This window comes from Micromonospora sp. RTGN7 (genome assembly GCF_033804645.1).
Taxonomy (GTDB): Bacteria; Actinomycetota; Actinomycetes; order Mycobacteriales; family Micromonosporaceae; genus Micromonospora.
Map to the genome: position 1 here is coordinate 230,284 of NZ_JAPZLF010000004.1, position 200,562 is coordinate 430,845.

187 protein-coding genes, 1 tRNA gene and 2 pseudogenes (1 of these 190 only partly in view) are annotated in these 200,562 nt (G+C 72.6%); 111 read left to right on the top strand and 79 right to left on the bottom strand.

What is annotated here, in order from left to right; all coding sequences use genetic code 11:
* The 5 genes from SNR22_RS07940 to SNR22_RS07960 form a co-directional block, all read right to left on the bottom strand.
* Positions 1-99, bottom strand: the 5' end (the start) of a protein-coding gene (locus tag SNR22_RS07940) for an O-methyltransferase (RefSeq protein ID WP_320065828.1). It extends 555 nt beyond the left edge of the window; 99 of the gene's 654 nt are visible here — the first part of the coding sequence; the start codon lies at positions 97-99; the stop codon falls past the left edge of the window.
* Positions 96-764, bottom strand: a complete 669-nt coding sequence (locus SNR22_RS07945) for a Maf family protein (protein WP_320065829.1) — start codon at positions 762-764, stop codon at positions 96-98. The genes SNR22_RS07940 and SNR22_RS07945 overlap by 4 nt, the downstream gene beginning before the upstream one ends.
* A gap of 180 nt (positions 765-944) precedes the next feature.
* Positions 945-2,042, bottom strand: a complete 1,098-nt coding sequence (gene mycP, locus SNR22_RS07950; protein ID WP_320065830.1) for a type VII secretion-associated serine protease mycosin — start codon at positions 2,040-2,042, stop codon at positions 945-947.
* Between the two features lie 1,446 nt (positions 2,043-3,488).
* Entirely contained in the window at positions 3,489-3,950 is a 462-nt protein-coding gene (locus SNR22_RS07955) for a hypothetical protein (protein WP_320065831.1), read from the bottom strand.
* 88 nt (positions 3,951-4,038) lie between these two features.
* Positions 4,039-4,251 carry an acyl-CoA carboxylase subunit epsilon gene (locus SNR22_RS07960; RefSeq protein ID WP_320065832.1) on the bottom strand — a complete coding sequence of 71 codons (213 nt, stop codon included), beginning with the start codon at positions 4,249-4,251 and terminating at the stop codon, positions 4,039-4,041.
* A 92-nt stretch (positions 4,252-4,343) separates the two neighbouring features.
* Between SNR22_RS07960 and SNR22_RS07965 the strand changes: the two genes are divergently transcribed.
* Both SNR22_RS07965 and SNR22_RS07970 read left to right on the top strand, forming a co-directional pair.
* Entirely contained in the window at positions 4,344-6,386 is a 2,043-nt protein-coding gene (locus SNR22_RS07965; RefSeq protein ID WP_320065833.1) for a serine/threonine-protein kinase, read from the top strand.
* Positions 6,387-6,474: 88 nt separating this feature from the next.
* The gene (locus SNR22_RS07970) at positions 6,475-6,717 is read left to right on the top strand and encodes a hypothetical protein (protein ID WP_320065834.1); all 243 of its coding nucleotides are present in this window, start codon (positions 6,475-6,477) and stop codon (positions 6,715-6,717) included.
* A gap of 101 nt (positions 6,718-6,818) precedes the next feature.
* Here SNR22_RS07970 and SNR22_RS07975 read toward each other — a convergent pair whose 3' ends face one another.
* Positions 6,819-7,571 carry a GH25 family lysozyme gene (locus tag SNR22_RS07975; RefSeq protein WP_320065835.1) on the bottom strand — a complete coding sequence of 251 codons (753 nt, stop codon included), beginning with the start codon at positions 7,569-7,571 and terminating at the stop codon, positions 6,819-6,821.
* 248 nt (positions 7,572-7,819) lie between these two features.
* On the opposite strand from SNR22_RS07975, the gene SNR22_RS07980 reads away from it, so the two are divergent.
* The 3 genes from SNR22_RS07980 to SNR22_RS07990 all read left to right on the top strand — a co-directional run bounded on the left by SNR22_RS07980 (position 7,820) and on the right by SNR22_RS07990 (position 10,099).
* On the top strand, positions 7,820-8,563 hold the full coding sequence (locus tag SNR22_RS07980) for a M50 family metallopeptidase (protein ID WP_320065836.1): 744 nt from the start codon (positions 7,820-7,822) through the stop codon (positions 8,561-8,563).
* 122 nt (positions 8,564-8,685) lie between these two features.
* The gene (locus tag SNR22_RS07985; RefSeq protein WP_320065837.1) at positions 8,686-9,186 is read left to right on the top strand and encodes a sigma-70 family RNA polymerase sigma factor; all 501 of its coding nucleotides are present in this window, start codon (positions 8,686-8,688) and stop codon (positions 9,184-9,186) included.
* A complete protein-coding gene (locus SNR22_RS07990; RefSeq protein WP_320065838.1) occupies positions 9,179-10,099 on the top strand; it encodes a hypothetical protein in 921 nt (306 codons plus the stop codon). Before SNR22_RS07985 ends, SNR22_RS07990 begins: the two co-directional genes overlap by 8 nt.
* Positions 10,100-10,209: 110 nt before the next feature.
* Here SNR22_RS07990 and SNR22_RS07995 read toward each other — a convergent pair whose 3' ends face one another.
* Positions 10,210-11,793: an acyl-CoA carboxylase subunit beta gene (locus tag SNR22_RS07995; protein ID WP_320065839.1), complete on the bottom strand. Its 1,584-nt coding sequence runs from the start codon at positions 11,791-11,793 to the stop codon at positions 10,210-10,212.
* Positions 11,794-11,902: 109 nt separating this feature from the next.
* Here SNR22_RS07995 and SNR22_RS08000 point away from each other — a divergent pair, with 109 nt between their 5' ends.
* Together SNR22_RS08000 and SNR22_RS08005 are read left to right on the top strand one after the other, a co-directional pair.
* On the top strand, positions 11,903-12,778 hold the full coding sequence (locus tag SNR22_RS08000; protein ID WP_320065840.1) for a biotin--[acetyl-CoA-carboxylase] ligase: 876 nt from the start codon (positions 11,903-11,905) through the stop codon (positions 12,776-12,778).
* Positions 12,779-12,896: 118 nt separating this feature from the next.
* Complete coding sequence (locus tag SNR22_RS08005) at positions 12,897-13,469, top strand: PH domain-containing protein (protein WP_320065841.1); 573 nt, start codon at positions 12,897-12,899, stop codon at positions 13,467-13,469.
* On the opposite strand, the gene SNR22_RS08010 is transcribed toward SNR22_RS08005, so the two are convergent.
* The 3 genes from SNR22_RS08010 to SNR22_RS08020 all read right to left on the bottom strand — a co-directional run bounded on the left by SNR22_RS08010 (position 13,461) and on the right by SNR22_RS08020 (position 15,652).
* Positions 13,461-14,165: a MaoC/PaaZ C-terminal domain-containing protein gene (locus SNR22_RS08010; protein ID WP_320065842.1), complete on the bottom strand. Its 705-nt coding sequence runs from the start codon at positions 14,163-14,165 to the stop codon at positions 13,461-13,463. The genes SNR22_RS08005 and SNR22_RS08010 overlap by 9 nt on opposite strands.
* A gap of 17 nt (positions 14,166-14,182) precedes the next feature.
* Positions 14,183-15,001, bottom strand: coding sequence for a GtrA family protein (locus SNR22_RS08015; RefSeq protein ID WP_320065843.1), 819 nt, complete (start codon positions 14,999-15,001; stop codon positions 14,183-14,185).
* Positions 15,002-15,064: 63 nt separating this feature from the next.
* Entirely contained in the window at positions 15,065-15,652 is a 588-nt protein-coding gene (locus SNR22_RS08020; protein WP_320065844.1) for a GtrA family protein, read from the bottom strand.
* Positions 15,653-16,137: 485 nt separating this feature from the next.
* On the opposite strand from SNR22_RS08020, the gene SNR22_RS08025 reads away from it, so the two are divergent.
* The 4 genes from SNR22_RS08025 to SNR22_RS08040 are packed head-to-tail and all read left to right on the top strand — an operon-like array spanning position 16,138 to position 20,849.
* Positions 16,138-17,988, top strand: coding sequence for a phosphoenolpyruvate carboxykinase (GTP) (locus SNR22_RS08025; protein WP_320065845.1), 1,851 nt, complete (start codon positions 16,138-16,140; stop codon positions 17,986-17,988).
* Between the two features lie 31 nt (positions 17,989-18,019).
* Complete coding sequence (locus tag SNR22_RS08030; RefSeq protein ID WP_320065846.1) at positions 18,020-18,880, top strand: hypothetical protein; 861 nt, start codon at positions 18,020-18,022, stop codon at positions 18,878-18,880.
* A 24-nt stretch (positions 18,881-18,904) separates the two neighbouring features.
* Positions 18,905-20,047, top strand: a complete 1,143-nt coding sequence (locus tag SNR22_RS08035) for a geranylgeranyl reductase family protein (RefSeq protein WP_320065847.1) — start codon at positions 18,905-18,907, stop codon at positions 20,045-20,047.
* Positions 20,048-20,078: 31 nt separating this feature from the next.
* Positions 20,079-20,849 (top strand): isoprenyl transferase, encoded by a 771-nt coding sequence (locus SNR22_RS08040; RefSeq protein ID WP_320065848.1) that lies wholly within the window; start codon positions 20,079-20,081, stop codon positions 20,847-20,849.
* Between the two features lie 16 nt (positions 20,850-20,865).
* On the opposite strand, the gene otsB is transcribed toward SNR22_RS08040, so the two are convergent.
* The 3 genes from otsB to SNR22_RS08055 form a co-directional block, all read right to left on the bottom strand.
* Positions 20,866-21,690, bottom strand: coding sequence for a trehalose-phosphatase (otsB, locus tag SNR22_RS08045; protein ID WP_320065849.1), 825 nt, complete (start codon positions 21,688-21,690; stop codon positions 20,866-20,868).
* Between the two features lie 68 nt (positions 21,691-21,758).
* Positions 21,759-22,109, bottom strand: coding sequence for a hypothetical protein (locus SNR22_RS08050; RefSeq protein WP_320065850.1), 351 nt, complete (start codon positions 22,107-22,109; stop codon positions 21,759-21,761).
* A gap of 161 nt (positions 22,110-22,270) precedes the next feature.
* Positions 22,271-22,711: a helix-turn-helix transcriptional regulator gene (locus SNR22_RS08055; RefSeq protein WP_320065851.1), complete on the bottom strand. Its 441-nt coding sequence runs from the start codon at positions 22,709-22,711 to the stop codon at positions 22,271-22,273.
* 266 nt (positions 22,712-22,977) lie between these two features.
* Here SNR22_RS08055 and SNR22_RS08060 point away from each other — a divergent pair, with 266 nt between their 5' ends.
* From SNR22_RS08060 to SNR22_RS08085, 6 genes are all read left to right on the top strand, one after another.
* Positions 22,978-23,322, top strand: coding sequence for a hypothetical protein (locus tag SNR22_RS08060; RefSeq protein WP_320065852.1), 345 nt, complete (start codon positions 22,978-22,980; stop codon positions 23,320-23,322).
* A 3-nt stretch (positions 23,323-23,325) separates the two neighbouring features.
* Positions 23,326-23,682, top strand: a complete 357-nt coding sequence (locus SNR22_RS08065) for a hypothetical protein (RefSeq protein ID WP_320065853.1) — start codon at positions 23,326-23,328, stop codon at positions 23,680-23,682.
* Between the two features lie 436 nt (positions 23,683-24,118).
* Complete coding sequence (locus SNR22_RS08070) at positions 24,119-25,528, top strand: PhoH family protein (RefSeq protein ID WP_320065854.1); 1,410 nt, start codon at positions 24,119-24,121, stop codon at positions 25,526-25,528.
* A 285-nt stretch (positions 25,529-25,813) separates the two neighbouring features.
* A complete protein-coding gene (locus SNR22_RS08075; RefSeq protein ID WP_320065855.1) occupies positions 25,814-26,521 on the top strand; it encodes a lytic transglycosylase domain-containing protein in 708 nt (235 codons plus the stop codon).
* Between the two features lie 116 nt (positions 26,522-26,637).
* The gene (locus SNR22_RS08080; RefSeq protein ID WP_320065856.1) at positions 26,638-27,294 is read left to right on the top strand and encodes a rhomboid family intramembrane serine protease; all 657 of its coding nucleotides are present in this window, start codon (positions 26,638-26,640) and stop codon (positions 27,292-27,294) included.
* 130 nt (positions 27,295-27,424) lie between these two features.
* Complete coding sequence (locus SNR22_RS08085; protein WP_320065857.1) at positions 27,425-28,393, top strand: NAD(P)/FAD-dependent oxidoreductase; 969 nt, start codon at positions 27,425-27,427, stop codon at positions 28,391-28,393.
* A 16-nt stretch (positions 28,394-28,409) separates the two neighbouring features.
* Here the strand turns inward: SNR22_RS08085 and SNR22_RS08090 are convergent, their stop codons facing one another.
* Positions 28,410-29,372 (bottom strand): DMT family transporter, encoded by a 963-nt coding sequence (locus SNR22_RS08090; RefSeq protein ID WP_320066013.1) that lies wholly within the window; start codon positions 29,370-29,372, stop codon positions 28,410-28,412.
* A 37-nt stretch (positions 29,373-29,409) separates the two neighbouring features.
* The gene (gene glpX, locus SNR22_RS08095; RefSeq protein WP_320065858.1) at positions 29,410-30,441 is read right to left on the bottom strand and encodes a class II fructose-bisphosphatase; all 1,032 of its coding nucleotides are present in this window, start codon (positions 30,439-30,441) and stop codon (positions 29,410-29,412) included.
* A gap of 221 nt (positions 30,442-30,662) precedes the next feature.
* Between glpX and SNR22_RS08100 the strand changes: the two genes are divergently transcribed.
* The 3 genes from SNR22_RS08100 (at position 30,663) to SNR22_RS08110 (ending at position 33,481) form a co-directional block, all read left to right on the top strand.
* Positions 30,663-31,409, top strand: coding sequence for a DUF4245 domain-containing protein (locus SNR22_RS08100; RefSeq protein ID WP_320065859.1), 747 nt, complete (start codon positions 30,663-30,665; stop codon positions 31,407-31,409).
* Positions 31,410-31,581: 172 nt separating this feature from the next.
* On the top strand, positions 31,582-32,400 hold the full coding sequence (locus SNR22_RS08105; RefSeq protein WP_320065860.1) for a hypothetical protein: 819 nt from the start codon (positions 31,582-31,584) through the stop codon (positions 32,398-32,400).
* 223 nt (positions 32,401-32,623) lie between these two features.
* Positions 32,624-33,481, top strand: coding sequence for a hypothetical protein (locus SNR22_RS08110; protein ID WP_320065861.1), 858 nt, complete (start codon positions 32,624-32,626; stop codon positions 33,479-33,481).
* A 16-nt stretch (positions 33,482-33,497) separates the two neighbouring features.
* Here SNR22_RS08110 and SNR22_RS08115 read toward each other — a convergent pair whose 3' ends face one another.
* Positions 33,498-33,722, bottom strand: a complete 225-nt coding sequence (locus SNR22_RS08115) for an exodeoxyribonuclease VII small subunit (protein ID WP_320065862.1) — start codon at positions 33,720-33,722, stop codon at positions 33,498-33,500.
* A 226-nt stretch (positions 33,723-33,948) separates the two neighbouring features.
* Positions 33,949-35,169, bottom strand: a complete 1,221-nt coding sequence (gene xseA / locus SNR22_RS08120) for an exodeoxyribonuclease VII large subunit (protein ID WP_320065863.1) — start codon at positions 35,167-35,169, stop codon at positions 33,949-33,951.
* A 203-nt stretch (positions 35,170-35,372) separates the two neighbouring features.
* Between xseA and SNR22_RS08125 the strand changes: the two genes are divergently transcribed.
* Both SNR22_RS08125 and SNR22_RS08130 read left to right on the top strand, forming a co-directional pair.
* The gene (locus SNR22_RS08125) at positions 35,373-36,359 is read left to right on the top strand and encodes a 4-hydroxy-3-methylbut-2-enyl diphosphate reductase (protein ID WP_320065864.1); all 987 of its coding nucleotides are present in this window, start codon (positions 35,373-35,375) and stop codon (positions 36,357-36,359) included.
* 55 nt (positions 36,360-36,414) lie between these two features.
* Positions 36,415-36,846 carry a hypothetical protein gene (locus tag SNR22_RS08130; protein ID WP_320066014.1) on the top strand — a complete coding sequence of 144 codons (432 nt, stop codon included), beginning with the start codon at positions 36,415-36,417 and terminating at the stop codon, positions 36,844-36,846.
* Positions 36,847-37,041: 195 nt separating this feature from the next.
* Here the strand turns inward: SNR22_RS08130 and SNR22_RS08135 are convergent, their stop codons facing one another.
* Positions 37,042-37,707, bottom strand: coding sequence for an NADPH-dependent F420 reductase (locus SNR22_RS08135; RefSeq protein WP_320065865.1), 666 nt, complete (start codon positions 37,705-37,707; stop codon positions 37,042-37,044).
* Positions 37,708-37,796: 89 nt separating this feature from the next.
* On the opposite strand from SNR22_RS08135, the gene SNR22_RS08140 reads away from it, so the two are divergent.
* Positions 37,797-38,162: a winged helix-turn-helix transcriptional regulator gene (locus tag SNR22_RS08140; RefSeq protein ID WP_320065866.1), complete on the top strand. Its 366-nt coding sequence runs from the start codon at positions 37,797-37,799 to the stop codon at positions 38,160-38,162.
* 10 nt (positions 38,163-38,172) lie between these two features.
* Here the strand turns inward: SNR22_RS08140 and SNR22_RS08145 are convergent, their stop codons facing one another.
* On the bottom strand, positions 38,173-39,351 hold the full coding sequence (locus SNR22_RS08145) for a DNA recombination protein RmuC (protein ID WP_320065867.1): 1,179 nt from the start codon (positions 39,349-39,351) through the stop codon (positions 38,173-38,175).
* 54 nt (positions 39,352-39,405) lie between these two features.
* Between SNR22_RS08145 and SNR22_RS08150 the strand changes: the two genes are divergently transcribed.
* Positions 39,406-40,158 (top strand): hypothetical protein, encoded by a 753-nt coding sequence (locus SNR22_RS08150; RefSeq protein ID WP_320065868.1) that lies wholly within the window; start codon positions 39,406-39,408, stop codon positions 40,156-40,158.
* A gap of 114 nt (positions 40,159-40,272) precedes the next feature.
* Here SNR22_RS08150 and ppc read toward each other — a convergent pair whose 3' ends face one another.
* The 4 genes from ppc to SNR22_RS08170 all read right to left on the bottom strand — a co-directional run bounded on the left by ppc (position 40,273) and on the right by SNR22_RS08170 (position 46,192).
* Positions 40,273-43,059, bottom strand: a complete 2,787-nt coding sequence (ppc, locus tag SNR22_RS08155) for a phosphoenolpyruvate carboxylase (protein ID WP_320065869.1) — start codon at positions 43,057-43,059, stop codon at positions 40,273-40,275.
* 131 nt (positions 43,060-43,190) lie between these two features.
* Complete coding sequence (locus SNR22_RS08160; protein ID WP_320065870.1) at positions 43,191-44,243, bottom strand: hypothetical protein; 1,053 nt, start codon at positions 44,241-44,243, stop codon at positions 43,191-43,193.
* 232 nt (positions 44,244-44,475) lie between these two features.
* Positions 44,476-45,396: a DUF559 domain-containing protein gene (locus SNR22_RS08165; RefSeq protein ID WP_320065871.1), complete on the bottom strand. Its 921-nt coding sequence runs from the start codon at positions 45,394-45,396 to the stop codon at positions 44,476-44,478.
* A 115-nt stretch (positions 45,397-45,511) separates the two neighbouring features.
* Positions 45,512-46,192, bottom strand: a complete 681-nt coding sequence (locus SNR22_RS08170; RefSeq protein ID WP_320065872.1) for a cyclase family protein — start codon at positions 46,190-46,192, stop codon at positions 45,512-45,514.
* Positions 46,193-46,684: 492 nt separating this feature from the next.
* On the opposite strand from SNR22_RS08170, the pseudogene mfd reads away from it, so the two are divergent.
* The 6 genes and pseudogenes from mfd to SNR22_RS08200 form a co-directional block, all read left to right on the top strand.
* Positions 46,685-50,182: pseudogene (mfd, locus tag SNR22_RS08175) on the top strand (transcription-repair coupling factor); the annotation flags it as partial.
* Between the two features lie 187 nt (positions 50,183-50,369).
* Positions 50,370-51,182 carry a hypothetical protein gene (locus SNR22_RS08180; RefSeq protein WP_320065873.1) on the top strand — a complete coding sequence of 271 codons (813 nt, stop codon included), beginning with the start codon at positions 50,370-50,372 and terminating at the stop codon, positions 51,180-51,182.
* Positions 51,179-52,162 carry a nucleoside triphosphate pyrophosphohydrolase gene (locus SNR22_RS08185; RefSeq protein ID WP_320065874.1) on the top strand — a complete coding sequence of 328 codons (984 nt, stop codon included), beginning with the start codon at positions 51,179-51,181 and terminating at the stop codon, positions 52,160-52,162. Before SNR22_RS08180 ends, SNR22_RS08185 begins: the two co-directional genes overlap by 4 nt.
* A gap of 83 nt (positions 52,163-52,245) precedes the next feature.
* Positions 52,246-52,893 carry an RNA polymerase sigma factor gene (locus tag SNR22_RS08190; protein ID WP_320065875.1) on the top strand — a complete coding sequence of 216 codons (648 nt, stop codon included), beginning with the start codon at positions 52,246-52,248 and terminating at the stop codon, positions 52,891-52,893.
* Positions 52,890-53,897, top strand: coding sequence for a CU044_5270 family protein (locus SNR22_RS08195; protein WP_320065876.1), 1,008 nt, complete (start codon positions 52,890-52,892; stop codon positions 53,895-53,897). The genes SNR22_RS08190 and SNR22_RS08195 overlap by 4 nt, the downstream gene beginning before the upstream one ends.
* A gap of 39 nt (positions 53,898-53,936) precedes the next feature.
* Positions 53,937-55,556, top strand: a complete 1,620-nt coding sequence (locus tag SNR22_RS08200; RefSeq protein ID WP_320065877.1) for a DUF885 domain-containing protein — start codon at positions 53,937-53,939, stop codon at positions 55,554-55,556.
* Positions 55,557-55,596: 40 nt separating this feature from the next.
* On the opposite strand, the gene SNR22_RS08205 is transcribed toward SNR22_RS08200, so the two are convergent.
* Complete coding sequence (locus tag SNR22_RS08205; RefSeq protein ID WP_320065878.1) at positions 55,597-56,412, bottom strand: NAD(+) diphosphatase; 816 nt, start codon at positions 56,410-56,412, stop codon at positions 55,597-55,599.
* A 32-nt stretch (positions 56,413-56,444) separates the two neighbouring features.
* Positions 56,445-57,137 (bottom strand): hypothetical protein, encoded by a 693-nt coding sequence (locus tag SNR22_RS08210; protein WP_320065879.1) that lies wholly within the window; start codon positions 57,135-57,137, stop codon positions 56,445-56,447.
* 213 nt (positions 57,138-57,350) lie between these two features.
* Between SNR22_RS08210 and eno the strand changes: the two genes are divergently transcribed.
* The 6 genes from eno to SNR22_RS08240 are packed head-to-tail and all read left to right on the top strand — an operon-like array spanning position 57,351 to position 62,673.
* Positions 57,351-58,634, top strand: coding sequence for a phosphopyruvate hydratase (gene eno / locus SNR22_RS08215; protein ID WP_320065880.1), 1,284 nt, complete (start codon positions 57,351-57,353; stop codon positions 58,632-58,634).
* 34 nt (positions 58,635-58,668) lie between these two features.
* Positions 58,669-59,301, top strand: coding sequence for a septum formation initiator family protein (locus SNR22_RS08220; RefSeq protein WP_320066016.1), 633 nt, complete (start codon positions 58,669-58,671; stop codon positions 59,299-59,301).
* A gap of 35 nt (positions 59,302-59,336) precedes the next feature.
* Positions 59,337-59,894, top strand: coding sequence for a DUF501 domain-containing protein (locus tag SNR22_RS08225; RefSeq protein WP_320065881.1), 558 nt, complete (start codon positions 59,337-59,339; stop codon positions 59,892-59,894).
* 2 nt (positions 59,895-59,896) lie between these two features.
* Positions 59,897-60,409, top strand: coding sequence for an amino-acid N-acetyltransferase (locus SNR22_RS08230; RefSeq protein WP_320066017.1), 513 nt, complete (start codon positions 59,897-59,899; stop codon positions 60,407-60,409).
* Between the two features lie 51 nt (positions 60,410-60,460).
* The gene (locus SNR22_RS08235; protein ID WP_320065882.1) at positions 60,461-61,726 is read left to right on the top strand and encodes a hypothetical protein; all 1,266 of its coding nucleotides are present in this window, start codon (positions 60,461-60,463) and stop codon (positions 61,724-61,726) included.
* Positions 61,727-61,734: 8 nt separating this feature from the next.
* Positions 61,735-62,673: a Ppx/GppA phosphatase family protein gene (locus tag SNR22_RS08240; RefSeq protein ID WP_320066018.1), complete on the top strand. Its 939-nt coding sequence runs from the start codon at positions 61,735-61,737 to the stop codon at positions 62,671-62,673.
* Between the two features lie 58 nt (positions 62,674-62,731).
* Here the strand turns inward: SNR22_RS08240 and SNR22_RS08245 are convergent, their stop codons facing one another.
* Entirely contained in the window at positions 62,732-62,929 is a 198-nt protein-coding gene (locus SNR22_RS08245) for a hypothetical protein (protein WP_320065883.1), read from the bottom strand.
* A gap of 192 nt (positions 62,930-63,121) precedes the next feature.
* Between SNR22_RS08245 and SNR22_RS08250 the strand changes: the two genes are divergently transcribed.
* From SNR22_RS08250 to SNR22_RS08295, 10 genes are all read left to right on the top strand, one after another.
* Complete coding sequence (locus SNR22_RS08250) at positions 63,122-63,391, top strand: hypothetical protein (RefSeq protein ID WP_320065884.1); 270 nt, start codon at positions 63,122-63,124, stop codon at positions 63,389-63,391.
* Positions 63,384-63,659 carry a hypothetical protein gene (locus SNR22_RS08255; protein WP_320065885.1) on the top strand — a complete coding sequence of 92 codons (276 nt, stop codon included), beginning with the start codon at positions 63,384-63,386 and terminating at the stop codon, positions 63,657-63,659. Before SNR22_RS08250 ends, SNR22_RS08255 begins: the two co-directional genes overlap by 8 nt.
* Positions 63,660-63,762: 103 nt before the next feature.
* Positions 63,763-63,966, top strand: coding sequence for a ribbon-helix-helix domain-containing protein (locus SNR22_RS08260; protein ID WP_320065886.1), 204 nt, complete (start codon positions 63,763-63,765; stop codon positions 63,964-63,966).
* The gene (locus tag SNR22_RS08265) at positions 63,963-64,340 is read left to right on the top strand and encodes a type II toxin-antitoxin system death-on-curing family toxin (RefSeq protein WP_320065887.1); all 378 of its coding nucleotides are present in this window, start codon (positions 63,963-63,965) and stop codon (positions 64,338-64,340) included. The genes SNR22_RS08260 and SNR22_RS08265 overlap by 4 nt, the downstream gene beginning before the upstream one ends.
* A gap of 102 nt (positions 64,341-64,442) precedes the next feature.
* Positions 64,443-64,775, top strand: a complete 333-nt coding sequence (locus tag SNR22_RS08270) for a PadR family transcriptional regulator (protein ID WP_320065888.1) — start codon at positions 64,443-64,445, stop codon at positions 64,773-64,775.
* Positions 64,772-65,824: an HAAS signaling domain-containing protein gene (locus SNR22_RS08275; protein WP_320065889.1), complete on the top strand. Its 1,053-nt coding sequence runs from the start codon at positions 64,772-64,774 to the stop codon at positions 65,822-65,824. The genes SNR22_RS08270 and SNR22_RS08275 overlap by 4 nt, the downstream gene beginning before the upstream one ends.
* 219 nt (positions 65,825-66,043) lie before the next feature.
* A complete protein-coding gene (locus tag SNR22_RS08280; protein ID WP_320065890.1) occupies positions 66,044-67,564 on the top strand; it encodes a glycosyltransferase family 39 protein in 1,521 nt (506 codons plus the stop codon).
* Between the two features lie 41 nt (positions 67,565-67,605).
* The gene (locus tag SNR22_RS08285) at positions 67,606-68,931 is read left to right on the top strand and encodes a glycosyltransferase family 2 protein (protein ID WP_320065891.1); all 1,326 of its coding nucleotides are present in this window, start codon (positions 67,606-67,608) and stop codon (positions 68,929-68,931) included.
* Positions 68,924-70,006, top strand: coding sequence for a glycoside hydrolase family 26 protein (locus SNR22_RS08290; RefSeq protein WP_320065892.1), 1,083 nt, complete (start codon positions 68,924-68,926; stop codon positions 70,004-70,006). Before SNR22_RS08285 ends, SNR22_RS08290 begins: the two co-directional genes overlap by 8 nt.
* Positions 70,007-70,082: 76 nt before the next feature.
* On the top strand, positions 70,083-71,573 hold the full coding sequence (locus SNR22_RS08295; protein WP_320065893.1) for a hypothetical protein: 1,491 nt from the start codon (positions 70,083-70,085) through the stop codon (positions 71,571-71,573).
* A 19-nt stretch (positions 71,574-71,592) separates the two neighbouring features.
* On the opposite strand, the gene mycP (SNR22_RS08300) is transcribed toward SNR22_RS08295, so the two are convergent.
* Positions 71,593-72,753, bottom strand: a complete 1,161-nt coding sequence (gene mycP / locus SNR22_RS08300) for a type VII secretion-associated serine protease mycosin (RefSeq protein WP_320065894.1) — start codon at positions 72,751-72,753, stop codon at positions 71,593-71,595.
* Between the two features lie 158 nt (positions 72,754-72,911).
* On the opposite strand from mycP (SNR22_RS08300), the gene mycP (SNR22_RS08305) reads away from it, so the two are divergent.
* Positions 72,912-74,171: a type VII secretion-associated serine protease mycosin gene (gene mycP, locus SNR22_RS08305; protein ID WP_320065895.1), complete on the top strand. Its 1,260-nt coding sequence runs from the start codon at positions 72,912-72,914 to the stop codon at positions 74,169-74,171.
* A 100-nt stretch (positions 74,172-74,271) separates the two neighbouring features.
* On the opposite strand, the gene SNR22_RS08310 is transcribed toward mycP (SNR22_RS08305), so the two are convergent.
* The 5 genes from SNR22_RS08310 to SNR22_RS08330 form a co-directional block, all read right to left on the bottom strand.
* Positions 74,272-75,594, bottom strand: coding sequence for a hypothetical protein (locus SNR22_RS08310; RefSeq protein WP_320065896.1), 1,323 nt, complete (start codon positions 75,592-75,594; stop codon positions 74,272-74,274).
* Between the two features lie 15 nt (positions 75,595-75,609).
* Positions 75,610-76,170, bottom strand: a complete 561-nt coding sequence (locus SNR22_RS08315; protein WP_320065897.1) for a hypothetical protein — start codon at positions 76,168-76,170, stop codon at positions 75,610-75,612.
* Positions 76,171-76,218: 48 nt separating this feature from the next.
* The gene (locus SNR22_RS08320) at positions 76,219-77,676 is read right to left on the bottom strand and encodes a S8 family serine peptidase (RefSeq protein WP_320065898.1); all 1,458 of its coding nucleotides are present in this window, start codon (positions 77,674-77,676) and stop codon (positions 76,219-76,221) included.
* 83 nt (positions 77,677-77,759) lie between these two features.
* Positions 77,760-78,038: a WXG100 family type VII secretion target gene (locus tag SNR22_RS08325; protein WP_320065899.1), complete on the bottom strand. Its 279-nt coding sequence runs from the start codon at positions 78,036-78,038 to the stop codon at positions 77,760-77,762.
* A 27-nt stretch (positions 78,039-78,065) separates the two neighbouring features.
* Positions 78,066-78,374 carry a WXG100 family type VII secretion target gene (locus SNR22_RS08330; RefSeq protein ID WP_320065900.1) on the bottom strand — a complete coding sequence of 103 codons (309 nt, stop codon included), beginning with the start codon at positions 78,372-78,374 and terminating at the stop codon, positions 78,066-78,068.
* A gap of 318 nt (positions 78,375-78,692) precedes the next feature.
* Between SNR22_RS08330 and SNR22_RS08335 the strand changes: the two genes are divergently transcribed.
* Genes SNR22_RS08335 through SNR22_RS08345 form a run of 3 tightly spaced genes read left to right on the top strand, consistent with a single transcriptional unit; the run spans position 78,693 to position 80,155 of the window.
* A complete protein-coding gene (locus SNR22_RS08335) occupies positions 78,693-78,998 on the top strand; it encodes a hypothetical protein (protein ID WP_320065901.1) in 306 nt (101 codons plus the stop codon).
* 23 nt (positions 78,999-79,021) lie between these two features.
* Positions 79,022-79,693, top strand: a complete 672-nt coding sequence (locus SNR22_RS08340; RefSeq protein ID WP_320065902.1) for a hypothetical protein — start codon at positions 79,022-79,024, stop codon at positions 79,691-79,693.
* Between the two features lie 33 nt (positions 79,694-79,726).
* A complete protein-coding gene (locus SNR22_RS08345) occupies positions 79,727-80,155 on the top strand; it encodes a YbaB/EbfC family nucleoid-associated protein (RefSeq protein WP_320065903.1) in 429 nt (142 codons plus the stop codon).
* A gap of 475 nt (positions 80,156-80,630) precedes the next feature.
* Here the strand turns inward: SNR22_RS08345 and eccCa are convergent, their stop codons facing one another.
* The gene (eccCa, locus tag SNR22_RS08350; protein ID WP_320065904.1) at positions 80,631-84,590 is read right to left on the bottom strand and encodes a type VII secretion protein EccCa; all 3,960 of its coding nucleotides are present in this window, start codon (positions 84,588-84,590) and stop codon (positions 80,631-80,633) included.
* A 172-nt stretch (positions 84,591-84,762) separates the two neighbouring features.
* Between eccCa and eccD the strand changes: the two genes are divergently transcribed.
* On the top strand, positions 84,763-86,151 hold the full coding sequence (gene eccD, locus SNR22_RS08355; protein ID WP_320066019.1) for a type VII secretion integral membrane protein EccD: 1,389 nt from the start codon (positions 84,763-84,765) through the stop codon (positions 86,149-86,151).
* On the opposite strand, the gene SNR22_RS08360 is transcribed toward eccD, so the two are convergent.
* The gene (locus SNR22_RS08360) at positions 86,141-87,313 is read right to left on the bottom strand and encodes a type VII secretion protein EccE (protein WP_320065905.1); all 1,173 of its coding nucleotides are present in this window, start codon (positions 87,311-87,313) and stop codon (positions 86,141-86,143) included. The two genes, eccD and SNR22_RS08360, sit on opposite strands and share 11 nt — an antisense overlap.
* Positions 87,314-87,473: 160 nt before the next feature.
* Between SNR22_RS08360 and eccB the strand changes: the two genes are divergently transcribed.
* The 12 genes from eccB (at position 87,474) to SNR22_RS08420 (ending at position 98,860) form a co-directional block, all read left to right on the top strand.
* Positions 87,474-89,072, top strand: coding sequence for a type VII secretion protein EccB (gene eccB / locus SNR22_RS08365; RefSeq protein WP_320065906.1), 1,599 nt, complete (start codon positions 87,474-87,476; stop codon positions 89,070-89,072).
* A 79-nt stretch (positions 89,073-89,151) separates the two neighbouring features.
* Positions 89,152-89,520: a hypothetical protein gene (locus SNR22_RS08370; protein WP_320065907.1), complete on the top strand. Its 369-nt coding sequence runs from the start codon at positions 89,152-89,154 to the stop codon at positions 89,518-89,520.
* Complete coding sequence (locus tag SNR22_RS08375) at positions 89,513-90,775, top strand: hypothetical protein (protein ID WP_320065908.1); 1,263 nt, start codon at positions 89,513-89,515, stop codon at positions 90,773-90,775. Before SNR22_RS08370 ends, SNR22_RS08375 begins: the two co-directional genes overlap by 8 nt.
* A gap of 200 nt (positions 90,776-90,975) precedes the next feature.
* On the top strand, positions 90,976-91,533 hold the full coding sequence (locus tag SNR22_RS08380; protein WP_320065909.1) for a hypothetical protein: 558 nt from the start codon (positions 90,976-90,978) through the stop codon (positions 91,531-91,533).
* A 144-nt stretch (positions 91,534-91,677) separates the two neighbouring features.
* Complete coding sequence (locus tag SNR22_RS08385; protein WP_320065910.1) at positions 91,678-92,364, top strand: dienelactone hydrolase family protein; 687 nt, start codon at positions 91,678-91,680, stop codon at positions 92,362-92,364.
* Between the two features lie 19 nt (positions 92,365-92,383).
* Entirely contained in the window at positions 92,384-93,097 is a 714-nt protein-coding gene (locus SNR22_RS08390) for a uracil-DNA glycosylase (RefSeq protein ID WP_320065911.1), read from the top strand.
* Between the two features lie 18 nt (positions 93,098-93,115).
* The gene (locus SNR22_RS08395; protein WP_320065912.1) at positions 93,116-93,865 is read left to right on the top strand and encodes a DUF4129 domain-containing protein; all 750 of its coding nucleotides are present in this window, start codon (positions 93,116-93,118) and stop codon (positions 93,863-93,865) included.
* Entirely contained in the window at positions 93,862-94,449 is a 588-nt protein-coding gene (locus SNR22_RS08400; protein WP_320065913.1) for a hypothetical protein, read from the top strand. The genes SNR22_RS08395 and SNR22_RS08400 overlap by 4 nt, the downstream gene beginning before the upstream one ends.
* Positions 94,449-95,456: a MoxR family ATPase gene (locus SNR22_RS08405; RefSeq protein ID WP_320065914.1), complete on the top strand. Its 1,008-nt coding sequence runs from the start codon at positions 94,449-94,451 to the stop codon at positions 95,454-95,456. The genes SNR22_RS08400 and SNR22_RS08405 overlap by 1 nt, the downstream gene beginning before the upstream one ends.
* Positions 95,453-96,832, top strand: a complete 1,380-nt coding sequence (locus tag SNR22_RS08410; RefSeq protein WP_320066020.1) for a DUF58 domain-containing protein — start codon at positions 95,453-95,455, stop codon at positions 96,830-96,832. Before SNR22_RS08405 ends, SNR22_RS08410 begins: the two co-directional genes overlap by 4 nt.
* A gap of 28 nt (positions 96,833-96,860) precedes the next feature.
* Entirely contained in the window at positions 96,861-97,430 is a 570-nt protein-coding gene (locus tag SNR22_RS08415; protein ID WP_320065915.1) for a hypothetical protein, read from the top strand.
* 101 nt (positions 97,431-97,531) lie between these two features.
* On the top strand, positions 97,532-98,860 hold the full coding sequence (locus tag SNR22_RS08420; protein WP_320065916.1) for an NAD(P)/FAD-dependent oxidoreductase: 1,329 nt from the start codon (positions 97,532-97,534) through the stop codon (positions 98,858-98,860).
* A 55-nt stretch (positions 98,861-98,915) separates the two neighbouring features.
* On the opposite strand, the gene SNR22_RS08425 is transcribed toward SNR22_RS08420, so the two are convergent.
* On the bottom strand, positions 98,916-100,820 hold the full coding sequence (locus SNR22_RS08425; protein ID WP_320065917.1) for a hypothetical protein: 1,905 nt from the start codon (positions 100,818-100,820) through the stop codon (positions 98,916-98,918).
* A gap of 104 nt (positions 100,821-100,924) precedes the next feature.
* On the opposite strand from SNR22_RS08425, the gene SNR22_RS08430 reads away from it, so the two are divergent.
* From SNR22_RS08430 to SNR22_RS08450, 5 genes are all read left to right on the top strand, one after another.
* A tRNA-Leu gene (locus SNR22_RS08430) sits at positions 100,925-101,005 on the top strand.
* Between the two features lies 1 nt (position 101,006).
* Positions 101,007-102,005 (top strand): class A beta-lactamase, encoded by a 999-nt coding sequence (bla, locus tag SNR22_RS08435; RefSeq protein ID WP_320065918.1) that lies wholly within the window; start codon positions 101,007-101,009, stop codon positions 102,003-102,005.
* A 115-nt stretch (positions 102,006-102,120) separates the two neighbouring features.
* On the top strand, positions 102,121-102,936 hold the full coding sequence (locus tag SNR22_RS08440) for a Bax inhibitor-1/YccA family protein (protein WP_320065919.1): 816 nt from the start codon (positions 102,121-102,123) through the stop codon (positions 102,934-102,936).
* 184 nt (positions 102,937-103,120) lie between these two features.
* Positions 103,121-103,879, top strand: a complete 759-nt coding sequence (locus tag SNR22_RS08445; RefSeq protein ID WP_320065920.1) for a Bax inhibitor-1/YccA family protein — start codon at positions 103,121-103,123, stop codon at positions 103,877-103,879.
* 56 nt (positions 103,880-103,935) lie between these two features.
* Entirely contained in the window at positions 103,936-104,256 is a 321-nt protein-coding gene (locus SNR22_RS08450; protein WP_320065921.1) for a hypothetical protein, read from the top strand.
* Between the two features lie 27 nt (positions 104,257-104,283).
* On the opposite strand, the gene SNR22_RS08455 is transcribed toward SNR22_RS08450, so the two are convergent.
* From SNR22_RS08455 to SNR22_RS08465, 3 genes are all read right to left on the bottom strand, one after another.
* Positions 104,284-105,546, bottom strand: coding sequence for an acetyl-CoA C-acetyltransferase (locus tag SNR22_RS08455; RefSeq protein WP_320065922.1), 1,263 nt, complete (start codon positions 105,544-105,546; stop codon positions 104,284-104,286).
* A gap of 95 nt (positions 105,547-105,641) precedes the next feature.
* A complete protein-coding gene (locus SNR22_RS08460) occupies positions 105,642-106,451 on the bottom strand; it encodes an SGNH/GDSL hydrolase family protein (protein WP_320065923.1) in 810 nt (269 codons plus the stop codon).
* Complete coding sequence (locus SNR22_RS08465) at positions 106,448-107,488, bottom strand: SGNH/GDSL hydrolase family protein (protein ID WP_320065924.1); 1,041 nt, start codon at positions 107,486-107,488, stop codon at positions 106,448-106,450. Before SNR22_RS08465 ends, SNR22_RS08460 begins: the two co-directional genes overlap by 4 nt.
* A gap of 131 nt (positions 107,489-107,619) precedes the next feature.
* On the opposite strand from SNR22_RS08465, the gene SNR22_RS08470 reads away from it, so the two are divergent.
* From SNR22_RS08470 to SNR22_RS08480, 3 genes are all read left to right on the top strand, one after another.
* Positions 107,620-107,976: a YkvA family protein gene (locus tag SNR22_RS08470; RefSeq protein WP_320065925.1), complete on the top strand. Its 357-nt coding sequence runs from the start codon at positions 107,620-107,622 to the stop codon at positions 107,974-107,976.
* Positions 107,977-108,051: 75 nt separating this feature from the next.
* On the top strand, positions 108,052-109,422 hold the full coding sequence (locus SNR22_RS08475; protein WP_320065926.1) for a cystathionine beta-synthase: 1,371 nt from the start codon (positions 108,052-108,054) through the stop codon (positions 109,420-109,422).
* Between the two features lie 183 nt (positions 109,423-109,605).
* Positions 109,606-110,520: a hypothetical protein gene (locus SNR22_RS08480; RefSeq protein ID WP_320065927.1), complete on the top strand. Its 915-nt coding sequence runs from the start codon at positions 109,606-109,608 to the stop codon at positions 110,518-110,520.
* An 86-nt stretch (positions 110,521-110,606) separates the two neighbouring features.
* Here the strand turns inward: SNR22_RS08480 and SNR22_RS08485 are convergent.
* The 4 genes and pseudogenes from SNR22_RS08485 to SNR22_RS08500 all read right to left on the bottom strand — a co-directional run.
* A pseudogene (locus SNR22_RS08485) lies at positions 110,607-110,879 on the bottom strand (hypothetical protein); the annotation flags it as partial.
* Positions 110,872-111,141, bottom strand: coding sequence for a hypothetical protein (locus SNR22_RS08490; protein WP_320065928.1), 270 nt, complete (start codon positions 111,139-111,141; stop codon positions 110,872-110,874). The pseudogene SNR22_RS08485 and the gene SNR22_RS08490, both read right to left, overlap by 8 nt.
* A complete protein-coding gene (locus tag SNR22_RS08495; RefSeq protein ID WP_320065286.1) occupies positions 111,141-111,398 on the bottom strand; it encodes a hypothetical protein in 258 nt (85 codons plus the stop codon). Before SNR22_RS08495 ends, SNR22_RS08490 begins: the two co-directional genes overlap by 1 nt.
* Complete coding sequence (locus SNR22_RS08500; protein ID WP_320065929.1) at positions 111,395-111,655, bottom strand: hypothetical protein; 261 nt, start codon at positions 111,653-111,655, stop codon at positions 111,395-111,397. Before SNR22_RS08500 ends, SNR22_RS08495 begins: the two co-directional genes overlap by 4 nt.
* A 234-nt stretch (positions 111,656-111,889) precedes the next feature.
* Here SNR22_RS08500 and SNR22_RS08505 point away from each other — a divergent pair, with 234 nt between their 5' ends.
* Together SNR22_RS08505 and SNR22_RS08510 are read left to right on the top strand one after the other, a co-directional pair.
* Positions 111,890-112,690: a helix-turn-helix transcriptional regulator gene (locus SNR22_RS08505; RefSeq protein ID WP_320065930.1), complete on the top strand. Its 801-nt coding sequence runs from the start codon at positions 111,890-111,892 to the stop codon at positions 112,688-112,690.
* Entirely contained in the window at positions 112,678-112,878 is a 201-nt protein-coding gene (locus tag SNR22_RS08510) for a DUF397 domain-containing protein (RefSeq protein WP_413775609.1), read from the top strand. Before SNR22_RS08505 ends, SNR22_RS08510 begins: the two co-directional genes overlap by 13 nt.
* A 201-nt stretch (positions 112,879-113,079) precedes the next feature.
* Here SNR22_RS08510 and SNR22_RS08515 read toward each other — a convergent pair whose 3' ends face one another.
* Entirely contained in the window at positions 113,080-113,694 is a 615-nt protein-coding gene (locus SNR22_RS08515) for a TetR/AcrR family transcriptional regulator (RefSeq protein ID WP_320065931.1), read from the bottom strand.
* Positions 113,695-113,816: 122 nt separating this feature from the next.
* On the opposite strand from SNR22_RS08515, the gene SNR22_RS08520 reads away from it, so the two are divergent.
* Entirely contained in the window at positions 113,817-114,695 is an 879-nt protein-coding gene (locus tag SNR22_RS08520) for an NAD(P)H-binding protein (protein WP_320065932.1), read from the top strand.
* Between the two features lie 73 nt (positions 114,696-114,768).
* Here SNR22_RS08520 and SNR22_RS08525 read toward each other — a convergent pair whose 3' ends face one another.
* The 5 genes from SNR22_RS08525 to SNR22_RS08545 all read right to left on the bottom strand — a co-directional run bounded on the left by SNR22_RS08525 (position 114,769) and on the right by SNR22_RS08545 (position 121,398).
* Positions 114,769-115,281 carry a GNAT family N-acetyltransferase gene (locus SNR22_RS08525; protein WP_320065933.1) on the bottom strand — a complete coding sequence of 171 codons (513 nt, stop codon included), beginning with the start codon at positions 115,279-115,281 and terminating at the stop codon, positions 114,769-114,771.
* The gene (locus SNR22_RS08530; RefSeq protein WP_320065934.1) at positions 115,278-116,207 is read right to left on the bottom strand and encodes a ribonuclease Z; all 930 of its coding nucleotides are present in this window, start codon (positions 116,205-116,207) and stop codon (positions 115,278-115,280) included. Before SNR22_RS08530 ends, SNR22_RS08525 begins: the two co-directional genes overlap by 4 nt.
* A 363-nt stretch (positions 116,208-116,570) precedes the next feature.
* Positions 116,571-117,758, bottom strand: a complete 1,188-nt coding sequence (locus SNR22_RS08535) for an osmoprotectant NAGGN system M42 family peptidase (protein ID WP_320065935.1) — start codon at positions 117,756-117,758, stop codon at positions 116,571-116,573.
* Entirely contained in the window at positions 117,755-119,611 is a 1,857-nt protein-coding gene (gene ngg / locus SNR22_RS08540) for an N-acetylglutaminylglutamine synthetase (protein WP_320065936.1), read from the bottom strand. Before ngg ends, SNR22_RS08535 begins: the two co-directional genes overlap by 4 nt.
* Positions 119,612-119,613: 2 nt before the next feature.
* Positions 119,614-121,398: an N-acetylglutaminylglutamine amidotransferase gene (locus SNR22_RS08545; RefSeq protein ID WP_320065937.1), complete on the bottom strand. Its 1,785-nt coding sequence runs from the start codon at positions 121,396-121,398 to the stop codon at positions 119,614-119,616.
* Positions 121,399-121,758: 360 nt separating this feature from the next.
* Between SNR22_RS08545 and SNR22_RS08550 the strand changes: the two genes are divergently transcribed.
* A complete protein-coding gene (locus SNR22_RS08550; RefSeq protein ID WP_320065938.1) occupies positions 121,759-123,384 on the top strand; it encodes a PKD domain-containing protein in 1,626 nt (541 codons plus the stop codon).
* A gap of 150 nt (positions 123,385-123,534) precedes the next feature.
* Here the strand turns inward: SNR22_RS08550 and msrA are convergent, their stop codons facing one another.
* The 4 genes from msrA to SNR22_RS08570 form a co-directional block, all read right to left on the bottom strand.
* Positions 123,535-124,197, bottom strand: coding sequence for a peptide-methionine (S)-S-oxide reductase MsrA (gene msrA, locus SNR22_RS08555; RefSeq protein ID WP_320065939.1), 663 nt, complete (start codon positions 124,195-124,197; stop codon positions 123,535-123,537).
* A 104-nt stretch (positions 124,198-124,301) separates the two neighbouring features.
* A complete protein-coding gene (locus SNR22_RS08560; RefSeq protein WP_320065940.1) occupies positions 124,302-124,721 on the bottom strand; it encodes an HIT family protein in 420 nt (139 codons plus the stop codon).
* Positions 124,722-124,780: 59 nt separating this feature from the next.
* Entirely contained in the window at positions 124,781-125,473 is a 693-nt protein-coding gene (locus tag SNR22_RS08565; RefSeq protein ID WP_320065941.1) for a nucleotidyl transferase AbiEii/AbiGii toxin family protein, read from the bottom strand.
* Positions 125,473-125,802 (bottom strand): hypothetical protein, encoded by a 330-nt coding sequence (locus SNR22_RS08570; RefSeq protein WP_320065942.1) that lies wholly within the window; start codon positions 125,800-125,802, stop codon positions 125,473-125,475. Before SNR22_RS08570 ends, SNR22_RS08565 begins: the two co-directional genes overlap by 1 nt.
* Positions 125,803-125,950: 148 nt before the next feature.
* On the opposite strand from SNR22_RS08570, the gene SNR22_RS08575 reads away from it, so the two are divergent.
* Genes SNR22_RS08575 through ilvA form a run of 4 tightly spaced genes read left to right on the top strand, consistent with a single transcriptional unit; the run spans position 125,951 to position 130,722 of the window.
* Positions 125,951-127,093: a cystathionine gamma-synthase gene (locus SNR22_RS08575; RefSeq protein ID WP_320065943.1), complete on the top strand. Its 1,143-nt coding sequence runs from the start codon at positions 125,951-125,953 to the stop codon at positions 127,091-127,093.
* A 16-nt stretch (positions 127,094-127,109) separates the two neighbouring features.
* Positions 127,110-128,519, top strand: a complete 1,410-nt coding sequence (locus tag SNR22_RS08580) for an amidase (protein WP_320065944.1) — start codon at positions 127,110-127,112, stop codon at positions 128,517-128,519.
* An 11-nt stretch (positions 128,520-128,530) separates the two neighbouring features.
* Complete coding sequence (locus tag SNR22_RS08585; RefSeq protein WP_320065945.1) at positions 128,531-129,505, top strand: DUF4328 domain-containing protein; 975 nt, start codon at positions 128,531-128,533, stop codon at positions 129,503-129,505.
* Entirely contained in the window at positions 129,502-130,722 is a 1,221-nt protein-coding gene (gene ilvA, locus SNR22_RS08590; protein WP_320065946.1) for a threonine ammonia-lyase, read from the top strand. The genes SNR22_RS08585 and ilvA overlap by 4 nt, the downstream gene beginning before the upstream one ends.
* Before the next feature lie 53 nt (positions 130,723-130,775).
* On the opposite strand, the gene greA is transcribed toward ilvA, so the two are convergent.
* Together greA and SNR22_RS08600 are read right to left on the bottom strand one after the other, a co-directional pair.
* Positions 130,776-131,276 carry a transcription elongation factor GreA gene (gene greA / locus SNR22_RS08595; RefSeq protein WP_320065947.1) on the bottom strand — a complete coding sequence of 167 codons (501 nt, stop codon included), beginning with the start codon at positions 131,274-131,276 and terminating at the stop codon, positions 130,776-130,778.
* A gap of 143 nt (positions 131,277-131,419) precedes the next feature.
* Positions 131,420-131,857, bottom strand: coding sequence for a DUF4307 domain-containing protein (locus tag SNR22_RS08600; protein WP_320065948.1), 438 nt, complete (start codon positions 131,855-131,857; stop codon positions 131,420-131,422).
* 180 nt (positions 131,858-132,037) lie between these two features.
* Between SNR22_RS08600 and mca the strand changes: the two genes are divergently transcribed.
* The 3 genes from mca to SNR22_RS08615 all read left to right on the top strand — a co-directional run bounded on the left by mca (position 132,038) and on the right by SNR22_RS08615 (position 135,972).
* Positions 132,038-132,919 (top strand): mycothiol conjugate amidase Mca, encoded by an 882-nt coding sequence (gene mca / locus SNR22_RS08605; RefSeq protein ID WP_320065949.1) that lies wholly within the window; start codon positions 132,038-132,040, stop codon positions 132,917-132,919.
* 48 nt (positions 132,920-132,967) lie between these two features.
* Positions 132,968-133,252: a hypothetical protein gene (locus tag SNR22_RS08610; protein ID WP_320065950.1), complete on the top strand. Its 285-nt coding sequence runs from the start codon at positions 132,968-132,970 to the stop codon at positions 133,250-133,252.
* Positions 133,253-133,467: 215 nt separating this feature from the next.
* Positions 133,468-135,972 carry a putative bifunctional diguanylate cyclase/phosphodiesterase gene (locus SNR22_RS08615; protein WP_413775611.1) on the top strand — a complete coding sequence of 835 codons (2,505 nt, stop codon included), beginning with the start codon at positions 133,468-133,470 and terminating at the stop codon, positions 135,970-135,972.
* A gap of 41 nt (positions 135,973-136,013) precedes the next feature.
* Here SNR22_RS08615 and SNR22_RS08620 read toward each other — a convergent pair whose 3' ends face one another.
* Positions 136,014-136,253, bottom strand: a complete 240-nt coding sequence (locus SNR22_RS08620; protein ID WP_320065952.1) for a hypothetical protein — start codon at positions 136,251-136,253, stop codon at positions 136,014-136,016.
* Positions 136,254-136,255: 2 nt separating this feature from the next.
* Positions 136,256-136,483 carry a hypothetical protein gene (locus tag SNR22_RS08625; RefSeq protein ID WP_320065953.1) on the bottom strand — a complete coding sequence of 76 codons (228 nt, stop codon included), beginning with the start codon at positions 136,481-136,483 and terminating at the stop codon, positions 136,256-136,258.
* 302 nt (positions 136,484-136,785) lie between these two features.
* On the opposite strand from SNR22_RS08625, the gene SNR22_RS08630 reads away from it, so the two are divergent.
* Positions 136,786-137,169 carry a hypothetical protein gene (locus tag SNR22_RS08630; protein WP_320065954.1) on the top strand — a complete coding sequence of 128 codons (384 nt, stop codon included), beginning with the start codon at positions 136,786-136,788 and terminating at the stop codon, positions 137,167-137,169.
* A 112-nt stretch (positions 137,170-137,281) separates the two neighbouring features.
* Here the strand turns inward: SNR22_RS08630 and SNR22_RS08635 are convergent, their stop codons facing one another.
* From SNR22_RS08635 to SNR22_RS08665, 7 genes are all read right to left on the bottom strand, one after another.
* Positions 137,282-137,557: a hypothetical protein gene (locus tag SNR22_RS08635; protein ID WP_320065955.1), complete on the bottom strand. Its 276-nt coding sequence runs from the start codon at positions 137,555-137,557 to the stop codon at positions 137,282-137,284.
* A gap of 171 nt (positions 137,558-137,728) precedes the next feature.
* Entirely contained in the window at positions 137,729-138,163 is a 435-nt protein-coding gene (locus SNR22_RS08640) for an ankyrin repeat domain-containing protein (protein ID WP_320066022.1), read from the bottom strand.
* A 53-nt stretch (positions 138,164-138,216) separates the two neighbouring features.
* Positions 138,217-139,254, bottom strand: a complete 1,038-nt coding sequence (locus SNR22_RS08645; protein ID WP_320065956.1) for a phosphatidylinositol-specific phospholipase C domain-containing protein — start codon at positions 139,252-139,254, stop codon at positions 138,217-138,219.
* A gap of 285 nt (positions 139,255-139,539) precedes the next feature.
* On the bottom strand, positions 139,540-140,244 hold the full coding sequence (locus SNR22_RS08650; protein ID WP_320065957.1) for an NUDIX hydrolase: 705 nt from the start codon (positions 140,242-140,244) through the stop codon (positions 139,540-139,542).
* 46 nt (positions 140,245-140,290) lie between these two features.
* Positions 140,291-141,127, bottom strand: coding sequence for a hypothetical protein (locus tag SNR22_RS08655; RefSeq protein ID WP_320065958.1), 837 nt, complete (start codon positions 141,125-141,127; stop codon positions 140,291-140,293).
* Positions 141,124-142,038: a hypothetical protein gene (locus SNR22_RS08660; protein WP_320065959.1), complete on the bottom strand. Its 915-nt coding sequence runs from the start codon at positions 142,036-142,038 to the stop codon at positions 141,124-141,126. The genes SNR22_RS08655 and SNR22_RS08660 overlap by 4 nt, the downstream gene beginning before the upstream one ends.
* Positions 142,035-143,729, bottom strand: coding sequence for a hypothetical protein (locus SNR22_RS08665; RefSeq protein ID WP_320065960.1), 1,695 nt, complete (start codon positions 143,727-143,729; stop codon positions 142,035-142,037). Before SNR22_RS08665 ends, SNR22_RS08660 begins: the two co-directional genes overlap by 4 nt.
* A gap of 221 nt (positions 143,730-143,950) precedes the next feature.
* Here SNR22_RS08665 and SNR22_RS08670 point away from each other — a divergent pair, with 221 nt between their 5' ends.
* From SNR22_RS08670 to purE, 3 genes are all read left to right on the top strand, one after another.
* A complete protein-coding gene (locus tag SNR22_RS08670) occupies positions 143,951-145,987 on the top strand; it encodes a thioredoxin domain-containing protein (RefSeq protein WP_320065961.1) in 2,037 nt (678 codons plus the stop codon).
* A gap of 129 nt (positions 145,988-146,116) precedes the next feature.
* Entirely contained in the window at positions 146,117-147,277 is a 1,161-nt protein-coding gene (locus tag SNR22_RS08675) for a 5-(carboxyamino)imidazole ribonucleotide synthase (RefSeq protein ID WP_320065962.1), read from the top strand.
* Positions 147,278-147,294: 17 nt separating this feature from the next.
* Complete coding sequence (purE, locus tag SNR22_RS08680) at positions 147,295-147,786, top strand: 5-(carboxyamino)imidazole ribonucleotide mutase (RefSeq protein ID WP_320066023.1); 492 nt, start codon at positions 147,295-147,297, stop codon at positions 147,784-147,786.
* Between the two features lie 64 nt (positions 147,787-147,850).
* Here the strand turns inward: purE and SNR22_RS08685 are convergent, their stop codons facing one another.
* The 4 genes from SNR22_RS08685 to SNR22_RS08700 all read right to left on the bottom strand — a co-directional run bounded on the left by SNR22_RS08685 (position 147,851) and on the right by SNR22_RS08700 (position 155,941).
* Entirely contained in the window at positions 147,851-148,375 is a 525-nt protein-coding gene (locus SNR22_RS08685) for an RICIN domain-containing protein (RefSeq protein ID WP_320065963.1), read from the bottom strand.
* 152 nt (positions 148,376-148,527) lie between these two features.
* Positions 148,528-149,025: an RICIN domain-containing protein gene (locus SNR22_RS08690; protein ID WP_320065964.1), complete on the bottom strand. Its 498-nt coding sequence runs from the start codon at positions 149,023-149,025 to the stop codon at positions 148,528-148,530.
* Positions 149,026-149,381: 356 nt separating this feature from the next.
* The gene (locus SNR22_RS08695; RefSeq protein WP_320065965.1) at positions 149,382-154,283 is read right to left on the bottom strand and encodes an SCO7613 C-terminal domain-containing membrane protein; all 4,902 of its coding nucleotides are present in this window, start codon (positions 154,281-154,283) and stop codon (positions 149,382-149,384) included.
* Positions 154,284-154,513: 230 nt separating this feature from the next.
* Positions 154,514-155,941, bottom strand: coding sequence for a UDP-glucose/GDP-mannose dehydrogenase family protein (locus SNR22_RS08700; protein ID WP_320065966.1), 1,428 nt, complete (start codon positions 155,939-155,941; stop codon positions 154,514-154,516).
* A gap of 248 nt (positions 155,942-156,189) precedes the next feature.
* On the opposite strand from SNR22_RS08700, the gene SNR22_RS08705 reads away from it, so the two are divergent.
* Complete coding sequence (locus SNR22_RS08705; protein ID WP_320065967.1) at positions 156,190-157,353, top strand: acyl-CoA dehydrogenase family protein; 1,164 nt, start codon at positions 156,190-156,192, stop codon at positions 157,351-157,353.
* A gap of 133 nt (positions 157,354-157,486) precedes the next feature.
* Here SNR22_RS08705 and SNR22_RS08710 read toward each other — a convergent pair whose 3' ends face one another.
* The gene (locus tag SNR22_RS08710; protein ID WP_320065968.1) at positions 157,487-158,923 is read right to left on the bottom strand and encodes an aKG-HExxH-type peptide beta-hydroxylase; all 1,437 of its coding nucleotides are present in this window, start codon (positions 158,921-158,923) and stop codon (positions 157,487-157,489) included.
* Positions 158,924-159,003: 80 nt separating this feature from the next.
* Here SNR22_RS08710 and SNR22_RS08715 point away from each other — a divergent pair, with 80 nt between their 5' ends.
* The 4 genes from SNR22_RS08715 to SNR22_RS08730 are packed head-to-tail and all read left to right on the top strand — an operon-like array spanning position 159,004 to position 165,437.
* The gene (locus SNR22_RS08715) at positions 159,004-159,267 is read left to right on the top strand and encodes a hypothetical protein (protein WP_320065969.1); all 264 of its coding nucleotides are present in this window, start codon (positions 159,004-159,006) and stop codon (positions 159,265-159,267) included.
* A 37-nt stretch (positions 159,268-159,304) separates the two neighbouring features.
* A complete protein-coding gene (gene fxsT / locus SNR22_RS08720) occupies positions 159,305-163,120 on the top strand; it encodes an FxSxx-COOH system tetratricopeptide repeat protein (protein ID WP_320065970.1) in 3,816 nt (1,271 codons plus the stop codon).
* A complete protein-coding gene (locus tag SNR22_RS08725; RefSeq protein WP_320065971.1) occupies positions 163,117-164,145 on the top strand; it encodes a hypothetical protein in 1,029 nt (342 codons plus the stop codon). Before fxsT ends, SNR22_RS08725 begins: the two co-directional genes overlap by 4 nt.
* Complete coding sequence (locus SNR22_RS08730) at positions 164,142-165,437, top strand: hypothetical protein (protein WP_320065972.1); 1,296 nt, start codon at positions 164,142-164,144, stop codon at positions 165,435-165,437. The genes SNR22_RS08725 and SNR22_RS08730 overlap by 4 nt, the downstream gene beginning before the upstream one ends.
* A gap of 15 nt (positions 165,438-165,452) precedes the next feature.
* Here the strand turns inward: SNR22_RS08730 and SNR22_RS08735 are convergent, their stop codons facing one another.
* The 4 genes from SNR22_RS08735 to SNR22_RS08750 all read right to left on the bottom strand — a co-directional run bounded on the left by SNR22_RS08735 (position 165,453) and on the right by SNR22_RS08750 (position 170,288).
* On the bottom strand, positions 165,453-167,723 hold the full coding sequence (locus tag SNR22_RS08735) for an AAA family ATPase (RefSeq protein ID WP_320065973.1): 2,271 nt from the start codon (positions 167,721-167,723) through the stop codon (positions 165,453-165,455).
* Positions 167,723-168,703 (bottom strand): hypothetical protein, encoded by a 981-nt coding sequence (locus tag SNR22_RS08740; RefSeq protein ID WP_320065974.1) that lies wholly within the window; start codon positions 168,701-168,703, stop codon positions 167,723-167,725. Before SNR22_RS08740 ends, SNR22_RS08735 begins: the two co-directional genes overlap by 1 nt.
* Positions 168,700-169,533 carry a hypothetical protein gene (locus tag SNR22_RS08745; protein WP_320065975.1) on the bottom strand — a complete coding sequence of 278 codons (834 nt, stop codon included), beginning with the start codon at positions 169,531-169,533 and terminating at the stop codon, positions 168,700-168,702. Before SNR22_RS08745 ends, SNR22_RS08740 begins: the two co-directional genes overlap by 4 nt.
* Before the next feature lie 89 nt (positions 169,534-169,622).
* Complete coding sequence (locus SNR22_RS08750) at positions 169,623-170,288, bottom strand: hypothetical protein (protein ID WP_320065976.1); 666 nt, start codon at positions 170,286-170,288, stop codon at positions 169,623-169,625.
* Positions 170,289-170,311: 23 nt separating this feature from the next.
* Between SNR22_RS08750 and SNR22_RS08755 the strand changes: the two genes are divergently transcribed.
* Complete coding sequence (locus SNR22_RS08755) at positions 170,312-170,830, top strand: acyl-CoA thioesterase (RefSeq protein WP_320065977.1); 519 nt, start codon at positions 170,312-170,314, stop codon at positions 170,828-170,830.
* Positions 170,831-170,921: 91 nt separating this feature from the next.
* Positions 170,922-172,910, top strand: coding sequence for an acetoacetate--CoA ligase (locus SNR22_RS08760; RefSeq protein ID WP_320065978.1), 1,989 nt, complete (start codon positions 170,922-170,924; stop codon positions 172,908-172,910).
* 9 nt (positions 172,911-172,919) lie between these two features.
* On the opposite strand, the gene SNR22_RS08765 is transcribed toward SNR22_RS08760, so the two are convergent.
* Complete coding sequence (locus SNR22_RS08765; RefSeq protein WP_320065979.1) at positions 172,920-173,609, bottom strand: TIGR03089 family protein; 690 nt, start codon at positions 173,607-173,609, stop codon at positions 172,920-172,922.
* Positions 173,610-173,760: 151 nt separating this feature from the next.
* On the opposite strand from SNR22_RS08765, the gene SNR22_RS08770 reads away from it, so the two are divergent.
* Positions 173,761-174,906 (top strand): glycosyltransferase family 1 protein, encoded by a 1,146-nt coding sequence (locus tag SNR22_RS08770; protein ID WP_320065980.1) that lies wholly within the window; start codon positions 173,761-173,763, stop codon positions 174,904-174,906.
* Between the two features lie 52 nt (positions 174,907-174,958).
* Positions 174,959-176,050: a mannose-1-phosphate guanylyltransferase gene (locus tag SNR22_RS08775; protein WP_320065981.1), complete on the top strand. Its 1,092-nt coding sequence runs from the start codon at positions 174,959-174,961 to the stop codon at positions 176,048-176,050.
* Between the two features lie 52 nt (positions 176,051-176,102).
* Here SNR22_RS08775 and SNR22_RS08780 read toward each other — a convergent pair whose 3' ends face one another.
* On the bottom strand, positions 176,103-176,699 hold the full coding sequence (locus tag SNR22_RS08780; RefSeq protein ID WP_413775612.1) for an NUDIX hydrolase: 597 nt from the start codon (positions 176,697-176,699) through the stop codon (positions 176,103-176,105).
* A 63-nt stretch (positions 176,700-176,762) separates the two neighbouring features.
* Here SNR22_RS08780 and SNR22_RS08785 point away from each other — a divergent pair, with 63 nt between their 5' ends.
* Positions 176,763-177,797 carry a hypothetical protein gene (locus tag SNR22_RS08785; protein WP_320065982.1) on the top strand — a complete coding sequence of 345 codons (1,035 nt, stop codon included), beginning with the start codon at positions 176,763-176,765 and terminating at the stop codon, positions 177,795-177,797.
* Positions 177,798-178,071: 274 nt separating this feature from the next.
* The gene (locus SNR22_RS08790) at positions 178,072-179,067 is read left to right on the top strand and encodes a helix-turn-helix domain-containing protein (RefSeq protein ID WP_320065983.1); all 996 of its coding nucleotides are present in this window, start codon (positions 178,072-178,074) and stop codon (positions 179,065-179,067) included.
* Between the two features lie 24 nt (positions 179,068-179,091).
* Here SNR22_RS08790 and SNR22_RS08795 read toward each other — a convergent pair whose 3' ends face one another.
* Together SNR22_RS08795 and cofD are read right to left on the bottom strand one after the other, a co-directional pair.
* On the bottom strand, positions 179,092-180,177 hold the full coding sequence (locus tag SNR22_RS08795) for a coenzyme F420-0:L-glutamate ligase (RefSeq protein WP_320065984.1): 1,086 nt from the start codon (positions 180,175-180,177) through the stop codon (positions 179,092-179,094).
* The gene (gene cofD / locus SNR22_RS08800) at positions 180,174-181,127 is read right to left on the bottom strand and encodes a 2-phospho-L-lactate transferase (protein ID WP_320065985.1); all 954 of its coding nucleotides are present in this window, start codon (positions 181,125-181,127) and stop codon (positions 180,174-180,176) included. Before cofD ends, SNR22_RS08795 begins: the two co-directional genes overlap by 4 nt.
* A gap of 100 nt (positions 181,128-181,227) precedes the next feature.
* Between cofD and SNR22_RS08805 the strand changes: the two genes are divergently transcribed.
* From SNR22_RS08805 to SNR22_RS08815, 3 genes are all read left to right on the top strand, one after another.
* Positions 181,228-182,370, top strand: a complete 1,143-nt coding sequence (locus SNR22_RS08805; RefSeq protein WP_320065986.1) for a hypothetical protein — start codon at positions 181,228-181,230, stop codon at positions 182,368-182,370.
* A gap of 153 nt (positions 182,371-182,523) precedes the next feature.
* The gene (locus SNR22_RS08810) at positions 182,524-185,139 is read left to right on the top strand and encodes a bifunctional FO biosynthesis protein CofGH (protein ID WP_320065987.1); all 2,616 of its coding nucleotides are present in this window, start codon (positions 182,524-182,526) and stop codon (positions 185,137-185,139) included.
* A gap of 668 nt (positions 185,140-185,807) precedes the next feature.
* Positions 185,808-186,065, top strand: coding sequence for a WhiB family transcriptional regulator (locus SNR22_RS08815; protein WP_007074725.1), 258 nt, complete (start codon positions 185,808-185,810; stop codon positions 186,063-186,065).
* 64 nt (positions 186,066-186,129) lie between these two features.
* On the opposite strand, the gene SNR22_RS08820 is transcribed toward SNR22_RS08815, so the two are convergent.
* Complete coding sequence (locus SNR22_RS08820) at positions 186,130-186,579, bottom strand: metallopeptidase family protein (RefSeq protein ID WP_320065988.1); 450 nt, start codon at positions 186,577-186,579, stop codon at positions 186,130-186,132.
* Between the two features lie 175 nt (positions 186,580-186,754).
* Here SNR22_RS08820 and SNR22_RS08825 point away from each other — a divergent pair, with 175 nt between their 5' ends.
* The gene (locus SNR22_RS08825) at positions 186,755-187,129 is read left to right on the top strand and encodes a DUF3499 domain-containing protein (protein WP_320065989.1); all 375 of its coding nucleotides are present in this window, start codon (positions 186,755-186,757) and stop codon (positions 187,127-187,129) included.
* Between the two features lie 86 nt (positions 187,130-187,215).
* Here SNR22_RS08825 and SNR22_RS08830 read toward each other — a convergent pair whose 3' ends face one another.
* Positions 187,216-188,562, bottom strand: coding sequence for an aspartate aminotransferase family protein (locus tag SNR22_RS08830; protein WP_320065990.1), 1,347 nt, complete (start codon positions 188,560-188,562; stop codon positions 187,216-187,218).
* 922 nt (positions 188,563-189,484) lie between these two features.
* Between SNR22_RS08830 and SNR22_RS08835 the strand changes: the two genes are divergently transcribed.
* Together SNR22_RS08835 and SNR22_RS08840 are read left to right on the top strand one after the other, a co-directional pair.
* The gene (locus SNR22_RS08835; protein ID WP_320065991.1) at positions 189,485-190,255 is read left to right on the top strand and encodes a helix-turn-helix transcriptional regulator; all 771 of its coding nucleotides are present in this window, start codon (positions 189,485-189,487) and stop codon (positions 190,253-190,255) included.
* Positions 190,246-190,455 (top strand): DUF397 domain-containing protein, encoded by a 210-nt coding sequence (locus tag SNR22_RS08840; RefSeq protein ID WP_320065992.1) that lies wholly within the window; start codon positions 190,246-190,248, stop codon positions 190,453-190,455. Before SNR22_RS08835 ends, SNR22_RS08840 begins: the two co-directional genes overlap by 10 nt.
* Before the next feature lie 71 nt (positions 190,456-190,526).
* Here SNR22_RS08840 and SNR22_RS08845 read toward each other — a convergent pair whose 3' ends face one another.
* On the bottom strand, positions 190,527-191,039 hold the full coding sequence (locus SNR22_RS08845; protein ID WP_320065993.1) for an Lrp/AsnC family transcriptional regulator: 513 nt from the start codon (positions 191,037-191,039) through the stop codon (positions 190,527-190,529).
* Positions 191,040-191,249: 210 nt separating this feature from the next.
* On the opposite strand from SNR22_RS08845, the gene SNR22_RS08850 reads away from it, so the two are divergent.
* From SNR22_RS08850 to SNR22_RS08885, 8 genes are all read left to right on the top strand, one after another.
* Complete coding sequence (locus SNR22_RS08850; protein ID WP_320065994.1) at positions 191,250-192,452, top strand: spermidine/putrescine ABC transporter substrate-binding protein; 1,203 nt, start codon at positions 191,250-191,252, stop codon at positions 192,450-192,452.
* Complete coding sequence (locus SNR22_RS08855) at positions 192,449-193,609, top strand: ABC transporter ATP-binding protein (protein ID WP_320065995.1); 1,161 nt, start codon at positions 192,449-192,451, stop codon at positions 193,607-193,609. Before SNR22_RS08850 ends, SNR22_RS08855 begins: the two co-directional genes overlap by 4 nt.
* Positions 193,606-194,520, top strand: coding sequence for an ABC transporter permease (locus SNR22_RS08860; RefSeq protein WP_320065996.1), 915 nt, complete (start codon positions 193,606-193,608; stop codon positions 194,518-194,520). Before SNR22_RS08855 ends, SNR22_RS08860 begins: the two co-directional genes overlap by 4 nt.
* Positions 194,520-195,485 carry an ABC transporter permease subunit gene (locus SNR22_RS08865; protein WP_320065997.1) on the top strand — a complete coding sequence of 322 codons (966 nt, stop codon included), beginning with the start codon at positions 194,520-194,522 and terminating at the stop codon, positions 195,483-195,485. The genes SNR22_RS08860 and SNR22_RS08865 overlap by 1 nt, the downstream gene beginning before the upstream one ends.
* Entirely contained in the window at positions 195,482-196,903 is a 1,422-nt protein-coding gene (locus SNR22_RS08870; RefSeq protein ID WP_320065998.1) for an FAD-dependent oxidoreductase, read from the top strand. Before SNR22_RS08865 ends, SNR22_RS08870 begins: the two co-directional genes overlap by 4 nt.
* A complete protein-coding gene (locus SNR22_RS08875) occupies positions 196,903-198,105 on the top strand; it encodes a saccharopine dehydrogenase family protein (protein ID WP_320065999.1) in 1,203 nt (400 codons plus the stop codon). The genes SNR22_RS08870 and SNR22_RS08875 overlap by 1 nt, the downstream gene beginning before the upstream one ends.
* A gap of 241 nt (positions 198,106-198,346) precedes the next feature.
* The gene (locus tag SNR22_RS08880; RefSeq protein WP_320066000.1) at positions 198,347-199,123 is read left to right on the top strand and encodes a G5 domain-containing protein; all 777 of its coding nucleotides are present in this window, start codon (positions 198,347-198,349) and stop codon (positions 199,121-199,123) included.
* Between the two features lie 382 nt (positions 199,124-199,505).
* On the top strand, positions 199,506-200,195 hold the full coding sequence (locus tag SNR22_RS08885; protein ID WP_320066001.1) for a DUF559 domain-containing protein: 690 nt from the start codon (positions 199,506-199,508) through the stop codon (positions 200,193-200,195).
* Positions 200,196-200,562: the final 367 nt, after the last annotated feature.

Sequence of the window (200,562 nt, forward strand, 5' to 3'; positions counted from 1 at the left end):
CTCCTCCGTCAGGTCGCGCATCACCTCGTCCGGGACCGAGCCGTGGGCCACGACGTACGCGTGCAGTTCCGGGGTCAGCGGCAGCGTCTTGGTCGTCATGGCTGCACCGTACCGAGCGCCTCGACCGTTTGGCCCCCCGCCGCGACCTTCGTCCACAGGTCGATGATCCGTAGGTCGAGTTCGCCGAGGAGGCGGCGGAGCAGCGGCAGGGAGAGTCCGATCACCGTCCCCGGATCGCCGTCGACACCGTCGAGGAAGGCCCCGCCCAGCCCGTCGATGGTGAACGCCCCGGCCACGGCGAGCGGCTCACCCGTCGCCACGTATGCGGCGATCTCGTCGTCGCTGACATCGGCGAAACGAACAATGGTCGAGGCCACCGCCTCGGCCCGCGACTCGTGGACGACGTCGATCAGGCAGTGCCCGGTGTGCAGCACCCCGCTGCGCCCCCGCATCCGCTCCCAGCGCGCGACGGCATCCGCCTCGTCGGCCGGCTTGCCGAAGATCTCGCCGTCGAAGGCGAGCACCGAGTCGCAGCCGAGCACCAGCGTCCGCTCGTCCGGGGAAGGGCGCAACCGGCCCACCACCGCCTGCGCCTTGAGTCGGGCCAGTTCCAGGCACAGGTCCTCGGCCCGCTCGGTGACCACCTGGGACTCGTCAACACCGCTGACCAGCACATCGGGTTCGATGCCGGCGGCGTGGAGGAGCTTGCGTCGGGCAGGGCTCGCCGACGCGAGCACGAGTCGGAGTGGAATCGAGTTCGGCACGCGGTCGACGCTACCGGCTACCCCGCCCCTGCACCCGCGCGCCGGAGTCTGATCCACCCCGTGTCGCCAACGTGGCCGCATCCCTCCCGCCCTGCCCCCCGATGTCGCCAGCGTGGCCGTATCCCTCCGATGTCGCCGGCATGCGGAGCGCCCGTCCCGGGGTCACCGCCCGTCCCGGGGTCACCGGCTGATCCGCGGCGGCGGGTCGTCACCGAGGCGACGCCGTCGCGCGATCAGGGCCCATGCGCCCACGACGGCCACGATCACGCCCAGGGCCCCCAGGCCCCGAGCCGTCGCCCCGCCGTCGCCCTCCTCGGCCGGCTCCGCGACCACCGTCGTGGTCGGCCCCGGCTCGGCCGGCGCATCCGCCGCCGGTGGCTCGAAACCCAACGGGGGTACGTCTGCCGTCAGCGCAGCCACCAAGTCGATGACGCCGTACCCGTACTCGTCGTCGCGGCCCGGGGGGCCCTTGTCGACGGCGGTGGCGGTCAGGCGGTGCACCACCTCGGAGGCGGGGAGGTGGGGGTACTTGGAGCGGATCAGAGCAGCGGCACCCGCGACGATCGCCGTCGCACCAGAGGTGCCGGTTCCTTTCGAGTACTTCCCGTCGTAGCTGGTGCTGTAGATGTCAACCGCTGGTGCGGCTACGTCTATCTCAGGACCTGTGGTGGAGATAGTGGCATGCCTTCCCATCTGGTCAATGCCGCTGACTGCAATTACCCCATCTTCCGACGCCGGATAGGTCACCTCCACATCCTCTGGTCGATTGCCCGCCGCCGCCACGACGACAATATTTGAGGTGACTGCCCTTTTGACCGCCTGGATAAGTCGGTTACTCGAGCTTCCGCCACTGGAGATGCTGATTACTCCGACGCCTTGAGCGACTGCATAATCGATGGCTTGTGCTAGTGCGTCCGGGTCACCTTCGCCGTTAGATGGTGAAGCGAAGATGGGAAGAATGCTCGCCCGGGGGGCGATCCCTAGCGCTCCGATGGCCCCTCCTTGGCCGTGGGCGGCAATTAAGCCCGCCATGGACGTGCCGTGGCTGTCGCGATCGCGTCGGCCGTCGCCACTGCCACCGGAAATGATATCTTTACCGGAGCGCAGGTTTCGGCGAAGATCGGAATGAGCGTCTACCCCCGTGTCCGGGACGGCTACAAGAACTCCAGATCCTTGGCTTACGCGGTGTGCCTTATCAACATTCAGATAGCGTAAGTGCCATTGATCGCCCCGGATGATGCTTTTCCCGCCGTCCTGTGGTGCGGCATTGGCAGGCATGCTCGCTAACGAGATAATCGTTGCAGTGGTCAAGGTGATTGCTGCGGTCCTAGATCCGTATCGCCTACTGGATCTATCTATCGAAGCCAATGGTGGGTCCAGGGTTTATCGGGCCAAAGTCCTCAGGTGGGCGTACTACCGGAGGGACGCCAGTCGCTGTATGCCACGGGTGATCAGGGTCCCAGCCGTGTTGTCTATCTTCATCCTGTTCGCTTCGGCGACATCTTCCAGCTGACTGGCCTGGTGCAGCGGTTCTGCTTACACCAGGCGAACCGCCAATGGATGGTGGTACCACATTAGCGCCTCCAAAGTAAGGTCCTCGACCGGCACTCGGGCGCGAACCGGCTGCACCACTCGGGGCAGTTCCTGCACCGCCTCCGATCACACCACCGATAGGGTTCACACGGCGAGATGAGCTAGGGCTGCCTGGTTGCCCAGCCCCCACCCCGGGAACAGCTCCGATCAGGCCGCCAGGAGGCATGGCCCTAGGCGTGGCGGGGGTGGTGCTATGAGGTATCGCATTGGTGCCGCTTGCTGCCTTCGGCTCCGTAATGCCGGGACTATTGCTATTGAAACCGGAAGGAGGAATGCGAGTAAGGCCTAAACCTGATGGAGGTGATTGCTGGGAAGGTGTAACGGTTGGAATCGTGCCTGCCGTTCCGGGATTGGATTGCGGAAGAGTGCTACCGGTATTGGCTCCGCCGAGCACCGGCCCCACCGTGGGTGACGTCACGGTTGGTGCTGGCCGCGAGTTTGCTGACCGGCTACCAGTCGTTGTGCTGCCCGATGCAGCCAGCGGCACTGGGATTACGGGCGGGATGATAGGCGCAGCTGACACGCCTTCATATATGTCCGGATTTTCGGTTTGCTTGGGAGGGCGCACCGCTGGCGGCTTCTGGAGCATCACTTGGGCCTGTTGGAGTTCGCCGCTCAGGCCGTACATCAAATTTCGGGCCTGGGAGTTGAGTCGTTCCAGATCAGCGTCGGCCACCGGCTTGTCCGGCACCCGGCTGCCCAGCGCGGCCTTTGGATCGGCCAGCGTTGCCTCGTACGTCCGCTTCTGTTGGAACTTCTTCACGTACTCGTCGTGGAGGGGCTTGAGTTCGGTGCGCGCGCTGCTGATCGCGCGGGTCGCGGCGGCCAGTGCGTCGTAGTTCGCGGCGGCGGCGTCGTGGGTGCGTTGCACCTTGTCGATCAGGTCGTCGAGTTCGCCCACATACGCCCGGGCGGCGGCGTTGGTCGCCGGGGGCCAGGCCTCGGCCAGGCCGCGCCGGTATTCCTTCAACCGGCCCAGGTGGGCCTGGGCGAGGTCGCAGACCTTGCGCCAGCCGGCGACCTGCTTCCAGTGCCCGGCCGTGTCGTGGTCCTGGATGCAGGCCCACATGCTGAGCAGGTCCATCAGCCGCCAGTCGGTGAGGCCGGAGGTTCGGCCGCTGCCCCGCTCGATCACGGCAGCGCCACCGGCCCCCGGCCACTGTCGGGGCCGGTCGGGTCGGGCAGGGTCGGCGCGGCGCGGGTCGAGGCTGCGGCTGCGGGCCTGGCCAGGGCACGTTCCACGTCGGAGACCCGGGCGGCGGAGAAGGCGTCGGAGTCGGCGTACTTCGTGGCGATCCTGCCGGCCACGGCGGCCAGGTGGCCGGTGGCACCGCCCACGGACCAGACCATCGTGGCGGTGGCCTGCTGGGTCTCGTTGTGGGCTTGAAGGAACTGCACCAGCTCGACGAAGGCGTCGGCCGGATTGGGGATCTTCGCCTTCATGTCGTCCGCGATGTAGGGCAGGTGGGGGGCATAGTTCCGCTCGACCTCGGCCTGGAGCTTGTCGGCGAACTCGCGCAGCTGGCGGATGTCTGCCTCGATGCCGCCGTAGCCGCTCAGCCAGGGCGCTGGGCGGTCCTCCTTGGGGATCATCGGCCCCTCCCTACGCGTCACGGCACCGTTTCCCTGAGTGAGATTAACGGTTGCCCCTGACGTTCGGCAGCCCCCTACGGGCCTCGTGTCAGCGGGGCAGGCCCGAGACGCGCCATGCGCCGGGACCGGCGGTGGGCGTCACGCCGGCGGGCCGGGCGCTGCGTGCCCAGGCTGAGGCGGCGGCCGGTGCGGGAGCGGCGGCGGGATGGGTCCGGGCGACGATCGCGCCGACCAGGGCGGCCAGTTCCTCGGCGGTCGGTATGCCCCGGGTCACCCGGAACAGCGGCTCATCGGCAGACATGGCGTCAGCGTACGCGTCGTGAACTTGACCTTCGTCGGATAGTGGCGTGCCGACGGTGTACGACGAGCCGCTGCCGGGTACCGTCTCCCCCGATGTCGAACCCGCTTCCCCAACTCGTCGCCGACCGGTACCGGCTCCTCTCGCCGCTCGGCCAGGGCGGCATGGGTCGGGTATGGAAGGCCCGCGACGAGGTGCTGCACCGGGACGTGGCGATCAAGGAATTGGTCCCGCCGCCCAGCCTGACCCCGGACGAGCGCCGCGAGATGCGGGAACGCTCCCTGCGGGAGGCCCGCGCGATCGCGCGGCTCAACCACGTCAACGTGGTCCGCATCTTCGATGTGCTGCGCACCGACGGCGATCCGTGGATCGTCATGGAGTACGTCCCATCGAAGTCCCTTCAGGACATTCTCGCCGACGAGGGGCCGGTCTCGCAGGCCAAGACGATCGAGATCGGTCTCGGTGTGCTCGGCGCGTTGAATGCGGCGCACAAGGCCGGCGTCATGCACCGCGACGTCAAGCCGGGCAACGTGCTGGTCGGCACCGACGGTCGGGTGGTGCTGACCGATTTCGGGCTGGCCACCATTCCGGGCGACCCGAACGTGACGCGGACCGGCATGGTGCTCGGCTCCCCGGCGTACATCGCGCCGGAGCGGGCGAGGGACGGCACCGCCGGGCCGGAGGCCGACCTCTGGTCGCTGGGCGCCACGCTCTACGCGGCCGTCGAGGGCAAGTCGCCGTACGCCCGACCGTCGGCGATCGGCACCCTGGCCGCGCTGGCCACCGAGCCGATGCCGCCGCCGAAGAACGCCGGGCCGCTCAAGGCGGTCCTCAGCGGCCTGCTCCAGAAGGATCCGGCGGAGCGGATGAACGCCGCGACGGCGGAGCGGCTGCTGCGCCGGGCCGGTGGGCGTCGGGCGAAGGGCATCTCACTGCTCGATGGCGTACGCCGGCCGGGGCCGAATGGTCCACGCGAGCCGCGCCCGCCCGTGGTGCCGGCCCCGCGTCCGGCCGAGCGGACCACGGACCGGACCGTCAGCCCGCCCGCGCCCCGCAGCCCGCTGTCCGGAGGCGTCGCGGTGGCCGGCGCGGCGGCAGCGGGGGCTGTGAGTGGCGAGGACGCGACCGCCAAGGTCGCGGAGAGCGGCGACGTCGCGCCGACGGCGAAGATCGACCAGCCGAAGGCCCCCGTCGACGCCGATCCGACCGCGAGGCTCGCCGGCCCGGTGTCGAAGGCCGCCGATCCCACCGAGAAGGTCGCCGGGCCGCCCGCGAGGCTGAACGGGCCGGTGCCGGTCGACGAGACCCGGGTGGACGCCGAACCTGTGCCCGACTCCGGCACTGACGATTCGGAGTCCTCGGCCGCCGCGCCGCGCGGGCCGGTCGGCCCGACGTCGGTGATGCCGCCTCCGGGGAGTCCGGCCCCCTCGTCGTCCGGCCGGGCCACCGTGGTTCCCGGCACGAAGCCCGACCATCGCCGGCGCAACCTGCTGATCGGCGCGCTCGTCGCGGTCCTGCTGATCGGCCTGCTGGTGGCGGTGCCGCTGCTCAACGGCGATGGGGACGACCGGGAACCGGTCGCCCCGCAGGCGGGCACGTCACCGGCGACACCCTCGGCCGCCGCGCCAGCGACCAGTAGCGCCGCGCCGCCCAGCCCGACGCCGTCGGCCACCCCGTCCGTCGACCCGAACGCCCTGCCGCCGGGCTGGGTCCTGCACAGGGACCCGGCCGGTTTCTCGCTGCCGCTGCCGCCGGGCTGGGTGCGCCGCAGCGGCGGAAGCGACACGGTGATCTTCGACGAACGCGGCGGGGTGGGCGAGCTGCTGATCCAGTGGACCAGCAGCCCCAAGAAGGACGCCGTCGCCGACTGGAAGGCAAAGGAGCCGTACCGGAAGAGCAAGGTCAACGGCTACCGGTTCCTCGGCATCAGGTCCTGCCAGTACTACAAGACGTGCGCCGACTGGGAGTGGACGGAGACCCGGGACGGCACCCGGATCCACGTCCGCAACCGGGGCTTCGTCACCGCCAAGAACCGGGGGTACGCCTTCCGGTGGGAGGTGGCGGAGAAGGACTGGCAGGCGCGGCTGCCCTACTTCGACCGGATCGCCAAGGGCTTCAAGCCCGACCGGGTCGACTGAGCAGGGAATTCCCGCCGTTCAGGAATTGATTCGCATGACCTTCCGTCGTACGGGGTACATGACCTCTACGACGGAAGGAGGTACGACAATGGGACACCGAATCAGGGACACTCGGCCCCGACTGGCACTGTGGATGCTCGTCGCCCTCGGCGACGTGGCGCTGCTGCTGGTGAGCGTGGGTCTGCCGGTGCTGCTCGCACTGTTCAGCGTCGTCACCGTCACCGTCGCCGGGGTAACCGCCTGGCGGATGACCCGGCGGGGAGCGCTGGCCCGTGAGGACCGGATCTCCGGCCCGGTCGCGGTGCCGGTGGTGTCACGGCGGAGGGCCTGACCCGGTCGTTGAGGTGATGTGCTGGCGGCAGCCGGACCAGATGTCGACCGTACGGTCGCAGCCGATCCCGCTGCCGCCAACTGCTTGCCCGGGTGCCGGGATCAGGTGTTGTTCGCCAGCGCGATCAGCCGGGCGCGGTCGCCGTTCCAGTAGTTGCGGTCGACGTTGCCGCTGATGCCGGAGACGGCGCCGGTGCTGGTGTACTGCCAGAAGCTGTAGAACGACGCGCCGGCCGGTAGGGAGCCCGGGGTGCTCGCCCAGCGGGCGAGCCAGAGCGGGTGGTTGGCCCACGGCCCGGTCCAGCTGCCGGTGCACTGGTTCCACCAGCTCGTGGTGGTGTAGATGACGGCATACCGGCCGGTGCGGGACCGGTAGGTGTTCAGGAAGTCCTGAACCCAGTTGCGCATCCCGGTGGTGCTGAGCCCGTAGCAGTAGCCGCCCGCGTACGGGTTGCCCTCGATGTCCAGGGCCGCCGGCAGGGTGCGGCTGTCCGCCGACCAGGCGCCACCGTTGCTGACCAGGTAGTTGGCCTGGACGGCGCCGGAGGAGATGTTCGGCCGGGCGAAGTGGTACGCCCCGCGAATCACCCCGGCGTTGTAGGCGTTGACGTAGTTGGCGTTGAAGCTCGGGTCCTTGTAGCCCGTGCCCTCGGTGGCCTTGATGAAGGCGAACTGGATGCCGGCGTTGCGGACGCTGGTCCAGTTGATCGACCCCTGGTGGTTCGAGACGTCGACGCCGGGGGTGGTGGCGGCCGCCGCAGGGCCCGCCGTGGCGACGAGGGCGGTGGCCGCCGCCGCCACGACGGTGATCCCCGCCGCGAGCAGTCGACGGATCGTGACTCCAGTTCTGATCATGGGTTCCTCCAAAGGGGCGCCAATCAATCCACGTCTATCTTTGTAGGTGATTGCCCTGGACTGCAAGGTAACTTAAGGAAAGTTTCATCTAGGAGGCTCTGCCCGGTAGGAATCCCGCAGGTAAGGCCGGCCGTGGTGGCCCGCCGGCGTCAGCTCGGCGGCGACCGCCGCCAGCCGGCTCAAGGTCACCCAGTGCCGGGCCGGGCGAGCCGCCGGCCGCTTGCCCCGGCCCGGTAGGCTCGCGCCCCATGGTGGCGATCGACGGGCTGAGCACGCTCTGGGACAAGCTGTTCACCGCGCAACCCGACCCGCCGCCGCTGCTCGTCCTCGTCACCGCCGCAGTGGCGCTGGCGGTGGTGGCCACCCGGCTGCCCTGGCGGATCGCCCGTAACGCCGTCACCATCGCCCACGAGGGCGGGCACGCCCTGGCCGCCCTGCTCACCGGCCGTCGGCTGCACGGCATCCGGCTGCACTCGGACACCTCCGGCCTGACCCTGTCGGCGGGCCGACCCACCGGCCCCGGCATGATCCTCACCCTGCTCGCCGGGTACGTCGCGCCGTCGCTGGTCGGCCTGGCCGGAGCCTGGCTGCTCGGCGGCAACCGGATCACCCTGCTGCTCTGGGTGGCCGTGGCGCTGCTGCTGGCCATGCTGGTCATGGTTCGCAACGTGTTCGGCGCGCTGTCGCTGCTGGCCACCGGCGGGGTGGTGCTCGCCGTCTCCTGGTACGCCTCTCCACAGGTCCAGGCCGCCTTCGCCTGGACCTGCGTCTGGTTCCTGCTCCTCGGCGGCGTACGGCCGGTGGTCGAACTCCAGCGGCTGCGCTCCCGGGGCCGGATGCCGGAGTCCGACGCCGACCAACTGGCCCGGCTCACCCCGTTCCCCCCGCTGTTCTGGGTGGCGCTCTTCGCCCTGATCAACCTGCTGGCCCTGGTCGTCGGCGCGGCGCTGCTGGCCGGCGGAATCCTCACCGCCGCCGGCCTGACCGTCTGACGCCGTCCCCGCGCCGGCCCGGTCGACGGCGGGGCAGCCCGCCGTGGAACCGGTGGGCCGAGCGGGCAACCGATGCCCCCGTCCCGCGCGTGTCCCCTCCGACAGCGGAGGGGAGGTGACGGATGCCGGACGTCGACGGGTTCGACGAGTTCTACCGGGGCAGTCGACAGCGGCTGCTCGGCTTCGTCTACGCGCTGACCGGCAACCTCGCCGAGGCGCAGGACGCGGTGCAGGAGGCGTACATCCGGGCGTGGCAGCGCTGGTCCACGGTGCACGGCTACGACAACCCGGAGGCGTGGGTCCGGGTCGTCGCCTCCCGGATCGCGGTCAGCCGCTGGCGCAGCCTGCGCAGCAGGTCCCGGGCCTACCTGCGGCACGGCGCCGAGGACAGTACGCCCGCCCCGAGCACCGACACGGTCGCGGTGGTGGCCGCGCTGCGCCGCCTCCCCGAGGAACAGCGCACCGCCCTCGCCCTGTACTACCTGCTCGGCATGCCGGTCGCCGAGGTGGCGCGGGAGACCGCCGCCCCGGTGGGCACGGTGAAGGCCCGACTCTCCCGGGGGCGCGCCGCGCTCGCCGGCCTGCTCGCCGTCTCTGAACTGGAGGAGGCCGCCGATGCGTGACGACCAGACGTTCGCCGAGCGGATGCACCGGGACCTGCGGGATGTCCGCTGGCCCGAGCCGACGGAGATCCGGGCCATGGCCCGCCGCCGCAGCCGGCGTACGGCGGTGGCGGCGGCGGCCGCCGTGCTGGCCGTCACCTCGGTTGCCGCCGTCGCGCTCGGCGGGCCCGCCACACCTCCGGTGGGGTCCTGGGCCGACCGGTGGCTCTCCCCGGTCGAGCCGGAGCCGCCCGGGCGGGCCGAGATCCCGCCGGAGGCCCTGCTGGCGTCGGCCGATCTCGGCGCGCCCAGCAACGTGCGCCTCAGCGACACGGGGCTGGCGGAACCGGTGCGGGTGGACCCGCTGCTGGAGTCCTGTGCGGCAGACAGGGGTCTGTCCGCGGGGCAGCCCCTGTCCCGCTATTCCCGCTCGCAGACCCTGCTTGACGATGACGTGTCCGGTCAGGAGGGGCAGCCCGGCGTCGTGGTGCTCACCCAGGACGTCTACCGCCTCCCTACCGGGGCGGCCCCCCGGCTCTTCACCGAGCTGGACCGGGTGACGACCGGCTGCGTCGGATGGCGCAACGTCGTACCGATGTTCCTGAGCGACGACGCGAGCACGACGCCGGTGTCGGTGGCACACACCTGGCAGGCAGCCGCGCGCGATTTCGCCGGCGACCAGGCCGTCCTGCTGCGACAGACCCGGTCGGATCTGGTGAACGTGGCGACGGGCGAGCCCGTCAACCGGAGGCTTTCGCGGGAGACCCGACTGCTCGTCCGGGTCGGCGACCTGGTCACCGTGATCGTGCCGGCGACCGGGGCGGGCGTCGACGGGCCCGAAGGGGTCGCGAGCCCGACGACCGACGCGGAGCTGCGCGAGCTGGGACGGGTGGCCGCCCGACGGATGTGCCTCGCAGCCAACCCGTCCTGCTGACCCGACCGCCTGCCCGACCACCCGCCTGCGTCGGAGGGCGTCGCCGTCGGGGGTGTTGAAAGGGGCACCCTGCTCTACAGGATGCGTTAACAGGGTGCCCTTCCTTACGCCTACAGCGGGATGTTGCCGTGCTTCTTCGGCGGGAGGGTCTCCCGCTTGGTGCGCAGCACCCGCAGCGCGCGGACGATCTGGGCGCGCGTCTCGTGCGGCTGGATCACCGAGTCGACGTACCCGCGCTCGGCGGCGACGTACGGGTTGGCGAGGGTGTCCTCGTACTCGGCGATCTTCTCGGCCCGCACGGCGGCCGGGTCGTCGGCGTTCGCCAGCTCCGAGCGGTAGAGGATGTTCACCGCGCCCTGCGCGCCCATCACCGCGATCTGGGCGGTCGGCCAGGCGAAGTTCAGGTCCGCGCCGAGGTGCTTGGAGCCCATCACGTCGTACGCCCCGCCGTAGGCCTTGCGGGTGATCACGGTGACCTTGGGGACGGTCGCCTCGGCGTACGCGTAGATCAACTTTGCGCCCCGGCGGATGATGCCGTCCCACTCCTGGCCGGTGCCGGGCAGGAACCCGGGGACGTCCACGAAGGTCAGCACCGGGACGTTGAACGCGTCGCAGGTGCGCACGAATCGGGCGGCCTTCTCCGAAGCGGCGATGTCCAGGGTGCCGGCGAAGTGCATCGGCTGGTTGGCGACCACGCCGACCGGGCGGCCCTCGACCCGACCGAAGCCGACCACCAGGTTCTGCGCGTAGAGCGGCTGGACCTCCAGGAACTCGCCGTCGTCGAGGACGTGCTCGATGACCCGGTGGATGTCGTACGGCTGGTTGGCCGAGTCCGGGATCAGGGTATCCAGCTCCCGGTCGGAATCGGTCACCGAGAGGTCGGCCGGGGCGTCGAAGACCGTTGGCTCGTCCAGGTTGTTCGACGGCAGGTACGACAGCAGTGCCTTGACGTACTCGATCGCATCTTCCTCGTCGGTGCCGAGGTAGTGCGCGTTGCCGCTGCGCGAGTTGTGGGTCAGGGCGCCGCCCAGTTCCTCCATCGCCACGTCCTCGCCGGTGACCGTCTTGATCACGTCGGGGCCGGTGATGAACATGTGGGAGGTCTGGTCGACCATCACGGTGAAGTCGGTGACCGCCGGGGAGTACACCGCGCCGCCCGCGCAGGGGCCCATGATCAGGGAGATCTGCGGGATGACGCCGCTGGCCCGCACATTGCGGAAGAAGATCTCCCCGTAGAGGCCGAGGGAGGTCACGCCCTCCTGGATGCGGGCACCGCCCGAGTCGTTGATGCCGACGACCGGGCAGCCGATCTTCATGGCCAGGTCCATCACCTTGACGATCTTCTCGCCGAAGACCTCGCCGAGGGAGCCGCCGAAGACCGTGAAGTCCTGGGAGAAGACGCAGACCTGCCGGCCGTCGACGGTGCCGTAGCCGGTGATCACCCCATCGCCGTACGGGCGGTTCCGCTCCAGCCCGAAGTTGGTGGACCGGTGCCGGGCGAACTCGTCCAACTCGACGAAGGAACCCTCGTCGAGCAGCAGCTCGATCCGCTCCCGGGCGGTTTTCTTGCCCCGCGCGTGCTGCTTCTCCACCGCCCGCGCCGATCCGGCGTGCACCGCCTCGTCGACCCGTCGCTCCAGGTCCGCCAGCCTGCCGGCGGTGCTGTGCATGTTGATCCCGGTCTCGGTAGTCACCCAGGGAATATAACGATGGTTCAGGCCGGCACCGGTGTGCAGTACGCCTCAGTGCCGCCTCACCCCGGACAGTTCCGTCGGGCCGCGGGGCGAGCCGTAGGCTGGCGGAATGTCCGGCTCCCCGTACACCGACCTGGACCGCCCGCCGCTGTCGGCGGCCCGGCTGCGCCGCGCGCTGCTCGCCCCCGACGGGCCGTGGCGGCGCCTGGACCTGCGCACCGAGACCGGCTCCACCAACGCCGATGTCGTCGAGGCGGCCCGGGCCGGCGAGCCGGAGGGCCTGGTCGTGGTCGCCGAGCGGCAGAACACCGGTCGGGGCCGACGCGGCCGGGCCTGGCAGTCGCCCGCCCGTGCGGGCATTGCGACCAGCGTGCTGCTGCGGCCCGGTGAGGCCGTCGCCGAGCGCGGCTGGCTGCCGGCCCCCGCCACGGGGTACGGCTGGCTGCCCCTGCTCGCCGGGGTCGCGTTGGTCGAGGCGGTGACCCGGCTGACCGAGCTGGACGCCGCCCTGAAGTGGCCGAACGATCTGCTGATCGGCGACGCGAAGTGCGCCGGCATCCTGGCCGAGGCGGTGCCCGGCCCGGCCCCGGACCAGCCGCCGGCGATCGTGCTCGGCATCGGCCTCAACGTCACCCTGCGCGCCGACGAGCTGCCGGAGAACCCCACCGGCCTGCCGGCCACCTCGCTGCAACTGGCCGGTGCCGCCGCCACCGACCGGGATCCGCTGCTGCGCGCCCTGCTGCGTTCCCTCGCCGACTGGTACGACCGGTGGCGCAGCGCCGGCGGGGATGCTGTGGCCAGTGGCCTGCGGGACGCCTACCTGGCCGCCTGCGCCACGGTCGGCCGCTCGGTGCGGGTGCTGCTGCCCGGCGGCGACGAGCTGACCGGCACTGCCACCGGGGTGGACCCGGACGGCAGGCTCGTCGTCGGCACTCCGGCCGGCCCGCGCGCGCTCGCCGCCGGCGACGTCCTGCACCTGCGGTGAACCCCCTTCCGGTCCTCTCACCGGTGCAGCGAAGAAGTGGGAACCGCCGCACCGGCTGATCCGCCGGAGGGTGGTGACCGGATACGGTCAGCGCGTCCGGTTCTGCGAGGAGGTTCCCGTGCCATTTCCCGAAGACGTGCTCACCGAGGACGAGCACGTCGTGCTGCACCTGCATCCGCACTGGAAGGCCATGCTGCGGCCGGTGCTGGTGCTGGTGCTCGTCGTCGCCGCGGTGGTGGCAGGCTGGATCCTGCTACCGGACGGCGAGGCGGCGACCATCGCCCTGTACGTGCTCGGCGGGTTCGGCCTGCTGCTGGTGCTCTGGTTCGGGCTCTGGCCGTTCCTGGTCTGGCGCAGCACGCACTACCTGTTCACCAACGAGCGGGTGTTGCTCCAGCAGGGGGTGCTCTCCCGGGACCGGCGGGACATCCCGCTCACCCGGATCAACGACCACGCGATGAGCCAGCGTTTCTTCGAGCGGCTGGTCGGCTGCGGCACGCTCACCATCGAGTCGGCCGGCGAGCGCGGCCAGTCGGTGCTGACCGACGTCCCCGGGGTGGACCGGGTGCAGACCAGGCTGTACGAGCTGGTCGAGGCACACCACGACCGGCACTCCCTCGGCGACGGCGAGATGCGCGACATCCTCGCCGACATGCGCGAGGGCAAGCCCCTGCGCGACCCGTCAGCCTGACGTCGGCCGGAGGGCGAACCAGCCGCGGAAACGGGTGCGGAGTACCTCCCGTTCCGGCTGGTCGTCCGGGTCGAGGCGGAACATGGTGCCGGTGAGGCTGACGGTGCCGAGCCCCGGGCGGGCGGTGGAGGGGCGGCTGCCCGCCACGTCCAGCCGTACCGCCAGGCGGTCGCCGGCCCGGACGGGGGCCAGCCAGCGCAGCTCCTCCAGGCCGGGCGAGGCGTCCGCCGCAGCCCGGGACAGCACGTGGTCGACGTACGCCCGCATGAAGAGGCTGACGGTGTAGAAGCCGCTGGCGATCAGCCCGCCGTGGTGGCTCGCGGCGGCCCGTTCGGCGTCGACGTGGTACCACTGCGGGTCGAACCGGCGGGCGAAGGCGACCATCTCGTCGCCGTCGACCGGCACCACGCCCAGGTCGAAGGTGCGTCCGGGGTGCAGGTCCTCGAAGAAGAGCTCGGCCGGCCCACCCGTGCCCGACCACACCGGCAGGGTCGCGGAGTCCTGCGGGGTGACCCCGGCGCCAGCCGTGGCGGTCGGGCTCCCCTCGAGGGGAGCCGGCGCGGCGGTGTGGGTCTGTTCCGGAGTAGCGGCGTGGGTCTGCTCCGGGATGGTCGGCGCGGCGACGCCGGAGCTGCCGGGGCCGCTCTGCGGTGCGGCAGGCCCGGGACGCTCGGGGTCGGTCTCCGGCGTGGCCACCTTCGCCTCCTCGGCGCTCACCGTCGGCGCCGACGGGTGCCGGCGTGCAGTTCGTCGGCGAGTTCCGCCGCCAGTTCACCATCGAGCGCCTTGCCGACCGCCGCGTCGGCGGCGCGTGCGGGTCGGCTCTGCGCGGGTGTCGGCCCGTACGCTGCGAGCCCCTCGCCGCGGGCGGCCGGCTGCGGTGCTCCCGGACGTCGTTCGGGCTGCTGCCGCGCGCCCGGTCGTCGGGTACCAGACTTGGGCCGCTGCCGCGCGCCGGCCCGTCGGGTGCTCGGCTCGGGCTGGGCCTCCTCCAGCTCGCTGACCGACTCGGCCAACTCGGCGACCGGGTCCATCTCGGCCATCGTGTCCCACTCGTCCCGCGGAATGCTGTGCCAGGTGTCGGCCTTCGGTTCCGCCGGCGCGGGCTGGAAGACGAACGTCCGGTACGACCAGAAGCGGAAGAGGGTGGCCAGTAGTACGCCGCCGGTTTTCGCCACGTTCAGCGCGAGCAGGCTGGTCATGCCGAGGCCGTACTTGGCCGCTGCCAGGACGCCGAGTTCGATGAGTAGGCCGGTTGCGTTGAATAGGAAGAAAAGGGCATACTCGCGGCGTAGTGCCGCTTTTGGGCGATCCCGGTACGTCCAATGACGATTCATCAGGTAAGACGTGATTGTCGCCACCACGGTGGCGATAACCGTCGCCTTGAGCTGCCCGTCCCGGAAAACGGTGAGTGCCAGTGCGTTGAACACCGCGTAATTGATGACAGTGTTGATGCCGCCGACGATGCCGAATTTGAGCGCCTCGTGGATGAACTTCTGCCATCGCTCAGGCAGCAGACGGACAAGACGCATGAGGGACACCTTAGGCGAGTGGGCGGGACCGGCTCGGTCCGGCCGGACGAGATGGGCGACGGTTCACGCCCGGGATTCCGGGCCAGGCGCCGCTTCCGTAACGGCCTGGGTTCCCGCTTCCACGAAGACGAACCGCCGGTACGACCAGAACCGGAACAGCGTGCCGAGGCCGGTGCCGACGACGAAGCTGGCGAGGTTGTCGGCGAGGGGGGTCTGGAACACCTCGGGCCAGACGGCGCCGAGGCCGTACCGGCTGATGGCCAGGCAGGCCACCGCGATGCCCAGGCCGACCCCGTTGAAGAGGAAGAACAGCGCGTACTCGCGGGCCGGGTTGGAGCGCTGGCGGTGCCGCCACGTCCAGAACCGGTTGCCGACGAAGGCCACGGTCGCGGCGATCACGGTCGAGAGCGTCTTCGCGGTGACCTGCTCGACGCCGCGGGCGTTGGTCAGGTAGTTGAAGAGGGCGAAGTCGACGAGGAAGGCGACGCTGCCGACGGTGGCGAACTTGCTGAGCTCCCGGACCAGATGACCGAAGCGGTCGATCAAAGCGCGGAGCAGACCCGGGCGGGTCGGCGGGGGAGCGGACTGGTCCCCGGTCATCGTCGCGGCCACCCGCCGAGCGTACCGGTTCCACGCTCCCGAAAAGGGCATCAAGGGGCGACCGGCCGTCCGGCGCGCTGCGCGGGCGCCGCACCGCCCGGCGTCGCCCGGGCGACGCCCCGGCGTCGACGGGCCTCGGTGAGCACACCGTAACCCGCAGTGCGTCAATTGTGGATCGCAATGCCGAATCGGCAACGAGGGCACCCGTCGCGCGGTTCCGGCATCGGTTCTCCGGCGTCGGCGCACCGTCCGACCGCATCACCCGTCGCGCCCGGCCCCGTGCTTCCCGCGCGGCCGGACCTCGGCCGAGGATTCTTGAAGGATTTGCGTGAAACTGCGCGTGAAAGCGGGTATCAGAACGCGATGCCGCAGCGTAGCCACCCTTTGTGCAGTTCTTCACAACCAGTCCCACTGACTCGCGACCGCGCCCGGTTTACCCTGAGGTCAATCCCAGGCTTCCACGAAGGCGACGCCTCGCGCCGTCAAGACTCGTGCCCTCCATAGATCGGTCAGTGTCGACCACAAGGAGATGTGTCATGGTTGCTCCGGCTACCGTTCGAGGTATCGATCAGGCCCCGACGTCCCACCCCCGACTGCTCGCCTGGGTCCGAGAAGTAGCGGAACTGACCACCCCCGACCGGGTCGTGTGGGTGGACGGGTCCGACGAGGAGTGGCGCCGCCTCACCGACGAGCTCGTCGACAACGGCACCCTGATCCGGCTGAACCCGGAGAAGAAGCCCAACTCGTTCTACGCCCGCACGGACCCGACGGACGTGGCCCGCGTCGAGGAGCGCACCTTCATCTGCTCCGTCGACGAGGCGGACGCCGGCCCCACCAACAACTGGATGGCGCCGGCCGAGATGAAGCGGACGATGACCGAGCTGTACCGCGGCAGCATGCGCGGTCGCACCATGTACGTCATCCCGTTCTGCATGGGCCCGGTCGAGGCGGAGAAGCCCATGTTCGGCGTCGAGATCACCGACAGCCCGTACGTGGTGGCCTCGATGCGCATCATGACCCGGATGGGCGCCGCGATCCTGGAGGCGATGGGCGACGACGCGGACTTCGTCCACGCGCTGCACTCCATCGGTGCCCCGCTCGCCCCCGGCCAGTCCGACATCGCCTGGCCGTGCAACGAGACGAAGTACATCTCCCAGTTCCCGGAGAGCAGGGAGATCTGGTCCTTCGGCTCCGGCTACGGCGGCAACTCGCTGCTCGGCAAGAAGTGCTACTCGCTGCGGATCGCCAGCGTGATGGGGCGCGACGAGGGCTGGCTCGCCGAGCACATGCTGATCCTGAAGATCACCTCGCCGGAGGGGCGGGTCTACCACGTCGCGGGGGCGTTCCCGTCCGCTTGCGGCAAGACCAACCTGGCCATGCTGGAGCCGACCATCCCCGGCTGGAAGGTCGAAACCGTTGGCGACGACATCGCCTGGATGCGCTTCGGCCCCGACGGCCGCCTCTACGCGGTCAACCCCGAGTACGGCCTCTTCGGCGTCGCCCCGGGCACCGACTGGAAGACCAACGCCAACGCGATGCGGACGTTGGACCGCGGCAACTCGATCTTCACCAACGTCGCCCTCACCGACGACGGCGACATCTGGTGGGAGGGGATGGGCGAGCCGCCGGCGCACCTGGTCGACTGGAAGGGCAACGACTGGACGCCGCAGAGCGAAGGTCTCTCCTCGCACGCGAACAGCCGGTTCTGCACCCCGATCACCCAGTGTCCGATTCTGGCCGAGGACTACTACGACCCGAACGGCGTGCCGATCGACGCGATCCTGTTCGGCGGTCGCCGCCGGGACACCATCCCGTTGGTCACCGAGGCCCGGGACTGGGTGCACGGCGTCTACCTGGGCGCGACGCTCTCCTCGGAGACCACCGCCGCCGCGTCCGGCGCGGTCGGCGTGGTGCGTCGCGACCCGATGGCCATGCTGCCGTTCATCGGCTACAACGCCGGCGACTACTTCCGGCACTGGATCGAGATGGGCAAGGGCACCGACGGCGACGAGGCCAAGCTGCCCAAGATCTACTACGTCAACTGGTTCCGCAAGGACGCCGAGGGCAACTTCCTCTGGCCGGGCTTCGGCGAGAACTCGCGCGTGCTCAAGTGGGTCGTCGAGCGGCTGGAGGGCCGCGCCGACGCGGTGGAGACCCCGATCGGCATGGTCCCGGCGCAGGACGCGCTGGACATCGACGGCCTCGACATGACCCCGGAGGACGTGCGGATCGCGCTGAAGGTCGACCCGGAGGAGTGGCGCGCGGAGCTGCCGATGGTGACCGAGTGGTTCGAGAAGTTCGGCGACAAGCTGCCCGGCGTCCTCTGGGCCGAGCTGGACGCGCTGCGCGCCCGGCTCGACGCGGAACAGCCGCAGAAGCAGGTGTGACGGTTGCCCGCATCGGGCAACATCTGAACCCATGAGGACGGTCGCCGAGACCCAGGTCCGGCGGCCGTCCGCCGTCCGGACGCTGACCACCCTGCTCGCCGTCACGGCGGCGGCCACCGTCGTGGTCGAGCTGCTCAACTGGTGGTACGCGCCGGAGCAGGAGTTCGGGCTGGCGGTGCGCACCGGCTGGGCGATGCTCCGTTCGCTCGGCTTCCTGGTGCTGATTGGGCACGTCAACCGGGGCCGCACCGTCGCCAAACCGTTCGGGTTGATCCTCGCCGTCACCACGGTCTTCGCGGTGGGCCGGCTGGTGGTGCCCCGGCAGGGCGTCCCGCCGCTGCCCGGACTGCTCGGCTTCGCCCTGCTCGCCGCGCTCTGCGCGACCGTGGTCTGGCTGCTCTACCGGTCCGACGCGGTCGCCGGCCACCTCGTCCGGCACCGCAAGGGTCTGGTCGTGGAGGGCGGGACGATCTCCTGGCGGGAGGTCGCACCGAAGCGGCCCCCGGTCACCGGCTGGCTGCTCACCAGCCGGGTCGCCGCGTTCACGTACAGCCCACTGATGTTGGTCCCGGCCCTGGTCGCCGGCGGGGCGATCCTGGACGGCCGGCTGATCGCCGCGCCCGCCGTCCTGCTCTGGTTCGCCGCCGGCATCGGGGTCAGCTACCTGGTGCTGCTCTGCACCGCGTTCCTCATGCGCGGCAAGCGCTGGGCCCGGTCGCTGCTGGTGGCGATCACCCTGGGCACGCTCGCCGTCGACCTGCCACTGTGCTGGTGGCTGCTCGGCGTCGACGGCCTGGTCCGCGACGGCGGGCCGTTGGCCGCCGCCGCCGCTCTGTCGTTGTACGGCCTGTGGCGTGCCGGCCGGGCCGAGGGGTCGGGCGTTCCGGGCTGAGCCGGGCAGAGCGCGGGAGGCGGCATGGGCGACGAGTACGACGTGGCGGTGGTCGGGGCGGGTCCGGCCGGGGCCGCCGCCGCGCTGGCGGCCTGCCGAGCCGGGGCCCGGGTGCTGCTGCTGGACCGGGCCGACTTCCCCCGGGACAAGGTGTGCGGGGACGGCATCGCCGCGCACGCGCTGGACGTCCTCGCCGGCCTCGGCGTCAATGGCGCCGTCGACGGGTACGCCCCGCTGCCCCGGCTGCACCTGGTCGGACCGGGCGGCGGCGCGGTGGCCCGGGCGCTGCCCCGGCCGGCGTACACCGTGCCCCGGGAGGTGTTCGACGCCCGGCTGGCGGCGGCGGCGGTCGCGGCCGGTGCGGAGCTGCGCCGGCACGCCGTGCGCCGGGTCGAGGCGCGCGACGGGTGGGTGGTGCTCGACGACGCCGTCGCCGCCCGGGCGGTGGTCGGTGCGGACGGCGCCGGGTCCGTGGTCCGTCGGGCGCTGGGCCACCCGCCGAATCCGGACCGTCACCTGGCGCTGGCCATCCGGGGGTACGCCCCGGCCCGGCCGGGTCCGCCCGAGCAGTTCATCGTCACCTCGGCCCCGCGCTGGCCGGCGTACGCCTGGTCGTTCCCGATCGGCGACGGTCGGGCGAACGTCGGCTACGGGGAGGTGCTGCGGGGCGAGCCGCTGACCCGCGCCCACCTGCTGGACCGGCTGGCCACGCTGCTGCCCGGCACGGACCCGGCCGCGGTGACCGGCCTGCGGGCCCACCACCTGCCGCTGTCCACCCACCGCCCGCCGCCCGGCCGGGGTCGGCTGGTGCTCGCCGGGGACGCGCTGTCGCTGATCAACCCGTTCACCGGGGAGGGGATCTTCTACGCGCTGCTCTCCGGGGCGCTGGCCGGTGCGGCGGCGGCGGGCGACCCCGGCAACGCCGCCCGGCGGTACGCCGACGCGCTGGGCCGCCGGCTCGGCACCCACCTGCGGCACAGCTCGGTGGCGGCCTGGCTGGCCCGCCGCCGGTGGGTGGTCGACGGGGCGGTCCGGGCGGCGCGGCGCGACGAGCGGGTCTTCGGCACCGTCGTGGAGCTGGGCCTCGGCGACGGACGGCTGGACGCCCGCACTCTCGCGATGATCAGCATCGGCCTCTCGGCGCGGGATCGGCCACCGCGGGACTGATCCGGGTGAGGGGTCGCTACCCTGCAAGGTGATGACTCTGCGGAACCTCCTCTACTCCGTGTACGAGCGGCGGCTGACGGCCAAGCTCGCGGGTAAGCCGGTGCCCCGGCACGTGGGCGTGATGTGCGACGGCAACCGCCGCTGGGCGCGGGAGATGGGCTTCGTCGACCCCAACGACGGGCACCGGATGGGCGCGGAGCGGATCAAGGAGCTGCTGCGTTGGTGTGACGCCGCCGGTGTGGGGCACGTGACGCTGTGGTTGCTCTCCACCGACAACCTCTCCCGGCCGGTGGAGGAGTTGGACCCGCTGCTCCAGATCATCGAGGGCCTGAGCACCGAGCTGGCCGAGGAGGGCAATCCCTGGCGGCTGCGGATGGTCGGCGCGCTCGACGTCCTGCCGGCGCAGCACGCGGCGGCGCTCAAGGCGGCCGAGGAGCGGACCCGGGAGCGGGCCGGCGGTGCCCAGGTCAACATCGCCGTCGGGTACGGCGGTCGGCGCGAGATCGCCGACGCGGTCCGCTCGCTGCTGCTGGAGCACGCGGCGGCCGGCGGGACGATCGAGGAACTGGCCGAGGCGCTGGACGTCGACCACATCTCCGAGCACCTCTACACCCGCGGCCTACCGGACCCGGACCTGATCATCCGGACCAGCGGTGAGCAGCGACTGTCGGGCTTCATGCTCTGGCAGTCGGCCCACTCGGAGTTCTACTTCTGCGAGCTGAACTGGCCCGACTTCCGCCGGGTCGACTTCCTGCGCGCCCTGCGTTCGTACGCCACCCGCCAGCGCCGCTTCGGCGCCTGACCCTGCCGTTGCCGCGTCAGCGCAGGTGGGAAAGGGCCTGGGTGAGGAAGTCGCCGAGCGCGGTGGGGGAGTCGATCGTCAGGTCGGCGGCCTCGGCGACCTCGTGGCCGGTCTCCGGGTTCGCCACGGCCACGCACACCCCGAGAAACTCCGGGTCCGTCGCGGCGCGGGCGCGCACCGCCGCGAACGCCTTGATGTCGGAGACGTCGTCGCCGAAGTACCAGGCACCACCGGCGTCCCGGACCACCTCGCCGATGACCATGCCCTTGTCCCGGTCGACCGGTGGCTTGATCTCCAGCACCATCCGGCCGGCCTGCACGCGCAACCCGAGCCGTTCGGCCTGGGCCTGGCCCCACTCCTGCACGGCCGTGCCGAGCTGTGGGGAGGTGCGCCAGTGCAGCGCCACGGAGAGCCGCTTGAACTCGACCAGCGTCCCGGGCGGCAGCTCGGTGCGGGCCAGGTCGGCCAGCTCCCGCATCGTCGGCACCCAGGGCAGCGCGGCCGGCTCGGTGACCGTCTCGCCGCCGGAGTGGCTGTGCTCCAGGCCGTAGAGGCCGTATAGGTCGACGCTGTCGAGCCCGCCGAGGTGGGCGCGGAGGAACTCCACCGGTCGGGCGGAGACGATCGCGATCCGGCGGACCAGTGGGGCCAGGGCCTCGATCGCAGCCAGCACCTTCGGTGCCAGCTGCACCGCTGTCGGGTCGTCGGCGACGGGCGCGAGCGTGCCGTCGAAGTCGAAGAAGAGCACGGTGTCGGCTGCCCGGCCGGCGGTCGCCCGCCAGGCCCGATCGGCGTCCAACGGGGTCTTCGGCTGCTGGTTGCCCAGATTCAACGGTGACACGCGCGTCAGCGTACCCCGGAGTCGGCGGGGTATTCGTGGTGAAGACGAGACTCCCGGACCGGCCCGGGTCAGCGTTCGGCGGCTCCCCGACCCCGGCGTCCGAAGGGCACGATCTCGGCGTCCTGGCCGTGGCTGAGCAGGTAGCCCTCCACGAATCCGGTGTTCCGGTCGCCGGTGCGGGCCTCGATCTCGTCGAGCCGGGTCACCAGGAGCTTGCTGAGCGCGTTGAGTCGGTCGTTGAGCCGGTCGTGCAGCTCGGCGACGACGGCCAGGACGACCGCCGTGCCGGCGGTGGTGAACGCGAGGAGATTGGCGACCACGGGAAGCTGCCCGCCGCCGACCACGATCACCACATTGCCGGTCACGGCCGACGTCAGCGACACCACCGCGACCACGATTGCCAACCACTTCAGGGTCATGGACAGACCCCTCCTTCTGTCCCGCAGGGCTGGGTTCGGCCTTGTCCCGTCCCCCGCCGATGACGAGCCCAAGCAGTACGAATAGGGACGCTAGCGCGCCCGTTCCGGCCCCGGAGAGAAACGAATGAGTTCGGTCTGCCGTTCTTTCGCTATCTGAGGAACTAGCCCGCCCGATTACCCCTTTTTCGGACATTGATCGGCAGGGGTGGGCGATAAGCGAGGTAACGAATGGTTTCTCGGATGTGGAACTTCTCCACGTCCGAGACGTTCGGGTCGATCAGCCGGCGCAGCAGCGCCTCCACGTCCGGGTCCATCGGTGGCGGGGCGGGGGCGGAGCGTGCGGTGGTCGCCCGGTTCCAGCCCAGCGCCGCGAAGGCGGGCGTGGGGTGCAGACCGAGCCCCTCGCAGAAGGCGACCACCCGCTCGGCCTCCGGGTCGCTGGCCCAGTCCCCTCGGACCCAGCGGTTGATGGTCTGGCGGGAAACACCGGTGCGCCGGGAGACCTCCGTGCCGCTCCACGCACGCATGGCCCGGGCGTCGTCGAGGGCCCGGCGGACGAAGGCGGCGAAGGCAAACTTCCGGGCGTGAGCGCTCTCGGTCACTCCGTGACGGTACGGCCAGTGCGGCGTCCCTGGAGTGCCGGAAGCGCTCGTGTCACGTGAGTGAGACACACGTACGGCCTCCTCGGTTCGCCATTCAGATGCCGCTCAAGAAGGGGTTTCATCTGTGTGTAACGGGAACGTGTGCGTGCCGCTGCGATCGGACGAAAAGCTGATACTGTCACGCCCATGGGACAATCTGCCGTATGTCACGTGCCTGAGATGATTGGTGCTCGCATGCGTCCCTTGCTCAGCACAAGGGGGGTGCGGTGACCGATCTCGCCACCCGCGCCCAGGCGTTCGGCCTGATCGCGGAGGGGGTGGCCGCCGGGCTGAGCGCACCGTGGCGCCTCTACCTCGCGCGGGGCTGCCGCTTCCTGTCGCTCAACGTCGGGGACCGGGAGGAGTGGAACGCCTGGCGGACCCACCTCGGATGCCCCGAGCTCAGCGTCCGGGTCTACGACGCCGGCGGTGAGATCCGCCGTTCCTCCGTGGCCGAGGTGGTCCTGGACGGTTGCCGGATCAGCGTCGAGCTGACCGAGGAGGTCGGCATCGACGACCTGGACCGGCTGCTGGCCGCCGAGCCCGCCTCCGTCGAGCGGGAGGATCGCTGACGGATGAGTCCTTTCCTTGCGGTCTTCCTCGTCCTCGTCCTCGGCTCGACCAGTTACGCGGCCGGACGGCTGCACGGTCAGCTCAGTTACCGGATCGGCTACCGCTTCGGCTACCGGCAGGGGTACTTCGACGGCGACCGGGGCGCCTGGAACCGGCGTCGGCGGGAGGCGCAGGCAGCCATCGCCTCCGCCCTGTCCGGACCGCCGCCGGCCGTCGAGCGGCACCGCCCGCCCGCCCGGCAGGGCACCACCTACACCGGCTCCTCCTTCGCCGCTCCGTCCGGGGGCGTCGCGGTCGCCGCGCCGGCCACCGCCAGCGCCCGGCCCTCCACCGGCGCCCTGGTCCGGTGGCAGCGCTGACCGGCCCCGACCGGCTGTCGGCTCCTGCGGGTGGCCCCGACCGGCTGTCGGCTCCGGTGGGCCGGCGGAGAGGCCGGATCGTCGCCGCGTGCGGGAGCGGCACGAGCACGGTGCGCCGTCCGCGGCGGATGCGCACCGTCGGGACCACGTCAGACCGGTGATCGTGGTCCCACCGGCCGGGATGCGCGCAGGGGGCATGCATCCCGGCCGGTTCCGCCGTTGCTGGTCACTCGAGCGACGCCGGAGATCCGGTGGTCAACCCCTAGCCGGGACGGCCCGGCGCGGCTAGCGTCTAGTCATGGCACGGGGTTCTCCCGGGCCAGCCGGCCAGCCCGGATCTGCGACCTCGCGCGGGGCCCGCATCCGACCCCGTGTCCCCGGGCACCGGACGAGGCGGAACGCGGATGGCCGGGTGCCCATTCGTCGGAGCAGGCCTGTGACGACTCGCCGTACCCCCGCCGGTGCCGACCAGACCCCGGCCGCGACTGCCACGACCCGCCGCGCCACCCGGAGCCGCCGCGAGGCCGCTCCGGTCGAGCCTGAGGAGCCTCGACCAGCCGGCCAGACATTCGTCCTGGACACCTCGGTCCTGCTCTCGGACCCGGCGGCGTTTCACCGGTTCGCCGAGCACGAGGTGGTGCTGCCACTCGTGGTTATCTCCGAGTTGGAGGGCAAGCGGCACCATCCGGAGCTGGGCTGGTTCGCCCGGCAGTCCCTGCGCATCCTCGACGAGCTGCGCGTACGTCACGATCGGCTGGACCGGCCGGTGCCGGCCAACGAGGCCGGCGGCACCCTGCGGGTGGAGCTGAACCACACCGACGACGGCGTGCTTCCCCCCGGCTTCCGTAACGAGTCCAACGACGCCCGGATCCTCTCCGTCGCGCTCAACCTGGCAGCCGAGGGCCGGGACGTGACCCTGGTCAGCAAGGACATGCCGCTGCGGGTGAAGGCGGCCTCGGTAGGGCTGCGCGCCGACGAGTACCGACATGGCCAGGCCAGCGACCCGACCTGGACGGGGATGTCCGAGCTGGAGTTGGGCGAGGAGGAGATCGGCGCGCTCTACGCCGGCGAGACCCTCGACGTGGACGCGGCGGCCGGGCTGCCCTGTCACACCGGGCTGGTGCTGCATTCCGGGCGCGGCTCCGCGCTCGGCCGGGTGCTGCCCGACAAGACGGTCCGGCTGGTTCGGGGCGATCGGGAGGCGTTCGGCGTGCACGGGCGCTCGGCCGAGCAGCGAATCGCGCTCGACCTGCTGCTCGACGACTCGATCGGCATCGTCTCGCTCGGTGGCCGGGCCGGCACCGGCAAGTCCGCGCTGGCGCTCTGCGCCGGCCTGGAAGCGGCGATGGAGCGCCGTCGGCACAAGAAGGTGGTGGTCTTCCGCCCCCTCTACGCCGTCGGCGGGCAGGAGCTGGGATATCTTCCCGGCTCCGAGACCGAGAAGATGTCGCCGTGGGCGCAGGCCGTCTTCGACACCCTCGGCGCGGTGGTGCACGAGAACGTGCTGGAGGAGGTCATGGCGCGGGGCATCCTGGAGGTGCTTCCGCTCACCCACATCCGGGGCCGCAGCCTGCACGACGCCTTCGTCATCGTCGACGAGGCCCAGTCGTTGGAGCGGGGCGTGCTGCTCACCGTGCTGTCCCGGATCGGTCAGGGGTCGCGGGTGGTGCTCACCCATGACGTCGCCCAGCGGGACAACCTGCGGGTGGGGCGGCACGACGGGGTGGCCGCCGTGATCGAGACGCTCAAGGGCCACCCCCTGTTCGCGCACGTCACGCTGACCCGCTCCGAGCGGTCGCCGATCGCGGCGATGGTGACCGATCTTCTGGAGGAGGTTCCGATCTGATCACGAATTGTGTCCGTTAACTGCTAGTTCATCCTGATTTTGCCTGTGGCCCAAGTCACAATTTTGATCGGTGGTTTCCCATCCGCCTCACCGTGCGCGATGGTGTCCATCGAGCGTCCACGTGCCTGAATATCGTCCGTCCTTGTTCGTCGTCCGACGGCGGGGCGGGTGGAGGCGGGTGCGTCGGCTGCGACCGGCAGGGTCGGGGCGCTCATCGGGGCGGCCCCATCCCCTCGCGGATCGGGATCGCGCCGTTGTCCTTGCCTCCGACGAAGGGACCACTTCGTGAGTCGGCTGTGGAGCCGCTTCGGCGCCCGTACCGCCGCCGTCGCCCTGCTCTCCGTGGGCGTTGCCGGCGGTTTCTATCTGGGCGAAGACCGGAAAACCCAGCAACAGGGCCTGACCGCGCAGGTCGGCCTCCAGGCCGACCAGGCCGAGTACGACCACCAGCACGAACGCCAGGCCGAGCAGCGGATCACCTCCGCCAGGCAGCGGGCCACCGAGTACCGGGGCAAGCTGCGCGCCGCCGAGGCGGCGAAGGAGGCCGCCGAGCGGGCCCGCGAGGCCGAGGCCGCCGCGGCGTCCCGCAAGAAGGAGCGCGAGGCGGCGGAGAAGAAGGCCGCTGAGAAGGCGGCGGCGACCAAGACGAGCAAGCCGTACGACGGCCCGGTCCCCGCCTCGTGCAGCGAGTACAGCGGCAACCGTGAGACCGGCTGCGCGTTGATGATCAACGCGGGCTTCGGGATCGACCAGTTCCCGTGCCTGGACAAGCTCTGGAACAAGGAGAGCGGCTGGAACCACAAGGCCCAGAACCCTTCCACCGGGGCGTACGGCATTCCGCAGTCGTACCCGGGCAGCAAGATGGGCTCGGTGGCCGACGACTGGCGGACCAACCCGGCGACGCAGATCAAGTGGGGCCTCGGCTACATCAAGGGCCGGTACAACACCCCGTGCGGCGCGTGGAACTACTTCCAGAACAACCACACCTACTGATCCTCGACGCCGCGACGGCGGGGTGGGCGTGCGCCCACCCCGCCGTCGTCGTGTTCTGCCCCCGCCGTGCCGCCGCGCGGGTGGCGGTCGCCCCGATTTGCTGGTAGCTGTTGGGCATGACCCTGCAGGGCGGCTTCCGCAGCGGCGATCCGCGGCACTTCGGCACCGAGGCCTTCTACGCCTCGATCGGCCGAGCCTTCGTCGCCATGTGCGCCGTCGTGCCGGTCCTCTTCCTGGTCGAGGCCCTCGACGTCGGCCTCGGCATCGACCTCGACCTGGCCGGCGGCATCATTCCGCGCCGCATCGACGGCCTCGACGGAGTGCTCTTCTCGCCGTTCCTACACGCCGACTTCAACCACCTCTACAGCAACAGCGTGCCGCTGATCCTGCTCGGCACGTTCGTGCTCGCCGCCGGCTTCCGTCGGTTCCTCTGGTCCACCCTGGTCGTCGTTCTGGTCAGCGGGCTGGGGGTGTGGTTCACCGGCTCCCCGAACTCGGTGGTGGTCGGGGCCAGCGGGGTCATCTTCGGCTACCTGGGCATCCTGATCACCCGGGGCATCGTCGAGCGGAGCTGGTGGAACTTCGGCGTCGTGCTGCTGGTCGGCCTGCTCTACGGCTGGCAGCTGCTGGGCGTCCTCCCCACCGACGAGCGGATCTCCTGGCAGGGCCACCTCTTCGGGCTGGTCGGCGGCGTGGTCGCCGCGATCCTCTTCCGGCGTCGCCGGGCCGGGGTCGACCCGTACCCGGTGGACCCCCCGCTCGCCCTTCCCTGACGCCGGCCCCGCCCCGCGGCCCGCCCTCCCGTCGACACCCCGCCGTGAGACGTGCTTGCCCCGACCTCGTGCCGGGCCTACCGTCGGCATCAGCACGCGTTGATCAGCGAGCGGAAAGTGACGGTCTGTCATGCCCGAGGTTGATGTCGCAGTGATCGGTGCCGGTCCGACGGGGCTCTTCGCCGCGTACTACGCCGGTTTCCGAGGGCTCTCCGTGGCGGTGATCGACGCGTTGCCCGAGGCCGGCGGCCAGATCACCGCGATGTACCCGGAGAAGCTGATCCTCGACGTGGCCGGCTTCCCGGCAGTCAAGGGTCGGGACCTGGTCGCCAACCTGGTAGCCCAGGCCGCCCCGTTCCACCCGCGGTACCTGCTCGGCACCCGGGCCGAGAAGCTGTCCCGCGCCGACGGCAAGCCGGTGCTCGGGCTCGCCGGCGGAGAGCAGTTGACCTGCGGTGCGGTGCTTATCACCGGCGGGCTGGGCAGCTTCAGCCCGCGCCCGTTGCCGGTCGCCGACAGCTTCACCGGAGCCGGGATCGTCTACTTCGTGCCGGAGCCGGCCGCGCTGACCGACCGGGACGTGTTGATCGTCGGCGGCGGTGACTCGGCGTTCGACTGGGCGCTTGCGTTGCAGCCGCTGGCCCGCTCGGTCACCCTGGTACACCGGCGGGACCGGTTCCGCGCGCACGCCGGCACAGTCGCCCGGGTGCAGGAACTGCCCGTCCGGATCCTCGTCAACGCCGAGGTCACCCGCCTGGACGGCGAGAGCACGGTGACCGGCGCCGAGATCACCGTTCGGGGCGGCGCCACCGAGACCCTGCCGGTCGACACGGTGGTGGCCGCGCTCGGATTCACCGCCGATCTGGGCCCGATCGCCGAGTGGGGGCTGCGGCTGGACCGCCGGCACATCGTGGTGGACAGCGCCATGGCGACGAACCTGCCCCTCGTCTTCGCCGCCGGGGACATCACCGAGTACCCGGGCAAGGTCCGGCTGATCGCGACGGGCTTCGGCGAGGCGGCCACCGCGGTCAACAACGCCGCCGTGGCGATCGACCCGTCGGCCCACCTCTTCCCCGGCCACTCCTCCGACGCCGCCTGACCCCGCCGCCGGCCCGTCAGCGGGGCGTAGAAATCCCTCCTGGCCGTCTCACGGGCGGGCCGATGACGGCGACCAGCACGGCGACCAGGGTGAGCGCGGCCCCCAACAGCGTGGTCAAGCCCGGGTGCGAGGCCGCTGTCGGCAGCACCACGTCGAGCGCGACGGCGCCGACCACCTGCCCGGCGATGGTGGCCAGGCCGAGCAGTAGGACCCCGGTGAACCGGACGATGGCCGCGGCGATCGCGATGAAGACGATGCCGACCGGCCCGCCGAGGTAGAGCCACGGCTCGCTCGGGAAGCCGCCGGCCGGGCGGCCCCGGACGGCGAGCTCCACCGCGAACGTGACCAGCAGGGCCACCGTGCCGACGGCGAAGTTGACGAGCGTGGCGGTCAGGGCGCTGCCCGACGCCATCCGGACCCGACCGTTGACCGCCTGCTGCCAGGCGATGCCCACCCCGGCCAGCAACGGCAGCAGGGCCAGCCCCAGTGTCTTCGGGTCGCCGAGCCGGTCGCCCACGGCCAGCAGCACGGCCAGCACGGTCAGCGCCGCGCCGACCAGGCGGTTCGGGGTGATCGGTTGGCGGCCGGTCGGGCCGATCCCGGCCCGGTCGACCAGCAGGCTGCTTCCGGACTGCCCGGCGACCGCCGCCACGGTGAAAACGGCCACGCCGAGCGTGCCGATGGTCAGCCCCTGGGTGGCCACGAGGAACGCCCCGCAGACACCGCCGAGGCACTGCCACGGCCGCAGCGACCCGTCCGTCAGCGCCGTCCGCAGCACGGACAGGCCCCGCCGCCCGCCCGGGGTGGCGGGGACCAGCACCAGCAGCACCAGCAGGCCGAGACCGAACGAGACCACCGCAGCGGCGATCCCGTCGGCCAGGCGTACGCCCAACTCGCCGTTGATCCGGGACTGCACGGCGACCCCGACCCCGGAGGCGACCGCCAGCCCGACGGCCGCGATCCGACGGCGGGCCGTCAGGGTCGGCGGTGCCGGCGCAGTGGTGACGGCCACTTGGTCACTCCTGTTCGGCCAGCGGGCGGCCGTCGAAGTCGATCGTCGAGTAGAGCGCCAGCTTCTCCAGCCGGTGGTACGAGTCGATCACCCGGATCGTGCCGCTCTTCGAACGCATGACGATCGACTGGGTGTATGCCCCGCCGGCCCGGTAGCGCACGCCGCGCACCAGGTCGCCGGAGGTGACCCCGGTCGCCACGAAGAAGCAGTTGTCGCCGGTGACCAGGTCGTCGGTGGTGAGCACCCGGTCCAGGTCGTGCCCGGCGGCGAGCGCCCTCTCCCGCTCCGCGGCGTCATGCGGCCACAGCTTGGCCTGCATCATCCCGCCCATGCACTTCAGGGCGCAGGCGGCCGTGATTCCCTCCGGGGTCCCGCCGATGCCCATCAGCACGTCGACGTCCGACTCGCCCCGGGCGGCGGCGATGGCACCGGCGATGTCGCCGTCGGAGATGAACCGGATACCGGCGCCGGCCCGGCGGATCTGGGTGACCAGGTCGTCGTGGCGCGGTCGGTCCAGCACGCAGACGGTGACCTCGGAGACGTCGGTGCCCTTGACCTTGGCGATCCGGCGCAGGTTGTCGGCCACCCCGGCGTTGATGTCGACCACGTCGGCGTAGGCGGGGCCGACGGCCAGCTTCTCCATGTAGAAGACGGCGCTCGGGTCGAACATCGCCCCCCGCTCGGCCACCGCGAGCACGGCGAGCGCGTTCGGCATGCCCTTGCTCATCAGCGTGGTGCCGTCGATCGGGTCCACTGCGACGTCCACCTCGGGACCGGTGCCGTCGCCGACCTCCTCGCCGTTGAAGAGCATCGGGGCGTTGTCCTTCTCGCCCTCGCCGATCACCACGACGCCCCGCATCGGGATCGAGTTGATCAGCTTGCGCATGGCGTCGACGGCTGCCCCGTCGCCGCCCTCCTTGTCGCCCCGCCCGACCCACCGGCCTGCGGCCATCGCCGCGGCCTCGGTGACCCGGACCAGGTCGAGGGCGAGATTGCGGTCGAGGTCCTGGGGGGTCCGTGGCCTGGTGCTCGTCATACGGCTTCCTCCTCGCGACGTTGCGGGGTGGACCGGCAGCATGCGGCCGTCGCCGCCGCCGGCTTTGCCGCTGATCCTCACATAATTGTCAACGTATCGCCGGGTCGGGGCGTTGGTGGCCACCTTCCCGGCAACCGGACGGTGGAACGGTTCACGGTGTTCACCGGTCGGCCCGAGCGGCGTGCGTGGAGTCCCAGCCGGAAGGCTGGAAGAATGGGGAGGTGGATCCCGCACAGCCCGCGAAGCGAGCCCCCGCCGAGCCGACCCCGTCGACACCCGAACCGACCCCACCGACCCCACCTGCCACGGTCGGGGAGCCGGCACTGGTCGAGCCGGCGTCCGCAGGCAACCCCGCCCCGGACGACAATCCCGCCCCCCCGCCGTCCACGGACCCGCCGTCGGCCGCGCCGGGCGGGCCGGTGGCTGATCCGCCGGCGCCGCCGCCGGGTCGGGAGAAGGCCAGGTCCGAACGCTCGTCGAAGGACATGGCGATCTCGCTGCTGGTGCTGCTCGTCCCCATCGCCCTGCTGCTGGCCTTTTACCGGGGCTTCCTGGGCGGCGACCAGCCGACCACGGTCGACCCGGCCCCCGCGCTGGAGCAGGCCCGCGCGGCCAACGCGTTCCCGGTGAGCCAGCCGGCCGGGCTCGACTCAGAGTGGAAGACGGTCAGCGCCAGCTACCGGAGCGTCGAAGGCGGCTCGAACCTGCGGATCGGCTACCTGACCCCGGAGGGACGGAGCGCCCAAGTGGTGCAGAGTGACGTGCCGCCGGAGCGGCTGCTGCCCGCCGAGCTGACCGCCGCGGCGCAGCCCCAGGGCCCCACCGAGGTGGGCGGGCGCAACTGGCAGCGGTACACCGCCCGGGGCAACGAGCAGGCCCTGGTGCTGCTCGAACCGGGCCGTACGGTGATCGTGGTCGGCGACGCTCGGGAGAACGAGTTGCGCCGGCTCGCCGACGCCCTCCGCTAGGACGCCTTCCGCTAGGACGCCTTCCGCTAGGACGCCTTCCGTTAGGGGGAACGAGCCGTCCGACCCGGCCGATCGACGGACCGCGGAGGTCAGCGCGGTCCGTTACGCTGCCCGACTCAAGCCCCGGGCACGCGCAACTGCTCCCCCGGCAGTCCTTCGGAAAGAGAATCACGTGAACCTTCGACGGTGGAGCGCCGGTGTCCTCGCCGCCGCCCTTTTCGTCCCAGGCCTGACCGCCTGCAATAACGCCGCCGAGCCCTCGGCCGGCGACGCGTCCGCCGCCGCCCCGGCGGTGCCCGCCGATCCCAAGGAGGCGTTGCTCGCGTCCACCAAGGAGATCAGCAAGGGCAACTTCACCTTCACCATGACCGGTGGCGAGCTCAGCGGTGGCGGCACCGTGCACCTGCCGTCCAAGAGCGCCGAGATGAAGATGACCGGTGGCGACGCCGCCACCGAGAGCTTCTCGATGGACATGCACCTGATCTACCTCGACACCGAGAGCTGGGTGAAGATGGACTTCACCGGCCCGATGGCCGACGCGATCCCCGGTGCCAAGAAGTTCAAGGGCAAGTACCAGCACCTCGATCGCTCCAAGATCAAGGACGCCGAGGAGTTGCAGTTCGACTTCACCGACGTCGACCCGGCAGGCGGGGAGGCGCTGATCAAGGCGGTCACCGACGTCAAGAAGACCGGTGAGGGCGCGTACGCCGGCACCCTGGACGTGACCAAGGCGACCGGCGCGGAGATGTTCGACGACGAGCTGGTCAAGAACCTGGCCGGCAAGGCGAGTGCCCTGCCCTTCACGGCGAAGGTCGACGCGCAGGGGCGGCTCAGCGAGTTCGCCGTCGACGTGCCCGCAGCCGGGGACGCCAAGGCGCAGAAGCTGACCGTCACGTACTCCGACTACGGCACCGCCGCGGCCGTGCAGAAGCCCCCGGCGAGCCAGGTCGTCGAGGCCTCCGACGAGACCTACGAGATGTTCAAGAAGTGATCCGTCCCTGGTGGGCGGCGGTGGACGCTGCCGCCCACCGGGGAGCTTGTGCTTCGGGTGGGTCGGACAGTGATTGCCGAAGGCGGCGACAGGGAACAGAAGGTACGCGACCCCGCCGGCGCGCCAGCCGGACGGGACCCGTACGTCGGAGCCAGTGCTCGGGCTACGGCGCGACGCCTCCGGCACCCTTCGCGGACCGGACGACCCACTTGGAGAGGTTGACGTGACCATTCGACGCTTCAGCGCGGCGGTCTTCGCCGCGACGCTTCTCACTCCTGGTCTGGCCGCCTGCAACAGCACCGGGACCGGCGAGGCGGGGGCCTCCGCGTCCCCGACGGTTTCCGGCAGCGCGGTCCCCGGCAGCGCGACCCCGGGCAGCGCCTCGCCCGGCACCGGCGATGCCAAGCAGGCACTGCTGAACTCGACCAACGAGATCCGTAACGGCAACTTCCGGTTCACCATGGCCGGCGTCGGCACCACCGCCGAAGGGCGGGTGCACGAGCCGAGCCAGAGCGCCGAGATGAAGCTCACCATCGGCGACGCCTCCTCGGACGTGTCGATGAAGCTGGACCTGGTGCACTTCAAGCCGGACAGCTGGGTCAAGCTCGACCTCGGCGGCCAGGCAGCCAAGCTGCCCGGCGTGCAGAACCTCAATCTCGGCAAGTACCAGCACCTCGACCAGGCCCGGATCAAGGGCAACCGCAACCTGGGCTTCGACTTCGACAAGGTCGACCCAGCCGGCAGCGAGGTGCTCACCCAGGGCGTCACCGAGGTACGGCAGACCGGCGAGGGTGCGTACGCGGGCACGATCGACGTGTCGAAGGCCGCCGAGGCGGGCTCCCTGAACGCCGAGCTGATCAAGGCGCTCGGCCAGCAGGCCCAGTCGCTGCCGTTCACGGCGAAGCTGGACCCGCAGGGCCGGCTCAGCGAGCTGGTCATCCAGATCCCGGCGTCCGGCCAGAACAAGGCGCAGGACGTCCGGATCACGTACTCGGACTACGGCACGGCGACCGCCGCCCAGCGCCCGCCGGCCGACCAGGTCGTCGAGGCCCCCAAGGAGCTGTACAACCTGTTCAGCTGACACCCCGCACCCGTCGTCAGGCGTCCGGCTGCTGCTGGCGGGCGGCGTCGATCCGGGCCCGCGCTCCGTCGAGCCAGTGTTGGCAGATCCCGGCCAGCTTCTCGCCGCGTTCCCAGAGGGACAGCGACTCCTCCAGCGAGGTGCCGCCCGTCTCCAGTCGTTCCACCACCGATGCCAGCTCGGCGCGGGCCTGCTCGTAGCTGAGCCGCGCGTCCGGCCCGGCGTTCTTCTCGTCAGTCATCGGTCCCATCCCAGCACATCCTCACCCGTCGGCCGCGCTGCGGCCCGGCCACCCGCGCGCCGCCACCCGCCCGCCCGCCGGGGTCGTTCCCCGAGGGCGTCCACGGGCGCCGCGGCGTTCGTCGCCCGAGCGCCGCGGCTGTTCATCCTGGTCGCCTGCCCGGCGTTGTGCGTTCTGAGCGCCTGCCCGGCGTCGTGCTTCTGGTCGCCTGCCCGGCGTCGTGCGTTCAGCCGTCGACCGTCGCGACCAGCTCGCCCTCCGCGAGACGGATCCGCAACGGATCGCCCCCGTCCACCTCGCCGGCCGCCCGGACCACGTGGCCGTCGGCCCGTTGGACGATCGCGTAGCCCCGGTCCAGGGTGGCGGCGGGGGAGAGGGCGCGCAGTCGGGCCAGGGTGTGCCGCAGCTCGTCGCCGGCCGCGCCGATGCGGTGGTCCAGGCAGCGCCCGGCCCGTTGGCGCAGGGAGGTCACCTCGGTGACCCGCTGCTCCACCATCACCTGCGGCCGGGCCAACACCGGCCGGGACCGGAGCCCGTCGAGGCGGTGCGACTCCCGGTCGACCAGGTTCCGCACGGCCCGTTCCAGCCGGTGTCGGGCCTGCCCGATCAGTCGCAGCTCCTCGGTCAGGTCGGGCACCACCCGCTTGGCCGCGTCCGTCGGGGTCGAGGCCCGCACGTCGGCGACGTAGTCGACCAGCGGAGCGTCCGCCTCGTGGCCGATCGCGCTGACCACCGGCGTACGACACGCGAACACCGCGCGGCACAGCGCCTCGTCGGAGAACGGCAGCAGGTCCTCGATGCCGCCACCGCCCCGGGCGATGACGATCACCTCGACGGTCGGGTCGGCGTCGAGCACCTTCAGGGCGTCAACGATCTGGGTGACGGCGCTCGGGCCCTGCACCGCCACGTTGACCGTGCGGAAGTCGACGGCCGGCCAGCGCCGCCGGGCGTTGGTCAGCACGTCCCGTTCGGCGGCGGAGGCGCGGCCGGTGATCAGCCCGATCCGGCCCGGCAGGAACGGCAGCCGGCGCTTGCGTGCCCGGTCGAACAGTCCCTCGGCGGCCAGCAGCTTCTTCAGCTTCTCCAGCCGGGCCAGCAGCTCGCCGAGCCCGACCTGGCGGATCTCGTCGGCGCGCAGGCTCAGCGTCCCCCGGCCCGCGTAGAACTCCGGCTTGGCGTGCAGGACCACCCGAGCGCCCTCGCTCAGCTCGGGGGCGCCCGCGTCGAGTACGTCCCGGTTGGTGGTCACGGTCAGGCTCAGGTCGGCCGACGGGTCCCGGAGGGTGAGGAAGACGGTGCTGGCCCCGGGCCGCCGGCTGATCTGCGCCACCTGCCCGTCCACCCACACCCAGCCGAGCCGGGCGATCCACGCCCCCACCTTCTGGCTGACCACCCGCACCGGCCACGGCTCGTCGGAGCTGCTCCGCCCGCTCTCACCCGTACTCACCCCCTCACCCTACGGACGCCCCCCATCCGCCCCACCCCACGCCCTCCCCGCTGATCATGCTTTACCGGCTATATCGGGGCATAGGGTCACCGTCAACTCCATGATCACCGGGGTGGGCGTGAGGTGGGCGGGCGTGGGGGTGGGGTGGACGGGGGTGGGTTGTGGGTCGGGGGTGGGGTGGGGTGGGCACGTAGGATGGGGGGGTGACCGAGGCTCAGGCGACTCCCCAGACCGGCAAGCGCGTGCTCCTGGCCAAGCCCCGCGGCTACTGCGCGGGTGTCGACCGGGCGGTGCAGACCGTCGAGGAGGCGCTCAAGCTCTACGGCGCCCCGATCTACGTACGCAAGCAGATCGTGCACAACAAGCATGTGGTGCGCACCCTGGAGGCCAAGGGCGCGATCTTCGTGGAGGAGAACGAGGAGGTGCCGGAGGGTGCCACCGTGATCTTCTCCGCGCACGGTGTCGCTCCGGAGGTCTACGAGCAGGCGAAGGCCCGCTCCCTCAAGGCGATCGACGCGACCTGCCCCCTGGTGACCAAGGTTCACCAGGAGGCGAAGCGGTTCGCCGCCGAGGACTACGACATCCTGCTGATCGGCCACGAGGGGCACGAGGAGGTCGTCGGCACCGCCGGCGAGGCCCCCGCGCACATCCAGCTCGTTGACGGCCCGGACGACGCCGACAAGGTCACCGTCCGCGACCCGAGCAAGGTGGTCTGGCTCTCCCAGACCACGCTGTCGGTCGACGAGACGCTGGAGACCGTGGCCCGGCTCAAGTTGCGGCTGCCGTTGCTCCAGTCGCCGCCCAGCGACGACATCTGCTACGCCACCTCCAACCGGCAGCACGTGATGAAGGAGATCGCCCCCGAGTGCGACGTGGTGCTGGTCGTCGGTTCGCGTAACTCGTCGAACTCCGTCCGGCTGGTCGAGGTCGCCCTGGATGCCGGCGCCCGCGCCGGCCACCTGGTCGACTTCGCGCACGAGATCGACGACGCCTGGCTGGCCGGCGCCGGCACGGTCGGCGTCACCTCGGGCGCGAGCGTCCCGGACGAGCTGGTTCAGGAGGTGCTGACGCACCTCGCCGAGCGGGGCTTCACCGACGTGGACGAGGTGGTCACCGCCAACGAGCGGCTGACCTTCTCACTGCCGCAGGAGCTCAAGCGGGACATGAAGGCCGCGGCCGGCCGCGCCTGATCGACGTCCGCCGCCTCGCCGGAACGGATCGCCTCCCGTGCGCGTCCCAACAGATATGAAGACCTCTCGGATGGCCCTCGCCGCCCTGGTCGTCTGCGCCGCACTGAGCGGCTGCGGCGGCCAGGGGGTCGGCGACGGCATGCCCGCCCCCAGCCCCTCGGGATCGCCGGTGACCGACTTGCCCAGCCCGACCCCGACGGACCCGGCCACCCCGACCGCGATGCCGTCCTCGGCGGTGCCCACCAAGCTTCCGAGCAGTGGCCCGAGCCGTCCACCGGGCCCCGACGCGGCCACGCTGACCGGCACCGTCGAGGCCGGGGTGGAGCCCGGCTGCCGGCTGTTGGACGGCTACCAGCTCGTCGGCGGCCCCGCCGACGTCCTCACGGCCGGCACCAGGGTCACGGTCACCGGCCAGCCCAAACCGGACATGATGACCACCTGCCAGCAGGGCATCCCGTTCGTCGTCGAGTCCGCCCGCCGCGCCTGACCCGTACCCGACCGAACCGGGACGACCCGGCAGCCCTCCCCAGCCGGCGGGGACGGGCTGCCGGTGACACCGCAGGCCGACGTGGACCAGGTGGCCGGGCTCGCCGGCGATGAATTCGCCCCGGTCCGCGGTCGATCTCCCCCGTTGGCGATGTCGGCGATCGGGCGGGTCACGGCCCGTCGGGCATCCGGATGGTCAGTTGGCCGTGGCCGATCCCGCGTTGAGGGACGCCGGATCCACATCGGGGACGGCGAACCTGGGGTTCGACCCCGCTGCCACGACACGCATGACGAATCCGGCGGCCTCCTCCAACTGACGCGCACTGGTCAGCCCACCGATCACCGCAGTCCGCCCGCCGAGATCCGTGGTCAGCGCTGCGGTGCGCTCAAGGGCGTCGGGCTGGTCGCCGCAGATCGCCACGACCGGTGCCGAGTCCTGCGGTCCCGGGTAGGGCCAGGACGCTCCGGCGAAGAGGTGGAATGCCTTCACCACATGGGCGCCCCGCGCAGTGCGAGCGACAAGCTCCGCGGCCGAGCCCGACGTCGGCTTGAGCCTCCCGGTGGCGAAGTCGACGGCGTTGGTGCAGTCGATCACCGTCATGCCGTTGAGGGAGCCATCGGCCCCACCGACGAGGACGAGTGCTTCCTCCAGGCCCTCCCAGGCAACCGCGACAACAACCACGTCGACCCGTGCTGCGAAGTCGGCGGGTCCGACAGCTTGCGCCGCGTCGCCGATCTGGCCGGCGGCCCGGCTGGCGTTTGCCGAACTGCGCCCCGTCACCACGATCGTGTGGCCGGCCACCACCCATGCTCGGCCGAGCGTCGTGGCGAGGTTGCCGGTTCCCAGAATTCCTACGTTCACGGTGATCTCCTTGATCAGTGGGATGACCTGGAGAACGCTAGGACGGCGACTCCTACCATCCGGTAGGAGCTCGCGGGGACACTGGGAGGATGATTGACGGAGCCTGCCAGACCTTCGTGTCGGACTGCCATGTCCGTACGGCAGTCGAACTCATCAACCACGCGTGGGATCCCGTTGTCCTGTCGGCACTGCGCGCCGGCCCTACGAGACGCAACGACCTGTTGGAACGCATCGCGGGCATCAGCGACAAAGTCCTGACACAGGCGCTGCAACGCCTGCGAAGGCGGGGGCTGGTCGTCCGACAGGGCAACGACGAACGCGTACCGGGGCGTCGCGGCGTCGTCTACCAGCTGTCGCCTCTGGGCGAGTCGTTCGCCAACGGCCCACTCGCACAACTGGCCCAGTGGGCCGCGGCGCACCAGGCAGAACTCCTCGAGCCGTCAACGACGGCCTGACCCGCAACAGCTAGCGGTCCGTCGATCCGGGCCGGTCGGCCAGCGCCGAGGTCGGTTCCGCCAGCTCCGGCGCCTGCGGCTGGCGGGGGGCCACCTCGACCTGGGCGGGAACCGCCAGCTCCTGGTCGGAGACGCCCAGCTCGGCGAGCTTACGGGCGCTGACCAGCACCCGCGCCTCCAGCGAGCCGACCGCCCGGTTGTATGCCGTCACCGCCCCGCCGAGCGAGGCACCGAGCTTGCCGACGTGGTCGCCAAGCGTGGACAGCCGGCCGTACAACTCGCGGGCCAGCGAGTGCACCGCCACCGCGTTGCGGGCCAGCACCTCCTGCCGCCAGGAGTACGCCACCGTGCGCAGCAGCGCCACCAGGGTCGCCGGCGTCGCGAGCACCACGTCGCGGGCGAACGCGTGCTCCAGCAGCGTCGGGTCGCGCTGCAACGCCACGTCGAGGAACGGGTCGGCGGGCACGAACAGCACCACGAACTCCGGGCTGGAGTCGAAGGCCGCCCAGTAGGTCTTCGCCGCGAGCGCGTTCACGTGCGCCCGCAGGTGCTTCGCGTGCGCGTCGAGGTGGGTGTTCCGGCCCCGCTCGTCGCGGGCCTCCATCGCGGTCAGGTAGGCGTCGAAGGGTGCCTTCGCGTCCACCACCACGGTGCGCCCCCCGTGCAGCCGGACCACCAGGTCGGGGCGTACCCCCTGATGGTCGGTGGTGGCGGTGACCTGCTCGTTGAAGTCGCAGTGCTCCAGCATCCCGGCGGCCTCGACGATGCGGCGCAGCTGGTGCTCGCCCCAGCGCCCCCGCACCTGGGGCGCGCGCAGCGCCGCCACGAGCTGTTTGGTCTCCGTGCGCAGCTCGCCGGAGACGGCGCCCATCGCGCGGACCTGCTCGCGCAGCTCCGCGTACGCGTCGACCCGGGCGTGTTCCAGCTCGGCGACCCGGGACTCGTAGCGCCGGAGGGTGTCGTGCAGCGGCGCGACCGCCCGAGCCACCGCCTCCTGGGACTGCGCGGTCGCCTCGTAGCTGAGTGCCCGCATCGACTGTTCCAGCCGCCCCTCGCCCTCCCGGGTGGCGGCCAGGGTGGCCTCCAGCCGGGCGACGTCGGCCGCTCCCCGGGACCGGGCGACGAACCAGCCCAGCGCACCGCCGACGGCGAGGCAGAGCACCACCACGGCCAGCGTTGAGAAGCTCATCACCAGAGCTTGCCAAACGCGTACGACGCGACGCCGCCGGGTACGTTCGATGACATGGAATTTCTGCTCGCGGTCATCCTGGTGGCGCTGCTGGTCGGCGGTCTCGTCTGGTGGCGTCGGGAGAGCACGGCCCGGGAGGCCCGCAACCTGGCCGACACGCGCGCCGATGCCCAGCGCTGGTACGAACGCCTCGGCGGCCAGGTGATGAACCTGCACGGCGACTCCCCGGCGGTGCGGCAGGCCCTGGTCGACGCCGGCGAGCGGTACAACGCGGCGGGCGGCCAACTGGAGCAGGCCCGCACGGTCCAGCAGTACCGGCTGGCCCGGGAGACCGCCCTGGAGGGGCTGGCGTACGCCCGGGCGGCCCGGATCGCGCTGGGCATCGACCCGGGCCCCGAGCTGCCGCCGCTGGCCTCCGCGCAGGGCGCCGGCCAGCTCACCCGGGAGCGCGAGGTCAACGTGCAGGGGCAGTCCTTCCGGGCCGGCCCGCAGCCCGGCCAGGCCACGCCCTACTACTACCCGGGTGGCCGGATGCAGGGACGGCCGGTGCCGGCCGGCTGGTACTCCACGCCGTGGTGGAAGACGGCGCTCGGCGCGGGCGCCGGGGTGCTCGGCGGCATGCTGATCGCCGATGCGCTCTTCTCCCCGGCGTTTGCCGACCCGGGGTACGGCGCCGAGGCCGGCGGCCAGGAGGGCTTCGGCGACGGCGGCGGTGACCAGTCCGGCGACTTCGGCGGCGGTGACCAGGCCGGTGATTTCGGTGGCGGTGATTTCGGTGGGGGCGATTTCGGCGGCGGGGACTTCTGACGCCCGGCACCCCTCCCCGGTGGGTCGGCGCTTACGCCGTACCTACTGACACCGACGTACTGAGAAGGGTCCCCCGCCGGGCGAGACACACCGGTGGGGGACCTTTCTCACGTCTCAGCCGGTGTTGCGCATGCCGGCGGCGATGCCATTGACCGTGGTGAGCAGGGCCCGCTCGAGTGCGGTCCCGTCGCTCGGTGCGCGCCGGCCGCCCGGTGCGGTGGCCACCGCCCGGCCCGCCGCCCCCGAGTCCCGGTACTGCCGCAGCAGCGCCACCTGGAGGTGGTGTAGCGGCTCCAGGTAGGTGTCCCGCACCGCGAGGGTGCGCTGGAGCACCGGCGAGTTCTCCAACAGGGCCGGCGACGAGGTGACGGCCAGCACCTCCTGCTTGGTGAGCTCGTACTCCTCCTCGATCTTGGTGAAGATCGGGTGCAGCTTCTCCGGCACCAGGGTCTCGACGTACCGGCGGGCGATGCTCAGGTCGGTCTTGGTCAGCATCATCTCGACGTTCGACAGGAACGTGCGGAAGAAGTGCCAGTTGCGGTTCATCTCGGTGAGCACGTCCTGGAGGCCGGCCTCGCGCGCCGCTGCCAGCCCGGAGCCCACCCCGAACCAGCCGGGCACGATCTGCCGGGTCTGGGTCCAGCCGAACACCCACGGGATGGCGCGCAGCCCGGCCAGCCCGGCCCCGGTGTTCGGCCGCTTGGCCGGGCGGGAGCCGATGTTCAGCGCGCCGAGCAGCTCGGTCGGGGTGGACGCCCAGAAGTACTCCGGCAGGTCCGGGTCCTCCACCAGCGACCGGTACGACCGGAACGCCGCGTCGGAGACCACGTCCATCGACGCGTCCCAGCGTTCCAGCAGCTCGGCGGGCTGCCGGGGGGCGGTGTGCAGCAGGGTGGCCTGGAGCACTGCGGCGACCGTCAGCTCCAGGTTCTCCCGGGCCAGCGCCGGCAGGGTGTACTTGTCGGAGATGACCTCGCCCTGCTCGGTGACCTTGATCGCGCCGTCCAGGGTGCCGTACGGCTGGGCCAGGATCGCCTCGTGGGTGGGGCCGCCGCCGCGCCCGACGGTGCCGCCCCGGCCGTGGAACAGCCGCAGGTGCACCCCGTGCCGGGCTGCGGTGTCGCGCAGCGCCCGCTGGGCCCGGTGGATCGACCACTGGCTGGTGGTGATGCCGGCCTCCTTGTTCGAGTCGGAGTAGCCCAGCATCACCTCCTGTACGTCGCCGCGGGCCGTCACCAGCGCCCGGTACGCGGGCAGCGACAGCAGCTCGTCCAGCAGTTCGCCGCCGGAGTCCAGCTCCGCCGGGGTCTCCAGCAGCGGCACGATGCCGATCCGGGCCCGGCCGCTGTGCACGTCGACCAGCCCGGCCTCGCGGGCCAGCACGACCGCCGCGAGGACGTCGTCCACGCCGAGGGTCATCGAGATGATGTACGACTCGACGACCTCGGCGCCGAACCGGTCCTGCACCTCGCGGATCGTGGCGAACACGTCGAACGTCTTGCGGGCGCTCTCGGTCAGCGGGGTGTCCAGCGTCGACAGCGGCCGGCGGCCGGTCAGCTCGTCGGCGAGGAGCTTGGTCCGCTCCCGGCGGGTCAGCGACGGGTAGTCGGAGACCTCGCCGATGGCACCGTAGAGCTGGGTGAGCACCTCGTGGTGCTTCTCGGCGTGCTCCCGCACGTCCATGGTCGCCAGGTGCAGGCCGAACGCGGACACCGTGCGGATGGTGGAGGCGAGCCGGCCCACGGCGGTGAGCTGGCCGGAGTTGCGGGCCAGCGAGGCACGTAGCAGTTCCAGGTCGACGATCAGCTCGGCGGAGCCCCGGTAGTCCCGGCCCGGCACGTGCGGGGTGTCCCGGCGCAGCCGCTCCCGGGTGTTGGCCAGCTTCGCCTTGACGCACCGGGCCTTCAGCCGGTACGGCTCCTCGGCGTTGACCCGGCGGAACCGGGTGGCCACCTCGGGCAGCGCGTCGAGGTCGGTGGCGAGACTGGCGGCGAGGTCCAGTGACACCCCGCGCAGCCGGCGGGAGACGGAGACCTCCTTGATCAGGTTCTCCATCGCCGTCTCGGTGGCCGCGATGCCGTGCTCGTGCTGGATGCGCAGCACCTCCCGGGTGACCGCCGGGGTGACGAACGGGTTGCCGTCCCGGTCGCCGCCGATCCAGGTGCCGAAGGTCAGCGGGCGGGACGTCGGCGACGTCTCCACCCCCAGGTTGCGCAGCGTGTCGGCGAGGTCGTCGAGCACCTGCGGGGCGGCCTCGGCGTACAGGTCGCGCAGGTAGTAGATGGCGTTGCGGGCCTCGTCGGTCGGGTCCGGCCGGTCCAGCCGCAACTCGTCGGTCTGCCACATCAGGTCGAGCAGCTCGGCCAGGCGCCGGTTGGCCGGCCCCTCGTCGCTGGCCCCGTAGAGGATCGCGTTGGAGGTCTCGGTGTCCAGCTCGTCGGCGATCGCCCGCAGCTTCGACAGGATCGACCGGCGGGCCGCCTCGGTGGGGTGGGCGGTGAAGACCGGGCGTACCGCGAGCCGGCGGGCCGCCGCCGCGATCTCCTCGGCCGGCACACCGCGCTCGGCAATCATCTTGGCCGCCTGGTCGAGCCAGCCGCCGTGTGCCGCCCGGCGTCGGCGCAGGTCCCGGGCCCGGTGCACCTGCTCGGTGATGTTGGCCAGGTGGAAGTAGGTGGAGAAGGCGCGGGCCAGCCTGGTGCCGGTGGTCACGTCCAGCCCGCCGAGGCGCTGCGCGGCGGAGGGTGCGTCGGAGCGGACCAGGGCGCGAATCTCCTCGACCAGGTCGAGCAGCGGGCGGCCCTCCTGCCGGGCGAGGGTCTGCCCGAGCAGCGTGCCGAGGCGGCGGATATCGGCCCGCAGCGCGGCGTCGGGGCCGTCGTGGTCATGCTGGTCGGTCACGGTGCGCTCCTTACGTGAGTACGAAGGACAGCGCTGTCCGACTCCCTGGATCGTATCCGCGCCGACCCCTCGGACAGGAGGGGCCCCGGGTTCTCGCTTTCCGCCGTGGCGGGGGCGCCGGCGGACCCCGGTCAGCCCGGCCGGGCCGGGTCGTCGCTGGTGGCGGGGGTGCTCCGGGGCCGCCGGGCGGAGCTGCGCCGGCCCCGGACCAGGGTGGCCGTGAGCAATCCCACGACGCCGAGCAGCGCCCAGAGCGCCAGCCCGACCGCCGGCCGGCCCGCCGAGCGGCGGTCGAAGTACACCACCGACGTGATCAGGTCGGTGGTCAGTCCGGGCACGTTCCACAGGTGCATCCCGCGCAGCCAGCCGGGCAGGAACTCCGGGGGGTAGACGCCGCCGGAGCCGGGATTGCCGAGCACCACCAGCAGCAGGATGACCAGGCCGGTGCCGAGCAGGCCGAGCCAGCCCTGCACGGCCGCGGCGATCATCGCGGCGGCGAGGACGGCCAGCGCGCCGGCCGCGGCGACCGCCGGCACGTCGTGGTCCCACACGTCCAGCACCGGCCCGACCAACAGCGCGCCCACCACGCCGAGCAGCACGGCGTACGCGGCGAGGGCGGCGAGGCGCAGCCCGGCGCGGCTCAGGGTGCGGGGGGCGGTGCCGGTCACCAGGCCCAGCGCGGTGGAGGCGAGGTAGCCGCCGAGGACGTAGCCGACCGCCAGGTAGAAGGGGACCAGGCCGCGTGGGTCGCCCCCCGCCACCGGCACCTCGTCGTTGACGGCCAGCGGCAGCTCGGCCCGCCGGGCGGCCTGGCCGAGCACCTGTTCGACCAGGTTGGTGGCGACCGGAGCGGAGGCGCTGGCGACGGTGAGGCGCAACCCCTCCTGTGGGGTGGAGGTGAGCACGCCGTACACCTCGCGGGCGGTCAGGGCGTCGGCGGCGGCCGCCGCGTCGTCGTACCCGACGGGTTCGATCCTGTCGGTCTCGGCGCGCACGGCGGTCAGCACGGCCTCGGCGTGCTGGTCGCCGAGGACCAACCCGACCGGCACGTCGCGGGGGGTGGGCTGGTGCAGCGCGCCGACGTACGCGGCGATGAACGCGGTGGCCAGCGCGAGGGTGCCGAGCAGCAGGGCGGCGGTGCGGGGCAGCCACTCGCGCACCGGCGGATCCGGCTCGTCGTCCACGCCGCCAGCCTAGGGGGCATCCGCCCATTTTGCGGCATTTGCGAGCCGATGCCCGCCCCGGGTAACCGGGGGTCGCCGTCGTGCCACCCCCCCCGCCGGGCTGCCACCCCACCCCACCCCACCCCACCGGGCTGCCACCCCACCCCACCCCACCCCCCGCCCCCCGCCCCCCGCCCGGTGATCAGGACGCCATGGACGTCAAACGGGCGTTGTAGCGTCCATGGCGTCCTGATCACCTCTGAAGGCCACGGCGTTCTCGGATGGCTGCGGCCACCAGGTGGGTGGTGCGGGTGGGGTGTCGGAGCACGTCGTCCGCCGTGCAGCGGAGCACCAGCCAGCCTGCGGCGCGGAGTGCGTTCAGCCGGGCGATGTCGCGTCGGAAGTGGGCGCGCTGCCGGTGGTGGTCGCCCTCGTATTCGACGGCGATCCGCCACTGTGGGTAGGCCAGGTCGACGCGGGCGAGGTAGACGCGTCCGCCCCGCGCGTTCTCACCGTGCACCTCGTGCTGGGCGACCAGGGGTGGCAGGCCGGCGTCGTGCAGGAGCAGGCGGAGCCGGGTCTCCATTGGCGACTCGCTCAGCGGCTCGGCCAGCCCGAGCAGCTCGCGCAGTTGGGCGGTGCCGGGCCAGCCGAGGTGGGCGTCCAGGTAACCGGCCAACGCGGGGAGCCCGACCACCCGCCGATGCAGCAGCGCGTCCATCGCGACCAGCGCGTCTGTCCGGGGCAACCGCCTCCCCAGGTCGAATGCGGTACAGCTGCCGGTGGTGACCGGCAGCCCGGCGAACCGAGTGACGTCCTGGGTCGACAGCGACCGCTGGTTGACCGACACGCGCGGGGTGGAGCGTCGACGGGCCGTACCCGGAAGCGTGACGAAGACCGGGCTGGCGGGCGGAAGGAGGTCGACGCCCCAGAGGAACGCCGCACTGAGGCCGCTGATGGCGGCTCCCCCCGGCAGGGTCAGGGCGACGGCGTCGCACCACATCCGGTGGTCGTCCTCGCGGTACCCGTCGACGTGGACATAGATGTCGGGCAGTAGCCGGCACCAGGACGGCCCACGGAGCATCCGCCAGGTGACCAGGCCGGCGGCGACGGCCCGGCTGCCGGAGAAAGGGAGGAACGCCAACTCTCGGGGAATGTGAGGCACCCGTGGCATTCCGACAGCTTGCCGTCACAGACCGTTGCTCGCTGTCCCGCAGTCGCCGGCGGCCGAGGTGGGTCTTGAGGGGCCGTTGGCACCCCGCCCCGGCTGCCCTGGCGATCCGTGCTGGTCAGCCGTCGAGGACGGCGAACGCGCGCACCGGGAAGGTGCCCATCCCCGCCACCCTGGGCGGGGCGGCGGTGAACCGGAAGCCGGTCGGGGGGAGCGCATCCAGCCCGGTGAGGTGCTCCACGATCGGGATGCCGGCCGCCAGCAGGGCGCTGTGCGCCGGGCGCTCGCCCCGGGCCGCCGGGCTCATGTCGTCGATGTTGATCGAGTCGATGCCCACCAGGGTCGCCCCCGCCTCGACCAGCCACGCCGCGCCGTCACCGGTCAAGTACGGCGCGTCCGGCGACGCGTACCGGTCGGTGCCGAAGTGCGCGGACCAGCCGGTGTCCAGCAGCACCGCCCGCCCCGCCACCTCGTACGAGTCGAGCAGCTGGCGGTCCACCGCGCGGGTGCCGGCGGGCACCCGCACCACGAGGCCCGGCAGGTCGGCGAGGCGGTCCAGCGGGACGCCGGTGAGGTCGGCCCCGTCGGACCACCGGTGCGCGGGAGTGTCCAGGTACGTGCCGGTGTTGGCGATCATGTCGATCCGGCCGACCTGGAACTCTGTGCCCGGGGCGTAGCGCGCCCGGGACGCCTCCCGGGTCAGCCACTCGGTGATCTGCGGCGCCGGCCAGCCCGGCAGCGTGGTCATCCCGTCGCTGATCACCTGGCTCAGCTCGACCAGCCGCCGTCGTCTTGTCACGCCCTGACTCGACCATCCCCCGCCTCCCCGGTCAAGCCACGATTCCTGGACAGCTCCTGTGCGCCGCCGACGAGAACCGTCCATGATCCGTGGCGCGACGTGGCGTGCGGCTGTGGTTGTGGGGCGGCCGGGACCGGCGACCGGGCTCTGCCGGTGCCCGTCGGTGGGCGGGGATAGGCTGAGGTGCTGTCAACCCCCCGTCCGCGCCGGACGCGGGGGAACTGTCGTGTGCCACGACCGCGTCACTGGGAAGTGATCACTTTGCTCACCGGACTCTTCGCCGCCGCACTGGCCGACCCCGGGCTGGCCCGGGCGCGCGACCTGGCGCGCTCCGGAGCCGCCCAGGTCGACGGCCTGGACGTGACCGCCCCGGCGGCGCTGCGCCCGTTCGCCGTCGCGGCGGTCGCGGCGGACCCGATCAACGACGCCGGCCAGGCGGTCGCAAAGGCCCCGAACGACGCCGACGCGACGGACCCGGACGCCGCCGCCGGCGGTGGGGCCGGGCGGCCGGTGCTGGCCGTGACCGCCACCAGCCGGGAGGCCGACGACCTGGCCGCCGCGCTGGGTAGCCTCCTGCCGGCCGAGCAGGTCTCCGTCTTCCCGTCCTGGGAGACGCTGCCGCACGAGCGGCTCTCGCCCCGCTCCGACACAGTCGGCCGCCGGCTGGCCGTGCTGCGCCGGCTCGCCCACCCTGACGCCGCCGACGCGCACGGCCGCGCCGGGCCGCTGCGGGTGGTCGTCGCGCCGGTCCGGTCGCTGCTCCAGCCGCAGCTCAGGGGCCTTGGTGACCTGGATCCGGTGCGGCTCGCCGCGGGCGACGAGGCGGACCTGGAGGAGGTGGCCCGCCTGCTCACCGACATGGCGTACGCCCGGGTCGACCTGGTCACCAAGCGCGGCGAGTTCGCGGTGCGCGGCGGCATCCTCGACGTCTTCCCGCCCACCGACGAGCACCCGTCCCGGGTCGAGTTCTGGGGCGACGAGGTGGAGGAGATCCGCACCTTCGCCGTCGCCGACCAGCGGACCATCGAGGCCGTACCGCTGCTCTGGGCGCCGCCGTGCCGGGAGTTGCTGCTCACCCCGGCCGTGCGGAAGCGGGCCGCCGCGCTCGCCGCCGAGCATCCGGAGCTGGCCGAGATCCTGGACAAGCTGGCCGAGGGCATCCCGGTCGAGGGGATGGAGTCCCTGGCTCCCGCGCTGGTCGGCGGGGACTCGCTGGAGCTGCTGCTGGACTGCATGCCGGCCGGCACCCACGTGCTGCTCTGCGACCCGGAGCGCATCCGTACCCGGGCGCACGACCTGGTCCGTACCTCCGAGGAGTTCCTCCAGGCGAGCTGGGCCGCCGCCGCCGTCGGCGGCCAGGCCCCGGTGGACCTCGGGGCCGCGGCCTTCAAGACCCTGGCCGAGGTACGCGCCGCGGCCCGCGCGCTGCGTCAGCCCTGGTGGACCCTCGCCCCGTTCGGCCTGGTCGAGGCGGACGCGACGGCCCCCGCCCGGCAGCCCTGGGAGGACGGGCCGGCCGAGGTCGACGTCGCCCCCGACGACGCCATCGCGGTGACCCTGGCCGCGCAGCCGGCCCCGCTGTACCACGGCGAGACCCCCCGGCTGGTCGAGGACCTCACACGCTGGGCCGGGGCGGGTTGGTCGGTCGCGTTGGTCTTCGAGGGGCACGGCCCCGCCCAGCGGGCGGTGGAGGTGCTGCGCGACGCCGGCCTCGGCGCGAGGTTCACCGAGAGGATCCCGGATGCGCCCGATCCCGGGGGCGTGCTGATCACCTGTGGCGCGCTGACCAGCGGCTTCGTCGACGAGGCGGCGCGGTTCGTGCTGCTCACCGGCAACGACGTCACCGGCGGCCGGGGCGTCTCGACCCGAGACATGCGCAAGATGCCCAGCCGGCGACGCAACACGATCGACCCGCTGGAGCTGAAGGCCGGCGACCACGTCGTGCACGAGCAGCACGGCATCGGCCGGTACGTCGAGCTGGTGCAGCGCACCGTCAACGGGGCATCCCGGGAGTACCTGGTCATCGAGTACGCCGCGAGCAAGCGCGGCCAGCCCGCCGACCGCCTCTTCGTCCCCACCGACCAGCTCGACCAACTCTCCCGGTACGTCGGCGGTGAGCAGCCCACCCTGCACAAGATGGGCGGCTCGGACTGGCAGAAGTCCAAGGCCCGGGCCCGCAAGGCGGTCAAGGAGATCGCCGCCCAGCTCATCCAGCTCTACGCCGCCCGGAAGGCGTCCAAGGGGCACGCGTTCGGCCCCGACACCCCGTGGCAGCGGGAGCTGGAGGACGCCTTCCCGTGGCAGGAGACGCCGGACCAGTTGGCCGCCATCGAGGAGGTCAAGCGGGACATGGAGCAGACCGTCCCGATGGACCGGCTGATCTGCGGCGACGTCGGGTACGGCAAGACCGAGATCGCGGTGCGGGCGGCGTTCAAGGCGGTGCAGGACGGCAAGCAGGTCGCCGTGCTGGTGCCGACCACGCTGCTGGTGCAGCAGCACTACAACACGTTCGCCGAGCGAATGGGCCAGTTCCCGCTGGAGATCCGGCAGCTCTCCCGCTTCCAGACCCTGAAGGAGTCGGAGCGGACCCTGGAGATGGTCGCCGACGGCACCGTGGACATCGTGATCGGCACCCACCGGCTGCTCCAGGCGGCCACCCGGTTCAAGTCCCTCGGCCTGGTGGTCGTCGACGAGGAGCAGCGCTTCGGCGTCGAGCACAAGGAGCATCTGAAGACGCTGCGTGCCTCGGTCGACGTGCTGAGCATGTCGGCCACCCCGATCCCGCGCACGTTGGAGATGGCGATCACCGGCATCCGGGAGATGTCGACGATCGCCACTCCGCCGGAGGAGCGGCACCCGGTGCTGACCTTCGTCGGGGCGTACGACGAGCGGCAGGTGGCCGCGTCGATCCACCGCGAGCTGCTCCGCGACGGGCAGATCTTCTACCTGCACAACCGGGTCGAGTCGATCGACAAGGCGGCGCGTCGGCTTCGTGAGCTGGTGCCGGAGGCCCGGGTCGCGGTGGCGCACGGCCAGATGGGCGAGGACGCCCTGGAGAAGGTGATGGTCGGCTTCTGGGAGAAGGAGTTCGACGTCCTGGTCTGCACCACGATCGTGGAGTCCGGCATCGACATCCCGAACGCCAACACGCTGATCGTGGAGCGGGCCGACCTGCTCGGCCTCTCCCAACTCCACCAGATTCGCGGCCGGGTCGGCCGGGGCCGGGAGCGCGCGTACGCGTACTTCCTCTACCCGCCGGAGAAGCCGCTCACCGAGCACGCCCACGAGCGGCTGACCACCATCGCCCAGCACACCGAGTTGGGTGCCGGCATGTATGTGGCGATGAAGGACCTGGAGATCCGGGGCGCCGGCAACCTGCTCGGCGGCGAGCAGTCCGGCCACATCGAGGGTGTCGGTTTCGACCTGTACGTCCGGATGGTCGGCGAGGCGGTGCAGGCGTTCAAGGGTGAGCGCCCCGAGGAGGAGGCCGACGTCAAGATCGACCTTCCGGTCGATGCGCACCTGCCGCACGACTACATCGGGGTGGAGCGGCTGCGCCTGGAGATGTACCGCAAGCTCGCCGAGGCCCGCGACGCCGGGCGCCTGGACGAGGTGGTCGCCGAGATGACCGACCGGTACGGCGAGCCACCCGCCCCGGTGCAGAACCTGGTCGCGGTGGCCCGGTTCCGGCTGCTGGCCCGCCGGTACGGCCTCACCGACGTCTCCATGCAGGGCAAGCACCTGCGGTTCGGCCCGTTGCCGCTGCCCGATTCCAAGCAGTTGCGGCTCAAGCGCTATCACCCCGACTCGGTCTACAAGTCCGCCCTCGACCAGGTCAGCGTCCCCCGCCCGAGCACCCGCCGGATCGGCGGCGAGCCGCTGCGCGACCAGGCCCTGCTCCAGTGGTGCGGGCAACTGCTCAAGGACCTCCTCGGCGAGCCCGAGGAGCTGGCCGGTTCTGCCAGCCCCGCAGTGGCGAGCGGAAGGTGATACGGGCGAGCCCGAGGAGCTGGCCGGTTCTGCCAGCCCCGCAGTGGCGAGCGGAAGGTGATACGGGCGAGCCCGAGGAGCTGGCCGGTTCTGCCAGCCCCGCAGTGGTGGGTGCCCGATGAGCGGACGGCGCGTGGCCCGGTGGGCGGCGTCCCAGCCGGTGGGCACGCATGAGAGAGTGACCGTCATGCGTGCTCGCCGTCTCATCGCCGCCGCCAGCGTCGCGGCCCTCGGTGCCCTCTCCCTCGCCGCGTGCGGGAAGTCCGCGCCGGACGTCGCCGCGTATGTCGGCGACGCGAAGTACTCCATCGACCGGGTGGACGAGATCTACGACGATGCCCAGTCCAAGTACGCCGCCGCGATCCGCTCGCAGGCCGGCCAGAACGGCGCCGTCCCGGGGGCAGAGGAACCGCGCTCCTCGGTGACCCGGCAGGACGTGCTGAACCTGCTGGTCAGCATCGAGCTGGGCCGGCGGGTGGTGACCGGGAACGGCATCGCGGTGCCTGACGAGGTCAAGCCCGAGCAGTTGGAGCAGCAGCTCCGGATGCCGGCCGCCGCCGAGTACACGCAGCTCTGGGGCGAGTGGGTGGACATTTCCTCCGCGCTGGTCGCGAAGCTGACCCCGGCCGCGCCGAGCGACGAGTCGATCATGGCCATCTACCGCGCCATCGAGAAGACCGGGGCGATCCAGTCCGGGTTGACCGTGGCGCAGGTCCGGCAGGCGTTCGGCGAGGGCCGCGAGGGCAGCCAGGGCACCGAGGGTGGCTTCGTGCGCAGCGCCACCGCGCTCAGCTCGGCTCTCCAGGAGGAGGCGGAGAAGGCCGGGGCCTCGATCAACCCCCGGTACCGTCCGATCGGCGTGCCGTCGGTGGTCAGCACCGGTCAGTCGCTGATCTTCTACTCGTTGCCGTACATCGACCAGGACGGCCCGGTCACCGACATCTCCACCCCCGAGGCCCCGGCCACGGAGTCGGCCGCCCCGGCGACCCCCGGGGTATGACGGCCCGGATCGTCCTGCTGGTCACCTCGCCCCGGCTACCGGCCGGGCTGCTCAGCTCCGCCGCCTGGGACGTCGTACGCGGCAACCCGGTGTTGGCCGGGGCGGAGAGCGAGCTGACCACGGCGGTGCGGGCGGCGGGCGCCGAGGTGACCGTGCCGGACGGCCCGGCGACCCGGGCGCTGCTGGACGCGGCGGCGGCGCACGGCGCGGTGGTCTGGCTGGCCGGTCCGGCCGGCGACGAGTCCCTGGCCCGGGAGCTGGGGCTGCGGCTGGCCCGCGAGCCGGGTCTGGCCGAGCTGGAGCTGATGTACGGCTCGTGGGACCCGCCCGGGGCGCGGCTGCTCGACGCCGTCGAGGTGATGGACCGGCTCTCCTCGCCCGGCGGCGACCCGTGGAAGCGGGCGCAGACCCACCGCAGCCTCGCCGGCTTCCTGATCGAGGAGTGCTACGAGGCGTACGACGCGATCGGCGCAGACGACACCGACGCGCTCCGCGAGGAGTTGGGCGACGTGCTGCTCCAGGTGCTGCTGCACGCCCGGCTGGCCGAGGAGCTGCCCTCGGGCGAGCGGTGGAACGTCGACGACGTGGCCGGCGACCTGGTGGACAAGATGATCCGGCGCAACCCGCACGTCTTCGCCGACGACCAGGCCACCACGCTGGACGAGATCACCGCCAACTGGGAGCGGATCAAGCGGGTCGAGAAGACCCGGGACTCCGTGCTGGACGGCATCGCGCCGAGCCTGCCCGCGCTCGCCCTCGCCGGCAAGATCCTGGAACGCTCTGCCCGCGCTGGCCTGGCCGTACCGCCGCCGCCGGCCGACTCGCAGGTCGACCCGGAGGCGCGCCTCGGCGCCGGGCTGCTGGCCACCGTGGCGGCGGCTCGGGAGACGGGTATCGACCCGGAGGCCGCCCTCCGTCGCACCGCCCTCGCCTACGCGGAGGCGGTCCGCGCCGCCGAACGGGCCGGCAACACCGGCTGACCCGCCGGCCGCGCGCCGAGCCCGGCCCGCAGCCCGTGTCGGCTGCGGCGGGAACCCGCGCGGGCGAGCGGACAGAAGAGGGTGTGGACAGTTCATATCGCGCCCGGCTCCGCGCCGGCGACGAAGCAGCGTTCGGGGAGCTGTTCGACGACCATGCCCGCGTCGTGCACCGGCACGCGTACCGGTGGACGGGCTGCTGGAGCACCGCCGAGGACGTGGTGTCGCTGACCTTCCTGGAGGCCTGGCGACTGCGCGGCAAGCTGCGGCCCGACGGCGACAGCGTCCTTCCGTGGCTGCTGGGAATCGCCACGAACGTGCTGCGCAACACGAACCGGGCGGCCCGTCGGCACCGGGCCGCGCTGGCCCGGGTCCCGCGCGCCGACACCGCCCCGGACTTCGCCGACGAGGTCACCGATCGGATGGACGACGCCGACCGGGTGGCGTCGGTCACGGCGGCGCTGCGCACGCTGCGCCCGGCCGAACGGGAGGTCTTCGCCCTCTGTGTCTGGTCGGGGCTGGACTACGCCACCGCGGCCGAGGCGCTTGGGGTGCCGATCGGCACGGTCCGGTCCCGGCTGTCCCGGGCCCGGACGAAACTGCGTGCCCTGGCCGAGCAGGCGCTCGCCCCGGGGCTCCCACCGCCGTCGGCCCGGGAACCCGCGCCGGTTCGCGGACAGGTACAGGGTGGCCGCGCAATCGCGGCCCGGTCGATCCAGGAGATGAACCGATGAACCCACGGCTTGATCCTGCCGAGCGCACCGCCCTCGCCCGGTTGGTGCCACCACCGCCAGAGGGAGAGCTGTCCGCCGACCGCCATCGCGTCCTGAAGGAAGCCTTCATGCACGAGATCGCCCCCGCCCCGGCGACGGCACCCGACCGGCCGACGGTCCGACCCCGACGTCGGCTGGTATGGCTCGCCGTGCCGGTGGCCGCCACCGCCCTGGCCGCCGTGCTGGTCGCCACCGTCGGGCTGCCCGGGTCGGACCCCGGATCGGGCACCCCCATGAACCAGTACGTCACCGTGCTCCAGGGCGAGGCCGCCGGGGTGGCCCCGCTGATGGAGCAGATCGCCCTGGTGGCCGCAGCCAAGCCGGCGGCGCCGGTGGCCGGCGGCAGCTTCGTCTACGTCCGCAGCAAGGTCGCCTGGCTGGTCTTCCCTGACGACGTTGACGACCGCCCGAAGGAGGCCGGGGTGGACGCGCAGGTGCTCGATGAGGTGCACGACCGCGAGATTTGGCTGTCCCAGGCCGGCGGCGTCTCGCTCATCCGCGAGCGCGGCGAGACTTTCAAGGCTGTGGGCGCCCCCGCCAACAGCACGTATGCCAACCTGCCGACGGACCCGGAGGCGCTGCTGCGGCACGCCTACGCCGTGGCGGACCAGGGGGACCTGCCCCGCGACTACGCGGCCTTCGACTACATCGGTGAGGCGTTGCGGGAGAGCCTGCTGCCGCCCGCGGTCAACGCCGCCCTCTACCGCGCGGCGGCCCGGATTCCGGGGGCGGTCCTGGTGCCGGAGTCCGTCGACGCCGCCGGGCGGGCCGGGGTGGCCGTGGGCCGTACCGACGAGTTCGGCACGCGCACCGAGTGGATCTTCGACCGGACCAGCTTCGAGTACCTCGGCGAGCGCTCCTACCTCGTTCGGGACAACGAGACCGGCAAGGCCGGGATGCTCACCGCCACCACCGCGGTGCTGACCAGGGTCGTGGTCGATAAGGCGGGCAAGCGGCCCAACTGACGTCGAACGCCGGTGCCGGCTCCCCGCTAGGGTCGTCGCATGTCATCCTTCGCACCCCGTGCCGAACGGATCGTCGACGCCCTGCTGGAGAGCCGGCCCGGCCTCGCCTCGTCCGCGGGCGACCACCGGTGCGACGAGCGGCTGCCGGACCTCTCCGCCGACGCCGTCGCCGCCGACCGGGCGATGCTCCGGGACGCGGCCGACGCGCTCTACGAGTTGGACCCGGACGCCCTTGACGTCGAGGAGCAGGTCGATCACGCCCTGCTCACCGCACTGGTCGACCGGGAGCTGTTCGAGGCCGACGAGATCCGAGCGCACGAGTGGGACCCGCTGCGGCACAACCCGGGCCCGCTGCTGCACGCCCTGGTGGCCCGCCCGTTCGCCCCCGTCGAGGTGCGGTTGACCAGCCTCGCCGGCCGGCTCGCCGCCGTACCGGATGCGTTGGCGACCGCGCGTGCGACGCTGCGGGACATGCCCCGGATCCACGCCGAGACGGCGGTCGGGCAGTTCACCGGCGCGGCGGCGCTGGTCCGCGACGAGGTGCCCCGGCTGCTGGCCGAGGTGCCCGCGCTGTACGACGGGGTGGAGCCGGCGGCGACCGCGGCGATTGCCGCGCTGGAGGAGTTCGTGGCCTGGCTACGCGCGGGCCTGGCGGCCGACGCCGGCCCGGGGCGCGACCCCCGGCTGGGCCGGCGGCGCTGGGAGGCCCGGCTCTGGCACACCCTCGACACGGAGCTGGGCGCCGCCGAGGTGCAGCGCCGCGCCTGGGCCAACCTGGAGCGGGTCACCGCCGAGATCCGCGAGGCGGCGGTCGAGCTGGTCGGAGGCGCGGGCGACGACGAGACGGTACGCCTGGCGTTGGACCTGCTGGCCGCCGAGCACCCCGACGACCACACCATCGTCGACCTCGCCGCGATCACCCTCGACGAGGCGACCGGTTTCGTCCGCGCGCGCGATCTGGTCACCCTGGTCGACGATCCGTGCGTGATCCAGGAGATGCCCGGGTTCGCCCGGGGCGTGGCGGTGGCTTACTGCGACGCGCCGGGCCCGCTGGAGACGGCGAACGTGCCGACGTTCTACTGCATCGCGCCCACGCCGTCGGGCTGGCCGGCGGCCCGCGTCGAGTCGTTCTACCGGGAATACAACGACCACATGATCCGCAACCTGACCGTGCACGAGGCGATGCCGGGGCACTTCCTCCAGCTCGCCCACGCCCGCCGGTACGCCGGCCCCACCCGGGTCAGGGCGCTCGCCGAGTCCGGGCCGTTCATCGAGGGCTGGGCCGTCTACACCGAGGAGCTGATGGCCGGTCTCGGCTTCGGCGGCCTGCCGGTGCGGTTGCAGCAGCTCAAGATGCAGTTGCGGATGACCATCAACGCGCTGCTCGACCAGCTCGTGCACTGCGACGACCTGCCCGAGTCCGAGGCGATGGCGCTGATGACCGGCCGGGGCTTCCAGGAGGAGGGCGAGGCGGCCGGCAAGTGGCGGCGGGCCCTGCTCACCTCCACCCAGCTCTCCACCTACTTCGTGGGCTACAGCGAGATGGCCGAGATCGCCGCCCTGCGCCCCGCCGGGGTGTCGGTGCGCGAGTGGCACGACGCGATGCTCGCCCACAACTGCCCGCCTCCGCGCCACCTGCGCACCCTGTTGGGGGTGTAGCAACTCGGGGCCGCCCCTCGGCGACTCCGCCCGGCGCGGTTCAGCCCGTGGGTCGCGCGGCGACGTGGTCGACCAGCCACCGGGAGATCGAGTACGCCGAGGGCAGCTCGGCCGGCAGCCCGTCGAGCGGGAACCAGCGGGCCTCAACCAGCTCCTTCCCGTCGACGACCGGCTCGGCAGCCGGGTCGGCGGCGGTGGCGGTGAAGCCGGCCAGCAGCACCCCCGGCCCGGACACCGCCCAGGGTTGGCTGCCGAAGTAGGAGACCGTGCCGAGGGAGAGCCCGACCTCCTCGTCGACCTCCCGGCGGGCCGCCGCCTCCAGCGACTCGCCGGCTTCCACATACCCGGCGACCAGCGCCCAGAGCCCCGGCGGCCCGTCCGCGTGCCGCACCAGCAGCAGTTCCTCGGGGCCGCCGGCCGCCCCGGGCCGGGTGATCGCCACCAGCACGGCGGCGGAGAGTTGCATCGGCACGTACAGGCCGCAGTCGGGGCACCGCCGGGACTGCTCGCCCGGCACGTCGGCCAGTTCGGCCCGGCACGCCCCGCACCACCGGTGGGTACGCCGCCAGGTGAGCACGGCCAGCGCCCGGCCGGCCAGGTCGGCCAGGAGGGTGGGCAGCTCGGCGGCGAGCGTCCGCCAGCTGCACCAGCGGCCCGGGAGGGCCTGCTCGTCGGCCAGGTCGACACCCCAGGTGGGCACCCCGTCGAGGGTGCCCAGCGGAACCCAGTCGCTGTCGGCGGGCAGCTCGGCCACCCGGGGGAACCGGCCGTCGGGGCCGGTCAGCAGCTTCCGTCCGGCGACCGCCAGGGCGAGGTCACCGGGCTGCGGCGTTCCGGCCCGGTCAGCCCCCGGCACGAACCCACGGTGCAGGGGCGTCGGCGGGATGGTCACGAGCCGGCGGAGCGGCGGTCGACGACGCCGGCCCCGGCCGGAAGCTCGAAGCTCGTCCCGTCGACCGTGTTGCTGTAGCGAGTCAGCGCCAGCTCCATCGGGGTGCCGTCCAGGCTGCCGGTGAAGCTTCCGAGCACGCCCTCGGTGGTCACGCAGGCGGTGAAGTCGCCGGCCGAGCGCTGCACGTCCACGCAGGTGGCGAGGTGCCCGGCGAGGGTGGTGTCGCTCTGGCCGACGACGGCCTGCGGGTCGAGCGCGGCCTCGGTGAGCAGCCCGACCACCACCGGCGGGGTGATCAGCCCGCGCTGCTTGGCCTCGGTGAACAGGGCCACCGAGGGCTTCGCGGTGGTGACGGGCGGGGCGAGGAGCGTGCAGACGATCTTCGCCGGGCCGGTCTCGCACCGGGTGGTGGCCTCGGCGGTGACGGTCAGCTTCCCGCCCGGCCAGATGTACGCCGAGCGGGCCGGGGCCTGGGCCTGGGCGATGGCGGCGGCCCGGCCGCCGGGGAGCTGGTAATCGGCCGAGTAGGTCAGCTCCAACGCCCGGTCCAGCCGGGCGGCGAGGTCGTTGACGAGGTCCGACCGGCCGATCGCCCGTCCGGCGTCGTCGATGGCCTGGCAGCCGGTGACCGAGAGCGATGCGATGACCGAGAGAGCGAGCACGCGGAACGTGGTCGAGGCAGCGGGCATGGCGGTCAGCCTTGCCGATCGGGTCCACGTCGCGCAAACTCGTTTCCGGTTGAGGGCTGAGAATCCGGGAATGTCCGACGTGCGCTGCCGGGACGGCGTGCCGGGCGACGCGGTGGGCCGAACCGCCGCCCGATACGCTGCGTTTCAACACCTGCCTCAGCCGCACCGTCGCGGCCCATACGGACCGGAACCACACATACGAGGAGCGACTCAGTGGCAACCATCGAGGGAATCGTCGCCCGGGAGATTCTCGACTCGCGGGGCAACCCGACGGTCGAGGTCGAGGTCGGGCTCGACGACGGCACGATCGCCCGCGCCGCGGTGCCGTCCGGCGCCTCCACCGGTGCCTTCGAGGCGGTCGAGCTGCGCGACGGTGACGCCGACCGTTACCAGGGCAAGGGCGTCGAGAAGGCGGTCTCGAACATCGAGGACAGGATCGTCGACCAGCTCATCGGGTACGAGGCCAGCGAGCAGCGGCTGATCGACCAGAAGATGCTGGACATCGACGGCTCGGAAAACAAGGGCGAGCTGGGCGCGAACGCGATCCTCGGTGTCTCCCTGGCGGTGGCCAAGGCCGCGGCCGGCAGTGCCGAGCTGAGCCTCTTCCGCTACCTGGGCGGCCCGAACGCGCACCTGCTTCCGGTGCCGATGATGAACATCCTCAACGGTGGGGCGCACGCCGACTCCAACGTTGACGTCCAGGAGTTCATGATCGCGCCGATCGGCGCGCCCAGCTTCCGCGAGGCGCTGCGCTCCGGCGCGGAGGTCTACCACGCGCTGAAGTCCGTGCTGAAGAAGAAGGGCCTCTCCACCGGGCTCGGCGACGAGGGCGGCTTCGCCCCGAACCTGCCCACCAACGCCGCCGCGCTGGACCTGATCGCCGAGGCCGTCGAGAAGGCCGGGTACCGGCTGGGCACCGACATCGTCTTCGCCCTGGACGTCGCCGCCACCGAGTTCTTCGACAACGGCACCTACACGTTCGAGGGCGCGGCGAAGTCCGCCGAGGAGATGAGCAACTACTACACCAAGCTCGTCGGCGACTACCCGATCGTGTCCATCGAGGACCCGCTCTCCGAGGACGACTGGAGCGGCTGGGCCACCCTGACCGCCGCCGTCGGCGACCGGATCCAGATCGTCGGCGACGACCTGTTCGTCACCAACCCGCAGCGCATCGCCCGGGGCATCGCCGAGAGGTCCGCCAACGCGGTGCTGGTGAAGGTCAACCAGATCGGGTCGCTCACCGAGACCCTCGACGCCGTCGAGCTGGCCCACCGGGCCGGCTTCCGCTGCATGATGAGCCACCGGTCCGGCGAGACCGAGGACACCACCATCGCCGACCTGGCGGTGGCCACCGGCTGCGGCCAGATCAAGACCGGTGCCCCGGCCCGCTCGGACCGGGTCGCCAAGTACAACCAGCTCCTGCGCATCGAGGAGGAGTTGGCCGACGCGGCGCGGTACGCCGGTGCGGGCGCGTTCCCGCGTTACCGTTCCGCCTGAGACACCCAGCGAGCCTCGGGGGAGGGGTGTGACGATGCAGCAGCGCCGCACACCGGGTGGTCAGCGCCCTGCCCGCCGGCCGGGTCACTCCGGCCGGCCGGGCGGGGCCCGTGCCCGGGTGTCGACCCGCGACGGCGCCCGCGCGGAGGCGCGCGCCACCGGCCGTTCGTCCGGGTCGGCCCGGGCCACCGATCCGGTACGGTCCGCGAACCGTCCCGCCGCCGCCCGTCGCACGGCGGCCGGGGGCACGGTCAAGCGGCTCTCCGCACCCCACCCCCGACGCTTCACCGGGCGGGCCACCGTGCTCTTCGCGGTGCTGATCGCGCTCGCCCTCGGGTACACCTACCCGGTCCGGGTCTACCTGGACCAGCAGGCGGACATCGAGCGCATGGAGGCGGCGCAGGCCGCCCAGCGGCAGCTCATCGCCGACCTCTCCGCCGAGGCGGTGAAGTGGCAGGACGACGAGTACATCGCCATCCAGGCGCGGGAGCGGTTCTACATGGTCTATCCGGGCGAGGTCCCGGTGATCGTGCTGAACGACCCGGCCGGCGCGGCCCGGGACGCGGGCGGCGGAAAGGCACCGGCCCGGCCGCAGACCCCCGATCCCTGGTACGACACCCTCTGGTCGAGCGTGCGGGCCGCGAACGCCGACCGCCCCGGCCAGTGAGCAGCACCTGAGAGCACCGACGAAAGATGGGCACCGTGACTTTCGTACCCCCGCCGGAGCCGGCGGCGGACTCCGTACCCCCGCCGGAGCGGCAACCGGCCACCGAGCGTGACCTGGCCGCGGTGGCCGCCCAGCTCGGACGCACCCCGCGCGGCACCCGGGCGGTGGCCCACCGGTGCCCCTGCGGGCTGCCCGACGTGGTGGAGACGACCCCGCGACTGGCCGACGGGACTCCCTTCCCGACGCTGTTCTACCTGACCTGCCCCCGGGCGACCGCCGCGTGCAGCCGGCTGGAGTCCGCGGGGCTGATGAAGGAGATGGCCGAGCGGCTGGCCGCTGACCCGGAGTTGGCCGCCCGCTACCGGGCCGCCCACGAGGACTACCTGGCCCGCCGGGACGCCGTCGGCGAGGTGCCGGAGATCGCGGGCATCTCCGCCGGCGGCATGCCCGGCCGGGTGAAGTGCCTACACGTGCACCTCGGCCACGCGCTCGGTGCCGGCCCCGGGGTCAACCCGTTCGGCGACGAGACGTTGGCGCTGGTGGAGAAGTGGTGGGCCGCCGGCCCCTGCGTGGACGTACCGGCGGGCGACTGACCGTGTCGGTGCCCGACGGGATCGTGGTACGCCGTGCCCGCACCTCCGACGTGCGCGGCATCCGGCGGTTGGTGGACACCTACACCGGTGACCGCCGGCTGCTCAGCAAGGCCACCGTCGCCCTCTACGAGGACGTGCAGGAGTTCCGGGTGGCGGCCGGTGGCGACGGCACGGTGGTCGGCTGTGGGGCGCTGCACGTGATGTGGGAGGACCTGGCCGAGATCCGCACGGTCGCCGTGGACCCCAGGTGCCGGGGCCGGCGGCTCGGGCACCGGATCGTCGAGGAGCTGATCGACGCCGCCCGGGAGATCGGGGTGGCCCGGATCTTCGTGCTCACCTTCGAGACCGGGTTCTTCGGCTCGTTCGGCTTCGCCGAGATCGACGGCGCCCCGGTGCCGCAGCCGGTCTACGAGCAGCTCCTGCGCTCCTACGACGAGGGCGTCGCGGAGTTCCTCGACCTGGAGCGGGTCAAGCCCAAGACCCTCGGCAACACCCGGATGCTGCTGCGCCTGTGACGGGGAGCGCCGGTGGCGCGTGTCCTTGATCGCCCCGGCCATGCTGTCCTGGTGAACATCGTCCGTCGGGTCTGCGCGGTGCTGCTGAGCGCCGCCGCCCTCCTCGGGGTGGTACGCCTCGTCGCACCGGCCACCGCAGGGCCGGCCGGTGAGCCGCCGGGGGTGGCCCGGCAGCTCGCCTTCCTGCGCGCCGCCCTCGACGACGGTGCCGGCTCCGACGCCCAGGCCCTCTTCCCCGAGGGCTGGTTCTTCGCCCACGCCCTGTACGGGCTGGCCCGGGTCGAGTTGGGCCTGCGCGAGCCGGCCGGGCGGCGGGAGCCGGCGCTGCGGGAGGCCCGCTGGGCGCTGGCCCGACTGGAGTCGCCGGCCGGCACTGGCCCGTTCGACCCCGGCCTGACCCCCGCGTATGGGATCTTCTGGCAGGGCTGGACGAACTGGCTGCGTGGTGGCGTGCTCGCCCTGCAACCGGCGGAGCGGCGCGACCCGGCCGAGGCGGCCCGGTTCGCCGAGGCCTCGGCCGGCATCGGGGCGGCATTCGACGCGTCCGCCTCGCCGTACCTGCCCGCGTACCCGGGGCAGGCCTGGCCGGTGGACTCCACGGTGGCGGTGGCCTCACTGCGGCTGCACGACACGCTGCTGCCGCCCCGCTTCGCCGGCACCGTGACGCGCTGGCTCGACGGCGTACGGCAGCGCCTCGACCCGGGCACCGGCCTGATGCCGCACCGGGTGGAGGCGGCCACCGGGGCCCCGGTGGAGGTGGCCCGGGCCACCTCGCAGAGTGTGATCCAGCGTTTCCTGGTCGACGTCGACCCGACGTTCGCCCGCGAGCAGTACCTGCGCTTCCGGGACCGGTTCGTGGTCACGCCGCTCGGGCTGGGCCCGGCCGTGCGGGAGTACCCGGACGGGATGGACGGGCCGGGCGACGTGGACTCCGGGCCGCTGCTGCTCGGGGTGAGCCTGTCGGCCACTGTGGTCACCCTCGGCGCGGCCCAGTCCCAGAGCGACGCCGCGCTCGCCGGGGCGTTGGCCAACTACGGCGACCTGGTCGGCCTGCCCGTCGACACCCCGCGAACTCGCCGGTACGCCCTCGGCGTCCTCCCGATCGGCGACGCCTTCCTGGCGTGGTCGAAGACCGCCCGCCCCTGGGTGGCCGACCCGCCGCCCGCGCCCCCGGCCACCGTCGCCTGGTGGTGGCGACTGCCGCTGCTCTCTGTGCTGCTGCTCGTCGGCGTCGTCCTGTGGCTGCCGGACCTGCGCCGCCGCCGTCGACAGCGGATCGAGCGGGGCGAGGCGGCTGCCGTAGGGTTGTTGGCGTGACGACGCGTGTGGCCGCCATCGACTGCGGGACCAACTCGATCCGACTGCTGGTCGCCGACCTGCCCGACCCGTCCGCCGGGCCGGAGGCGCCGCTGGTCGACCTCAGCCGCCGGATGGAGATCGTCCGGCTCGGCCAGGGGGTCGACAAGACGGGCCGGCTCGTGCCCGAGGCGATCGAGCGGACCCGGGTCGCGTTGGCGTCCTACGCCGCCGAGATCGAGAAGCTGGGCGTGGAGCGGGTGCGGATGTGCGCCACCTCGGCGTCCCGGGACGCCTCCAACGCCGGGGACTTCCGGGCCATGGTCGAGCAGACCCTCGGCGTGGCCCCCGAGGTGGTGACCGGCGACGAGGAGGCCCGGCTCTCGTTCACCGGAGCGGTGCGCGGCCTGCCCGCCGACGCGCAGGAGCCGTACCTGGTCGTCGACATCGGGGGCGGGTCGACCGAGTTCGTGGTCGGCACCCGCTCCGGCGGCGTCGAGGCGGCCATCTCGGTGGACATCGGCTGCGTCCGGATGACCGAGCGGCACCTGCACGGCGACCCGCCCGCCCCGGAGCAGATCGCCGCCGCGCAGGCCGACATCACGGCGGCGGTGGACCGGGCCCTAGAGGCGGTGCCGGGGCGGCAGGCCGCCACCCTGGTCGGGCTCGCCGGTTCGGTCACCACCGTGGTGGCCCTGGCCGAGGGCCTGACCGAGTACGACCCGGAGCGCATCCACCACGCCCGGGTGTCGTACGACGCGGTGGCCCGGGTAACCGCCGAACTGCTCGGCAAGACCCGCGAGCAGCGGCTCGCCGACCCGGTGATGCACCCGGGGCGGGCCGACGTGATCGGCGCGGGCGCCATGGTGCTGCGAGTGATCATGGAGCGCGCCGGGATGTCCTCGGTGGTCGCCTCGGAGCACGACATCCTCGACGGCATCGCCTGGAGCCTCCAGCGGTCGAGCTGATCGCCGGGCCTCATTACGGCCGACCGGAGCAGCGAGAGGCGCTGACCGGGGCCTCTGCTCAGTCTGTCGCCAGGTCCGGTCGGTGCTCTTTGATCCACTTCTCGACGTCGGTCCTCCGCCAGACCTTCCCCATGGTCAACTCCTGGTACGGGTCGGGAAAGCTCTTGGAGTTGGTCACGACGCTGACGCGCTGCCGGGACACATTGCCCAGCATCACGCGGATCTCCGCAGCGCCCACCAAGTCAACCCGCTCCATGTCGTGACCGTAGGTCGGCGATCATCGTTGTAATGACACAACGGCAGTATCCGTTGACACGTGCCAACGGCGGGGGCATTATCGGGGGATGACTACGTCAACCACTGCCGCTGGCCATGCCCCCCTACCTCGGGTCATCCGCCCGCATGCCGCCAAGGCTGGTGGCGGGATCAGCAGCCAGGGGCGACGGTGATGGAGGAGCACCCCCCGGCGTACCCGGGTGGGCCCTGCCTCGGCTGTGGGGAACCGTGGCCCTGCATCCCGCGCCGGGCAGCCATGCTGAAGGAGTTCGCCAAGGCCCCCAACGAGGCGGTGACCTACATGGGGGCCTGGGTCCAGGCGGGCGTCCTGGAGCTCAACAGCCGTGGCTGCCCCGTCGAGCCGGGCAGGCACCTGGGGTGGATCGGTCTCCTGCTGGAGGCCCAGGAGATCATGGCGAACCAGGACACGCCCGATGACTGAGCCCAGGTTGCCGAGGTCGGGGGACGTTCTCCACCTCACCCGGGCTGCGAGCGTTCAATTCGTCAAACCGGTCGTGCTCCGCGTGATTCGGGTGCACGACTGGCCCACCTACGACGGGTGGACGTGGGTCGACGGGTACGTGCTCGATCGGCGTGGGGACGCGATCGCCCGGCGGTCCCTGTTCGTCATGTCCGCCGGGTTGCGCTGGTTGAACGAGCCGCTCGGCAACCAGTCAGCCGTGCCCCGTTCACGTGCGCGGACGGGATGAAGCCTGCTGCCCGTCCGCCACCTGCGCGCCCGCCCCGTCGACCGGTATGTCGGGTGCCCCGGCGTGGCTGATTGTCCCTGCGTGCGGCCGGTATGATTTCCATATGGTCACCACGGTCAATCTTCCTGATGGGCTGCACGAGCGCCTCAAGCAGCTCGCCGACCAGGAGCGCCGGTCGATGAACGCCACCATCGTCGTGGCGGTCGAAGAGTACGTCTCGGCACACAGCCGTCGATCCCGGGTGCGGGACCTTGCGCGGGAGGTCGCCGAGCGGGATGCCGAGCTGCTGCGACGGCTGGCGGAGTGACCGATTATCTGGAGGTCGACGACCTCGTGGAAATCGCCTCGATCGTGTTGGGCGAGACGCCACAGGTCCGCGACATCGGTCTACTCTCATCCGCCGGGGTTCGCCCGGCCACCGTCGTCTTCGGCCAGGAGGCGTATGCCGATCTCTGGAGCAAGGCCGCCGCGCTGCTGCACTCGGTCTGCATGAACCACGCCTTGGTCGATGGAAACAAGCGTCTCGCTTGGGCGTCCGCACGAGTCTTTCTCGCCCTCAACGAGGCGCCGATTCAGGATGTCGACGTGGATCAGGCCGAGAACCTCGTGATGGCGGTGGCCAGCGGTGTGCTGACCGAGGTCCCGGACATCGCCCGCGAGCTCCGCAAGCTCTACCTCTGACCCGCCCGGATGGGGCCGGGGCGCAGCCGGACGAACAGCGGTCCGACATGCGCCCGGAGGGACTCGTTGCAGTAATGCGCATTGCACAGTAGTGTGCAGTGCGTGGATACCACGCAGCTCTTGAAAGGCGTGCTGGATCTCGCGGTCCTGGCCGTGCTCCGGGAGGAGGACGGCTACGGTTACGACATCCTGCGCCGACTCCGCGAGGCGGGCCTCGACGAGGTCGGCGACGCCTCCGTCTACGGCACGCTGCGGCGGCTCTTCGCCGCCGGCCTGCTCACCACCTACGTGGTGCCGAGCGAGTCCGGCCCGCACCGGAAGTACTACTCGCTCAACGCCGCCGGCCGGGACCAGTTGGCCCGCTCCGGCAAGCTCTGGCGCTCGTTCGCCACCACCATGGACAGTCTGCTCAACGATCGGGGGGTGACGGCATGACCGTCATGGAGCAGGAGATCGCGGAGTACGTGACGCGGGTCCGGGCGGCGCTGGCCGACCTGCCGCCGACGGTCCGCGACGAGTTGACCGAGGACCTGCCCGAGCACCTGACCGAGGTCGCCGCCGAGGGGGGCGGGCCGCTGGCCGACCGGCTGGGCACGCCCGAGGCGTACGCGGCAGACCTGCGGGCGGCGGCCGGCGCGGGGGGCCCGGCCGCCGCCCGTAACCTGGATGAGCGGGCCGCCGCCGTCGCGGCCCGGCTCCGCGGCCGGCTGCGCGGGGCCGACGCCCGCATCGGCCCGATCCTCGGGTACGCCTCGGCGAGCGAGTACCTGCGGCTGCTCCGCCCCGCCTGGTGGTTCCTGCGGGGTTACCTGACCGCGATGCTGATCACCGTGGTCACCACGGGTGCGCCGTTCGGGCTGCTGCCGAGGCTGGGCGGCAGCACGCTGGCCGCGCTGCTGCTCCTCGCCGTCTGCGTCGCCGCCTCGGTGTGGCTGGGCCGGCGCGGTCCGGTGCTGACGCGTTGGCCCCGCATCGCAGTGCGCGCCGGCACGGCGGTCCTGGTCATCTTCGCGTTCGCCGGGTTCGTCGACGCCGACGATCGGTTGGGCTGGAACGAGTCCGGCTACCAGCCCACCTCCGAGCAGACGTCCGACGTCCGCGACGTCTTCGTCTACGACAGCGAGGGGCGGCTGGTGGAGCACGCCCGACTGTTCGACCAGGACGGCAACCCGATCCGGCTCGGCTACCCGGACTGCGACACCGACGGGCTGATCGCCGCGAAGCCGGTCGCGCCCGCGTACCCGTACTGCCCGGAGCTGGCGCCGTTCCGGTCCGGGCCGACCGGCGCGCGCCCGTCGCCCGTGGCACCGACCGGGGCCCCGGCTCCGACGTCGGCCGGCGATCCGACGGGCGGCCCCGCGCCGAGCCCATCCGAGCGGGCGTCGGTCGACCCGGCCCCGAGGCCGACGCCGCCGCCCCTGCCGCCGCTGCCGACGACGCTGGCCCCGACGCCCGCCCCGGTCCGGACGCCCGCCTCCTCCTGAGGGGACGAAACGCCGACCGACCCCGGGAGGCGTCGAGGGCCCCGGCCGGCACGTCGGGGTCCCCGGCGGGGCCGGGGCGGGGGCGGGCGCGGGCGGCCAGCGGAGCGCGGGCAGAAACCCCCGCGTCATCCGGTGCGGGTACCCTGGCGCTGGCCCTACGCCCCCTCCCCCCGAAAGCCCATGGTGGACGACAGAGACCGCACCCTGATCATTCCCCGCGTGCGGGCGACGGAAGCTCCTGTCGAGGTTCCTGTCCGCGACGGCTGGGAAGAGGGTCTGACCGCCGACCCGGACGGCCCCGGTGACCGGGCCGGACGCTCGCTGGGACGGCTGGCCTGGATCGCGCCGACCCTGCTGATGGGCCTGCTCGGGCTGGCCCGGATCACCTGGCCGGCGCTGTGGGGCGACGAGCTGGCGACCTGGGGGATGGCCGGCGTCTCGTGGGGCGACCTGTGGGCGGTGGTCCAGAACTTCGACGCGGCGATCGGCCCCTACTACGCACTCATGCACCTGGTGACCGGCCCGTTCGGGGACTCGGAACTGGTCCTGCGGCTGCCGTCGATGCTCGCCATGGCCGGGGCGGCCGGTCTCGTCGGCGCGCTGGGCACCCGGCTGGCCAGCCCACGCGTCGGGCTGACCGCCGGCCTGATCTTCGCGGTGCTGCCGAGCACCTCCCGCTACGCCCACGAGGCCCGGCCGTACGCGATCGCGCTCTTCGCCGCGGTGCTCGCCACCTGGCTGCTGGTCCGGGCCATCGACCGCCCCGGCGCGGCCCGCTGGGTGCCGTACGCCGGCGCGGTCGCCCTGCTCGGCCTCGGCCAGTTCGTCGGGCTGCTGCTGCTGGCCGGGCACGCGCTGGTGGTCCTGCTGATGCGGCCCCGGGCGGGGTGGGCGTGGCTGGTGGCCGCGGTGGTCGGGTCGTTGCCCGTGCTGCCGGTGGTATACCTGGCCCGGTCCCAGCAGACCCAGGTGTCCTGGATCCCGGCGGCGACCCTCGACCGGGTGGCCGACCTGCCCGCTGGGCTGACCGGTGACGCCCTGCTGGGTGGGGTCGTGCTGGCCCTGGCCCTGGTCGGGATGTCGCTGCGCCGGCCGGCGGTGGTCTACACCGCGTGGGCCTTCGTCCCCGTGCTCGGGCTGTACCTGGTCAGTCAGGTCACCCCGCTCTGGCTGCCGCGATACCTGCTCTTCGTGCTGCCCGCCTTCGCGTTGCTGGCCGCCACGGCGCTGAGCCGGGCGCCGGTGCTGCGCGGGCTGGCCGTGGTGGTCGTGGTGGCTCTGGTGGCCGTGCCCAGCCAACTCGAACTGCGCGAGACCGACGGGCACACCCAGGCCAGTCGGGACCTGGGTGCGCTGCTGGTCGAGGAGGGCGCGGCCGGCGACGTCGCGGTCTACGGCGGTAACGTCGGTGGAGATCAGCGGGTCGCCCGGGACGCGGTCGCCCGGTACACCCCGATGACGAGCCGACCCAGGGACGTGCTGCTGGCCCAGGCGGCCCGCACCGGGGGGTCGTTCACGGCCCGGGAGTGCGCCCAGGTCGCCACCTGCCTCGGTCAGCCGCAACGGGTCTGGGTGATCCGTACCGGCCGGCTCGACGATGCGCTGCGCGGCCTCGGAGACCCGAAGGAACCGCTGCTGCGCAGCCAGTACGACGTCGACCGGCTGTTCCGGCCCACCGGCTTCACGGTCGCGCTGCTGCTACGCCGGTCGGTGGGGTCCGAGCAACCGCCGGTGCGCTGACCGGCCGATTTCGTCGACGATCTGTACGGGAGAGAGCAGACATGCTGGCGTTCCTGCTCCAGGTGAACTCCTGGCTGAGCAAGGGGCAGCTGTACCTGTTCGCCCTGTTCATGATGATGATCTGGGCACTGTGGCTGATGCGGGTCGTGCTGTCGTCGTCGTACCGGCCCTGGACGGCCCCGTACGCGACCAGCACCTCGGTCATCATCCCGGTGGTGGACGAGGAGGAGGAGCTGTTCCGGTCCGTGTTGGACCGGATCCTGGAGCAGCGGCCGACCGAGGTGATCGTGGTCATCAACGGGCCGCGCAACACGACCCTGGAGAAGATCTGCGCCGAGGTCGGGGTGCGTTGGGCGTGGACGGAGATCGCCGGCAAGCGCAACGCCCTCCAGGTGGGGGTGGGCATGGCGACGGGGGACATCGCCGTACTCGTCGACTCGGACACCATCTGGACCCGGAACACCCTGGTGGAGCTGATCAAACCGTTCCGGGACCCCCGGGTCGGCGGGGTCACCACCCGGCAGCGGATCCTCAACCCGGAGCGCACGGTGCTGACCCGGTGGGCGGACTGGCTGGAGAACGTCCGCAACGAGTACTCGATGCCGGCCATGAGCGTGCTCGGCACGGTGGGCTGCCTGCCCGGACGGACCATCGCCTTCCGCCGGTTCATCCTGGTCCGGAACATGGAACGGTTCCTCTCCGAGCGCTTCCTCGGCGTGTTCCTGGAGGTCAGCGACGACCGGACGCTGACCAACTACACGTTGCAGGCCGGCTTCCGCACGGTCTACCAGTCCACCTCGCTGGTCTACACCGACGCGCCGCTTGAGCTGCGGAAACTGGTCAAGCAGCAGTATCGCTGGGCCCGTGGCTCGCAGTACAACACCATGCGGATGCTCGGCTGGATGACTCGGCGGACGCCAGTGCTCGCCGCCTTCTACGTCGCCGACATCGTGGTGCCGTTCGTGCTGGTCGGCTCGTACCTGTCCTGGGCCGTCTCCTTGCTGGTCGGGGAGACCGTCACCATCTATGACGAGCTGCGTCTGCCCGGCAACCTGAGCGGCTGGCAGTTCATCGGGGCGATCCTGGTGCTCAGCGCGGCGATGACCGCGCTGTCGCTGATGATCCGGTTCGCCCGGCACTTCGCCTTCCGGCCCCGGGACCTGATCTACCTGCCGGCGTTCATGATGATCAACACGTTGGTGCTCATGCCGGTCCGGGTGGTCGGGTTCTTCCGGATGGCCCACAACGCCGGGTGGGGCACCCGCGCCGGCGGCTTCCAGGGCGAGCGCCGGCGTAACCCGTTCGTCCTGGTGCCCTACCTGCTGGGGGGAGCGATGCTCGTGGCGTCGGTGATGCTCGGTGTCTGAGCACACCCGGACCAGATCCCGACAGTTCCACCTCTGGATGGTCGCCAACACGGTGGTGCTCGTCATCCTGAGCGGCTGGGTCGTGCACCGCGCCCTCGGTGCCCCGCCCACGTCCGTGCCGCCGGCCGGTGCGCCGCCGTCGGGTGCGGCGGGGTTGGCCGGCGACGGGACGTCGGTCACCAGGATCCCCGCCAAGCCGGACGTCATGTCGGCGACCGGCTACCGGTTCGGGCTGAGCGCACCCCGGGTGCCGTGGTCCCGGTCGGAGATCGACGGCATCGCGGCGAAGGCCGGGGCCCGGCCCACCCTGTTGCAGTACTTCGTGAAGTGGACCGACGAGTTCCGGCCCGAGGGGGTCGACGCTGCCTACCGCAACGGCGGCATCCCGGTGATCTCCTGGGAGCCGTGGGGCGGCGTCAAACAGGGCATGGACCAGCCGCAGTACGCGCTGAAGCGGATCATCGCCGGGGAGCACGACGAGTACCTGGTGCGCTTCGCGACGGCGGTCCGGGCCCAGCGGTGGCCGGTCGGGATGCGCTTCGCGCACGAGATGAACGGGTCCTGGTACCCGTGGTCGGAGCACCGCTCGGGCAACCGGTCCGGTGAGTACGTGAAGGCCTGGCGACACGTGCACGACGTCTTCACCCGGGTCGGCGCGACCAACGTCATCTGGATCTGGAGCCCGAACATCATCCGGCCGGTGCCGAAGGTGAGCCTGAAGGCGCTCTACCCCGGTGACCGGTACGTCGACTGGATCGGGATGGTGGGCTACTCGACCGGCGAGCGGACCGCCACCCAACTGTTCGGTCCGACCCTGCGCAAGCTCCGCGCGTTCACCGACCGCCCGGTGCTGATCACCGAGACGGGCAGCCGGCCGGGGAGCTACCGCCTGCCCTGGATCCGCGACCTGTTCGTCTGGATGGCCGGCCGGACCGACGTGGTCGGGTTCATCTGGTTCGAGTACGACCGGGCCGACGGCGGCACCGGCGACTGGCGCTTCACCACCCAACCCGCCTCGACCGAAGCCTTCCGGACCGGCCTGGCCCGCCTGCGGCTGGCCCCGCCGCCGCGCTGAGCGCCGCCGGTGGCCGTAAGCGGGCCCGACATGCCCCGCCGACGGCGCGCGGCCGAGACTGGAAGGAGGAGCCGCGATGAGGGTTTCGATCCGACTCGGCCTGCTGGCCGGCTTCATGATCATGGTGAGTTTGCTGGCCTCGGTGGTGGCGCTGCGCCAGCGCTCCGACCCGGCCGAGGACCAGGCCAGCGGTGCCAGGACGTACGAGACGGCACTGGTCACGGTGGACGCCGGGGTGACCCGGGGCCTGCTCAACAACCCGGCCGCCTACCACAACCAGGCCGGGCCGTCCGCCCCGCTCGGCCCGGCGGACGCCCGGCTGGTCCGGGACCTGAAACCCGTGCTCACCCGGGTCTGGTCGGCACCGGGCGCCTACCACGACCCGGCGACCGACCGGTACGACTACGACCCCGTCGCGCCGGACGGCGGCACCATGTACGGCTACCTGGACCAGGCGACCGCCTACTCGGGCCGGATCCTGATGAACGTCGACCAGTGCGAGCAGGAGTTGATGACGACGGCCGCCCCGCAGCGCTGCCGGGAGGTGCTCAAGAACGGTATCCGGCATTACAAGCAGCGCTACCCGGCCCTGCGCTACGTCGAGATCTTCAACGAACCCGACCGTCCCTGGGAGACCCGGCCCGACGAGGCGCGGGCCATGTCGGCGGCCGAGTACTACGAGTGGTACCGGATCGGTTACCAGCTGGTCAACGAGATCAACGCGGAACTCCGTCCGGTGCACCCGCTGCGCGTCGGCGGCCCGGTCACGCACGCCTTCAACGAGCCGTACCTCCAGGAGTTCCTCGACCACTACCGGGACGACCCCGACCCGACGAAACGGCTCGACTTCCTTTCGTACCACCAGTACCAGCGGCGGGACGACGTGGCCGCCGTCGCCACCGAGAAGGGCACGGTCCAGCGCTGGCTGCGCGAGCGCGGCCTGCCCGACAAGATTCCGACCTTCGTCACCGAGTACGGCGTTTTCCCCGGCGGCAACACCGGCACCTCCTTCGCGGCGGACCTGCTCACCCAGGCGGCGGCCATGGCCACCCTCGGCTACTTCTACGTCGAGGGCGGCACGGACGTGCCGATGCACTGGGTGTTCAACCACAGCAGCAACGACCGCAAGTCGATGTTCGTCGACGGCACGGACGGCGCCGGGTACCCGTACTACAACCTGGTCCGGATGCAGCGGATGTTGAAGAAGATCCGGGTTTCCGCCGGCTCGGACGCGCTCACCCCGAAGGGCCTGGGCGTGAACGCGCTGGCGACCCGGGACGCGTCCGGGGTGGCCGTGCTCATCACCAACTACCAGTGGACCAGCCGCAACGTCACGCACGGGGTCACCGTGAACGTCGGGAACCTGCCGGCGGAGTTCGCCAACCGGCGCATCCGGGTCGAGCGGTACCTGGTCGACGCGGTGACCAGCAACTACGCGCACGACCCGGCGAAGGGGTCCCTCCAGCGGGTGCAGCGGTACACGATGGACACCGCCGACGCGATCAGCGCCAACTTCGAGTTGGGGCCGAACGCCATGTCGCTGCTCGTGCTCACCCCGGTGGAGTGAGCCGCCCGAGGGGGTGACCCTACCGCCGCGCCGCGCGGTTGGCCCGCCGGCCGACCAACAGCACCACGACCAGCACCACCAGGACCGCCGCCACCAGCAGCCCGATCAGGAGCGGGACGAGCCAGCCCAGGTCGACACCGCCGCCCCGCCCGCCCGTGGTCTCCTCGGCCGACTCCGCAACCGGTACGGCGCCCAGGGGATTCGCGTCGACCGGGGGCACCTCGGCCGTCAACGCCCGGACCAGGTCGAGCCGACCGAAGCCGTACCGGTCGTCCCGGCCGGGCGGCCCGGCGTCCCGGGCGGTCGACACCAGCCGGTTGACCACCTCCGCCGCGCTCGCCTGCGGGTAGCGGGCCCGGATCAGTGCCGCCGCCCCGGCGACCAGCGGCGCCGCGGCGCTGGTGCCGCCGTCCACCGTGACGTAGCCGCCCTCGGTCAGGTCGGACCATCGGCCGGCGGTGGTGGAGATGTCCACCCCGGGGGCGGTGATGGCGATCTGCTCACCCCGGGTCCCGCCGGACCACGGCTCGCCGTCCCGGTCGGTCGCGCCCACCGCGATCACCCCGGGCAGCCGCGCCGGGTAGAGCACCTCGGCGTCCCCCTGCTCGGCGTTGCCCGCGGCGGCGACCACCACGACGTCCCTGGACTGCGCGTACCGCACGGCCTCGTCGAGAGCGGTGCTGGTGGTGGGGCCACCGTTGGAAATGTTGATCACCTTCGCGCCGCGGTCGACCGCGTACCGGATGCCCTCCGGCAGGTTGCTGCCGGCGAAGGTGTTCGTCGCGATGGTCACCGGCAGGATCCGCGCCCTGGGGGCGATGCCCAGGGCGTGACCCCGGCCTCCGCCCCGGGCGGCGATCAGCCCGGCCACCCCGGTCCCGTGGTTGCGCTCGTCAACCTTGCCCTTGTCGTCCCGGCCGATCAGCCGCCTGCCGTCGAGGACCCGGCCGGCCAGGTCCGGGTGGGCCGCGTAGACGCCCGTGTCGATCACCGCGACGGTGACCCCCTCGCCGGTGGAGATCTCGTGTGCCTCGGTGACCCGCAGCGCGTCCAGGTGCCACTGCCGCTCCAGCGCCGGCACGGCGGCCAGGGCGGGCGCGGGCATCCCGACGGCGACCAGCGGGAACCCGACCGCGACCGCCAGAGCGCCTCGACACAGGGCCGTCAGCCGCGCATTCATCCGTCTCTCCTCATCATCGCCTCGGCACACCGGGTCGAGCCGACCCTATCGGACGGTGACCGGCAAAACCGCCCTTGTCGGGTGCGGTGCCCGCCCTCGCCGGGCGTGGTGCCCGCCCGGCGCTCCATGCCGGGCGTCGGCTCGGTAGCCTGGGCGGCGTGCACGAACGCCCCGGGAACCACCGCCCGATCCGGGCGGGTGATGCCAGAGGGTCGGCCCGGCGGCAGGCGGTCCTCTGTGGAGCCGTGGTCGCGCTGCTGACCACCGTCGTCGTACCACCGACGCCGGTCCGCGCCGCGCCCCGGTGCGGCCCCGCCGGTGAGCCGGGGCTCACCGCGACCCCCTGGCCGCTGCGTCGGCTGGAGCCCTCGGCCGCCTGGCGGCTGACCCGAGGCGGCGGGGTCATCGTGGCCGTCATCGACTCCGGTGTCTCCTCCGTCCATCCGGTGCTGCGCGGGCAGGTCCGCGCCGGCCGCGACTTCAACGGCCTGGAGCAGCGGCAGGGCCAGTGCGACCAGGCCGGGCACGGGACCATGGTCGCGGGCATCATCGCTGGCCGGGCGGAGACCGGGGTGCCGTTCAGCGGCATCGCGCCGGCCGCCCGGATCCTGCCGATCCGCGTGCTGCCGGACACCCGGCGCACCAACGACGAGAGCCTGCCCGGCCAGATCGCCCAGGCCATCCGGTACGCGGTCGACAACGACGCCAAGGTCATCAACCTTTCGTTGGAGACCCTGCCCCGGCCCGAGCTGGCCGCCGCCATCGAGTACGCGCTGGCCAAGCGGGTCGTGGTGGTCGCCGCCGCCGGAAACCAGCAGCAGCAGCGGGACCAGCCCGCCTACCCGGCCGGGTATCCCGGCGTCATCGCCGTCGCCGGCGTCGACGAGCAGGGCGGGCACGTCGGCACCTCGATCAGCGGGGACTACGTCGACATCGCCGCGCCCGGACACAACATCGTCGCCCCGGCACCCAACGGCGACGGCTGGTTGACCGAGCCGGAGGGCGGCACCAGCTTCGCGGCGGCGTACGTCTCCGGCGTGGCGGCGTTGATCTGCGCGGCGTACCCCGATCTCACCCCGGCGCAGGTCGCCGAGCGGCTGACCGACACCGCCGACAGCCCGCCCGATGGTCGGGACGCGCAGGTCGGCTACGGGGTGGTCAACCCGTATCGGGCGGTCACCAATCTGCTTGGCACCCGCGCCAACCCACCGCTGGGCGCGATGGCCGAGCCGGCGCCGGTGCCCGACCCGTGGGCCCGCGAACGGGTCGTGGCGATCTGGGCGGCGATTGTCGGCGGGTTCCTCGCGATCGTCCTGCTGGTGGCCCGGCCGGTTATCCGGCGCGGCCGACAGCGGGGCTGGCGCCCCGGCCGCCGTCGGCTCGACACCCCGACCAGCGCCGGGGCCCGATCAGCTTGACCCGTCGGGGTCCGACCAGCTTGACCCGTCGGGGCCCGACCAGCTTGACCCGTCGGGGCCCGACCAGCCGGCAAGCGGTGGTCGGGCCCCGGTAGGCGGATCAGCGCAGGACGCCCGGCGAGCTGTCGCCGTCCGCGCCCCAGACGTCCTCGTCCTCGTCGAGCCAGGTGCTCCGGGTCGACTCGTCGTCGCCGTAGCCGGCTCCGGTGGCACCGGCACCGGCCAGGCCGCCCCGGCCGCCGACCCCGCCGCGGGCCGCTGCCCCCGGGCCGCCGGCCCCGCGTCCCGCGCCGGCACCCCGGCCACCGCCGGCCGCGCCGCCCGCTCCGCCGAGCATGCCCGGCGCCCCGCCGGCCAAGCGGCCCGCCGCGCCGATGCCCCGGCCGCCGGCACCCCGGCCACCAGCGCCCCGGCCGGCGCCGGCGCCACCGGCGCCGCCCATCATCGGCGGCGTCATCGGCGCCACCGGACGGCCGAGCGCGCCGCCGCCGGGGATCGAGCCCGATCCGGCACCACCGCCCACGCCGCCGCCGGCACCCAGGCCGGACGTGCCGGGCAGACCGCCGGACCCGGGGGTGGGAGCGGCGCTGGCCAGGCCGGACCCGTAATGCCCGCCGCCGGGGACACCGCCGCCCGGAATGCTCTCACCCGGGCCGATCGGCGGGTCGTAGCCGCCGGGCGGGGTGGTGGTGGGCGGTTTAGGCTCGAAAGTGGACGTGGGCGGCAGGTGGGGGTTCTTCGTCGAGGGCAGGTCCGGTGCGCCGGTGCCGCCGGGGGTGGCGGACGCGGGCAGCGAGGGGACGCCGCCCGGGGCGCCGCCGCCCGGCCCGCCGGTGTTCAGCTTCGGCGTGTCGAGGCGGGGGTCATTGGAGAGGGGCACCGTGCCGGGCTGACCGGGCATGGTGGAGGCCTGACCCTGGTACTGGTTGCCGACCCGGTCGTAGACCTTGGCGGCCTCGTCGGTCTTGTCGTTGAGCCAGTCGGCCAGGCCGGTGATCGGGTCCAGCAGGCCGAGGAAGTCCGGGCCGACCTTCGCCTCGAAGAAGCCGATGCCGAGGGTGAGGTGCCCGTTGCGGGCCTCCAACACGTCGTTGACGCACTTGGCCGGGATCGGGAACTCCTGCTGGGCCTCGGTCAGCCGGTCGGCGGCGGCGTTCAGGGACTGGACGATGCCGTCGCCCTCCTCGGCGTCGGTGATCAGCCGCCCGGTGGTCTTGGCGATCCCGTCGACGTGCGTCTTGAACGAGTCAAACGCCGGCCCCTTCCAGACCGCCCCCAGGTCCGCGGTGTTCTTCTCCAGGCTCTCCTTGACGCTGCGCAGGTTCTTCAGCAGCTCGCTCCACCCGAGGGCGGCGCTGGCCACGTCACCGGGCCGGCCGTCGATGACGACCTGCTGACACATCTCTTCCCAACTGGTACCCATCAGGCCGCTCCCGCCCTAGCTCTCGCCGCCGCCACCGGCGGCCTCCGCGAAGATGCGATTGATCTGCTCGGCGGTCATCTCGTTCGCCTTCTCCGCCGTGTCGTAGTTCTCCTTGACCTTGCGCAGCACCTCGACCGCGTCGTCGAGCTGGTTGGCCAGCTCCAGCACCCCCGCCTCGGTGCCGCTGTAGAGAGCGGCGTGCTTCTCGGTCAGCCGGGCCGCCCAGGGGAATCCCCCCAGCGGGCTCTTCGGACCCATGCCCGACGGCATGCTGGAGGCGGCAGCGGCTCCCTTGCCGCCCATCAGGTCCTGGATGTCGGCCATGCTGTGGTAGAGCCGGCGCAGGTAGGAGCCGTGGGATTCCAGCCACTGGATCGCCCCCTGGAGGGTGGAGGCGTCCCACTCGGTCTTGACGCCGGCCTCGTTCGGGCCGGCGACCAGGTCCGACGGCGTCTGGGCATGGTTGACGTTGTCCATGCCGAAGCCGTTGAAGCTGATCCCGGTGACCGGCGGGCCGAGCGGGATGTGTGGGGTCTGCACCTCAACTTGTTCCGGCTGTGAGGTTCTGTCAGTCATCCGTGTCCTCCCCGTGGGCGGGCATGTCGTGGCGTTCGGCGGTGGCCGTTAGGAGCGGTCCGGGTCGGCGCGCGGTGGCGCGGGCGGGGCCGGTGGCGCGGCACCTGGCCGGCCGGACCCCGGTGCCGGCGGGGCGCCCGTCGAGGGATAACCCGGAAGCTGCCCCGGCTGCGGCGGGTAGCCGGGATGCTGCCCCGGCTGCGGCGGGCGCCCCGGATACTGCCCCGTCGACGGGTGCCGCGCCGGACCGGCCGGGGGGTGACCTGGGGGCGGTGGCCAGCCGCCGGGTGGTGGCCCGGCACCGGGCGGGCCGGTAAGGGCCCGGCGTCGCCTCGACCGACGGATCGCCAGCACGCCGAAGACGATCGCGCCGACGACCACCGCCAGGCAGAGCCCGACCTGGAGCGCCGCGCCGACCTTGTTGGTCACGCTGATTCCGTAGACACCGAACTTGCCCGACTCGTCAGCCTCGTCGGCCGGCGAGGCCGACGGGTCCGCCGCCGCCACCAGGGGGTTGCCCCGGACCGCCGGCACCTTGCCGCTCAGCGCGGCCACCGGGTCCACGGCACCGAAGCCGTAGACGTCGTCCCGGCCCGACCGGCCCGCGTCGTCGGCGGTCCTGATCAACCGGTTGACCACGTTGGCCGCGTCGAGGTTCGGGTAGCGGGAGCGCACCAGCGCGGCCACCCCGGAGACGATCGCGGCGGAGTCGCTGGTGCCGTCGGTCAGGCCGTAGCCGTTCTTCGAGACCGAGTACGGGCGAGGGCTGATGATGCGTTCCTGCGGGGCGGCCAGCACCACCTCCGGCCCGTGCACCGAACCGGCGAAGGAAAGGCCGTTGCGGGCGAGGCCGGAGACCGCGACGACCCCCGGGATGTTGGCCGGCGCACCCACGGCCAGGTCGCCCTGCTCCCGGTTGCCGGCCGAGGCGACCACCACGACGTCGTTCTTTAGCGCGTGTCGGATCGCGTCGAGTTGCGCCTGGTCGGCCTGGCCGCGCGCGCCGAGCGACAGGTTGATCACGTCTGCGCCGTTGGCCACCGCCCAGCGGATCGCGGTGGGCAACTCACCCGGATCGAAGCGCGCGCCGACCGAGATCGGCAGGATCTTCGCCGCCGGGGCGATGCCCAACAGGCGATCCTCGCCCCCGCCCCGGCCGGCGATCAGACCCGCCATGCCCGTGCCGTGCCCGAGATCGTGGCTGTCCCGGCGGCCGTCGGCGGCAGCGTCGCCGCCGATGCCGTGCCCGGGCAGCACCTGGCCGCGCAGGTCTGGGTGGGTGGCGTCCACCCCGCCGTCGATCACGGCGACGGTGACGCCGCTTCCCTTGGCGAGCTTGTGCGCCTGGGAGATCCGCAGGGTGTCCAGATACCACTGGTATCCCCGCACGGTCTCGGCGCGTGCCGGAACGGCGGTGGTCAGCAGGCCGGTGCCGGTGGCAACCAGGACGGCCAGCAGCGCCGCTGCGGGCCGACGGCCCGCGAGGAGCCCGTCTGTCGTACGCATCGTTCTCCCATGACCCGCCGGCGACTCTCGACACAGAGCGGCTCCGGCCGGTCGGACCGGCCGGAGCCGCTCCGGCGATTATCTCAGTGCCACATCTTCGAGTTGCTCATCTCGGTGGACACGTAGTTCTCGCGGGCGATGCCCACCGCGCCGCCGATCTCGTTCAGGATCTTGTTGATGTCCCGGACGGCGGTGTCCCACTGGGTCTGGTGCTGCTCGTAGGAGGCCCGGTCCTCACCGTCCCACTGGAGCTTGGACAGCATCTGCCGGAGCGTGTCGAGCTTTCCGTCGATGGTCCGCGAGATGCTCTGCATCTGCGCGTTGCTGTTCTCGAGGACCGCGTAGTCAACCTTGATCGTCACGATGTCTTCCTCTGCTGTCGCCTACGGTCACGGGTTGAGCGCAGAGTGGAACTTGTCCAGCATCTGCTGCTGCTCTTCGTCATTCACCTGGTGGGTGGTGCCCGACTTGTCGAGCAGATCAGCGATGTTGTCCATCGCGGTCAGCAGCTTGCTGGTGTCCTCGTTCCACCGCTGCATGAGCTGCTGGAAACCCGTGGACGCCGAGCCCTTCCAGGCGATGGCGAGGTCGTCGACCACGCCCCACAGCTTCTTCAGCTCGCCGTCGACCTCGCTGCGCGTGGACCGTACGTCGCCTGCGGCGGTATGCAGGGTTCCAGCTTCGACCTCGAACGCCATGCTTCACACCCTTCCGTCTTCTGTGGCGGCTGACGCGCCGCGATTCCCCCGCGGTGAAGCGGTCACACCCCACCGACGGACACTTTCGCCCTGACGGTAACCCACAAAGTCCACCGCACGCAGTCCGTAGCCGCAGCCGTCGGGGCAGCACAGAACCACTGTGGGCGGTCAGTGACCAGTGTCAGACTGTGTGTGCGAAGGGTCGCCTACCGGCCCGGCGGGGCATCGATCGTGGGGGCAGGGCACCGACGAGCACCTTTGCTACAGTTCGGCCGGATGTCCCCCGTCAGGCCGTCGACGAAGGAGCGCTGATCCCGGATGACCAGCAAGCACATCTCGTCCGAAGCGATCGAGGCGATCCGGGAACATCTCCAGAAGAATGCACTTTCCGGGCCGAACGGGCTCGACGCGATCAAGGCCAAGCTTCCGGACACCGAGATTCCCTTCCCGCACTTCGGCGTGGTCGGCACGCCGCTCGCCCTGGCGTACGGCAACACCCGGGAGAGGGCGGCGACCGCGCTCGACGAGATCCGCGAGACCGTCCAGGACTACCTCGACGAGCTGGCCACCGCGCGGGACACCTGGATCAAGGCCGAGAACGCCAACACCGTGGTGACGAGTTAGTCGAGAAGGAACGGGGACTGAGCATGGTCAGCGTGGGCAACGCCGTGATGTTCGCGGCCGTCAAGGCGATGGTCGAGGCGAACGCGAAGATCGCGAAGACTGCCCTCATCGCCGTGGTCGCGGTGGGCACCATGGCGGCCAACCCGTTCGACATGTCCGATGCGGCGACGGGCTGGAAGGAGATGGCGAACGATCTCGGCACGCTCGCCGGCCACCTGGACAGCGCCCTCGGCAAGGGCGACGACTGGACGGCCGACGACAAGGACGCCTTCGCCGCCTCGATCACCAACTTCAAGGGCGAGATCGAGCAGTTCAAGAGCTCGGTCGGCGACATCGCGGGCACGCTGGAGATGGTCTCCAACGCCTACGTGGTGTCGTTCGTGGCGCTGATCGCATTCGCCGGGGCCTGCCTGGTCATCCTGATCGGCCTGGTCGTGCTCCTGTTCATCCCGTACACCTCGGCCGCCGCGCGGGTGGCGATCGAGATAATCGGAGCGACCCTGGCCGCGCTCTCCGCCAAGATCGCTGTCCTCCTCACCGGCCTGGCGGCGGCCGTGGCGGCGATGTTCGCCGCCGTCATCTACGGGTGGGTCAACGTGAACTCGCGGAGGGCGAGCATCCCCAGCGCGCCCGACTTGGAGCAGATCCGGATCGACTACGAGGCGCCGCGGCGCTTCGAGGTCAAGGGCGACTGACGTACCCATCACCAGGACGGCGGAGAGGCTGACATGAGCGACCCGAACGTGGCGGACCTGGAGCGCATCCTGCGCGACAGCGAGCAGCGGATGCAGCAGCTGTCGGAGGTGGAGACGCTGCTGGCCGAGGTCACCAGCCGGCACGCCACCGAGGACGGGATGGTCACCGTCGAGCTCGGCGCGGACGGCACGCTCCGGGAGTTGGAGATCAACCCCCGGGCCATGCGGCTGGACTCCTACACCCTCGCCGAGCTGATCACCGAGGCGTTCAACGGCGCGCAGCAGGGCCTGCAGGAGGCCGTCACCCGGGCCATGTCCGATACGCTCGGCTCTGCCGACCTCGGCGACGTGCTCGGCGAGGCTCGCGACATGCGCAAGAACATGGACGGCGTGCTGGAGACGGTGTCGCGCTCGGTCAACGATGCCATCGTGCAGGCCAGCCGCTTCAACGGCCGGCGCTGACCGGCGGGGGAGAGGATTCCGATGAGCACCGGTGAGGGTTTCCTCGCGATACTGTACGGCGTTTTCGGGCTGACGGTGATCGCGCTCGTCGGGTGGTGGTGGAGCCACGACTCGAAGCCGAAGGACAAGCGCCCGGGTCGTAAGGGCCCGGGGCGGAAGTAGCCGTCGTCGCAGCATCGGTCAGCCGACGTCGACCGTCCCGCCAAGCGGATGTCGAGAGTTGTTGCCGAACGGATCATGATGTCGGGGCGGGGGGCCCCGGGGGGGGGGGGGCCCCCCCCCGCCCCCCCCCGCCGGGCGCGGGGGACCCGGCCGCCACCCCCGCGGGGGGGGTGTTTTGGTGGGCGGCGGCCCCGCCCCCCCCGCCCCCCCCCCCTTGGTTTTTTCTTGGTTTGCTCCGCCGTGTTCGGTGGGGGGGGGGCGCCCCCGGGGGGGGGGCCCCCCGCCCCGAGTCGTCACGGCTTCGAGCAGTCGGTCACGGCTCCGACCAGGCGGTCTGGATGAGTTGCTGGCCGTCGCGCCGGCGGACCAGCGTGCCCCGGCCCGGCGGCTGCGGGCTCGGGCGCAACGTCCCGAAGACCGCGCCCTCCTCGCGGTTGCCGGACATCAGCAGACCCGGCGAGTCCAACTCCCGCAGGCGTTGCAGGACCGGCTCGTAGAGGGCCCGCGCCACCCCGCCGGCCCGGCGGGTCACGATCAGGTGCAGGCCGATGTCCCGGGCCTGCGGCAGCAGCTCGTGCAGCGCGCTGAGCGGGTTGTTGCCGCCGGAGGCGACCAGGTCGTAGTCGTCGACCAGGATGTAGAGCTCCGGCCCGTGCCACCAGCTCCGGTCGCGGAGCTGGGCGGTGGTGACGTTGCCGTCGGGCAGCCGGTTCTGCAACGCGCTGCGGATCGACCCGAGCCCCTGGGCGAACACCTGGTTGGACGGGGCGAACTCGAGCAGGTGGTCGCCCTCCACGGCGCCGAGCAGGCCCCGGCGGTAGTCGGCGATCACCAGCCGGGCCTGCGCCGGGGTGTGCCGCTCGACGATGCTCCGGGCGATCAGGCGTAGCAGGTTGGTCTTGCCGCACTCGGCGTCACCGAAGATGGTCAGGTGCGGCTCGCCGGCCAGGTCGAGATAGACCGGGGCCAGCGCCGACTCGTTGACGCCGATCGGCACGCCCGGCGCGGCGCGGTCCACCAATCGGGCCAGCTCCGTGACTGGCAGCTTGCGGGGGAGCAGTCGTACCTTCGGCGCGGGCGCTCCCGGCCAGGCTGCGGCCACCTGCTCGGCCAGCGCGGTCGACGCCTCGGTCAGGTCGTCGATCGCGTTGCTGCCGTCGACCCGGGACACCGCGGCCAGAAATTGCAGCTTGTTGGGGGTCAGGCCCCGGCCGGGCGACTGCGTCGGCACGTTGACCGCAGCCCGTCGGTCGATCTCGGACTCGGTCGGGTCACCCAGGCGCAGCTCCAGCTTCGTGCCGAGCAGGTCGCGCATGTTGATGCGGATCTCCGCCCAGCGGGCCGCGGTGAGCACCACGTGCACGCCGAAGCCGAGCCCCTGGGCGGCCAGGTTGGTGATCGTCTGCTCCAGCTCCTCGTACTCCTGGCGCAGGATGTGCCAGCCGTCGACGACCAGGAAGACGTCGCCGAACGGGTCGTCGGGGAACTCGCCGGCGGCCCGGCGGCGACGGTAGCTGGCCACCGAGTCGATGCCGTGCTGGGCGAAGCGCGCCTCGCGCTCGTCGATGATGGTGACCACCTCGGCGACCGTGCGGCGGACCGCCTCGGTGTCGCGGCGGCGCGCGACGCCGGCCACGTGCGGCAGCCGGATCAGGCTGCGCAGCGCCCCGCCACCGAAGTCGAGGCAGAAGAACTGCACCTCGCGGGGGGTGTGACTGAGGGCCAGCGACGCCAGCATCGAGCGCAGCATGGTGCTCTTGCCGCTCAGCGGCGAACCCACGATCACCACGTTGCCGCCGGATCCGGCCAGCTCGACCATCATCGCGTCGCGGCGCTGCTCGTACGGCCGGTCCACCACGCCGACCGGCACGGTGAGCTGCCCGCGACCCGGCCAACCGGGCACCGTCAGCCCCAACGTCGGGTCGGTAGTGAGCGGGCCGAAAAGCTCGCCCAGGCTCGGCGGCGCACCCAGCGGCGGCAGCCACACCTGGTGCGCCGGGGTGCCCTGCCCCCGGAGCCGCTCGGTGATCACGTCGAGCATGGTGGTGACCTTGCCCGACTCGGCCGGCTCCTGCGGGGTGTTCGGCTGCGCCGGCGTCTCGACCTGCTGGATCGGCACGAACTCCACCCCGTACGGCACGATGCTGTGTTGCAGCGCGGCCTGGCTGGTGGCGTCGCGGCGACCCGGCACCCGGTACGGGCCGGAGACGTAGGCGGCCCGGAAGCGCAGCATGGTGGCGGTGTCCGACTTGAGGTAGCCGTGGCCGGGCGCGCTGGGCAGCTCGTAGGCGTCGGGCACGCCGAGCACGATCCGGCTCTCCACCGCCGAGAAGGTGCGCAGACCGATCCGGTACGACAGGTGGGTGTCCAGCCCGCGCAGCTTGCCCTCCTCCAACCGCTGGCTGGCCAGCAGCAGGTGCACGCCGAGGGAGCGACCGAGCCGCCCGATCATCACGAAGAGGTCGATGAAGTCCGGCTTGGCGGCCAGCAGCTCGCTGAACTCATCGCAAATGATCATCAGGCTGGGCATCGGCTGCAGCGGCTCACCGGCGGCTCGGGCCTTCTCGTACTCGTACCGCGAGATGTAGTTGCCCGCCGCGCGCAGCACCTCCTGGCGTCGGTTCATCTCACCGGCGAGGGCGTCGCGCATCCGGTCGACCAACGGCAGCTCGTCGGCCAGGTTGGTGATCACGGCACTGGTGTGCGGTAGGGCGTCGAGGGAGGCGAAGGTGGCCCCGCCCTTGAAGTCCACCAGGACGAAGTTGAGCTCCTCCGACGAGTGGGTGATCGCCAGGGCGGCCACCACGGTCCGCAGCAGCTCGCTCTTGCCGGAACCCGTCGCCCCGATGATCAGCCCATGCGGCCCCATGCCCTCGTGCGCCGACTCCTTGAAGTCGATCTCCACCACGGTGCCGTCCGGCCCGACCCCGAGTGGGATGCGCAGCCGCTCACGCTGGGAGCGGGGCCGCCACGTCCGCCGGACGTCCACCGCGGCGGCGTCCCCGAACCCCAGCAGGTCCGGCAGCTCCGTGCTGCGCGACAGCGGCTCCTCGCTGACCGTCTGCCGGGACAGCCGGTACGGCGAGACCAGGCGGGCCAGCCCCTCCGCCGCGGTGGCGCTGAGCTGGTCCGGGCGGCCCAGCGGGGAGGTGGACTTGCCCTGGACCAGGTTCAGCGCGGTGCCGTCGGTGACGTCCAGGCAGATCAGCCAGCGCCCGACGTCCCGGGGCACCGCGCCGGAGAGGTCGATGACGGTGGTGCCGAGCAGCCCCATCCCGATCAGTTGGCAGCTCGCCGGGACCTCGCCGCCGTCCAGGACGACCACCACGTGCGGCCCGTTGGTGAACGGTTTGGCCTCCCGGCTGTAGCGGGGGCGGCCGGACAACTCGCTGGAGAGCGCCTGCTCGGCGTCGGCGAGGTTGGTGAAGACCAACCGGCGCGACCCCGCCGCGTCGACCCGGCTGTGGTGCTGCGCGTGCGGCAGCCACTTGACCCAGCCCCAGCTCGGGTGCCGGTCGGCCGCCGCGACCACCACCAGGATCAGGTCGTCGGGGGCGTGGAACGTCGCCAACTGGGCCAGCATCGCCCGGCTCAGCCCGAGCACCGCCGCGCGCCCGCCGCGCAGTGTCACCCGGCTGAACGACCGCACCGACAACGCCGTGGGCAGGTCCGGCACGGTGGAGTGGGTACGGACGAACCGGCGCAGCGCGACCGCGCTCATCGGCTCCAGGTCTTCCACCGGCTTGGTCTCCGGCGGCACGATCTGCACCGCCAGCCGCTGCGCTCCGGTCGCGATTCGTGCCTCGCCGAAGTCGTCCTCGGTGGTCCGGCGTTCCCACAGCCGGCGCGAGGCCGCGATCGACCACAACGCGTCCGGCTCGGGGTGCCGCCACCGCATCGCGGCCCGTTGCTGTTCCGCCGCTCGGCGGGTCTTCCGGCGCACCTGGGTCAGGTACCGCATGTAGTCGCGCCGCTCGGCGTTCAGCTCCGCCTTGTCGTTGCCGCCGCTGCCCATCGTCGACCCGATGAACATGCCGAGCATCGAGACGCCGAACAGGCCACCCGCGATGTAGGTCATCGCCCCGCCGGAGCGTCCGGCGTAGAGGAACGCCATCGCGCCGACGCCGCAGAGCATCGGCAGGATCATCAGCAGCTGGCCCAACCCTCGGGGCATCTGCTCCGGCAGCTCCGGCGGTGGCTCCAGGAGGACCTCACCTCGGGGCAGGATGGGACCGGGCTGCCGCGGGGGGCGTCGGAAGACCACCGTACTCACGTCGTTACTCCCCCGATTGCGCATGACGTCCGGCTATTCGGGACGGGATCCGTCAGGGGGCATCGTACGTGCCCTCCGACGTAGGTAATCTCCCGTGGGCATGGTGCAACCCGGCGGTGCTTGCCGCTGGTCACCGCCGGTTACGAGCGAGTGCGAGGAGGCCCTGGTGACGATGACGGGGACCGGCGAACTGAGCCGGGTCACCATCGTGGCACCGAGAACCCGGATGGATCTCGCCCTGCCGTCCGACGTACCCCTTGCCGACCTGCTGCCCACCCTGCTCCGATACGCCGGAGAGGATCTCGCCGACCAGGGAACGGTCCACGGTGGATGGAGCCTGGCCCGGCTGGGCGGCCCACCGCTCGACGGCGGGCAGACGGCCGGGCAGCTCGGGGTGCACGACGGTGAGGTCCTGTATTTCAACCCGCGCGACGCGGTGGCGCCGGACGTCGTCTTCGACGACGTGGTCGACGCGGTGGCGACCGCCACCAACCGGCGGCCGGGCGGCTGGCAGGTCGCCACCACCCGCAGGTTCTCCGTCCTGTTCGCCTCGGCGGCGCTGCTCGGCGGTGCGGTTCTGGCGCTCCTCGCCGGGCCGCCGCAGCTCCCGGGTGCGCTGGTCGCCCTGGTGGTCGCGGTCGCCACCCTGGTCACCGCGGCCGTGCTCTCCCGGGCGGTGGGGGACAGCTGGACCGGCTCGATCCTGGCACTGGTGAGCCTGGTGTACGCCGGAACGGGGGGTTTACTGCTGCTCGCCGGTGACCGGGAGCTGACCGCACTCGGCACCCCGCACGTGTTGCTGGCCGCCACCACACTGCTCGTGTTCGGCGCGGTGGCGGCGCTGGCGGTGGGCGACCGCACACCGTTGTTCCTCGGTGCCACGGTGATCGCTGCCGCCCTCGGCCTGGCCGCGATGGTCTGCCTCGCCTTCGGGGTGGACGCCGCCGCGTCCGCCGCCCTGCTGACGACGATCGCCTTCGCGGTGCTGCCCGCGTTGCCGATGACGGCCTACCGGCTGGCCCGCCTCCCCGTCCCCTCCATCCCTACCGGCCCGGAGGACCTCAAGTCCGACGACGAGACGTTCGACAGCCGGCAGTTGCTGTCCCTCAGCGACCGGGCCGACCAGTTCCTCACCGGTCTGCTGTGGACGGTCTCGCTGGTCGTCCTCGGTGGGGAGGTGGTCCTCGCCCTCGACGGCCGGCTGCCGGCTGTGCTGCTGTGCACGGTGCTGGCCCTGCTGTCCCTGCTGCGCGCCCGGCCGCTGGCCAGCCGGGCGCAACGGATCCCGGTGCTGTTCGCCGGCTCCGTCGGCCTGGCGCTGGCCACGGCGGTGGTCTTCACCGGGCTGCCGGTGTTCCTGCGACTGGGGGCGCTGGTCGGCGGGCTGGCGCTGATGGCGGTGGTCAGCCTGGTCTACGGGCTGGCCGTGGCCGGCAAGCACATCTCCCCGGTGTGGGGCCGCGTCCTGGACATCCTGGAGATCCTGCTGATCGTCGCGGTGGTGCCCCTGGCCGCCTGGGTGTGCGGACTCTACGGCTGGATCTCCAACATCAACCCGTGACGACCGCCGTTTCGCCGGTCGCGGTGTCCGCCATCGCGACCGGCGCGCAGGCGTAGGCCGCCGGCCCGTGCCGCCCGTCGAGCCGGCGGGCCACGTACGAGTACCGCTGGGCCACCTCCTGCACTGCCGCCAGTTGGTCGGTGAGCCGGCTCTCCGGGGCGGCGATACGCAGCAGCGGGGCTGCCACCCGGCCTCCCGGACCGACCAGCACGGACAGGGTGTGTGACATCACCGGGATCGCCGTCACCGTGTCGACGAGCCCGCCGACCGGTGCATCCGGCCGGTTGCGCAGTTCCAGACAGCGCTGCGACCAGCCGCTGCCCGCCAGGCCCGTCCAGCTTTCCACCTGTGACTGGGCCGCCACGTCGAGTCCGGCCGCGGTGAGCACGGCCGCCGACAACTCGTCCGGGTCGAGCATCCGGTGGGTCAGCCCGGCGGTGGTCAGCGCCTTGCCGAGCCGGCCGGCGACCGCCGCCATGGTCCGGCGTACGCCGTCGAGGCCCCCACCCCGGTTGATCGCCTCGGTCCGGGCATCGGCGACGGAGAGTCGGGCGGCCACCCAGACATCCCGGCGGAAGGCGGCCGGCGCGCCCGGGTTCGGGTACCAGACCAGGCTGCGCACGACCACCTGGGTGGACGAGGCCGGGCCGGTGAACCCGGTCAGCACCCGCACCACGTCGTCGATCGACGACCCGCGCAGCGGTCCCGACGATCCGTCCGGTGGGGTCACCACACAGGCGACGAACCAGCCCCGGTCGTCCTGTCCCAGGCCCAGCCGGTTGCCCCGATCCTCGAACCCGCCGACGGTCAGATCCGGCGCCAACGCGGCCAGCCGTGGGTCGGCCGCCCCCGGGGACAGCGCGGCCCGACGGGCGGCCTGGCCGCGCTGCTTGAGGCGGCGGCGCAGGGTCAGGTCCTCGTACCACCAGCGGCCACCCCGCCGGGCGAAGGTTGCCAGCACCACGAGGAGCACCAGCGCGCCGACGGCGCCGGTCAACCAGATCGGCCCGCCCGACACCGTGCCCACGATCAGCACGCCGAGCTCCAGGACGACGAGCTGGCCAACGGCCACCGGACCGAGCCGGCCCCGGCGCCGCCGGTCGACCCGCGCACCGACCGGCGCGACCACCTCGCGACCGCGTGCCGCCTCAATCTGGGTCATCGCTGCGCTTCCTCCTCTGAACGGGGTCGCCGACGTCCGACGCCGGCCGACGGGCGGCAGGCGGCAGGCGGCGGGTCGCCGGGGGCCCTTATCGTAGAGAAACCCGAGCCGCCCGGCCGAGCCGTTCGTCCCGGGACCCCCACCCCGCCGGAGGTAGTGCATGCGGACCCGCCGTGACCAGGTTCAGGCGTACCGGTTCGTCACCCGCCGCATCGTCTCGGCTCTGCTGTCGGGCGATCCGGAGACCACCGACCTGCCGATGCGGCGACTGGGCCTGGCGATCTTCGGTAGCACCATGGTGGCGGCCATCGTCCTCGCGGGGGCGGGCGTGTACGGCCTGATGACCAAGGGCGGCGCCCCGCTCGAGGCGAACACCCTCGTGATCGAGAAGGAGACCGGGGCGACCTACGTCTTCGTCGATGGTCGGTTGTATCCGACGCTCAACTACACCTCGGCCCGGCTGATCCTCGGCGACGCTGCCCCGCCGACCCGGTCGATGTCACAGGCGTCCATCCGGGAGCGGCCCCGTGGCCGTACGGTCGGCATCGTCGGTGCCCCCGACGACCTGCCTGACCGTTCGTCGCTGGTCGGTCTACCGTGGTCGGTCTGCAACACCCCGGACCCGGTGGACCCGCGCCGGTCGACCACCCGGCTGGTCGTCAACCAGCACTTCTCCGGCGGATCGCCGCTCGGCAGCCAGGCGCTCCTGGTCGCGGTCGGCGGCCAGCGCTACCTGCTGTCCGGGAACGCCCGGATGCAGGTCCTCGGCAGCGGCGCGGCGATCGCCGCGCTGAAGATGGCCTCAGTTCGGCCGATCGAGGTCGGCGAGCAGTTGATCAACGCGGTGCCCGCCGGGCCGCGACTGAAGGAGCCGTTCATCCCCGGCGACAAGGAGCGGAGCCGGCTGTCGATCGGCACCGGGCCGGCCTGGGTCGGGCAGATCTTCCGCGCCGCCGACCAGCACTACGTGCTGACCCGGGACGGCCTGGTGTCGATCGGTGAGATCACCGCGCTGCTGCTGCGACGCGACGGCGGCGGGGTCAAGGACATCACCCCTGAGCAGGCAGGGCGGGTGCTCAGCGAGCAGCGGATCGAGGACGAGGGCATGCCGCAGAAGCTGCCCGAGCTGCGGCAGACGGGGCCGGGGCGGGCGTCGGTCTGCGCGACGTACCGGGCGGGTTCGGCGGGCGGGCCGCCGACGACGACGATCGAGGTGTTCGACCGTACGCCGCCGGAGCTGTCGCCGACCGCGCCCGGCTCGATCGAGGTGCGCCAGAGCGGGCGGGACGCCGTCCGGACCGCCGAGCGGGTGGTCCTGCCGGGCGGCAAGGGTGCCCTGGTGAAGGCGATGTCCGGCGTCGGCGAGGGTGGGCAGGGGACGGGCGCTTCCACCGTCTACCTGATCACCTCCCAGGGCATCCGCTATCCGCTCGGCACCCGTTCCGGCGACGCGGTGACCGCCCTGGGCTACGGCGGAGTGGCCCCGCTCTCCGTCCCGGCTTCGTTGCTGGCGCTGATCCCGACCGGGCCGACCCTGGAAGCGGACGCGGCGCGGAACTACTTCGACCCCGACTCGCCCTCCGCCGCCCGGTCCGGGCAACCCAGGCCGTCGGGCTCCGACCGGCCGGAGCCGAGCGGCGGGCCGACGCGGACCGAGGGGACAGCCGGACCGAGGCCCACCGCCTCCAGCCAGCCGGTGCCGGACGGGTCGAATCCGTCCACGGTGGCTGATTCGACCGTCGGGCCGACGGTCGATTGATCACCGGGTCGCCGGACCCACTCGATTCCATTACGCTGAGGCTCGCGACTAGTGCCACGACGACAACGGGGATGCTGTCATGGGTGTGAAGACCAGGGTCGACGTTCTGTCCTTGGAGGATTTCCACCAACGACTGGCCGCCCGGATCACCGAGGCTGACCAGTTGCTCAAGAAGCTGAACACCGAGCTGCAGTGCCGGCCGCCCGCGCTCGGCTCGTTCGCCGACGCGGTGAGCAGCACGCGTCAGTACACCAACCTGCACGGCCGCTACGTCGACCGGGTCGAACGGCTCCGGAAGTCCCTGGTGGCGGTCCAGGAAGCGACGCAGAAGATCCTCGACAACTACCGCACGACCGAGGCGCGGAACGCGGCCAACGCCGCCGACATCGCCCAGGTGCTCGGTAACATCGACGATTCGCTCGGTCTGGAGGGGAGCCCCCGTGTCTGACGAGTACGTACAGCGCTACCAGCCGGTCAGTCATGAGCAGCTCTACCAGGGCGTGCAGTCCGGGAACGCGGATCAGGTCGACACCCTCGCCGCCGAGTGGAGTTCGATGAAGGACACCGTCGACGGGCTGGGCCGTGCCCTGCGCGAGGATCTGGACGCCCTCGATCGGACCTGGGCCGGTGACGCCGGTGACGAGTTCCAGCGGCGGGTGGGCCTGGTGGTGCGGTACTCCACCAGCCTGGCCTCCGGGATGAGCTCGGTCCACGAGGGGCTGTCGCTGATCTCGGAGCCGCTGCGCTCCGCGAAAAAGGAATCCGAGAGCCCGGACGAGACCGACGACCACGACAAGGCGGTCAGCGGCGCCGCGAAGGGCTCGCTCTTCGGCCCGGCCGGGGCCGTCATCGGCGCGATCGCCGGCCACCAGCAGGACGAGGAGGAGAGGGAAAAGGCGCACCAGCGGATGGTGAAGGTGGTGGCCGAGTTGGCCGCCAGCTACGACGTCTCCACCTTCGACCGGTGGAACCCGCCGGATCCGCCGCCGGTGGGCACCCCGGGTGGGGTGGATGACAACTCGTCCGCCCCGCGCAGCGGGCCGGGCGCGAGCGCCCCCGCCAACCTGCCCCGCAGCGGTTCCCCGGCGCACACCGGCACCAGTCGGGCCCACGACCCGGGTGCGGGCAGCCACCACGCCGCGTTCGACGAGGACGACCCGCTGCAGGACTCGGGCTCCGAGTTCGTCGCCGGGCCGACCGGCCCTGGGTCGGGTACGTCGCTGGCCGGAGCTGACCTGTCGCTCGGCGCCGGTGCGCTGCTCACCGGGTGGACGGCCGGTGCCGGCGGCATGGTCGCCAGCACGGCCCGGGGTACCCGGGCTGCCGGTGCAGGTACCGGTGCGCTGTCGGGTTTCTCGACGGCGATACCGACCGGTGGGGTGCTCGGTGCCGGCGGAGCCGGTTCCACCCAGATGGGCCGTCCCGCTGTCAGTGGCGCCGGGCTGGATGGCCGGACCGCGACCGGCACCAGCCGGGCCGACGCGAGCCGGCCGGGCGCGGCTGGTGCGGGGGAGCGGTCGGCGGCGGGCGGTCGTTCGGGTGCGGCCGGGGCGACGCGTCCCGGGGTGCTCGGTGGTGCCGCCTCTTCCACCGGGGACGACGACGAGTCGACCACCCGGAGCACCTGGCTGACCGAGGACGACATGGACTGGCGGGGCGGCGCGGGCAGCACCCCGCCCGTTCTCGGCCTGGACGGTCACTGACACACCCGGCGGGCTCCCGCCGTGCTCCGGTCCGTGGCTCGATCCGTGCGGCGGGGCCGACGCCAGCCCGCTCCGGTGGGGCCGGCCCTGACCATGCGGGCGTCGTCCACTAGGGATGGACGTCACGTCCCGGGGGGCAGCGGGAACGGTGGCTCCGTCGCTACCGTTTTCCACTGTTGGAGCCCCCGGAAGGACAGCACGTGGACGAACAGGTCAACACCCTCGCGCCGGCCGAGACCGAGACCACCGCCCGGGAGCCGGCCGACACCGGCTCGGCGGTGCCGGCGGACGCCCCGAGGGGCGAACACGCCGACGGCGACCCCGACCCCGAGGAAGGTCCTGACGGCGACCCGGAGGACGGTGGCCGCTGGCGCCCCCTGCTGCGGATGCTGACCGTGCTCGGCGTGGTGGCCGTACTGGTGGGGGCGCTGGTCGGGCTCGGGCTGCGATACGACGTGGCGGGCCGGTTGTTGGCACCCGACCGGACCGCCTCCGCCCGGGTCGGGGGCTGCCTGGCACGCCTGCCCGACGTCACCGAGAGCGGGCACCACCGGGCTGCGACGGCGCGGGTCGTCGACTGCTCCTCCCCCGAGGCCGCCTACGACGTGGTCGGGCGGCTCGACGGGCAGAGCGAGGAGCAGGCACGCGACGGCCGTCAGTGCGAGCCCTTCGTCGCCCGGGGCGGCGCCTACTACACGTACAGCAGCGTCCCGGCGGACGGGACCGGCTATCTGCTCTGCCTCGTCCCCCAGAGCTGATCCGGCCTGACCTGGCGAACCCGCGTGAACGGGAGGTGAATACCACTCGCCGTGCGTCTTCCCCGAGCCGCCCGGCGCGTGGCAGGCTACCGGCACGTAACAGTGCGAACAGCCAATGATGACTGACCGCTAGGAGGACAGCCGATGGGCGAGATGGTGAGCTACCGCCGCGACGGGGCGAGGAGCGCGGGATATCTCGCGATACCCTCCGACGGTGCGACCAGCCCGGCGGTCATCGTCATCCAGGAACGCTGGGGTCTCGTCCCGCACATCACCGGGGTCGCGGACCGGTTCGCCGAGGCCGGGTTCGTCGCCCTCGCGCCGGACCTCTACCACGGCGCGTCGACCGAGGACGCCGACGAGGCGAAGCGGCTGATGATGGCGCTGCGGATGGACGACGCGGCGGGCGAGATCGCCGCCGCCGCCGACTACCTCGCCGGCCGTTCCGAGGTCGCCGGCAAGGTCGGGTGCGTCGGATTCTGCGCCGGTGGCAGCCTGGCACTCTGGTCGGCCACCATCTCCGACCGGATCGTCGCCACCGTCGGCTTCTACCCCATGCTCCCGTGGGAGCGGATGCGCCCGGAGTGGAGCGACTACGCCGGCAAGAGCGCGGTCATCCATTGCGCGGAGGCGGACGGCACCTCCGCCGCCGAGGGTGTGCAGACCGCCCGGCAGGCCATCGAGGCGGCCGGCGGCACCTGCGTCCTCCACGACTACCCGGGCACCGCGCACTCGTTCTTCGACGACGACCGGCCGGAGGCGTTCGACCAGCGGGCCGCCGTCAGCGCTTGGGCCCGCACCCTCGAACTGTTCCGGGCGAAGCTTGGCTGAGCCCCGTACCCCAGGTGAGGTGGTCGCCCGCGCAGCGCGGGCGACCGACCTGGCCGACCTCGACGGCGCGGTCGGCGACTGCTTCGCCTGCCCGCGCCTGGTCGACTGGCGCGAGGACGTCGCCCGAACGAAGCGGGCGGCCTTCCGCGACCAGGAGTACTGGGGGCGGCCCGTGCCCGGCTTCGGCGCCGCCGACGCGCGGATCGGGATCCTCGGCCTGGCCCCCGCCGCGCACGGCGGCAACCGCACCGGGCGGATCTTCACCGGGGACCGCTCCGGCGACGTGCTCTTCGCCGCCTTGCACCGGGCGGGGTTGGCCAACCAGCCGACCAGCGTCGCCGCCGACGACGGGCTCGACCTGCGGGACACCCGGATCTTCGCTGCCGTGCGCTGTGCACCGCCTGACAACAAGCCCACCCCGGCCGAGCGGGACACCTGCGCGCCGTGGCTGCACCGCGAGGTAACGCTCATCAGGCCCACCCTGCGCGTCGTGGTGGCGCTCGGCGCGTTCGCCTGGGCTGCGTGGTGGCCGACGCTGCGCGAGGTGTACGGCGTTCCCCCGCCCAGCCCGCGACCGGCGTTCGGCCATGGGGCACACTGGTTCGGCACGACCGCACCGGCACTGCTGGGGTGTTACCACGTCAGTCAGCAGAACACCTTTACCGGGCGGTTGACGCCGGGGATGCTGGACGACGTGCTCTCCCGGGCGAAGCAGTTGGCCGGAGTGGACTGACGGCGTGGGGCGGTGGCGATGGACCTCAGCGTGCTGCGCAGGTGGTGGCCGATCGGGGCGGTGACCGCCCTGCTCGCCGCCGCAGCCCTGGCCGCCGGCCACTCGACGCTCGGTGCCAGCCGCATCCCGCCCGCCGCCGAGAACATCCCGTACGTGCCGGATTACCCGTCGGTTGAGCCACCGCCCTCGATCCCAGCCGAGCCCCGCGACGCCGGTGAGGCCACCCGCGCGCACATCCCCGAGTGGATCGGCACCGCCGCGATGGCCCTGCTCGGCCTGGCGATCGCCGTCGCGCTCGGCTACCTGACCTGGATGCTGGTCCGGGGGGCGGCCCGACGCACCACCCGGGCGTTGCCGTCGGGCCGGGCACGGCGCACCGCCGAGGGGACCGCCCGGGAGGTGGTCGCCGCGCTCGACGCCGGCCTGGTCGAGCTGGACGACGCCGACATCGACCCGCGCACCGCCGTGATCGCCTGCTGGGTGCGCCTGGAGGAGGCCGCCGACGCGGTCGGGGTGGCGCGGCGGACCGGGGACACCTCCACAGACCTGGTCACCCGTCTGCTGCGCGGCGACCCCGACGCCGGGATCCCGGCGATCGTCAGCGCTGACGTGCTGGCCGAGTTCGCCCACGTCTACCGGGAGGCCCGGTACGCCACCCGCCCGATCGACGAGCGCACCCGCGACCAGGCCCGGGCCGCGCTACGCCGGCTGCACGGCGAGCTGACCGCGGTGGCCGCCGGGGCGCCGGTGGAGGGGGCGTCGGCGTGAGTGCCAGCATCGAGGACCTGCTCACCTTCGAGGAGGAGCCGGCCATCCAGGAGGAGGCCGCCCGGGGCGGTCGGGTCAAGCAAGCCCTGAAGACCCTCGCGGTGGCCGCGGCGCTGACGGCGGTGGTGGTAGCCGGGTTACGTACGGTCGGCCTTCAGCTCTCGCTGTGGGTGGTCGTCACCGGGGTGCTCGCGCTGCTCGCCGTCCGCCGGGTCACCGCCGCGCTCGCCCCGCCGCCCCGGCCCCGGGCGGGGGCGGCGGCCGGGATGTCCTCCGGCGAGGAGGACGGCCAGTACCACTGGGCCGCCCGGGACGCGCTGCGCGCCGCGATCAACGGCTGGGAACGGCCGCTGGACTGGTCGGCGAACAACCCGGACCGGTTCGCCGACCGGGTTCTGCCCCGCCTCGGCGAGCTGGCCGACGAGCGGCTGCGTCAGCGGCACGGCGTGACCCGCGAGTCCGACCCGGCCCGCGCCCGCGCCCTGCTCTCCGACCGGCTCTCGACGTTCCTCGACACCCCACCCCGTCGTACCCCGTCGCCGCGCGCCCTCGCGGCGATCGTCGCCGAACTGGAGAAGATTTGATGAACGACGTGGACCGCACCGTGCCCGTCGCCGAGGTCGGCCGCCTGGCCCGGGCGGTGCTGGACGCGGTCGGCTCGGTCGTGGTCGGCAAGCGGGACGCCCTGGAGCTGGTCCTCGCCGGCATTCTCGCCGGTGGCCACGTGCTGCTGGAGGACCTGCCCGGCCTGGGCAAGACGCTGACCGCCCGCTGTTTCGCCCAGGCCCTGGGGCTGGACTTCCGCCGCCTCCAGTTCACCCCCGACCTGCTCCCCGCCGACGTCACCGGCTCGTTCCTGTACGACCAGCGCACCGGCGACTTCTCGTTCCGCGCCGGCCCGCTCTTCACCAATCTGCTGCTCGCCGACGAGATCAACCGGACACCCCCGAAGACCCAGTCGGCGCTGCTGGAGGCGATGCAGGAGAAGCAGGTCTCGGTGGAGGGCGTCACGTACCGGCTGGACGAGCCGTTCCACGTGCTGGCCACCGCCAACCCGATCGAGTACGAGGGGACGTACCCGCTGCCGGAGGCGCAGCTCGACCGGTTCCTGCTGCGGGTGTCGTTCGGCTACCCCGACCACGACGAGGAGTGGGAGGTGCTGCGCCGGCGGATCGCCCGTCGCCGCGAGGAGGCCGAGATCAAGCCGGTCGTCGACGCCGCCACCCTGCGGTCCATGCAGGCCGCGCTGGAGGACGTGGTGGTGGAGGACTCCATCGGCCGGTACATCGTGCAGGTGACCGCGGCCACCCGGGAGCACCCGTCGGTGCTGGTCGGGGCCTCGCCGCGCGGCTCGCTGGCGCTGCTGCTGCTGGCCCGGGCCCGGGCGGTCTTTGCCGGCCGGGACTACGTGGTGCCGGAGGACGTCAAGGAGGTGGCCGCGCCGGCCCTGGCGCACCGGATCACGCTGCGCCCGGAGATGTGGCTGCGCCGCGTCGACCCGTCCTTCGTGGTCGGTGAGGTGCTCGACCAGACCCCCGCCCCGGCCAGCGGCGCGCTTCCGAGCCACGCCGCCGGACGGCCGGGGCGCTGACGGCCGTGCCCACCTCGCAGGGGCAGCAGCCGGCGACGGGCTGGGCGCCCACCCGGGCGCTCGGCCGGGCGGTGTTGCTCACCGGCCTGCTGCTGATCGCCGGGGTGCTGCTCGGCCGGGTCGACCTGGTCGTGCTGGCCGTCCCGTTCGCGCTGGGCACCGCGTACGCGCTGCGCCGCCGGCCCACCGCCGGGCCGCAGCTCTGGATCACCACCGACGCCGAGCACCTGGTGGAGGGGGGAGCGTTCACCGGGACGGTCACCGTCGGCAACCCCGACACCGTGGGGTACGACGTGGCAGTGGTGCGGACCCGGGTCTCGCCCTGGCTGCTGGTCGAGCGCGCCCAGGTCGGCGGGGCCCGGGTCGACCTGTCCCGCAGCGGGGTGGACCGGCCCTTCGTGACCGTCGTCGACACCGGCACCGCCGTGGACCTGGAGCTGATTGGCAAGGCCCGGCGCTGGGGCCGGCACCCCGTCGGCCCGGCCGGCGTCCGGGTGGCCGCCGCCGGGGGCCTGCTGGTGTCCCGGGCCGCGATCATGGAGCCGGTCCGCGTCGGGGTGTACCCGAGGACGGAGCCGTTCGAGGCGGCGGAGGTGATGCCCCGGGCGGCCGGCCTGGTCGGCGCGCACCACTCCCGTCGCCCCGGCGAGGGCGGCGAGCTGGCCGGCGTGCGGGTCTTCGGCCCCGGCGACCGGCTGCGCCGCATCGACTGGCGGGTGTCGCTGCGGGCCCGGCAACTGCACGTGGCGGCCACCCTGTCGGACCGGGACGCCGAGGTGGTGATCCTGCTCGACGTGCTCGCCGAGGCGGGCCGCTCCGGGGGCGTCGGCGGGGCAGCCTCGGTGCTCGACACCACGGTCCGCGCCGCCGCCGCGATCGGCGAGCACTACCTGCACCGGGGCGACCGGGTGGCGATGCTGGAGTACGGGCCGGCGGCCCGCCGGCTGCGCCCGGCAACCGGCCGTCGGCAATACCTCACGCTGTTGGAGTGGCTGCTCGACGTGCGCGCCGAGGCGTCCCCGCATGGGTCGTACGACCAGGTTTTCGGGCCGCACCTGCTCTCCTCGGACGCGTTGGTGGTGGTGCTCACCCCGCTGCTGGACGAGCGCTCCGCCCAGATGTTGGCCCGGATGGCCCGTTCCGGGCGGTTCGTGCTGGCGGTGGACACGCTCCCGGCCGACCTTCAGCCCCCGGGCCGGGGGCGGGGTTGGGCGGAGGTGGCGTTCCGGCTGTGGCGGCTGGACCGGGACACGATGATCGGGCAGCTCCGGGAGCACGGCGTGCCGGTGGTCCCCTGGGCCGGCGCGGGCAGCCTCGACCAGGTCCTGCGGGACGTGTCCCGACTCGCCACCGCACCCCGGGTGGGTGCCCGGTGAGGGCAGCGACGACGGGAGGGCGGAACGGGTGAATCCGGTCGAGGTGGTGACGAACCGCACCCGGGCGGTGCGGACTGCGGTGCTCCGGGTGAGCGCAGCCCCGCTGGTGGTCCGTGCCGGGATCTTCGGCACGGTGCTGGCCGGCCTGCTGCTGGCGTACCCGGCGCAGGCCCTCACCGCTCGGCCGCTGGCCGCCTTCGTGCTGGTGTCGCTGCTGCCGGCGGTCGGGCCGCGCCGGGTCTGGCCGACCTTCGCCGCCCTGGTCACCGTGGGCGGGTGGCTGCTGGCCACCGAGGGGTACGGGCGGCCCATCGCGCTGTGGCGGCTGCTCGCCGTGGCGGTGGCGCTCTACCTGGCCCACTCGCTCTGCGCGCTGGCCGCCCTGCTGCCGTACGACGCGGTGGTGGACCCGGAGCTGGTGGTGCGCTGGCTCACCCGGGCCGGCGGGGTGCTGCTCGCCTCGGCGGTGCTCGGGGTGCTCCTGGTCGAGGTCTCCGACGTCGGCGCCGACCGCGGCTTCCTCGCCCTTACCGTCGTGGGACTGTTGGTCGCGGTGGTGCTCAGCGCGCTGCTGGGCTGGTTGTTACGTCGCAGCTAGCGGGATGCCGAAGCACGTAGCGCAGTTCACAGGTGTTGTGCTCGGTCACAGAAGGGGGTCTCGGACGGGATTACCGGAGCCACCCGGGGAAAGATGGATACGTGAATCCGAAGCGGATCCTTGTCGTCGGTGCCGGGCACGTCGGTCTCTACGCCGCCCTGCGCCTGTCGAAGAAGCTCTCCTCCAGTGAGGCCGAGGTCGTCGTCGTCGACCCGCAGCCCCACATGACGTACCAGCCGTTCCTTCCGGAGGCGGCGGCGGGCAACATCTCCCCCCGGCACTCCGTGGTGCCGCTGCGGCGGGAGTTGCGCAGGTGCAAGTTGGTGGCGGGCACGGTCACGCGGATCGAGCACGACCGCAAGGTGGCCACCGTGCAGCCGATCAGCGGCCCGACCACGGAGATCGCCTACGACCACGTGATCGTGGCCCCCGGCGCGGTCTCCCGGACGCTGCCGATTCCCGGCCTGCACGAGCGCGGCATCGGGTTCAAGACCATCGGCGAGGCCATCTACCTGCGCAACCACGTGCTGGACCGGCTCGACGTGGCAGCCGTCACGCCGGATCCGGACGTCCGGCGTAGCGCGTTGACCTTCACCTTCGTCGGCGGCGGGTACGCGGGCATCGAGGCGCTGGCCGAGATGGAGGACATGGCCCGGGACGCCCTGCGCTACTACCCGGAACTCAAGCCGGAGGACATGCGCTGGGTGCTGGTCGAGGCGACCCAGCGGGTGCTGCCCGAGGTCGACCGGGACATGGGTGCCTACACGGTGCAGCAGCTGCTCAAGCGGAACATGGACATCCGGCTGGACACCCGCCTGGAGTCCTGCGTCGACGGGCTGGTCAAGCTCTCCGACGGCGACAGTTTCCGCTCCGACACCATTGTCTGGACGGCCGGCGTGAAGCCGTCGCCGATGCTCGACGCCACCGACCTTCCCCGCGACGACCGCCGCCGGGTCACCTGCCTGCCCACCCTCCAGGTCGTCGACGGCGACCAGGTGGTCGAGGGCGCGTGGAGCGCCGGTGACTGCGCGGCGGTGCCGGACCTGACCAAGGAGCCGGGCAACTTCTGCTCGCCGAGCGCCCAGCACGCGGTGCGCCAGGCCGCCCGGATGGCCGACAACATCGCGAACGTGATCCGTGGGCGGGAGCCGGTCGAGTACAAGCACAAGCACGCGGGCAGCGTGGCCAGCCTCGGCCTGTACAAGGGTGTCGCCCAGGTGTACGGCATCAAGATGACCGGCCTGCCCGCGTGGTTCATGCACCGGACGTACCACATGAGCCGGATCCCGTCGTTCAACCGCAAGATCCGGGTGGTGGCCGACTGGACGCTGGCGTTCTTCCTCAAGCGCGAGGTGGTGGCGCTCGGCCAGCTGCACGACCCGCGCGAGGAGTTCGTCGAGGCGTCCCAGCCGGCGGCCCCCCGCAGCTGATCGCCCAAAGAAGGGCCCCTCGCCGCCGAGGGGCCCTTCTTTGCGGGGCGGGTCCTCAGACCCGCCAGATCCAGGCGTCGGCGATCCGGGTGGACGGGCCGTAGAGCTGATCCAGGGTGGCCCGCAGGTCATCGGCGTGCGGCGTCCGGTCGGCCAGGGCGAAACAGGACGCGTCCCAGTGGTCGGCGTCCCGCCCCGCCTGCTGGCGTTCCGCGTCGCCGACCACTGGTCGGCCGCCCTGCTTTGCCACGCCCGTGAGCAGCGCCGACGTCGGCCGCTTCCAGGTACCCATGGTGGCGGTGCCGTCGCGCCCGTACGGGCCGATGAAGAAGCCCTCCGGCAGGCCGAAGGCCGCGTCGGCGGCGGTGGCCCAGCGCATCGGCCAGGGATCCTTCGGGGTGGGCAGGGGCACGGGCACCAGCACCCCGCCGGGGCGGACGCACTCCCGCCAGTGCCCGCCGGTGACGAACGCCGGCAGTGCCGGGCGGTCGGCGGTGGGCAGCGGCGCCGGGAGGACCGGCAGCAGCGCGACCCCGACCGCCATCGGGACCAGCCGACGGGCGCGCCCGGTGCCGCGCTGCGCCCGGTCCACGGCCAGCACCAGCAGCGTCGCGATCACCGGCAGCACCGCCAGGGCGAACCGCATCGGCAGCGCCCCGTCCACGACCGGAACGCCCTTGAGCAGGTGGTACGGGCCGGGAACGGCGGTCCGTACGCCGTCGAGGAGCACGGTCGGGCCGAGGGAGAGCGCACCCATCACCAGCGCGCCGGCCACGCAGGCGATCACCAGCGGGCGGCGGCCCAGCCAGACCGCGCAACCCAGGGCCACCAGCAGCAGCGGCCAGCCGAGGAACGTGTTGTATTCCGCCGGGCCGGTGGTGAGCCGGGCGGCCTCGTCGTCGCCGAGGATCGACAGCGGGGAGAGGGCCCACCAGCTGCGCAGGTCGGCCGAGAAGTATTCCGGGCTGAATATCCCGTCGGCGACGCCCATCGGCCCGGCGAACTGGAACCACAGCGGGTACGCCACCGCGAGCAGGGCCAGGCCGGTGGCGAGCAGTATCCCGCCGGCGAAACCGGGCAGCGCCCGGCGTAGCAGTTCCCGGTCGGCCACGGCGTACGCGACGGCCATCACCAGCAGCGTCACCGCGCAGAGGAACAGCACCTCCTCGCCGACGAAGACCTGCACGCCGGCCACGGCGGCGAGGCCGAGGGCGGAGGTGAGCATCCGCCGCTGATCGGCGCGACCCCCGGCGCGGCCCGAGGTGCGACCCCCGGCGCGGCCCGAGGTGCGACCCCCGCCCCGCTGGCCGGGGGCGGTCGGCCGGGCCAGCGGGTCGGCGGCGCGCAGCAGCCGGACCACCAGCCAGACGATCACCGGCACCAGCCACTGCGCGGTCATGTGCAGGTGGCTGTTGGTCTGCGCGACCATCCCGGGGCCGAAGCCGCAGAGCCCCGCGCCGAGCGCGGCCGCCACCGGGTGGGCCCGCAGGAGCCGGGTGAAGAGCAGGTGCCAGGCCACGGCGGTGCCGGCCAGGTTGAGCCCGGCGAGCAGGGCGAAGGTGACCGGCGCACCGAACAGCAGGGTCACCGGGGCGAACAGGACGCCGAGCGCGATGACCGTCGTGTTGGCCATCAGGTTCACCCCGTCCGGGGCGTTGAGCCGGTCGCTGAGCAGACCGAAGTCGCCGAGCAGGGCGCGCGAGTCGACGGCCAGGAACCACTCGTAGAGGGCCTGGTCCGCCGGGTTGAGCGCCAGCACCCGGCCGGACGGGTCCGGCCACAGCCCGTGGGTGAGCCAGCCCGCCAGGGCCGTGAAGAGCAGCGCCACGACCAGGTCGCCCCGGTGCCGCCCGGCGGCCCGCCGCAGCCGGGCCCACCGGGCGTCGGCCGGGGCCGGGACGCCGGAGCGGGGGGCCGCACCGGGGGCGGCGTCGGGGGCCGTGGGGGCTGCGCTGCTCACGGCCTCGACCCTAGTGCGGGGGTGCCCACGAGGTACGCCGGGTCGTCACGCAACCGCTACGGTGGCACTGCACGGGCGTGTCGGTGTCGACGCGCGTGCCACCCGCCCGGGTGGTGGAACGGCAGACACGGCCGCCTTAAAAGCGGCTGCCGCAAGGCGTGCGGGTTCGAGCCCCGCCCCGGGCACATGAGTTCAGCTTCACGTCGACGGCGTCGAGGCATCGGGCCGGGGCGTCCGGGCCGGTGCGCAGGGCTTCGCGGGGCCGTCGCCGCCCTGCTCCTGCTCGCCCCGCTCGCGGCCTGCTCGCCGAACGGGGATCCGCCCGCGCCGACGCCGGGATCGACGCCCGGAGGCACGGCCACCGCGCCGGCGAGCCCGACCGCCGGGGCCGCGCCGGCCCCCTCGGCGCAGCCGGAGTTCGCCCGGCTCGAAGCGGACTTCGACGCCCGGCTCGGCGTCTACGCCGTCGACACCGGCACCGGCCGCACCGTCGCGCACCGGGCCGACGAGCGTTTCGCCTACGCCTCGACGTTCAAGGCGCTCGCCGTCGCGGCGGTGCTGGCGGCGACGACCCCCGCCGAGCTGGACCAGGTGGTCCGCTACACCCGGGCCGACCTGGTGACGTACTCGCCGATCACCGAGCGGCACGCGGGGAAGGGGATGCCCCTGCGCGACCTGGCGGAGGCCGCCGTGCGCTACAGCGACAACACCGCCGGTAACCTGCTGCTGGCGCGGCTGGGCGGCCCGGCCGGCTTCGCGCGGGCGCTGCGCGGCCTCGGCGACCGGGTGACCAACCCGGTGCGCAACGAACCTTCCCTCAACGAGGCGGCCCCGGGCGACGAGCGCGACACGAGCACCCCCCGGGCGCTCGCCACCGACCTGCGGGCGTACGTCCTCGGCGACGCGCTCGCCGCCGACGACCGCGCGTTGCTCATCGGGTGGCTCAGGACGAACACGACCGGGGACGGGCTCGTCCGGGCCGGTGTCCCGGCCGGCTGGCAGGTCGGCGACAAGACCGGCTCCGGCGGCTACGGCACCCGCAACGACATCGCCGTCGTCTGGCCTCCCGGCGGCGCTCCCATCGTGCTGGCGATCCTCTCCAGCCGCGACGAGGCCGACGCCGAGTACGACGAGAAGCTGATCGCCAGGGCCACGGAGGCGACGGTCGACGCCCTGCGCCGGTAGGCGGGCCGGACACTCTCAGCTTTCCTTCAGCTTGGTGATCAGCGGCGATCCGGCCCCGGGCCGTACCCTGGAAGGGCACGTAGACGTGCGACGACCCCCTGAGGGAGGCCAGACAGTGAAGACCTCGAACCCGGTGCTCGCCCGGCTCGGCCAAGCGGCCGAGCGGGAGCGGGCCGCCGGGTACGCCCCGGCCGGGCCCTACGGGCAGCCCGGCTATCCGCAACAGTACCCGGGCGCACCGGGCCACCCGGCCGCCCCGCCCACCGTGACGCCGATGTCGATCGACGACGTGGTGGTCAAGACCGTCACCCTGCTGGGCATCCTCGGCATCTCCGCCGCGGCCGCCTGGGTGCTCGTCCCGGACGCGCTGCTCGGCGTCGCGTGGATCGGCGCGGCGGTGGTCGGCCTCGTGCTCGGCCTGATCATCTCGTTCTCCAAGATGGCGAACCCGGCGCTGGTCGTCGCGTACGCCGTCGTCGAGGGCGTCTTCGTCGGCATGATCAGCAAGACGTTCAATTCGCTCTACGACGGCATCGTGCTCCAGGCCGTGGTGGCCACCTTCGGCGTCTTCTTCCTGATGGCCATGCTCTACAGGGCGCGGGTCATCCGGGCGACGCCGAAGTTCGTCCGCGGCATGGTCGCGGCGATGGTCGGCCTGTTCGCGGTGATGATGATCAACCTGGTGCTGTCGCTGTTCGGCGTGAACACCGGCCTGCGCGACGGCAGCCCGCTGGCCATCGGCTTCAGCCTGGTCTGCATCGTGGTGGCGTCGCTGAGCTTCGTGCTCAGCTTCGACGAGATCGAGCAGGGCGTCCGGATGGGCCTGCCCCAGCGTTACTCCTGGACCGCGGCGTTCGGCATCCTGGTCAGCCTGGTCTGGCTCTACGTCGAGATCCTGCGCCTGCTGAGTTTCTTCCAGGGCGACGACTGACCTGCGCCGCCGACGACTGCGCCCGCCCCCGCGACCTGCGGCGGCGGGCGCCGTCGTCTCGGCGCCCGCCCTTCTGCCTCCCTCCCGCCCGTCCGGGCCGCGCCGGACCCGGCGTTTGCCCGCCGCCGCCGACCCCGCCGGGGCAGAGTGACTGCGAGAGGGGTACGTCGGTCAGGAGGTGGCGGTGCGCAGTTCCAACCCGGTGCTGACCCGGCTGGACGACACCCTCCGGCGGGAACGCCAGGTGCTCGGGTCTGGCGGCACCGAGACGATGACCGTCGACGACGTGGTGGTACGCACCGTCGGGCTGCTGCTGCTCACGGTCGCCACGGCGGCGGTGGCCTGGTCGTTGGTCCCGCAGGCGGTGTGGATCTCCGCCGCGCTGGCCGGCTCGGCGCTGGCCACGATCGCCCTGGCGCTGGTCATCTCGCTGCGCGGCAGCACCAACCCGGTTCTGATCGCCGGCTACGCGGTGCTCCAGGGGCTGCTGCTCGGGGTGGCCAGCCGGGCGTTCGAGCTGGTCTACCCGGGGATCGTGGTGCAGGCGGTGACGGGCACCTTCGGCGTCTTCCTCGGCATGGCCCTGCTGTACCGCTTCCGGGTGGTCCGGGCCACCCCGCGACTGGCCCGGCTGGTCGCCGGCACCCTGATCGGGATCGTCGCGATCAGTGTGGTCAACCTGGTCGCCTACCTGGTCACCGGCCGGCAGGGGCTGGAGGTGTACAGCCTGACCGCCGAGGTCGGCTGGCTGGCGTACGTCTTCTCGGTGGTGGCGATCCTCGCTGGCGCGTTCAGCTTCATCCTCGACTTCGACCTGGTCGAACGGTCGGTCCGCGCCGAGTTGCCCCGCCGGTACGCCTGGTACTGCGCGTTCGGGCTGCTCGCCGGCCTGGTCTTCCTCTACTGGCAGCTGCTGCGCCTGCTCAGCTACCTGCGCCGCTGACTGCTGACTGCTGACTGCTGAGCGGAGGGCCGCAGTCCTTTCGTAGACTCGGTACGGTGAGCGCAGCGGAACTGGGCCGGGCGGTGGAACTGCTGGTCCGTCAGGTCGGGCACTGGCAGCAGCCACGCTGGGCGGCGGTCGCCGACGGCGGCAACGTGTCCCGGGCCGACCTGGTGCACCGGCTGGTGCAGGAGATCGCGAACCTCGACGCGGACGCCGAGGGCCGGCCCCGACGCACGGTGCCCCGCCTCGACAACGACCTCGCCCTGACCGATCAGCTCCGGGTGGTCACCGCTGACCTGCTGGCCGCCGCCCCGCCCGCCGAGGTGCTGGCCCGGGCCGCCGCCGAGGTGACGGCGACCCGCAGGGTGCTCTGACCGCCGGCTCGTCGGGTCGGCCGGGGGTCAGCCGAGGCGTTCGAGGACCATGGCCATGCCCTGGCCGCCGCCGACGCACATGGTCTCCAGGCCGATGGTCCCGTCGTGCCACTCCAGGGCGTTGAGCAGGGTGCCGGTGATCCGGGCCCCGGTCATCCCGAACGGGTGGCCGACGGCGATCGCCCCGCCCATCACGTTCAGCTTCTCCTCGGGGATGCCGAGCTGCCGGTAGGAGGGGATCACCTGGGCGGCGAACGCCTCGTTGATCTCGACCAGGTCGACGTCGTCGATGGTCATCCCGGCCCGCGCGAGCGCCTGCTTCGACGCCTCGACCGGGCCGAGCCCCATGATCTCGGGGGAGAGGGCGGTGACGCCGGTGGAGACGATCCGGGCCAGCGGGGTGAGGCCGAGGTCCCGGGCGCGCTGAGCGCTCATGATCACCACTGCCGCCGCGCCGTCGTTGAGCGGGCAGCAGTTGCCGGCGGTGATCCGGCCGTCGGGGCGGAACACCGGCTTCAGCCCGGCCACCCCCTCCAGGGTCACCCCGGGGCGGGGGCCGTCGTCGGTGCTGACCACGGTGCCGTCGGGCGTGGTGACCGGGGTGATCTCCCTGGCCCAGAACCCGTCGGCGATCGCCTTCTCGGCGAGGTTCTGGCTGCGTACGCCGAAGGCGTCCATGTCGGCGCGGGTCACGTCGTGCACCTGGGCCAGGTTCTCGGCGGTCTGCCCCATGGCCAGGTAGATGTCGGGCAGGTCGCCGGTGGTGCGGGGGTCGGTCCACACCTCCGCGCCGCCCTGGGCGCGCTGCTTCGAGCGTTCCTGCGCCGCCGCGAAGCGGGGGTTCTCCCAGCCGCCACCCACCAGCGCCTGCGCCTCGGGCGGTAGCCCGTCGGAGTTGCCCCGGGCGTACCGGGAGACCATCTCGACACCGGCGGAGATGAAGACGTCGCCCTCCCCGGCCCGGATCGCGTGCATCGCCATCCGGGTGGTCTGCAGGGAGGACGCGCAGTAGCGGGTCAGGGTGGCGCCCGGCAGGCCGTCCAGGCCCATCAGGGTGGCGACCACCCGGGCCATGTTGAAGCCCTGCTCACCCCCGGGCAGGCCGCAGCCGAGGTAGAGGTCCTCGATCTCAGTCGGGTCGAGCTGGGGAACCTTGTCCAGGGCGGCCCGGACGATGGTGGCGGCCAGGTCGTCGGGGCGGACGTCGCGCAGGGCACCCTTGTGTGCCCGGCCGATGGGGGAGCGGGCGGTGGCGACGATGACGGCGTCGCGGGACGACTCGATCGGCATGAACCAACGTTAACTCGCCGGTAACTTGGTGCGGAAGCGCCCCGCCCGGCGGGAAATGTCACCCAGACCGCCCCGCCCTCACCGCCGGCGGGCGGTCAGTAGCGGGAGGCGACGTTGGCAGCGGCGGCGACCGCCGGGATCAGCGCGTGCGCCCAGATCCGGTACCCGTCGGCGGACGGGTGGAAGCCGTCGTGGCAGAAGGTGCCGGCATCGGCCCGAAACACCTGGCCGGTCTCGGCGCACAGGTCGACCACCGTGGCCCCGGCGTCGAGCGCGGCGATGGTCTGGGCCTGGGCGATCCGCCGACCGGACCAGCCGACCACGTGCCGTAGCGGCGGGGCGATCGCCCGGACCGCCCCCAGGTCGGGGCAGGTGCCGACGACCACCTCGACGTGCGCCTCGCGCAGCCGCCGCACGGCCACCCCCAGGTACGCACCGGCCTCCGCCGGGCGACGCAGCGCGGTGGCGTCGTTGGCGCCGATCAGGATCACCGCCACGTCGGGGTGCGGGCCGAGCAGGGCCCGGGCCACCTGGGTGGACAGGTCGGTGGAGCGGGAGCCGGAGACCCCGACGCAGGACAGGTGCACCTGGCGGCCGGTTGGCCCCTCGGCGAGCAGGTGGGCGAGCTGCCCGCCGACCGTGTCGCCGAGCCGGGCAACGCCCACCCCGAGGGCGGACGAGTCGCCGAGCAGGACCAGCCGCAGCGGCTGCGCGCCGGGCCGTCCCACCGTGGCGCGCAGGGCCAACCCCAGCTCCGGCTGGGCGTACGGGCGGTGGCGGGCGACGAACGCCTCGCCGGCGAGGACGGCCGCGCCGCCGATCGTCCCGGCGATCAGGGACAGGGCCGCCGCCCGGCCCAGCCGGACGGCGAGTTTTCCGCCGTGGCTGCCGCTGTGCTCGGTCATGGCCGTCCCTCCAGGGTGGGTGAGTCGGCGGCCGGGCCGGGTTGTGGCACCGCGCCGACGCCGAAGAAGGCCCGCCGGCGCAGTTGCGCCCACCGGCCGGCCGGCCCACGGTCACGCCCGCGGACCTGAGTGGCACTGACCTCCGTGCCCGCGTGCCGGGCCGCCTCCTGGGCGGCCTCCGGCAGTGACCGTACGCCCTCGCCGGGGCGGCTTTCGGTTCCGGTGCCGAGCGCGGAGAGCACCGTCGGCAGCAGCGCGGCGGCGGTCACCGCGTACCCCTCCGCGGACGGATGGAACCGGTCCCAACCGAACATCCGGATCGGCTCGGCGAGGAACCGGGGACCGAGGAGATCGCCGAGCGAGACCGTCCAGCCGCCCGCCTCGACCACCGCCACCGTCTGCGCCGCGGCGAGCTGCAGGCTCCACCGCCGGGCCAGCCAGCGCAGCGGCGGCCGGATCGGCTGGATCGCCCCGAGATCGGGGCAGGTGCCCACCACCACCTCGCAGCCGGCCCCACGCAGCGTGCGGACCGCGTCGACCAGGTAGCGCACGGCCAGCGCCGGTGGGGTGCGGTTGGTGATGTCGTTGCCACCGATCACGATCACCGCGACGTCCGGCCCGGTCTCCAGCGCCGACTCCACCTGCGGCCTCAGCCCGGGTGAGATGGCACCCACCACGGCGAACCGGTGCAGCCGCACCGGCCGGTGCAGCCGGCGGGACAGCCCGGTGGCCAGCAGTGCACCGGGCGTCTCCCGGCGGCGGTGCACGCCGTACCCGGCGGCGACCGAGTCACCGAGGACCACCATGGTCAGTGGCGGGCCGGGGAACTTCGGGCCGTAGAGGCCGTCGCAGCGAGGCGGGGGCGCCTCCGCCGCCGGGATGGTGCGCCGGGCCTGCCTGGCCTGGCCGAGCAGCATCCCGCCGGTGGCCACGGCGGCAGCGGCGGTGGCGCCCGTGCCGATCGCGGCGAGGCGGGCGACCCGCCGGGCGCGCTGCCAGCGCGGACCAACCGGTGCGACGGAACCAGCGACCCCCATACCGCGACATTATCGCGCCGCTCACCACATTGCCGCTGTCGTCCTACCGGCCGATCCAGGGCTGGGATCCGACGATTCCGGGTACCACTTGCGCGGACACCGCACGCTGTCGGACGAAGAGGGGAGTAGGAATGGGAAAGACACTGAAACGGAGCGCGGCCTTCACGGCGCTGGCCCGGGCGCTGACCGCCGGGGCACGGGGTGGCCCGTCGCTGGGCGCCCGGCTGGCGGCGCTGCCCCGGATGATCAGGGCCACCACCAGAGGGCAGTACGACGGCGGCCTCCGGCTGGCCCTGATGACCGCGGCGACGGCGTACATCATCTCGCCGATCGACCTGCTCCCGGAGATCCCGCTGGCGATCTTCGGTCTGGCCGACGACGCGGTCATGGTGACCTGGCTGGCCGGCTCCGTGCTCGCGGAGACCGAGCGGTTCCTGGAGTGGGAGACGCGTCGCGACTCCGTCATCCCCGGGCATGTGACGCCCTGACGGCACGTACCCTGGGCGTCGAATGAATGTCGGCCCGGCCGCCGTCGCCGGCGCCGCAACGAAGGGCACAACGAGGTGCAGTACTACGACAATGTCGTCGATATGATCGGCAACACCCCGCTGGTTCGACTGCGCAACGTCACCGAGGGCATCCGGGCGACGGTGCTCGCGAAGGTGGAATACCTGAACCCGGGCGGGTCGGTGAAGGACCGGATCGCGCTGCGGATGGTCGAGGACGCCGAGGCTGCGGGGATCCTGAAGCAGGGCGGGACCATCGTCGAGCCGACCAGCGGCAACACCGGCGTCGGGCTGGCCCTGGTGGCCCAGCTCAGGGGCTACCGGTGCGTGTTCGTCTGCCCGGACAAGGTCAGCCAGGACAAGCAGGACGTGCTGCGGGCGTACGGCGCGGAGGTGGTGGTCTGCCCGACCGCCGTCGCGCCGGAGGACCCGCGCTCCTACTACAACGTCTCCAACCGGCTGGCCCGGGAGATCCCCGGCGCGTGGAAGCCCGACCAGTACAGCAACCCGGCCAACCCGCGCTCCCACTACGAGACCACCGGCCCGGAGCTGTGGGAGCAGACCGGCGGCGAGCTCACCCACTTCGTGACCGGGGTGGGCACCGGCGGCACCATCTCCGGCATCGGCCGGTACCTCAAAGAGGCCTCCGAGGGACGGGTCCGGATCATCGGTGCGGACCCGGAGGGCTCGGTCTACTCCGGCGGCACCGGCCGGCCGTACCTGGTCGAGGGGGTCGGCGAGGACTTCTGGCCGGAGACGTACGACCGGGACGTGGCCGACGAGATCGTGGAGGTCTCCGACAAGGCGTCGTTCGAGATGACCCGGCGGCTGGCCCGTGAGGAGGGGCTGCTGGTCGGCGGCTCCTGCGGGATGGCCGTGGTGGCCGCCCTGGAGGTGGCCCGTTCCGCCGGCCCGGACGACGTGATCGTGGTGCTGCTGCCGGACAGCGGCAAGGGATACCTGTCGAAGATCTTCAACGACACCTGGATGGCCCGGTACGGCTTCCTCGACAACTCGGGCAGCGAGCCGACCGTCGCCGACGCCCTCGCCGGCAAGCCGGGCGGGCTGCCCGAGCTGGTGCACGTGCACCCGACCGAGACGGTCCGCGACGCCATCGACTACATGCGCGAGTACGGCGTCTCCCAGCTCCCGGTGCTCAAGGCCGAGCCGCCCGTGGTGACCGGCGAGGTGGCCGGCTCGATCGCCGAGCGGGACCTGCTCGACGCCCTGTTCACCGGGCAGGCGCACCTGCACGACACGATCGAGCGGCACATGTCCGACCCGCTGCCGATGATCGGTGGGGGCCAGCCGGTGAGCGAGGCGGTCGCGCTGCTGGAGAAGTCCGACGCGGCGTTGGTGCTGGTCGACGGCAAGCCCAAGGGCGTGCTGACCCGGCAGGACCTGCTCGCCCACCTCGGCGCCCACTGACCCGACCGCATCTCGACGCGTCCTGATCTGGCGGCGTGCCGCAGGGCCCCTTCCCCCGACCGGGAAGGGGCCCTGTCCCGTTGCACAGCAGGCGCACAAGTTCGGCACAGGAGCCGTCCAACCCCTCGGCCTAGCGTCGGTGCCGGATCGGTTGATCCGTCATCGAGCCACCCGGGAGGACCCATGCGCCGCGACCTCGACCACCACGAAGGGCAGCGGGTCAGCCGTCGCCGGCTGTTCGCGGGCGTCGGATCGGTCGGGCTGGCCGGCCTGCTGGCCGCCTGTGGACGGGACGGCGGGACCGTCACCACGTCGACCGGTGAGACCGTGACGCCGCAGGCCACCGCCGGCACGTCGGGCGACCTGGCCGGGCTCTTCGCCGACGCGAACACCTGCACGCTGACCGCGAGCACGACTCAGGGTCCGTACTACTTCGACGCCGACAAGATCCGTCGCGACATCCGGGAGGACCGGCCGGGCACCCGGCTGCGGGTGGCCATCCGGGTGCAGGACAGCGAGAAGTGCGCTCCGCTGGCGAACGCCGTCGTGGAGATCTGGCACTGCGACGCGGCGGGGCTGTACTCGGGTGCGGAGAGCCAGTCGACCGGCGGCGGCGTCCCCGGCGGCACTCCGCCCAGCGGTGCGCCCGGTGGTGGGCCGGGCGGGCCTCCACCCAGCGGTGCCCCCGGCAGCACTCCGCCCAGCGGAGCCCCGGGCGGCGGCTCCGAGGGGCAGGCTGCCGACCTCACCCCGACCGACGACAAGCGTTACCTGCGTGGCGCACAGGTCACCAACGCCGACGGGATCGTCGAGTTCATCACCGTCTGGCCGGGCTGGTACCGGGGCCGCACCGTGCACATCCACGCCATGGTGCACGTGAACAACAACCGCGTGCTCACCACCCAGGTGATGTTCGACGAGGCGCTCAACACGAAGGTTTTCGCCGCAGCGCCGTACGCCACGCACACCGGGCGGGACACCTTCAACGACAAGGACAACATCTACGCCGACAGCATGCTGATGAAGGTCGTCGAGGACGGCGACGGTTACCTCGGGCTGATCAACTTTTCGGCGGACTCGGATCGGGACGGATCGTAAGTACCGGGTGTAGGGAGGGGCCCGGTTGACGCATTCTGCAGGGCAGGGGCCCCTTCTCCACACCGCCGCCGGCGCTCGGACGGGACCGGTGTCCTCGGGGGCGCGGGCGGCGTCCTCGGGGTGGAGCTCAGCCGCCGCAGCCCCGCCGGCTGGACGTAGATGGAGCGGCGGGCCACCGCGTCGCCCTTGGCGTCGATCTCGTAGCCGTCGAGCCAGAGCCACCCGTGGTAGGTGTGCCAGTCGTCGTGTACGCGGATGACGCGGAAGACGATGGGCCGGATGAACTGGACGCTGGCGGCCCGGGTGACGTGCAGGAGATCCCCGGACTGCGGCTTCCTGGGCGGCGCGGCCTCAGGCATCGCCGCTGCGCCGATCCCCCCGGGCCGGCATGACCATGTCGAGCCACCCGAGGTGCCGCAGCTCCATGTCCGGGTCGGGCGGCAGGCCGCGCCGCGCACGCTCATCAACCCCCAGGCGGAACCAATCACTCATGTACGCCACGAGCAGATCTCCCCGGCCGGCGAACTCGACGAGGCTCGCCAACTGCCGCTCGAAGCAGGGCCACGGCTTGCCGCAGACAAAACACGGGCCGCCGGCGTACCTCGGTGGGTGCTGGCCCATCACCGCTCCCGCACCCCGGGCTCCAGGCGGGCCGGCGGATCGTCGATGATCGCCTGCACCCGGACCATGACGACGCGCTCCCGCCACGGCGTGCCGTCGGGCCGCAGCTCCAGCCCTTCCAGCCGCACCCACCGCGACGCCAGGAAGTTCGCGTACCGGGGGACGTAGGTGACCTTCAGCCACAGCACCGTCTGCCCGATGCAGTAGTCGCACGGTTGGAGGGTGAGCACGTCGCCCGTGACGACCAGGGGATTCACCTCCGGAACCCGCCCCCGCCCCGGGACGGACCGGCGGCGGCCGGCTCGCCCGCCCCGGCCCGCAGCACCCCAGCGGCCAGGCCGAACTTCGGGAAGATCGGCGGCGGCACCAGCGGCCCGATGGGGCCGGGGAGGTACGGCGCGGGCTCGGACGGCTGCGCCGGCCTCGGCGTCGGGTCCGGCGTCGGCTTCGGGTCCGGCTTCGGGTCCGGCTTCGGTCGGTGGGACCGGGGCCAACCTCCAGGGTGTCCGCTCATCCTCTCCCCCTCCTCGCGGCGCAGGTGGGGGTCGCCAGCTCGTGGATGGACCGGGCGACCCCCCGGCGCAGAACCGACCCCCGCCTTAGGGCCAGAAGCGGGTTCGCGTAGTGACAGTCTGGTGAGGACGCCGCTACTCTCGATACGCGCTCGCCCGGTTCGCGCAGGTCAGAGGGCTGGTCGAGCGAGCAAGCGAGACACACCCGACGAGGCTGAGCAAAAATTGGGGGACTGATGGGTACGGCCACAAACTATGTGCTCGGGGAGCTGCGACTGCTCCGAGCGTCGATCGGGGCCAGCCAGGAGGAACTCGGCCGGGCCATCGGCTACTCCGGCTCCCATGTCAGCTCTGTCGAGACGGGTGGGCGGCCGCCGACGAAGGAGTACATGAAGGCGCTCGACGACCACTACCACCTCGATGACCGGTTCGGCCGGATGCTCCGCGAGCTGGCCAAGCTGGACTCCGAGCCGGTCTGGCTGCGCGAATGGATCGAGTTCGAGCGCGAGGCGACCACGCTGCGGTGGTTCGAGCTGTCGTACCTTCCCGGTCTGCTCCAGACCGAGCGGTACGCGCGGGCGACGCTGGCCGGCGGCCGGTTCACCGCCGACGAGGTCGAGCGGATCGTGGCATCCAGGCTCAGCCGGCAGGAAATTTTGGAGCGCGAACGCCCGCCGCAGTTCATCGCCGTCGTGGACGAGAGCGTGCTTCGCCGGCCGGTGCTCGATCAACCGGGGCTCATGGCGGAACAGCTCGACCACCTCGCCGCGCAGGCGATGCGGGAACACATCCAGGTGCATGTCGTGCCCGTGGACGCCGGAATGTACCTGGGGCTGGCCGGTCAGTTCATCATCGCCGAGATGCCCGACGGAGCCCGGGTGGCCCACGCGGACAACCAGCTCACTGCGCAGATCGTCGATGCGCCCGCCGATGTTGCTAGGCTCGCGAGAACCTGGGAGATCGTGCGGAACGAGGCGCTTTCCCGCCGGCAGTCCATCGAGCTGATCAAAGAGGTGGCGAAGTCATGGAATCGATGACCCCACAGTGGCGGAAGTCCACCAGGTCCGGCGGCAACGGCGGGTCCTGCGTCGAGGTCGCCGACAACATGCCGGGCGTGGTGCTGGTACGCGACACCAAGGACCGCGACGGCGGCATCCTCCACTTCACCCCCGGCAACTGGCAGTCCTTCGTGGACCTGACGAAGAAAATCGGTCCGCTGGGCTGAGCCCTCGGACTGCGGAAGAGGTCCCCAGCGCAAGCTGGGGATTTTCCTTTGTCGGGAGCGCTGGTCGTGGCCACCGCCGTCGTCATGCCCCCGGTCGTGGGGTCACCCCGGGCATGTGCACGTCATCCCGATCCACGTCGGGCTGCACGAGACGCCTGCAAGCCCTCGGCGGCGCTGGGCGGAGTGTGCCCCCGCAGCGGGCTAGGAGCTGCCCATTCCACGGCGCAGTTGGGTGAATGCCTGGTCTGCGTCGACGACCGCCTCGGGTTGCACATCGTGTGCGGTCCTCCCGTCGGCGATCTTCTGCCAGTTGGTCCGGGCCAGTACGCGTTGAACCGCGATCACCTGGGCGGCTTGCAGTCGGGCCCCGATGCCCGGGCCGAGGGCGGCGGCCAGCGAGTCCTCATCGTCGAGCATGTACTGCGTGAGCCGTCCCGCCAGGCTCGGGGTGGTGAACACCAGTCGATGAAATTCCACCACCTCGGGATGATCATTGAGGCCGGTGACCGGCTCGAAGCGATCGAGACCGGCGCGGAAATGCCGGTGCAGCGCCGCCATCGGCGCGATGTCGGACCGGCGGTCGCGTAGCACGCGTGCGGCCTCACCGTTGTGGTCCGCGAAGCGGTGCAGGACCAGGTCTTCCTTGGTCGCGAAGTAGCGGAACAGGGTCGGTTTCGACACCTCGGCCGTCGCGGCGATGTCGGACACCGATACCTGGTCGAACCCGCGCGCCAGGAACAGCGAGATGGCCGCATCGGCGATCGCGTCCCGGGTTCGTACCTTCTTGCGGGCCCGTAGCCCGACCGGCTCGATCACCTTGCTAGAGTAACATTCGTTACTGAGTTGCATTTTTAACCGAGTAACGATTTACTCGACGCCATGGAAAAGACAAACACCCGCCGGACTCGGCCGACGACGGCGAGGCTGCCATGACATCCATGGGGCGGCCTCCAGTGCTCGTCACCGGGGCGACCGGACGAGTCGGACACGCCGTGGTCGACCTGCTGATCGACGCGGGCGTGCCGGTCCGCGCCCTTGTCCGCCGCGCTGAGTCGGCGGCGATACTGCCCACCAACGTCGAGATCGTCACCGGCGATCTCACCGTGCCCGAATCGCTCGACGACGCGCTGCGCGGTGTCGGCTCGGTCTTCCTGGTCTGGACCGCCCCGCCGCAGACCGCAGCGGCCGTCGTCGATCGACTGGCCGCCCACAGGCAGCGGGTCGTCTATCTGTCCGCACCACACCGGACCCCGCATCCGTTCTTCCAGCAGCCGAACCCGATGGCGGCGCTGCACGCCGAGATCGAGCGGCTCATCGCGGCCGCCGGACTCGACTCGACGATCATCCGGCCGGGGATGTTCGCGTCGAACGCACTACTCTGGTGGGCCGCCGCCATCCGTGGCGACGGCGTGGTCCGGTGGCCGTACGGCGCGGCCGAGACGGCTCCTGTCGACGATCGAGACGTGGCCGCGGTCGTCGCACGGAGCCTGTACGAGGACGGGCACGCCGGCGGTGACTACGTCCTGACCGGCCCCGAGTCACTCAGTCAGGCCGAACAGGTAAGCATCATCGGTGACGCGCTGGGTCGTCCAATCACGTTCGAGGACCTGCCGCCCGACGAGTTCCGGCGCGAGACCCCGGAAGCCTCGCGTCCGGCAGCGGACATGCTCCTGGCCGCATGGAACGCCACGATGGGACAGCCGGCATACGTCACTTCCGCGGTGTCCGACATCCTCGGAACGCCACCGCGAACGTTCCGTCAGTGGGCCATCGACCACGCCACCGCGTTCACCGAGGCCCCCCGCCCGACGAATTAACCAACCTCACGGGGCGCACAACCGGCCTCGAGTCGCAGGAATCTGATCGGTGATCCCGACTGAACTGCCCTCGTTACGACAGCTCGCGGGCGTAGCGGAGCTGAGGAACGTGGACGCCGCCGATCTGCTCCTCGCGGCGCTCGCCGGTGGGCTGCCAGCCGCCGCGTTCGTAGAACCCGCGGGCCCGCTCATTGCGCTCCAACACCCACAGCACCCCCCGGCTCCAACCCCGGCCTCGCATCGTGGCCAGCGCGTCGGCCATCAACGCCCGGCCGGTGCCCCGGCCCTGCTCGGCCGGGTCGAGGTGGATGGCGTTGAGCAGGCCGGTCGACGGGTCGTCCTGGTCGTCCGGGCCGAGGTAGCTGAAGCCGACCAGCCGGCCGTTTCGCTCGGCCACGGTCATCAGGTGCTCGTCGCGCTCCCAGGTCCACCGCTCGGCCCAGTATTCCCCCATCGCCTCCGGCGTCGGGTCGGCCAGCGCCTCCACCGGCAGGAACGACGAGTACGCCGCCACCCGGGACCGCTGGTGCAGCGCCCCCACCGGGCGCAGGTCGTCGACGGTCGCGTGGCGCAGGGTGATCGTCACTCGCCCGAGGCTACCCGCCGGGGCGGCACCGGCACGGTGGCCAGGTCCTCGGCGACCACCAGCTCGCCGGCGAAGTGCTCCCGGGCCTCGTCGGCGAAGCGCCGGGTGTCGGCGTACCGCTGGGAGAAGTGGGTGAGCACCAGCGTGCGTACCCCCGACTCGGCCGCGACCCGGGCGGCCTGGCCGGCCGTGAGGTGCCCGACCTCGGCGGCGAGCGCGGCCTCGGACTCCAGGAACGTCGACTCGATGACCAGCAGGTCGGCGTGCTCGGCGAGGGCGTACACCCCGTCGCAGAGCCCGGTGTCCATCACGAAGGCGAACCGCTGCCCCGGCCGGGTCACGCTCACCTCGTCGGAGGTCACGCGGCGACCGCCGACGTCCAGGTGGCCGACGCGGAGCAGTTCCCCGACGGCCGGCCCGGCGATGCCGTACGCGGCCAGCCGCTCGGGCAGCATCCGGCAGCCGTCCGGCTCGACCAGCCGGTAGCCGTACGTCTCGATCGGGTGCCGCAGCCGACGGGCCTCCAGCGTGCCGACGCGCAGGGCGAACCGCTGCCCGTCGGCGGTGATCGGCTCGACGGCCAGCTCGGCGGTCTCGTGGAAGCTCGACGCGTGCCGCAGCCGGGCGAAGTACTCGGCGCCCCCGGCCGGGAAGTGCACCGCCACCGGGTGGGGAACCCGGTCCAGGGAGAGCCGCTGGATGGTGCCGGGCAGGCCGAGGCAGTGGTCGCCGTGGAAGTGGGTGACGCAGATCCGGGTCAGGTCGGTGGCGGTGACGCCGGTGTGCAGGAGCTGGCGCTGGCTGCCCTCGCCCGGGTCGAAGAGGATCACCTCGTCGTCCCAGCGCAGCACGTACCCGTTGTGGTTGCGCTGCCGGGTCGGCGCCTGGCTGGCCGTCCCGAGCACCACCAGCTCGCGCATGGACAAAACGGCCTCCCCGGCTGAGCTGACCGATCCGGCTCGGCCGGACATGGAGCGACCCCCGGGGCTTCCGTGCTCGCGCACGGGCCGGCTGGACTGGGCCGGCACCCCGGGGGTCGGGTGGCTGTCGTGGTTTCGCCGCACCGCTGCCACACGGTCTCGACGATGGTGCATGCCCGCCTCGCGGCGGACGAATTTCACTGTCGAGGACAGCGGCTAGCGGACAGCCACCTCACGAGTCCGATTGCTATACAACTCTGGACCACCTCCCTTCACGTGTACTGCCACGCTATCCACTTTCCCGGGCCGCCGGCAACGGATTTCGATCACAGGCCGGGCGGGAACGGGCCGGGGCGGTTGCCGGCCGGCTCAGTCGGCGATGCCGATCGGGCCTTCGCGCGGGCCCTCCTCGCTGGCCGGCTGCACCGCCAGCGACGGGAAGTCGGCCAGATCGCCCTCCGGCTCGGAGTCCCACTCGGGGAAGACCAGATCGCTCTGGAGGTACAGGCAGAGCAGTTGGGTCAGCTGGCCCAGCCCGTCGAGGTGGGTGCGCTCGTGGCCGTGGGTGGCGTCCACCCCGAAGCCGAGCAGGGCCACCCGGGCGTGCGCGCCCGCCTCGACCGCCGCCGCCACGTCCGAGCGGTAGAACTCGAAGACGTCACGGACCAGGTCGATCCCGTGCTCACGGGCGATCGAGGCGAGGTTGCGGGTGAGGTGGTAGTCGAACGGGCCGACGCCGTCGCCCATTGCCAGGGTGGCCGCGTCCTCCCGGGACTGCTGGCCCGGGGCGACCACCGCCGCATCCACGGAAACGATCTCCGCGACGTCCGGGTCGAGGCCGTGGCTGGCCCCGTGCCCGATCTCCTCGGTGACCGTGACGAGCAGATGGGCGGTCACCGCCGGGGTGACCCCCGCGTCGACCATCGCCTTGAACGCGGTCAGCACCGCCGCCACGCCGGCCTTGTCGTCCAGGTGCCGGGACTTGACGTACCCGCTGGGGGTGACCGTCGGATTGGGCAGGAACGCCACGAAGTCCCCGGCGTCGATACCCAGGGCGCGCAGCCCGGCGATGTCCTCCACCGGCTCGTCGACCCGGACCTCGACCTGCGCCCAGCCGACCCCCTGGAGGTCGACGTCCTCGTTGTAGCGGTGCCCGCTGGCCTTGAGCGGCAGCACCTGGCCGGTGATCAGACGGTCCAGCTCGTCGGTGAAGATCCGCACGTGCGCGCCCTCGGCGAACCGGGCGCTGTGCGTGCCGATCTGCATCAGCTCCAGCCGGCCGTTCTCCTTCAGCCGCTTCACCATGCCGCCGATGGTGTCGGTGTGCACCACGATCGCCCGGTCCGCGCCGGTCTCCCGGGGCCCGGGCAGGCAGGCGCCGAGCGCGCCCCGCCGGGTCAGCGTGGAGGAGATCCCGAGCGCGGAGAGGCGCTCGCCGACGTACTGCTGCACGTGGTCGGTGCGCCCCGACGGGCTCGGGATCTCCAGCAGCTCCATGAGCACCTGGCGGAGGTAGTCCAGGTCGATCTTCAGCGGGACGGGTTTGCGTGCGGTCATGCCTGAGAGCTTGCCGCACCCGCCGGTGTCCAGAGACGCTGCGGTGCCCGTGTGCCGGGGAAGAGGAGGTCCACGAAGCGCTCGGCGGTCGGTTGCGGCTCGTGGTTGGCCAGGCCGGGCCGCTCGTTCGCCTCGATGAAGACGTGCTCCGGCCGGGCGGGGGCGGGAACCAGCAGGTCAACCCCCGTGACCGGGATGTCCAGCGCCCGGCTGGCCGCCACGCACGCCTCGGCGATCTCCGGGTGCAGCTCGCCGGTGACGTCGTGGATGGTGCCGCCGGTGTGCAGGTTCGCGGTCCGGCGGACGGCCAGCACCGTCCCCTCGGGCAGCACGTCGTGCAGCGCGTACCCGGCCTCGGCGACCACGTCGCGGGTCATGTCGTCCACCGGGATGCGGGACTCCCCGCCGGTGGCGGCGGCCCGACGGCGGCTCTGCCGCTCGATCAGCTCGGCGATGTCGTGCACCCCGTCACCGGTGACCTGCGCGGGCCGGCGGATGGCCGCGGCGACCACCTCGTGGTCGATGACGATCACGCGCAGGTCCTCGCCGTCGTGCATCTGCTCGATGAGCACGTCCGGGCAGAAGCTCCGGGCCAGCGCGACGGCGGCGGCCAACGCCTGCGCGGTGCGCACCCCCACGGTGATGCCGTTGCCCTGCTCGCCGCGCGCCGGCTTCACCACCACCCGGCCCACCTCGGCCAGGAACGCCGCGTCGGCGTCGTCGGAGGTCGCGGTCCGGCCGCCCGGCACCGACAGGCCCGCCTCGGTGAGGATCCGCCGGGTGACCCGCTTGTCGTCGCACCGGCTCATCGCCACCGCCGAGGTCAGCTCCGACAGCGACTCCCGGGTGACGACCGTCCGGCCGCCGTTGCTCAGCCGCAGCTCACCCCACTCCGGGTCGGTGACCTCCACCCGGATGCCCCGGCGCATCGCCTCGTCCGCGACGATCCTCGCGTACGGGTTGAGCCGGTCGTACCCCGGCGGGGTGGCGGGCAGGAACAGCCGCTCGTTGATCGGGTTCTTCCGCTTCACGCAGAGCGTGGCGGTGCGATAGAAGCCGAGCCGCTCGTACAGCCGGATCGCCCCGGTGTTCTCGGCCAGCACCGACAGGTCGACGAAGGCCCGGCCGCGCTCGGTGAGCCGGGCGGTCAGCTCGGTGAGCAGGGCCTGGCCGGTGCCGGGCGGCGCGGTGTTGAAGTCCACGGTGAGGCACCAGAGGCTGGCGCCGTTGTCCGGGTCGGCGAAGACCGCGACGTGGTCCACGCCGGTGATCGTGCCGACCACGTCCCCGGTGGCGTCCTCGGCCACCAGGTGCAGGAACCGGTCCGTGCGGGCGTTGTCGACCAGCACGTCGACCGGGGCGGTGACCATGCCGTTGCGGGCGTAGATCCGGTTCACCGCGTCGGCGTCGTCGGCGTCGCGCAGCGTCCGGATTCGCAGGCCGGGCAGGTCGTCCTGGTCCCCCGCCGCGGGCTCGTCGGCGGGCCGCGGCCGTCCCGTCGCACCGTCGGGGCGCAGCCGCAGCCGGTACGTCAGCGACGGGTCGATGAAGAGCTCGTCGGGCAGCCGGGAGACCAGCACGTGCGGGTCACGCAGGTAGATGCAGATGTCCCGGGCCCCGGCGGCCTCCGACCGCAGCACCGCCGCCACGGCGGCCTGGTCGGTGAAGGTCTGGCCGAAGACCAGCCGGCCCCAGCCGCAGTCGAGCACCACGCCGTCGCCCCCGGCGGGCCGCTCCACCTCGGCCGGGGCGGGAGCCACCGGGTCGCCGCCCGGCCCCACCCGCTCGCGTCGGCGGCCGGGCACCCGCTGCGGGTCGGTACGCGACACCCCGGTCGACGATGTGTCGCCCACGGTCAGTCGATTCCGTGGCTCTGGAGCCACATTTCCAGGAGTCCCAGCTGCCACAGCTTGTTTCCGTTCAACGGGGTGAGTTCGGCGTTCGGGTCGGCCAGCAGCGCGTCGACGTACTCGGTGCGGAACAGGCCGCGGCGGCGGGCCTGCGGCGCGTGCAGCGCGTCGCGTACCCGGTCGAGGAGCTTGCCCTCGAGGTGGGTGAGGCCCGGCACCGGGAAGTAGCCCTTCGGCCGGTCGATGACCTCGTGCGGCAGGACCCGGCGGCCGATCTCCTTGAGCACGCCCTTGCCGCCCTGGGCCAGCTTCAGCTCCGGCGGGCAGCTCGCGGCCAGCTCCACGAACTCGTGGTCGAGGAACGGGACGCGGGCCTCCAGCCCGTGCGCCATGGTCATGTTGTCGACCCGCTTCACCGGGTCGTCGGTGAGCATGATCTGGGTGTCGATCCGCAGGCCGGCGTCGACCGCGGTCTGCGCGCCCGCCCGGGCCAGGTGGGCGGCCACGAACTCGCGGGCCGGGTCGCCGTCGGCCAGCCACGCCGGGTCGAGGACCCGGGCCAGCCCGGCCGCGTCCCGGTCGAAGAACGCCTTCGCGTACGTGTCGACCGCCCGTTCCCGGTCGACGTCGGCCAGCGGCGGGTACCAGTGGTAGCCGCCCAGGATCTCGTCCGCGCCCTGCCCGGACTGGACCACCTTGACGTGCCTCGACACCTCCTGGCTGAGCAGGTAGAACGCCACGCAGTCGTGGCTGACCATCGGCTCGCTCATGGCCGCCACCGCGGCCTCCAGCGGGGGCAGCAGGTCCCGGGCGGCCACCCGGATCTGGTGGTGGTCGGTGCCGAACGTCTTCGCCACCAGGTCGGAGTAGACGAACTCGTCGCCGGACCGCCCGCCGACGGCGTCGAAGCCGATGCTGAAGGTCGACAGGCCGCGCTGGCCCTCCCCGGCGAGCAGCGCCACGACGAGGCTGGAGTCCAGTCCACCGGAGAGCAGCACGCCCACCGGCACGTCGGCGACCATCCGGCGGCGCACCGCCGTGGTCAGCGACTCCAGCAGGGCGTCCTCCCAGTCCCGGGCGGACCAGCCGGACCGCTCCTCGCCCCGGGTGAACGCCGGGTCCCAGTAGACCCGATCGCGGGTGCTGCCGTCGGCCTCGTAGACCCGGACGGTGGCCGGCGGGAGCTTGGTGACGCCGCGCAGGATGGTGCGCGGCGGCGGCACGATGCTGTGGAAGCTGAGGTAGTGGGCGAGCGCCACCGAATCGATGGTGGTGTCCACGCCGCCGCCGGCCAGCAGGGCCGGCAGGGTGCTGGCGAACCGCACCACGCCCGGGGCCTCGGCCAGATAGAGGGGCTTGATGCCGAGCCGGTCCCGGGCCAGCACCAGTCGGCCGGTGTCCCGCTCGCTGATCGCCACGGCGAACATGCCGACCAGGTGGTCGACGAAGTCCAGCCCCCACTCGGCGTACGCCTTGACGACCACCTCGCTGTCGCCGGAGGAGAAGAACCGGTGCCCCTTGGCCTGGAGCTCCTCGCGCAGCTCCCGGTAGTTGTAGACGCAGCCGTTGAAGACCCCGGTCAGCCCGGCCGCCGGGTCGACGATGGGCTGCCCGCTGGCAGCCGACAGGTCGATGATCTTCAGGCGGCGGTGACCGAGGGCGGTCGGCCCCTGGGACCACACCCCGCTGTCGTCCGGGCCCCGGTCGCTCATCGTGGCCGCCATGCGCTCCACCGCCGCGACGTCGGCCCGTGAGCCGTCACGGCGAAACTCCCCAGCCAGTCCGCACATGCCAGACAATGCTGCCAGAGGTGAGCGCAGTTCGCCTGCTGAGACGATGTCGCTGCGGTTACCTGCTTGCTAGAATCCGCGCCCGCCGCAGGGGTCGCTCCGGCGGCACCGGGCATTTCCGCCCCGATCCCGCCGCCTGCCCGGCTCTCCAGGCCGCCCGAATGTGAGAAAGCCCGCAGCGCTGACCGGCACCCCACCCTCCGGTCGGGGCCCGGCTCCGCCGATCGGGGCCGCCCCGCGGCCGCAGGACGCCCGGTTCCGTCCCGATGGGGTATTGGGGGTCGTTCGTCCCCGTGCCAGGGTCTGGGGCGAGGCTAGGAGGAGGCGATGCTCATGCGCGCAACGACGGGACGAAGGGGTGTGCGAACGGTCGGCCGCCTCGCCGCGACGGCGGTGCTGGCCGCCGCCGGGGTGCTGGTCGCGGCGTCCCCGGCGCAGGCGGTCGCCACCCGGACGGTCGCCTTCTGGAGCATGGACGAGCCCGTGGACGCCACGGTGCTCGCCGACAGCAGCGGAAACGGCCAGCACGGGACCGTCGGCGCCGAGGTGGCGACGGGAACCCGCTACGACGGCGCGACCGCCCACCGGTTCGCCTACCACAACCCCGCCGACCACGAGTACGTGCCGGGGCACGTCGACCTGGCGCCGGCGAGCACCGAGTTCAACCCCGGGGCCGGGGACTTCTCGTTCACGATTCGGTACCGCACCACGCGCTCCTTCGGCAACATCATGCAGAAGGGGCAGGGCAACACGGCCGGCGGCTACTGGAAGTTCGAGGCGCCGGCGGGCAAGCCCCGGTGCATGTTCCGGGGCGGAGACGGCGCGACGCGCACCGGCTACACCGGCACCTCGATCGCCGACGGCCAGTGGCACACCGTGACCTGCAACCGCACCGCCACGTACGTCGAGATGTACGTCGACGGCGTGCGCACCAGCCGGCTCACCGGCCCCACCGGGACGATTGCCAACAACTGGCAGTTCTCCGTCGGAGGCAAGAGCGCGTGCGACGGGGTCAACGTCACCTGTGACTACTTCGCCGGGGACATCGACTGGATCAGGCTGCTCAAGGGTTCCGGCGGCGCCGCCAACACCCCGCCCGTGGCCCACCTCGCACCCTCCTGCTCCGGGCTGGTGTGCACGTTCTCGGCCGCCGGCTCCACCGACGCCGACGGGGCGGTCCAGGACCACGCCTGGGCCTTCGGCGACGGCGCGACCGCCGACACGGAGAGCGTTCCGAGCACCACCCACACGTACGCCGAGGCGGGCACCTACCCGGTCACGCTGACCGTCACCGACGACCGGGGCGCCACCGACGCCGTCACCCGGGACGTCACCGTCGCGCCGCTGCCGGAGCTGATCTCGTACGTCGGGCAGGCCACCGCCAACGCGAACGTCACGACCCACTCCGTCGCGGTGCCCTCGGGTGTCCAGGCGGGCGACGCGCTGCTGCTGTTCCTGAGCCAGAACACCCACGCCACCACCGGCGAACCCGTCGGGGTCACCGGCTGGACCCGGCTGGACCGCCTCGACGGCGGCTACGCCACCACCACGGCCTGGTGGAAGGTCGCCGGCGACGGTGACGCGGGGTCGACCGTACGGGTCACCCTCGGCACGCAGTCGAAGGGCAACCTGGTGCTCGCCGCGTACCGGGGGACCGACCCGGCCGGCCCGGTCGCCGGGTACGCCCGAGCCACCGACTCGGCCAGCTCCGCCGTGCGGGTCACCCCGACCACCCCGGTCACCGCCAGGCCGGGCTGGGCCGTGTCGTACTGGATGCACGGCGACGCCACCTCCACCGCCCTGACCGCCCCGCCCGGCGTCCAGGTGCGCGGCAACGGCTCGCAGACCGGCGGCGGCCGGGTCACCGGGCTGCTCGCCGACTCCGGTGGCTCGGTGCCGATCGGCGCGTACGGCGGCCTGAGCGCGACGGGCGCGGCGGCCAGCACCACGACGACCACCTGGACCGTCCTCCTGAAGCCGGAGTGACGGAAGGCCGCGTCGAGGTGGCTACGGCTGGCTTGGTGACAAGCAGCGCGCTGCTGGAAGTGAAGCGGCGCCTCGACAGAGTTCCGTCGAGGCGCCGCGTAGTTCCGTCTGTGCCGTAGCTGACGGCCAACATCCGGATGGTGAGTGGTGTCAGCCGGCGGTGCGGGCCACCCCGACCGGGCAGCTCAGCCCGTTCGGCCCGTGGTTGCAGTAGCCGTTCGGGTTCTTCGTGGGTGCCAGATACTGCTGGTGGTGGTCCTCGGCGAAGTAGTAGTCGCCGAGCCGGTCGATCTCCGTGGTGATCTCGCCCTTGCCGGCCCGCGCCACGATCGGCGCGAACGCGTCCCGGGACGCCTGGGCGGCGGCGAGCTGATCGTCGCCGGTGACGTAGATCGCCGACCGGTACTGGGTGCCCACGTCGTTGCCCTGGCGCATGCCCTGGGTCGGGTCGTGGTTCTCCCAGAAGACCTTGAGTAGGTCTTCGTAGCTGATCCTCGTGGGGTCGTAGACCACCTGGATCACCTCGGCGTGCCCGGTCCGGCCCGAGCAGACCTCCTCGTACGTCGGGTTCTGCGTGACACCGCCCGCGTAGCCGGCGGACGTGGTGAGCACGCCCGGCAGGACCCAGAACAGTCGCTCGGCGCCCCAGAAGCAGCCCATACCGAAGACTGCGACCCGCGCGCCCTCCGGAAACGGCCCCTTCAACGACGACCCGAGGACCTCGTGCCGGTCGCCGATCGGCATCGCGATCGGGCGGCCGGGCAGGGCCTGGTCGGGGGTGGGCAGCTCGGCCTTCATGCGGCGAAGGAACACGGTGGAACTCCTCTCGTACCTCTCCCCGCGTGCAACACCGCCGGGCCCTGGTTCCTTACCCACCCACAGGGTGGTCAGTCCGGCGGTCCGCCGTAGGGGCCAGCTCAGCCGGCGTCCAGCGCGGCGGCGACCCGGGCGGCGTAGGCCTCGGCCTCGGCGTCGTCGGCGTAACGGGTGCGGGGCCAGAAGAAGCCGCGCAGGCCGTCGCCCTTGGTCCTCGGCACCACGTGGGTGTGCAGGTGCGCCACGGACTGGGACACCCGGTTGTTCATCGCCACGAACGTGCCACCGGCCCCCAGACCGGACTCCACCGCCACGGCGAGCCGCTGGACCAGCCCGAAGTAGCCGGCCAGCGCGTCCGCCGGCAGGTCGGCCAGGGTGACCAGGTGGGTGCGCGGCACCACCAGCAGGTGCCCCCGGAACACCGGCCGGGTGTCGAGGAATGCCACCCCGTCCGGGGCGTCGGCCACCCGGAACGCCGGCCCGTCGCCCGCCACGATCCCGCAGAACACGCACCCGCCCATCCGGTCAGGTTAAGCCGGCGGGCGCGTCCGCCACTTTGCGTAGGCGAGCGTATGTCGGGTCACAGGCGATCGAGATAGCTGTCCCACTCGCTTTCCGGCACGCCCGTCGGGCCGGTCTCGCCGTTCGCTAGGCGCGTCCTGATATCCGCCTCCCACCGCCAAGCCCACCGCTGGAGCTCGTCGACGGCCGGCTCGTTCAGGCCGTACGAGATGAAGGTCCTTGGGTCGCGCTCGTCGATGGCTCCGAGTCGGTCGGCCAGTTCTTCGAGGGAGAACCCTGCTGTGTGTCGCGCGCCGAGAGCCTCCAATTCGGTCCAGCCGAGCCGACTGTTCGCGGCGTGGATGTCGATGTAGTCCCGGTGCGCCGCCCGGTCGTGCAGGGCCCGCACCTTGAGCCCGACCGCGTCCTCGAAGGCAAGGACCGGGCCGATGCTCAGCCGGGCTGGTGGCCCGAGTGCTTCCTTGAGTAGATCCACCTCGCAGGAGGCGGCGTCGTCCGAGACGATCATTCGAGCCATGCGTGGGTTCGCCTCGACGACCTGGGCCGAGAAACCGGCATCCTCGTAGGCGTCGGCGAGCCGTCGCACCACCGTCGAAAGCGGGAGTGTCGAGGCGGTGGCGAAGTCGATGTCCTGTGACGGCCGGTTCACCAGTTCGTGAGCCCACATGGCGTACCCGCCCGCCAGCACCAGCCCAAGATCGTCGCCTGCGTCGAAGCCGACCTTGAGAAGTCGGCGATGCAAGGCCTCCATCAGGTGGCGGCGAGGTCAGGCAGACACCGCTCCCAGAGAGCGATCAGACGTCGAGCGGTCAACCGTCGGATGCGAGGCCAGTCTCGCCGAAGCAGGCCCGCGTTGACGTACCGGAGTAGATCCTCGCGCTGCCCGCAGTCGAGCAGAAGGCAGTAGAGCGTCAGCCGCTCACGCGGATCGCTGACGTCGAAGTCCGTCGGGCCGGACCAGGCCAGTCGCACCGGAAGACTGACCCGGCCCCGGTCCGGGCCGGTCAACAGGCCGAGGGTGGCCGGGATCCGGTCGGCTGCGCCGACCAGACGGGAGGGCAGCGGCGCGGTCGAGGTCACCCGGCAAGTATGGGACACCCGCCTGACATCGTCACGGACGTCAGCCGGTCGGGTCGTTCTAGGCCCGTGGCGAGCGGTGGAAGGGGAGCTGGCACCGGCGGGGGCGTTGACGGGGGATGTTTGTCTCCCACCGGCTAACGTCTCGGGCATGAGTCACGGCTTCGAGACGCTCGCCATCCACGCCGGCCAGGACCCGGAAGCCCGCACCGGCGCGGTGATCCCACCGATCTATCAGACCAGCACCTACGCCCAGGACGCCGTCGGCGCCCCGCGGCTGGGCTACGAGTACAGCCGCTCCGGCAACCCCACCCGGGACGCGCTCCAGGAGTGCCTTGCCGCGCTGGAGGGCGGGCCCGTCGGGCTCGCCTTCGCCAGCGGTCTGGCCGCCGAGGACACGGTGCTGCGCGCCGTCTGCAAGCCGGGTGACCACGTGGTGATCCCCGACGACGCCTACGGTGGCACGTACCGGCTCTTCGCGAAGGTGGCCGAGCGCTGGGGGCTGACGTACACCCCGGCGAAGGTCTCCGACGTCGACGCCGTGCGGGCCGCGATCCGGCCCGGCACCACGAAGATCGTCTGGATCGAGACGCCGACCAACCCGCTGCTCGGCATCGCCGACATCGCCGCGCTGGCCGCCGTCGCCCACGACGCCGGGGCGCTGCTGGTGGTGGACAACACCTTCGCCTCGCCGTACCTCCAGCAGCCGATCGCGCACGGCGCGGACGTGGTGGTGCACTCCACCACCAAGTACGTCGGCGGGCACTCGGACGTCGTCGGGGGCGCGCTGGTGGTGGCCGACCGCGGCCTCGGCGAGGAGTTGCGCTACCACCAGAACGCGATGGGCGCGATCAACGGCCCGTTCGACGCCTGGCTGACCCTGCGCGGCATCAAGACCCTGGGTGTACGGATGGACCGGCACTGCGACAACGCCGAGCGGATCGCCGCGTACCTGGACGGGCACGCCAAGGTCGGCCAGGTCATCTACCCGGGCCTGCCGTCGCACCCCGGCCACGAGGTGGCCGCCAAGCAGATGCACAGGTTTGGCGGCATGATCTCCTTCCTCGCCGCCGGCGGCGAGGAGCACGCCGTGGAGGTCTGCAACCGGGCGAAGCTCTTCGTTCTTGCCGAGTCCCTCGGCGGGGTGGAGTCCCTGATCGAGCACCCGGGCCGGATGACACACGCAAGTGCGGCCGGCTCGCCGCTTGAAGTTCCCGGCGATCTCGTGCGACTGTCTGTCGGCATCGAAACGGTCGACGACCTGCTTGCCGATCTGGAGCAGGCGCTGGGCTGACCGCTGGCTGGGGAGGGTGGCCGTGCAGGACATCAAGCCGACCTGGGTGGGCGCGACCGCGAAACAGATCGCCCGCGGGGTACGCCGGGGCGACGTATCCGCCACCCAGGTCGTGGCCGACCACCTGGACCACATCGCCCGGGTCGACGCCGACCTCGCCGCGTTCCGCACGGTGCGCGGCGGGGAGGCGATCACCGAGGCGGAGAAGGTCGACGAGCAGGAGGAACTGGCCAACCTCCCGCTGGCCGGGGTGCCGGTCGCGGTCAAGGAGAACACCCCGGTCGCCGGCCTACCCACCTGGAACGGCTCGGCCGCCGTGCGTACCGCTGTGGCGGAGGCCGACCACGAGGTGGTCCGGCGGCTGCGCGGCGCGGGCGCGGTGATCCTCGGGGTGACCCGGATGCCGGAGCTGGGTCTCTGGGCCCTCACCGACGACGGCAACACGGTCACCCGCAACCCGTGGGACTCCGGGCGCACCCCGGGCGGCTCCTCCGGCGGTGCCGCCGCCGCGGTCGCCGCCGGGCTGGTGCCGATCGCGCACGGCAACGACGGGCTCGGTTCGATCCGCATCCCGTCGGCCTGTTGCGGGCTGGTCGGGCTGAAGCCCGGTCGGGGCGTGGTCCCCTGCCAGCTCGGTGCCGAGGACTGGTTCGGCCTGACCGAGCACGGCATGCTCGCCTCCACGGTTGCCGACGCGGCGGTCGGCTTCCAGGTGCTGGCCGGCCGGCCGCAGGAGAAGCTGATCCCCCCGCAGCGGCTGCGGGTCGGCGTCTCGCTGCGTTCCCCGGTGCGCGGCGTCGCGCCGGACGCGCCCAACCGGGACGCGGTCACCGCCGCCGGGCGGTTGCTCGCCGCCGCCGGCCACGACACCGTCCCCGCCGACCCGGTCTACCCGACCCGGCTGGGCCTTCAGGGCATCGCCACCTGGTTCGCGGCGGCCGCCGCCGACGTGCGGGCCGCCGGCCTCGACCGGCGCGATCTCCAGCGGCGCAACCGCCGGCACGTCGCGTTGGGGGAGTGGGCGCACCGCCGGGGGTACGTTCGGGAGGCCGACCGGGCTGCCTGGCGTGAGCGCTCGATCGGCTTCTTCGCCGACCACTCGGTCGACCTGTTGCTCACTCCGGCGCTGGCCGGCCGGCCGCCGGTGGCCGCCGCCTGGTCCGGCCGGTCCTGGGCGGCGAACATGAAGGCCAGCATCACGTACGCCCCGTTCGCCGCCCCGTGGAACATCGCCGGGTTGCCCGCGATCGTGGTGCCGGTGGGCCGCCGCCCAGACGGGCTGCCGGTGGCGGTGCAGTTGGTCGGCCCGCCCGGCTCGGAGCTGCTGCTGCTCGGCGTCGCCGGGCAGTTCGAGCTCCAGGCGCCCTGGGCCCGGCACGCCCCCGGTTACCCCCGCGTCGGGACGGGGTCACCGGCCACCGCATGATCGTCTAGCGTGTGCGTTTCCTGACCGACGCGCACACCCGGACGGACCACATGCGGTGCCAGACCTGCGGGGGCGAGACGTCCCCGGCTCTCAACGAGTGTTCGATCTGTCGCACCCCGCTCGGGCAGCCGCCCGTGGCGCCCGGGGTGCCGACGTACCCGGTGGGCGGGTTTGGCCGCGCTGTGGTGGCCGCCGTCGCCGTCACGGCGGTGCTCGACATCCTGGTCGCGCTCTACCCGGCGGTCGGTGCAGTGCTGGCCCGCCGCGCCGCCGAGGCGCAGGACACCGACGTGCTGTTGGGTGCCGTGCTGCTCGAGGTGCCGTTCCTCCTGCTGTTCGGCGCGGCCTACCTGACCAGCGCCGTACTGATGATCATTTGGACCTGGCGGGCCAGGAAGAACCTGGAGGCGTTCCCGGGCGCGCTGCCGCAGCTCACCTCCGGCTGGGCGATCGCCGGGTGGCTGGTGCCGCTGGCGAACTTCGTGGTCCCGGTGCGGGTGGTGGCCGGCATCGCGCGGGACAGCCTGTGGCGGTCCCGCACCCCGGTCCTGGTGGGCGTGTGGTGGGCCGCCTGGCTGGTGTTCAGCCTCGGCGAGCGGCTGGCCTACCTGGCAGACAGTCGGGCGTACGAGCGGTTGCCCGAGAACCCGTTCAACGATATCGGCTACCAGGCGTACGTCGGCTACTACCAGGACGCGCTGGTCCGCAACCTGATCCCGCTGGCTGCCTGCCTGATCGCCGCAGCGACGCTGATCGTGCTGGTCCGCCGGGTCACCGCCGCCCAGCAGGCTCGGATCGCCCTCGGCGCCCCCGCCTGGCCGGCCCCGCCCGGCTGGCCGGGCGCGTCCGCGCCGTACGGCTGGCCGGCGGCACCGGTACCGCTCGGCCCGTTGGGCGTGACGGGGCCGTCGCCGCAGGTAGTGGGCCCGGGGAGCGCGGTGTCGCCGCAGGCGGCCGGGCCGGCGGGTGGCACGATCGGGGCATGACGGAACTGGTCGGTCTCGCCGACGTGCGGGCCGCGCGGGAACTGCTCGTCGGCGTCACCCGCACCACCCCGCTGGAACCCTCCCGGCCGTTGAGCGCGGTGCTCGGCGGGCCGGTCTGGCTCAAGTGCGAGAACGTGCAGCGCGCCGGGTCGTACAAGGTGCGCGGGGCGTACGTGCGGATCTCCCGGCTGTCGGCGGCGGAGCGCGACCGGGGCGTGGTGGCCGCCAGCGCCGGCAACCACGCGCAGGGGGTCGCGCTCGCCGCCGGGCTGGTCGGCACCCACGCCACCGTCTTCATGCCGGTGAACGCGCCGCTGCCGAAGGTCGCCGCCACCAAGGGGTACGGCGCCCAGATCGAGTTCGCCGGCAACACCGTCGACGAGTCGCTGGTCGCGGCGCAGACCTTCGCCGAGCGGACCGGGGCGGTGCTGATCCACCCGTTCGACCATCCGGACGTGATTGCCGGGCAGGGGACCGTCGCGTTGGAGATCCTCGAACAGTGCCCCGAGGTGAAGACGATCATCACCGGGGTCGGCGGCGGCGGCCTGATCTCGGGCATCGCGGTCGCGGCCAAGGCCCTGCGGCCGGACGTGCGGCTGATCGGCGTACAGGCGGCCGGTGCGGCGGCGTACCCGCCGTCGCTGGTCGCCGGGGAGCCCGTCCGGCTGCCCGCCTTCAGCACCATCGCCGACGGCATCGCGGTGGGCTGCCCGGGGGAGATCACCTTCAAGCACGTCCGCGACCTCGTCGACGAGGTCGTGACGGTCAGCGAGGAGGACATCTCCCGGGCGCTGCTGATGCTGCTCGAGCGGGGCAAGCAGGTGGTCGAGCCGGCCGGCGCGGTGGGCGTGGCGGCCCTGCTGGCCGGTGTGGTGGACGTCGAGACACCGGTGGTGGCGGTGCTCTCCGGCGGCAACATCGACCCGCTGCTGATGATGCGGGTCATCGAGCACGGCCTCGCGGCGGCCGGGCGCTACCTGCGGGTCACCGTGCGCTGCTCGGACCGGCCGGGGCAGCTCGCCTCCCTGCTCAGCGAGATCGCCGAGCACCGGGCGAACGTCGTCGACGTGGAGCACCAGCGGGCCAACCCGCGCCTGCGCCTCGGTGAGGTGGAGGTGGCGCTGTCGGTGGAGACCCGGGGGGTCGAGCACTCCGACACGCTGATCAGCGCCCTGCGGGCCAGCGGCTACCAGGTGGTCTTCGCCGCCGATTGCTGACCTGTGGTCCCCGGGGCCGGCTGGCCGGCCCCGGGGACACCGTCGAGCGGGACTCAGCCCGCGAACGGCTCGAAGCTGACGACGGTCACCTTGATGTCCGCGCCGCTCGGCGCGGTGTAGGTGACGGTCTGCCCGGGCCGGCTGCCGAGGATCGACTTGCCGAGCGCCGACTCCGGGCTGTAGACGGTCAGCTCCGTCGTCGAGGAGATCTCCCGCGACCCGAGCAGGAAGGTCTCGGTGTCGGCGGTGTCGTCGTCGAAGTAGATCGTGACGACCATGCCGGGCGACACCACGTCGGCGGTCGGTGCCTCGCCCACCTTGGCGGTGCGGAGCAGCTCCTTCAGGTAGAGGATGCGCCCCTCCTGCTTGCCCTGCTCCTCGCGGGCGGCGTGGTAGCCGCCGTTCTCCCGCAGGTCGCCCTCCTCGCGCCGGGCGTTGATCTCGGTGGCGATGGCCGTCCGATTGGCGATCAGCTCGTCGAGCTCGCCCTGGAGGCGGTCGAACGCGTCCTGGGACAGCCAGGTGGCGGGAGCCTTGTTGTCAGTGTTGGACACAGGCGGTCTCCTCGATTGTGCACGGGCTGGCTGACGGTGAAACCACCAAGTTACCAGTGCGCTGCCCGTCGGGGTGTCGACGATTACTGCGGGTGCCGGTGACGGAACTCGCAGTGTGCATGGGGTGGCGGTGTTCCGGCAGCTCAGCCGGTGGGGCGGCAGCGCATCACCTCACCGATGAACGGGCGGGCGGTGGTGACCAGCCGGTGCCGCGCGTTGACCTGCGACTCGCCCGGGCGAGCGGTCACGGTCACCTCCTCGCGGGCCAACTCGGCGCCAGCGTGCGAACGGGCCCGCAGCACGCAGATCGCCGATCCGCCGGCCGGGACGGTCACCCGGAAGTCGACCACCACCTGAGTGTCGGTGATGTCCGTGTAGGTGACCACCTCGGCGTCGTAGTCGGGATTGCCGTACTTGCCGTACATCCCGTACGCGGCCACGCCGAGCGCCGCCACCAGTGTGACTGCCAACAGGGCGACCAGCGCCGGGCGGCGGCGGCCGGGCTCGCGGCGGCGGCGGCCGTAGCGGCCGGGCGGGAACACCGGCGCGCCGGGGATGATTGTGGCGTGCGTCTCGGTCACCGGCGGGCATCTCCTGGCGTTGTTGTCGGCGGCATCAGCAAGAATGGCAGAGTCCATCTTCCCAGCCCGGCGCTGACTCACCGGAAGAGCGCTGAGTCACCGATGATGAGTCAAGGATGACAGGTCGGCCCGCGCAGCCGTCTGGTCAGCGTCGGTGGGCACAGACGAGGAGCGCCGTAAGTGGCAGAGCAGCTGCGTCTCATGGCCGTCCACGCACACCCCGACGACGAGTCGAGCAAGGGTGCCGCGACCATGGCGAAATACGTGGCCGAGGGGGTCGATGTCCTGGTCGTGACGTGCACCGGCGGTGAGCGCGGCAGTGTGCTCAACCCGAAGATGGACCGGCCGGACGTCTGGGCCAACATCGGCGACATCCGCCGCGCCGAGATGGACGCGGCCCGCGCGGTCCTCGGCGTCGAGCAGGCGTGGCTCGGCTTCGTCGACTCCGGGCTGCCCGAGGGGGACCCGTTGCCGCCGTTGCCCGAGGGGTGCTTCGCCCTCCAGGACGTCGAGGTCGCCGCCGGCCCGCTGGTGCGGCTGATGCGCCAGTTCCGTCCGCACGTGGTCATCACGTACGACGAGGAGGGCGGCTACCCGCACCCCGACCACGTCATGACCCACAAGGTGACCATCGCCGCCTTCGAGGCCGCCGGCGACCCGACGCGCCACCCGGAGCTCGGCGAGCCCTGGCAGCCGCTCAAGCTCTACTACGACGTGGGGTTCTCCAAGGGCAAGATCCTGGCGTTGCACGAGGGCATCCTCGCCGCAGGTTTCCCCTCGCCTTACGAGGAGTGGCTCAAGCGGTGGGATGACCGCCCCGACAAGGGCCCCCGGATCACCACCCGGGTCGAGTGCGCGGACTACTTCCCGGTCCGCGACGACGCGCTGCGCGCCCACGCCACCCAGATCGACCCGGACGGCTTCTGGTTCCAGGTGCCGATGGAGCTCCAGCAGCGGTCCTGGCCGACGGAGGACTTCCAGCTCGCCCGCTCCGTGGTCGACAGCCCGCTGCCCGAGTCCGATCTCTTCGCCGGGGTGCGCGAGACGGCCCATGCCCGCTGACCCGGCGCAGGGCTACCCTGGTCACCAGCCGCACAACGGAGGAAATCCATGCTGATTGCTGCCCAGGTGCTCGCGGAGAACAACTTCGGTGACACCCGCACGGGTGGTCTCGCCGGTCCGATGGGACTCTTCCTCATCCTGGTGTTGGCCACCGCCACGGTGCTGCTGATCCGCAACATGAACGCCCGGCTGCGCCGGCTGCCCGACCGCTTCCCCACGGCCGGCGTCGCCCCCGACGCGGGCCGGGTCGACGCGGGAGTCATCGATCCGACAGACGGGACTGAGAAGCACGACTCACGCCCGAACACTCCCAGCCCGCCCCAGCAGGGCTGAGACGGGTGAACCGCACGTGAATCACGCTGAACCGGGTCGTCGACCCCTGTTGCGGCCCCCGGCTTTGGCTTAGCCTTCCGCCGGGGGCCCAAAAGTCCCCGTAGCCGCGCGCGGGAGGGGGCGCCGATGACCGGGTCAACGACGGCTGCCCACCGTGCCATTCGCCGACCGGCCGACGGGGGAGGCCGGTGACCTCCGGCAGAGTCGGCGACCGGATCGACCCGCTCGGCGTACGCGACGTCCCGCGTCGCTTGCTGCTGCTGACCGTCGCCATCGCGCTGACCGCCCTCTCGGCCACTGCGATCGGTCTCATCCTCCCCACCCACCTGCCGTCCGACGCCCCGATCCCGGCGGCCGCCCGCTTCGCCATCGGCGTCGCGGTCTTCGCCCTGGCCCAGCTCGCCCGGCTGCGGTTCCGCGTCGGCTCCGCAATGGTCAGCATCACCTGGGGCGAGGCCGCACTCATCGTCTCCCTCTACCTGGTGCCCGCCAGCTGGCTCCCCGCCGCCGCGCTGCTCGGTGCCGGGGTGGCCTGGGCGGCCCTCTCCGTGGCCGCCGACCGCCGGTCGCTGCTGGAGACGGTCCGCATCGTGGCCTCGTTGACCGTCGCCACCGCCCTCGCCGTCACCGTCGCCACCGCCCTCGGCGCGCCCCTGTCGGCGGCCCCCACGCCGGAGCTCGCGCTGGCCCTGGTCGCCGGCTCGGTGACGTATCTCCTCGTCAGCGCCGGGCTGGGCGCGGTTACCGTGGCGCTGCGCGACGGTGTGCCGATGGTGCCGCCGTTGCTCGCGGCGCTCCGCGGCAAGCTGCTGATGTTCATCGGGAACATGGCCGTCGGCCTGGTCGTGGTGGCGCTGGTGGAGATCGACGCCCGCTGGCTGCTGCTGGTCCCACCCGTGCTCTGGCTGCTCCAGCAGACCTACCGCCACCGGCTCCGCGCCGACCAGGAGCGGCGCACCTGGCGGGCCTTCGCCGAGGCCACCGCCGCGCTCAACCAGCTCGACGAGCGGGGTGTCGCCACCGCCGCCGTGACCGGCGCGGCGACCCTCTTCGGTGCCGAGGTGGTCGAGGTCGACGTGGCGCGGGGCGACGGCCGGTGGCGACGCTACCGGGGCGACGCCGGCGGCCAGGTGACCGACCGGGAGGTGAGCCCGCCGGGCCGCTCCGGCCCCGACGAGCACGAGCTGGTCCGACCGCTGGCCATCGGCATCACCCGGGTCGGCGAGCTGCGGGTCCGGTTCTCCCGCACCGCGCCGCCCAGCGCCTGCGAGCAGGACGCCGTCGCCGCGTTCTCCGACGCGCTCGCCGCCGCCCTGCACGACGCCGCGACCCACCGCGAGCTACGGCTGGTCACCGCCCGTTCCTCGTACGAGGCGATTCACGACCCGCTCACCGGGCTGCTCAATCGGGCCGCCATGCTCAGCAAGGGTGACCAGGCGCTGCGTCAGCGCGCCCACGACCACCCGGTCGCGCTGCTGCTGCTCGACATCGACCAGTTCAAAGAGGTCAACGACACCCTCGGGCACGCCGCCGGCGATCAGCTGCTGCGGCTGAGCGCCAACCGGCTCGGCGCGCTGACCCGCTCTGGTGACCTGCTGGGCCGGCTCGGTGGCGACGAGTTCGCCCTGCTGCTGACGCGGGTCCCGGTGATCGGCGGTCGGACCGCCCCGATGGCGTACGCGCTGCGCCAGGCCCGGGAGATCACCGAGCGGTTGGCCGCACCCACCGAGGTGGCCGGCGTGCGGATGTCCATCGAGGTCTCCGTCGGGGTGGTGGTGGCCGACGCCGGCACCGCCGACCTGACCGAGCTGCTGCGCCGGGCCGACATCGCGATGTACCAGGCCAAGGAGGGCGGCGGGAACGTCGCCTCGTACGACAGCTCCCGGGATGCGGCGAGCACCGACCAGCTCGCGCTGCTCGCGGAGCTGCGGGAGGCACTGGCCGCCGACGACCAGCTGGTGCTGGCCCTCCAGCCGGCGGTGGACCTGGCCACCGGGGCACCGACCGGGGTGGAGGCGCTGATCCGCTGGCGGCACCCACGCCGGGGCTGGCTCGGCCCGAACGACTTCATCCGCCCGGTGGAGAACAGCGAGCAGCTCGGCACCTTCACCCGGTACGTGCTGGACAAGGCGCTCGCGGTGGCCGCCGACTGGGCCCGCCAAGGGCTGGACGTGCCGATCTCGGTGAACCTCTCGGCCCGCAGCCTGCTCGACCCCCGGCTGCCGGCCGAGATCGGCGAGGCGCTGCGCCGACACCAGGTCCCGCCGCACCGGCTGGTGCTGGAGATCACCGAGACCGTGATGATGAGCGAGCTGGAGGTCATCGACGAGGTGCTGACCACCCTGCGGTCGATGGGTGTGCAGCTCGCCGTGGACGACTTCGGCACCGGGTTCTCGTCGTTGTCGTTCGTGACCCGCATCGCCGTGGACGAGCTGAAGGTCGACCGGTCGTTCGTGATCCGGATGGCCGACTCACCGGAGGCGGCGGCGATCGTCCGGGCGACCGTCGGGCTCGCCCACGAGTTGGGCCTGCGGGTGGTCGCCGAGGGCGTGGAGACCGCCGAGCAGCGGCTCGCCCTGGCCGAGCTGGGCTGCACGGCGGCCCAGGGATACCACTTCTTCAAGCCGATGCCGGCCGACAAGATCGGCGCGGTGCTCGGGTCGCTGCTCGACGCCGCCCGGCCGAAGGTCCTTCCACTGCGCGCCGACGGCGCCTCCTGACCCGGCAAGGGGCTCGGGCACGCGCAGGCGGACCACGCTCGTCATTCGGCCTGCTGAGGGTCGTGCCGGTCGGTTGTGGTCGGTGGGGTTGCGGTACTTCGCTGCTGTGCTTCCTCGGCGGTGTGGAGGACGTTGCGGGCGGCGGTCGCCACCGGGCAGTCGGGTGTGCGGCAGATCCGGCAGCGGCCGTCCGGGCTGGTCCGGTGATCGCGGAGGATCGTGCGGGCGGTGAGGATCAGTCGGTTGCGGATCTGGGCCAGGGACAGGTGCGGCCCGGTCATGTTCAGGTCACCCCGAGGGCGATGGCGAGTTGGATGATCGTGGCGGGGGCGTGTGGGTCGCGGGCTACCTGGGCGAGGACTTCTCGGGCGGCGGGGCGGTGACGTACCTCGGCCGGTGCCGTGCGGTCGGTGTCGATCAGGACCCGGGCGGCGTTGGCCGGGTCGTCGGCCTGGAGGTAGGCGCGGGCGGCGTTGAGCAGGTGGGCGGCGCGTGTTCGACCGGTAGCCACGGCAGGAACCGATTGGTGCGGATCGTGACGGCGCAGATCAACAACGCTCCCGTAACTGCTACTCCTTGACCCCCAGGCAACCAACACAGCCGCCCGACCTGCTCCCGAACGACAAGTGAGCTGCAAGACCGGTCCGTCTGTGCCCACGCCCGTCCGCCGAAGTCCGTCCCCGTCGTCACTCGGTTAGTCACCCAGCCCCGTCGACCCCCATGCTGCCGACCTGGCGTTACCCCCTGCCCGGTGACCTGCGACCGACATCACCGCCGCACGCCGCTCGGCGTGGCTTGGATACCGTCATCCATGTGGACCGGCATCAACTGATCGCTCTGTTGGCAGACGGGGGCAGCGCCGACGCGATGTGTCGAGACGCGCTCCGTCACAGCGCGGACTTCACCATCGCGGACGGTGCCATGCCGGCTAGCCACTTCGCCCGCATCTACGACCGCCGCGAGCGGCACTGCCGAGAGCGTGGAATCGCCACGCTTGGCTTCCGTGAAGGCGTCGAACACCTGCAAGACGCGAGGGATCAGGTTGTGCGTCTGGGCTGGGTCAAGGTCACAGACCCGGGCTACCACTTCCAACTCTTCCTCACCGAGGATCTGTCTGCTGTTATCGCCTGCATCGGCGTTGACCAGGCGCATCAGGCACGCCGAGACGACGCGCCAGGACTGACCGCTTCGGCGTGAAGGAACAATCGCGGGCGTGAGACCAGTCCGGCCGTCCACAGGCACCTACGGAAACGGTCTGTCTACATTCGCGGACGTCCGTGGTTGTGCGCCCCGGTTGTCACCCAGTTCGTCACCCACCCGGCCCAGCACCATTATCCGCCCAGAAACCGGGATCTAGCTGGAGGCGGTGCAAATGATCCGCCCAGTTCTCAGGCTCTTCGTGAAAGATCAACCAGTTGTACTCGCCGAAATGGTCTTGCCAGCCCCAATGATGGTTGATGATCCGAACAGCTTGCGCGTACGGCACCACATGCCGCTCGGCCATGGCGACTGCCATGTCCCGGAAGTACAGGCGATGTTCGTCAGGAGCCTCGAAGTCGAACTCAGGAAACAGACGTGCGGCCACCCGCCTATAGTGCCCGGTCAGCATCACGGGCGGCGGAGAGGCTCGTCGCGCGCCCGGCGACCCACCCCACCATCCTCACTGTCTGCCGTCGACCCGCCCTCCTGGGAGCGGGCCGCGCCGGGACTCAACGCCGCTGCCGGCTACTACCGCACCGTGGGCCTGGGCCGTGCTTCAGATGTCAGCGTGGGTAGGAACGGTGGACTGAGCGCCTGCGGCCATGAGTAGGTCGACGACCTGAGGATGGTCGCCGCGTAGCGCCCAGTCCAGCGGTGAATAGCCGGTTCCTCGGTCTTCGCGGAGGTTCGGGACGGCACCATGGGCGAGAAGGACGCGTACGACGGTGCTATCTCCCCACGTGGCGGCAGCGCAGAGAGGTGTTCCTTCCTGACCTCGCCCGCTTTCGGTGTCGGGCGCTGCGCCGGCGGCGAGGAGTAGCCGCACGAGTTCACCCGCGCCATTGACGGATGCCTGGTAGAGCGGGGTGGTTTGTTCGTGGTCGGCAGCGTTGGGGTCCGCTCCGGCGAGGAGGAGTGCGTTCACGGCTGCGCTGTCTTCGTGTCGCACCGCCTCCATCAGTCGCTTCGTGAGCTTCTTCCGCCGGCGCATGTTCACGGTGCCCAGCGTAGGTAGTAGCGCACTCAGGTGGGAGCCACCCGAGGTCAGCCGCGCGGCAGCACGTCGTCCACCACGCCCGGCAGGGCCGCCCAGTCGGCCGAGGCGACGCTCGCGTGCTTGCGGGCCAGCTCCGCCACCCGGGCCGCCGCCGCGTCCGGGTCGGTGTTCGCCACCGCCGGGGGCACGTTCTGCGCGTCGGTCATGATCAGCAGGTAGTGGTTGGCGTCGTACCAGGCGGTGTCGATCCCGCCGGTGACGTACGCCGACGCGTCGCCGTCGAAGAGCACGAACCAGGGGCGCAGGGCGGCGTCGGCGTACCGGGTGCGGGGGTCGCCGGCTGCGGCCCGGTGCACGGCCGGGAACGCCTGCGCCGAGGCGAGGGTGCCGGCGGTCGCGAGGCCGGCGAGGTGGCGGGCGTACTCGACGTCGGTCCAGAGGGTGTCGGTGGGGTTGCCCTCCTCCACCGTGCCGGGAATGAGGTGCACGATCACCCGGCCGGCGAGCTGGGCCCTGGTCGGCCAGTTGTCGGCGCGGGCGGCGGCGTCGAGGGTGGCGTACCCGCCCCTGAGGTCGGCGGGGCGGAACACCGCCGCGCCGAGGCGGGCGGCGAGCAGCGCGTCGAGCTGGGACGGGCCCTGCCCGGTGCGGCTGCTGAAGCCGGTCTTCAGCTCCAGCTTGAGGTGCAGCGGGCCGGCGGTGGGGTGGGCGGCCAGCCAGAGCCGGATGTCGTCGAGGCAGTGTTCGAGGTTCTTGTTGCGGGTGCCGGTGTAGAGCTGGGCGGCGCTGGTCGCGGCGACGCAGTTGTTGCCGTTGCCGAGCGGGTTGGAGTGGCTGACCCGCCACTGTCGGGTGATGACGTCGGGCCAGACGTCCAGCTCGATCATCCCCGGCCGGGCGTCGAGCGCCTGGGCCAGGTAGGCATAGGTGCCCTGCTCGTACGCGTTGTGCGTGCCGACGGCGGTGGTCGCCGAGACCCGGGCGGTGGCCGGGTCGACGGCCGCCCCGGCGGGATCGGCCGCGGCGAGCACGGCCGCGAGCACCGCGACCGACGTGAGCGCTGACAGGTGACGGGATGCGCGCATGCGTGCCTCCTCGGCGGGGCCGGCGACACCCGCCGGGCATGCACCGATATAAATGCATGGAGGTGCTGAGCGGAAGCCCCTGGAGCCTTTGCGAAGTGCGAAAGACGCATGCAACGTGTCCCGGCGGCAGGCGAGCGCAATCGCCACCAGCGAGATCCGTTCGGCGGAGAGCGGGGAGATCTTGGAAGATTTTGGCCCCTGGAAGGGCCAGTTGCGTCCAAGATCTCCCCGTTCCGGGGTGGGGTCACCGTCGCCGGCTTGGGTGGGCGGGCGCGGCTGCGCGTTCTACTGTCGACCGCTTCCCGGGCGCAGCATCGCCGGGTAGAGCATGGTCGCGTCGCCGCGCCGGTAGAGCACCGCCGGCCGGCCGGTGGGCGGGTTGCGCCGCTCCCCGGTGGGCACCACGAAGCCGCTCACTCCGGTCACCTTGCGGTGGAAGTTGCGCGGGTCGAGGCGTACCTGCCAGACGGCCTCGTAGACCGCGCGCAGCTCGCCGATGGTGAACGTCTCGCCGCAGAACGCCGTGGCCAGCGGGGCGTACTCCAGCTTGGCGCGGGCCCGTTCGAGTGCGTCGGCCAGGATGGTGTCGTGGTCGAAGGCCAGCCAGCCGTGGCCCAGCCGGTCGTGGTCGACCGGCTCCCACCGGGCCCGCGCCGCGTCGGTGCCGGCCACCGGCATGGGCAGGTCGGGGGCGATGGCCAGGTACGCGACCGAGGCGATCGGGCCGCGCGGGTCCCGCCCCGGCGTGGCGTAGGTGCGGACCTGCTCCAGGTGGAGCGCGCGACCCTCCAGCCCGGTCTCCTCCGACAGCTCCCGCACCGCGGTGTCGTCCAGGTCCTCGCCGGCCCGGACGAAACCGCCGGGCAGCGCAGCCCGCCCCTCGAACGGCGCCTTGCCGCGCTCGATCAGCAGGACCGCCAGCCGGCCGTCACGGATCGTGAGAATTGCCAGATCGATGGCGATCCGGAAGACGGTGCGCTGGTCGGACACACCGGAAGGGTAGCGGCCCGACCGGAGGCCGGCGCGCGGATCCCGATCAGGGATGGCTTCGGCCATCGCGGCTCCGGCCACCGGCCCAGATCTGGTCGAACTCGCGAGCGAAGTGCTGATACCAGACCGGGTCGCGGTCGGCACGCAGAGTCACCATCGCCTCGCGTCCGTCGGGCCGGTGCGAGTAGACGTCGATTGAGATCCGGCCGCTCGGCTTCTCCGGGTCGACCAGCACCATGCCGAAGGCGGGGACGAAGCGGAGCAGCCGGACCTCCAGCCGTCCGCCGCCGGTCACCTGGGCCGCCAGGTAGTCCAGCAGGTCCAGGGTGGGCTGGATCCGGTGCGCGAAGACCTCGGCGCCGCCGGCGGGCAACCCGTTGCGGCGGGCCGCCTCCTCGGGGGCCGGGCCGGCGGGGTCGATGAGCGCGACCCGCACCGTCGCGCCCGCGGCCAACTGCTGCCGCAGGTCGTCGAGGTGGCTGCGGATCGTCCGGCTCAGGGTCACCCCGACCAGCCGGATGTCCCGCGCGCCCGCCAGCCCCACCGCCGCGCCGGGCACGGCGGCGGTGAGCAGCCGGTCCGCCGAGTCGCCCACGTCCGGGCGGAGGCTCCCGGTCACGTCGCGCAGGGTGGACTCGATGCGCCCCAGCCGTCGACGCCCGGTCAGCAGGTCGAAGGTGATCACGCCGAGGACGGCGAGGGTGGCGGCGGCGACCACGTCCGGGCTGGTCACGTTCAGCAGGCCGAGCGCGCCGACGACCAGCGCCGTCCCGGAGACGAGGTACGCCTCCAACTCCCCGCTGGTCAGCCTGCGTACCAGCGTCGCCGGCCGGGCGGGAACCGGGTCCCGGCCGGGCCGGCGCGGGTCGTCGGCGCCGGTCACCGCGTGTCCTCGACCAGTCGCAGGTACGGCAGGAGCCGCTCCACGACCAGCGCGGCGTGCCGCGCCGCCAGGGTGTGGTCGGCGTGTCCCTTGTGCCGGTCGGCCCGGTCCGAGATGCCCCGGACGGTCATCCAGCCGCGCAGCGCCCGGTCGTCGGTGATCTCCTCGAAGAACGCCTGGGCGACCCCGGCCGCCTCGGTCTCCACGGCCAGGGTCTTCTCGTGCACCTCGGTCAGCCAGGACCGGATGCCCGAGGCCGCGTCGGTCACCACCGCGTTGCCCGAGCCGATCGGTCCCCGGTGGACGCGGAAGCCCTCGCCCGCCCCGAGGCCGACGACCGGGCCGTGCTCGACGACAAAGGCGTTGACCCGGTTCCGCAGCACCGCCGCGATCGGCTGGGTGCGCCCCCGACGGCGGGGCCCGTCCTCGGTCTCCCGGCGGCTGTCGTACCAGATCACCTCGTCGGCCAAAACCACGTCGCCGACCGCGACGTCCGCGTGCACCCCGCCGGCGATGCCGACCAGCAGCACGATCGGCGGCGCGAACCGTCGGCGCAGCTCCTGGTAGGCCGAGGAGGCGGAGTGCGTGCCCGGTTCGAGGGCCTGGGCGGCGGCCACCCGCACCGGCCCGCCCTCGGCGGCGAAGGTGGCCCGGTGCACGGTCCGGCCGCCGTACGTCTGCTCGGCTCGGTAGTCGGGTGCCCGGCCCAGCACCTCGACGACCGCCGCCATCTCCTCCAGCAGGACCGTGAGGATCCCGACCTCGGCCGGCCGATCGGCCCGGCGGTCGGCCGACGCGAGGTCCCACCGTGCGGCGGCGTGATTGTGCTGGACGGCGTTGACGTTGCCGCCGACCCGGACGGTGCCGCCGGTGACGTGCAGGCCGGTGTTGCGGGCCCGGTCCTCGCTCATCGCTTCGCCCCCTCGCCGGGGGGCGGGTTGTTCGTCTGGCTGCTGTGCACGTCGCCCTGCACGGTGAGGTTGCCGCCGGTGACGATGGCACCTGCGTTGAGCAGGGTCGTGGCCCGCTGGCGGTACTCGCTGGTGTCCACCCCGCGTCGCTCCAGGAAGTCGAGCACGACGGCGAGCAGTCGCCGCTCGATGATCCGCTGGTGCTTGTCGACCTCCTGGGTCTGCAGGTGGTGGCGGGTGTCGGCGGCCATCCCGAGCTCCCGGACGCTGCTGCGCGCCCCGTAGTCGTACCCGAGCCGGGTCGGCCCGTTGGACCCGGGCAGGGAGTTCGACAGGGCCTCGATCCCGGCCCGGACGAGGTTGAGCGGGGCACGACCGATGGTCCCCGGCGCGTACAGCAGGCCCCGGATCCCGGCCCGGAAGAACGCCGCCGGCCCGGTCCCGCCGACCTGGTCGACCACCCGGAACCGCTCGTCGCAGGGTGGCAGCGCGGTGGAGGTGAACTCCATGTAGAGCGCCCGGCCCTGGACCGCCACGTGCACGTAGACCGTGGTGACCAACTCGCCGCGCCAGGAGATCACCTGGCAGACCAGGTAGTGCCGCAGCGGCGCGGTGGGGTGGCGGATGATCCCCGGCAGGTGGGCGGGATCGGTGTACGGCACCAGGTGGGCGACCTCGGTCCCGGCGAGGAAGACCCGGTCGTCGACGGTCAGCCCGGGAAGCTGCTGCTCGGGCTCCTGCTCGGTGGCCAGCCGGCCGAGGTTGTCGCGCAGGTGGGCCAGCAGTTCGACGGCGCTGAAGGGCGCGGTGTCGAACTCCCGGTTTGCCTCCGGGGCCAGGCCGGTCAGCGGGTCGCCGGCGCGGACCAGCCGCTGGGCGAAACCCCAGTTCTTCACCAGCACGCCGGAGCCGACGAACGGTCGGTAGCCGGCGAAGACGACGGTGTTGCCGCTCTCCTGCCGGCGGATCTCGTCGAACCGCTCGGAGCGGGCCGGCGCGGGCGGCGTGCAGCCGGGGGCGAGCCGTTCGAGCTGGCTCTGCCGGAGGATGTTGGCCGCGATCGGAGCGCCGAGGGCGAAGACCAGCAGCCCCACGGTGGTCACCGGGGCGAGGGCGAGCGACATCGAGCTCAGCGAGCCCGAGGTGCCGTCGTCCTCCCGGCTCCCGGCGAGGCCGACCAGGGCGACTCCCGCCGTGAGCGTGCTGAGCACGAAGGAGATGGTGAGCGCGGCGACGATGCGGAAGACCATCACCACGGCGCGGCCGACGATGACTCCGGCGCTGGCGGATCGGCCCCGGCGCAGCTCACGGGCGGTGTCCCGGACGACCTGCCAGCTGGAGGTGAAGAGGTAGAGCGTGATCAGCAGGCCGATGACGAAGGTCATCGCCAGTGGGGCGGCGCAGAGCGCGCCGCCCAGCACCACGACGATCGCGGCGTCGCGGATGACGGCGAGCCGGCGGGCCTGGAGGCACTGCCCGAGCACGGCGATCAGGTCGAAGCCGTAAGAGGGGGCGATCAGGCGGCGACGCTGGTGGTAGACCTCGTTGAGGCTGGCGCGCTGGAAGTCCTCGTCGAGATACGCGCCTACGCAGAGGTGGCGGGTGGCGTTGGAGGCGGGAGTCGGCGGCGTCGGGAAGGGCTGGCGGGCCGGCGGGTTCGGGACCGGGCCGGTCGGTTCGGGGTCCGTCATGACGTCCCATCTCTGGACGGTCGTGGGCCGGGATCGGCCGGGGTGGGGGGAGGGGGGCTCGCGTCCTTCGTCGGCAGCGTGGCCGAGCCTGTTTGCGTTAACTTGACGATAAGTTGACGATAGGCGCGAGGATACTTCATGTCAATAAGACGATTAATTGCTCCGGGTGGGCCGTCCGGGACCGGGGTGCCGTCGAACCGGGCGCTGGATATGGTCGTTCGGTGAACCGACTCGCTAGCGCCACCAGCCCCTACCTCCTCCAGCACGCCGACAATCCGGTGGACTGGTGGCCGTGGTGCGACGAGGCGTTCGCCGAAGCGAAGCGGCGTGACGTGCCGGTGCTCATCTCGGTCGGCTACTCGGCCTGCCACTGGTGCCACGTCATGGCGCACGAGTCGTTCGAGGACCCGGGCGTCGGCAAGCTGGTCAACGACGGCTTCGTGGCGATCAAGGTGGACCGCGAGGAGCGGCCGGACGTCGACGCCGTCTACATGACCGCCACCCAGGCGATGACCGGGCAGGGCGGCTGGCCGATGACGGTCTTCGCCGCGCCCGACGGCACCCCGTTCTTCTGCGGCACGTACTTCCCGAAGCCGAACTTCGTGCGGCTGCTGGAGTCGGTCGGCACGGCCTGGCAGGACCAGCGCGAGGCGGTGCTGCGGCAGGGCGCCGCCGTGGTCAAGGCGATCGGCGGGGCGCAGGCCGTCGGCGGGCCGACTGCCCCGCTCACCGCCGAGCTGCTCGATGCCGCCGCCGCCCAGCTCGCCAAGGAGTACGACCGGAGCAACGGCGGCTTCGGCGGGGCGCCGAAGTTCCCCCCGCACATGAACCTGCTCTTCCTGCTGCGCCACCACCAGCGCACCGGCTCCGCCGAGAGCCTGGAGATCGCCCGGCACACCGCCGAGGCGATGGCCCGGGGCGGCCTCAACGACCAGCTCGCCGGCGGCTTCGCCCGGTACTCGGTCGACGAGCACTGGACCGTGCCGCACTTCGAGAAGATGCTCTACGACAACGCCCTGCTGCTGCGGGTCTACACCCAGCTGTGGCGGCTCACCGGCGACCCCCTCGCCCGGCGGGTGGCCCGGGACACCGCCCGCTTCCTCGCCGACGAGCTGCACCGGCCGGGGGAGGGCTTCGCCTCCGCGCTGGACGCCGACACCGAGGGCGTCGAGGGGCTCACCTACGCCTGGACGCCGGCCCAGCTCGTCGAGGTGCTCGGGGAGTCCGACGGCCGCTGGGCCGCCGACCTCTTCACGGTCACCGAGGCCGGCACCTTTGAACACGGGACGAGCGTGCTGCGGCTGGCCCGGGACGTCGACGACGCCGACCCGGCGGTGCGCGGCCGGTGGCAGGACGTCGTCCGGCGGCTGCTAACGGCCCGCGACAACCGCCCCCAGCCGGCCCGAGACGACAAGGTGGTGGCCGCCTGGAACGGACTGGCGATCACCGCGATCGCCGAGTTCGTCCGCCTCGTCCAGGCGCAGGGGGTGGGCGACGAGGAGGCCGACGCCAACCTGCTGGAGGGCGTCACCATCGTCGCCGACGGCGCGATGCGGGACGCCGCCGAGCACCTGGCAGGAGTGCACCTGGTTGACGGCCGGCTGCGCCGGGTCTCCCGGGACGGGGTGGTCGGCGCGCCGGCCGGGGTGCTGGAGGACTACGGCTGCGTGGCCGAGGCGTTCTGCGCGATGCACCAGCTCACCGGCGAGGGACGCTGGCTGGAGCTGGCCGGTGAGCTGCTCGACACCGCGCTGGCCCGCTTCGCCGCCCCCGGTGGCGGCTTCTACGACACCGCCGACGACGCCGAGCGGCTGGTCGCCCGGCCGGCCGACCCGACCGACAACGCCACCCCGTCCGGCCGGTCGGCGATCGTCGCCGCGCTGGTCGCCTACGCGGCGCTGACCGGGGAGAACCGCTACCGGGAGGCCGCCGAGGCCGCCCTCGCCACGGTCGCCCCGATCGTGGCCAGGCACGCCCGGTTCGCCGGCTACGCGGCCGCCGTCGGGGAGGCGCTGCTCTCCGGCCCGTACGAGATCGCCGTGGTGACCGACGACCCGGCCGGCGATCCCCTCGTCGCCGCCGCGTACCGGCACGCCCCGCCCGGCGCGGTGGTCGTCGCGGGCCGCCCGGACCAGCCCGGGGTGCCGCTGCTGGCCGACCGGCTGCTGGTCGACGGCCGACCCGCGGCGTACGTCTGCCGGGGTTTCGTCTGCCAGCGCCCGGTCACCACCGTCGAGGACCTCCGCGCCCAGTTGTAAGGAAGGGCACCTTGTTAACGCCTGCGGTATAGCAGGGTTCCCTTCTCACCCTGTCCCGGCGGGCCGTGCGGCGGGCGGTGCGGCCCTCGGCCAAGGGGGCGGCGGGCCGCCGCTAGGCTGGCGGGCGAGATGGATACCCGAACCGGTCTGCCTGTTGTCGGCATGGTGGGGGGCGGCCAGCTGGCCCGGATGACCCACCAGGCCTCGATCGCCCTCGGCCAGTCGCTGCGCGTGCTCGCGCAGTCCCCGGACGACGGCGCGGCCCTGGTCGCCGCCGACGTCCAGTACGGCGACCACACCGACCTCGCCGCCCTGCGCGCCTTCGCCAAGAACTGCGACGTGGTCACCTTCGACCACGAACACGTGCCGACCGAGCACATCCGCGCCCTCGCCGCCGAGGGGGTGAGGCTCTTCCCGCCCGCCGATGCGCTCCTGCACGCCCAGGACAAGCGGATCATGCGGGAGCGGCTCGCCGAGCTGGGCGCACCGAACCCGGCGTGGCGGCCCGTCGAGGCGCCCGCCGACCTGGTCGCGTTCGGCGAGGCCCAGGGCTGGCCGGTGGTGCTGAAGGCCGCCCGGGGCGGGTACGACGGCCGGGGCGTCTGGCTGGTCGACGACGCCGCGCGGGGTGCCGAACTGGCCACCACCCTGCTCGCCGGGGGGACCACCCTGATCGTCGAGGAGCGGGTGGCACTGCGCCGGGAGCTGGCCGTGCAGGTGGCCCGCTCGCCGTTCGGGCAGGTCGCCGCGTACCCGGTGGTGGAGACGGTGCAGGTCGACGGAATCTGCGTCGAGGTGCTCGCCCCCGCACCCGGCCTGGACGAGGAGCGGGCCGTCGCCGCCCAGCAGCTCGCCATCGACCTGGCCACCGCGCTCGGCGTGGTCGGCCTGCTCGCCGTGGAGCTGTTCGAGACGCCGGCCGGGCTGGTGGTCAACGAGCTGGCCATGCGCCCGCACAACTCGGGCCACTGGACGATCGAGGGGGCCCGGACCTCGCAGTTCGAGCAGCACCTGCGGGCTGTGCTCGACTACCCGATGGGAGACACCGCGCTGACCGCCCCGGCGGTGGCGATGGCGAACGTGCTCGGCGGCGAGCCGGGCGGGATGTCGATCGACGAACGGCTGCACCACCTCTTCGCCGCCGAGCCGGGCGCGAAGGTCCACCTGTACGGCAAGCAGGTGCGCCCCGGCCGCAAGATCGGCCACGTCACGGTGCTCGGCGACGACCTGGACGACGTACGGGCCCGCGCGGCGCGGGCCGCCCGCCTGCTGCGGGAGGGCCACCAGTGAACGAGGAGAAGACCAGCGTGAGCACCGTCGGGCTGATCATGGGCAGCGACTCGGACTGGCCGACCATGAAGGCCGCCGCCGAGGCGCTCGCCGAGTTCGGGATCGCGTACGAGGTCGGGGTGGTCTCCGCCCACCGCACCCCCGGCAAGATGATCGAGTACGGCCGCACCGCCGCCGACCGGGGGCTCAAGGTGATCATCGCGGGGGCCGGTGGGGCCGCCCACCTGCCCGGCATGGTCGCCTCGGTCACCCCGCTGCCGGTGATCGGCGTGCCGGTGCCGCTGAAGTACCTCGACGGGATGGACTCGCTGCTGTCCATCGTCCAGATGCCGGCCGGCGTGCCGGTGGCCGCCGTGTCGATCGGCAACGCCCGCAATGCCGGGCTGCTCGCCGTCCGCATCCTGGCCGCCGCCGACGAGGAGCTGCGGGCGCGCATGGTCGCCTACCAGGACAGCCTGGAGGAGCTGGTCGCCGAGAAGGAGGCCGCCCTGCACGCCTCGCTGGGCTGACCGCCACCCGGCTCGCGAAACTCAGCCCGGCGCGTGGTCGCGGCCGGGCTGAGTGCACGTTTTGCTAGATGCTGGCGTTCCAGGTGGTGAAGACCAGTTGGCTGCCGCCACCGCAGACCGCCTGGTAGACCTTCTCCTTGTACACCAGGCTGTACACGCCCGCGCACATCCCGCTGTGCAGGGCCATCAGGTATCCGGTGCCCGACGAGTACGACCACTGCTGGTTCGGCACGTCCATGCAGATGTACTGCTGGACGACCGCGCCGATCGAGGTGCTGGTGGCGCGGACGTCGAGGCATTTCTGGCTGGCCACGTTCCGCAGTTGGCCGAAACCGGCGTACGCGCCGGGCAGGTACTCCCACTGCTGGTTGACGGCACCGTTGCAGTTGTACTGCTGGACCTGCAGCTTGTTCTCGGTGGAACCGCCGGGCACGTCCAGGCACATTCCGCTCGCGCGGTTGACGATGCTCACGCCGGCCAACGGGGCCGGCTCCTTCGCGGATGCCGGTGCCGAGCCGCCAATTGCGCCGAGGGCTGTGATGAGGATGGCCACGAAGGCGACGGGTAGGCTACGTCTGAAATTGGACATGATGCTCCTCCGCAAGCTATTCGGGGTTTTCGCTGGAGCCACTCCTGGACGAAAGCGTCTGCTTACCGAGTCGATCGTCGGTGCAGCCTGTGTTCGGATGCGGATAATGGTGGGGTGGCGTCGGTGTGCTTCCTGCGGTGAATCGGCCGGGGTCAGAGATGCGCGTCCCAGAACACGTATCCCCAGGTGCAGACGCCCTGTTCGATCCCCGTCTTGTACGCCAGGCTCACCGCGCGGGCGCAGCCACCGCTGTGCAGGACCTGCAGGTTTCCGGTGCTGGTGAAGGTCCACTGCTGATTGGTTCCGCTGGTGCAGGTGTACTGCTGGATGACGGCACCGGGGGAGAGGGACTCGTCACGGACGTCGAGGCATTTCTGGCTGGCGATGTTGCGTAGCTGCCCGTAGCCGGCGTACGGGCCCGGGATGTACTCCCACTGCTGGTTGGCACCGCCGTTGCAGTGATACTGCTGGACAGCCTTCTTGTTGTCGGTGGTGCCGCCCGGCACGTCCAGGCACATTCCGCTCACCCGGTTGACGATAGCGGTGTAGACCGGTGCGGCCGAAGCGGGAGAGGTGTTGACGAGGATGGCTGCCGTGGCGGTGGCGAGAGCAAGGCTGGCCGCCAGAAAAGTCCGTTTGATTCGGCTCATGGGGCTCCTTTCGCAGGCGCGGTTGCAAGGGGCCTGCATATTGATATACGCCAACTCTTGGCGGATAGAAAATTAGCATGGTTGCAACACTCACCGCAAGTAGTCGCAATATCTACTGCGGGTCAGGTTGACTGCTTATGGGTGGTCTGTTGGTGAACTCCCCGATACGGCCTCGTCTCCGGCCGAATTCTCGCCACCAGTGCATTGCGTCGATTTTTATCAAGAATTGCACTCGTCCTGGTGCGCAGCTTTCCTGATAAAGGGCGGTGCTCTGTGGCCGTTTCGGGCCAGTTGTTCCAGTGCCGTCGACGGGGCCGGCAGCGGGCGGGCATCTGTTCGGGGGCCTCTCCCACGCCTCAGCGCATGCCGCGCAGCGCCGTCTGGAGGCGCTCCTGGGCGCGGCGTCGGCGCTCGTTGCTCGCGCCGAGGACCAGCAGGACCAGCCCGGCCGGGATCAGCACCAGCCACGGGCCGAGGCTGAACAGCGCGTGTATCGCCGCGATGGCGGTGACGGCCGCCCCGACGATCACCGGGGCCTGCTGCTGGCTGGTGGTGCCGAAGATCAGCACCGCCACCGCGCCGAGCAGCAACAGCACCTGGCGCAGCATGCTGGAGTCGGTGGCCAGCACGATTGCCAAAGTCGGCACGAACGCGGCGACCAGCGCCGGCCCGTACGCCACCCAGCTCGACAGGTCCGGCCGGTGTCGCAGCTCCAGCACCCCGACCAGCAGAGCCAGCGCCGCGAATGGCAGCGTGTACGCCTCCGGCAGCGCCACGTCGGCGACCCGCATCAGGATCCACCAGGCGACGATCTCGCAGAACACCACCGCCCAGAACAGGATCTGCCGCTCCACCGGCCGACGGCCCGGCCGGGCGGCGGCCACCCCGAGCACGGCGCCCCAGGCGGCAAGCAGTGCGGCGATGTGCCGGGGCGAGTCGAAGGCCAGCGCCAGGGCGATCAGCGCGGCGGCGTACCCGCTCCACTCCACCGTGGCCGCCTCGCGCTGCGCCTCGGGCCGGCGCAGCCGGGGCAGGGTCGCGGCGAACACCTGCAGGGCCGCCCCGACCGCCAGTACCCCGAACGCCGACCAGACCGCAGCCAGCCCGGCTACCAGGCCGGCGACCAGGACGAAGAGCTGCGCCGTCAGCGAGGCGAAGAGCCAACCCAGGATGCGGGCCCGCTGGGTGATGCCGTACAGGGCGGCGACCGTGCCGACGCCCACCGCCCCACCCAGGGTGAACAGGGTCAACTCCCGGGTGGCCAGGCTGCCGAGCAGCCCGGCCCCACCCCCGGCCAGCCCGATGACGAAAACCAGCACCCGGGCGGTACGCAGCGACCGGGCCCGCTCCGCCGGCGGCGGGGGTGGAGTGAGCGCCAGCCCCAACATCGAGATGGTGAAGACCGACAGCGCGGCCAGCACGCTCTCCGGCCAGCCGCGACCGAGCGCGATCGGGGTGATCAGCAGCATCACCGCCGCGCCGGGCAGCACCACCGGCACGGCCCGGGACCGCCGGCCACCGCTGAACCCGACGGCGGCCAGGGCCGCGGTCACGGTGAGCAGCAGCGCGGTCAGCACGTGCGTCGGGTCGACCGCGTCGGCGGGTGGGGTGATCAGCTCCGGCGGCGGCCCCTGCCACACCCGGCCCAGCGACCGGTACGGCTCGACCAGCGCCACCACCAGCGTGGGGGCGATCGAGGCCACGGCCAGCGCGGTGGGCAGCGCGGCAGCGGCCAGCGCACCGGCCGCCGGGCTGACCCGCCAGCGCATCGCCGTTCCGTCGTCGCCCGGCACCCGGCGTAGTGCGCCGTTCAGCAGCATCGACCAGCGCCGCACCGGCCGCGCCGACCCGGCCGGGGGCACCGTGGCGGCGCGGATCAGCTCGGCGAGCACCCCGAGCAGCGCGGCGGCGGCCGCGTACACCCCGGCGGGCAGGCCCACCACGATGGCGACGACCGCGCTGACCGTCGCGCCGCCCACCACGGCCGCGCTGGCGTAGGGGAGGTACTGCGGAACCTGTCGGCGGACCGCGGCGATCGCCGCCAGGCCCAGGCTGGACGCGGCCAACGCGGCGGTCAGCACCACCTCGGGCGACCGGCCGAACTCGGCGGCCAGGGCGGCCACCGCGCCGGGGAACGCGAAGAGCGCTGCTGCGGCGGCAGCCCCGCCGACCTGCACCAGATGCGGCGGCATTCCGTCGGCGTCGACGTCCTCGACCAACGGTGCGGCGAACACCCGCGCCAGGGCCGCCACGACGACGCCGATCAACACGACGCCGCCCAGCGCCAGCGCGGTCGTCCACGGCCGGACCAGGCCGGTGCCGGCCGCGTGCAGGGCGACCACCCCGGCCACGGTGGCCCGGGCCAGCCCGGCGCGCGGATCGATCGAGGCCGCCGCGGCGGCGCCGAAGGCCGTGGCGACGGCCAGGCCGACCAGCACCGGCGACCACCAGGGCAGGTCGAAGGCGGCCGGCGCGCCGATGGTGGCGAGGACGACGGCGACGCCCGAGACGTCGTACTTCCAGGGGGTCGGCAACAGCACCCCGGCCGCGACGCCGAGCAGCGCCAGCGCGACCGGTGCCTGCCAGGTGGACCCGCCGACCGGCGCGGCCGGCCAGCCGGACAGGTCACCGGCCCAGATGGGGCCCGGGGTGGCCAGCACGCCCCACCCGCCGCGCAGCGCGCTCCAGCCGGCGAGCAGCCCGATCAGGGTGCCGCCGACGGCGAGCCCGAGGATCGGCCCGCGCCGCCACTCCTCCGGCATCGCCCGGGCCGCGACGGCGATCACCGTCACCAGGGCGGCGGCCACCACGAGCTGCCCGCCGGGGGTGAGCACCGCCCCGATCCGCACCAGGGTGGCGATCAGCGCCGTGGTGACCGCAGCGGCGGCCAGGTCGGAGCCGTCGAGCCTGAGGTCCGACGGTCGCCTCGCGTCGATCGACGGTGCCAGGAAGACCAGCAGCCCGGCCACGAAGAGCAGCCCGCCCACCCAGGCGTCGGCGGCGGTGGCCCCCGGGGCGACGAACGCGGCGGCGGTCACCGTCAGCGCCCCGAGCCCGGTGCCCAACGCCAGCGGCGTCGGGATGCGCCGCTCGGAAACCTGCACCAAGGCGGCGTACCCGAGGGTGGCGCAGACCGCCAGGAAGGTCGCCGCCAGCACCGGCACGGTGGCCTCGCGCAGGCTCGCCGGGGTCGGCGTCGGGTCGGTCGGCACGGCTGCGGCGACGAACGCGGCGACCGCTCCGGGCAGGGCGAACGCCGCGCCCCCCGCGGCCCAGGCGGCGACGACGCCCGCGGCCGCGGAGGTGATCCGGATCCTGGGGGCCACCGCGACCAGCGCCCCGGCTACGAAGAGGACGAGCAGCACGGTGGCGGTCAGCGCCGGCCGGGCCAGTCCCGCGCCCGCGCCGAGTAGACCCACCACGGCGGCGGCGACCGCGTGCACGGTGGCGGCCCGGGTCGTCGTGGCGGTGAGCCCGACCACGCCGATGCCGATCGCGGTCAGCACCATCGGCCACGGCGCCGCCGCCCAGCCCAGCCCGAACGACGCCGGCACGGCGAGCGCGGTCAGTGCCGCCCCGACCACCGCGAACTCGCGGCGGATCTCCGGCGACAGGGCCAGGACCGCGGCGACGGTGAGCAGGAAGGCGCTGGCGGCGAGCTGCCAGGCCGCCGGCCCGACCGAGGCGGCCAGCTCGGCCGGGTAGCGCGAGAGGTCCGCCGCCCAGGCCGGGGTGGCCGCCCGGGCGGGCGCCAGCCCGGCGCGCAGCGCGCCGCCGGCCACCACCAGGCCGCTGACCGTGAGCGCCGCCGCCGAGGCGAGCTGCGGACCGCGTCGAGCGCCCTCCGGCAGGGCCCGGACGGCCAGCCCGGTGAGCGTGATGACCGCGGCGATCAGCAGCAGGGACCGGCCGGGAAAGGCCACCGAGGCGACCCGGCCCAGCGCGCCGATCACCGCGAGGGTGAGGATGCCGGCGGCCACGTCCGGCAGCGGCGGGCGGCGCAGCACCAGCGCCCCGCCGAAGCCCACCAGCGCGGCCAACAACAGCACCGCGCCCGCCCCGGCCGCCGTCGGCACCGTGCCGGCGCGCAGCAGCGCGGTCACCGCGTACGCCAGCGCCAGCGCCACCGCAGCGCCGTGCAGCAGCCAGGTCAGCGCACCCAGCCTCGGCACCGGCCGGGTCGCCGCCGCACCGGCGGGCCCCCCGCCGGTGGCGTCGAGGACCTCGCCGGACTCCTCCGGGGCACCCTCCGGCCGGCCGTCGTCGGTGGACCGGCGGGGCGGCGGCGCGGTCGGAGCGGGCGGCAGGTCCTCGCGCACCGACCGTTCGACGGTCACCGGAGAGCGGGCCAGCGCCAGGTCCACGGCGGCGACCACGATCAGCACCAGCGCCCAGCCGGCCGGCCCGGTCACCCGGTCGTACGCCAGCAGCGGGAGCACCGGCTGCACGGCCAGCACGGCGGCGAAGCGGGGTGCACGCAGCCCCGTCCAGAGCGCGTAGCCGAAGCTGACGGCGGCGGTGACCGCGAAGATCACCCCGGCGAAGATCGCCCCGGACGCGCCGCCGATCCGGTCCACCGCCCACAGCGCGTACCCGGCGAGCGGCACCAGCAGCAGGCCGACGGCGGAGATGGTCTCGGCGGTCGAGGTGAGCCCGCGCCGGGCCAGCACCGGTGGGAAGAGCAGCAGCAGCACCGTCGCGACGAGCAGGATGCCGAGCCGGGACAGGGCGTCCATCGAGCTGGTGGCCACCGCGGCGAAGACCACCGCGGCGACGGCGAGCAGCAGCGCGCCCAGCCCGAGGGGAATGTTCTGGACCTCCCGGGAGGACGCCTCCGGCGGGTGTTCCGGGTCATCGGCGTCCAACCAGCGGGCCGCCGAGGGCGGGGGTGGGGGTGGGTCCTCCGACCCGGGCGGTGCCGCGCCCTGCCGGGGCAGCCGGGGCGGCGCACCGGCGGTGGCGGTGGGCGGGCGGCGACCGGGCCGGCGGCGCAGCACCCGCCGGGGCCGGGAGGACTGTTTGGTTCGCTCCTCATCGGCGTGCGTGAGGATGTCCCGCTGGAAGAGTGCGGCCTGCATCTTCGCGGCGATCTGCCGCTGCTCGGCGGCGATGGCGGCGTCGCGGGCCTTCATGTCGGCGATCGAGCGCTCGACGTCCGCCAGGTGCCCGGCCCACTGGGGTTGGTGCGCGCCGCAGTGCGGGCACTGGGCGGCCGGTGTGATCTCCCGGCTGCACGAGGAGCACTGAAAGGTCTGCACGACACTCCTCCACCCAGCTGGCCCGCACTGTGGACTCCCACTGTCGCAGCATGCCCTGAGCCGGCGTGGATTTCGACACCTGTCGGCGGGTCAGCGGTTACTAAAAGAGCACAGTCGGTGCCGCGACGGGGCGGGGACCGGCCGGATGGGCGCGCGGCGCGGCCGGGAGAAGAGTGACGGCCGGCCCCGGACGAGTCCGCGGCCGGCCGTCACCGGTGTCGTGTCGCCGGTCAGGGGCGGCCCATGCCCCGGTACTCCCAGCCGGCCTGCGTCCACAGCGTGGAGTCGAGGCAGTTGCGACCGTCGACCACCCGTCGACCGACGACCAGTTCACCGAGGGCCACCGGGTCAGCGTTGCGGAAGTCGGCCCACTCGGTGAGCACACAGACCAGGTCCGAGCCGGTCACCGCGTCGGCCATGCTGGGCTCGTACGTCAGCTCGGGGGCCACCCGTCGGGCGTTCTCGGTGCCCTGCGGGTCGTACACGTGCACGTCCGCCCCGGCCTTGCCGAGCAGCCCGGCGACGGCGAGCGCCGGGGCGTCGCGTACGTCGTCGGTGTTGGGCTTGAAGGTCGCGCCGAGCACGGCGATCCGGGTGCCGGACAGGTCCGGGCCGGCCGGGCCGGTGCGGCGGCCGAGCAGCTCGGCGGCGAGCTGGACGACCCGGGTCCGGCGGCGCAGGTTGATCAGGTCGACCTCGTGCAGGAAGCGCAGCGCCTCCCCGGCGCCCAGCTCCTGCGCGCGGGCCTGGAAGGCGCGGATGTCCTTGGGCAGGCAGGCCCCGCCGAAGCCGAGACCGGCCTGGAGGAACCGGTTGCCGATCCGGGGGTCGTACCCGATGGCGCGGGCGAGCTGGGTGACGTCGCCGCCGGAGGCCTCGCAGACCTCGGCCATCGCGTTGATGAAGGAGATCTTGGTGGCCAGGAAGGCGTTCGCGGCGACCTTGACCAGCTCGGCGGTGGCGAAGTCGGTGGCCACCAGCGGGACCTCCCGGTCCTCCGTGGCGGCCAGGTCGAACACGCCCTTGTGGGCGGCGTAGAGCATGCCGTTGGCCCACTCGCTCTTGACGCCCACCACGATCCGGTTGGGGCGCAGCACGTCGTCGACGGCGAATCCCTCCTGGAGGAACTCCGGGCTCCACGCCACCTCGACGCCGAGGTCGGCCGGGGTGTGCTTGCCGACGAGCTGCTCCACCCACTCGGCGGTGCCGACCGGGACGGTGGACTTGCCGACGATCAGCGCCTTGCGGGTGAGGTGCTGGGCCAGGCTGGTCACGGACGCCTCGACGTACGACAGGTCGGCGCCCATCCCGTCGGCGCGCTGCGGGGTCCCCACGCAGATGAAGTGCACGTCGCCGAATTCGGCGGTCTCGGCGATGTCGGTGCTGAACCGCAGCCGGCCGGCCGCCAGGTTGCGCCGCAGCAACTCGTCGAGGCCGGGCTCGTGGATCGGCACCTCGCCGGCGTTCAGCTTGGCGATCTTCTCCACGTCGACGTCGAAGCCGAGCACCTCGTAGCCCAACTCGGCGTAGCAGATGGCGTACGTCGCGCCGAGGTACCCGGTGCCGAGGAAGGTGACCCGGGGCCGGGCCGCGCCCGACGGCGGGGTCACCGCGGCGATGGCCGGCATCGGTTGGGTGTTCGGGTACGGAATCGTCACGCCTGTCTTCTCCGCTCGCGCTGGCGGCGCTTCCTCGCGTCGCAATCGACTGCGGCGCCTGGGCCGGGCACCTAAGGGGAATTGTGTCGTTCTGTGGTCGCCCGTGCCCCGCCGAGGCCTCCGTCAGGCCCGAGCCTACGCGGCGGTAAGGATCAGCCGGGCGCTGGTCGCTATCCTTCAGTCTGCGCGGTCGGAGGTTCCGAGACGCTACAGACTGCGCATGATAGCGGTGAAGGGGAGGGGCCGACATGGCCGCAGAGCAGTCGTTCGACGTCTACCGGTTGCCCGAGGAGCACGAGGCGATCCGGGAGGCGGTGCGTGAGGTCTGTGCGGCAAAGGTGGCTCCGCACGCCGCCGAGGCCGACGAGACCAGCGAGTTTCCGAAGGCGTCCTACGACGCGCTCCGCTCGGCCGACTTCCACGCACCGCACATCCCGGTCGCCTACGGGGGCGCCGGGGCAGATGCCCTGGCCACGGCCATCGTGATCGAGGAGGTGGCCCGCGCCTGCGCCTCGTCGTCGCTGATCCCGGCGGTGAACAAACTGGGCACCATGCCGCTGATCCTGGCCGGCTCCGAGGAGCTCAAGCGGAAGTACCTGACCCCGGTCGCCGCCGGCGAGGCGATGTTCTCGTACTGCCTCTCCGAGCCGGAGGCGGGCAGCGACGCTGCCTCGATGACCACCCGGGCCGTTCGTGACGGCGACCACTGGGTGCTCAACGGCGTGAAGCGGTGGATCACCAACGCCGGCGTCTCGGAGTACTACACGGTCTTCGCCGTGACGGATCCCACTGCCCGATCGAAGGGCATCTCGGCGTTCGTGGTCGAGAAGTCCGACCCGGGGGTCAGCTTCGGCGCCCCGGAGAAGAAGCTCGGCATCAAGGGCTCGCCGACCCGCGAGGTCTACCTCGACAACGTCCGGATCCCGGCCGACCGCATGATCGGCGCTGAGGGCACCGGCTTCGCCACCGCGATGAAGACCCTGGACCACACCCGGGTCACCATCGCCGCGCAGGCCGTCGGCATCGCCCAGGGCGCGCTCGACTACGCCAAGGGGTACGTCCAGGAGCGCAAGCAGTTCGGCAAGGCGGTCGCCGAGTTCCAGGGCATCCAGTTCATGCTCGCCGACATGGGCATGAAGCTGGAGGCGGCCCGGCAGTTGACGTACGCCGCCGCCGGCAAGTCCGAGCGGGGCGACGCCGACCTGACCTACTTCGGCGCGGCGGCCAAGTGCTTCGCCTCGGACGCCGCGATGGAGATCACCACCGACGCGGTGCAGCTCCTCGGCGGCTACGGCTACACCCGCGACTACCCGGTCGAGCGGATGATGCGGGACGCCAAGATCACCCAGATCTACGAGGGCACCAACCAGGTCCAGCGGGTCGTGATGGCCCGCCAGCTCCTGCGCGGCTGATCGATCCGACGCGGTGGCGGCGTTCCGGCCGCCGCCGCGTCGACCGGACCCTGGCGTTCCGGCTGCCGCCGCCGTGTCGGCCCGATCCTGGCGTTCCGGCCGCCGCCGCGCTCACCGGCGACGGCGTCCGGCGTCACTCGGTCGTCCGCCCGGCCAGCGCGGCGGCCCGCCGGGGTACCGTCTCCCGTCGCCAGCCGGCCAGCACGTCGTCTAGCTGCGCCACCAACAGCCGCCCGTACCGGGTGAGGCCGTCGCCGGCCTGCAGTTGCCCGGCGACGTCCTGGCAGGCCCGGCGGACGCGCTCGAACTCGACCTGGGCCCGTAGCAGCGGGCCCGGCTCGGTCTCGACGTGGCGCTGCCGCCGCCAGAAGTCGGCCACCCGTACGTGTGCGTAGAGGCCCTGCACCAGTGCCGGCAGCGGCCGCAGGCCGGCCCGCCACGGCACGGACAGCCGAACCCCGTCGGCCGCCTCGACGAGCGCGAAGAGGTCGTCCAGCGCCGCGAGCTTGTTGTGCGCCAGCTCGTGCACGAGGGTGGCGGCCAGCGTCTGGGGGTCGCCGTGGCCGGCGATCGCGATGCAGCCCACTCCGGCCGGGAAGGTTCCGCTCACCAGCTCCGCGCCGCGTTCCCGGGGCGTGCCGTCCCGCCCGCCGCTGGCCAGGGCCGGCGGCCCCGTACCGTCTCCGGCCAGCGGCATCAGCATGGAGACGGCGGCGGCCAGCTCGTCCGCGTACCGGCGGTGCCGGGTGGCCAGCAGCCGCCAGGCCGGCGCCAGGCGGGCCCGCCAGGCACCGGCGTCGGCCGGGCCCACCGGGACGGCGGCGGCAGGGCGGGCCACCGACCCCAGGTCGTCGAGGCGCAGCCGCAGCCCCGCCCGCCCACCGGCCCGCAGCACGGGCGTCCGGAACCACACCGGCTCGTCGGGCTCCGCGCCGGCACCCGCCGCCCGGCCGGCCCGGTGCGCCGCCGGGACGATGGTGACGCCGTCGAGCGCCACCGTGCCGTCGGCTCCGCCCACGACCAGCTCGACGACCCGCGATCCGGTACCGGTGCGGGTGCCGTCGGGCGGGGCGGGCGTCCGGACGAGGCCCAGCGTCGGCAGGGCGAACGCCGCGCCCGACGGGCCTGTCGGAAAGGCGACACGCAGCGGAAGGCCCGCCCGCAGGGCTGCCGCCGCGGCCACCGGACCGAGCATGGCGGGCTGTGCGGTAGGCCTGTCGCCGGCCCGCAACGCGGCCAGGGTCTGTGCCACCCAGGCGCTCACGGCGGGGTAGGTGAGCACCTGCCGGGCCGGCTGCGGGGCCGAGCGTCGCAGCTCACCAAGGTCGCGCCAGGCCCGCCGGACCAGTCCGGCGTGCGGGTGGCGGAGGTCCTCGGTCAGCTCCACGACCTCCCGCAGGGCGAGCAGGTTGCGGCTGTGCTGACCGGCCAGCAGCCGCCGGACGGCGGAGGGCCCGCCACCGCCACGGGCGATCGTCAGGAACGTCCCGGAGGACATCTCGTGCCGGTCGGCCCGCACCCGCGCCCTCCCCCGGCCATGCGGCAGTCCACCGAAGCGACGGGTGAACATCGATGAACGCTACGATATGTTACTGGCGGAACGCTGACTGTGCCGTTCGAAGTGGTGGCCTCGAGAAGGTTGGACGAGACATGTCGGAAGGGATGAGCAGCAGCGACAAGCCGCTGATATCTCATCTTCTCAATGCCGAAGAACTCGATCCGGCGGATCTCGACGCCGTTCCACGGAAACTGCTGCTCCGGTCATTGCGCCGGCTGATCGACGAGACAGGGGACCCGACGGCCGAATTCCTGTGGTTCCCCAACCAGACCAGCGATCCTGGGGGGCTGCGCAGCCGTCGGCGGGGACGATCCGGGTCCGGCGAAAACGCCGGTGGGGACGGGGAGGGAAGCTGATGAGGGGTGACCGTTGCCGGGTCGGGTCGGTCCGCCGGTGAGCGGGCGGCCGGCGTCCTGGCCCGCAGCCGGTCCGGCGGAGACCAGGGTCATCGCCTTTCTGGCCGGCACCAGCCTGACCGGCCGTACCAATGTGGTCAGCAACCTGGCCTGGATGCTGGCCCGCGCCGGCCGGCGGGTCCTGGTGGTCGACGCCGGGCGGGGCGCGGTGCGGGTGCACGAGCACCTGCGGATGTTCCACATCGGAGAGTCGCCGGTGACCGATCACCTGCCGGCCGGGCTGGCCAGCCTGGTCTTCGCGCTGCCCGGGCTCGCCGGCACGCAGCCCGAGCTGCGCGGGTATGCGGCTCCGCCCGGACGGCTGCACGTGGTGTGGATCCCCGAGACGGCCGCCTGGCCGTCGGTGGCCGAGCTCGGCGGCGTGACCCGCAGCGACCTGCGCCGGCAACTGCGCTTCACCGAGTACGACTACGTCCTGCTCGACCCGGCCGACTCGGCGGACGTCGTCGCGCAGTGGCTGGCGGTCCTCTGTGACGTGGTGGTGGTCTGCTTCCCGCACCGTTCCGCCCGGCTCGCCGACGCCGTGGCCGTGGCCGGGCAGGTGCACCGGGCCGCGCCGGCCGGCGTACGGATCATCGCGACCGCGACGGGCATGAACGAGAACGATCCGGGGCGGATCCGCAGCCGCGCGGAGGCCGTGCGCGCGGAGTTCCTCGGCGCGCTCGACGAGCCCGCCCTCGGTGTCGACTTCGCCCAGGTGGACCTCCCCGGCAACCCGTCCGGGCAGCCGCTGGCACCGCTGCTGGAGGAGTCCCCGCACCGGGACCGCCTGCTGGCCGCCTACGGCGAGCTGGTGCGCCTGGTCACCGACGGCGAGCTGCGCGACGTCCCGCCGGAGCCGGAGACGGCCCGCAGCCGGTACCGGTACGGTCTGGCCCGGCAGGCCGCCGAGGAGTCCGGCGACCTGTTCCTCGCCCACCCCCCGCCGCAGCGTCCCTGGGCGGACTGGCTGCGGGCGGAGCTGTCGGCGGTCGGCCTGCCGGTCCGGCCGTGGAACGCGGCCGACGCGTCGCGGCGCGACGGGGCGGTCACCGTGCTGGCCCTGGCCCCCGACGGCGACCCGGACGACCGCTGGCTGGCCGGGATCGCCGAGGCGGTACGCGCCCGCGGCGACGCCGAACTGGTGCTCGTGCGCACCTCCCCGGAAGCGGGCGCCGACGACCCGGAGACACCCGGGGCGTTGGCGTCGACTCCGGCCGGCGTGGACCGGGTCGTCGACCTCACCGGCTGCCCGGAGGAGACGGCCCGTCAGCGGCTGCGCGGGACGCTGGGCCTCGCTGTGGTGTCGACTGTGCCCGCCGAACGGTCCTGGCGGGCGGGCTTCCCGAGCGGCCGGAGCACCCCGCCCCGCGAGTTCCGGGTGCTCACCCCGCCGAGGCTGTTCGTGGGCCGGGACCGGGAGCTGGGCGAGCTGCGTGACCTGCTGCTGGCCGGCCGGGAGGCCGAGCCCGTGGGGGTCTGCGGGCCGGTGGCCGCAGGCAAGACGTACCTCGTCCGCGAGTACGTGCGCCGGTTCCGCTGGGACTACGGGCTGATCGTCTGGGTCGCGGCGGGCAGCCGGCACGAGGCGCGGTCGGCGCTGGCCGAGCTCTCCGACGAGCTGGGCGTCGAGCCGAGGGGCCACCCGGCCCAGGAGTTGCTGCACGAGCTGTCCCGGCGCCCGGAGCAGTGGCTGATGGTCTTCGACGGCGCCGACCACCAGGAGCTGGCCGGCCTGCTGCCGCCCGTCGGCACCGGGCACGTGGTGCTCACCTGCCGCGCCGACGCCCCCGGGCCCGCCGGCGAGCGCGCCGTCACCCTCGGCGCGCTGACCGAGCCCGACGCCGTACGTCTGCTCACGTCGCAGGTGGAGGGGCTGTCACCCGGGCCGGCGGCGGCGGTCGTCGGCACGGTGGGTGCCCTGCCGCTCGACCTGCGGCTCGCGGCGGGCCTGCTGGGGCAGGCCGGCATCCTGCTGCACGCCCGCCGGGCGATCACCGAGTCCCGGGCGGCGGACGCCGCCGTGCCGGCCTTCCGCGCGGCGGTCGCACCCTCCCCGTCGGCCCCCGACGAGCCGGCCCTGCCCCGGATCGTCCGGGTGGCGCTGGCGCTGATGGGCGAGGAGCTCAGCGGCCGGATCGCGGTGGTGCTGGCGCAACTCTGCGCGTTCGTGGCCCCGACAGGAATCTCCCTGGCCCTGGTGCAGTCCCGGCCGATGCGCAACCAGGTCGCGGCCGGGCTCTCCGCCGCCGACGCCGCCCTGCTACGGGCCGACGGGTGGGAGATGGACCGGGCGCTGGCGTTTGCCGCCCGGTTCCGGCTGGTCGACGTCGTCTGGGGCGGCGGCGGGATGGTCCGGATGCACCCCGCCGTGCAGGCCGCCCTGCTGGACGGGATGACCGACGTCGAACGGGCCGCACGGCGGGAGCAGCTCCTGCGCGGCCTGGCCGCCAGCTCGCCCCGGACCGTGGCCGCGGCATCGGCTCCCCGCCGCGAGCTGCACCAGCACCTCGTCAGCTCCGGGGCGCTCGACGTGACGGGCCCGGACGATGTCCGGCGCTGGCTGGTCGAGCAGCTCGAGCACCTGATCGCCCGGGGCGACGGCGAGGTCGCCGAGGCGTTGCGGCTGTGGCGACCGATGCTCGACCGGTGGTTGGACCTACACGGCTGGGACGACCGGCTCACCCTGCGCCTGGCGACCCGGCTCGCCGACGTCACCCGGGCGCTGGGCCGCAGCGGCGAGGCGCTGGAGCTGAGCCGGGAGGTGCTCCGGCACAGCGCGTCCCTGCTCGGCCCGCAACACCCCCGGGTCCTGGTGACCCGCCGGGGAATGGCCGGCGACCTGCGGGGGCTGGGCAAGTTCCGGCCGGCCCTGATCGAGGACCAGACGACCTGGCGGGGCTTCCGCGACCAGTTCGGCAACTCCCACCCGGAGACCCTGATCGCCGCGCACAACCTGGCAAACTCCTACCACCTCGCCGGCCGGACGGACGAGGCGGCGCGGGTCGGGCTGCGGACCCGGGCCCGACGGCTGCGGCTGTTCGCCGCCGATAACCCCGACACCCTCTGGCTGACCAGCGACATCGGCCTGTTCCTGGCTGAGCTGGGCGAGCTCGACGAGTCTCGCCGGCTGCTGGATGACGCCTACCGGCGCCGGCTGGGCGGCGGCGGCCAGGGGGACGAGGACACCCTGCTGCTGCGGATCATCCGCAGCCTGGCGGTCACCGACCGGCGGCGCGAACAGCTTCCCCGGGCCAAGGACCTGAACAGCCGGGCCTACCTGGCGCTGCGCCGGCTGCTCGGCGAGGACAACCCGCGGACCCGGTCGTGCCGGCTCAGTCTCGCCGTCGACTACCACCTGGCCGGGGAGAGCGAGGATGCGGTCCGGCTGGCCGAGGAGAGCCTCGCCGGTTACGAGCGTGACCTCGGCCCGGCGCATCCGTTCACCCACCTGGGCCGCAGCCTGCGGGCGGTCCTGGTGCGGGGCGCGGGCGACGTGGAGGAGGCGGTCGTCGACGGGGAGAAAGCGGCGACCGGCCTCACTGCCACGTTGGGTGAGTCGCATCCGTGGACCCTGGGCGGGCTGGTGAACCAGGCCGGGAACCTCGCGTCCGCGCGCCGCGCCGAGCAGGCCGAGCAGTGCCTGCGCGCCGTCGTCGAGCAGGGCCGCGACCTGCTCGGCCCCGGCCACCCCTACCTGCAGACCGCGCGCCGCCTGTTGGCGGCGGTGATCAGCGACGGCGAGATCAGCGGTGGGCACCCCCACGACGGCGTCCCGTTCCACTTCGTCGACATGGAGGTGCCGGAGACATGAGCACGGACACCCCGGCCGGCGCGGCGGCGGACGGCACCGAAGAACGCCGCATCGACGTGGCGCTGGGCGGCCACCTGGACGGCCGCTGGCCCGCCGCGCTGGATCGCTGCGTGGAGCTGATGCGCGAGGTCCCCGGCATCGCGCACCTGGGCCGATACACCAACGGCGTCTGCGACTTCGCCCTGGACACCGACCCGGCGCCGGCCGCGACGGGTGTCGCCGGCCTGGCCCCGGAGGAGCGGCAGCTCGTCGACCGGGACGTGGTGCACGTGACGACCGACCTGGACGCCCAGCTCCGCCCGGCGCGCAGCGGGGACCTCATCCGCGTCGTGCTGCACACCGCGCTCGGCACCCTGTTCACCCTCCAGGTGCGCCGGGAACAGCATCTGGTCTGCGTGAGCGGGCCGGACGAGCTGCCGGGGCCGCTGCCGCCCCGGGAGGCGGCAGCCCGCGCCGCCGACGTGGGCCTGTCCCAGCTCGCCAACCAGCTACGCGAGGCGGTCAGCCAGCAGCCCACCGACTACGGCGGCTGGCTCAGCGTCGACGAGGTCGCTCCCGACCGCCCCGACCCGGCCGACGCCGTCGTCCAGGCGGCCGGCGGGCCCCGGACCTGGGCCGAGGCCGAGTCGTACGCCGGGCTGGCCGCCACCTGCGCCGGCCGTCTCGGGGCCGACGACCTGCACTACGCGGCCGTCTGCCGCGCCGGGCGGGTGGAGGCGACGGCCGACCTGCTCGACGACCCTCGGCTGGCCCGGTTCTTCGACGACATCACCCCGGCCCGCCGCCGGGACTTCTACGCCATGGTCGGCCAGCGGATCGACGTGCTGCTGCGGTCCCTGGTGCGGGCCGCGCACCCGGTGATCGGCTCCCGGGTGCGCCGGCTGGTCCTCGACGTCGAGGAGGGGGCCCTCTACTGCTACCCGGTCGGACTCGACCGTTACCTGCTCGGGGTCACCCTCGACCAGCACCGGGTGTGGGCGGCCGACGAGAAGGCGGCGCAGCTCAGCCGCGACCTGGTCGGATGAGCCGGCCGGCTGACCCACCCCTTGTGCCGCCCACCGGGCGCGGGCCGGCCGTCGCCCCCGACGAACCCGCGACCCCGGCCCGTCCCGGTCCGGCCAGGGTGGTCGAGGCGCTCCTGCCGTCGCTGCGACGCAGCGGGCTCTTCGTCCTGGTGGCGGCGGCCGGCTGGGTCCTCGCTGCGCAGCTGGGCTGGACCGCCGCCCACCGGTCGGAGGGCTATCTCACCGTGGCCGGCGCCCTGCTCGCGGTCGGGCTGTTCGCCAGCACCTACGGCATCGACCTTCGACAGGCCCGGGGGAACCTCCGCCTGGTCGGGCTGGCGATCACCCTCGGCGTGGTGGTCAAGGCGGCGCTGATCTCGGCGGTGATGTACCTGGCGTTCAGGGAACCCGCCTACCTGGTCCTCGGCGTCGCGGTGGCCCAGATCGATCCGCTGTCGTTCGCGGCGGCCCGGTTGCAGTCCCGGATGTCCGAGCAGGCCAAGGCGATCCTCAGCGCCTGGGCGTCGTTCGACGACCCGGTGACCGTCCTGCTGACCGTGTACACCGCAGCCTGGGTCCTGCCCCTGCTGCCGCCGGACCCGGCCGCGTCGTCCGCGCCACCGCATACCGGCGTCGAGTCGTTCGGCCTCTCCCTCGCGGAGAACCTCGCCCTGGCCGCCGTGGCCGCCCTGCTGTGGTGGGGCACCGAGCGGGCCCGCCGGAGCCTGGCCGACCGGTCGCCGCGCTCCGGCCGGCTGCTGCAGCTGCTCCAGGTGTTCCTCCTCGTGGCGGTGGGCGCGTTCGCGGTCTGGCAGTTCCTCATGCTGGGGCTCGCCCTGGCCGGCCTGGTCTACCGGCCGCCCGTCGCCGCCATGCTGGACCGGCTCACCCGGCTGGCGTTCCTGGCCGCCTCGTTCGCCCTCGGGCTGGTCCTCGTCGGAGGGCTGCACCCGGTGCCGGGGGTGGTGCTGGGGGTGTCCGCGGTCGCCGCGCACATGCTGGTGGCCATCGTGATCGGGCGGCGGCTGCCGCCGTCGGATCGGCTGGACGTCGTGCTCGGCCAGCAGAACGGGATCACCGCGGTGATCCTCGCGCTGGTGTTGGAACGACAGTTCGTCGGGACGGTGGCCGTCGTCGCCCCGGCCATCGTCGCCATCAACCTGCTGCACGCGCTCGGCAACGGCCTGCGGGAGGCATATCGGCGGGACGGGCCCACGACCCCAGCGTCGTTGCCCGGTCAGCCCGGTCCCCGACCCGCACCGGCCCGACCCGCACCGGCCCGGCCCGGCCCGACGCCCAACGGGGCTGAGTGAAACGGCACGGGTCGGTCAACGCTGGTCGGTGCCGAGGGCGGCCAGCAGTTCCCGGTGCACCCGGGCGCTGAAGTCGCCGAGGACGTCCTCCGCCTCCTGGTGCTGCCGGGCCGCCCCGGCCGGGCCGACCAGCTCCCGCAAGCTGCGGACCTGGTACAGCGGCAGGTACTCGTAGACCGCGTCGAAGATCCCGCACATGGTGGCCAGCCGCTCCCGGTCCCGGGGCGTCAGCCCCCCGGCGCGCTGGCCGACCGACCGGTACCACTCGACGACCGCCCGCCCGAACGCGTCGACGAGGGCGTCGAGCAGGCCGGCCACCCCGGCCGCCGACTGGATCTCCGGGGTCCTCACCCGAGCCCGGACGGTCTGCCGCGCGCCGCGCCCGCCCGTGTCGTCCTGGAACGCCCGCCGCAGCAGCTCACCCGCCGGAGTGAGCAGGTCCACCGCCGTGAAGGCCCGGTCGAACAGCTCCGTCACGCCTGCCGGCAGGGCGGTCAGCTCCACCCGTCGCGCGCCGTCGCCGGCCGGCGGGCCGACCCCGCGCTGCACCTCGCGCAGCTCCCGGTGGATCGCGGCGAGCTGCTGGTCGTTGTGGGCGCGCAGATCCTCCAGCGAGCCGGTCAGCAGGCTCAGCATGTGCTGGGTCGCGGACTGCCGTCGGTCGAGGCGGGACAGGTGCGGCGCCACGGAGGCCAGCGGCCCCTCCAACGGGTAGCGCTCCTCCAGCCGGACGGCCATCGCCTTGAACTCGACCGCGAGCTGGTCGGCGAAGGATCGGGGGCTGTAGTGCAGAGGTTCCCGGCCCACCGCGTCACGAATGCGCGGCAGGAACCGCTCCGGCGGCGGCTCCAGGACGACGAGCAGCAGCTCGCAGTCGCGGTGCGCGCGTACCGAGCGGGCCCGGTGCTCCACCGCCGCGACGTCGTCCTCCTCCAGCAGCGGCCCGGCCAGCAGGATTCCGCAGCCCGCGTCGTCCCGGCCGATCGGCACCCAGTAGTCGACCCGGCCGCCGTGGGTGTCGTCCAGGAAGTACTCCGGCACGTATGTTTCGTAGCCCACCGCGACCAGCACCTGGCGGATCTCCGCGCGGACGTTCTGGGCGCCGCCGGCGTCGTAGATCTCCCGGGCGACCTGGCGGACCATCGGGTGGGTCACCGCACCGCCCTGGTCCTTGGATCGGCGCCACAGCCGGTGGCACAGCGAGATCACCCCCCGGGGGACGCCGTTGGTCAGCTCGACGACGTACCCCAGGGTCTGCTCGGTGAACGGCTCCAACTGGCCGCCCTGGCGGGCCAGGACGTAGTCGTGCACCTCACGGACGGTCAGCGAGGACATCCGTACGTGCTCACCGATCCGGTCCCGCACGTCGCGACGCATCGTGGTGAGCAGGTCGGGGAGGCCGGCGAGGATCAGGAAGGTGCTCGACGCGGCGAAGACCCGCAGCATCTCCTTGAACGCGTCGAGCGCCTCGTCCTCGCGGCGGCCGGCGGCCGTGAGCAGTTGGTCCAGCTCGTCGATGACCAGCACGAAGGGGCGTGGGCCGTGCCCGAGGAGCAGGGCGAATACCCCCATCGCCTGCAGGGCGGTGGCCTCGCTGCCGGTGATCGTGCCGGTGATGCCCCGCTCGCGGAGCACCTCGGAGGGCGGCCGGCCGGTGAACCACTCCCACACCGCGTCCTCGAAGCCGCCGCGCAGCAGCAGAGTGAGCGCCTGGGCGAACTCGGCGTTGTCGGTGACGTCGCGCAGTCGGTCCCGTAACCGCCCGAGGAACTGGTTCTCTTGCAGGCCGAACGTGTCCACCACCTGCACCGGGTCGATCGAGCCGGCCAGCAGCGAGTCGGCCAGGGGCGCGGTGGCCCGGGACATCCGCAGCTTGGTGGCGAGGATGTCGGCGTACAGGCCGCGGACCCGCTCGTGGACCAGTTCCCGGCGGTCGGCCAGCTTGTCGGCGAATGCCCGGTAGAGCGAGACGAAGGTGTCCGGCGGCGCGTTGAGGTGCAGCGACTGGACCGAGCCGGCCGACTGCTCCGTGGCGTGCCGGATCAGGTACGCCGCCAGGTGCGTCTTGCCGGTGCCGTAGTCGCCGACCACGGCGAGCACCCGGCCGGGGGCCGGCTGCCGGCGGGCCTGCACGGCGGCCAGGTAGGTGTCCATCACGGCGGTCGCCCGCCGGACGGCGGCGGTGGGGATGGTGAGGACGGTCGATCCAGCGTCCGCGATCTGGGCGACGGCGCTCGACGGGTAAGGGTTCACCTCACCGCCGAGGTCCCGGTCGAACGCATCCATCAAGGCTGCCCCTCCAGGTCGCGCAGTCTCCTAATGAAGTGTCTGCTGATGTGCTCCCAGGTCACCTCATCCGGTCGGTCATCTTGCACACGGAGTTCCTCGTACAGGCCGTAGAGTAACCGTTGCATCTCACGGATGGTTGCCAGTCGACCGTTGTCGATGAAATCTTCGAGCGCGGTGGGTGCCAGCCGGGGGAGGGTGCCGGCCGGCAGCCGGTCCAGCCGGTGCTGGGCGAAGCGGTCCGCGTGCCGGTGGTCGAAGCCGCCGACCTGCAGATAGACGGGGGGCACCGGGCTGTCCCGGTCCAGCGCCTGGCGGTGCTCGGCGGGCAGCGCGTAGGCCGTCTCGGCGAAGAAGACGACCCGCCGGGGTGCCCGGGTCCCGTAGTAGACCAGTTCCTCGGTCAGGTCGGCCGAGGGCGGTAGCAGCACGATGAGGACCTGTTGGGCGTCCAGGCATCCGGGCAGGTTGCGGTACGCGTCGTCCGGGCTGTCCCGCATCTCGTACGCCAGGTCCGTGGTCAGCAGTTGAAGCTCGAAGAGCTTGTCCAGCAGCGCCCGACACACGTTGCCCCGGCGTTGCGGGATGGCCTCGTTGTCCCGCGCCTCCCGGGTGAGGTCGAGGACCTCGGCCGTCAGGCCGGCCTTGCCGAGCTGCCCCCGCAACCAGTACGCGCAGCGGTTCGTCAGCGCGGTCTTGCCACATCCCCGTCCCCCGGTGACCAGCACCAGCCGTCCCTCGTGGTGCAGGTAGGAAGGGTCGCCGAACTCCTCCTGGCACTGCTCGAAGGACTCCTCGGTGTGGTCCACCGGCACGTAGAAGTTGACGTGGTCGCGGTGGCGCAGCGGGTTGAGCGGGTCGACATCGCGGCGCAGGCCCGGCACGGCGAAGGGGTTCGGCGGTCGCGCCGGGTGCAGCCCTCCAGCGGGCCCCGCCGGTGCCGGCCCGCCCGCGCCCGCCGGTGCCACCCCGCCGGTCACCGTACGCTCGCCGGGGGTCGGCCGGGGAGGAACCCGGAATGCTGAACCGCCTGGGCCACCTGCTCCACCTCCGTAGCGAGCTGCCTGAGGGCGTCCCGCTGCCCCCCGATCCACTCGGCCCGGCGCTGCGGGTCCCGTCCACCGGGGACGGCCCGGGGCCCCACCGGCTCCTCGTCGAGGGCGTCGCTGAGCCGACGGGGCAACTCCCAGCCCCGGCGGGCGTCGGCCACCGCGTTCAGCCGGCCGACGAGTTCGAGCCGCCACTTCCGCACCTCGCCGTCATCCGGGGGAAGCCCCGGTCGGGCCTGCTCCAGTTCGCGCAGCAGCGCCTCCGTCGCGCGCCGGTACTCCCGGCCCGCCGTGCGCAGCGAGTCGGCCTCGGCCCGGCGGACCCCGGTCGTGGCCTGCCGCCGGCTGAACCAGGCGGCCAGCACCGCGCTGGCCACGGCGAGCACGAGCGAGGGCGCCACCGTCGACCAGGGGGACGACCCGCCGCCCGACGACCCGCCCTGCCGGGTGGCGGCGAGCAGCCCCAGGCAGGCCCGGTCGAAATCGGCCCGCCGGTCGTCCCGCCACTGCTCGACGTCGCCGAGCCCGGTCCGCCAGGTCAGCAGGTCGGCCGACGGGCCGGGCTCGGCCAAATCCAGCGCCACGGCGGCCTCCGCCAGCCCGGCCCGGTGCTCAGCGGACAGGCAGTAGATCCGAGCCCCGTCGTCGACCGTCGGCCCGGCCGTGGCCTGGCGGTACGCCAGCCCGCCCGCGACCAGCCCGAGCAGGCCGGCGCACATCGCCAGGGCGGCCGGCCGGCCGATGACGGATGGCACTCGCATAACGGCTGACTGTAGTGAAACCGAGCCGTCCACGGATACCGCCGCCCGGCCGGAGATCCTGCTGACGGGTCGGCCCCGGTCTCATCCGTTCAGCGCAGCTCCTTTGTGGTGTCCTCCGCCCGGTTGCTCGGGCGCGGCGGAGCCGACCACGGCGATTCCCCTCCGCTACGGCGGGGCAGCGGATCGGTCGGGGTGTCATCCGGGTAGCCGAGGCTGAGCAGGGTGGGGTCCTGGTCCGGGCTGTTCCCGGCCGACGGCCAGTCGGTCAGGGTGGGGTTGGTGTCGTCCTCCGACTGCTGTGCCGGGGCGGGCCCCGGCTCGGCCACCGGCCGGGGCCACCGCCGCCAGCGCTGCCCGCTGAACGTCGCCATCAGCAACAGCGCGCCGATCAGGAAGAGGGTGCCGTTCTGCACCGGCAGGTACAGCGGCAACGGGTCGCCGAAGATCTTCCACCCCTCCGGGATCCGGTCGCGCACCGTGAACGGGGCGACGAACATCCCGACGTACGGGGTGACCAGCAGCAGCCCGGCCACCAGCGGGCCGAGCGGGGAGAAGCGCAGCGTGCCGAGCAGGCCGAGCAGGACCCCGGCGGCGGCGAGGTAGACGGCCGGCTCGATCAGATTGGCCGTGTTGAACGTGCCGATCTCCACCCAACGGGTGATCGTGCGGGCCGACCCGTCCTGCCCGAGGGTGATCAGCACCCAGGTGACGGGGGCCACGACCAGCCCGGCGAGGAAGCTCCAGAGATGTCGCATTGGCGCACCGTACCGTCTCCGGCATGACAGATCATCTCTCCGCCGCGCCGCAGGGCAAGCCCACGTCGTACTCCCGGGTGACGCTGAGCCGAATCATGACTGCGGTCGATGTCAATCTGTACGGAACCGTGCACGGAGGGGTGTTGATGAAGTTCGTCGACGACGTGGCGGGTGCGGCGGCGGCCCGGCACAGCGGCGGCACGGCGGTGACGGCCGCGATCGACGAGATCGTCTTCTCCGAGGCGGTCCGGGTCGGCGATCTGGTGCACGCGCACGCCCAGGTCAACTGGACCGGGCAGACCTCGATGGAGGTGGGCGTGCGGGTGGTCTCCGAGCGCTGGGACTCGGCGGAGGACGAGCCGGTCCGGGTCGCCACCGCGTACCTGGTCTTCGTGGGGGTGGACGTCGGCGGCGCGCCCCGCCCGGTCCGCCCGGTGCTGCCGCAGACTGCGGAGGACGAGCGCCGCTACCGGGAGGCGGAGATCCGCCGCGCCCACCGGCTGGCGAAGCGCCGTGCCATCCAGGCCCACCGCGAGCTCTAGCCTTGGGGGGCGGGGGTGCGGAGGGAGTCCTTCTCTACCGTAGGCGTTAACAAGGTGCCCTTCCTGCTGGGGCCCGGAGGAGGGTGAAGCTGTGGGTGACGTGCTGTGGACGCCGCCGGCGGACGTGCGCGAGCGGTCCCGGATCGGTGGCTACCTGCGCTGGTTGGCCGAGCACCGGGGGCTGGAGTTCACCGACTACGACGCGCTGTGGCAGTGGTCGGTCACGGACCTCGACGGGTTCTGGCGGTCGATCTGGGACCACTTCGGCGTCGTCGCGCACACCGAACCGACGGCCACGCTGACCGACCCGGCGATGCCGGGCACCCGCTGGTTCCCCGGAGCCACCCTCAACTACGCCGAGAACGTGCTGCGGATGCCGGGCCTCGGCGACGACGACCCGGTGGTCATCGCGCACGGGCAGACCCGCGCGCCGGAGACCCTGACCGCCGCCGAGCTGCGCGAGCGGGTCCGCCGGGTGGCGGCGGGGCTGCGCCGCCTCGGCGTCCGCCCCGGCGACCGGGTGGCCGCGTACGCGCCGAACATCCCCGAGACGTACGTGCTGCTGCTGGCCACGGCCAGCCTGGGGGCGATCTTCTCGTCCTGCGCCCCGGAGTTCGGCACCCGCAGCGTCAGCGACCGGTGGCGGCAGATCGAGCCGAAGGTCCTCGTCGCCGTCGACGGCTACCGGTACGGCGACAAGCCCGTCGACCGGCGCGCCGAGGTGGCCGCGATCCGGGCCGCCCTGCCGTCGCTGGAGCACACCGTCGCGGTGGCGTACCTCGACCCGGCCGGGGCCGTGCCCGACGGGACGCTCTCCTGGGCCGAGCTGGCCGCGCCGACCGACGAGCCGTTGGCCTTCGCCCCGGTGCCGTTCGACCACCCGTTGTACGTGCTCTACTCCTCCGGCACCACCGGGCTGCCGAAGCCGATCGTGCACGGCCACGGCGGCATCCTGCTGGAGCACCTGAAGATGCTGGCCCTGCACCACGACCTGGGCCCGTCCGACCGGTTCCTCTGGTTCACCACCACCGGCTGGATGATGTGGAACTTCCTGGTCTCCGGGCCGGCCGTGGGCGCGGCGATCGTGCTGTTCGACGGCAACCCGGGCCACCCCGACCTGGGTGGGCTGTGGCGGCTGGCCGAGGAGACCGGCACCACGTACTTCGGCACCTCCGCGCCCTTCCTGCTGGCCTGCCGCAAGGCCGGCCTGGTGCCGCGGGAGATCGCCGACCTTTCCGCGCTGCGCGGGGTCGGCTCGACCGGCGCGCCGCTGCCCGCCGAGGGCTTCACCTGGGTGTACGAGACGGTCGGTGACGACCTCCAGCTCCAGTCCCTCTCCGGCGGCACGGACGTCTGCACCGGCTTCGTCGGCGGCGTGCCGCTGTTGCCGGTGCACGCCGGGGAGATCACCTGCCGGGCGCTCGGTGCGCGGGTGGAGGCCCGCTCCGCCGACGGCGCCCCGGTCATCGGCGAGCTGGGCGAACTGGTGATCACCGCGCCGATGCCGAGCATGCCGGTCGGCTTCTGGAACGACCCGGACGGCGCCCGCTACCGGGAGGCGTACTTCGACGTCTACCCGGGGGTGTGGCGGCACGGCGACTGGATCACCATCAACGACCGGGGCGGCTGCGTGATCACCGGACGCTCCGACGCCACCCTCAACCGGGGCGGCGTCCGGCTCGGCACCGCCGAGTTCTACTCCGTCGTCGAGGGGTTGGACGAGGTCGTCGACTCGGTGGTGGTGCACCTGGAGGACGACGAGGGCGGCGCGGGGGAGTTGCTGCTGTTCGTGGTGCTCGCCGAGGGCCTGGAGCTGGACGACGACCTGCGGAGGAAGATCTGCCGCGAGCTGCGCACCGCCCTGTCGCCGCGGCACGTCCCCGACGAGATCCATCAGGTCCGGGCGGTTCCGCGCACCCTGTCGGCGAAGAAGCTGGAGGTCCCGGTCAAGAAGATCCTCACCGGTACCCCGGTCGACGACGCGGCGGCCCGGGGCGCCCTGGCCAACCCGGAGTCCCTGACGGCCTTCGCCGCCTTCGCCCAGCGCCGCACGGCGACGGAGACCCCGACCTCCGCCTGACCGCGACGATCAGGTCAGGGCGAGGGTGACCTTTTCGGTGGTCACCCTCGCGTCCACCCGGCTCTGGTCCAGGTTCGCGCAGAGGACGATCGTGGCGCGCGCCGTCAGCGGGGCGAGGAGCCAGTCGACCGGGTCGGGGTGGGCTGCGGCGTCCAGCAGGACCCGGTCACCCCGGGCGATGCCGAGCTCCGTCGCGCGGGTGACCGCACGGGCCAGCAGCTCCGCGTCCTGCGGCCCACCCCGGGGGTACGGGGTGAAGTGGTCGCCGTGGGCTCGGACGGAGACCACGTAGTCGGCGAAGCCAACGGGCACCTCGCGCAGCGGCAGGGCGAACGGGGCGAGTGCGAGCGCGTACCGCTCGCCGGAGGGCCACGCCTCCGCCTCGGTGACCCGGTCGGCGGCGGCGAAGAGCACCTCCACCGGGGCGGGGCCATCGGTCACGGTCAGCCCTGCGGCCCAGCAGCCGAGCAGCACCGCAGCGGTCTGCCAGTGCGGCGGCAGCAGCACCCCGGCCGACTCGCCGGGGCCGGCGCCGATCTCGTCGACAAGCATGTTGGCCGTCTTGGCCACCCAGTTGGCCAGCGTCGCGCCGGAGAGCTCGGTGCGTTCGCCGGTGGCGTCGTCGTACCAGGTCAACAGGGGGCGGGCGGGGTCGGGCATGGTCGCGTCGGCGAACACTCGGGCAATGTTGTCGGCCATCGGCGCGAACGATACGCCCCCCACATCCGTATTCGTGAGCAGTGACAAGTCGGCGTACGGTCGGGTCGCAGTCAGCGCCCGGGCCTGGCCCCGGCGTAGGCTTATCCGGAGTGTTGTTCCCCACAGCTACGCCATCTCAAGGAGTTGCCTCGTGACCGCCGGTCGCCCGCCTCGCGTACTCATCGACGCCACGAGTGTCCCCGTTGACCGTGGCGGCGTCGGTCGATACGTCGATGGCCTGCTCGGCGCCCTCGGCAAGGTGTGCGGCCAGGGAATCGACCTGGCTGTGGTCAGCCTCCGCACCGACCTGGAGCGCTACAGCCGGATGCTGCCGGGAGCGGAGATCATCGCCGCGCCGGCCGCAGTGGCGCACCGCCCGGCCCGACTCGCCTGGGAGCAGACCGGCCTGCCGCTGCTGGCCCAGCAGGTCGGCGCGCACGTGCTGCACTCGCCCTTCTACACGTGCCCGCTGCGGGCCGGCTGTCCGGTCACCGTGACCGTGCACGACGCGACCTTCTTCACCGAGCCGGAGCACTACGACAAGTCCCGGCGCACGTTCTTCCGCAGCGCGATCAAGACCTCGCTGCGTCGCGCCGCCCGGGTGATCGTGCCCAGCAAGGCCACCCGGGACGAGCTGATCCGGCTGCTGGACGCCGACCCGACCCGGATCGACGTCGCCTACCACGGGGTCGACCACGCCGCCTTCCACGCCCCCGGCGAGGAGGAGAAGGCCCGGGTCCGGGCCCGACTGGGGCTCGGCGACAGCAGCTACGTCGCCTTCCTCGGGGCGAAGGAGCCGCGCAAGAACGTCCCCAACCTGATCCGTGGTTGGGTCCGCGCGGTGGCGGACCGGGCGGACCCGCCGGCACTGGTGATCGCCGGTGGCCAGGGGCACGACGACGACATCGACCGGGCGGTCATCGAGGTCCCCTCGCACCTGCGGCTGCTCCGCCCGGGATATCTCCGCTACGCCGACCTGCCCGGCTTCCTCGGCGGGGCACTGGTCGCCGCCTACCCGTCGTACGGCGAGGGCTTCGGCCTGCCGATCCTGGAGGCGATGGCCTGCGCCGCCCCGGTGCTGACCACCCCGCGGCTGTCGCTGCCGGAGGTCGGCGGCGACGCGGTCGCCTACACCAGCGAGGACCCGGCCCAGATCGCCACCGACCTGGCCGCCCTGCTGGACGACGATCAGCGCCGGTTGTCGCTGGCCAAGGCCGGTTTCGACCGGGCCAAGGAGTTCACCTGGGAGTCCAGCGCCGAGGTGCACATCGCGGCGTGGACCCGGGCGCGCGCCTGAGGCTTCGACCGACAATGCGTCCCTACCGTGGCGGTTCGGGCATGATGTGCTGATGCTTTACGCCGTCATCCCGGCGGGCGGCAGCGGCACCAGACTGTGGCCGTTGTCCCGTGCGGGCCATCCCAAGTTCCTCCACCCGCTCACCGGAACCCCCGCGTCCCTGCTTCAGGCCACGGTGGACCGGCTGGCGCCGTTGGCCGCCCCGGAGCGCACCCTGGTGGTCACCGGAGCCGCGCACGTCGCGGCGGTGGCACGGCAACTGGCCGGCCTGCCCGAGGAGAACATCCTCGTCGAGCCCTCGCCCCGGGACTCCTGCGCGGCCATCGCGCTCGCCGCGGCGGTGATCGCGCTGCGGGACCCGGACGCGGTGATGGGTTCCTTCGCCGCCGACCACCTGATCCGGGACGCCGACGCGTGGGTGGCCACGGTCCGCGAGGCCGTGCGCGGCGCCGAGCAGGGGCTGCTGATGACGGTGGGCATCACCCCCACCCGGGCCGAGACCGGTTACGGCTACCTGCACACCGGTGACCCGGTCGGCGAGGGCCCGCTGCGGCCGGTGCGGGAGTTCAAGGAGAAGCCGGCCGCCGAGGTGGCCGAGGCGTACCTGCGCTCGGGGCACCACCTCTGGAACGCCAGTATGTTCGTCTGGCGGGTGGACGTGTTCCTGGCCGAGCTGGCCCGGCAGCAGCCGGCGCTGCACGCCGGGATCACCGCCATCGCCGCCGCCTGGGGCGCCCCGGAGCAGGACGAGATCCTCGGCATGGTCTGGCCGACCCTGCCGAAGATCTCCGTCGACTACGCGGTGATGGAGGGCGCGGCGACCGCCGGCCGGGTGGCGACCGTCCCCGGCGACTTCGGCTGGAACGACGTCGGTGACTTCCACACCCTCGGCGAGGTGCTCCCGGCCGACCCGGCCGGCAACGTGGTACTCGGCGTGGACGCCAAGCCGGGTGTGTTGCTGCGCGACAGCACCGGCCTGGTTGTGGTCCCGCAGTCCGGCCGGCTGGTCGCCACACTCGGGGTGCACGACCTGATCGTGGTCGACACCCCGGACGCGGTGCTGGTCTGCCCCCGCGACCGTGCGCAGGACGTCAAGGCCCTGGTCGACGAGCTGAAGGACCGGGGCGACGAACACTACGTCTGAGGTGTAAGGAAGGGCCCCTTCTTCACGCCTGGCGTAGCGAAGGGTTCCCTTCTCACCTCCCGGGCTGAGCAGCGCGGCGGCGTAGCGCGGCCAGGGCCGGGACGACGAGCTGGGCGGTGCCGCCGGCCAGCGGCTCGGGCAGCCGGTCCGGCGGGAACCAGCCGAGCGCCTCGGACTCGTCGCTGACCCGCTCCGTCGCGCCGGCCGGGGCGAAGACCGCGAACCGCACGTCGTGGTGCAGCGAGTCGCCCTGGCAGGCCACCGGGTGGATGTCCACGTCGATCGGGACCGGGTCGACGACCAGGCCGGCAATGCCGGACTCCTCGCCCGCCTCGCGCAGCGCGGCGCCGGCCAGGGTGCGGTCGCCGGGCTCGCAGTGGCCGCCGAGTTGCACCCACCGGTGCAACTTGCCGTGCAGGCAGAGCAGGATCCGCTCGCCGGTGGCGTCGAGGACCAGCGCGCTGGCGGTGACGTGGCCGGCCCGGTGCTCCCGGGCCATGGCCGCCGGGCCGGCGGCCAGCAGGTCGAGGGTGCGGTCCCGGGCCCGCCCGGCCGCCGCGCCGGTCGGCGTCCACCCGGCGAGCACGGCTGTCGCGTCGGCGTGCAGGGCCGCGTACGCCTCGGCGAGGTCCACCGGCGGCGTCGACAGGGCAGCGTTCGTTGCGTCTGGCACCCCGCCACTCTAGGTGCGCCGGGTTTCTAGGCTGACCGGGTGACCCTGCGACTTGTCGAGTTCGTCGTGGCCGGCAACGAGGCGAGCGACCTGTTGCCGGTGCGTTCGGAGGCCCTGCTCACCGCCCACCGGGCCCGGCGCGGCTTCTGGACCGTCCTCGACGAGGGGCCGGTCGAGCGCTGCCTCGCCCTGCTGCTCGAAGACGACGACGGCGGGTGGACCGCCCACCACGTCGACGCCGACGCCGGCGCGGAGAACGACCGTACCGAGGACGGCGAGGCGCTGGCCCACCACGACGGCTGGGTGTATGTCTTCGGCTCCCACTTCGGCTCGAAGGGCGGCCCGCTGCGCCCGCGCCGGGCGTTCGTGGCCCGGTTCCGCGAGGACGACGCCGCCGCCGGTCGGCTGCCGGTGCACGTGGTGCGCAACCGGTTCCGGCTGCACCGGACGATCAACGACGCGTTGGCCGGCGCCGCCCTGGCCACCGTGGCACCGGGGGAGCGGGTGCGGGACCGGTTCATCGTCGCGACCGTCGCCCGGGGCGCTGCCCGGGCCAAGGGCTGGGTGGGCCGGCTGGCCGAGGGGGACCTGCCGCTCAACGTCGAGGCGGTCGCGTTCACCCCGGACGGCACCGCGCTGCTGGGCCTGCGCTTTCCGGTCACCGCCGACGGGGAACCGATCCTCGTCGAGGTGGCGGGGGTGCCCGAGATGTTCGACGGCGGGGCCTGGCCGCGCGCGCTCGGTGCGTACGCGCTGACCGGGGTGACCCCGCCGGGCGCGCTCACCGGCTTTCGGGCAATGACCCCGCTGCCCGAGGGCGGCTACGCCGCGATCATCGGCTCGATCGACGCGCTGGGGAAGGCTTCGGTGCTGCTCGACGACCATCCGACGGGTGGCGACGTCACGTCGCGGCACGTCCGGTTCTTGTTGGAGAAGGCCGCGGGGCACCTGATTCCGGCCGGGATGGTGGCCGACCTGGCCCCGTTCCACCAGGTGGAGGGCCTCGCCGAGGAGCACGGTCGGTGCTGGTACGTCACGGACGAGGAGCACCGGGTCGCGCTCTGGATCGGCTGAGGACCCCGAACGGACGAACGGCCGGGTGGCACCCCTGCGGAGCAAGAGCCGCAGACCCTCGTGGTGCCGCCCGGCCGCCGATCCCCCGGCCCCGGTGCCCCAGGCCGGCGTCATCGACGCAACGGCCCGTTGCAGGGCAGGTAAAGCCTGCCGAAGCGGCGACCGGATCGTCGAGGTTTTTCATGCCACGCTTAAACGTTGGAGATAAATGCCGTCCGGGTACAGTTCGAACGGTCAGTGGGTGCGCCCGCTGTCCGCCGGCACGGGAGCTCCAATGCTGAAGATTCACTTTTCCCCCGACGACATCCTCCGTACCCGGGTGGCCCCGAGCGCGGACCCGCTCTGGGAACTGGTCCTCAGCGTGCACGCGCTCCAGATCCGCAGCCGGGATCCGCTGACCTCGGACTGGCGCCGGGGCGTCTCCGGTGAACTGCGCCGGCACGTCAACAAGGAGCAACTCCGGCTGCTCTTCGCGGTGAACCCCAGCCGGGGCTACTTCCCCGACTTCCTCACCCCGCACGACAGCGTCCAGGGCCTGGAGGCGGGGCTGGAGGCGGTGCGGAGCACGCCAGTCCCGTCGCTGCGCCGGGACCTCACCCGGGTGGTGGTGGCGCATCCCCTGCCGTCCTCGGCGGCGGCGCTGGCTCGGGGCGAGGCCGAGACGCTGTGCCACCTCACCGATTCGATGGAGCAGTACCGGATGTTGGCGCTGAGCCCGTACTGGCCGCATGTCCAGGCCGCGGTGGAGGCGGACCGGACGCACCGGGCCCGGGCCATGCTGGACCGGGGCGTCGAGGGGCTCCTGGCCAGCCTCCGCCCGCTCGCCCGGTGGGACTCGGGGGTGCTGGAGATCCGCGGGTACCCGGACAGCCGGGAGCTGCATCTGGACGGCCGGGGCCTGCTGCTGGTGCCGTCCTTCTTCTGCGCCGGCACCCCGGTGGCCCTGCTCGACCCGGCCCTGCAGCCGGTGCTGGTCTATCCGGTGGACCGGCTGGGTGGGCTGGCCCCGACCCCCGGCGAGGGCGGCGCGACCGGCGACGCCCGGGAGGCGCTGGCCGCCCTGCTCGGCCGGACCCGCGCGTCGGTGCTCGAGGCCACCTACGAGGGGCGCACCACCGGTGAGGTGGCCCGCCGCCTGCGCATCTCCCCGGCTGCGGCCAGCCAGCACGCCACCGTGCTGCGCAAGGCCGGCTTGCTGGTCAGCCACCGGGACCGCAACACGGTGCTGCACACCCTCACCCCGCTCGGCCGCGCCATCCTCAACACCTGAGTGGCACGCTCGGCGGCGTCCCCGTCAGAGGGCGAGCGCCGCGCCGGCCGTGCTGCCCGTCGGGGCGGGCAGCAGCACCGACGGAACCCCCTCGGCGGCCAGCGCGGTGCGCAGGCGGTGCAGATCCGCGCCGAAGCGGACCAGCTCGGCGGGGCCGGCCGGGGCCGGCGGCCCGCCCAGCACCAGGGCGGTGGCCCGCTCGGGCCAGCCGGGCACGGCGGCGACCAGCGCGGCGCGTACCTCATCGTCGGTGACGGGGGTGAACACCGTGCCGGGGGCGACCACGTCAGCCACTGCGGCGATGGCCCGCCGCACCGCGGCCGGGTCGGCCGGTGCCTGGCCCGTGCCGTCGGACAGCACCGCGGCGGCGGCCAGCCCGGCCGCCCGCGCCTCGGCGGTGCCGAGCGAGAAGAGGTCCAGCTCCGCGTCCCGCACCAGCGCCCGCGCGCCGATGCCGTCGTCGGGACTACTCGTGAGGTACCCGCGGACGACCGCGACCGGGACCTGATCGCACTTGCCCTTGATCAGCTCGCCGGCGCCGGCCAGTTCGTCCACCACCGCCATCTCAGTGAGCTGGAGTTCGTTGCCGTACGGGTCGACCTCGCCCCGGTGGTCGCGGATCGCCGGCATCCCGGCCACCCCCAGCGCCACATCGGTGAGACCGTTGCGCCAGGGCCGGCCCATGGTGTCGCTGACGATCACCGCAACGTCCAGGTCGTAGCGCTCGCGCAGGGCCGCCCGCAGGGCCCGTGCCGAGGCGTCCGGGTCCTCCGGGAGCAGCACCAGCCGGGTCTTGTCCACGTTCGAGGCGTCGATCCCGGCGGAGGCCATCACGAAGCCGTGGTGGGTCTGCACGATCCGGGTCGCCCCGCGGGAGGCCACCACCCGGGCGGTCTCCGCGGCCAGCACCTCGTCCCGGGCGGCGAGCCGTTCCGGCCCGTCGGCCGGCACGTCCACCAACCGCCCCTCCGCCTTCGAGACGATCTTGCTGGTGACCACCAGCACGTCGCCGTCGCGCAGCCATGGCGCGGCCGTCGCGATCAGCGCCGCCAGGTCGTCGCCCTCGGTCACGTCTCCGATGCCCAGCACCGGCAGGATCTCCAGCTTCACGCCAACTCCACCGCGGCCCGGACCATCGCGACCGTCGCCGCCTCGTCCGTCATCAGCAGCGGCGCGGCCCTGACCGTCACGTCCGGCACCACGGCCCCGGAGTCCTCCGGGGCCACCAGCCAGCCGTCCAACAACCCGCCGGAGGGCCGGCCCCCGTACAGCCCGCCCACCCCGGTGGCGCTGCACTCGACGCCGATCACGGCCAGGCAACGGTCGGCCATTCCGCGCACCGCCGCGCCGCCGATGATCGGGGAGACCCCGACCACCGGGGCCGGGCCGGTCACGACGGCCTCGCGCAGCCCCGGCACGGCCAGCACCGGGGTGACGCTCACCACCGGGTTGCTCGGGGCGACCAGCACCACGTCGGCCGAGGCGATCGCGTCGAGCACGCCGGGGGCGGGCTTCGCGGTCTCCGCGCCGACGAAGACGAACCGGTGGGTGGGGATGTCCGCGCGGTGCCGCACCCACCACTCCTGGAAGTGGATCGCCCGTTGACCGCCGCCGTCGGGGTCGTCCACCACGACGTGCGTCTCCAGGCGGTCGTCGGTCGCCGGCAGCAGGCGTACGCCGGGCTGCCAGCGGGTGGCCAGCGCCTCGGTGACCGCCGACAACGGGTACCCGCCGGTGAGCATGGTGGTGCGGACCAGGTGGGTGGCGATGTCCTTGTCGCCGAGCCCGAACCAGGCCGGCTCCGCCCCGTACGCGGCCAGCTCCGATTTCACCGTCCACGTCTCGCCGACCCGCCCCCAGCCCCGCTCGGGGTCGGCGCCGCCGCCGAGGGTGTACATCACGCTGTCCAGGTCGGGGCAGACCTTGAGCCCGTGCAGGTAGAGGTCGTCGCCCACGTTGACCACGGCGGTGACCTCGGCCCCCACCTGGCGGGCGTACGCCCGGACGCCGAGCAGGAACCGGGCGCCCCCGATACCACCGGCCAGAACGACGATTCGCATGGCGTCCATCCTTCCCCACGCCCCACCGAGGGGCCGCCGATGTCCGGGGAGACTAGGCTCACGTCGGCAACCACCCGCTACCGCCTCCTAGGGGGAGTCCGTGACCAGCCCCGCCGAGCCCGCGTCCGGTGACGCGGCGCCCGCGCCCCGCCCCGCCAACCAGGCCCGCCAGCTCACCGAGCCCCTGCGCGAGCTGATCGCGATCGTGCTGCTCGGCGTGAACGCCCTGCTGCTCTTCGTCGGCCTGCTGCGGCTGCTCGCTCCAACCGACTTCAGCACCTTCTACGGCCGGGCCGGCAGCAGCTTCTTCACCTTCGCCGGCTTGGAGGCGAGTGTGCTGCCGGTGCTGGCCGTGCTGCTCGCCACGCACGTCGCCCCGATGGTGCCCCGAGCGAAGCTGATCACCCAGGTGGCGCTGGGCGAGTACGCCTTCGGCGCCCTGCTCGGCGTGCTCACCCTGCTGATCTGGACGGTGGACCGGCTGGCCAAGGCGGAGGTGCTCGACGCGTTCTTCGGCCTGCTGACCCGGGCCGCCTGGCTGGCGATCTTCGTCACCGCCGGGTACGTCGTCTTCCGGGTCTGGCGTGGCCTCTTCTACACCGCGAAGCCCAAGCCGGCCCCCGGTGTGTACGGCCAGCCGCAGCCTGGCTGGCCGCAGCAGTACGCCGGCCAGCCCGGCCAGCCCGGTCAGCCGGGTCAGCCGGGCGGCTGGGCTCCTCCCGGACAGCAGGGCGGTTGGCCCGCACCCGGTCAGCCGGCTGGGTACCCCTCGGTCCCCGGCCAGCCCGGCGGGTACCCGACTCCCGGCCAGCCCGGCGGGTACCCCTCGATCCCCGGCCAGCCCGGCCCGACCGCCGGCCAGCCGACCGCACCCTTCGTCCCGGCCCCGGCCCCGGCGTCGGCGCCCCCGTATTCGGCTCCGCCGTTCACCCCGCAGTCGGCTCCGCCGTTCGCCGCGCCGCAGTCGGCTCCGCCGTTCGCCGCGCCGCAGTCGGCTCCGCCGTTCGCCGCGCCGCAGTCGGCTCCGCCGTTCGCCGCGCCGCAGTCGGCTCCGCCGTTCACCCCGCAGTCGGCTCCGCCGTTCGGCGCCCCCCAGTCGGCCCCGCCGGCGGCTCCGTCGTTCGAGCAGCCGCCGTCGGCCGACCCGACCCAGGCGATCCCGCGCCACCCCGCCCCGGGCACGATCGGCGGGCAGCAGGGCTCCGACGGCGACCGCACCCAGCACATCCAGCGCGAGGACTGACCCAGCAGCCCTTCGGGTGCATCCGTCGTCGCCCCGACAACCACGGATGCACCCGAAGGGCTGCGGTCCCGGCGTCGCCGTACGCCGGCCGGCCCCGCCAGAACGACACCGCGGAACAACCGGTGTGCGCGGTCCAGCGCATAGGCTGGGCGAATGGTTGATAGCACCGAGTCCCGGCCCAGCACGGCGAGCACCGAGCGGGCGCTGCGTCGGGCCGCGTCCGGGCGGGCGCTTGATGTCGACGAGGCGGTCGCGCTGCTCGCCGCCCGGGGCGCCGCCCTCGACGAGCTGCTCCGCGTCGCCGGCGACATCCGCGACGCCGGCCTGCGTGAGGCCGGCCGCCCCGGCGTGGTCACCTTTTCCAAGAAGGTCTTCATCCCGCTGACCCGACTCTGCCGGGACCGGTGTCACTACTGCACCTTCGCCACCGTGCCGCATCGGTTGCCGGCCGCGTTCCTCGACCGGGACGAGGTGCTGGCCATCGCCCGCGAGGGCGCCGCCCAGGGCTGCAAGGAGGCGCTGTTCACCCTCGGCGACCGGCCGGAGGAGCGCTGGCCGGCGGCCCGGGAGTGGCTGGACGAGCGGGGGTACGACTCCACTCTCGACTACCTGCGCGCCTGCGCGGTGGCGGTGCTGGAGGAGACGGGTCTGCTGCCGCACCTCAATCCCGGCGTACTCTCCTGGTCTGATTTCCAGCGGCTCAAGCCGGTCGCGCCGAGCATGGGGATGATGCTGGAGACCACCGCGACGCGGCTGTGGTCGGAGCCGGGTGGTCCGCACTACGGCTCCCCGGACAAGGAACCGGCGGTCCGGTTGCGGGTGCTCGATGACGCCGGCCGGGTCGGTGTGCCCTTCACCACGGGCATCCTGATCGGCATCGGCGAGACCCCGGCCGAGCGGGTCGACGCGATTTTCGCGATCCGGCGGTCCCAGCGCGGGTACGGCCACCTCCAGGAGGTGATCGTGCAGAACTTCCGCGCCAAGCCGGACACTGCGATGCGTGGGATGCCCGACGCCGAGCTGCGCGACCTGGCCGCCACGGTCGCGGTGGCCCGGGTGCTGCTCGGGCCGAAGGCCCGCATCCAGGCCCCGCCGAACCTCATCGCGGGCGAGTACGACCTGCTGCTGCGCGCCGGCATCGACGACTGGGGCGGTGTCTCGCCGGTGACCCCGGACCACGTCAACCCGGAGCGTCCCTGGCCGCAGCTCGACGAGCTGGCCCGACGCACCGCGGAGGCCGGCTTCACCCTGCGCGAGCGGCTGACGATCTACCCCGAGTACGTCCGGGCCGGCGACCCGTGGCTGGACCCGCGCCTGCTGCCGCACGTGTCGGCGCTGGCCGATCCGGAGACCGGCCTCGCGGTCGAGGCCGCTCGCCCGGTCGGCCGCCCCTGGCAGGAGCCGGATGAGGTCTTCGGCGGCGGCCGGACCGACTTGCACGCCACCATCGACACCACCGGCCGCACCGAGGACCGGCGCGGCGACTTCGACAGCGTCTACGGCGACTGGGCTGAGGTGGCGGCCCAGGCCGACGCGAGTCTCGCCGGTGCGCAGCGGACCGACGCCGGCCTCGCGGGCCCGGCCGGGACCGACGCCGGCCCCGGGGGAGCGTCCCCGGCCGGTGCCGTCGCCGCGTCGGGGGCCGCCGCCGGCTCCGGCGACCATGACCTGCGGGCCGGGCTGCGGCTGGCCGCCGACGACCCGGCGGCGTTGCTCGACCCCCGGCACGCCGACGCGGCGCTGGCGCTCTTCGCCGCGGACGGCCCCGCGTTGGAGCGGATCTGTCGGATCGCCGACGACGTGCGCCGGGACGCCGTCGGCGACGACGTCACCTACGTCGTCAACCGCAACATCAACTTCAGCAACGTCTGCTACGTCGGCTGCCGGTTCTGCGCGTTCGCCCAGCGGGAGCGCGACGCCGACGCGTACCGGCTCTCCGTCGAACAGGTCGCCGACCGGGCCGAGGAGGCGTGGGCGGCCGGTGCCACCGAGGTCTGCCTCCAGGGCGGCATCGACCCGAAGCTGCCGGTGACCGGTTACGCGGACCTGATCCGGGGGATCAAGGCCCGGGTGCCGGGGATGCACGTGCACGCGTTCTCCCCGATGGAGATCGTCACCGCGGCGGCCAAGGCCGGCGTGCCGGTGAAGGAGTGGCTGACCGGGCTGCGTGAGGCCGGCCTGGACACCATCCCCGGCACCGCCGCCGAGATCCTCGACGACGAGGTGCGCTGGGTGCTCACCAAGGGCAAACTGCCGGCCGCCGCCTGGGTCGAGGTGGTCAGCACGGCCCACGAGCTGGGCATCCGGTCCAGCTCCACGATGATGTACGGCCACGTCGACCACCCCGGGCAGTGGCTGGCGCACTTCCGGGTGCTGGCCGGGGTGCAGGACCGTACCGGCGGGTTCACCGAGTTCGTGGCGCTGCCGTTCGTGCACACCAACGCCCCGATCTACCTGGCCGGGATTGCCCGGCCGGGCCCGACCTGGCGGGAGAACCGGCTGGTGCACGCGATGTCTCGGCTGCTGCTGCACGGGCGGATCGCCAACATCCAGTGCTCGTGGGTGAAGCTGGGCGACGCTGGCACGGTGGTGATGCTCAACGGCGGCTGCAACGATCTCGGTGGCACGCTGATGGAGGAGACGATCTCCCGGATGGCCGGCTCGGGCAACGGCTCGGCACGTACGGAGGAGCAGTTGCGGTCCATCGCCGCGGCGGCCGGCCGGCCGGCCCGCAAGCGGTCGACCGCGTACGGTCACGCGCGACCATAACGTTCCACGTGCCGGTGCCACTTCCTCCCGGCGGCCCGGGACGGCACCTTCCACCTGTCGTCCACGCCGATCTTCCCACGGGTATCTATACCGTTAGGTGGGACAACGGCAAGCCCGCCGGGGTGTCCACCGTCCACCGTGGAGTGGCAGCCGGGTTTTCCCGGCTCACCAGGGCTCCGCTGGGGCCCCGCTGACCGGTGAATCAGCTTCGGCCGCCGCCCTTCGTCCACCATGTGGGCGAGGCGTCGGCGACGGATCCGGTCCGGCAGGCGATCGGGGCCGAGTCGCGTTAACCTGTGCCCCACCAAGATCAGCATCGTGGTGGACGCCCTGTCGAGGGCTGCCGTCGGCGTGCCCGGTGGCGTCGGTCGGTGGACCGCCACGGCAGAAAACTCGGGCAACTCGCCGAGGAGGGCGTTACTCGTCCGGGGTCTGAATCGGTAGGGCAGGTTGCGAGGTCGGGCGGCCGGAGTGGTCGCCCGCGGCGTGTCGGGAGGGCGACTCCATTATCAAGTTCAGCTTGACGGCGCACGCATTACACGCGTGTAATTTGAATGGGGTTGTTCGCGCGGAACGCAACATATCGGTGACCGTACGGACAAACACGCCTTTCGCGTGGGGGGTTGCAGCGGCGACGACGCCGGTGCGCGACAAGGAGGCATCTTTAGATGGACGGCCAGCTCGAGGTGGCCGACCTGCTCGGAAACGCGCCGGAGTGGCAGGAGCAGGCACTCTGCTCCCAGACCGATCCGGAGGCGTTCTTCCCCGAGAAGGGCGGCTCGACCCGCGAGGCGAAGCGGATCTGCTCGCGGTGCGAGGTCAAGACCGAATGCCTGGAATATGCTCTTGGCCACGACGAACGGTTCGGAATCTGGGGTGGGCTCTCGGAACGGGAGCGGCGCAAGCTCAAGCGGCGGGCCGCCTGAGTGTTGCCGGGCCGGGGCGGTGGGGGCCGCCCGGCTCAGGCAGCCGGCCCGGGGGTGGGCCGGTTCAGGCCAGCTCGTCCGGGTCGACCCCGAGCAGGTTCGCCACCTGCTCGATGATCACGTCATGTACCAGGTCCGCCAGGTCCTCGCGGTCCATGGCCCGGAACTCCAGCGGCCGGCGGTAGAGCACGATCCGCGGGGGCACCTCCTGCCGGCCGGGGCGGCCGGGCAGCAGCCGGGCGAGCGGCACCTCGCCGTCCTCCAGCACGTCGGAGTCGTAGACGTTCAGGTCCGGCGGCACGTCCTCCACCGCGAACTCGACGCCGGCCAACTCCTTGGCGAACCGTCGTTCGAGGGTCTCCACGGTGTCCAACACAAGATCGTCGAAGACCTCGGCCTTGGTCCGGGCCAGCGGCACCGTCGCCGGCACCAGTCGCCCGCGCAGACCCCGCCCGTGGCGATCACGGCGGGTGCGCCGGCCGGGGCCGGGGCGGCGGTTCTCCGGACTCGTCATGACCCACAGGGTAGCCCGCCGCGCAGTCCCGCCAGCGGCTGTGTCGCTCCTGCGGCGCGCCGTCGGCCCCCGTCGCTGTCCTGGTCGTCGGATGTTGCGAATTGTGATGTCGATGACGGGCGTGTCGCAACGCGAACCGGTGCGCCGCACCCGGTAATGGAGATACCCTCCCGCCGTGAGGTCACCACGGCGCTGCTCCCGAAACGCCTGCCCCCGGCAAGCGGTCGCCACATTGACCTATGTCTACAACGAGTCGACGGCCGTGGTCGGGCCCCTCGCGGCCTTCGCCGAACCCCACACGTACGACCTCTGCGAGCCCCACGCCCGCAGCCTGACCGCCCCTCGGGGCTGGAACGTGGTCCGTCACGAGGGCGAGTTCGAGCCCCCGCCGCCCAGCGCCGACGACCTGGTGGCCCTCGCCGAGGCGGTCCGCGAGGCGGCCCGGCCCGTGCCGCCCCGCCCGCCGCAGGACGAGCCCCACCCACAGCACCCGCAGCACCCGCAGACCGGCCGCCGAGGCCACCTCCGGGTGATCCCCCCGAACCACTGACCCGTTGGCGGGTCAGTGGCCCAGGGTTCGGCGCGCTCCAGCCGCAGTGTCGGGTCCGGCGGCGACCAGCCGGGCCCGGCCGACCGCTACAGCCGCGTCCAGGCCTCGGTGAGCACCGACCGCAGGATCTGCTCCATCTCGTCGAACTGCTGCTGCTCGGCGATCAGCGGTGGGGCGAGCTGCACCACCGGGTCGCCCCGGTCGTCGGCCCGGCAGTAGAGCCCGGCCTGGAACAGCGCGGTGGAGAGAAACCCGCGCAGCAGCCGCTCGGACTCGGCCTCGTCGAACGTCTCCCGGGTCGTCTTGTCCTTGACCAGTTCGATGCCGTAGAAGTACCCGTCGCCCCGGACGTCGCCGACGATCGGCAGGTCGTGCAGCTTCTCCAGGGTGGACCGGAAGGCGTCCTCGTTGGCCCGGACGTGCCCCGTCAGATCCTCCCGGGCGAACACCTCCAGGTTGGCCAGGGCCACCGCGCAGGAGACCGGGTGGCCGCCGAAGGTCACCCCGTGGGCGAACATGCCGGTCTCGGTGAGGAACGGCTCCATCAGCCGGTCGCTGGCGATCATCGCGCCGAGTGGGGCGTACCCGGAGGTGATGCCCTTGGCGGTGGTGATGATGTCCGGCTGGTAGCCGTACCGGACGGCGCCGAAGTACTCGCCGAGCCGGCCCCACGAGCAGATCACCTCGTCGGAGACGAGCAGCACGTCGTACGCGTCGCAGATCTCGCGTACCCGCTCGAAGTAACCGGGCGGCGGCGGGAAGCAGCCGCCGGAGTTCTGCACCGGCTCCAGGAAGACCGCCGCGACCGTGTCCGGCCCCTCCCGCTCGATGGCCCGCCGGATCTCCTCGGCGGCCCAGCGGCCGAACGCCTCGGGCGAGTCGCCGTGCTCCGGTGCCCGGTAGAAGTTCGTGTTCGGCACCTTGATCCCGCCGGGCACCAGTGGCTCGAAGTCGCTCTTGATGCCGGGCAGGCCGGTGATCGACAGCGCGCCCATCGACGTGCCGTGATAGGCGAGGTGCCGGCTGACCACCTTGTGCTTGTTCGGCTTGCCGGTGTGCTTGAAGAACGCCCGGGCCAGCTTCCACGCCGTCTCGACGGCCTCGGAGCCGCCGGTGGTGAAGAAGACCCGGTTCAGGTCGCCGGGGGCCAGCGAGGCGATCTTCTCGGCCAGCTCGACGGCTTTCGGGTGGGCGTACGACCAGAGTGGGAAGTAGGCCAGCTCGCCGGCCTGCTTCGCTGCGGCCTCGGCCAGCTCGCTGCGGCCGTGCCCGGCCTGGACGACGAAGAGCCCGGCGAGCCCGTCGAGGTAGCGGCGGCCCTGGGAGTCCCACACGTACGCGCCCTCGCCGCGCACGATCGTCGGCACCTCGCCGGCCGAGTAGCTGGCCATCCGGGTGAAGTGCATCCAGAGGTGGTCGGTGGCGTTGGCCATGTCAGCCCCATCGGTTCTCGGGCCGGTCAGGGGTGACACCGGCCGCTCTGCCCACGGTTATCCCACAGCCCTGACCGGTAAAGCAAGTGGGATCGGTGGTACTACCCGCTTGCAGCAACGGAATCAGCGAGTGGTTACGCCATGTGCAACGGAATCCGCATCTTTCAGCAATGCTCGGAAGGTCCACCCGCCACCCGCCACCCGCCACCCGGGCCCCTGGGATCGTCGTCGGTTCCGTTCGGAGTTGCTGCTTTTGGCTGGTGCCATCACTTCTGATCACCGCTTCGGCGGGCGGACGGGCCCCTGGCGCGATGCACGGGGGTCATCGGTGCCCCCTAGGGAGCTGCCCCGTTGGCGCTACCGCTGTTGTGCGCTGGTGTTACCGGGGTAGGGCGTGGCCGGGTGCCGCCTGGGGAGCTGCCCCGTTGGCGCTGCCGCCTCTACGGTGGCATCCGCCCCGGTGCCCGGTGCCCGGTGTAAGCGTGGCCGAAGCGGCCCGCCAGATCGAGGAGTTCGATGCGGGATCGGGGCGGGGGGCTTCTCTCGCCGCACCGCCGGTAGCACGGACGGGGCAGCTCGACAGGGGCCGTAGGGGACTCCCGATGCTCGCCGAACGGGCCTTCGTCAACCCGCCGCCGTCGCTGCGACGGCCGGCCGGGTCGGACATGGGAGGGCTGCGTCGATGGGCTGCGTCGATGGGCTGCACTGGCTGGGCTGGCTGAGTTGAGGGCCGGTCCGGGCTGGTCCGGTCCGGGCTGAGTTGAGCTGGGCTGGGCTGGGCATTGCCAGGGCCTTTGCCGGGCGGTTCAAGCGCATGTCGAATGCGCGAAACAGGTCCTACCGCGATCTGCCGTTTCGGGGCCGACATGGACACGGAGCGTCGCTATGGTGCCCACGATGCGTACCCGTGACAGGAGGTCCGATGGGCAACGAGGTGCTACGGGTGGCGATGGCCGCCGTGGGGGAGACGGCCGAGTCGCTGGCGGAAAAGGTCCGGGTCGACCCGAAGACGGCCGCCCGGTGGCTGGCGGACCAGCGGATTCCCCACCCACGGACCCGGTTCGCGGTCGCCAAGGTGCTCGGCAAGGAGGTCGCCGAGCTGTGGCCGGAGCCGCTTCGCCGCCGGGACCTGCCGTGGTTCCGCAAGTGGGCCGAGCTGGAGCAGGACGCCACCTCGCTCCGGTCGTACCAGCCGTTGTTGGTGCCGGGGCTGCTGCAGACCGAGGGGTACGCGCGGGCCGTGCTGAGCACCGGCGGGTTGCTGCCGGCGGCCGAGGTGGAGCGGATCGTGGCCGGCCGGCTCGACCGGCAGGCGATCCTGTCCGCCGAGGCCCCGCCGCAGCTCGTCGCGGTGATCGACGAGGTGGTGCTGCGCCGGATGGTCGGCGACCGGGCGGTGATGGCCGACCAGCTCGCCCACCTCGTGGCGGTCGCCGAGCGGGAGCACGTGCAGGTCCGGGTGATCCCCGCCGAGAATCCGTGGCACACCGGGCTGGCCGGTCCGTTCGTTCTCGCCCGTTTGCCCGACGGGACCGAATTGGCATATATCGACAACCAGCTTCGCGGTCAGGTCATCAGCGACCCGGTCGACGTTGCTAGCCTGGGGCGCAGGTGGGAGAGCGTCACCGGCGAGGCGCTGCCGTGCCGCCGGTCGATCGAACTGATCAGGGAGGTGGCGACGACATGGAGCTGACCGACGCGCTGACGGCTGCCCGTTGGCGCACCGCGATCCGCAGCAGCAACAACGGCGGGGACTGCGTCGAGGTGGCCGACAACCTGCCCGGCCGGGTGCTGGTGCGCGACAGCAAGGACCGCCACGGCGGCACCCTCAGCTTCGCCCCGGCCGCCTGGCGGGCCTTTGTGGACCTGACCCGCCGGCCGCCAGTCGCCTGACCTGCGCGACCACCGCCTGACCTGCGCACCCCCGGCCGGCCGCACTGCTTGGCCGGGCCGGGCTGGGTGGCTCAGGCCGTACCCCAGCTGTAGGTCTGCTTGCGGAGCTTGAGGTACACGAAGGCCTCGGTGGCGAGCACGCCCTCGACGGCGCGCAACCGTTGCAGGATCTCCAGCAGGTGGGCGTCGTTGCGGCAGACCACCTCGGCGAGCAGGTCGAACGACCCGGCGGTGATCACCACGTAGTCGACCTCCTCGAACTCGGCCAGCCGGTCGGCCACCGCCTCCAGGTCGCCGTCGGTGCGCAGGCCGATCATGGCCTGGCGGGGGAAGCCGAGCTGGAGCGGATCGGTGACGGCGACGATCTGCATCACCCCGGAGTCGAGCAGCCGCTGCACCCGCTGCCGTACCGCCGCCTCGGAGAGGCCGACGGCCTTGCCGATCGTCGCGTACGGCCGGCGACCGTCCTCCTGGAGCTGCTCGATGATCTGCTTGGCCACGTCGTCCAGCAGGGCGTGGCTGGCCCCTTCGCGCACGGTGACGCGTCGCCCCCCGCTGTCGCTCTCCTGCTGCCGGATGGCCATCGTCAGCTCCCCATGTCAGGTTCTTCCACGGGATCGTAGTGCCCCGGCGAAGTCTGGCGTAATTCGTGGCGTATCGCTATGCCGGCAACGGAATCCCTTGTGAGGCAGGGTGGGTCATGTCAGGATCAGTCGTCCATCGCCTGAAGACCCTCCCGCCGTCGGGCCACCCCCCGTCCCGCCCGCCGGCGATGACCCCCTAGGAGTCGTCACATGCGAACTCCCCTCCGGCCCCTCACCCGACGCGGTCTGCTCACCCGGCGTGGTCTGCTCACCGGCACCCTCGGCTCGGCCACCATGCTCGCCACGGCGGGCCTGCTCGCCGGCTGCGGCACCAAGGGCGCTCAGCAGACCGAGGCCGGCTGCGTCAGCGACGACCTCTCCGGCACCGAGAAGAAGCTGGCGTTCTCGAACTGGCCGCAGTACATGGACGTCGACGAGGCCGACGAGTCGAAGCGGCCCACGCTCGACGCCTTCGTCGCCGCCAGCGGCATCCAGGTGACCTACACCGAGGACATCAACGACAACAACGAGTTCTTCGGCAAGGTGCAGAACCAGCTCGCCGCCTGTCAGGGCACCGGGCGGGACGTCATCGTGCTGACCGACTGGATGGCCGCCCGGATGATCCGGCTCGGCTGGATCCAGAAGCTCGACCCGGCGAAGATCCCCAACGTGGCGGCGAACCTGCTGCCGTCGCTGCTCAACCGCTCCTTCGACCCGGAGAACCGGATCTCGATCCCCTGGCAGTCCGGCCTGGCCGGCCTCGCCTACAACGGGGCCGTCACCAAGGAGATCCGCACCGTAGACGAGCTGCTGACCCGCCCCGACCTCAAGGGCAAGGTCACCGCGCTCTCCGAGATGCGCGACACCATGGGCCTGCTGCTCCAGTCGAACGGCCACGACGCGGCGAACTTCACCACCGTCCAGTTCGACGACGCGCTCAACAAGCTCAGGAAGGCCGTCGACTCCGGCCAGATCCGCCGCTTCACCGGCAACGACTACGCCCCCGACCTGGCCAAGGGCGACATCGCCGCGTGCGTCGGCTGGTCCGGCGACATCATCCAGCTCGCCGGCGAGAACGCCAAAATCAAGTTCGTGGCGCCGGACTCGGGCGTGATGCTCTACAGCGACAACATGATGGTGCCGAACAAGGCCACCCACAGGGCGAACGCCGAAGAGCTGATCAACTACTACTACCAGCCGGCCATCGCCGCGAAGATCGCCGGCTACGTCAACTACATCTGCCCGGTCCAGGGTGCGCAGGCCGAGCTGGAGAAGACCGACCCCAAGCTGGCCGCCAACCCGCTGATCTTCCCCGACGAGGCCCTGCTGTCGAAGTCCAAGGTCTTCATGGCCCTGGACGAGAAGCAGGAAAAGGAGTTCGAGGGCAAGTACCAGCAGGTCATCGGGGCATGACCGGCATGGCAGACGAGTCACCCGTCGGCGACCTGCGGCTGGTCGACCTCACCAAGAGGTTCGGCATCTTCACCGCGGTCGACGACCTCACCCTCACCGTCCCGCAGGGCTCCTTCTTCGCCCTGCTCGGGGCGTCCGGCTGCGGCAAGACCACCACCCTGCGCATGATCGCCGGCCTGGAACAGCCGACGGGCGGGCAGGTGTTCCTCGGCGACCGGGACATCACCCGGCTGCGCCCGTACAAGCGGCCGGTCAACACCGTGTTCCAGAGCTATGCGCTCTTCCCGCACCTGAACATCTTCGAGAACGTGGCGTTCGGGCTGCGCCGCCGCGGCATCCGCTCTGTCGACGACGAGGTCACCCGGATGCTCGCCCTGGTGCAGCTCGACGACTTCGGCCACCGCCGCCCGGCCCAGCTCTCCGGCGGGCAGCAGCAGCGGGTCGCGCTGGCCCGGGCCCTGATCAACCGGCCGCGGGTGCTACTGCTCGACGAGCCGCTCGGCGCGCTGGACCTGAAGCTGCGCCGGCAGATGCAGGTCGAGCTCAAGCGCATCCAGACCGAGGTCGGCATCACCTTCGTGCACGTCACCCACGACCAGGAGGAGGCCATGACCATGGCCGACACCGTCGCGGTGATGAACGCCGGGAAAATCGAACAGCTCGGGGCCCCCGCCGACCTCTACGAGGATCCGGCCACCGCCTTCGTGGCGAACTTCCTCGGCCAGTCCAACCTGCTCGCCGCGGAGGCCGCCGGTCCGGCCGGCTCCGAGGTGCCGGTCACCGCCCACGGCGCGCGCTTCTCCGTGCCCGTCGACCGCGCCCGCGCCGACTCCGGCGCGGTCTATTTGGGGGTACGCCCCGAAAAGCTGCACCTGGCCGACTCCGTCGACCAGGTCCCCGCTGGCCACCAGCACGTCACCGGCGTGATCACCGATGCCTCGTACGTCGGGGTCAGCACCCAGTACCTGGTGCGCACCGGCTGGGGCAGTGAGTTGTCGGCGTTCGCGGCGAACAGCGGGCTCGGCGGGCGGCTGCCGGTCGGCGCCTCCGTGGCGGCGCACTGGGATCCCCGGCACGCCTTCCTGCTGCCCCGGGAGTCGGGTCAGGACGACCGCACCGCCGGCCTGCTCGACGAGCCGGTGGGTGCGCCCTCGTGACCGCGCTGGCCCACGTCCCCCCGTCGACGGGGCAACCGGCGGGGCCACCGCCACCGCCCCGCCGCGGGCGGCACCGGCTGCTGCCGTACCTGCTGCTCCTGCCCGGCGCGGCCTGGCTGCTGCTCTTCTTCGCCGTGCCGCTGTTCCAACTCGCCGTCGCGAGCCTCTACGACCCGAACGGATCCCTATCCACCGGGTACGCGCTGACCTGGTCGTTCGGCAACTATCCGGAGGCGTTGCGGGCGTACTGGCCGCAGTTCGCCCGCTCGTTCGGCTACGCGGGGATCGCCCTGGTGCTGGCCCTGCTGATGGGGTACCCGCTGGCGTACGCGATCGCCCAGAAGGCCGGCCGGTGGAAGAACCTGCTGCTGGTCTGCGTGGTCGCCCCGATGTTCACCAGTTTCCTGGTCCGCACCCTGGCCTGGAAGACGATCCTCTCCGACAACGGTGCCCTCGTCGGGCTGCTGCGCGACGTGCACCTGCTCGGCCCCGACGGCCGGCTGCTGGCCACGCCGATCGCGGTGGTACTCGGGCTGACGTACAACTTCCTGCCCTTTCTGGTGCTGCCGCTGTACGCGAGCCTGGAGCGGCTCGACCCCCGGCTGCTGGAGGCGGCCACCGACCTGTACGCCAGCGGAGTGCAGACCTTCCGCCGGGTCACCCTGCCGCTGTCGATGCCCGGCCTGATCGCCGGCACGCTGCTGTTCTTCATCCCGGCCACCGGCGACTACATCAACGCGGAGCTGCTCGGCACCCCCAACGAGTACATGATCGGCAACGTCATCGACTCGGCGTTCCTGGTCCGGCTGGACTACCCGCAGGGCGCAGCCCTGTCGTTTTTGCTGATGGCGGCGATCCTCGCGGTGGTCTTCGGGTACCTGCGCCGCACCGGCACGGAGGATGTTCTCTGATGCGCCGCTTCTTCCGTTGGCTGGCCGACCGCTGGGTGCTGGGCGTTGCCGTGCTGGTGCTCGGCTACCTGGCGCTGCCGATCGCCGTGGTCGCCGCGCTCTCGTTCAACCGCCCGTCGAGCCGGCTCTCCTACGACTTCAACGAGTTCACCCTCGACAACTGGCGGCAACCCTGCGCCACCTCCGACATGTGCGATGCGGTGCTGCGCAGCGTGCAGATCGGCTTCGTCGCCACCGTCGTCGCCACCGTGCTCGGCACGCTGATGGCGTTCGCGCTGGTGCGGCACCGGTTCGCCGGCCGGTCCGGTACCAATCTGCTGATCTTCCTGCCGATGGCCACCCCCGAGCTGGTGATGGGCACCTCGCTGCTGGCCCTGTTCGTCTCCGCGGGCGTGCCGCAGGGGTTCTGGACCGTCGTCGTCGCGCACGTCATGTTCTGCGTGTCGTTCGTGGTGGTGACCGTCAAGGCAAGGCTCGCCGGGATGGACCGGCGGCTGGAGGAGGCCGCGGCGGATTTGTATGCCAGCCCGTGGCACACGTTCCGCCTGGTCACCCTGCCGCTGGTACTTCCCGGCATCGTGGCCGCCGCGTTGCTGGCGTTCTCGCTCAGCTTCGACGACTTCATCATCACGAACTTCAACGCCGGAACCACCGTCACGTTCCCGATGTACGTCTGGGGAGCCGCCCAGCGGGGCATCCCGCCGCAGGTCAACGTCATCGGCACGGCGATGTTCGCCATCGCGCTGCTGCTCGTCGGGTTCACCTCGCTGCGCGGCCGGCGGTCCCGCCGAGCCGCCCTCCCGGTCGCCCCGTCCGCCGGCAGCCCGGTCGCCCCGTCCGCCGGCAGCCCGGTCGCCCCGTCCGCCGGCAGCCCGGTCGCCCCGTCCGCCGGCAGCCCGGTCGCCCCGTCCGCCGGCAGCCCGGTCGCCCAGTCCTCCGACAGCCGGGCGAAGAGCCCGTCATGAACCTTCCGCATACCGGCCGGGCGCTCGCCGACGCGGCGCCCGTGCCGTACTGGCTCGACCGGCCCGAGCGCCCCGACCCGCTGCCGCCGCTGACCGGCACGCACACCGCCGACCTGCTGATCATCGGCGGCGGGTACGGCGGGCTCTGGGCGGCCCTGCTGGCCAAGCAGGCCACCCCCGACGCCGATGTGCTGCTCGTCGACGCCGGCACCTGCGGCTGGGCGGCCTCCGGGCGCAACGGCGGGTTCTGCGCCGCCTCGCTCACCCACGGCCTCGCCAACGGCGTCGACCGGTTCCCCGGCGAGATCGCCGAGCTGGAACGCCTCGGCCGGGAGAACCTGGCCGCCATCGCCACCGCCATCGAGGCGTACGGCATCGACTGCGACTTCGAGCGCACCGGCGAACTGGCGGTGGCCGTCGAGCCGTACCAACTCGCCGGGCTGGCCTCCGACGCGGAGTTGGCCCGAAGGTACGGCCACGACGTGCGGCTGCTCGACCGCGCCGAGGTGCGCGCCGAGGTGGACTCCCCGACGTACCTCGGTGGGATGTGGGACGCCGACCGGGTCGCCATGCTCGACCCGGCGAAGCTGGCCTGGGGGCTGCGCCGCGCCTGCCTCGACCTCGGCGTGCGCATCGCGGAGCACACCCGGGTCACCGGCCTGCGCGGCGGCGCCGCCGCCCTGCGCGCCACCACGGCGGGTGGGGCCGACGCCGCGCCCGGCGTGATCCGCGCCCGGCGGGTCGTCCTCGCCACGAACGCGTTTCCGCCGCTGCTGCGCCGGCTGCGCGCCTGGGTCGTCCCCGTCTACGACTACGCCCTGATGACCGAGCCGCTGACGCCGGGGCAGCGGGACGCGATCGGCTGGCGCAACCGGCAGGGGCTGGCCGACACCGGCAACCAGTTCCACTACTACCGGCTCACCGCCGACGGGCGGATCCTCTTCGGCGGCTACGACGCGGTCTACCACTACGGCAACCGCGTCGCACCGGAGCTGGAGCAGCGGCCGGCCACCTTCACCGCCCTCGCCGAGCACTTCTCCACCACGTTCCCGCAACTCGCCGACGTGCGCTTCAGCCATCGCTGGGGCGGTGTCGTCGACACCTGCACCCGGTTCTGCCCGTTCTTCGGCACCGCGTACGACGGTCGGCTGGCGTACGCCGCCGGGTACACCGGCCTCGGCGTCGGGGCCACCCGGTTCGGCGCCCGGGTGATGCTCGACCTGCTGGCCGGCGAGGACACCCCGCTGACCCGGCTCGCCCTCGTCCGGGGCAAGCCGCTGCCGTTCCCGCCGGAGCCCGTCCGGGCCGCCGGCATCCATCTCACCCGCTGGTCGTTGGCCCGCGCCGACGCGCACGACGGCCGGCGCAACCGCTGGCTCCGTACGCTCGATTGCCTTGGTTTGGGGTTCGATTCCTGATGCGCATCCTGCTCGTCGGTGCCGGCGGAGTCGGCTCCGCCGCCGTCGCCATCGCTGCCCGCCGCACGTTCTTCGAGACCATGGTCGTCGCCGACGCCGACCCCGCCCGCGCTGCCCGTGCGGTCGACGGCCACGGCGACCGCTTCGTCGCCGCGACGGTCGACGCCTCCTGCGCCGACGCGGTCGCCGCGCTCTGCCGCGAGCACCGCATCACCCACGTGCTCAACGCCGTCGACCCGCGCTTCGTCATGCCGATCTTCGACGGGGCGTACGCCGCCGCCGCCGACTACCTCGACATGGCCATGTCCCTGTCCCACCCGCACCCGTTGCGTCCGCACGCCGAGACCGGCGTGAAGCTCGGCGACGACCAGTTCGCCGTGGCCGACCGGTGGGCGCGGGCCGGGCGGCTCGCGCTGTGCGGCATCGGCGTCGAGCCCGGCCTCTCCGACGTCTTCGCCCGGTACGCCGCCGACGAGCTCTTCGGCGAGATCGACGAGATCGGGGTACGCGACGGCGCGAACCTGACCGTCGAGGGCTACGACTTCGCCCCGTCCTTCTCGATCTGGACGACGATCGAGGAGTGCCTGAACCCGCCGGTGATCTGGGAGAAGGATCGGGGCTGGTACACCACCGAGCCGTTCAGCGAGCCGGAGGTCTTCCACTTCCCGGCGGGGATCGGCCCGGTGGAGTGCGTCAACGTCGAGCACGAGGAGGTGCTGCTCATCCCGCGCTGGGTCGACGCGAAGCGGGTCACCTTCAAGTACGGCCTCGGCGAGGAGTTCATCGAGGTCCTGCGCACCCTGCACAAGCTCGGCCTGGACTCCACGGAGCCGGTGAAGGTGCGCGGCGTGTCGATGTCCCCGCGCGACGTGGTGGCCGCCTGCCTGCCCGACCCGGCCAGCCTCGGGGCGAGGATGCGCGGCAAGACCTGCGCCGGCACCTGGGTCCGGGGCCGGTCGAAGTCCGGCGAACCGCGCGAGGTCTACCTCTACCACGTCGTCGACAACGAGTGGTCGATGCGCGAGTACGGCCACCAGGCCGTCGTCTGGCAGACCGCCGTCAACCCGGTCGTCGCCCTGGAACTGCTCGCCACCGGCGCGTGGTCCGGTGCCGGCGTGATCGGCCCGGAGGCGCTGCCCCCACGGCCGTTCCTCGACCTGCTCACCGGCTACGGCTCGCCCTGGGCGATGGAAGAACGATGATCAGCCATCGCCGGTCCTGCTTCTCCCTTGCCTGGCCCTGCCTCCAGGATGGTCGATCACCGGCCGGCACAGACGTCCCCCGAATGGGAACGGCCGGGCCGTGGGAATGGCCGGACGTGACATCGCCAGGCACATCCGGTTTCCTTCGGTAACTGTCTGTGCCAACGGGCAACCCGATCGATGCTGGTGAGGGTCGGTATGGCGGTTACCCAGTCGGTCCTCGACGGTGACACTCGGTGCCGTGACGCATCAGCCATCCCAGCACAGTGGTTTCCACGCCTCCGGCCTGACCGGCTCGCCACCAGCCCGGCCGGGATGGTTCCGGCGACTCCAGCCCGGACAACGCGCCAGCGTGATCGTCGGCGGCGTGTTGCTCTCGTCCGTCCTGCTCTGTTGTTCCGGGGTGACCCTCATCGGCGCGCTGGCCGGCGATCCGCAGCAGAGCCGGACGTCGACCTCGGCAGGCAAGAAATCGCAGGGTGCCTCGCTGGCTCCCGCCGCCGAGCCCGTCGTGGCGACCACCCCACCCGAGGACTCCGCCCCCGCGGCTCCCGTCATCTCCAGCGCCCCGCCGGCACCGACTGTTCCGCCCGCGTCGACGGCACCTGCTCCGACAGTGGAGACCCGGACCGAGACGAAGACGCAGCCGATCCGGCACGCCGAGCGGACCGTCAAGGATCCGTCCCTGGCGAAGGGGAAGCGGGTCGTCCGTACCCGGGGGGTGGACGGGGTGCGGACCCTGACATACCAGGTCACCCTGACCGACGGGGTGTCCACCGGGCGGAAGTTGGTCCGATCGGTCGTCACGAGGCAGCCGGTAACCCAGGTCGTAGCGGTGGGCACGAAGCAGCAGCGCGAGTGCGACCCGAACTACGGCGGCTGCGTGCCGATCGCCAGCGACGTCGACTGCGCCGGCGGCAACGGCAACGGCCCCGCATACGTCACCGGCCCCCTCAGGGTAATCGGCACCGACATCTACGACCTGGACCGCGACCACGACGGCTACGCCTGCAACTAACCCACCCCCACCCCCCACCCCCCCACCTTTCGCGATCTTGCACTTGCGGCCCCGACTAATGCGGCAAATCCGTCATCTTTGGGGCCGCAAGTGCAAGATCACGGGAACGAGAGGTGGGGCTAGCACGAGCGGGGTGAGGTTTGGGGGTTGTCCACAAGGGTGTTGGGTATCCACAGGTTGGGGTTTGGGGAGAGCGCGGGGGTGGGTGTTCGGGCAGCCTGCCGAGATGGGGAATCACCTTTGGCGTACCGCATCGTTGCTCCGATCGACCACCCGGAAACGGCTTCGAACCGGCCTGTCGAAGGGGCAGGTGATCCGGGTGCGGCGAGGCGTCTACGCGGATCGCCCTGTCGGCCATCGTGATGTGCTCCGAGCATTGTTGATGTCTCTGCCATCCGAGGCGATGCTGGCCCGTCAGACCGCCGCCCGCATGCACGATTTCGGCGTTCTGCCTGAGGACGCCGTACACGTGCAGTTGCCCGCCGGAATCGCCAAGCCCCGGCTCCCGGGCCTGGTGGTCCATCACTCGGTGCTGCCGGTGGAGCCGGTCCTGGTGGAAGGGTTGCCCTGCGTGCCGGCCGCCCGTTGCGCCGTGGATCTGGCAAGGACGCTGCGCCGACTGGACGCACTCCCGGTGCTTGACGCCGCGCTGCGGTCCGGCGCTGTGTGCCGGGACGACTTGATCGAGGAGGCCCTGACGCATCGTGGGCTGCCTGGCGTACGCCAGGCGCGTGCCCTGGTGCCGCTGGCCGACGGTCGTTCGGAATGCCGGCAGGAGAGCCAATTGCGGCTTGTGTTGATCGACGGTGGCCTGCCGGCACCCGAGCCGCAGGTCTGGGTGCTGAGCCGGGACGGGACGGGGCGTTACCGGCTCGACCTGGGGTATCGCGAGCGGCGGGTCGGCATCGAGTACGACGGACTGTCCCACCTCGATCGCGACCGGCTGCGGTACGACCGGGACCGCGCCAACTGGCTCGACGCCGAGGGCTGGACGATGCGCTACTTCACCGACCGTGACCTCTACCGGCGCCCCGCCCACATCGTGGCCATGGTCCGCGCCACCCTCTCCTGACCCACCCCGCCGGCCTGCCCCGCCCCCCTTGTCCACCAGCCCTGTCGCCCCGGCCCGCCCTGCCCCGGCCGCGCCCTGTCCCGCCCCGCCCCTGCCCAGGCCGCGCCCCGCCCCGCCCCGCCCTGTCCCGGCCCGCCCCGCCCTGTCCCGGCCCGCCCCGCCCTGTCCCGGCCCGCCCCGCCCCGCGATCTTGCATTTTGGGCCCTAATAAATCCGGGCAAGGCGGGCTTTTCGTGGGCCACAAGTGCAAGATCGCGGGTGCGGGGTGCGGGGTGCGGGGTGCGGGGTGCGGGGTGCGGGGTGCGGGGTGCGGGGTGCGGGGTGCGGGGTGCGGGGTGCGGGGTGCGGGGTGCGGGGTGCGGGGTGC

What these genes read in the sequence shown, in the direction of transcription:
- mycP (WP_320065830.1), bottom strand. Translation starts at nt 2,042, where the DNA reads ATGCCTGCCAATGCCGCACCACAGGACGGCGGGAAAAGCATCATCCGG.
- SNR22_RS07955 (WP_320065831.1), bottom strand. Translation starts at nt 3,950, where the DNA reads ATGATCCCCAAGGAGGACCGCCCAGCGCCCTGGCTGAGCGGCTACGGC.
- SNR22_RS07960 (WP_320065832.1), bottom strand. Translation starts at nt 4,251, where the DNA reads ATGTCTGCCGATGAGCCGCTGTTCCGGGTGACCCGGGGCATACCGACC.
- SNR22_RS07965 (WP_320065833.1), top strand. Translation starts at nt 4,344, where the DNA reads ATGTCGAACCCGCTTCCCCAACTCGTCGCCGACCGGTACCGGCTCCTC.
- SNR22_RS07970 (WP_320065834.1), top strand. Translation starts at nt 6,475, where the DNA reads ATGGGACACCGAATCAGGGACACTCGGCCCCGACTGGCACTGTGGATG.
- SNR22_RS07975 (WP_320065835.1), bottom strand. Translation starts at nt 7,571, where the DNA reads ATGATCAGAACTGGAGTCACGATCCGTCGACTGCTCGCGGCGGGGATC.
- SNR22_RS07980 (WP_320065836.1), top strand. Translation starts at nt 7,820, where the DNA reads ATGGTGGCGATCGACGGGCTGAGCACGCTCTGGGACAAGCTGTTCACC.
- SNR22_RS07985 (WP_320065837.1), top strand. Translation starts at nt 8,686, where the DNA reads ATGCCGGACGTCGACGGGTTCGACGAGTTCTACCGGGGCAGTCGACAG.
- SNR22_RS07990 (WP_320065838.1), top strand. Translation starts at nt 9,179, where the DNA reads ATGCGTGACGACCAGACGTTCGCCGAGCGGATGCACCGGGACCTGCGG.
- SNR22_RS08000 (WP_320065840.1), top strand. Translation starts at nt 11,903, where the DNA reads ATGTCCGGCTCCCCGTACACCGACCTGGACCGCCCGCCGCTGTCGGCG.
- SNR22_RS08015 (WP_320065843.1), bottom strand. Translation starts at nt 15,001, where the DNA reads ATGCGTCTTGTCCGTCTGCTGCCTGAGCGATGGCAGAAGTTCATCCAC.
- SNR22_RS08020 (WP_320065844.1), bottom strand. Translation starts at nt 15,652, where the DNA reads ATGCCCTTTTCGGGAGCGTGGAACCGGTACGCTCGGCGGGTGGCCGCG.
- SNR22_RS08025 (WP_320065845.1), top strand. Translation starts at nt 16,138, where the DNA reads ATGGTTGCTCCGGCTACCGTTCGAGGTATCGATCAGGCCCCGACGTCC.
- SNR22_RS08030 (WP_320065846.1), top strand. Translation starts at nt 18,020, where the DNA reads ATGAGGACGGTCGCCGAGACCCAGGTCCGGCGGCCGTCCGCCGTCCGG.
- SNR22_RS08035 (WP_320065847.1), top strand. Translation starts at nt 18,905, where the DNA reads ATGGGCGACGAGTACGACGTGGCGGTGGTCGGGGCGGGTCCGGCCGGG.
- SNR22_RS08040 (WP_320065848.1), top strand. Translation starts at nt 20,079, where the DNA reads ATGACTCTGCGGAACCTCCTCTACTCCGTGTACGAGCGGCGGCTGACG.
- SNR22_RS08050 (WP_320065850.1), bottom strand. Translation starts at nt 22,109, where the DNA reads ATGACCCTGAAGTGGTTGGCAATCGTGGTCGCGGTGGTGTCGCTGACG.
- SNR22_RS08065 (WP_320065853.1), top strand. Translation starts at nt 23,326, where the DNA reads ATGAGTCCTTTCCTTGCGGTCTTCCTCGTCCTCGTCCTCGGCTCGACC.
- SNR22_RS08080 (WP_320065856.1), top strand. Translation starts at nt 26,638, where the DNA reads ATGACCCTGCAGGGCGGCTTCCGCAGCGGCGATCCGCGGCACTTCGGC.
- SNR22_RS08085 (WP_320065857.1), top strand. Translation starts at nt 27,425, where the DNA reads ATGCCCGAGGTTGATGTCGCAGTGATCGGTGCCGGTCCGACGGGGCTC.
- glpX (WP_320065858.1), bottom strand. Translation starts at nt 30,441, where the DNA reads ATGACGAGCACCAGGCCACGGACCCCCCAGGACCTCGACCGCAATCTC.
- SNR22_RS08115 (WP_320065862.1), bottom strand. Translation starts at nt 33,722, where the DNA reads ATGACTGACGAGAAGAACGCCGGGCCGGACGCGCGGCTCAGCTACGAG.
- SNR22_RS08130 (WP_320066014.1), top strand. Translation starts at nt 36,415, where the DNA reads ATGAAGACCTCTCGGATGGCCCTCGCCGCCCTGGTCGTCTGCGCCGCA.
- SNR22_RS08140 (WP_320065866.1), top strand. Translation starts at nt 37,797, where the DNA reads ATGATTGACGGAGCCTGCCAGACCTTCGTGTCGGACTGCCATGTCCGT.
- SNR22_RS08145 (WP_320065867.1), bottom strand. Translation starts at nt 39,351, where the DNA reads ATGAGCTTCTCAACGCTGGCCGTGGTGGTGCTCTGCCTCGCCGTCGGC.
- SNR22_RS08150 (WP_320065868.1), top strand. Translation starts at nt 39,406, where the DNA reads ATGGAATTTCTGCTCGCGGTCATCCTGGTGGCGCTGCTGGTCGGCGGT.
- SNR22_RS08165 (WP_320065871.1), bottom strand. Translation starts at nt 45,396, where the DNA reads ATGCCACGGGTGCCTCACATTCCCCGAGAGTTGGCGTTCCTCCCTTTC.
- SNR22_RS08180 (WP_320065873.1), top strand. Translation starts at nt 50,370, where the DNA reads ATGCGTGCTCGCCGTCTCATCGCCGCCGCCAGCGTCGCGGCCCTCGGT.
- SNR22_RS08185 (WP_320065874.1), top strand. Translation starts at nt 51,179, where the DNA reads ATGACGGCCCGGATCGTCCTGCTGGTCACCTCGCCCCGGCTACCGGCC.
- SNR22_RS08195 (WP_320065876.1), top strand. Translation starts at nt 52,890, where the DNA reads ATGAACCCACGGCTTGATCCTGCCGAGCGCACCGCCCTCGCCCGGTTG.
- SNR22_RS08200 (WP_320065877.1), top strand. Translation starts at nt 53,937, where the DNA reads ATGTCATCCTTCGCACCCCGTGCCGAACGGATCGTCGACGCCCTGCTG.
- SNR22_RS08210 (WP_320065879.1), bottom strand. Translation starts at nt 57,137, where the DNA reads ATGCCCGCTGCCTCGACCACGTTCCGCGTGCTCGCTCTCTCGGTCATC.
- SNR22_RS08220 (WP_320066016.1), top strand. Translation starts at nt 58,669, where the DNA reads ATGCAGCAGCGCCGCACACCGGGTGGTCAGCGCCCTGCCCGCCGGCCG.
- SNR22_RS08245 (WP_320065883.1), bottom strand. Translation starts at nt 62,929, where the DNA reads ATGGAGCGGGTTGACTTGGTGGGCGCTGCGGAGATCCGCGTGATGCTG.
- SNR22_RS08250 (WP_320065884.1), top strand. Translation starts at nt 63,122, where the DNA reads ATGGAGGAGCACCCCCCGGCGTACCCGGGTGGGCCCTGCCTCGGCTGT.
- SNR22_RS08255 (WP_320065885.1), top strand. Translation starts at nt 63,384, where the DNA reads ATGACTGAGCCCAGGTTGCCGAGGTCGGGGGACGTTCTCCACCTCACC.
- SNR22_RS08260 (WP_320065886.1), top strand. Translation starts at nt 63,763, where the DNA reads ATGGTCACCACGGTCAATCTTCCTGATGGGCTGCACGAGCGCCTCAAG.
- SNR22_RS08275 (WP_320065889.1), top strand. Translation starts at nt 64,772, where the DNA reads ATGACCGTCATGGAGCAGGAGATCGCGGAGTACGTGACGCGGGTCCGG.
- SNR22_RS08285 (WP_320065891.1), top strand. Translation starts at nt 67,606, where the DNA reads ATGCTGGCGTTCCTGCTCCAGGTGAACTCCTGGCTGAGCAAGGGGCAG.
- SNR22_RS08295 (WP_320065893.1), top strand. Translation starts at nt 70,083, where the DNA reads ATGAGGGTTTCGATCCGACTCGGCCTGCTGGCCGGCTTCATGATCATG.
- mycP (WP_320065894.1), bottom strand. Translation starts at nt 72,753, where the DNA reads ATGAATGCGCGGCTGACGGCCCTGTGTCGAGGCGCTCTGGCGGTCGCG.
- SNR22_RS08310 (WP_320065896.1), bottom strand. Translation starts at nt 75,594, where the DNA reads ATGGGTACCAGTTGGGAAGAGATGTGTCAGCAGGTCGTCATCGACGGC.
- SNR22_RS08315 (WP_320065897.1), bottom strand. Translation starts at nt 76,170, where the DNA reads ATGACTGACAGAACCTCACAGCCGGAACAAGTTGAGGTGCAGACCCCA.
- SNR22_RS08320 (WP_320065898.1), bottom strand. Translation starts at nt 77,676, where the DNA reads ATGCGTACGACAGACGGGCTCCTCGCGGGCCGTCGGCCCGCAGCGGCG.
- SNR22_RS08330 (WP_320065900.1), bottom strand. Translation starts at nt 78,374, where the DNA reads ATGGCGTTCGAGGTCGAAGCTGGAACCCTGCATACCGCCGCAGGCGAC.
- SNR22_RS08335 (WP_320065901.1), top strand. Translation starts at nt 78,693, where the DNA reads ATGACCAGCAAGCACATCTCGTCCGAAGCGATCGAGGCGATCCGGGAA.
- SNR22_RS08340 (WP_320065902.1), top strand. Translation starts at nt 79,022, where the DNA reads ATGGTCAGCGTGGGCAACGCCGTGATGTTCGCGGCCGTCAAGGCGATG.
- SNR22_RS08345 (WP_320065903.1), top strand. Translation starts at nt 79,727, where the DNA reads ATGAGCGACCCGAACGTGGCGGACCTGGAGCGCATCCTGCGCGACAGC.
- eccD (WP_320066019.1), top strand. Translation starts at nt 84,763, where the DNA reads ATGACGGGGACCGGCGAACTGAGCCGGGTCACCATCGTGGCACCGAGA.
- SNR22_RS08360 (WP_320065905.1), bottom strand. Translation starts at nt 87,313, where the DNA reads ATGACCCAGATTGAGGCGGCACGCGGTCGCGAGGTGGTCGCGCCGGTC.
- eccB (WP_320065906.1), top strand. Translation starts at nt 87,474, where the DNA reads ATGCGGACCCGCCGTGACCAGGTTCAGGCGTACCGGTTCGTCACCCGC.
- SNR22_RS08370 (WP_320065907.1), top strand. Translation starts at nt 89,152, where the DNA reads ATGGGTGTGAAGACCAGGGTCGACGTTCTGTCCTTGGAGGATTTCCAC.
- SNR22_RS08385 (WP_320065910.1), top strand. Translation starts at nt 91,678, where the DNA reads ATGGGCGAGATGGTGAGCTACCGCCGCGACGGGGCGAGGAGCGCGGGA.
- SNR22_RS08395 (WP_320065912.1), top strand. Translation starts at nt 93,116, where the DNA reads ATGGACCTCAGCGTGCTGCGCAGGTGGTGGCCGATCGGGGCGGTGACC.
- SNR22_RS08405 (WP_320065914.1), top strand. Translation starts at nt 94,449, where the DNA reads ATGAACGACGTGGACCGCACCGTGCCCGTCGCCGAGGTCGGCCGCCTG.
- bla (WP_320065918.1), top strand. Translation starts at nt 101,007, where the DNA reads ATGAGTTCAGCTTCACGTCGACGGCGTCGAGGCATCGGGCCGGGGCGT.
- SNR22_RS08455 (WP_320065922.1), bottom strand. Translation starts at nt 105,546, where the DNA reads ATGCCGATCGAGTCGTCCCGCGACGCCGTCATCGTCGCCACCGCCCGC.
- SNR22_RS08460 (WP_320065923.1), bottom strand. Translation starts at nt 106,451, where the DNA reads ATGACCGAGCACAGCGGCAGCCACGGCGGAAAACTCGCCGTCCGGCTG.
- SNR22_RS08465 (WP_320065924.1), bottom strand. Translation starts at nt 107,488, where the DNA reads ATGGGGGTCGCTGGTTCCGTCGCACCGGTTGGTCCGCGCTGGCAGCGC.
- SNR22_RS08470 (WP_320065925.1), top strand. Translation starts at nt 107,620, where the DNA reads ATGGGAAAGACACTGAAACGGAGCGCGGCCTTCACGGCGCTGGCCCGG.
- SNR22_RS08480 (WP_320065927.1), top strand. Translation starts at nt 109,606, where the DNA reads ATGCGCCGCGACCTCGACCACCACGAAGGGCAGCGGGTCAGCCGTCGC.
- SNR22_RS08490 (WP_320065928.1), bottom strand. Translation starts at nt 111,141, where the DNA reads ATGGGCCAGCACCCACCGAGGTACGCCGGCGGCCCGTGTTTTGTCTGC.
- SNR22_RS08500 (WP_320065929.1), bottom strand. Translation starts at nt 111,655, where the DNA reads ATGAGCGGACACCCTGGAGGTTGGCCCCGGTCCCACCGACCGAAGCCG.
- SNR22_RS08505 (WP_320065930.1), top strand. Translation starts at nt 111,890, where the DNA reads ATGGGTACGGCCACAAACTATGTGCTCGGGGAGCTGCGACTGCTCCGA.
- SNR22_RS08510 (WP_413775609.1), top strand. Translation starts at nt 112,678, where the DNA reads ATGGAATCGATGACCCCACAGTGGCGGAAGTCCACCAGGTCCGGCGGC.
- SNR22_RS08520 (WP_320065932.1), top strand. Translation starts at nt 113,817, where the DNA reads ATGGGGCGGCCTCCAGTGCTCGTCACCGGGGCGACCGGACGAGTCGGA.
- SNR22_RS08535 (WP_320065935.1), bottom strand. Translation starts at nt 117,758, where the DNA reads ATGACCGCACGCAAACCCGTCCCGCTGAAGATCGACCTGGACTACCTC.
- SNR22_RS08545 (WP_320065937.1), bottom strand. Translation starts at nt 121,398, where the DNA reads ATGTGCGGACTGGCTGGGGAGTTTCGCCGTGACGGCTCACGGGCCGAC.
- SNR22_RS08560 (WP_320065940.1), bottom strand. Translation starts at nt 124,721, where the DNA reads ATGGGCGGGTGCGTGTTCTGCGGGATCGTGGCGGGCGACGGGCCGGCG.
- SNR22_RS08565 (WP_320065941.1), bottom strand. Translation starts at nt 125,473, where the DNA reads ATGGAGGCCTTGCATCGCCGACTTCTCAAGGTCGGCTTCGACGCAGGC.
- SNR22_RS08575 (WP_320065943.1), top strand. Translation starts at nt 125,951, where the DNA reads ATGAGTCACGGCTTCGAGACGCTCGCCATCCACGCCGGCCAGGACCCG.
- ilvA (WP_320065946.1), top strand. Translation starts at nt 129,502, where the DNA reads ATGACGGAACTGGTCGGTCTCGCCGACGTGCGGGCCGCGCGGGAACTG.
- SNR22_RS08610 (WP_320065950.1), top strand. Translation starts at nt 132,968, where the DNA reads ATGCTGATTGCTGCCCAGGTGCTCGCGGAGAACAACTTCGGTGACACC.
- SNR22_RS08620 (WP_320065952.1), bottom strand. Translation starts at nt 136,253, where the DNA reads ATGACCGGGCCGCACCTGTCCCTGGCCCAGATCCGCAACCGACTGATC.
- SNR22_RS08640 (WP_320066022.1), bottom strand. Translation starts at nt 138,163, where the DNA reads ATGCGCCGGCGGAAGAAGCTCACGAAGCGACTGATGGAGGCGGTGCGA.
- SNR22_RS08645 (WP_320065956.1), bottom strand. Translation starts at nt 139,254, where the DNA reads ATGCGCGCATCCCGTCACCTGTCAGCGCTCACGTCGGTCGCGGTGCTC.
- SNR22_RS08660 (WP_320065959.1), bottom strand. Translation starts at nt 142,038, where the DNA reads ATGAGCGAGGACCGGGCCCGCAACACCGGCCTGCACGTCACCGGCGGC.
- SNR22_RS08665 (WP_320065960.1), bottom strand. Translation starts at nt 143,729, where the DNA reads ATGACGGACCCCGAACCGACCGGCCCGGTCCCGAACCCGCCGGCCCGC.
- SNR22_RS08675 (WP_320065962.1), top strand. Translation starts at nt 146,117, where the DNA reads ATGGATACCCGAACCGGTCTGCCTGTTGTCGGCATGGTGGGGGGCGGC.
- SNR22_RS08685 (WP_320065963.1), bottom strand. Translation starts at nt 148,375, where the DNA reads ATGTCCAATTTCAGACGTAGCCTACCCGTCGCCTTCGTGGCCATCCTC.
- SNR22_RS08690 (WP_320065964.1), bottom strand. Translation starts at nt 149,025, where the DNA reads ATGAGCCGAATCAAACGGACTTTTCTGGCGGCCAGCCTTGCTCTCGCC.
- SNR22_RS08705 (WP_320065967.1), top strand. Translation starts at nt 156,190, where the DNA reads ATGGCCGCAGAGCAGTCGTTCGACGTCTACCGGTTGCCCGAGGAGCAC.
- SNR22_RS08710 (WP_320065968.1), bottom strand. Translation starts at nt 158,923, where the DNA reads ATGTTCACCCGTCGCTTCGGTGGACTGCCGCATGGCCGGGGGAGGGCG.
- SNR22_RS08715 (WP_320065969.1), top strand. Translation starts at nt 159,004, where the DNA reads ATGTCGGAAGGGATGAGCAGCAGCGACAAGCCGCTGATATCTCATCTT.
- SNR22_RS08725 (WP_320065971.1), top strand. Translation starts at nt 163,117, where the DNA reads ATGAGCACGGACACCCCGGCCGGCGCGGCGGCGGACGGCACCGAAGAA.
- SNR22_RS08730 (WP_320065972.1), top strand. Translation starts at nt 164,142, where the DNA reads ATGAGCCGGCCGGCTGACCCACCCCTTGTGCCGCCCACCGGGCGCGGG.
- SNR22_RS08735 (WP_320065973.1), bottom strand. Translation starts at nt 167,723, where the DNA reads ATGGATGCGTTCGACCGGGACCTCGGCGGTGAGGTGAACCCTTACCCG.
- SNR22_RS08745 (WP_320065975.1), bottom strand. Translation starts at nt 169,533, where the DNA reads ATGCGAGTGCCATCCGTCATCGGCCGGCCGGCCGCCCTGGCGATGTGC.
- SNR22_RS08750 (WP_320065976.1), bottom strand. Translation starts at nt 170,288, where the DNA reads ATGCGACATCTCTGGAGCTTCCTCGCCGGGCTGGTCGTGGCCCCCGTC.
- SNR22_RS08755 (WP_320065977.1), top strand. Translation starts at nt 170,312, where the DNA reads ATGACAGATCATCTCTCCGCCGCGCCGCAGGGCAAGCCCACGTCGTAC.
- SNR22_RS08765 (WP_320065979.1), bottom strand. Translation starts at nt 173,609, where the DNA reads ATGGCCGACAACATTGCCCGAGTGTTCGCCGACGCGACCATGCCCGAC.
- SNR22_RS08775 (WP_320065981.1), top strand. Translation starts at nt 174,959, where the DNA reads ATGCTTTACGCCGTCATCCCGGCGGGCGGCAGCGGCACCAGACTGTGG.
- SNR22_RS08790 (WP_320065983.1), top strand. Translation starts at nt 178,072, where the DNA reads ATGCTGAAGATTCACTTTTCCCCCGACGACATCCTCCGTACCCGGGTG.
- cofD (WP_320065985.1), bottom strand. Translation starts at nt 181,127, where the DNA reads ATGCGAATCGTCGTTCTGGCCGGTGGTATCGGGGGCGCCCGGTTCCTG.
- SNR22_RS08810 (WP_320065987.1), top strand. Translation starts at nt 182,524, where the DNA reads ATGGTTGATAGCACCGAGTCCCGGCCCAGCACGGCGAGCACCGAGCGG.
- SNR22_RS08815 (WP_007074725.1), top strand. Translation starts at nt 185,808, where the DNA reads ATGGACGGCCAGCTCGAGGTGGCCGACCTGCTCGGAAACGCGCCGGAG.
- SNR22_RS08820 (WP_320065988.1), bottom strand. Translation starts at nt 186,579, where the DNA reads ATGACGAGTCCGGAGAACCGCCGCCCCGGCCCCGGCCGGCGCACCCGC.
- SNR22_RS08830 (WP_320065990.1), bottom strand. Translation starts at nt 188,562, where the DNA reads ATGGCCAACGCCACCGACCACCTCTGGATGCACTTCACCCGGATGGCC.
- SNR22_RS08835 (WP_320065991.1), top strand. Translation starts at nt 189,485, where the DNA reads ATGGGCAACGAGGTGCTACGGGTGGCGATGGCCGCCGTGGGGGAGACG.
- SNR22_RS08840 (WP_320065992.1), top strand. Translation starts at nt 190,246, where the DNA reads ATGGAGCTGACCGACGCGCTGACGGCTGCCCGTTGGCGCACCGCGATC.
- SNR22_RS08845 (WP_320065993.1), bottom strand. Translation starts at nt 191,039, where the DNA reads ATGGCCATCCGGCAGCAGGAGAGCGACAGCGGGGGGCGACGCGTCACC.
- SNR22_RS08850 (WP_320065994.1), top strand. Translation starts at nt 191,250, where the DNA reads ATGCGAACTCCCCTCCGGCCCCTCACCCGACGCGGTCTGCTCACCCGG.
- SNR22_RS08855 (WP_320065995.1), top strand. Translation starts at nt 192,449, where the DNA reads ATGACCGGCATGGCAGACGAGTCACCCGTCGGCGACCTGCGGCTGGTC.
- SNR22_RS08865 (WP_320065997.1), top strand. Translation starts at nt 194,520, where the DNA reads ATGCGCCGCTTCTTCCGTTGGCTGGCCGACCGCTGGGTGCTGGGCGTT.
- SNR22_RS08870 (WP_320065998.1), top strand. Translation starts at nt 195,482, where the DNA reads ATGAACCTTCCGCATACCGGCCGGGCGCTCGCCGACGCGGCGCCCGTG.
- SNR22_RS08875 (WP_320065999.1), top strand. Translation starts at nt 196,903, where the DNA reads ATGCGCATCCTGCTCGTCGGTGCCGGCGGAGTCGGCTCCGCCGCCGTC.
- SNR22_RS08885 (WP_320066001.1), top strand. Translation starts at nt 199,506, where the DNA reads ATGTCTCTGCCATCCGAGGCGATGCTGGCCCGTCAGACCGCCGCCCGC.